Source organism: Psychroflexus planctonicus (genome assembly GCF_014640195.1).
Lineage (GTDB): Bacteria > Bacteroidota > Bacteroidia > Flavobacteriales > Flavobacteriaceae > Psychroflexus > Psychroflexus planctonicus.
This window is the reverse complement of sequence record NZ_BMGM01000004.1, coordinates 1-230686: the sequence shown is the minus strand read 5'-3', so window position 1 is coordinate 230686 and position 230686 is coordinate 1. Positions and strand designations below refer to the sequence as shown.

195 protein-coding genes, 2 tRNA genes, 1 other RNA gene and 2 pseudogenes (1 of these 200 cut by a window edge) are annotated in these 230686 nt (G+C 33.7%); 83 read left to right on the top strand and 117 right to left on the bottom strand.

Features of this window, described 5'->3' with window-relative positions:
- The 9 genes from crtID to IEV72_RS05880 form a co-directional block, all read left to right on the top strand.
- A protein-coding gene (gene crtID, locus IEV72_RS05920; protein WP_188458173.1) for a bifunctional phytoene desaturase/3,4-desaturase crosses the window boundary here: on the top strand, positions 1-569 show its end. It extends 889 nt beyond the left edge of the window; 569 of the gene's 1458 nt are visible here — the last part of the coding sequence; its start codon lies off the left edge, out of view; its stop codon occupies positions 567-569.
- A gap of 11 nt (positions 570-580) precedes the next feature.
- Positions 581-1420 (top strand): phytoene/squalene synthase family protein, encoded by an 840-nt coding sequence (locus IEV72_RS05915; protein ID WP_188458172.1) that lies wholly within the window; start codon positions 581-583, stop codon positions 1418-1420.
- A 16-nt stretch (positions 1421-1436) separates the two neighbouring features.
- Positions 1437-1880 carry a sterol desaturase family protein gene (locus IEV72_RS05910; RefSeq protein ID WP_188458171.1) on the top strand — a complete coding sequence of 148 codons (444 nt, stop codon included), beginning with the start codon at positions 1437-1439 and terminating at the stop codon, positions 1878-1880.
- Between the two features lie 3 nt (positions 1881-1883).
- Positions 1884-3356, top strand: a complete 1473-nt coding sequence (crtD, locus tag IEV72_RS05905; RefSeq protein ID WP_188458170.1) for a 1-hydroxycarotenoid 3,4-desaturase CrtD — start codon at positions 1884-1886, stop codon at positions 3354-3356.
- Positions 3357-4001 (top strand): carotenoid biosynthesis protein, encoded by a 645-nt coding sequence (locus IEV72_RS05900; protein WP_188458169.1) that lies wholly within the window; start codon positions 3357-3359, stop codon positions 3999-4001. It abuts the gene before it with no gap.
- On the top strand, positions 3988-5139 hold the full coding sequence (locus tag IEV72_RS05895) for a lycopene cyclase family protein (protein ID WP_188458168.1): 1152 nt from the start codon (positions 3988-3990) through the stop codon (positions 5137-5139). The genes IEV72_RS05900 and IEV72_RS05895 overlap by 14 nt, the downstream gene beginning before the upstream one ends.
- A 2-nt stretch (positions 5140-5141) precedes the next feature.
- On the top strand, positions 5142-5360 hold the full coding sequence (locus IEV72_RS05890) for a DUF3820 family protein (RefSeq protein WP_188458167.1): 219 nt from the start codon (positions 5142-5144) through the stop codon (positions 5358-5360).
- A gap of 61 nt (positions 5361-5421) precedes the next feature.
- Entirely contained in the window at positions 5422-5868 is a 447-nt protein-coding gene (locus IEV72_RS05885) for a copper resistance protein NlpE (RefSeq protein ID WP_188458166.1), read from the top strand.
- Between the two features lie 146 nt (positions 5869-6014).
- Positions 6015-6728, top strand: a complete 714-nt coding sequence (locus IEV72_RS05880) for a pirin family protein (protein WP_188458165.1) — start codon at positions 6015-6017, stop codon at positions 6726-6728.
- 74 nt (positions 6729-6802) lie between these two features.
- Here the strand turns inward: IEV72_RS05880 and trxB are convergent, their stop codons facing one another.
- The gene (gene trxB, locus IEV72_RS05875) at positions 6803-7792 is read right to left on the bottom strand and encodes a thioredoxin-disulfide reductase (RefSeq protein WP_188458164.1); all 990 of its coding nucleotides are present in this window, start codon (positions 7790-7792) and stop codon (positions 6803-6805) included.
- Between the two features lie 197 nt (positions 7793-7989).
- On the opposite strand from trxB, the gene IEV72_RS05870 reads away from it, so the two are divergent.
- Together IEV72_RS05870 and IEV72_RS05865 are read left to right on the top strand one after the other, a co-directional pair.
- A complete protein-coding gene (locus tag IEV72_RS05870) occupies positions 7990-8904 on the top strand; it encodes a tryptophan 2,3-dioxygenase family protein (protein ID WP_188458163.1) in 915 nt (304 codons plus the stop codon).
- Positions 8897-9388 (top strand): hypothetical protein, encoded by a 492-nt coding sequence (locus IEV72_RS05865; RefSeq protein ID WP_188458162.1) that lies wholly within the window; start codon positions 8897-8899, stop codon positions 9386-9388. Before IEV72_RS05870 ends, IEV72_RS05865 begins: the two co-directional genes overlap by 8 nt.
- Before the next feature lie 216 nt (positions 9389-9604).
- On the opposite strand, the gene IEV72_RS05860 is transcribed toward IEV72_RS05865, so the two are convergent.
- The 4 genes from IEV72_RS05860 to IEV72_RS05850 form a co-directional block, all read right to left on the bottom strand.
- Positions 9605-10327: a nucleotidyl transferase AbiEii/AbiGii toxin family protein gene (locus IEV72_RS05860; RefSeq protein WP_188458161.1), complete on the bottom strand. Its 723-nt coding sequence runs from the start codon at positions 10325-10327 to the stop codon at positions 9605-9607.
- Positions 10314-10613 (bottom strand): DUF6922 domain-containing protein, encoded by a 300-nt coding sequence (locus IEV72_RS13745; protein WP_373283991.1) that lies wholly within the window; start codon positions 10611-10613, stop codon positions 10314-10316. The genes IEV72_RS05860 and IEV72_RS13745 overlap by 14 nt, the downstream gene beginning before the upstream one ends.
- 143 nt (positions 10614-10756) lie before the next feature.
- The gene (locus tag IEV72_RS05855) at positions 10757-11593 is read right to left on the bottom strand and encodes a CvfB family protein (protein WP_188458160.1); all 837 of its coding nucleotides are present in this window, start codon (positions 11591-11593) and stop codon (positions 10757-10759) included.
- Positions 11594-11651: 58 nt separating this feature from the next.
- Positions 11652-12164 (bottom strand): gamma carbonic anhydrase family protein, encoded by a 513-nt coding sequence (locus IEV72_RS05850; RefSeq protein WP_188458159.1) that lies wholly within the window; start codon positions 12162-12164, stop codon positions 11652-11654.
- A 139-nt stretch (positions 12165-12303) separates the two neighbouring features.
- On the opposite strand from IEV72_RS05850, the gene IEV72_RS05845 reads away from it, so the two are divergent.
- The 3 genes from IEV72_RS05845 to IEV72_RS05835 are packed head-to-tail and all read left to right on the top strand — an operon-like array spanning position 12304 to position 14820.
- Entirely contained in the window at positions 12304-12978 is a 675-nt protein-coding gene (locus IEV72_RS05845; protein ID WP_188458158.1) for a phosphoadenylyl-sulfate reductase, read from the top strand.
- A 41-nt stretch (positions 12979-13019) separates the two neighbouring features.
- Positions 13020-13949 (top strand): energy transducer TonB, encoded by a 930-nt coding sequence (locus tag IEV72_RS05840; protein ID WP_188458157.1) that lies wholly within the window; start codon positions 13020-13022, stop codon positions 13947-13949.
- Positions 13950-13977: 28 nt separating this feature from the next.
- Positions 13978-14820, top strand: a complete 843-nt coding sequence (locus IEV72_RS05835) for a hypothetical protein (protein ID WP_188458156.1) — start codon at positions 13978-13980, stop codon at positions 14818-14820.
- A gap of 2 nt (positions 14821-14822) precedes the next feature.
- Here the strand turns inward: IEV72_RS05835 and IEV72_RS05830 are convergent, their stop codons facing one another.
- The gene (locus IEV72_RS05830; protein ID WP_188458155.1) at positions 14823-17735 is read right to left on the bottom strand and encodes an FAD-binding and (Fe-S)-binding domain-containing protein; all 2913 of its coding nucleotides are present in this window, start codon (positions 17733-17735) and stop codon (positions 14823-14825) included.
- Between the two features lie 145 nt (positions 17736-17880).
- Between IEV72_RS05830 and hpf the strand changes: the two genes are divergently transcribed.
- Positions 17881-18183, top strand: a complete 303-nt coding sequence (gene hpf / locus IEV72_RS05825; RefSeq protein ID WP_188458154.1) for a ribosome hibernation-promoting factor, HPF/YfiA family — start codon at positions 17881-17883, stop codon at positions 18181-18183.
- A 63-nt stretch (positions 18184-18246) separates the two neighbouring features.
- Entirely contained in the window at positions 18247-18669 is a 423-nt protein-coding gene (locus IEV72_RS05820; RefSeq protein ID WP_188458153.1) for a hypothetical protein, read from the top strand.
- A 95-nt stretch (positions 18670-18764) separates the two neighbouring features.
- On the opposite strand, the gene IEV72_RS05815 is transcribed toward IEV72_RS05820, so the two are convergent.
- From IEV72_RS05815 to IEV72_RS05795, 5 genes are all read right to left on the bottom strand, one after another.
- Positions 18765-19934, bottom strand: coding sequence for a GlmU family protein (locus IEV72_RS05815; RefSeq protein ID WP_188458152.1), 1170 nt, complete (start codon positions 19932-19934; stop codon positions 18765-18767).
- A gap of 6 nt (positions 19935-19940) precedes the next feature.
- On the bottom strand, positions 19941-21401 hold the full coding sequence (locus IEV72_RS05810; RefSeq protein ID WP_188458151.1) for an oligosaccharide flippase family protein: 1461 nt from the start codon (positions 21399-21401) through the stop codon (positions 19941-19943).
- A gap of 70 nt (positions 21402-21471) precedes the next feature.
- Complete coding sequence (locus tag IEV72_RS05805) at positions 21472-22749, bottom strand: glycosyltransferase family protein (protein WP_188458150.1); 1278 nt, start codon at positions 22747-22749, stop codon at positions 21472-21474.
- 38 nt (positions 22750-22787) lie between these two features.
- The gene (locus IEV72_RS05800; RefSeq protein ID WP_188458149.1) at positions 22788-25202 is read right to left on the bottom strand and encodes a YfhO family protein; all 2415 of its coding nucleotides are present in this window, start codon (positions 25200-25202) and stop codon (positions 22788-22790) included.
- A 17-nt stretch (positions 25203-25219) separates the two neighbouring features.
- Positions 25220-25483: a DUF4834 family protein gene (locus IEV72_RS05795; RefSeq protein ID WP_188458148.1), complete on the bottom strand. Its 264-nt coding sequence runs from the start codon at positions 25481-25483 to the stop codon at positions 25220-25222.
- Positions 25484-25585: 102 nt separating this feature from the next.
- Between IEV72_RS05795 and IEV72_RS05790 the strand changes: the two genes are divergently transcribed.
- The gene (locus tag IEV72_RS05790; RefSeq protein ID WP_188458147.1) at positions 25586-26557 is read left to right on the top strand and encodes a transporter; all 972 of its coding nucleotides are present in this window, start codon (positions 25586-25588) and stop codon (positions 26555-26557) included.
- A 2-nt stretch (positions 26558-26559) separates the two neighbouring features.
- Here IEV72_RS05790 and capB read toward each other — a convergent pair whose 3' ends face one another.
- The 4 genes from capB to IEV72_RS05770 form a co-directional block, all read right to left on the bottom strand.
- A complete protein-coding gene (capB, locus tag IEV72_RS05785) occupies positions 26560-27816 on the bottom strand; it encodes a cysteate-C-fatty acyltransferase (RefSeq protein WP_188458146.1) in 1257 nt (418 codons plus the stop codon).
- A gap of 77 nt (positions 27817-27893) precedes the next feature.
- Positions 27894-28943, bottom strand: coding sequence for a cysteate synthase (gene capA, locus IEV72_RS05780; protein ID WP_188458145.1), 1050 nt, complete (start codon positions 28941-28943; stop codon positions 27894-27896).
- Between the two features lie 65 nt (positions 28944-29008).
- Positions 29009-31138, bottom strand: a complete 2130-nt coding sequence (locus tag IEV72_RS05775) for a S9 family peptidase (protein ID WP_188458144.1) — start codon at positions 31136-31138, stop codon at positions 29009-29011.
- Between the two features lie 413 nt (positions 31139-31551).
- Positions 31552-33765 (bottom strand): bifunctional alpha,alpha-trehalose-phosphate synthase (UDP-forming)/trehalose-phosphatase, encoded by a 2214-nt coding sequence (locus IEV72_RS05770; protein WP_188458143.1) that lies wholly within the window; start codon positions 33763-33765, stop codon positions 31552-31554.
- A gap of 79 nt (positions 33766-33844) precedes the next feature.
- Here IEV72_RS05770 and IEV72_RS05765 point away from each other — a divergent pair, with 79 nt between their 5' ends.
- From IEV72_RS05765 to IEV72_RS05730, 8 genes and pseudogenes are all read left to right on the top strand, one after another.
- Positions 33845-35611, top strand: a complete 1767-nt coding sequence (locus tag IEV72_RS05765; protein WP_188458142.1) for a glycoside hydrolase family 15 protein — start codon at positions 33845-33847, stop codon at positions 35609-35611.
- 285 nt (positions 35612-35896) lie between these two features.
- Positions 35897-36766 (top strand): annotated as a pseudogene (locus IEV72_RS05760) (pirin family protein).
- A 5-nt stretch (positions 36767-36771) separates the two neighbouring features.
- The gene (locus IEV72_RS05755; protein WP_188458141.1) at positions 36772-37143 is read left to right on the top strand and encodes an MmcQ/YjbR family DNA-binding protein; all 372 of its coding nucleotides are present in this window, start codon (positions 36772-36774) and stop codon (positions 37141-37143) included.
- 85 nt (positions 37144-37228) lie between these two features.
- Positions 37229-39082: a tetratricopeptide repeat-containing sensor histidine kinase gene (locus tag IEV72_RS05750; RefSeq protein ID WP_188458140.1), complete on the top strand. Its 1854-nt coding sequence runs from the start codon at positions 37229-37231 to the stop codon at positions 39080-39082.
- Between the two features lie 2 nt (positions 39083-39084).
- The gene (locus tag IEV72_RS05745; RefSeq protein ID WP_188458139.1) at positions 39085-39837 is read left to right on the top strand and encodes a LytR/AlgR family response regulator transcription factor; all 753 of its coding nucleotides are present in this window, start codon (positions 39085-39087) and stop codon (positions 39835-39837) included.
- Between the two features lie 105 nt (positions 39838-39942).
- Complete coding sequence (locus IEV72_RS05740) at positions 39943-43569, top strand: T9SS type A sorting domain-containing protein (RefSeq protein WP_188458138.1); 3627 nt, start codon at positions 39943-39945, stop codon at positions 43567-43569.
- A gap of 130 nt (positions 43570-43699) precedes the next feature.
- Positions 43700-46150, top strand: coding sequence for a replication restart helicase PriA (gene priA, locus IEV72_RS05735; RefSeq protein WP_188458137.1), 2451 nt, complete (start codon positions 43700-43702; stop codon positions 46148-46150).
- An 87-nt stretch (positions 46151-46237) separates the two neighbouring features.
- Positions 46238-47176: a LysR family transcriptional regulator gene (locus tag IEV72_RS05730; protein ID WP_188458136.1), complete on the top strand. Its 939-nt coding sequence runs from the start codon at positions 46238-46240 to the stop codon at positions 47174-47176.
- On the opposite strand, the gene IEV72_RS05725 is transcribed toward IEV72_RS05730, so the two are convergent.
- Positions 47173-47949, bottom strand: a complete 777-nt coding sequence (locus IEV72_RS05725; protein ID WP_229731818.1) for a tRNA pseudouridine synthase A — start codon at positions 47947-47949, stop codon at positions 47173-47175. The two genes, IEV72_RS05730 and IEV72_RS05725, sit on opposite strands and share 4 nt — an antisense overlap.
- 123 nt (positions 47950-48072) lie before the next feature.
- On the opposite strand from IEV72_RS05725, the gene IEV72_RS05720 reads away from it, so the two are divergent.
- Positions 48073-48462 carry an alkyl hydroperoxide reductase gene (locus IEV72_RS05720; protein ID WP_188458134.1) on the top strand — a complete coding sequence of 130 codons (390 nt, stop codon included), beginning with the start codon at positions 48073-48075 and terminating at the stop codon, positions 48460-48462.
- A gap of 8 nt (positions 48463-48470) precedes the next feature.
- Here IEV72_RS05720 and IEV72_RS05715 read toward each other — a convergent pair whose 3' ends face one another.
- Positions 48471-49370: an AEC family transporter gene (locus tag IEV72_RS05715; RefSeq protein WP_188458133.1), complete on the bottom strand. Its 900-nt coding sequence runs from the start codon at positions 49368-49370 to the stop codon at positions 48471-48473.
- Positions 49371-49530: 160 nt separating this feature from the next.
- On the opposite strand from IEV72_RS05715, the gene IEV72_RS05710 reads away from it, so the two are divergent.
- Positions 49531-49947, top strand: a complete 417-nt coding sequence (locus IEV72_RS05710) for a hypothetical protein (protein ID WP_188458132.1) — start codon at positions 49531-49533, stop codon at positions 49945-49947.
- 99 nt (positions 49948-50046) lie between these two features.
- A complete protein-coding gene (locus tag IEV72_RS05705) occupies positions 50047-50913 on the top strand; it encodes a sigma-70 family RNA polymerase sigma factor (RefSeq protein ID WP_188458131.1) in 867 nt (288 codons plus the stop codon).
- Between the two features lie 83 nt (positions 50914-50996).
- Here the strand turns inward: IEV72_RS05705 and IEV72_RS05700 are convergent, their stop codons facing one another.
- From IEV72_RS05700 to IEV72_RS05685, 4 genes are all read right to left on the bottom strand, one after another.
- On the bottom strand, positions 50997-51722 hold the full coding sequence (locus IEV72_RS05700) for an SDR family oxidoreductase (protein WP_188458130.1): 726 nt from the start codon (positions 51720-51722) through the stop codon (positions 50997-50999).
- Between the two features lie 84 nt (positions 51723-51806).
- Positions 51807-52268: a YciI family protein gene (locus tag IEV72_RS05695; RefSeq protein ID WP_188458129.1), complete on the bottom strand. Its 462-nt coding sequence runs from the start codon at positions 52266-52268 to the stop codon at positions 51807-51809.
- Complete coding sequence (locus tag IEV72_RS05690; protein WP_188458128.1) at positions 52255-52680, bottom strand: DUF1801 domain-containing protein; 426 nt, start codon at positions 52678-52680, stop codon at positions 52255-52257. Before IEV72_RS05690 ends, IEV72_RS05695 begins: the two co-directional genes overlap by 14 nt.
- A gap of 17 nt (positions 52681-52697) precedes the next feature.
- Complete coding sequence (locus IEV72_RS05685; protein ID WP_188458127.1) at positions 52698-53189, bottom strand: metallophosphoesterase family protein; 492 nt, start codon at positions 53187-53189, stop codon at positions 52698-52700.
- Between the two features lie 218 nt (positions 53190-53407).
- On the opposite strand from IEV72_RS05685, the gene IEV72_RS05680 reads away from it, so the two are divergent.
- The 7 genes from IEV72_RS05680 to IEV72_RS13740 all read left to right on the top strand — a co-directional run bounded on the left by IEV72_RS05680 (position 53408) and on the right by IEV72_RS13740 (position 58826).
- On the top strand, positions 53408-54652 hold the full coding sequence (locus IEV72_RS05680) for a porin (protein ID WP_188458126.1): 1245 nt from the start codon (positions 53408-53410) through the stop codon (positions 54650-54652).
- 42 nt (positions 54653-54694) lie between these two features.
- A complete protein-coding gene (locus tag IEV72_RS05675; protein ID WP_188458125.1) occupies positions 54695-55498 on the top strand; it encodes an SDR family oxidoreductase in 804 nt (267 codons plus the stop codon).
- Between the two features lie 25 nt (positions 55499-55523).
- Complete coding sequence (fsa, locus tag IEV72_RS05670; RefSeq protein ID WP_188458124.1) at positions 55524-56177, top strand: fructose-6-phosphate aldolase; 654 nt, start codon at positions 55524-55526, stop codon at positions 56175-56177.
- A gap of 140 nt (positions 56178-56317) precedes the next feature.
- Positions 56318-57790, top strand: a complete 1473-nt coding sequence (gene nhaC / locus IEV72_RS05665) for a Na+/H+ antiporter NhaC (RefSeq protein ID WP_188458123.1) — start codon at positions 56318-56320, stop codon at positions 57788-57790.
- A gap of 1 nt (position 57791) precedes the next feature.
- A complete protein-coding gene (gene bshB1, locus IEV72_RS05660) occupies positions 57792-58508 on the top strand; it encodes a bacillithiol biosynthesis deacetylase BshB1 (RefSeq protein WP_188458122.1) in 717 nt (238 codons plus the stop codon).
- 64 nt (positions 58509-58572) lie between these two features.
- A tRNA-His gene (locus IEV72_RS05655) sits at positions 58573-58648 on the top strand.
- 43 nt (positions 58649-58691) lie between these two features.
- Complete coding sequence (locus IEV72_RS13740) at positions 58692-58826, top strand: GIY-YIG nuclease family protein (RefSeq protein ID WP_188458121.1); 135 nt, start codon at positions 58692-58694, stop codon at positions 58824-58826.
- Between the two features lie 557 nt (positions 58827-59383).
- Here IEV72_RS13740 and IEV72_RS05645 read toward each other — a convergent pair.
- The 7 genes from IEV72_RS05645 to IEV72_RS05615 all read right to left on the bottom strand — a co-directional run bounded on the left by IEV72_RS05645 (position 59384) and on the right by IEV72_RS05615 (position 70577).
- Complete coding sequence (locus IEV72_RS05645; protein WP_188458120.1) at positions 59384-60826, bottom strand: alpha-amylase family glycosyl hydrolase; 1443 nt, start codon at positions 60824-60826, stop codon at positions 59384-59386.
- A gap of 11 nt (positions 60827-60837) precedes the next feature.
- On the bottom strand, positions 60838-63213 hold the full coding sequence (locus IEV72_RS05640; protein ID WP_188458119.1) for a TIM-barrel domain-containing protein: 2376 nt from the start codon (positions 63211-63213) through the stop codon (positions 60838-60840).
- Positions 63214-63215: 2 nt separating this feature from the next.
- Positions 63216-64220 carry an alpha/beta hydrolase gene (locus IEV72_RS05635; protein ID WP_188458118.1) on the bottom strand — a complete coding sequence of 335 codons (1005 nt, stop codon included), beginning with the start codon at positions 64218-64220 and terminating at the stop codon, positions 63216-63218.
- Between the two features lie 4 nt (positions 64221-64224).
- Positions 64225-66093 (bottom strand): glycoside hydrolase family 13 protein, encoded by a 1869-nt coding sequence (locus tag IEV72_RS05630; RefSeq protein ID WP_188458117.1) that lies wholly within the window; start codon positions 66091-66093, stop codon positions 64225-64227.
- A gap of 64 nt (positions 66094-66157) precedes the next feature.
- Positions 66158-68461 carry a maltose phosphorylase MdxK gene (gene mdxK / locus IEV72_RS05625; RefSeq protein WP_188458116.1) on the bottom strand — a complete coding sequence of 768 codons (2304 nt, stop codon included), beginning with the start codon at positions 68459-68461 and terminating at the stop codon, positions 66158-66160.
- Between the two features lie 68 nt (positions 68462-68529).
- On the bottom strand, positions 68530-69198 hold the full coding sequence (gene pgmB, locus IEV72_RS05620; protein WP_188458115.1) for a beta-phosphoglucomutase: 669 nt from the start codon (positions 69196-69198) through the stop codon (positions 68530-68532).
- An 11-nt stretch (positions 69199-69209) separates the two neighbouring features.
- Positions 69210-70577, bottom strand: coding sequence for an MFS transporter (locus IEV72_RS05615; RefSeq protein ID WP_188458114.1), 1368 nt, complete (start codon positions 70575-70577; stop codon positions 69210-69212).
- A gap of 332 nt (positions 70578-70909) precedes the next feature.
- Here IEV72_RS05615 and IEV72_RS05610 point away from each other — a divergent pair, with 332 nt between their 5' ends.
- Positions 70910-72097, top strand: coding sequence for a glycoside hydrolase family 53 protein (locus tag IEV72_RS05610; RefSeq protein ID WP_188458113.1), 1188 nt, complete (start codon positions 70910-70912; stop codon positions 72095-72097).
- Position 72098: 1 nt separating this feature from the next.
- Positions 72099-74546: pseudogene (locus tag IEV72_RS05605) on the top strand (glycoside hydrolase family 2 TIM barrel-domain containing protein).
- A gap of 213 nt (positions 74547-74759) precedes the next feature.
- Here the strand turns inward: IEV72_RS05605 and IEV72_RS05600 are convergent.
- Entirely contained in the window at positions 74760-75803 is a 1044-nt protein-coding gene (locus IEV72_RS05600) for a LacI family DNA-binding transcriptional regulator (RefSeq protein WP_188458112.1), read from the bottom strand.
- Positions 75804-76102: 299 nt separating this feature from the next.
- Between IEV72_RS05600 and IEV72_RS05595 the strand changes: the two genes are divergently transcribed.
- From IEV72_RS05595 to IEV72_RS05580, 4 genes are all read left to right on the top strand, one after another.
- On the top strand, positions 76103-79045 hold the full coding sequence (locus IEV72_RS05595; RefSeq protein WP_188458111.1) for a SusC/RagA family TonB-linked outer membrane protein: 2943 nt from the start codon (positions 76103-76105) through the stop codon (positions 79043-79045).
- 12 nt (positions 79046-79057) lie between these two features.
- Positions 79058-80662 (top strand): RagB/SusD family nutrient uptake outer membrane protein, encoded by a 1605-nt coding sequence (locus IEV72_RS05590; RefSeq protein WP_188458110.1) that lies wholly within the window; start codon positions 79058-79060, stop codon positions 80660-80662.
- Positions 80663-80679: 17 nt separating this feature from the next.
- Positions 80680-81873, top strand: a complete 1194-nt coding sequence (locus tag IEV72_RS05585; protein ID WP_188458109.1) for a SusE domain-containing protein — start codon at positions 80680-80682, stop codon at positions 81871-81873.
- Positions 81874-81942: 69 nt separating this feature from the next.
- A complete protein-coding gene (locus tag IEV72_RS05580; protein ID WP_188458108.1) occupies positions 81943-84786 on the top strand; it encodes an alpha-amylase family glycosyl hydrolase in 2844 nt (947 codons plus the stop codon).
- A gap of 67 nt (positions 84787-84853) precedes the next feature.
- On the opposite strand, the gene IEV72_RS05575 is transcribed toward IEV72_RS05580, so the two are convergent.
- Positions 84854-85393 (bottom strand): hypothetical protein, encoded by a 540-nt coding sequence (locus IEV72_RS05575; protein WP_188458107.1) that lies wholly within the window; start codon positions 85391-85393, stop codon positions 84854-84856.
- 4 nt (positions 85394-85397) lie between these two features.
- Positions 85398-86048 (bottom strand): rhomboid family intramembrane serine protease, encoded by a 651-nt coding sequence (locus IEV72_RS05570; protein WP_188458106.1) that lies wholly within the window; start codon positions 86046-86048, stop codon positions 85398-85400.
- A 32-nt stretch (positions 86049-86080) separates the two neighbouring features.
- Between IEV72_RS05570 and IEV72_RS05565 the strand changes: the two genes are divergently transcribed.
- The 3 genes from IEV72_RS05565 (at position 86081) to coaD (ending at position 88746) form a co-directional block, all read left to right on the top strand.
- Positions 86081-86974, top strand: a complete 894-nt coding sequence (locus tag IEV72_RS05565; RefSeq protein WP_188458220.1) for a lysophospholipid acyltransferase family protein — start codon at positions 86081-86083, stop codon at positions 86972-86974.
- Between the two features lie 15 nt (positions 86975-86989).
- Positions 86990-87967: a D-alanine--D-alanine ligase gene (locus IEV72_RS05560; protein WP_188458105.1), complete on the top strand. Its 978-nt coding sequence runs from the start codon at positions 86990-86992 to the stop codon at positions 87965-87967.
- A gap of 320 nt (positions 87968-88287) precedes the next feature.
- Positions 88288-88746 (top strand): pantetheine-phosphate adenylyltransferase, encoded by a 459-nt coding sequence (gene coaD / locus IEV72_RS05555; RefSeq protein ID WP_188458104.1) that lies wholly within the window; start codon positions 88288-88290, stop codon positions 88744-88746.
- A 648-nt stretch (positions 88747-89394) separates the two neighbouring features.
- Here coaD and rnpB read toward each other — a convergent pair.
- Positions 89395-89714: RNase P RNA component class A (rnpB, locus tag IEV72_RS05550), an RNA gene on the bottom strand.
- A gap of 212 nt (positions 89715-89926) precedes the next feature.
- Positions 89927-90178, bottom strand: coding sequence for a type B 50S ribosomal protein L31 (locus IEV72_RS05545; protein WP_188458103.1), 252 nt, complete (start codon positions 90176-90178; stop codon positions 89927-89929).
- 175 nt (positions 90179-90353) lie between these two features.
- Here IEV72_RS05545 and IEV72_RS05540 point away from each other — a divergent pair, with 175 nt between their 5' ends.
- The 4 genes from IEV72_RS05540 to IEV72_RS05525 are packed head-to-tail and all read left to right on the top strand — an operon-like array spanning position 90354 to position 95415.
- Complete coding sequence (locus IEV72_RS05540) at positions 90354-90875, top strand: DUF4199 domain-containing protein (RefSeq protein ID WP_188458102.1); 522 nt, start codon at positions 90354-90356, stop codon at positions 90873-90875.
- On the top strand, positions 90876-91841 hold the full coding sequence (locus IEV72_RS05535) for a glycosyltransferase family 2 protein (protein ID WP_188458101.1): 966 nt from the start codon (positions 90876-90878) through the stop codon (positions 91839-91841).
- 10 nt (positions 91842-91851) lie between these two features.
- The gene (locus tag IEV72_RS05530) at positions 91852-93570 is read left to right on the top strand and encodes a phospho-sugar mutase (protein ID WP_188458100.1); all 1719 of its coding nucleotides are present in this window, start codon (positions 91852-91854) and stop codon (positions 93568-93570) included.
- Positions 93571-93591: 21 nt separating this feature from the next.
- Entirely contained in the window at positions 93592-95415 is a 1824-nt protein-coding gene (locus IEV72_RS05525) for an ABC transporter ATP-binding protein (protein WP_188458099.1), read from the top strand.
- A gap of 174 nt (positions 95416-95589) precedes the next feature.
- Here IEV72_RS05525 and IEV72_RS05520 read toward each other — a convergent pair whose 3' ends face one another.
- The 45 genes from IEV72_RS05520 to IEV72_RS05300 form a co-directional block, all read right to left on the bottom strand.
- Positions 95590-96468 carry a hypothetical protein gene (locus IEV72_RS05520; protein ID WP_188458098.1) on the bottom strand — a complete coding sequence of 293 codons (879 nt, stop codon included), beginning with the start codon at positions 96466-96468 and terminating at the stop codon, positions 95590-95592.
- Positions 96469-96473: 5 nt separating this feature from the next.
- Positions 96474-97817 carry an MBOAT family O-acyltransferase gene (locus IEV72_RS05515; protein WP_308420159.1) on the bottom strand — a complete coding sequence of 448 codons (1344 nt, stop codon included), beginning with the start codon at positions 97815-97817 and terminating at the stop codon, positions 96474-96476.
- Between the two features lie 600 nt (positions 97818-98417).
- The gene (locus IEV72_RS05510; RefSeq protein ID WP_188458096.1) at positions 98418-99440 is read right to left on the bottom strand and encodes a glycosyltransferase family 4 protein; all 1023 of its coding nucleotides are present in this window, start codon (positions 99438-99440) and stop codon (positions 98418-98420) included.
- Positions 99358-100770 carry an O-antigen ligase family protein gene (locus IEV72_RS05505; RefSeq protein WP_229731816.1) on the bottom strand — a complete coding sequence of 471 codons (1413 nt, stop codon included), beginning with the start codon at positions 100768-100770 and terminating at the stop codon, positions 99358-99360. Before IEV72_RS05505 ends, IEV72_RS05510 begins: the two co-directional genes overlap by 83 nt.
- A 21-nt stretch (positions 100771-100791) precedes the next feature.
- Positions 100792-101793 (bottom strand): N-acetylneuraminate synthase family protein, encoded by a 1002-nt coding sequence (locus IEV72_RS05500; RefSeq protein WP_188458095.1) that lies wholly within the window; start codon positions 101791-101793, stop codon positions 100792-100794.
- Positions 101794-102278: 485 nt separating this feature from the next.
- Positions 102279-103373, bottom strand: coding sequence for a glycosyltransferase (locus tag IEV72_RS05495; protein ID WP_188458094.1), 1095 nt, complete (start codon positions 103371-103373; stop codon positions 102279-102281).
- A 700-nt stretch (positions 103374-104073) separates the two neighbouring features.
- Entirely contained in the window at positions 104074-105195 is a 1122-nt protein-coding gene (locus tag IEV72_RS05490; RefSeq protein ID WP_188458093.1) for a glycosyltransferase family 4 protein, read from the bottom strand.
- Positions 105195-105803, bottom strand: a complete 609-nt coding sequence (locus IEV72_RS05485; RefSeq protein ID WP_188458092.1) for an HAD family hydrolase — start codon at positions 105801-105803, stop codon at positions 105195-105197. Before IEV72_RS05485 ends, IEV72_RS05490 begins: the two co-directional genes overlap by 1 nt.
- A complete protein-coding gene (locus tag IEV72_RS05480; protein ID WP_188458091.1) occupies positions 105800-106501 on the bottom strand; it encodes an acylneuraminate cytidylyltransferase family protein in 702 nt (233 codons plus the stop codon). Before IEV72_RS05480 ends, IEV72_RS05485 begins: the two co-directional genes overlap by 4 nt.
- Entirely contained in the window at positions 106501-107211 is a 711-nt protein-coding gene (locus IEV72_RS05475) for an HpcH/HpaI aldolase family protein (RefSeq protein ID WP_188458090.1), read from the bottom strand. Before IEV72_RS05475 ends, IEV72_RS05480 begins: the two co-directional genes overlap by 1 nt.
- Before the next feature lie 3 nt (positions 107212-107214).
- On the bottom strand, positions 107215-108747 hold the full coding sequence (locus IEV72_RS05470) for an aldolase catalytic domain-containing protein (RefSeq protein WP_188458089.1): 1533 nt from the start codon (positions 108745-108747) through the stop codon (positions 107215-107217).
- Complete coding sequence (locus IEV72_RS05465; protein ID WP_188458088.1) at positions 108744-109529, bottom strand: hypothetical protein; 786 nt, start codon at positions 109527-109529, stop codon at positions 108744-108746. Before IEV72_RS05465 ends, IEV72_RS05470 begins: the two co-directional genes overlap by 4 nt.
- On the bottom strand, positions 109530-110678 hold the full coding sequence (locus IEV72_RS05460; RefSeq protein ID WP_188458087.1) for a glycosyltransferase family 4 protein: 1149 nt from the start codon (positions 110676-110678) through the stop codon (positions 109530-109532).
- Positions 110679-110680: 2 nt separating this feature from the next.
- Positions 110681-112060 (bottom strand): hypothetical protein, encoded by a 1380-nt coding sequence (locus IEV72_RS05455; RefSeq protein ID WP_188458086.1) that lies wholly within the window; start codon positions 112058-112060, stop codon positions 110681-110683.
- Entirely contained in the window at positions 112050-113768 is a 1719-nt protein-coding gene (gene asnB, locus IEV72_RS05450) for an asparagine synthase (glutamine-hydrolyzing) (protein ID WP_188458085.1), read from the bottom strand. Before asnB ends, IEV72_RS05455 begins: the two co-directional genes overlap by 11 nt.
- A 387-nt stretch (positions 113769-114155) precedes the next feature.
- Positions 114156-114479, bottom strand: coding sequence for a GIY-YIG nuclease family protein (locus IEV72_RS05445; protein ID WP_188458084.1), 324 nt, complete (start codon positions 114477-114479; stop codon positions 114156-114158).
- Between the two features lie 186 nt (positions 114480-114665).
- On the bottom strand, positions 114666-115391 hold the full coding sequence (locus IEV72_RS05440; protein WP_188458083.1) for an acylneuraminate cytidylyltransferase family protein: 726 nt from the start codon (positions 115389-115391) through the stop codon (positions 114666-114668).
- Positions 115392-115790: 399 nt separating this feature from the next.
- On the bottom strand, positions 115791-116144 hold the full coding sequence (locus tag IEV72_RS05435) for a four helix bundle protein (protein WP_188458082.1): 354 nt from the start codon (positions 116142-116144) through the stop codon (positions 115791-115793).
- A 438-nt stretch (positions 116145-116582) separates the two neighbouring features.
- Complete coding sequence (gene neuC, locus IEV72_RS05430) at positions 116583-117737, bottom strand: UDP-N-acetylglucosamine 2-epimerase (protein ID WP_373283990.1); 1155 nt, start codon at positions 117735-117737, stop codon at positions 116583-116585.
- Positions 117737-118966 carry a glycosyltransferase family protein gene (locus IEV72_RS05425; RefSeq protein ID WP_188458081.1) on the bottom strand — a complete coding sequence of 410 codons (1230 nt, stop codon included), beginning with the start codon at positions 118964-118966 and terminating at the stop codon, positions 117737-117739. Before IEV72_RS05425 ends, neuC begins: the two co-directional genes overlap by 1 nt.
- Entirely contained in the window at positions 118963-120063 is a 1101-nt protein-coding gene (wecB, locus tag IEV72_RS05420) for a non-hydrolyzing UDP-N-acetylglucosamine 2-epimerase (protein WP_188458080.1), read from the bottom strand. The genes IEV72_RS05425 and wecB overlap by 4 nt, the downstream gene beginning before the upstream one ends.
- Positions 120064-120202: 139 nt before the next feature.
- Positions 120203-120433: a hypothetical protein gene (locus tag IEV72_RS05415; protein WP_188458079.1), complete on the bottom strand. Its 231-nt coding sequence runs from the start codon at positions 120431-120433 to the stop codon at positions 120203-120205.
- A 183-nt stretch (positions 120434-120616) separates the two neighbouring features.
- Entirely contained in the window at positions 120617-121162 is a 546-nt protein-coding gene (locus tag IEV72_RS05410) for a hypothetical protein (RefSeq protein ID WP_188458078.1), read from the bottom strand.
- A 184-nt stretch (positions 121163-121346) separates the two neighbouring features.
- Positions 121347-122240, bottom strand: a complete 894-nt coding sequence (locus IEV72_RS05405) for a glycosyltransferase family 2 protein (protein WP_188458077.1) — start codon at positions 122238-122240, stop codon at positions 121347-121349.
- Positions 122241-122246: 6 nt separating this feature from the next.
- Complete coding sequence (locus tag IEV72_RS05400) at positions 122247-123110, bottom strand: glycosyltransferase (RefSeq protein ID WP_188458076.1); 864 nt, start codon at positions 123108-123110, stop codon at positions 122247-122249.
- Entirely contained in the window at positions 123110-124144 is a 1035-nt protein-coding gene (locus IEV72_RS05395) for a glycosyltransferase family 2 protein (RefSeq protein WP_188458075.1), read from the bottom strand. Before IEV72_RS05395 ends, IEV72_RS05400 begins: the two co-directional genes overlap by 1 nt.
- A 477-nt stretch (positions 124145-124621) precedes the next feature.
- Complete coding sequence (locus IEV72_RS05390; protein WP_188458074.1) at positions 124622-124846, bottom strand: DUF433 domain-containing protein; 225 nt, start codon at positions 124844-124846, stop codon at positions 124622-124624.
- 471 nt (positions 124847-125317) lie between these two features.
- Positions 125318-125878: a dTDP-4-dehydrorhamnose 3,5-epimerase gene (rfbC, locus tag IEV72_RS05385; protein ID WP_188458073.1), complete on the bottom strand. Its 561-nt coding sequence runs from the start codon at positions 125876-125878 to the stop codon at positions 125318-125320.
- A gap of 811 nt (positions 125879-126689) precedes the next feature.
- Positions 126690-127628 (bottom strand): glycosyltransferase family 2 protein, encoded by a 939-nt coding sequence (locus IEV72_RS05380; protein WP_188458072.1) that lies wholly within the window; start codon positions 127626-127628, stop codon positions 126690-126692.
- Between the two features lie 94 nt (positions 127629-127722).
- Entirely contained in the window at positions 127723-128652 is a 930-nt protein-coding gene (locus tag IEV72_RS05375; protein ID WP_188458071.1) for a hypothetical protein, read from the bottom strand.
- 2 nt (positions 128653-128654) lie between these two features.
- Entirely contained in the window at positions 128655-130118 is a 1464-nt protein-coding gene (locus IEV72_RS05370) for an MBOAT family O-acyltransferase (protein WP_188458070.1), read from the bottom strand.
- 28 nt (positions 130119-130146) lie between these two features.
- Positions 130147-131289 carry a glycosyltransferase gene (locus IEV72_RS05365; protein WP_188458069.1) on the bottom strand — a complete coding sequence of 381 codons (1143 nt, stop codon included), beginning with the start codon at positions 131287-131289 and terminating at the stop codon, positions 130147-130149.
- Between the two features lie 827 nt (positions 131290-132116).
- Positions 132117-133031, bottom strand: coding sequence for a hypothetical protein (locus IEV72_RS05360; protein ID WP_188458068.1), 915 nt, complete (start codon positions 133029-133031; stop codon positions 132117-132119).
- Positions 133032-133480: 449 nt separating this feature from the next.
- On the bottom strand, positions 133481-134197 hold the full coding sequence (locus tag IEV72_RS05355; RefSeq protein ID WP_188458067.1) for a sulfotransferase family 2 domain-containing protein: 717 nt from the start codon (positions 134195-134197) through the stop codon (positions 133481-133483).
- Between the two features lie 79 nt (positions 134198-134276).
- Positions 134277-135545: an ABC transporter ATP-binding protein gene (locus IEV72_RS05350; protein WP_188458066.1), complete on the bottom strand. Its 1269-nt coding sequence runs from the start codon at positions 135543-135545 to the stop codon at positions 134277-134279.
- A 140-nt stretch (positions 135546-135685) separates the two neighbouring features.
- Entirely contained in the window at positions 135686-136054 is a 369-nt protein-coding gene (locus tag IEV72_RS05345) for a four helix bundle protein (RefSeq protein WP_188458065.1), read from the bottom strand.
- A 389-nt stretch (positions 136055-136443) separates the two neighbouring features.
- A complete protein-coding gene (locus IEV72_RS05340) occupies positions 136444-137307 on the bottom strand; it encodes an ABC transporter permease (protein WP_188458064.1) in 864 nt (287 codons plus the stop codon).
- Between the two features lie 374 nt (positions 137308-137681).
- Positions 137682-138002: a type II toxin-antitoxin system PemK/MazF family toxin gene (locus tag IEV72_RS05335; RefSeq protein ID WP_188458063.1), complete on the bottom strand. Its 321-nt coding sequence runs from the start codon at positions 138000-138002 to the stop codon at positions 137682-137684.
- Positions 137999-138226, bottom strand: coding sequence for a hypothetical protein (locus IEV72_RS05330; protein WP_188458062.1), 228 nt, complete (start codon positions 138224-138226; stop codon positions 137999-138001). The genes IEV72_RS05335 and IEV72_RS05330 overlap by 4 nt, the downstream gene beginning before the upstream one ends.
- A gap of 262 nt (positions 138227-138488) precedes the next feature.
- Positions 138489-139475: an SDR family oxidoreductase gene (locus IEV72_RS05325; RefSeq protein WP_188458061.1), complete on the bottom strand. Its 987-nt coding sequence runs from the start codon at positions 139473-139475 to the stop codon at positions 138489-138491.
- A gap of 6 nt (positions 139476-139481) precedes the next feature.
- Positions 139482-139757: a GIY-YIG nuclease family protein gene (locus IEV72_RS05320; protein WP_188458060.1), complete on the bottom strand. Its 276-nt coding sequence runs from the start codon at positions 139755-139757 to the stop codon at positions 139482-139484.
- A 184-nt stretch (positions 139758-139941) separates the two neighbouring features.
- Positions 139942-140238 carry a GIY-YIG nuclease family protein gene (locus IEV72_RS05315; protein WP_188458059.1) on the bottom strand — a complete coding sequence of 99 codons (297 nt, stop codon included), beginning with the start codon at positions 140236-140238 and terminating at the stop codon, positions 139942-139944.
- 324 nt (positions 140239-140562) lie between these two features.
- Positions 140563-141846 carry a nucleotide sugar dehydrogenase gene (locus IEV72_RS05310; protein ID WP_188458058.1) on the bottom strand — a complete coding sequence of 428 codons (1284 nt, stop codon included), beginning with the start codon at positions 141844-141846 and terminating at the stop codon, positions 140563-140565.
- Positions 141847-142156: 310 nt separating this feature from the next.
- Entirely contained in the window at positions 142157-144625 is a 2469-nt protein-coding gene (locus IEV72_RS05305; RefSeq protein ID WP_188458057.1) for a polysaccharide biosynthesis tyrosine autokinase, read from the bottom strand.
- A 9-nt stretch (positions 144626-144634) separates the two neighbouring features.
- On the bottom strand, positions 144635-145426 hold the full coding sequence (locus IEV72_RS05300; RefSeq protein ID WP_188458056.1) for a polysaccharide biosynthesis/export family protein: 792 nt from the start codon (positions 145424-145426) through the stop codon (positions 144635-144637).
- Positions 145427-146522: 1096 nt separating this feature from the next.
- Here IEV72_RS05300 and IEV72_RS05295 point away from each other — a divergent pair.
- A complete protein-coding gene (locus IEV72_RS05295) occupies positions 146523-147455 on the top strand; it encodes a peptidylprolyl isomerase (protein WP_188458055.1) in 933 nt (310 codons plus the stop codon).
- 635 nt (positions 147456-148090) lie between these two features.
- On the opposite strand, the gene IEV72_RS05290 is transcribed toward IEV72_RS05295, so the two are convergent.
- The 9 genes from IEV72_RS05290 to IEV72_RS05250 all read right to left on the bottom strand — a co-directional run bounded on the left by IEV72_RS05290 (position 148091) and on the right by IEV72_RS05250 (position 160122).
- Positions 148091-150907, bottom strand: coding sequence for a M16 family metallopeptidase (locus tag IEV72_RS05290; RefSeq protein ID WP_188458054.1), 2817 nt, complete (start codon positions 150905-150907; stop codon positions 148091-148093).
- A 114-nt stretch (positions 150908-151021) separates the two neighbouring features.
- Positions 151022-151846: a carbonic anhydrase gene (locus IEV72_RS05285; RefSeq protein ID WP_188458053.1), complete on the bottom strand. Its 825-nt coding sequence runs from the start codon at positions 151844-151846 to the stop codon at positions 151022-151024.
- A complete protein-coding gene (locus tag IEV72_RS05280; protein ID WP_188458052.1) occupies positions 151833-152828 on the bottom strand; it encodes a c-type heme family protein in 996 nt (331 codons plus the stop codon). Before IEV72_RS05280 ends, IEV72_RS05285 begins: the two co-directional genes overlap by 14 nt.
- Before the next feature lie 144 nt (positions 152829-152972).
- Positions 152973-153644, bottom strand: a complete 672-nt coding sequence (locus IEV72_RS05275; RefSeq protein ID WP_188458051.1) for a peroxiredoxin — start codon at positions 153642-153644, stop codon at positions 152973-152975.
- 154 nt (positions 153645-153798) lie between these two features.
- Positions 153799-155208, bottom strand: a complete 1410-nt coding sequence (locus tag IEV72_RS05270) for an MBL fold metallo-hydrolase (protein WP_188458050.1) — start codon at positions 155206-155208, stop codon at positions 153799-153801.
- A gap of 62 nt (positions 155209-155270) precedes the next feature.
- Entirely contained in the window at positions 155271-156074 is an 804-nt protein-coding gene (locus IEV72_RS05265) for a sulfite exporter TauE/SafE family protein (protein ID WP_188458049.1), read from the bottom strand.
- Positions 156075-156268: 194 nt separating this feature from the next.
- Positions 156269-157159, bottom strand: a complete 891-nt coding sequence (locus tag IEV72_RS05260) for a bifunctional 5,10-methylenetetrahydrofolate dehydrogenase/5,10-methenyltetrahydrofolate cyclohydrolase (RefSeq protein WP_188458048.1) — start codon at positions 157157-157159, stop codon at positions 156269-156271.
- Positions 157160-157191: 32 nt separating this feature from the next.
- The gene (gene ffh, locus IEV72_RS05255) at positions 157192-158520 is read right to left on the bottom strand and encodes a signal recognition particle protein (protein WP_188458047.1); all 1329 of its coding nucleotides are present in this window, start codon (positions 158518-158520) and stop codon (positions 157192-157194) included.
- Between the two features lie 528 nt (positions 158521-159048).
- Positions 159049-160122 carry a putative type IX sorting system protein PorV2 gene (locus IEV72_RS05250; protein WP_188458046.1) on the bottom strand — a complete coding sequence of 358 codons (1074 nt, stop codon included), beginning with the start codon at positions 160120-160122 and terminating at the stop codon, positions 159049-159051.
- 87 nt (positions 160123-160209) lie between these two features.
- Between IEV72_RS05250 and IEV72_RS05245 the strand changes: the two genes are divergently transcribed.
- From IEV72_RS05245 to IEV72_RS05225, 5 genes are all read left to right on the top strand, one after another.
- The gene (locus IEV72_RS05245; RefSeq protein ID WP_188458045.1) at positions 160210-160929 is read left to right on the top strand and encodes a CDP-alcohol phosphatidyltransferase family protein; all 720 of its coding nucleotides are present in this window, start codon (positions 160210-160212) and stop codon (positions 160927-160929) included.
- Positions 160930-161038: 109 nt separating this feature from the next.
- Positions 161039-161833 (top strand): 3'(2'),5'-bisphosphate nucleotidase CysQ, encoded by a 795-nt coding sequence (gene cysQ / locus IEV72_RS05240; RefSeq protein ID WP_188458044.1) that lies wholly within the window; start codon positions 161039-161041, stop codon positions 161831-161833.
- A 4-nt stretch (positions 161834-161837) separates the two neighbouring features.
- Positions 161838-162425 carry an adenylyl-sulfate kinase gene (cysC, locus tag IEV72_RS05235; protein WP_188458043.1) on the top strand — a complete coding sequence of 196 codons (588 nt, stop codon included), beginning with the start codon at positions 161838-161840 and terminating at the stop codon, positions 162423-162425.
- Between the two features lie 5 nt (positions 162426-162430).
- Entirely contained in the window at positions 162431-163336 is a 906-nt protein-coding gene (gene cysD, locus IEV72_RS05230) for a sulfate adenylyltransferase subunit CysD (protein WP_188458042.1), read from the top strand.
- A 53-nt stretch (positions 163337-163389) separates the two neighbouring features.
- Entirely contained in the window at positions 163390-164646 is a 1257-nt protein-coding gene (locus tag IEV72_RS05225) for a sulfate adenylyltransferase subunit 1 (RefSeq protein WP_188458041.1), read from the top strand.
- A 149-nt stretch (positions 164647-164795) separates the two neighbouring features.
- On the opposite strand, the gene IEV72_RS05220 is transcribed toward IEV72_RS05225, so the two are convergent.
- A complete protein-coding gene (locus IEV72_RS05220) occupies positions 164796-165308 on the bottom strand; it encodes an adenine phosphoribosyltransferase (RefSeq protein WP_188458040.1) in 513 nt (170 codons plus the stop codon).
- Complete coding sequence (locus tag IEV72_RS05215; RefSeq protein ID WP_188458217.1) at positions 165298-166908, bottom strand: ABC transporter substrate-binding protein; 1611 nt, start codon at positions 166906-166908, stop codon at positions 165298-165300. Before IEV72_RS05215 ends, IEV72_RS05220 begins: the two co-directional genes overlap by 11 nt.
- 117 nt (positions 166909-167025) lie before the next feature.
- On the opposite strand from IEV72_RS05215, the gene mtaB reads away from it, so the two are divergent.
- A complete protein-coding gene (mtaB, locus tag IEV72_RS05210) occupies positions 167026-168360 on the top strand; it encodes a tRNA (N(6)-L-threonylcarbamoyladenosine(37)-C(2))-methylthiotransferase MtaB (RefSeq protein ID WP_188458039.1) in 1335 nt (444 codons plus the stop codon).
- Positions 168361-168378: 18 nt separating this feature from the next.
- On the opposite strand, the gene IEV72_RS05205 is transcribed toward mtaB, so the two are convergent.
- Positions 168379-168681 (bottom strand): GNAT family N-acetyltransferase, encoded by a 303-nt coding sequence (locus IEV72_RS05205; protein ID WP_188458038.1) that lies wholly within the window; start codon positions 168679-168681, stop codon positions 168379-168381.
- Between the two features lie 135 nt (positions 168682-168816).
- Between IEV72_RS05205 and IEV72_RS05200 the strand changes: the two genes are divergently transcribed.
- From IEV72_RS05200 to IEV72_RS05190, 3 genes are read left to right on the top strand one after another with little or no spacing between them, the layout of a single operon-like run.
- Complete coding sequence (locus tag IEV72_RS05200; protein WP_229731814.1) at positions 168817-169500, top strand: alpha/beta hydrolase family protein; 684 nt, start codon at positions 168817-168819, stop codon at positions 169498-169500.
- Between the two features lie 2 nt (positions 169501-169502).
- Complete coding sequence (locus tag IEV72_RS05195; RefSeq protein ID WP_188458037.1) at positions 169503-170459, top strand: lytic transglycosylase domain-containing protein; 957 nt, start codon at positions 169503-169505, stop codon at positions 170457-170459.
- A complete protein-coding gene (locus IEV72_RS05190; RefSeq protein ID WP_308420158.1) occupies positions 170456-170827 on the top strand; it encodes a sulfite exporter TauE/SafE family protein in 372 nt (123 codons plus the stop codon). Before IEV72_RS05195 ends, IEV72_RS05190 begins: the two co-directional genes overlap by 4 nt.
- A 1-nt stretch (position 170828) precedes the next feature.
- Here the strand turns inward: IEV72_RS05190 and IEV72_RS05185 are convergent, their stop codons facing one another.
- A complete protein-coding gene (locus IEV72_RS05185) occupies positions 170829-171542 on the bottom strand; it encodes a TlpA family protein disulfide reductase (protein ID WP_188458036.1) in 714 nt (237 codons plus the stop codon).
- A gap of 162 nt (positions 171543-171704) precedes the next feature.
- The gene (locus IEV72_RS05180; protein WP_188458035.1) at positions 171705-172220 is read right to left on the bottom strand and encodes a DUF2892 domain-containing protein; all 516 of its coding nucleotides are present in this window, start codon (positions 172218-172220) and stop codon (positions 171705-171707) included.
- 136 nt (positions 172221-172356) lie between these two features.
- Between IEV72_RS05180 and rpmH the strand changes: the two genes are divergently transcribed.
- Both rpmH and carB read left to right on the top strand, forming a co-directional pair.
- Positions 172357-172518: a 50S ribosomal protein L34 gene (gene rpmH, locus IEV72_RS05175; RefSeq protein WP_188407091.1), complete on the top strand. Its 162-nt coding sequence runs from the start codon at positions 172357-172359 to the stop codon at positions 172516-172518.
- A gap of 81 nt (positions 172519-172599) precedes the next feature.
- Positions 172600-175452, top strand: coding sequence for a carbamoyl-phosphate synthase large subunit (carB, locus tag IEV72_RS05170; RefSeq protein WP_188458034.1), 2853 nt, complete (start codon positions 172600-172602; stop codon positions 175450-175452).
- Positions 175453-175587: 135 nt separating this feature from the next.
- Here the strand turns inward: carB and IEV72_RS05165 are convergent, their stop codons facing one another.
- Positions 175588-177222 carry an ABC-F family ATP-binding cassette domain-containing protein gene (locus IEV72_RS05165; RefSeq protein WP_188458033.1) on the bottom strand — a complete coding sequence of 545 codons (1635 nt, stop codon included), beginning with the start codon at positions 177220-177222 and terminating at the stop codon, positions 175588-175590.
- Positions 177223-177356: 134 nt separating this feature from the next.
- Here IEV72_RS05165 and IEV72_RS05160 point away from each other — a divergent pair, with 134 nt between their 5' ends.
- Positions 177357-178775: a TlpA family protein disulfide reductase gene (locus tag IEV72_RS05160; RefSeq protein WP_188458032.1), complete on the top strand. Its 1419-nt coding sequence runs from the start codon at positions 177357-177359 to the stop codon at positions 178773-178775.
- Between the two features lie 62 nt (positions 178776-178837).
- Here IEV72_RS05160 and IEV72_RS05155 read toward each other — a convergent pair whose 3' ends face one another.
- The gene (locus IEV72_RS05155; protein WP_188458031.1) at positions 178838-179248 is read right to left on the bottom strand and encodes a DUF4293 domain-containing protein; all 411 of its coding nucleotides are present in this window, start codon (positions 179246-179248) and stop codon (positions 178838-178840) included.
- A 185-nt stretch (positions 179249-179433) separates the two neighbouring features.
- Here IEV72_RS05155 and rho point away from each other — a divergent pair, with 185 nt between their 5' ends.
- Entirely contained in the window at positions 179434-181278 is a 1845-nt protein-coding gene (rho, locus tag IEV72_RS05150; RefSeq protein ID WP_188458030.1) for a transcription termination factor Rho, read from the top strand.
- 484 nt (positions 181279-181762) lie between these two features.
- On the opposite strand, the gene IEV72_RS05145 is transcribed toward rho, so the two are convergent.
- Together IEV72_RS05145 and IEV72_RS05140 are read right to left on the bottom strand one after the other, a co-directional pair.
- Positions 181763-182314 (bottom strand): Smr/MutS family protein, encoded by a 552-nt coding sequence (locus IEV72_RS05145; RefSeq protein WP_188458029.1) that lies wholly within the window; start codon positions 182312-182314, stop codon positions 181763-181765.
- A gap of 2 nt (positions 182315-182316) precedes the next feature.
- Entirely contained in the window at positions 182317-182571 is a 255-nt protein-coding gene (locus IEV72_RS05140; RefSeq protein WP_188458222.1) for a hypothetical protein, read from the bottom strand.
- Between the two features lie 142 nt (positions 182572-182713).
- On the opposite strand from IEV72_RS05140, the gene IEV72_RS05135 reads away from it, so the two are divergent.
- The 4 genes from IEV72_RS05135 to IEV72_RS05120 all read left to right on the top strand — a co-directional run bounded on the left by IEV72_RS05135 (position 182714) and on the right by IEV72_RS05120 (position 185310).
- Entirely contained in the window at positions 182714-183061 is a 348-nt protein-coding gene (locus tag IEV72_RS05135) for a CD225/dispanin family protein (RefSeq protein WP_188458028.1), read from the top strand.
- Positions 183062-183064: 3 nt separating this feature from the next.
- On the top strand, positions 183065-183340 hold the full coding sequence (locus tag IEV72_RS05130) for a CD225/dispanin family protein (protein WP_188458027.1): 276 nt from the start codon (positions 183065-183067) through the stop codon (positions 183338-183340).
- A gap of 3 nt (positions 183341-183343) precedes the next feature.
- Positions 183344-183757: a DUF2752 domain-containing protein gene (locus IEV72_RS05125; protein WP_188458026.1), complete on the top strand. Its 414-nt coding sequence runs from the start codon at positions 183344-183346 to the stop codon at positions 183755-183757.
- A 92-nt stretch (positions 183758-183849) separates the two neighbouring features.
- Positions 183850-185310, top strand: coding sequence for an aminoacyl-histidine dipeptidase (locus tag IEV72_RS05120; RefSeq protein ID WP_188458025.1), 1461 nt, complete (start codon positions 183850-183852; stop codon positions 185308-185310).
- Between the two features lie 557 nt (positions 185311-185867).
- On the opposite strand, the gene IEV72_RS05115 is transcribed toward IEV72_RS05120, so the two are convergent.
- The 4 genes from IEV72_RS05115 to lnt all read right to left on the bottom strand — a co-directional run bounded on the left by IEV72_RS05115 (position 185868) and on the right by lnt (position 192985).
- On the bottom strand, positions 185868-186983 hold the full coding sequence (locus IEV72_RS05115) for a DUF3667 domain-containing protein (RefSeq protein WP_188458024.1): 1116 nt from the start codon (positions 186981-186983) through the stop codon (positions 185868-185870).
- Between the two features lie 129 nt (positions 186984-187112).
- On the bottom strand, positions 187113-188063 hold the full coding sequence (locus tag IEV72_RS05110) for an aldo/keto reductase (protein WP_188458023.1): 951 nt from the start codon (positions 188061-188063) through the stop codon (positions 187113-187115).
- Positions 188064-188809: 746 nt separating this feature from the next.
- On the bottom strand, positions 188810-191317 hold the full coding sequence (locus IEV72_RS05105; protein ID WP_188458022.1) for a phosphoenolpyruvate carboxylase: 2508 nt from the start codon (positions 191315-191317) through the stop codon (positions 188810-188812).
- A 72-nt stretch (positions 191318-191389) separates the two neighbouring features.
- Positions 191390-192985: an apolipoprotein N-acyltransferase gene (lnt, locus tag IEV72_RS05100; RefSeq protein WP_188458021.1), complete on the bottom strand. Its 1596-nt coding sequence runs from the start codon at positions 192983-192985 to the stop codon at positions 191390-191392.
- A gap of 113 nt (positions 192986-193098) precedes the next feature.
- On the opposite strand from lnt, the gene IEV72_RS05095 reads away from it, so the two are divergent.
- Positions 193099-193806 carry a hypothetical protein gene (locus tag IEV72_RS05095; protein WP_188458020.1) on the top strand — a complete coding sequence of 236 codons (708 nt, stop codon included), beginning with the start codon at positions 193099-193101 and terminating at the stop codon, positions 193804-193806.
- Positions 193807-193833: 27 nt separating this feature from the next.
- Positions 193834-195333, top strand: coding sequence for a TlpA family protein disulfide reductase (locus tag IEV72_RS05090; protein ID WP_188458019.1), 1500 nt, complete (start codon positions 193834-193836; stop codon positions 195331-195333).
- Between the two features lie 63 nt (positions 195334-195396).
- Here IEV72_RS05090 and bglX read toward each other — a convergent pair whose 3' ends face one another.
- Positions 195397-197682: a beta-glucosidase BglX gene (gene bglX, locus IEV72_RS05085; RefSeq protein WP_188458018.1), complete on the bottom strand. Its 2286-nt coding sequence runs from the start codon at positions 197680-197682 to the stop codon at positions 195397-195399.
- Between the two features lie 633 nt (positions 197683-198315).
- Here bglX and IEV72_RS05080 point away from each other — a divergent pair.
- The 7 genes from IEV72_RS05080 to IEV72_RS05050 all read left to right on the top strand — a co-directional run bounded on the left by IEV72_RS05080 (position 198316) and on the right by IEV72_RS05050 (position 206535).
- Positions 198316-199491: an FISUMP domain-containing protein gene (locus IEV72_RS05080; RefSeq protein ID WP_188458017.1), complete on the top strand. Its 1176-nt coding sequence runs from the start codon at positions 198316-198318 to the stop codon at positions 199489-199491.
- Positions 199492-199798: 307 nt separating this feature from the next.
- On the top strand, positions 199799-200293 hold the full coding sequence (locus IEV72_RS05075; protein ID WP_188458016.1) for an outer membrane beta-barrel protein: 495 nt from the start codon (positions 199799-199801) through the stop codon (positions 200291-200293).
- Positions 200294-200444: 151 nt separating this feature from the next.
- Positions 200445-200981: a DUF6252 domain-containing protein gene (locus tag IEV72_RS05070; protein ID WP_188458015.1), complete on the top strand. Its 537-nt coding sequence runs from the start codon at positions 200445-200447 to the stop codon at positions 200979-200981.
- A gap of 149 nt (positions 200982-201130) precedes the next feature.
- On the top strand, positions 201131-202159 hold the full coding sequence (locus IEV72_RS05065) for a hypothetical protein (protein ID WP_188458014.1): 1029 nt from the start codon (positions 201131-201133) through the stop codon (positions 202157-202159).
- A 569-nt stretch (positions 202160-202728) separates the two neighbouring features.
- Entirely contained in the window at positions 202729-204714 is a 1986-nt protein-coding gene (locus IEV72_RS05060; RefSeq protein WP_188458013.1) for a tetratricopeptide repeat-containing sensor histidine kinase, read from the top strand.
- A gap of 2 nt (positions 204715-204716) precedes the next feature.
- The gene (locus IEV72_RS05055) at positions 204717-205376 is read left to right on the top strand and encodes a response regulator (RefSeq protein ID WP_188458012.1); all 660 of its coding nucleotides are present in this window, start codon (positions 204717-204719) and stop codon (positions 205374-205376) included.
- Between the two features lie 610 nt (positions 205377-205986).
- Positions 205987-206535, top strand: coding sequence for a hypothetical protein (locus IEV72_RS05050; protein ID WP_188458011.1), 549 nt, complete (start codon positions 205987-205989; stop codon positions 206533-206535).
- Here the strand turns inward: IEV72_RS05050 and IEV72_RS05045 are convergent, their stop codons facing one another.
- Together IEV72_RS05045 and IEV72_RS05040 are read right to left on the bottom strand one after the other, a co-directional pair.
- Positions 206536-208062, bottom strand: a complete 1527-nt coding sequence (locus IEV72_RS05045) for a GH3 family acyl-acid amido synthetase (protein ID WP_188458010.1) — start codon at positions 208060-208062, stop codon at positions 206536-206538.
- A gap of 67 nt (positions 208063-208129) precedes the next feature.
- Positions 208130-209047 (bottom strand): LysR substrate-binding domain-containing protein, encoded by a 918-nt coding sequence (locus IEV72_RS05040; RefSeq protein ID WP_188458009.1) that lies wholly within the window; start codon positions 209045-209047, stop codon positions 208130-208132.
- Positions 209048-209090: 43 nt separating this feature from the next.
- Between IEV72_RS05040 and IEV72_RS05035 the strand changes: the two genes are divergently transcribed.
- The 8 genes from IEV72_RS05035 to IEV72_RS05000 all read left to right on the top strand — a co-directional run bounded on the left by IEV72_RS05035 (position 209091) and on the right by IEV72_RS05000 (position 221017).
- The gene (locus tag IEV72_RS05035; protein ID WP_229731813.1) at positions 209091-209450 is read left to right on the top strand and encodes a hypothetical protein; all 360 of its coding nucleotides are present in this window, start codon (positions 209091-209093) and stop codon (positions 209448-209450) included.
- 29 nt (positions 209451-209479) lie between these two features.
- Entirely contained in the window at positions 209480-210943 is a 1464-nt protein-coding gene (locus IEV72_RS05030) for a proton-conducting transporter transmembrane domain-containing protein (RefSeq protein ID WP_188458008.1), read from the top strand.
- A 3-nt stretch (positions 210944-210946) separates the two neighbouring features.
- Entirely contained in the window at positions 210947-213271 is a 2325-nt protein-coding gene (locus IEV72_RS05025; RefSeq protein WP_188458007.1) for a DUF2309 domain-containing protein, read from the top strand.
- Between the two features lie 369 nt (positions 213272-213640).
- Positions 213641-214924: a tyrosine-type recombinase/integrase gene (locus tag IEV72_RS05020; protein ID WP_188458006.1), complete on the top strand. Its 1284-nt coding sequence runs from the start codon at positions 213641-213643 to the stop codon at positions 214922-214924.
- Between the two features lie 161 nt (positions 214925-215085).
- Positions 215086-218295, top strand: coding sequence for a type ISP restriction/modification enzyme (locus IEV72_RS05015; RefSeq protein WP_188458005.1), 3210 nt, complete (start codon positions 215086-215088; stop codon positions 218293-218295).
- A complete protein-coding gene (locus IEV72_RS05010) occupies positions 218288-219157 on the top strand; it encodes a hypothetical protein (protein ID WP_188458004.1) in 870 nt (289 codons plus the stop codon). The genes IEV72_RS05015 and IEV72_RS05010 overlap by 8 nt, the downstream gene beginning before the upstream one ends.
- A 151-nt stretch (positions 219158-219308) precedes the next feature.
- Positions 219309-220037, top strand: coding sequence for a DUF6088 family protein (locus tag IEV72_RS05005; protein WP_188458003.1), 729 nt, complete (start codon positions 219309-219311; stop codon positions 220035-220037).
- Complete coding sequence (locus tag IEV72_RS05000) at positions 220034-221017, top strand: nucleotidyl transferase AbiEii/AbiGii toxin family protein (RefSeq protein ID WP_188458002.1); 984 nt, start codon at positions 220034-220036, stop codon at positions 221015-221017. Before IEV72_RS05005 ends, IEV72_RS05000 begins: the two co-directional genes overlap by 4 nt.
- A 100-nt stretch (positions 221018-221117) precedes the next feature.
- Here IEV72_RS05000 and IEV72_RS04995 read toward each other — a convergent pair whose 3' ends face one another.
- The 14 genes from IEV72_RS04995 to IEV72_RS04930 all read right to left on the bottom strand — a co-directional run.
- Positions 221118-221738, bottom strand: a complete 621-nt coding sequence (locus tag IEV72_RS04995; RefSeq protein ID WP_188458001.1) for a hypothetical protein — start codon at positions 221736-221738, stop codon at positions 221118-221120.
- 10 nt (positions 221739-221748) lie between these two features.
- Positions 221749-222357 (bottom strand): hypothetical protein, encoded by a 609-nt coding sequence (locus IEV72_RS04990; RefSeq protein ID WP_188458000.1) that lies wholly within the window; start codon positions 222355-222357, stop codon positions 221749-221751.
- A 1086-nt stretch (positions 222358-223443) separates the two neighbouring features.
- Positions 223444-223989, bottom strand: a complete 546-nt coding sequence (locus IEV72_RS04985; RefSeq protein WP_188457999.1) for a tyrosine-type recombinase/integrase — start codon at positions 223987-223989, stop codon at positions 223444-223446.
- A 93-nt stretch (positions 223990-224082) separates the two neighbouring features.
- Positions 224083-224286 carry a hypothetical protein gene (locus IEV72_RS04980; RefSeq protein WP_188457998.1) on the bottom strand — a complete coding sequence of 68 codons (204 nt, stop codon included), beginning with the start codon at positions 224284-224286 and terminating at the stop codon, positions 224083-224085.
- Positions 224273-224449, bottom strand: a complete 177-nt coding sequence (locus IEV72_RS04975; RefSeq protein WP_188457997.1) for a hypothetical protein — start codon at positions 224447-224449, stop codon at positions 224273-224275. Before IEV72_RS04975 ends, IEV72_RS04980 begins: the two co-directional genes overlap by 14 nt.
- A complete protein-coding gene (locus IEV72_RS04970; RefSeq protein WP_188457996.1) occupies positions 224430-224798 on the bottom strand; it encodes a hypothetical protein in 369 nt (122 codons plus the stop codon). Before IEV72_RS04970 ends, IEV72_RS04975 begins: the two co-directional genes overlap by 20 nt.
- Positions 224799-224814: 16 nt before the next feature.
- On the bottom strand, positions 224815-225390 hold the full coding sequence (locus IEV72_RS04965; RefSeq protein WP_188457995.1) for a hypothetical protein: 576 nt from the start codon (positions 225388-225390) through the stop codon (positions 224815-224817).
- A 149-nt stretch (positions 225391-225539) separates the two neighbouring features.
- Positions 225540-225731, bottom strand: a complete 192-nt coding sequence (locus IEV72_RS04960) for an excisionase family DNA-binding protein (protein WP_188457994.1) — start codon at positions 225729-225731, stop codon at positions 225540-225542.
- A gap of 161 nt (positions 225732-225892) precedes the next feature.
- Positions 225893-226828: a hypothetical protein gene (locus IEV72_RS04955; protein ID WP_188457993.1), complete on the bottom strand. Its 936-nt coding sequence runs from the start codon at positions 226826-226828 to the stop codon at positions 225893-225895.
- 89 nt (positions 226829-226917) lie between these two features.
- Positions 226918-226991, bottom strand: a tRNA-Arg gene (locus tag IEV72_RS04950).
- Between the two features lie 89 nt (positions 226992-227080).
- A complete protein-coding gene (locus IEV72_RS04945; RefSeq protein WP_188457992.1) occupies positions 227081-228376 on the bottom strand; it encodes a T9SS type A sorting domain-containing protein in 1296 nt (431 codons plus the stop codon).
- Complete coding sequence (locus tag IEV72_RS04940; RefSeq protein WP_188457991.1) at positions 228376-229017, bottom strand: protein-L-isoaspartate(D-aspartate) O-methyltransferase; 642 nt, start codon at positions 229015-229017, stop codon at positions 228376-228378. Before IEV72_RS04940 ends, IEV72_RS04945 begins: the two co-directional genes overlap by 1 nt.
- Before the next feature lie 28 nt (positions 229018-229045).
- Complete coding sequence (locus tag IEV72_RS04935; protein ID WP_188457990.1) at positions 229046-229429, bottom strand: hypothetical protein; 384 nt, start codon at positions 229427-229429, stop codon at positions 229046-229048.
- Between the two features lie 419 nt (positions 229430-229848).
- Positions 229849-230686, bottom strand: an 838-nt coding sequence (locus IEV72_RS04930; protein ID WP_229731811.1) for a T9SS type B sorting domain-containing protein, incomplete at its 5' end; no start/stop codon positions are given.

Below are 230686 nucleotides of genomic sequence, written 5' to 3'. Positions count from 1 at the left end.
AGAAAACCTTTGCGCCTTCTTCTCTCCTATTTTATTTAGGTATAGATAAGAAACTAACTAAAGTAAATCATCATAATTTATTTTTTGATGTGGACTTTGAACAACACGCAGAAGAAATTTATTCAGACCCTAAGTGGCCAACCGAACCTTTGTTTTACGCTAATTTTACTTCGCTAAGCGATCCTTCTACAGCTCCAAAAGGCTGCGAAAATGCATTTTTCTTGGTGCCAATTGCGCCTGGTTTAGAAGACACAGAAGCATTGAGAGAACAATATTTCGACATTGTTATTTCTAGATTCGAAAAATTAACTGGGGAAAGTATTAAAAATAATATTATATTTAAAAGAACATTTTGCGTAGACGATTTTAAAAAAGACTACAACTCTTATGGCGGTAATGCTTATGGTATGGCAAATACTTTATTGCAGACCGCTTTTTTAAGACCTAAGTTAAAAAGTAAAAAAGTTGACAATTTGTTTTTTACAGGCCAATTAACCGTTCCAGGACCAGGAGTGCCACCAGCTCTTATCTCTGGGAAGTTGGTTTCAGAATTAATTGAAAAGAACTAAAAAAAATTGCTATGAAATCGATTTTTGACCAAGTTGCAAGAGACTGTAGTAAGCGGGTAACCCAATCTTACAGCACGTCTTTTTCAATTGCAACAAAATTACTTGCTCCTTCCATTAGGCAGGATATTTATAACATTTATGGATTTGTTCGCTTTGCAGACGAGATTGTAGATACTTTTCATGAATTTAATAAAAATGAATTGTTAGATGAATTTGAATTGGAATTGTATAAAGCAATCGATCGGAAAATTAGTTTGAACCCCATTTTAAATTCGTTTCAAGAAACAGTTCATAAATATCAAATTCCAGCTGAATTATACAATGCCTTTTTGGAAAGCATGCGAAAAGATTTATCTAAATCTACTTACAAAACACAAGAAGAATACGAAGAATACATTTACGGAAGTGCCGATGTTGTGGGCCTAATGTGCTTAAAAGTTTTTGTAAAAGGACATGATGAAATGTACCACAGATTAAAAAACGATGCTATGAAATTGGGCTCAGCATTTCAAAAAGTGAACTTTTTAAGAGACCTAAAAGCAGATTACGAAGAATTGAGTAGGTCTTATTTTCCTAATGCCAACTTAGAACAACTTGACGAAGCAACAAAACAAGAAATCATCGATGAAATTGAAGCCGATTTTCAAGCAGGCTTACGCGGAATTACACAACTTCCAGTGGAAGCCAAACTTGGAGTATACACGGCTTATATTTACTATTTAAAATTATTGCACAAACTAAAAGCAACCCCTTCGTTAGAAATTAAAAACACGCGCATTAGCGTGCCCAATTACACAAAAGCTAGTTTGCTAGCAAAATCATTTATTTCGTGTAGATTAAATTTAATTTAAAAAAGCATAACTAAGTATGAATATTATATATTCAATATTAATATTTTTTGGAACTTTTGCCGGAATGGAATTCATGGCTTGGTTTACTCATAAATATGTAATGCATGGTTTTTTATGGGTTTTACACAAAGACCATCATCGGAAAGACCATAATTCTTGGTGGGAAAGAAACGATTTGTTCTTTGTTTTTTATGCAGCAATAAGCATGTTCTTTTTTATGACAGATTATGTAGCTTTTGGCAATGCCATTGGTGCTGGAATTGCCGCTTATGGAGCAACTTATTTTTTAGTACACGACATATTTATTCACCAACGTTTCAAACTTTTTAGAAAAGCCAATCATTGGTATGCAAAATCCATTAGAAGAGCGCACAAAATTCACCACAAGCATTTAGGAAAAGAAGAAAGCGAATGCTTCGGGATGCTTGTACCACCTTTGCGTTATTTAAAACAAAAATAAAATATGAATAAACAGCGTGCCTTGATTATTGGCGCTGGAATTGCTGGAATTGCAGCGGCTTTAAGACTTCAAAAAAAAGGCTTTCAAGTGGCTATTTTTGAAGCAAGCCCACACACAGGTGGTAAGTTACATGCCATTCAACAAGACGGATACCGTTTTGATTTGGGTCCTTCGCTTTTTACCATGCCACATTTTGTAGACGAAATCTTTACATTGTATAATGAAAAGCCTGAAACACATTTTGAATACATCAAAAAAAATCGGGTTTGCAATTATTTTTGGGAAGATGGAACACAATTTCAAGCAAATGCTCAGGTTGATGATTTTATAGTTGAAGCCGCCAAAACTTTTGGTGAAAATGAAGAAAACATAAAAAACTATTTAGAAAGAAATAAAGAAAAATACGATTTAACGGCGAGTTTATTTTTGGAAAGATCGCTTCATCAAGCTAAAACCTATTTTACTAAAGACACTTTTAAAGCCATAACGCAGCTCTATAAACTCAATCTTTCAGAGAATTTGAATGCGGTAAATGAAAAATACTTCAAAAACCCGAAATTAGTACAATTGTTCAATCGCTTTGCTACTTACAATGGTTCTTCGCCATACAAAACGCCTGGCATCATGTCTATGATTCCACATTTAGAAATGCATTTTGGCACCTTTTATCCCAAAGGCGGAATGCATGAAATTTCACAAAGCCTAACTCGATTTGCTGAAGAAAAAGGAGTGCGTTTTCATTTGAATACAAAAGTAAATAACATTATAAGTTCAGGTGAAAAAGTAGTTGGAATAGAAACTGATCAAGGTACATTTGATGGAGATTTAGTAGTTTCCAATATGGATGTTTTCAACAGCTATCGCAATTTATTGAAAGATGCTAAAAAACCAGAAAAAACGCTTCAACAGGAACGCTCTAGTTCGGCTTTGATTTTTTATTGGGGAATTAAAAAAGAATTCCCTGAATTAGATTTACACAACATCTTATTTTCAGAAGATTACAAAACCGAATTCGATTATATTTTCAATAAAAAGGAATTGTTTGAAGATCCAACGGTGTACATCAATATTACTTCAAAAGAAACCCCAACCGATGCACCAAAAGGTGCTGAAAATTGGTTTGTAATGATAAATGTACCAGCAAACTATGGGCAAGATTGGGAAAAATTGAAAGTAAAAGCAAAGATTGCAATTTTAAAAAAGATTGAAAAATGTTTGGGTGTAGATGTTTCGCATTTAATTGAAACCGAATACTGTTGGACACCTGTTTCTATTGAAAACGAAACCAGTTCTCATCGTGGATCGTTGTATGGTGCTTCAAGCAATAGCAAATGGGCTGCATTTTTAAGGCATCCTAATTTTTCATCACAATACAAAAATCTATATTTTTGTGGTGGTTCTGTGCATCCAGGTGGCGGAATTCCTTTATGTTTACTTTCAGCAAAAATTGTAGCCGATTTAATACCCAATGCGTAAATGAAAATTATTAACCAACAAAAGTATGCTTACACTTTAGCAGCAGGTATTTTATGGCTTTTCCACATCAGTGGAATCCTTGGTATTAGCTTGGGTTACATGGATTGGTTTGCCAGCCGAACCAGTTTAAATTTACTCATTGTAGGATTAATTCTGATTATTTTCTTCCCTGTAAATTCCATTAAATTATGGGCTACTTTTTTGGTCTTAGCCACTTTAGGAATTGTAGTAGAATATCTGGGCGTGAACTATGGTTTGTTTTTTGGAGACTACAGTTATGGTGAAAATATGGGACCAAAAATCGGTGGAGTTCCGTGGTTAATTGGGCTTAATTGGGCTCTACTAACTTTTACAACAGGAGCTATGGCCAATTACCTTACCGAAAATTGGTTTTTTAAAGCACTAATCGGTACCTTTTTAATGTTATTTCTAGATGTTTTAATGGAAGCCTCCGCTCCTATTTTCGACTTTTGGGAATTTAATAGCGGCTACGCTCCTATTGATAATTACATTGCCTGGGGAATTATAGCATTTTTATTTCACCTTTTATTTAGTGGCTTAAAACTGAAAGGCAATTTATTTATCAGCCTTCATATTTATTTTGTTCAACTCGTATTTTTTATCTACTTCTATGTCTACTTCTAAATTCGATATTGGCATAGTTGGCGGTGGTGTTTCTGGTTTACATCTTGCCTTGGCTTTAGTAAATGATGCATATTTTAAAGATTATAAAATTGCTTTATTTGAAAAAGGGCCAAAAACCGAAAACGATAAAACTTGGTCTTTTTGGGAAGATGGTAAAGGAAAATGGGATAAATTGATTTACAAAGCTTGGTCTAAAGGAAAGATTTATGCCCAAAATCAAAAAGTAGATTTACAGTTGAATCCGTACTCTTACAAAATGCTTCGGTCAATAGATTTCTACACCTATGCTTATCAACAACTTGAAAACGCTTCAAACGTAGAAGTTATTTATGAAGCTGTAGTAGATATTTCAGAGCACGAAAATCTGGTACATATTAGCACATCTGAAAGTGAGTACACTTCAAAGTTAGTTTTTAATAGTCGGATTCCTGATTTCAATACAATTAAAAACCAAGCTGATTTTACACTACTCCAACATTTTAAAGGTTGGTTTATTAAAACTAAAAAAGCAACTTTTGATCCTTCTGAATTTACCATGATGGATTACCGCTATAAAGATGGAGACTTAACTAGTTTTGTATATGTTTTACCTGTTTCGGAAAACATAGCACTGGTTGAATACACTTATTTTACACCCGAGCTAGTTGAAGATAAAACATACGATGAATTCTTAAAAAAATATATTCAAGACCAATATACAACCGATGAATATGAAATTATAGACCAAGAAAAAGGAATTATTCCGATGAGTAATTACAACTTCGATGAGAATCACACTGAAAAAATTATCCAAATTGGTACTGCAGGTGGTTGGGTAAAAGCATCATCAGGTTACTCTTTTAAAAATGCTGAGAAAAAAGCTCAGAAAATTGTCAAGAATTTAAAAGATAATATTTCACCTATTCACAAGCTTTCGCATCCAAAATACAAGCATTACGATACGCTTTTTTTAAATGTTTTATACGAAAACAATCATCTTGGCGAAAAAGTATTTTACAAGCTCTATGCTAAAAACAACATTCAAACATTACTTAGGTTTTTAGATGAAGAAACCAATTACGTAGAAGATTTGAGCATCATTAAATCGCTTACTTCAATAAAATTCATCAATGCTTTTTTTAACCACTTATTCAAATAAATATGAAATTGAATCCTAAAAAACTGGAAGAATTGGCTTTTGCTAAAATGCATTTTGGGAAATTTAAAGGTTCATATTTAAGTGACTTACCAGAAGCCTATCTCATTTGGTTTAAGCAGAAAGGCTTTCCTGACAATAAACTCGGTTTGCAAATGCAAGAAGTATTAGAATTAAAAGTAAATGGCTTAGAAGAAATTTTATGGAAAATTAGAAGAAAATAATTTCTAACCGCTTTTGACTCTATTCAAATTAAATATTTAGCTTTGTTTAAAACAAAAATACATGTTGAAAAAATTATTAGTTTTCAGTTTATTTATCGCGTTAATTAGCTGTCAAGACGATCCAAAAAACAAAGATAACAATAGCAACGAAGAACAATCTAAGGAGTTTAAAGATGAACATAATGCCAGAACTGCCTTAGATTATGCAGGAACCTATTCAGGAAATCTACCTTGCGCAGATTGTTCGTTTATACGCTTTAAAGTTGCTATAAACAAAGACCAAACCTTTCATGCAAAATACATTTATGTAGATAAGAGCGATGAAGTTTTCGAAGACAAAGGAGTTTACAAGTGGGTTGAAAATGGAAATTACATTCACTTAAAAGCTAGCGAAACTAAAAGCGAATACAAGTTTAAAGTTGAAGAAAATTCATTGTTAATGCTCAGCCAAGATGGCAAAGAAATAGATTCTGCTTTCAAAGAAAAATACTACTTGAAAAAAAGTTAATTGTTCTTCATTTTTACGGTTTAAACAGCTACTACAGGTTTACAAATCAGTCTGTAATTCATAAGCTTTCTTTATAACATCAGAACAATTTTCACTGAAAAAGTATAGTTACTAGTAGTTGATTTATTTTATTTTGTAACCAAAAAATGAAGACAACTTTTCACCCTGCAAACAAACGAGGCCATGCTAATCACGGTTGGTTAAACACACACCACAGTTTTAGTTTTGCTTCTTATTTTGACCCCAATAATATGAATTTTGGTGCGTTGCGCGTTTTAAATGACGATGTAGTTGCCCCAAATATGGGTTTTGGAACACATCCGCATGAAAATATGGAAATTATTTCTATTCCGTTGTCTGGAGACTTAGAACACCAAGACAACATGGGTAACAAATCCATTATTAAATCGGGGGAAATTCAAGTCATGAGCGGTGGAACAGGTGTGCAACATAGCGAGAAAAATAAAAATGCTGATCTTCCAGTAAACTTCTTGCAAATTTGGGTTTTTCCAAACAAAAAAAATGTACAACCTAGATACGACCAACAAAAAATTGATCCAGAAAAAGTTCATAATCAATTTGGTCAGATTCTTTCGCCAAATCCTGATGATGATGGGGTTTGGATACATCAAAATGCTTGGTTTTATTTGGGAAGGTTTGACGAAACACTTCAAAAAAACTTCAATCTAAAAGATACAAAAAACGGAGTTTATGTCTTTATTTTGAAAGGAAAAGCACAAATTGAAAACCAAGTTTTAAATCAAAAAGACGCCTTTGGAATTTGGGAAACAGAAGAATTTCAAATGCATATTGAAGCGAAGTCCGAAATTTTGATGATGGAAGTTCCCATGGATTTTTAGCAATAATTTCAACAAACATAAAAAAAGCGCTTCAACTTAAAATTGAAGCGCTTTTAGTTGATTAAGAATTCGGTTTAATTTACAAACTCTTCTTCGCTTACTTTTTCTTCTTCATCTCCTTCTAAACTGGCCAAGTAGCGTTCTGCATCTAAGGCGGCCATACAACCTGTGCCAGCTGCAGTAACCGCTTGTCTGTATTCTTTATCTTGCACATCTCCACTGGCAAATACACCAGGAATATTGGTTTTAGTGGTTTTACCTTGAGTAATAATGTAACCTGTTTTATCCATATCAAGAAAACCCTTAAAAATATCGGTATTGGGTTTGTGCCCAATGGCAATAAACAATCCTGTTATTTTAATTTCTTCGGTTTCTTTGGTTTGGTTATTAATCATTCGTAAACCTTCTACTACTTGTTCACCTAGAACTTCATCTATTTCAGTATAAAATTTAACGTCTAAGTTTTTGGTATTAAAAACGCGATTTTGCATGGCTTTAGATGCTCTCATTTCTCCACGTCTAACCAACATCGTTACTTTATTACAAATTTTAGCAAGATAGGTAGCTTCTTCAGCCGCGGTGTCTCCTCCACCAACAATAGCTACATCTTGGCCTTTATAGAAAAATCCATCACAAACAGCACAAGCAGAAACGCCACCACCGCGTAAGCGTTGCTCGCTTTCTATACCTAAATATTTAGCTGAAGCACCTGTGGAAATAATGATACTTTCCGCTTCAATCCAAGTTTTGTTGTCTATCTGTACTTTATGAATGCCACCTTCTTTTTCAGAAAGTTCAACTTTAGTTGCCATTCCAATTCTAACATCAGTTCCAAATCGCTCTGCTTGCGCTTGCAACTCTGTCATCATCTTTGGTCCATCAATTCCATCTGGATAACCTGGAAAGTTTTCTACTTCTGTGGTGGTAGTTAGTTGTCCGCCAGGCTCCATTCCTGTATAAACTACTGGGTCTAAGTCTGCTCTAGCAGCATAAATTGCAGCTGTATATCCAGCTGGTCCAGATCCTATAATAAGACATTTAATTCGTTCGATTTGTTCTGACATAATTTTCAAATTTGTTACAAAAATACTACGTTTTTATGAAACTAAATCATAGAAAAATCCTTTGTTGAAATAGGTTTATAAGTTGAATCTATTTATCAATTAAAAAGAATTTGTTTTTCCAATATTCTATTCAACAAAATGAAGATAAGCTTCAAAATAGCAAATAATTATAATAAATTTGTCGAAATTGAAAAAGTATGGGCAAAACACAAGACTTAATTGAAAAGTTGGTAACAAAATATGAATCTTTAGGTGAAAATCCTGATACTTACTTAGAAGGTTTGTTGCATGCCAAGCCCATAAACTATTGGGATTATATTGAAGTGGAAACCTTGTTAGCTTTACAAAAACCAAGAACTCATTTTAAAGATGAAGTGGTTTTTATAGGCTACCACCAAATTACAGAATTGGTATTAAAATTAATGATTCATGAATTGCAACAACTCATAAATTCAGGATCTTCAGAAAATTTATTGATTGATAAAATGCAGCGTTTAACCCGCTATACCGACATGTTAATTACTTCTTTTTCGGTAATGAAAGACGGTATGAGTTATGAAGATTACAATGTATTTCGCTTAAGCTTGGCGCCTGCCAGTGGATTTCAAAGTGCCCAATTTCGATTTTTAGAAATTTACTGTACTGAGTTAGAAAATTTAGTAAATGAAAAAGGTAAATCCAGATTACCAACAAAACCAAGAATTGAAGATTATTTCGAGCATATTTATTGGAAAGATGCAGGACATAATCGAAAAACAGGAGAAAAGTCCCTAACATTAAAAACATTTGAAGATAAATACTTAGATAAATTTATAAATCTAGCTAAAGAAGTTAAAGGCAAGACCATTCATGAACAATTTTCAGAAATGAAAAATCCGAGCGAAGACTTACTCAATGCTATGCGTGATTTTGACTACAATTACAATGTAAGTTGGCCGTTAACACACCTTAGAACAGCACAAAAATACTTAAACAAAAAAGGAGAAAATAAAGCAGCTACAGGCGGCTCTAAATGGCAAAAATATTTACACCCAAGGCATCAACAAAGATCATTTTTTCCATCCTTATGGCAAGAAACTAGTATTTTAGATTGGAAAGAAGAAAATGTATAAACCACTCCAAATTATTGTTTTTAGTATAGCTTTCATTCCTTCTCAAATGACTGCTCAGGAAGATAGAGTGCGTTTTTTCGATTTAGAAACTAGACCCACTATTTCTGTTTTGTACGATCAGACTTTCAAAAGAAATTTAAGGCCAATATACATTCCTACCAATATTTACGCTACTTCTAGCCAAAGAAGAAACATCAATATGGCAGAGCAAGTGCAGCGTAAAGAATCCGAAAGAAATTACTTAGCTCAAATTTATCAATCAAGGATAAATCAACAACAGATTCGGATTTCACAAAATTACAAATCTGGACTAAAAAAGAAATCGATGACTACAGAAGCTGGTGTAGACTTTAGGCAACCCTACAATTATCAACCTTACGGATGGCAAAACAATTACTACCATTCTTCTGCACAATGGAATCCAACTTTTTACCAAGGAACAAGTTATGGCAGGTTAAGAGCAAATAGATACTTGTTTTACTAAGCTATTAAAAGTTGATATAAGGAGCTCATCCCGCTATTCATTTCAAGTCCTCAGACATCAATAACAAAAAATAAGCATCAAAAAGAGCTTCGTAAAGTCGCTTTTTTGATGCTAGTTTTGTGAATTTCTGTCTTTGCGGGCTTTTTATTTCTATCGGGGCTAGGATAATCTTACAAACTTGAAGAAAAATTTGGGATATTTTTTAATTGTATAATCTTACTTGTTATTCAGATAAGTTTTTACTTTCACCTTCCAGTTAGACCTATGGTAAATAAAAGATGTTTTATTATTTCTAAGTCGTGAATCTGAATGAATGGGGAAATCATCTTTTAATTGCTTGTGGTTTTCTAAAATTAACATTTCTGGGTTTTCAATAGGGCAAAATTGATTTGACAAAGTAAATATTGTGTTCAGATTATTTTCTAGATAATAATTTTTTCGCTTTTTATATAACTTCATTAGCGTATGTAAAGTTTGATTTGGATGATCTGTAATATAGTCTAAATCATACAAATCTTTTTCAGCAAATCTGTTGGCTAGCGCATCTAATTTAAAAAGTCCTACATCTACTTCGCTAGCTAATCTTATTCCATTGATCAGCTCGATTGGTTTTAACAATTTAAATCCTTGTAAAACTTCAACTTTAATATTAATTAATCCAGTTGAAATTATAGTCCTTAAAAAGATGAGTTCTTCAGTTTGTTTGGTTGGGTAGCCAATATACAGAAGTCTGTCTTTAAACTTCTTATTTATTTCCCTTTCAATTAGCTTAAATCCTTCAAAGCCTATAATACTTTCACAAAACAAGTCAATATCAACAGATTCTCTATGTTCGTAGCGTATAGCTAAATTTGTTCCCCCAGCTAAATAGAAGTTCCTTAACGAATTTAATTCCTGTAATTCTTTAATAATCTTCTCTAATTCATTAGAGATATACATTTTTGTTGAATTTACTTTTCACACGAATATGATAACGCTTAGCTAAAAGCTGGCAAATATCATCAGGAATTCGTTCAAATGTATTTGAAAGAACTCTCTGAATTGTTTCTTTACAATATAGGTCTTCTAAGAACAATATGTTTTTATTGTAGTTTGAGTAATCTGAAAACATAAGAATCCGTGATATGATTACATGACAATCCTTCTGAATGTCAAGCTTTGACACATCCAAGTCCCAAAAATAGTAGTTGGGTATATTTCTTAATATGTTCTTAGTTAAATTCATGATACTAATACAAAAGTATCAAATATTTTTTTAAAAAGATATAAACCGTAAAAAATTGGCAATCATATATTTATGAACCAATCTAAGTTTTAATAAAAACAAGTAAATTTTGATCTGATGAAATAAGTTTTAGTCCTAGTGAACTACTCCTTCAAAGAAATACCTACGCCATTTTCGATGGTAATTTGTCTGTTTTTGTATAAAGTTCCAATCGCTTTTTTAAATGCTTTCTTACTCATCTTCAATAACTTGTTAATCATTTCAGGATCAGATTTGTCATGTAGTGGTAAAAATCCATCGGTTTCTTTTAAAACTTCTAGCACTTTTTCTGCATTGGGTTCTATACTTCGGTAACCTGGTCGTTGTAAGCTTAAATCTATTTTATTGCCTTCTCTAATTTTCTTTACAAAACCTTTTAGGCGATCTCCTACTCTCAATTTTTGATGAACATCGTTTTCAAAAATCAAACCCAAATGAATATCATTGATAATGGCATTGTAGCCCAAGTCTGTTGGATTAGATATCAGTAAATCTACTTCTTCAAAAGCTTCAACTGTAAGTTCAGCATTATCTACAAAATGATGTACTTTAGAAGATGCTACCAACCGATTGGTTTCTTCATCTAAGTAACAAAAAACTAAGTAGCGTTCGCCTACTTTCATTTTATTGGCTTGTTCTATATACGGAACAAAGAGATGTTTTTCTAAACCCCAATCCATAAACGAACCAAATTTGTTAATGTCTACGCAGGAAAGCATAGCAAATTCGTCTAATTTAATGTAGGGTTCTAGGTTGGTAGCAACGGGACGTTCTTCATGATCTAAATACACGAAAACACGAATGGTATCGCCAATTTCAAATTGTTCTGGTTTGTATTTATTGGGAAGTAGGACTTCGTTATCTTGATCGTCTTTCAAGAACAATCCTGGTTCTGTATCGCGATCTATTGTTAGTTCATGGTGAACACCAATGGCAAGCATAATTCTATTTTTTTGGCAAAGATAAGCAACTAAGACTTAGCAAATTTGTATGTGGCTTTTATTTGTACCAACTTGCATACATTAGGTAACTGTCTGCTATTCTATTAATTTCGTCAGAAAGTAATTCGGGACTTACCGATTTCACTTTTTTGGCTGGAACACCCGCATAAATACTGCCTTTTTCTACACGAGTATTTTCCAAAACCACGGCACCCGCAGCAATAATACTGCCTTCTTCAACCACAACTCCATCCATGATAATGGCACCCATTCCTACCAAAACATCATCTTGTATTGTACATCCATGCACGATAGCTCGATGTCCAATAGATACGTTATTCCCGATGCTTGTAGGTGCTTTTTGGTAGGTGCAGTGAATCATAACCTGATCTTGAATATTTACTTTGTTTCCAATTTTAATAAAATGTACATCGCCACGCACAACTGCATTAAACCATACACTGCAATCGTTTCCCATTTCTACTTCTCCAATAATAGTTGCGTTTTCAGCTAAAAAACAGTTTTCGCCAAACTGTGGAGTATGATTTTGTACCGATTTAATAAGTGCCATATTGTATTGTTATTTGAATTATTTTAAAAAGTAAATTTACTAGAATGTTGAAACCTACGCATGAGAAAAATTAAATTTTTAAAAATACAGCCTTTAGTTTTTGAATAGAATCCTATTTTTGACGGTTTGAAATAATAGTATGGAAGTTAAAACCACTTCATTTCTAGATGAACTTAATGCACGATACAAGGATTTATTACCTTCTCAACGCATCGAACAATTTTATAAAGAATTTGATGTAAATCAGGTTTTAGTTACTTCTTCTTTTGCTGCCAATTCGGCTTTTTTCTTACATTTATTCAGTAAATATGGACATTCTGCACAGGAAATTCATTTTATAGATACCCGTTTTCACTTTGATGAAACTTTGCACTACAAACAATTTCTTAGCCAAAAATATAATTTAAATGTAGTAGACATTACACCTAACAAAGCACAAAATCAAGCTGCAAACAAAGAACAACTCTGGAAAACCAATCCCGACTTGTGTTGTGAAATCAATAAAGTTCAACCGCTTTCTATTGTGGCTAAAAATTATGCAGTTTGGGCTTCGGGTTTAATGCGTTCACAAAACGAACATCGTAAAAGCTTACGCATTTTTGAAGAAAAGAAAGGAAATTTACGCTTTTACCCAATTATTGATATAGATCCAGCCAAGCGAGATGCTTTTATTAAACAAGAAAACTTACCAACGCATCCTATGGTAAAAGAAGGCTACCACTCCATTGGTTGTAAACATTGTACAGTTAAAGGCGAAAGTAGAGAAGGTCGCTGGGTTGGTTTAGCCAAAACAGAATGCGGATTACACATTTAGTTTGGCTTAATTCTTGAAACCTAAACTCAAAAATTCAAGAAATGAAAAATACGTTGTTTTTTTTATTCATGTTCATTTGTTTCCAGTTCACTTACGCTCAATTTAGCGGAAAAATAGTATACCAATTTGAATACCAAACCAAGAACAACCTACCTCTCGAAGATGTTCTAGAAGGAACTAAAATAGATAGTGTAAGTTATACTATTAATGAAAAAGCATACAAGTCTGTTAGCTATAGCAATGGAGAAATTATTGAAGAATATGTGTATGATCCAGCTTCAAAGAAAATGCTTTTTAGCATGGGAAATCGTCCATATTATCTCTATTTAAAAACCGATTTAGAAAAATTCAAGTCGGATGTAAAATTACAAATCGATCATACTCATACCAAAGATTTTCTAGGTTATTCAGCTTATAAGACCACCCATCCAACTACTGGAGAAATCAATTATTATTCAGATGAAATCACCATAGATACAAGTCGTTTTTCGAAGCACTATTTCATGCAATGGAATGAAATTTTAAAACAAACCAAGGGTGGAATTCCATTAAAAACCATTACTAAACATAACGGATACACTGAAATTAAAACTGCTGTTAACATTGAAAAGCAAGCCATTAACGAAATGGATTTTAGTTTCGATGAAGAAAAAATGCAAGTTGCAGCGTATAATAATTTAGATGAAGTAATTGATTTTCCTGATTTAAAAGACCGTGGTTTTTGGTGTTATCAAGCTGTTGTTGAACAAAACAGCAACCGACTAATCGACGGAAAAGATTATCAACTAATTTTACGTTTTGTAATTCATCCCGATGGAAAAATCACTCATATTGAAATTGAAGAAAGCGATTACGAATATTTAAACGAAGCCGCAAAACAAATAATTGAAACTTGCGATTTGGGTTTCGAGCCTGGATTAATTAATGGTTTGCCAGTTAGTTCTGAAATTTATTATCCTATTAATTTCTAAAATTTTATATTTGAAGAAATATCTGTTTATGAAACATAGAATTAACCACACATTTTTACTTCTTTTAAGCCTTATCTTGTTTTGGAATTGCTCTTCAGACGATGATAATCCATCTCAAGATAACAGTCCTAAAAACTACTTTCCATTAGTTGTAGAAAACCAATGGCAGTACAATAACAAGCAAACTGCAAATAATGAAACGCAAGATACTCAAGAAACACTTAGCGTTGCTAATGAAGAACAAACCGAAAACGGAAATGTTTTTTTACTAGACTCAGACAATAACCAAACTGGAGTTTCTTTTACAAGTATTCTTTCTAATGGACAAGTTTATAAAAATGAAGATCAACTCTTGCTTACCGGTAGTGTAGATTTAGGACTAGATCAAACAGAAATCCCTGACTTTGATATCGATTTTGAAAACGTGGTAATTTATAACAATAATGCCATTGATGGTGATTTGATGTTTAGCGAAGACCAAAACACAACCTTACCTGAGTTCAACAACATTACACTAAATTTAAGTTTAAGCATTGAAAGTGTAAGCCTTGGCAACATAGAAGAAATTGATGTTAATGGTGAAATATATGAAGATGTAATCGGATCGCAGTTTATAGTTTCTATAGGAGTAGATGCTACTACAACTGTACCGCCATTACCATTTCCTATTACAGTTCAAGTAATTGAATTTCAGGAAGTAATAAATTCTACTAATTACTTTGCCAATGAAGTGGGATTAGTACAAAGTGAAACCAACTTAAATGTAAACTTTAGCGATGAACTAAACCAAATTCCTGATTTCAATTTAGAAGACATTATGGTTTTAATCGAACAGGAATTAGCTACTTTTCAAGTAACTTTAGAAGAATAATTTTACACCAAAGCTGCTTTTATCACTTCAATAGGATGTATTGCTTTCCGTTGGGTTGCATCTTTAATTTGATGCCGACAACTGTGACCGTTCGCTACAATTAGAGTTGAAGTTGCTGTTTTTTGTACAGCAGGAATCAGTTGTAAATTAGCCATCTGCAAGCTAACTTTGTAGTGTTCTTTTTCGTAACCGAAGCTGCCTGCCATACCACAACAACCCGAAGGTATTAATTTAACATCGTAGTTTTCCGGAAAATTCAATAAAGTAAAAGTTGGTAAAGTTGAAGCCAATGCTTTTTGATGACAATGTACGTGCACCTTCATTTGAGTGACTTCTGATGTAAATTGCTCTTTTTTAATGTTTCCAAGTTCCATCTCTTTTACTAAAAATTCTTCAACTAAAAATGTATGTTGAGCTATGCGTTTAGCAGCTTCCACATCATTTGCTAAACGAATGTATTCATCTTTAAAACTTAAAATAGCCGAAGGTTCAATTCCCAATAAAGGCGTTTCAGCAGAAATTTTGTTTTTAAACAATGCTATATTTTCATTCGCAAATAATTTAGCTTTTTTCAAAAATCCTTTAGAAAGTAAAGCTCTCCCACTGGGTTTGTGATGAAGTATTTTTACTTCGTAATTTAATTTCACTAAAACATCAATTGCTGCAATGCCAATATCAACATCGTAATAATTAGTAAACTCATCAATAAAAATATAAACCTGTTTAATTGGGTTTTGTTTCGGTTTTAAATTAATTTTTCCAGCTTCAACTAGTTGAAAGAGTGTTTTTGAAGCAATTTTAGGTAAACTCCTTTCCATAGGAACTCCCATGGTTTTATATAAAACACTTTTCATTAGGTTATTTGAAATCAACGAATTATAGATTCCAGAAAATGGTTTAATCCATGAATTCACTTGATCTACGTTGGCAAAAAACCAATTTTTAAACGAAACGGAATTGCTTTGATTATACTGATGTAAAAATTCAGTTTTAAAAGCTGTAACATCAACGCTACTCGGGCATTCACTTTTACAAGCTTTACAACCCACACACAAATCGAAAGTTTCTTTTAAAGCTTCATGATTAAAATTATTTTCCTTTTTACCGTGGGTTAAAAATTCGCGCAAAGCATTGGCTCTTGCTCGTGTGGTGTCTTTTTCATTTTTAGTAACATGGTAACTCGGACACATTCCGCCACCTGCTGTATGGCTTTTTCTGCAATCTCCCGAACCATTGCATTTTTCTGCTGCACGTAAAATTCCACCTTCTTCTGTAAATTGAAGTTGCGTATTTATTTCTGGTTCTTCTCGGTCGGTTTCATAGCGTAAATCTTGATGAATCGGTAAAGGATTTAAAATTTTGTTTGGGTTAAAAATTCCCTTTTCATCAAATGCATTTTTCACATTTTCTAAAGCGGAATAACAGGTATCGCCCAGCATCATTTTAATGAAAGAAGAACGTACTTTACCATCGCCATGCTCACCACTTAACGAACCATTATATTTTTTAACCAACTGTGCAACCGCTTCTGAAATTTGTTGAAAAAGTTGGACATCTTCCCTTATTTTTAAATTTAAAATAGGTCTTAAATGCAACTCTCCTGCTCCAGCATGTGCGTAATACACTGCATCTTGACCAAAGCTTTTCATTAAACTAGAAAATTCTTTAATGTAATTACTCAAATCTTCTAAAGCAACCGCTGTATCTTCAATACAAGCTACTGCTTTTTTATCGCTATTTACATTTCCCAATAAGCCTAAACCCGCTTTTCGTAGTTCAAATGCTTTTGCAATATCTTCTCCTTGTAAAACTGGAAACGCATAGGCTTGTGATGAATTTTGTAAATCGGTTAGCAGTTCTTCAACTTGGTTAGCTAAGTCGTCTTGGAAATCTGATTTTAATTCTAACAGTAAAATTGCTTCTGGATCAGCTTCAATAAAAAAGCGATGTTGTTGATAATACAATTGGTTTTTAGTGCAATCTAAAATCCGTTTATCCATCAACTCGCAGGTAAACAAATCGTGTTGCATTGCTACTTGAACAGCTTCCAAAGCATCTTCTACACTATTGAATTGAGCAGCGATTATTCGATTGATTTTTGGTGGTAAATTGTCTAAAGCCAGCGTAACTTCGGTAGTGAAGCATAAAGTTCCTTCGCTTCCAGCTAAGATTGTATTGATGTTGATTCCTTTTTCATCCTTCATTAAAACTTCATCTAAAGCATAGCCTGTGTTTCTTCGGTGTATTTTTGGATTGGGAAAATTAGCTTCGATGGCTGAAAGCAATTCTGCATCCTTTTTCATTGCAAAAAAAGTAGTGTAGATTTTACCTTCTAAGGAATTCAGTTTCAATTTTTCTTGCCATTCTTCGTTATCAATCCATTTGAATTCTGCTTCAGTAGCGTTTGCAAGCACCACTTTAGAAGCTATCACTTTATCGCGAGTTACCCCATATTTTATGGAAGTTGTTCCACTGGAATTATTCCCAAACATACCGCCAACAGTACATCGGTTTGCTGTTGAAGTATTGGGACTAAAAAATAAATTATAGGGTTTTAAAGCAGCGTTTAATTCGTCTAAAACCACACCAGGCTGAACCTTAACTTGTTTTTTACCTGCATTGATTTCAATAATTTTATTGAAGTATTTAGAAGTATCTACAACCACTCCTTTGCCTACACATTGTCCAGCCAAAGAAGTACCAGCCGCTCGTGGAATTAAACTCAGTTGATGCTTTTGAGCAAATTTCACTAAGTTTTGTAAATCTGAAGTGTCTTTTGGTAAAGCTACAGCTACCGGCAAACTACGATAAACCGATGCGTCTGTAGCATAAATGCTTTGGTGTAAAGGATCTAAATGAATTTCGCCCTTGAATGCGGATTTTAGATTACTCCAATGTATTAAATTTTCTTGCATTAATTAAGGTGATGTTTTGTTTAACTAGATTGCAAAGGTGTACTGACAAAATTAAAATTTTTGATAAATGTCATAAATAATTTCATGAATGGTAGCCAAGTTACTTCTTTTATTTCTTAAATTTATATTCTAAAACAATACAATTATGGATATTAATTTTAATTACGTACACGTAACTGCGAGCGAACGACTTGAAGAATTTACCAGCAAACGTTTAGAGAAATTAAAGCAACGTTATGACTGGATTGTAAGAGCTGAAGTCTTTATTAAAAAAGAAAATACTTCTAGCCCAGAAACAGGAATGATTTGTGAAATTAAGCTAAGTGCGCCAGGACAAAATGTATTCGCTTCTACTAACGAGAAAAATTTTGAAGCAGCAATTGCAACCACTATTGAAGATATAAAAAGACAGCTTCAAAAAAAGAAAGAAAAAATGACAACGCATTAATTTAATTATGCAATATGAACAAGCCGTTTTACATCAGTGTAGAGCGGCTTTTATTTTTAAAAAATGAAATTAGAAAATTACACTTACAAGCAAAATAACTTTATACGTTACTTTGTGCTTATTTATGTTTTGCTAATCTTAATAGCATCAATATTTATATATTTTGGAGATTCAGAGATTCCTGAATTTCTTGTTTTTATGAATATTCCTGTTGCTCTTTTAATTCTAGCTAGTTTTTACAAAAAGAATTATATTCTAGTGAAAGACAATGTTATTGAAGTTTTTAATTCTTTTAAATCTAGAGCAATTAAACTAGAAAACATTAAGTATGTAGAACCTGTTAGTGGAAGTACATGGGTAATTAAATTAAAAAATAAGCAAAAAACAAACTTATCTAAATTTCGAGTAGCTAAAGCAGACCAAGAACAATTTCAAAAGCAAATGAAAGCGCTTCAAAATCATTTTAAAAATTCTGAAGAAAGTTAAGCAAACCATTAAAATGGTTTTATTTCTGATAATTATTATTCAATAGCCCACGGATTAATCTGTGGGCTATGGATTTATCCATTTGCAATTTCAATTTAGCTTCTTCTGTATTCTGATGTAATTTCAAAAACTTTCTCTAGGATAGATTTGTCAGTTTCTGAAAATTCAATTTTTCTGCGTTTCATGACTACTTCAGCTACTTCAAAAGCTTTGGTAGTTTTGTAAGTCATTGTGCCTTGACTTCCGCCCCAACTAAAACTTGGAATAAAATTTCGTGGAAAACCTGCACCAAAAATATTGGCACTTACGCCAACAACTGTTCCCGTGTTGAACATTGTATTGATTCCGCATTTGGAATGGTCGCCCATCATTAAACCACAAAATTGTAATCCTGTATTGGCAAATCTTCCTGTTTCGTAGTTCCAAAGACGAACAGGTGCATAGTTGTTTTTTAAATTCGAAGTATTAGTATCTGCTCCAATATTACACCATTCGCCTAAAACGGAGTTTCCTAAAAATCCATCATGACCTTTGTTGGAATATCCAAAAATTACAGAATTACTCACTTCACCACCAACTTTACAATGTGGTCCAATAGTAGTGCCGGTGTAGATTTTTGCGCCCATTTTTAAAGTAGAATGCTCACCTAAAGAAAATGGCCCACGAACAGAACAATTTTCCATAATTTCTGCATCTTTCCCTATATAAATAGGACCTTCAGAAGCATTCAAGCTTCCGTTATACAATTTAGCACCTTCTTCTATAAAAATTTGTTCTGGATTTACTGTAAAAACTGAATCGGGAATAGGTGCTGATTTTCGCCCTTGAGTAAGTAGCTTAAAATCGGCTTCAATGGCTTGGTGGTTTTTTGAAAAGATATCCCAAAGGGCAGCAATTTGAAGGAATGTTCCTTGAAAGCTAATTTGTTGAAGCGTAGTTGGGTCTACAACTTCATTTGAAACATAAGCTAACACACTTTCACCTTCTACCAAGGCTTCACCAAGATTGAGTTTTTTTATTTGTTGCACTAAGGCTTCAGTTGGCAACACGGAAGAATTGATAAAAGTATTGATTTCCGCTTTGCGAAATGGGTATTTTTCTTCTAAATATGCTTCTGTTTTATAGGAAATAGTTTCCTTTAAAAAGTGCTTCCATTTTTCGGAAATACTTAAAATTCCAATTCTAATTTCTGCGATTGGTCTTGTGTATGTAAATGGCAATAAAGCTTTTCGGTTAGCAGGAAAATCGATTAGTACGTAATTCATCTGTAATTATTTAAAGTTTCTTTTAGCTGTTTTAATTAAACCCGTTATATCTTCTGAAAGTTTTAAAGCAAAGACTAAAAATACATAACTAAGCGCGATAAAAACAGATTTTAAAATGATATTTATGATGGGATGAAATTGAAAATCCCAAAAATAGAATGCAAGTAAGAAGATACTTATTATTAAAAATAACAAAAGCGATTTGATACTAAAAGGATGCATTTTAAACTTTAAGAATACAAAGAGAAGTTTAATAGAATTATATAAAAAGAAAGCGGTAAAAGTAGCATAAGCCGCACCGTAAATACCATATAAAGGAATTAGCCACAAGTTGAGTAAAAATGCTAAAACAGCAAGTATAACACCGGAATACAGCACAAAATGATAATAATTTGAATTGAATAAAATGCTTACATTATTTCCCAAAACACTATCGTATAATTTAACCAAGCTAATTAAAAATACAATTTGCACACCTGCGTGATAGGTTTCTGGAATTAATGCATACAGTTGATTGATGTTTCCTATGATCAAAACAAAAATAAGTCCGCTTATGACCAATAAGGTTACCGATGTTCGTTTATATAAGCTTTGTAATTCATCTACACTATTTTGATTTACAAAATTAGCTGTTATAGGATTAGTGATTTGTTGCATAGCTTTTGATGGAACAGCAATTACGGTTGCAATGTAAATCCCTATACCATAAACTGCCACATTTTCTATGGGCAAGAAATGCTCAATCATAAACTTATCTAAATCGAATAAAGCTACGCCAACGGTACCTGCAACAAATATGAGAAAGGAATATTTTATAATTTCCCATTTTTGTGAAGGAAAACGGAATTGAAATTTTGGCGTGTAGGTTTGAAAAGCGCTAAACATCATAATAAAAGCTCGAAGCACATAGACTCCAGCTGAAGCATAAATGAAAAAACTAATTTGGATTATTTCAAAATACAACAAAATAAGGAGTACAAAAATGCCAAAGCGTTGAAAAACTTCTTTCATAAAATTTCCAAAAGTGCTTTTTAGAAAAATTTTATTCCACGAAAAAAATACTTCAAAATAGGCTGTAACTATAGCTATAACAAAGATAAGCCAAGCATACGGCTGAACTAAATTGTTTTCTCCTTCAAAATATGCCAATACATAATCGTAGAAATAAACACCTAATATTCCTAGAATTATTCCTGAAATTAGTGGAATAATTAAGACAAGGCTCAATAATCGATCCTGATCTTCTTTCGATTTAAATGCGCTAAAGAATTTGATTAAAGTGTTGTGTCCGCCTAATGCCATTAATGGCCAAACTAAGTTTCCTGCAGTTAACAAATAGCTCACTAAACCATAGTACTCAGGTTGCATAAAATTTGGGTACAAAAGCAAAACATTGATAGCCCCAATTCCAAAACCCACATAGGTTGAAACTAAATTATTAAAAGACTGTTTTAGAATTATCCCCATATAATGGCATATCGTGCTAAATTAAAGAATAGATTGTAATTAAGTTAGCTTTTGTTTTATAGAAATAACATTATAAAAGTTTACTTAGTTTTTGGGTAAGCGATTTTCGGCTGTATTGAGCAATATGTTGAGAATTGACATTTAATTTACCTTGTAAAAAATCTTGAAAATAGATCTGAATTTGTTTTTTTAACTGGTTATGACTATCATAATCAAAATAATTTCCTGCTTGGGTTTCAGAAATAATTTTTTGTACATCCCATTGCTCTGGTCCTATTGCTAATATTGGGCGTTTGGCCATTAAATATTCAAAAATTTTCCCAGGAATAATTCCTTTTTTCTCTGTTCTGTTGGCTTCAATTAACAAGAGTACTTGCGCTTGATGCTGTACTTTTACTGCTTCTAGATGTGGCAAATAACCATCTAAATATACATAATCTTTCAGCCCGTTTTCTTCTATGCTATTTAAAACAACTTGACTTACTTTTCCTACAAAATGCAGCTCGAAAAATTGTTTAAAATGTTCATCTCCTTCAACTAAGTCTGCAAAAGCTTTCCAAAGTTCTGTTGGATTTCTTTCGCTTAAAAGCGAGCCGACGTGAACAAAAGAAAAGGCTTCACTTAAATCTATGTCAAAAGCTTCCACTTCATCAAATCCGTTGGTAATTACTTCAATTGGTTTTGCTGTTTTGGAACTAAACTCTCGCTTTGTTTCAAAACTAGTCACTACAATTTGGTCTGCATCTTGTAATATAGATTTTTCTAATTCTATGTGTTTTTGTTGTGTGCTTTCCTTAAATTTTAGCTGACTATGATAATCAATATTCACCCATGGATCGCGAAAATCTGCTATCCATTTTAGATTAGTAAATTGTTTTTTTAATCCTTGCCCAATTAAGTGTAAACTGTGAGGTGGTCCAGTAGTAATTATGGTTTCAATGGAATTATCTGTTAAATACTTTTCTAAATATTTAATCGATGGTTTTACCCAGAGTACGCGTGCGTCTGGAATAAAATAATTCCCTCTAACATATAGCATGAGTTTCTGCATTGGAGATTGCTTTTCTTGACCTGCAATGATTCCTGCACTCATGGTTTTGGTTTCGTTTTTAGAAAGTACAGAAGTAATTTGGTGTGGTTCTAAAATGCTACGTTTAATAACCTTAATGTGCTTGGGTACTTCTCTATTTAAACTTTCGTCTGTAATGGGATAAGTTGGATTTTTAGGAACGTAGAGAATAGGTTTTACACCAAAATCTGGAAGATATTTGGTGAACTTTAACCAGCGTTGCACTCCTGGACCGCCAGCTGGTGGCCAATAATAAGCAATAATGAGTACTTTTTTCATGTAGAATTGATTGCTGGTTTTCTAAATTAATTTTGATATTACTTTGATGTTTTTCTTAACTGAACTAAACCAAAAAGAAGCAAAATAATAAAAATGATACTGGAAGCTAAACTGATTTTACTACCTGTTTTAACTACTTGTGGATTGAACTCAAAAATAATTTCTCCTTTTCCTGCTGGTATTTTTAAACCGCGCAATAAATAGTTCACTTTATAAATTGATTGTTTTGTGCCATTTATTTTGGCTGTCCAACCATTTTTATAAAACATTTCTGAGAATACAGCGAATTGTGGTTTAGATGCATTGAACTCAAATACTTGTCGGTTAGGTTGATGCTTTTTCAATGTAATAAAATCTTCATCTTGTACATCAAATTCATGCTTTTGTAAACGGGAAGCTTCGTTAGATAACATTAAAGCAGTTACTTTAGAGTTGAAGTTGCCTAAAGCCAAAAGTTCTTCATCTATGCTACTAACTGTTTCAATTTTATTTACAAACCAAGCGTTGCCATTTACTTCATCATTTTTTTGAACTTGTAAACCTTGGTCTTCAGGATTCATAATGAAGTATTTTACATTCATCATGTTGAGTACCTCTTGATTTCCTTGACTTATATAAAATTCATACAAATTTTGAATTCGTTTTGGCTTTGCTGCATGATAACCCCCGATTGAGTTATGAAAAAAGGAAGCTCTGGCAGAATTAAACGGATTACTAGATAAATCTAAAACTCGATAATGTGTAGTATCTTTTAAAATTTCTTGGTCTGCTGGAGTAATTTCAAAAGGACGTTCCATCTTGGATTTTTGAACAAAATCTTCTTCATTAACGTAGCGTCTATCTACTGAAATTAAATCGAAAATTACAATAACTCCTAGGCTGATTAAAACTAATTTAGATTTTAATTTTTTCTTGATGAGCAACCATAAAAATCCTGAAATTAATCCTACAATTAAAAAACTTCGCCAGGTGTCGCTCACTAACATAGCTTGTCTATCTTTTCGAATAGCTTGAGCCAACTCATCAGGGAATTGCTGATCTACTGGATGATAAAAATTAAAAAAGTTGCTATTAAAAAGAAGAAAAATAATGCAGATACCGCCAGCAATTATTCCACTCCATTTCAGCGCATTTTCTTTAACATCCATATTTGTTTTTTCAGAAAAGAATTGTTTTAAACCAATAATAGCAAAAATAGGAATACATAATTCTAGTATTACTTGAATAGAAGAAACCGCTCTAAACTTGTTGTATAAAGGAACATAATCTACAAAAAATCGGGTTAATATTTCAAAGTTATCGCCCCAAGATAAAAATAAGGATAAAATACAGCCTGCAAATATCCAATAGCGTATTCTGTTTTTTACAAGAAAAGCAGCCAATAGAAATAAAAATAAAACTCCTGCTCCAACATAAGCTGGTGCTGCCACATAAGACTGATCTCCCCAATAGGTTGGCATACCTTCTAAGTACTGCTTGGCTGTAGTAGCACTTCCGGTTAGCGCTAATAAAGCTTGATACGTTTCAGAATTAGTATCTAAAGATTCACTACTGCTACCACCTTTAAAATTGGGTATAAATAAATTTAAACTTTCTACAACTCCGTAACTGTATTCTGTAATATAATCATAATCTAAGCCGCTCTTTTTCTCTTTAACAGTACTATCGGGATTAATGCTTAATTCTTCAGTACCGCGAGTAGAAAAATCTGTATATTCTTGAGTAGCTAATAAATTAGAAGCATTGAAGCCAATAGCCAGAATTGCGGCCCCTACCATAACTCCAAGTTGCTTAGCAAATTGCGGAATCTGTTTAGACTTTATAGCATGAATTAGGTACACCACTCCAACACAAATGCAAAGCAGTAACAAATAATACGTCATTTGAAAGTGGTTTGCTACCAACTCTAAAGCCAAGCCAAGACTAAGCGCTAAAAAGCCCCAAAATAACTTATTCCTAAAACAAAGTAATATCCCGCTTAATACCAATGGCATATAAGCAATTGCATGTGCTTTTGCATTATGCCCAACGCCTAAAATTATAATTAGATAAGTAGAAAATCCAAAAGCCAATGCACCTAAAAATGAGAATTTAGGTTCCACTTTTAGCACCATAAAAAGCAAGTAAAGACCCAAAAAGTAAATAAACAAATAATCACTTGGTCTTGGTAAAAACCGTATCACTTTGTCTAGTTGTTTTACGTAATTATGTGAATAATTTGCACCTACTTGATAAGTCGGCATCCCACCAAAAGCATTATCCATCCAATAAGACTCTTCACCTGTTTCAGCAATTAGGTCGCGCTGTTGTTTTGCCATGCCATTGTGTTGTACAATATCGCTTTGGTAAATTACTTTTCCGGACAAAACAGGATTAAAAAATCCTACGGAAACAATAATAAATCCTAGAATTACAAAAACATGGGGTACAACTTTATGCCAAGAAATTTTCATATAAATGATATACTTATTTATTCAACTTCTTCAAAATCAACATATTCACCTACCTTATGATTTTTGTTGGTCTTACGTGAATTTTTTTTAGTTGAAGTAATGAATGGTTCGTTTTGATCAGTATATTTCTGATGAAACTCCTGTTGAAAACGTTTATGAATGTTTTGTTGAAATTTTTTTGAAACGTATTTGAGAATACTTAACTTATATCTTCTCCAAATGAATTTGAAAAGGAAATAAAAAAGTAAAAAAAATAAAATGAAGCTTACAAAGGATTCCATTTAAAACACTTTTGCACAAAAATAAGATTATAAAATTGATAAAATAAAACAAGGCCTTAAAATTACGAAATAAACTATATTTGATAATAAATCTCACATTGTATGAAATCTATTTTTTTGATTCTTGCTATTTCCTTAAGCATAGTTGCACAATCTCAATATACTGAAACCATTAACTCCAATAGACCAGGATTATCTTATGGCGCTTATGGAGTTGGTAATCAGGTAATTCAACTTGAAACAGGAATGAGTTTTGGAAACGATAATCATGCCTTACTACTCTCGGATTCAGATATTTTTGGAATTGATTATTCCATCCGTTATGGTTTAAATATGGATCGACTAGAAGTTATTTTAGATGGTCGGTTTTTAAGTGAAAGTGAAAGTATTCTAGTTGGTGGTGTAAATCAGGTTTATGAAGCTTCAAATTTTGAAAGAAATACAATTGGTGCAAAATATTTACTATACGACCCTTGGATAAAACGTGAACAAGATGGTCCAGTTTTAACCAGCTGGAAAGCCAATAATTCTTTTCAGTGGTTTCATTTAATTCCAGCAGTTTCTGTTTATGCTGGTGCCAATATTGCATTTGGGCCAGAAAGCAAATTTATGCCACCAGAGACACCAAATGTTTCACCTAGAATAGGAATTATTACGCAGCATAATTATTCTCGCTGGGTATTTGTAACCAATTTTATTTACGACAGATTTACAACAGATTATCCATTATTTGCAGCAACCTTCACATTAACCCATTCTTTAAGTAGCCGTTTTTCAGTTTTTGGCGAATTTCAAAGCCTGATAGATGATTTTTATTCAGATGATTTATTTCGATTTGGAGCAGCTTATCTATTTGATAGAAATTTACAAGTAGATGCGTTCGGATTGATTAATTTTAAAGACACACCACAGAGATGGCAGGTTGGAGTTGGAATTTCTTATAGAATTGATCAATTTCATAAAGAAGAATACATCTTTGAAAATGATGAACAAAAAGACGAATTCCAAAAGAAAGAAAAGGTAAAAGAGAAAAAACAAGAGCGGAGAGAAAAATTTGAAATCCCTCCGCAGTAAAATTATTCAGCAGCTTCCATTGCCATTTTAGCTAATTTCTTGTAAGTGCCGTTTTCTAATTTTTCTCTAATTGCTGAAAAGGCATTTAAGGTTTCGTTTATATCTTCTAAGGTATGCGAAGCAGTTGGAATTAAACGAAGTAAAATCAAACCTTTTGGAATAACAGGATACACTACAATAGAACAAAAAATCCCAAAATTCTCACGTAAATCTTTAACTAAAGCCATGGCTTCAGGAATGCTTCCGTGTAAATAAACTGGTGTAACGCAGCTTGATGTTGTACCAATGTCAAATCCATTTTCTCGAAGTCCGTTTTGTAATGCATTTACATTTTCCCAGAGTTTTGCTTTCAATTCTGGCATAGTTCTAATCATTTCTAGGCGCTTAAGTGCTCCTTCAACAAGCGTCATTTGCAATGATTTTGCAAACATTTGAGAACGCATGTTGTATTTCATATAATCCATTATTTCTTTATCGCCAGCAATAAAAGCACCTGTACTAGCCATCGATTTTGCAAAAGTGGCAAAATATACATCAATTTGGTCTTGCACACCTTGTTCTTCGCCAGCACCTGCACCAGTTTCTCCTAAGGTTCCAAAACCGTGTGCATCATCTACTAATAATCTGAAATTATATTTTTCTTTTAAGGCTACTATTTCTTTTAGTTTGCCTTGTTCACCTCGCATTCCAAAAACACCTTCCGAAATTAGTAAAATTCCACCACCCGTTTGCTCTGTAATTTTAGTAGCTCTTTCTAGGTTAAGTTCAATGCTCTTAACATCGTTATGTTTATATGTAAATCTTTTTCCTAGATGCAAACGCACACCGTCAATTATACAAGCATGTGCATCAACATCGTAAACAATTACATCATTTTTGCCTACTAAAGCATCAATTGTAGATAAAATGCCTTGGTATCCAAAATTCAATAAATACGCAGCTTCTTTGTTCACAAAACTTGCTAATTCGTTCTGAAGCTTTTCGTGTAATTCAGTATGACCACTCATCATTCTAGCACCCATTGGGTATGCGCTTCCCCATTTTTTAGCAGCTTCTGCATCAACTTTTCTCACTTCAGGATGATTTGCTAAACCAAGATAATCGTTAACGCTCCAAGTTATTACTTCCTTTCCGTTAAACTTCATTCGGTTACTTATATTTCCTTCAAGTTTTGGGAAAACAAAATAACCTTCTGCTTGGTCTGCCCATTTACCTAATGGCCCTTTGTCTTTGTATATTTTATCGAATATGTCGTTCATAGTTGTTGTTTTGTATTCTGCAAAACTAATTTACAGAAGCGAATTGGAAAAAACCTTAATGAAATTAAATACTAGATTTAATTTTTGTTCAAGTTTTTGATTGGTTTTGGAGTTGGTTTTTTTTCTTCGGGAGTGGTAAATCCTTGTTCTGCCATCCACTCATCACTGTATATTTTACTCATGTAACGCGATCCATGATCTGGAAAGATTACCACTACCTTGCTGTTTTCATCAAATTCTCCTTCTTCTGCTAAAATTCGAACACCATGTAAAGCGGCTCCAGAAGTATAACCTACAAACATTCCTTCTTTTTTGGCAATTTCTCTAGCTGCAAATGCACTATCTTCATCAGAAACTTTTACGTACCGATCTATAACTTCAAAATCGGTTGCAGAAGGAATAAGGTTTTTTCCTAAACCTTCAATTCTATAGGGATAAATTTCTTCTTGGTCAAACTCACCTGTTTCATGATATTTTTGAATTACAGATCCAAAAGCATCTATGCCAATAATTTTTATTCCAGGATTTTGTTCTTTTAAATAGCGTGCACTTCCAGAAATGGTTCCGCCAGTTCCACTACAAGCCACTAAATGCGTAATGTTTCCTTGTGTTTGATTCCAAATTTCAGGACCAGTGGTTAAGTAATGTGCATCAATATTCAAACTATTGAAATACTGATTGATGTAAATTGAATTAGGAATTTCTTGGTGAATTCGTTTAGCTACTTCGTAATAGGATCTAGGATCTGTTGAAGCTACATTAGATGGACAAACATGCACTTCTGCTCCCATGGTTTTTAATAAACTAATTTTATCTTTAGAAGACTTGTTACTAACTGCCAGAATACATTTATAGCCTTTAATTACACATGCCATGGCGACACTAAAGCCAGTATTTCCGGATGTGGTTTCAATAATTGTGTCTCCAGGTTTTAATTTCCCTTCTTTTTCAGCTTTATCAATAATATAAGCTGCAATTCTGTCTTTTGAAGAATGACCAGGGTTATGAGCTTCAAACTTGGTATAAAACTCACCAGGAATAGCATTTAAAACTTTATTTAACCTTAACATCGGGGTATTCCCAATCAAGTCTAGCAGACTGTCGTGGATTTTGTTATGATTTAACATATTTTGTTGTTTATTTTTTGAGAAAATACCTTCCCAAAAAAACAAATTTACATTTTTTTTTGAAATTAGTTTTCTATTCCTTCTAAATCAAACAAAAAAGCATACTCTTTAGCGAGTTCTTTTAGGGCTTCAAACCTTCCTGAAGCGCCTCCATGGCCAGCTTCCATGTTAGTGTCTAAAAATAAAAGATTATTGTCTGTTTTTTTATCTCGTAATTTGGCTACCCATTTAGCAGGCTCCCAATATTGCACCTGAGAATCGTGTAATCCAGTTGTTACTAAAAGATTTGGATAGTCTTGTTTAATTACATTATCGTAAGGCGAATAAGATAACATATAATCATAAGATTCTTTTTCGTTTGGATTTCCCCACTCATCATATTCTCCAGTTGTTAAAGGAATTGAATCGTCTAACATTGTGGTTACAACATCTACAAACGGAACTTGAGCAACCATCCCATGGTATAAATCTGGTGCCATATTAGCAACTGCACCCATCAATAATCCACCAGCAGAACCGCCCATTGCGTATAGATGTTCTGGTGTTGTATATTTTTGTTCAATTAAATATTCGCTTACATTTATAAAATCTGTGAAGGTATTTTTTTTGTGTAGTAGTTTTCCTTTTTCATACCAATCCCTTCCAAGATATTGCCCACCACGAATATGTGCAAGAGCAAATACAAAACCACGATCTAACAAACTTATTCTAGTAGTAGAAAAATAAGGATCCATAGTAGCTCCATAACTTCCGTAAGCATATTGTAAAACTGGATTTTTACCGTTTCTCTGAATTCCTTTTTTGTAAACTAATGAAATTGGTATTTCGGTTCCATCGGTAGCTGTTGCCCAAATTCGTTCAGATATATATTGGTCTTGATCAAAATTTGGATCTGGAATTTCTTGTTGCTTCAACAAAGTTTCTGTTTTGGTTTCCATATCAAACTCAAAAACTGATGAAGGTGTTGTTAAGGCGTTGTATGCATATCTTAACTTGGTTGTATCAAATTCTAAATTTGTTGTGGTATAAGCCGTATAGGTTTCGCTTGTAAATGGTAAATAATAAGCATCTTCTTTATTCTTCCAAGGCTGAACTTTAATTCTTGTTAAACCATTATATCGCTCACTTAAAACCAGAAAATCCTTGAAAATATCAATTCCTTCTAACAAGACGTCTTCTTGGTGCGGTACAACTTCTTCCCAATCTGTAGAATTTTCAATTGGAGCTCGCATTAATTTAAAATTAGTAGCATCGTCTTTATTGGTTGTAATGTAAAAGTAATCTCCGAAATGAGAAAGACTGTACTCCACGCCTCGTTTTCTTGGAGTAACTAGTTTAAAATCTTGATCAGGTGCATCTGCATCTAAAAAGCTGTATTCGTCTGCCATAGTAGATGATGATCCTATAAAAATATATTTCCTAGACTTCGATTTGTATACGTAACATGAAAAAGTCTCGTCTTTTTCTTCAAAAACCAATTTATCTTCTTCTGAAGAAGATCCAAACTTGTGTTTAAATATTTGATTTGAACGCAATGTGGTTTCGTCTTTTTTAGTGTAAAAAAGGGTTTTACTGTCATTAGCCCATGTGCTTCCACCGGTAGTTAGTGGAATTTTTTGTTCTAAGATTTCACCTGTTTGTAGGTTTTTAAATTGAATTTCATATTTCCTTCTCCCCACAGTATCAACTCCAAATGAAGCGTACTTGTTATCAGGACTGATGCTTAAGCCGTTCAAATTGAAATAGGATTTTTCTTCTGCCATTATATTGGCATCTACAATAATTTCTTCCGGAGCATCTATTTTTTCCTTTCTTCTTGTGTAAATAGGATAATCTTTTCCTTTCTCGTATCGTACTTGATACCAATATCCATTTAAGAAATAAGGTACAGATGCATCATCTTCTTTAATTCTTGCCTTCATTTCTTCAAACAAATCTTGTTGAAAATCCTTTGTGTGAGCCGTCATTTTTTGATAATAATCGTTTTCAGCATTTAAATAATCAATCACTTCTGGATTTTCACGTTGATTTAACCAATAATATGGATCATTGCGTTCATGACCATGTTTGGTTAAAGTAGTATCAATTTTTTGTGCGTTTGGCGGTTTTATATCCAATTCGTCTGATTTTTCAGTTGTACAAGAAGCGGCAAATATAAGGCATACCAAACCGAGAGAAATAGTAGTTAGTTTCATTTTTGAAAATTTTGTGGTAAGATACAAAATGATTGTATTGAAAATTCAAGCACATAAAAAAACAACCTAATAAATAAAATCGATATATACCTACCTGTTGAAAGCTTTACCTGCTTATTACTTAAAAATTCTATTTGTTTATGGGTTTTTATTAGTTTAATAAATAGCAAACTATATGTTTATAATTACAGAGTAATATTGATACTAACTTGACGCACATATCTAAATTTGATTATATATGAAAAGTTAAAAGTATATAGAAACTAACTCATGAAGAAGTCTAAACAAAAAACCTTGCACATTCGCACTGGAATTTTGATTTGATATTGAAAGAATTTAAAACGTCATTCTTAATTTATAGAAGAAAAGAGTATTTCAATTCGTTTAAGCTATGTTAGGTATTAATCCATTTTTTAATTAGCTAGTTGTTGAAGCAGTTGCCTTACTTCCTTAGTAGAGTTTACATAGTATTTTGCCTTCGTTTTGTTTAAACCGACCTTAATGCTATTGGTTTTATCTGGTAAGTCTTCAAACATAAATTCGTCTGTCCAGTCATCGCCTAAGGCAAAAACATGATCGTATTTTTTTTCATTATACAGTAATAAACTGGCTCTTCCTTTGCTTACTTTACTGCTTTTTAATTCAATCACTTTGTTTCCTTCAAGTAAAGTCAAATCTGTATTGGAGATAAAACTAGTCAATACGGTTTTAATTTCAACCAAACGGCGCTGTGCTAATTCTGGATCTGCTTTTCTGTAATGCCAAGCCACCGAAAATTTCTTTTCTTCTAAAATACTTCCAGGTGTGTTATCTACAAATTTTTCAATTACAGGAATCACGTTTTCTTTCCAATCTGTTTTTAAAATTTCTAAATTTTTCCAATCTTTATTTTTAGGTCGGTAAGAAACACCGTGGTCCGAAACTAAGCTCATCGGCAAGTCGCCCATCCATTTATTCAGTGTTTTTTTGTCCCTTCCACTTATCACTACTACATCTAAATTAGGTTGATTTAGAAGCTTTTTAAGTAAAGACTTTAACTCATCATCAGGTTTGGCGTCTTGTGGGTTTTTCTGAAATCCGACCAAAGTGCCATCGTAATCTAAGAAAAAAACTTTGCTTTCTTGACTTTGCACTATTTTCTCAAATTTCTTTATTTTTTCAGTTGAAACAGGTTGTGCATCAATTACATCAGCTAGATTTTGTTCCACATTATTTAGCGAATGCATAAACTCTTCAGCCCACTTTTCAACACTATAACGAGCAACTCTTTTTTGCAAGCCTTTCATTCTGCGTTTTTGTTCTGCTTTAGGCATTTCGATAGCTTGTTTGATGGTATCAGCAATTTCACCAAAATTGAATGGATTGATTAACAACGCATCGTCTAATTCCTTTGAAGCTCCCGTCATTTCACTTAATACCAAAACACCATCTTGATTGGTTCTAGTGGCTATGTATTCTTTGGCTACTAAATTCATTCCATCGCGAACGGGAGTTATCAATGCAACATCTGAAGATGTGTACAAATCGATTAAATTTTCAAAAGGCATGGTTCTGTAAAAATACCAAATCGGCGTCCAGCTTACCGTTGAAAATTCGCCATTAACACGACCTACCAATTCGTCAGTTTCCTTTTTCAATAATTGATATTGCGGAACTTCCGAGCGTGATGGCACCGCCAACATGATCAAACGAATTTTTTCTTGAAACTGTGGATACTTTTTCAAAAAATATTCAAAGGCTCGAATTCGGTTGGGAATTCCTTTGGTATAATCCATTCTATCGATAGATAAAATCATTTTTACATCTTTATCATATTGTAAATGCTGATCTAATCTTTTTTGAATTTCAGATTTTTCAATTTCTGTTTGTTTGTGATGATGTAATGCTGCATCTTTAAATTTATGGTAGTCTATTCCCATCGGAAAAGAATCTACTTTTATAATTCGGTTTCCATAAGTTATTTCATTAAAATTGACTTCCAAGCTTAAAATTCTTTTTACCGAACTCAAAAAATGTCGTTCGTAATCGTAGGTATGAAAACCCAATAAATCGGCTCCTAACATGCCTTCTAAAATTTCTTTTCGAGCAGGAAAAGTTCTGAATATTTCATAAGAAGGAAACGGAATGTGTAAAAAGAAACCGATGGAAATGTTTGGAATTTTCTCTTTTACCAAAGCTGGTAATAACAACAATTGATAATCATGAACCCAAATGGTATCGCCTTCTTCCGCTTGCGCGATAACCACTTCAACAAATTTCTTATTTACTTCAACATAACTTTCCCAATAGCCTTTATCAAATTCGGTATATTCTAAAAAGTAATGGAATAATGGCCATAAAGTTCTATTGCTAAATCCGTAATAATAATTGTCTAAATCATGTTCATTCAGTTTTACAGCAACACATTGTTCACTTTCAACTGCCTTGTTTACTTTCTTTTCTATCTCAGGTGTCAAGTCTTCATCTTTAACACCCGACCAACCAATCCAGATGCCATTGCTGTCACGGTGAACCGATTTCATTCCTGTGGCTAAGCCACCAACACTCGGCTTTGCAGTAACTTCTCCATCTTCTTCAACTTGAATTTGCAAAGGCAATCTATTTGAAACAATTATTGTTTTATTCATAATAAAAATGAAATTTTTGTGTATTATTTTCTATACTTTAGCCAAATGTATAATTTTATTATCGAAAAAACTGAATTACATGAATAATCTTAATTACGGAATTATAGGGAATTGTAGAACTGCAGCTTTGGTCTCTGAAACGGGTTCGCTAGACTGGTGTTGTTTGCCTGAATTTGATTCTGCTTCTGTATTTGCCAAGCTCTTAGACGAAGAAATAGGAGGCCAGTTTTCTTTTGAAGTTGATTCTTCCTACGTAACAAATCAAAAATACCACGAAAATACTTGCATTTTAGTCACCACTTTTACTTCGGCAGAAGCTTCTTTTGAAGTAATCGATTTCCTACCGCGTTATCAGAAGGAAAATCAAAAATACCATTCGCCTCCAGAGATTATTCGATTGATCAAAATTTTGCATGGCAAACCTAAATTCAAAATAAACTATCAACCGAAACTAGAATATGCCTTTGGTGTAACAAAAACTTTTTTGAAGAAAAATTTTATTGCTAGTTTAACCGAAGAAGAAAAATTCGATTCGCTTTATCTCTATACAAATCTCAGTCAAGAGAAAGTGGTAAATGGTTCTGAAATAGAATTAACTAAGGATGCATTTTTTCTCTTGAGTTACAATGAAAAGATTGAACTTCCAACCTTAGAAAGTTTACAATTGGAATTAGACCGAACCAAAGTATATTGGTACAACTGGGCTGAAAAAACACCTAATTTCTCACAATACAATCAAGAAATTAGACGTAGCGCAATGACCTTGAAATTGCTCAGTTATGAAAAATCTGGTGCTATACTTGCCGCTGCAACAACTTCACTGCCAGAAACCATTGGCGAAGTAAGAAATTGGGATTACCGCTTTTGTTGGATTCGCGATGCATCTATGGTTATAAAAGTAGTTTCACAGCTCGGTCACAAACGCATGGCCAAGCGCTTTTTAGACTTTATTGTGGATTTAGTTCCTGATAAAGATGAAAAGTTACAAATTATGTACGGGATAAATAAGGAAAAACAACTTACCGAAAAACTGCTTCCGCACTTAAGCGGGTATAAAAATTCCAAACCTGTTAGAATTGGGAATGCAGCTTATGCTCAAAAACAAAACGACATTTATGGTATTTTGATGGATGTAATTTACCAAGAGTTTGTCAATTTAGAACAAGAATTAGAAAACGTAGAAGAACTTTGGAACATTGCCAAAGGAATTGCTTGGGTAGTTGGTAAACACTGGCAAGAACCCGACAAAGGCATTTGGGAATTTAGAACCGAAGACCGGCATTTTACCTTTTCCAAAGTTTTGTGTTGGGTGGCGATAGATCGCGCCATTAAAGTTTCAAAATTACTCAACAAGGAATCGAAATTAGCACGTTGGAACAAATTGGAGCAAGAAATTAGAACCGATATTTTGACACACGCTTGGAATGAAGAAAAACAAGCTTTTACTCAATCTTACAATTCTACTGATTTAGATGCTGCAGTTTTATTGATGCAAACCTACGGTTTTGTAGAACCCAAAAACCCAAAATTTGTGAGTACGGTAAATGCCATCGGCAAGGAATTAATGAATGACGGCTTATTGTATCGTTACAAAAATCAAGACGATTTTGGTTTACCTAGTTCATCGTTTACCATTTGTACCTTTTGGTACATCAACGCTTTATATAAAATTGGTAAGGAAACCGAAGCGAAAAAGCAATTTGATCAACTCCTTTCCTACTCCAACCACTTAGGTTTGTTTAGCGAAGACATCGATTTTAAAAGTAAGCGTTTGCTCGGAAACTTCCCACAGGCTTATTCACATCTCGCTTTGATTGAAACGGCTATGAATTTTGATGAAAAATAATTAAAATGCATTGCTTTAATTTTTGAATCAAACATACTTAATTAAATGTCTTTACTTTAAATTTGAAAAATTATAACTATACCTTTAAAACACGACAAAAAATCATTAAAGCAATTACGATACTGATTTACAATATTATACGATTTAGACCTCACAGGTCTTTGAGACCTGTGAGGTCTTGCTGATCAAACATTTAGAATTAAATTTGAGTTTTTTTATGTACCATTAACTATGCCACAAACCTACCTTTTTCTGCTTAATGGCTAAAGGTTTAAAAATTTACATATGTCTAATATAGATTTAATCATTGAAGAACGAGCAGCCGATATAGGCGATTTTATGGTCGGTAGTTTATTGCCATTCCGACAAAAACGCATGGTGGGACCATTTGCATTTATCGACCACATGGGTCCAGCCGAAATGGATGAAAACCAAAACCTAGATGTGTCACCGCATCCACACATCGGGCTTTCTACGCTCACTTTTTTGTTTGAAGGCTGCATAGTTCACAAAGACAGTCTCGGTAACGAAATTGAATTTGAACCTGATGCGGTAAATTGGATGACCGCAGGCAAAGGCATTGTGCATTCAGAAAGGACTCCACAAAACTTACGCGGAAAGAAAAAAACCTTACACGGATTGCAAATTTGGGTAGCTTTGCCAAAAGCTTTAGAAAAAATGCAACCCCAATTTACCCATGTCAAAAAAGAAGAAATACCGCATTGGCAAGATGGTGATTTGCATTACCGACTGATTGCAGGTGAAGCCTTCAACAAAAAATCGCCAGTTCCTGTGCATAGCAAATTGTATTTCATTGAAATAAAATCTACTGCCAAAACCCAAGTAAATATTGGCAAAGATTTGTAAGGTGAAAGCGCGTTGTATATTTTGGAAGGAAGCGTAAGTCATAATGATAAGAGCTACGAACCCAAACGTATTTTGGTGAGCAAACAAGCCGAATTATGTGCTTTTACTATGGAAGCCAACACCACCGTATATATTTTTGGTGGAGAAGTTTTTCCAGAAGAAAGAATTATCCACTGGAATTTTGTAGCCAGCGAAAAACAAATGATTGAAGAAGCCAGAGAAAAATGGAAAAATCAATCTTTTCCAAAAGTACCAGGTGAAACCGATTTTGTGCCTTTACCTAAATAATTAGCATGGAAATAGACGAATTTAGAAACTACTGCCTCAGCAAACCCCAAACCACAGAAGAATTCCCTTTTGATGAAGATGTTTTGGTTTTTAAAGTGGCGGGGAAAATGTATGCCTTGACTTCGCTGAAAAAATGGGAAGAAGGCGACCACAGCATCAACTTAAAATGCGTTCCAGATAAAGCCATAGAATTAAGAGAAAAGTATCCCGATGAAGTGTTGCCCGGTTACCACATGGACAAAAAACATTGGAATTCGGTTACAGTTAATGGTCCAAATCTTAGTTTAGAACTTATAAAACAACTCATCAACCATAGTTACGACTTGGTGGTGAGCAAATTGCCGAAAAAGAAACGAGAAGAAATTCAGATCAAATAGGCGCTTAGCAATTGTAAACGATATTTCAGAAATTGAAAATAAATTAGTTAAAAAATATTTCTAATTTAGTAGATATTTTCTGTTTATGAGAGCATTTTGCATTTTACTGTTTTTACTTTTTACAACCAATTCCATCAGTCAGCGGGATAGTTTATTGAATCTTATCAATACAACTTCCATAAAAGATAGCACCTATGTAGATTATTTATTTCAGCTAAGTAAAAGTTTTTCAGATGAAAATGTAAATCAAGAAATTGAATATCTTCAACGAGCTAAAGAATTAAGTAGACAAGAAAATTTAAGTTTTTCAGAAGCAAAAGCACATCAACAATTAGCCTCAGCCTATCGTAATAAAGGAGTTTATGATTTAGCGGTGCGTGAAGCTATTTCAGCTAAAAAAATCTACGACACAACTGCATTGAAAAGCGAAAAACTACTTACCAATAGTATTTTAGCTACCTTATATCGAGATCAACAATTTTTTGAAGACGCGCTAAAAATAAATAAACAAAATTTAAAACTTGTAATTAAGGATCAAGATTCACCTACTAAAGCGCGCTACTTTTTCGATTTAGGCAACACATACCGCGCACTTGATAGCTTAGGGAAAGCTGAAGAAAATTACAAAGAAGCATTGCGAATTTCAGAAGAAACAAAATTTACTCCTGGAGAAAAAATGATAGGTCTAAGCTTAGGCCAATTGTATAAAGTAAAAGACGAATATAAAAAAGCAAAGAATTTACTTAATTCGGTTTTGCCATATTACAAATCGCTTGATAGCAAAGCAAACATTGCATTGATTTACTATGATTTAGCAACCATAGCATCATTAGAAGGTGAACACAAGTTCTCAATTCCTTTATATGAAAAAGCAATATCAATTTATGAAGAATTAGGCAAACTTTATTTTGTAAAAGATATTTATCAGAAATTATTTATCGCTTATAATATTGTTGAAGATACACCTAAAGCTAATGAAGCTAACCAAAAATATAACTTTTATAAAGACTCTTTAGATAATCAATCTAAAAAAGCATTGGTGGCTGAAATGAAAACCAAATACGAAACTGAACAAATTGAAGCTGAAAATAAATTAAACCAGAAACGAGCTGCTTTAGCTGAAGCAGAAAATGAACGAAATCTTATTTTTCTTATCGCTTCAGTTGCATTAATTATTTTACTTATTGTTGTTTTTATAGTGTATACAGCTAAACAAAAGGAAGCCAAAAAAGCGGCTTTAATCAAACAAGAATTAAATGCTTCTCAACAACAACTTGCCCTAGAAAAGCAATATAGAGATAGTGAATTGAAAGCCTTAAAAGCACAGATGAATCCGCATTTCATTTTTAATGTACTCAATTCTATACAAGAATTTATTGTATTAAATAAAAAGGATTTAGCCAGTGAATATCTTGCCACTTTTGCAGAACTAATTCGTAGTTACTTATTTTTCAGCAATAAAGGAAAGTTGACTTTAGAAGAAGAAATTGAAACCTTAGAAAAATATTTAAGTCTAGAACAACTTCGGTTTAGTGAGCAGTTTTCGTTTTCGATAAAAGTAAAAGATTCAATTCCTGTTGAAGAAATTGAAATTCCAACTATGCTTATTCAGCCTTATGTTGAAAATGCAGTAAAACATGGACTTTTTCATAAAAAAGAGAAAGGCAAAATTACAATTGAATTTAAGCGAGTTTCAGAAAAGTGCATAGCGTGTAGCATTGAAGACAATGGAATTGGAAGAAAAAAATCAGCTAGTTTACAAGCCAAAAAAACAAACTTACATCAATCTTTTGCTACCAAAGCTACAGAAGAACGATTAGCCTTGATCAATCAGCAAAACTTTGAAAAAATTGGTGTAGAAATAAAAGATTTAGAAACTGAAGATGGGGAAGCTATAGGAACTCGAGTACAAATAAGTATACCTATAAAAAACAACTAATTATGAAGGCAATTATTATTGACGATGAAGCTAAAGCGAGAAATTTACTAAAAGTACTCATTGAAGAGAATTGCCCAAAAATAAAATCGATTTATCAGGCTGGTTCTTTATTAGAAGGGGTAGATATTATTAAAGAAGAACAACCTCAACTTGTTTTTTTAGACATCGAAATGCCAGAACATACTGGTTTAGAGATTTTAGATTTTATAAGTAAAGAAGATTACAACTTCGAAATTATTTTTACCACAGCTTACCAAGAATATGCCATTAAAGCTATTGAGCTTTCCGCTTTAGATTACTTGTTAAAACCCGTAAGAGCTAGCAAAATTAAAGAAGCAGTAGATAAAGCCTTAACATTCATTGGTAAATCAAAAATTAATGAACGTCTTGAAGAATTAAAATCAGTATTTCAATCTAATGAATTTAGAAAAATTGGATTACCCGTAAGCGATGGAATTGAATTTGTAGCTTTTAAAGATATTATTTTGCTAGAAGCAGATGGAATGTACACAAAGGTTTACGTAAAGTGTGAAAAAAAACCACTTTACATAAGCAAACCTTTAAAATTCTTCACCAACACCTTAGATTCTGTTCACACATTTTATAGACCGCATCGTTCCTATTTAATCAATTTAAATTATATCAAAAAGTACGTCAAATCCGATGGTGGTTATATTGTAATGGATAACGACAAGTCTGTTTCTCTCTCTAAAAGTAAAACTGAAGAATTTATGCAACTTATGCAAGAGTTTTAAAAATTTCTTTTACTTCAGCAATTCAAATTCAACTTTCAGAAGTCGAACAACATAAAAAACAATTTCAACTCATAATTTTAATTCAAATTAACAAAATTAAATATTATGAAATCTAAATTACTATTGTGTTTGAGTATTACACTATTTTTTACACAACTGCTTTCAGCTCAAACTTGGAGCACCTTGGGCACAGCACAATTTGCTAACAACCCAAAACAAATTGCTACTACGGTGGATGAAACTACAGGAAACCTTTACGTTGCTTATGTAGATCAATCCGACAATGATCATTTGAAAGTGAAATTTTATGATGGGACAACTTGGAATGACCTTGGTGGTACGGTTTCTGCAATTGGAAATGTAAGCATTCCAAGCATTAACATAAATCCTGCTACAGGAGAACCATGGGTGGTTTATCGAACAGATATCACCGCAAGTAGCAATATTTTAGTTGTAAAACGATTCAACGGATCTAACTGGTTAGATGAAGGAACAAATATTTCAGGATCCAGCGGTGGTAACCCTATAATACCTGCTTATCGATCTTTCATAAATTTTGATGATTCAGGAAACGCTTATATTGCCTATTCTAGTTTTTATACAAATTTATTTTACAGAACATTTGTAAGATCCAATAAAACGGGTTCATGGCAAACAGAATTTAATGTTCAGCATACTGAATTAAGTGCATTCGATTATCCTAGTTATAATCTTTTTTACTATACTAGTATGAATAATGGTAATTTAGGTATTTTCAAAAAAACATTAGATACGAATGTGAGTTGGTCATCTGCAACATCAGTTTATTCCAATTCAAATTTCCCACCTGGAGGATTTCAAAATGCTGGAACTTTTCCAGGTCTTGCAGCCAATACATTAAATGAAAATTTCTTAGTAAAAAGAAATTCGACTAATGGTCCAATTTTTTACACAGGTGATAATCCTAATGAATTATTAGACTCTCCGCCAAATTCGGATGATGCACGAGGTAGAACTATGCAAATGAAGTTTAACCCAATTGATGGAAATACTTATGCTTTATATGTGAATGATTTATTTGAAGTCAAAATAAGTAAGTTTGATGGTTCCACCTGGACAGATCTGGCACCTATGCCACAATTAAATAATGCTACATTAAATCAGACAGCTACTTTAAATATCCGTAATTCTGATGGTCGAATTTTTGTGTCTAATGTAGATTTCTCATCTCCAACAGTTTTAGGGCTAACAAGCTATTACCAGGATGTTACTCCAGCAGTTACAAAATTTTATGTAGATCAAAATGCTACTGGTAGTAATGACGGAACTTCTTGGGCTAATGCTTATACAAGTTTGCACGACGGTCTTGATGCTATAGAAAATGATATCATAGCGGATACACTTTGGGTGGCCCAAGGCACATACAAACCAGATAACTCTTCAAGATCAGAAAGCTTCAGAATATTAGGTGATAATAATAAGGTATTTGGCGGTTTTAATGGCACAGAAACTGATTTAGATCAACGAGATATTGAAGCACATCCAACTATCATTTCAGGAGATTTGGCCGGAAATGACGATCCTAATGATTTTACATATAGCAGTGTTTTTAGATTAGATAATAGCCGTAGACTGGTATCTGTTGGTGCAGACAATGTAGAACTTAATGGTTTTATTTTGAAAGACGGTCATGCAGATGGCTCTTCCAGTCCAGCTAATAGAGGCGCAGCTATTAATAAATTTGACCAATTCATCAACTTTACACTAAAAAACTGCATAGTAAAAGATAATATATCTAATGTACTAGGAGCTGTTTACTTAAGATATAATAACAGCAGTGATTTAAATATTGAATCTTGTGAATTCACAAACAATTTTAGCAGATATGGCTCAGGATTTTCAGCAGTCGTTACAACAGCAAATAAAGTAGTAGATGTAAGTGTAAATAATTGCTTGTTTCATGGCAATGTTTCAGGAGACGTAAATGCAGGAGATGGGCTTTCAGCGAGTAGCTTTGGTTTGCTTTTAAACAATGGTGCAACTATTAATGCTACAATCACAAATAATACATTTTCTAATAATTATGATGTTTCAACTGCATCATCTATTGACAAAGGAACAGTTGCTTTAAGACGTTTTGTAAGTTCAGATGTTCTTAATGTGGAGTTTCATAACAATATCTTTTGGAATAATTATAGTGATGATAACGGCACGATAAACCCACAAAATATAGGCTTAATGAATGGTAGTCAACCTATTACTTCTCTTAATTTTACACACAATAATTACAACCAAACCAACTTAGCCTCTAAAGCTTCAACGTTTACAGAATCTAACAACCTGAATACAGACCCGCTTTTTGTCGATGAAGCCAATTTTGATTTTAGCTTGCAAGCCTCATCACCAATGATTGATGCTGGTGACAATAGTCAAATTCCAAGCGGTATTACAGAAGATATTCTCGGAAATAATCGTATACAAAATACAAGTGTAGATTTGGGTGCATTTGAATTTGATGGCCCTTTACCTGATTTGACTGCACCTAATGTTGTGACGCAGGATATCACCGTGCAACTTGATGCCAACGGGCAAGTGTCTATTCAAGCTTCTGATGTGGATGATGGTTCAACAGACGACCAAACCTCAACAGCAGATTTAATTTTAAGTTTGGATCAAACTACTTTTGACTGTTCTAACATTGGTCAAAACACAGTGACGCTAACGGTAGAAGATGAAGCAGAAAACACTGCTACAGATACAGCCATCGTCACGGTTGAAGATAACACAGCGCCAAATGCTATTACGCAAGATATCACCGTTCAATTAGATGCGAACGGACAAGCCAGTATTCAAGCTTCTGATATTGATGATGGTTCGTCAGATAATTGTACTATCAGCAATCTCAGCTTATCTGATTCAAATTTCGATTGTTCAAACATTGGTCAAAACACAGTCTCTTTGTTGCTTGAAGATGACTCAGGAAATCAAACTATAACAACAGCAATCGTTACCGTTGAAGATAACACAGCGCCAAACGCTATAACGCAAGATATCACCATTCAACTTGATGCGAATGGACAAGCAAGCATTCAAGCTTCTGATATTGATGATGGTTCGTCAGATAATTGTACTATCAGCAATCTCAGCTTATCTGATTCAGATTTCGATTGTTCAAACATTGGTCAAAACACAGTCTCGTTATTGCTTGAAGATGCCTCAGGAAATCAAACTATAACAACCGCAATTGTTACAGTTGAAGATACAAGTGGGCCATCGCTTACTACACTAGATGTTACGGTCGATTTAGCTGGAAACAGTTCAGTTAGTATAACAGAAACTCAAGTATTAGATAATGTAAGCGACAACTGTAGTGCAGTGTCTGATATCTCATTGAGTCTTGACCAAGATACATTTACAAGCATAGGAACTTATACTGTAAACTTAACTGCTACAGATCTTGAAGGAAATCAAACAACAGTAGTAGCAGTAGTAACTGTAGAAGATACTTTATCTAATGTAAACTTCGAGTTTACTAACAGCATAAAAATTTATCCAAATCCAGCTTCATCATCTTTTCAAATTTCAACAGAAAATGAAATTAAATTAGTTGAAATCTATGATAGTTTGGGAAGAAAGTTAATACGAAATCAAAATAAACAAATAGATGTAAGTCAACTTACCAAAGGAATTTATATGGTCAAAATAACTTCATTAGAAAATTACCTCGCCACCAAACAATTAATAGTAAAGTAATTAAAGTAGAAGTGGTTGAGTTAATCCCTGTTGCTTTGGTAACAGGGATTTTTTATTTTAAAAATAGAAACAAAAGCATTTTCATTTTTGGCTTAACAATTAATTATCTTTACCATTTCAAATTCAATTTATGTCTACTTACGTTGATGTTATTTTACCGCTTCCACTCAAGCAATTATTTACCTACGCCGTAAGCGAACAGGAAGTAGACGAAATTCAATTAGGCATGCGATTGGCCGTTCCTTTCGGAAAAACCAAAGTTTATACCGGTTTAGCGGTACAATTGCACAATCAAAAACCCTTGCATTACGAAGTAAAACCCATTGAACAAATTTTAGATGAAGCGCCATTGGTGACTAAAAACCAACTTCAATTTTGGAAATGGATTGCCGATTACTACATGTGTAGCTTGGGTGAAGTCATGAAAACCGCTTTACCGAATGCTTTATTATTAGAAAGCGAAACTTTAATTGAATGGAACAAAGAAACTGAGATTGAACCAGAAGCTTTAGACGATGAAGAGTTTTTGCTTTATGAAGCGTTACAAAAGCAAAATGCCCTGAAGATTCATGAAGTCATGCAAATCTTAGATAAAAAAACAGTTTTGCCGGTGGTGAAACGCATGGCCGAAAAAGGAATTTTAATTCTGAATCAGGAGCTGAATACCAAATATAAACCCAAACTCAAAAAATACATTCGGTTAACCGAAGCCTATTCAACTGAAAAAGCACTTCCCGACTTATTGGAACAATTGAGTTCAACCCCTAAGCAAAAAGAAGCTTTATTGAAGTATTTTAGTTTTTCAGCAAAAACCAAAAAACCGATTACCACTAAAGATTTAAGCGAAAAAGCTGATGTTTCCACATCGGTTGTAAAAGCCTTAATCAAAAAAGAAATTTTTGAAGAATACCAAATAAAACAAGATCGTATTGATTTTGCCATCGCAAAAACACGAGCTGCTTTTCAATTGTCGGAAGCTCAACAAACGGCCATGCAACAAATTGAAGAAAGTTTTGAAACCAAAGAAGTGTGTTTGCTGCATGGCGTCACTTCATCAGGAAAAACAGAAATCTACATTCAATTGATTGAGAAAGTGCTTCAACAAGGAAAGCAAGTTTTATTTTTATTGCCCGAAATTGCACTGACTACGCAATTAATCAAACGTTTGCAAGCTTTTTTTGGTGAAGAAGTCTTGGTTTTTCACAGTAAATATTCGCAAAACGAACGCGTGGAAGTCTACCGACACGTACTTCAACAAAGCAAAGGGAAAATTGTAATCGGTGCGCGTTCGTCTTTGTTTTTGCCTTTTTCTAATTTAGGATTAATCATTGTAGACGAAGCCCACGAAAGCAGTTTCAAACAATACGACCCCGCTCCGCGTTACCATGCTAGAGACGCTGCCATTGTGTTAGCTTCGTTTTTTAAAACAAAAACTTTATTAGGAAGTGCAACGCCTAGTTTAGAAAGTTTAACCAATGTAAAAGACCAAAAATACGGCTACGTAAGATTAGACAAACGCTTTGGAAATGTACAACCGCCAAAAATAGAGTTGGTCGACATCAAAGAGCTTTCTCGAAAAAAGCAAACTACGGGACATTTTACTAAACCACTTTTATCAGCTTTAGAAAAATGCATAGAAGATGGTAAACAAGCCATTTTATTTCAAAACAGAAGGGGTTTTTCGCCTATTTTGGAATGCAAAACTTGTGGACATTCGCCGCAATGCCCAAGTTGTGATGTAAGTTTGACTTACCACAAACACAACAATTCCTTGCGTTGCCATTACTGCGGGTACAGCATGGCGATGCAAACCAAATGTTTAGCTTGCAGTAGCCCAGATATTTCCACAAAAGGATTTGGTACTGAACAAGTAGAAACAGAATTACAGGAATTGTATCCCGAATGGCGAATACAACGCATGGACCACGACACAACTAGAAGAAAACATGCTTACGACCGAATTATCTCTTCTTTTGAAAATCACGAAGTAGATGTGTTAATCGGAACCCAAATGCTAACCAAAGGCTTAGATTTTAGAAATGTAGATTTGGTAGGTGTGATGAACGCCGATAGCTTACTCAATTTTCCAGACTTCCGAGCTTACGAACGTTGTTTTCAACTGTTGGTGCAAGTCGCGGGACGAGCAGGTCGCACCGAAGAACAAGGTTTAGTGCTCATCCAAACCTACAATCCGTACCATCAAATTTTGCAGCAGGTTACTACTAACAACTTTAAATTAATGTTTAAGGAGCAGATGTATGAACGTAAAAATTATGCCTTTCCACCTTATTTTAGATTGATAAAGTTTACCTTAAAAGGAAGAGATTACAACCGGATTAATGAAGCTTCAGATTGGTTGGCTAGTTACTTGAAACAAAGTTTTGGCAAGCAAGTTTTGGGTCCAGAATTCCCGCCTGTAGCTAGAATTAAAAATAAATATCATAAGAACATTCAATTGAAAATTGCTCCAAAGCAATCGGTAATCAAATCTAAAAAAATTGTTCAAAAAGCATTGAACAGCTTCGAAGCCGTTGGTCAATTTAGAAGTATTCGGGTGGTGGTAAATGTGGATCCGTATTAAACAGAACTATACTTTTAGCAAATAATTAAAAGTAAATTAAATAAGTTTATCTTATAGTTTTGTATTTTTGTATCAAAATTTTGAATTATGACCATTACGCAATTACATTATGTGTTAGCTGTAGCTGAATATAAGAATTTCACCAAAGCTGCCGAAAAGATTTTTGTTACGCAACCTACCTTAAGCATGCAGGTGCAAAAATTAGAAGAAGAATTAGGCGTAAAGATTTTTGATCGTTCTAAAAAGCCAATTTTACTTACTCAAGTAGGTGAAAACATTGTTCAACAGGCTAAAAACATTGTAAATGAAAGCAATCGAATTCAAGATATTGTAGACCAACAAAAAGGTTTTATAGGTGGCGAATTTAAACTGGGAATCATCCCTACTATTATGCCAACTTTACTTCCAATGTTTTTAAGAAACTTCATCAACAAATATCCAAAGGTAAATTTAAAAATCGAAGAAATGACCACTCAAGCCATGATTAATGCATTGCGTGATGGACATATTGATGCGGCCATTGCTGCAACACCTTTAGATGAAGACGATATTTTTGAAAAACCATTGTATTACGAACCTTTTGTTGGATTTATACCGCAATCGCACAAACTCTTCAAAAAGAAAAAAATTATGCCAGATGATTTAGATCCAGACGAGTTGCTTTTGTTAGAAGATGGCCACTGTTTTAAAGACAATGTTTTAAATATTTGTAAGAGTAATAAACTACTGCAAAACGATCATTTTAATCTGGAAAGTGGGAGTTTTGAAACCTTGATTAAACTTTCTAATGAAGGAATGGGAATGACGCTTCTACCCTATTTGCATACCATGGATTTATCTGAAAAAAATCAAGAAAATTTACGCATGTTTGAAGAACCAAGCCCAGCTAGAGAAGTAAGTTTAATTCATCATAAAAGTGAATTGAAAATGCAAATCATCGAAAAATTACATGAAGTAATCAGTGGAGTTGTTCGTGGAGCAATTGCTTTTCAAAACATAAAAATAATCAGTCCTAAACCTAACTAAAATCCTTTAGTTAATTGAACATCATATAATTGCAAACCAGAAGCTGGAGCTACGTGTTCCAGCTTTACTTTTTGACTTCCATCTAAAGTTTGTTTCACAAAATCTAAATCTATTTTCCCTTTACCTAAATCTATTAAAACTCCCATCATTAAACGAATTTGATGGCGTTTAAATCCATTGCCTTTTACTCGCAACACATACGAATTTTCTGGAAAGAAGTTGGCTGTGTATTGCGTATTGGTTTCGATCTTACAAAAATCAATTTTCCCTTGTGTTTGTGTAGTTGGTTTTGGTCTAAACGCGTAAGAATAAAAGTCATGTTCTCCTTCAAAAAGTCGAGCAGCTTCTTGCATTAATTCTAAATTCAAATGGTCTTGAATAGTTGTCATGTATGGAGCACAAAAGGGATGTACTTTTTCAGGAAAAGTAAAAAAGTAAGCATATTCTTTTTGTTTTGGATGTTGAATAATATTGAACTTTTCATCTACTTTTTCAATAGAAATTGCTCGAATATCGGCAGGTAAATTTAGGTTGAAGCGCTCAAAAAAGTCTTCGGGTAAATCGGCTTCGTAAACAAATAATTCAATAAAGGTTTTATTCACTGAAACCATGGCATCGGTTCTGCCAGCTGCAATAACCTTGGTTCGAATATCAGGTAAAACAAAACCCAAAGTCTTCCGCAGTTGGTTTTCTACGGTTTTTACATCAGGCTGCTTTTGCCAACCGTGGTAACGGAAACCTAGGTATTGTAGTTCAATTAAGTAATAATTCATTATTCGTTTCATGGCAAGATATAAAAACACGCAAGCTACATTTTATAAAAAAAATGCACTTAAAATATTGGCTTAATTTTAATGAAGGTCTGAAATCAAGTACACTAATTTTGCAAGAAAAACATGAAACTAACTTTACAAATTGCAGCCATTTACAATCTACTTTGGGGAGCTTGGGTGGTTTTATTCCCTACTCATTTTTTTGAATTGGTAGGCATGGATATTCCCAATCAATTACTTATTTGGCAAGGAATGGGAATGGTGATTGGCGTTTATGGCTTAGGATATTGGTGGGCATCCTTTTCGCCTATGCGGCATTGGCCTATTGTAGCCGTTGGTTTTTTAGGAAAAATATTTGGCCCGATTGGTTTTGTGATGAATTATGCACAAGATTTAGTTCCTTTTGAATTTTTCTATACTTTAATCACCAACGATTTTATCTGGTGGATTCCGTTTGGGTACATTTTATGGAAAGTACACAAGGACTACCATTGGAAATTAAATGATGATTAATGTTTGAATTAGTTCATCAATAAATACCAAAACCAAGTAGTTAATAAAGAAAGTGGAATCCCAATAGCAGCAAACATGCTCGCTAAATTGGGTTTTAATTTGTATTCAATGGCAAGTAAAATTCCCGTAATCATAGGTGCCATGGCGGCTTCCATTATCGAAACTTTAAACACCAAACCACTTGAATCAGTAAATGGTAAATAAAGTAAGTAAATTACCAAAGGTGCCAATCCAAGTTTATAAAGTAAACCGATTCCAATGGGTTTCAATTCTAGAAATTCTGATTTCCATTTGAGTTGCGTACCGATGGAAAATAAAGCCAAAGGGCTTAAAGTTGCTCCCAATTTTTCTAAGGTGAAATTCACAAGCGTAGGCATTTCAACAAAACTGAGAAACAAAGCAATTATAAAAGCAATAAAAGGCGGAAATTTAAAAATTTTTATTCCTATTTGTTTCCAGTTAGCCTTTCCATTTGAAAAGTAAACGGCTGCAAAAATACCTAAGGTAGACATCACCATAAAACTGCCAGGCTGGTCAGCTAAAATTCCGTAGCGAATGGATTCCTTACCATAAAACAATTCCAACAAAGGAAAACCAACAAAAGAAGTGTTGCCCAAACCACAACATAAAACTAAGCAACCTATCAGTTGCTTAGACCAGTTCAAAATTTTACCTATTGTAATAAAAAATACTGCACCAAAGATAAAAACCAACCATGGCATAATGACTGGAAAAATAATTTCAATATTGTAATCGATTTCTGGAATGTATCTTAGAGAAAGTGCGGGAAGAGAAATATAAAATATGAAAGCATTGATGCCTTTATGCGAATTTTTAGGAAAATGCTTCAATTTACTCAATAAAAAACCAGCTGTAAAACTGATGATGATAAGAAGTAAATTACCCATAAATTGCATTCTTTTGGTAGAAGCAAATCTAAGTATAATGAAAGCGATTTATCAAAGTGAATATCGAGAAAATTTCAAGTTATTTAAAATTGGCTTTATTTTATGAAGCACTTTTTTTGAAGCATAAGAGCGAACATTAATTTTGAAGCAAATCATTTCAATGGAATTAAAGACCTATCAATTACTGATTGATTTTGGATTAGTAGTACTTATTTTTTTAGTGCAATTGTGTATTTATCCTGCATTTAAATATTTTAAATCAGATAATTTAAAAATTTGGCACCGTGTTTATACACCTAATATTACGTATGTAGTATTCCCTTTAATGTTGAGTCAGTTATTTTTATCTGCCTATTCTACTTATTTTTCATCTGTATTTATACATTGGCTTCACCTTGTGTTTGTTTTACTTACATGGATTGGCACATTTGTTTTTTATGTTCCAATTCATCAAAAAATAAATACTGGAAAATTCATGAAAGAAGATTTATTGAAACTTGAAAAAGGTAACTGGTTACGGGTATTTTTGTGGGTTTTCGTCTTTGGAATATCTCTTTTTATGCATATAAAACACTAAACTGCTTATAGACATATAAGAAATAATGATGATAAAATTTGGAAAAACGATTTATTATATGTATTATGTCAAACTGTAGTAGAACTATATAAAAAATTTATGAGACAGCTAAAAATTACCAAGCAGGTTACCAATAGAGAATCTAAGTCTTTAGATAAATATTTACAAGACATTAGCAAAGTAGACTTGATTACCGCTGAAGAAGAAGTTGAATTAGCGCAGAGAATTAGAGAAGGAGATCAAGTTGCTCTAGAAAAGTTAACCAATGCTAATTTACGATTTGTTGTTTCTGTTGCAAAGCAATATCAAAATCAAGGTTTAAAATTACCCGATTTAATAAATGAAGGAAATGTTGGACTTGTTAAAGCCGCAAAACGTTTTGATGAAACGCGTGGTTTTAAGTTTATTTCTTACGCTGTTTGGTGGATTAGACAATCTATCCTACAAGCTTTAGCCGAACAATCTCGTGTGGTTCGTTTACCGCTTAACAAAATTGGCGTAATTAATAAAATTAACAAGATGTATTCTCATCTTGAGCAAGTGAACGAACGTCCGCCTTCTGCATCAGAAATTGCCAAAGAATTGGAGATGAGTGAATCTCAAGTAAAAGTTGCCTTGAAAAATTCAGGGAGACATTTATCTATGGATGCACCATTTAAAGAAGGTGAAAACGATTCTAATTTATACGATGTGTTAAGCTCAGCTGAATCTCCAAACCCAGATGATAAGTTGATGCGCGATTCATTAAGTATCGAAATTAATCGTGCTTTAGACACGCTTTCGCAACGGGAAGCAGATGTAATCCGTTTAAATTACGGAATTGGAAACCAACCTGCAATGACGCTTCAAGAAATTGGAGATACTTTCGATTTAAGTCGCGAACGCGTTCGCCAAATTAGAGAAAAAGGAATTAGAAGATTGAAACATCAATCTAAAAACAAAATGTTGAAAAAATACCTCGGATAAATTTTTTGATTTGTTCCGGAGAAAAAGCTTCCTAACTTGAAAAATTAGGAAGCTTTTTTATACATTTTATTTTAGTTGAAATGCTATTTCAAATCCGGTCGTGAAGGTCGAACTTCAATTTTACTCGGCAAAGTTCTTGGATTGATTTTGAACACATCGGCTACCAATTCGCCAATATCTTCTGGTTGAATTTTCCACGCATCACTGCTGTCAGGTGTATTTCCATTAAAATGTGAAGCAACCGAACCGGGCATTATGGTAGAAACTTTAATATCGTGTTCACGTAAATCTAACATCACCGCTTGTGTAAAACCGGTCACTCCAAATTTACTCGCATTGTATGCAGAACCTTTTCCAAAGAAGTTAGTTCCTGCCAAACTGGAAATACTAATAAAATATCCTTTCGACTTTTTAAGTGCTTCAACCGAAGCTTTAATAGAGTAAAAAACACCGGTTAAATTAGTGTCGATTACTTCTTTCCATTGGGTATCGGTTAAATCAATAATGTTTTCATAATGACCTAAACCTGCATTGGCAATCATGTAATCCAATTTGCCGAAAACTTCAATACATTTTTTGACGGCTTCTTCTTGGTCTAACATATACCGTACATCTGCTTTTACGCCAATGGCTTTGGCAGAAGTTGATGAGTTTTCAGTTAATGTTTTGGCCGCTGCATCTGCATTGGTTTGAGAGCGGCTGGTCACCACTACGTTTACGCCTTCAGCTAATAAAACTTCGGCTATTCCGTAACCTATACCTTTGCTTCCGCCAGTTATAAACGCTACATTTCCTTTAATATCTTGCATAATTTAATTTTTGTTAAAAGTAACTATGATAAACTGAATAGTACGGCGGTTTAAAAGAGTTTTAACCTTATAAAAACATAGATTTTAAGGTTGTGTTTTCCATATTTTGCCATGCACTTCTAAATGAGAAATCAAAGCTGCTGAACCATAATACGGAATGTATTCAGCTTTCAAATACTTTTGTTGAATGGCCAAATCGGCTTCTAAAAGTGACTTGGCTTCCGCTACATCTGTAGTGTTTAAAATGAAAATGCCACGAAAATCTTTATCGTTTTTACCAAAAGGACCAGCTAAAACCAATTTTCCTTCTTCAGAAAGTGCATTGATGTTTTGCATGTGGGCTGCAAAAGCTACATTTCTTTTTTCAGAATCGTCTTCGTTTTCACCTGAAGTCAGTAAGACTAAGGTGTACATTTTCATTCCGTATTCATCGGCTTCGTATTGTTTTGCCAATTCAGCATCATATTTTTCATTTTCATCTTGTGCGATTAGTACTGATGTATTTACAATGAATATAGATACGAATAAGAGTTTAATCGTTTTCATTCGCATATCTATTTTCAATAATATGAATACTATTTCTGCAAATTTCAGCTAAAACTTGAAGGTCAATATCTTCTAACTTTTTGATATTGATGCAGGATTTCCCCATTTTAAACTTTCCTAAGTTTTCAAGTAACTTTTTGTTTTCGGCAGAATTTTGGTACACATACAAGGATGTGTATGATTTTCTGGGGGAATAGCCCAAATGAAACCAATCGCCTTCTCTTTCACTTTTGTAGATGTAATGATAATCTCCATAACCAATAATGGATGTTCCCCAAAGCTTGGGTTCTTCTGAAGTCAATTCTTTGAAAAATTGATTAAATTGAATGCAATCTTGTTTTTGTTGTTCATTTTCTATCTTAGAAAGAAATTCAGTTACAGATGCTTCTGTAGGTTGGGTTTTGTTGCTCATGATGTATTTGTTTAAAGTTATCTTTTTCCGAAGTCTACCACTTCTAAATTTTCAATTTTACCTGCATTTATTTCAAAACGCAGCATGGTTCTTTTTTGATGAAAACCGTGCTTGCCGACTGCACCAGGATTCATATGAAGCAATCCTAAGTCTTTATCATTCATTACCTTCAAAATATGCGAATGTCCACAAATGAATAATTTAGGCGGATGATGATAAATTTTTTGCTTTACTCTAGGCGAATAGCGTTTGGGGTAACCACCGATATGGGTTATCCAAACATCAACACCTTCTACCACAAAACGCTGGTCTTCTGGAAATTGATTGCGAATTTCGTAACTATCTATGTTTCCAAAAACCGCTCGCAACGGCTTCAATTCTTCAATAGCATCCGTTACTGCTAAATCGCCAATATCGCCGGCATGCCAAACTTCATCTGCTTGTTTCACATATTTTAAAATTTTTTCATCAATGTACGAATGTGTATCACTAAGTAGGAGTATTCTCATATAACTTAATAAAATATTTCAGAATAAAGTAAATAATTATCAATGTAAATTTAACATTAAGACTTCTTTAATATTTTTTAACCCTTTAAAATAAAAAAATCATTAGCAACTGATATTCATATTATTAAACAATATTAAATGTTACCAAATCTTTAAATTTATGTTATGTATTTTAAGCATACGTAAAATTCGCTTGCTTTGCAAATTAAAATAAAGACATGAAATTTTGTTTGGCTCCTGTATTATTTATTTTAAGTTTCCTTTCTGTGTATGCTCAAAATGATACTGATAATAATATTGACAAAGATACGGTTTACTTAGAAGATGGAGTAAAAGCGAGTAAGCCTTTAGTAAAATGGAATGATTTAATAAATATTCGAGGTTATGCGCAGGTAAGATACAATCGTATAGGCGAAACAAATACTGACTTAAGATGCCAACAATGCGACCGTTCTTGGGGTGGCGATGGTGGTTTTTTCTTTAGAAGAATACGAATTGTCTTTTTTGGAAATATTCATGAACGCGTATATTTTTACATACAGCCAGATTTTGCTTCATCTCCAGGTGGTGATCGGCAGCAATTTTCACAAATTAGAGATGCCTATTTTGATGTTGCATTAGATAGCAAAAAAACCTTTCGATTTAGGTTTGGTCAAACTAAAATTCCTTTTGGATTTGAAAATCTACAATCTAGTCAAAACCGAATTCCTTTAGACCGTCATGACGGACTTAACTCAGCAGTTGCTAACGAGCGTGATATTGGGGTGTTTTTTTATTGGGCTCCAAAAAAAATTAGAGACAGAATGCGCAAAATTGCACAAATGAATTTAAAACATTCTGGGGATTACGGTGTTTTTGGTTTTGGTGCTTTTAATGGTCAAACTGCTAATCAACCAGATAGAAACCGAAATGCTCACTGGGTTGCCAGATTAAGTTATCCATTTGAATTAAGAAATGGTCAATTTTTTGAGCCTGGTATCCAAGCTTACTCAGGTAAATTTGTTTTACCCAATGTTACAGAAGGTGTAATTACTAATAATGATATGGAATACATTGACCAACGCGTTGCACTTTCTGCAGTTTGGTATCCACAACCTTTTGGTATTCAAGCTGAATATAATATTGGTCGTGGACCTGAGTTTAATCCAGAAACAAACACTATTGAAACGCAAAGTTTAAATGGTGGTTACGCAACGCTTTCTTATTACATTGATTCTCCTACATTAGGGCTTGTTATTCCATTTACTAGATACCACAATTATGCTGGTGGAAAAAAACACGAATTGGATGCAAGAAAGCACAGGGTGAGCGAATTGGAAGTGGGAATAGAATGGCAACCCATCAGAAACTTAGAATTTGTAATGATGTATACTTTCTCAGACCGAACCTTCGAAGATGCCTTAAATCCAATGAACAGACAAACAGGAAGATTACTTCGATTACAAGCTCAAGTTAACTTTTAACCAAGGTTTCAATTTTAATTTAGATATTTACCGAAAAAATACATGCCAAAGGTCATTCTCATCACGGGTGCTTCATCTGGAATTGGTATAGTTACAGCTGAATTTCTTACTGAAAACAATTTCAAAGTATATGGCACAAGCCGAAATCCCAGCAAAGACAGCTTAAATGGAGTGCATTTTGTTCAACTAGACTTGAATGATTCCAACAGCATTGAAAAAGCAGTTGATAAAATTATTACAAATGAAGGTAAAATTGATGTCCTGATCAACAATGCCGGAGTAGGCATTACAGGTCCAATTGAAGAAACACCGATTAAAGCGGCTCGTGCGCATTTTCAAACCAACTTTTTTGGCGTAATGGAATTAACACAGCGTGTTTTACCCTTAATGCGAAATCAAAATGAAGGACAAATTATAAATGTAACTTCCATTGCAGGCTATATGGGTTTGCCTTTTCGTGGATATTATTCAGCGAGTAAATCGGCTTTAATCACTTTAACGGAAGCGCTTCGGTTGGAATTGAAAAACACAAACATCAAGGTTTCATGTTTGGCTCCAGGCGATTTTGCAACCAACATTGCTTCGGGTAGATTCACCGTTGAAGCCAATCCGAAATCCAATTATTTTAAAGCTTATTCAGCATCCTTAAAGCTGATGAATGCGCATGTTGATGAAGCAGAAAATCCCATTGAAGTTGCGCAAACTATTTTCAGAATTATTCAAAAAGAAAAACCAAAAGCACATTACAAAGTAGGAAGCCCTTTGCAAAAATTTTCTGTTTTTTTAAAAGGAATTTTACCCGATAAAGTTTTTGAAAATATGCTTGCTAAGCATTATAAATTGTAAATTTGTTGAAAATAAATCACAAAACATGAAGTTTTTTATAGATACTGCAAATTTAGACCAAATTAAAGAAGCACAAGCCTTAGGCGTTTTAGATGGCGTAACGACCAACCCATCTTTGATGGCAAAAGAAGGAATTAAAGGTGAAGAAAACGTAACTCAACACTACATTAATATATGTGAAATTGTTGATGGCGATGTGAGCGCGGAAGTAATTTCAACCGATTTTGACGGAATGGTGAAAGAAGGGGAAGCATTGGCAAAATTACATCCACAAATCGTGGTGAAGATTCCGATTATAAAAGATGGCATCAAAGCTTTGAAATATTTTTCAGATAAAGGAATAAAAACCAACTGTACCTTGGTGTTTTCTGCTGGACAAGCTTTGTTGGCAGCCAAAGCAGGAGCAACTTATGTTTCTCCATTTATTGGAAGACTAGACGATATTTCTACAGACGGTTTGAACTTGATAGCTGAAATTAGAAACATTTATGACAATTACGGCTTCGAAACACAAATTTTAGCTGCTTCGGTAAGACACACTATGCACGTAATTGATTGTGCTAAAATTGGTGCTGATGTAATGACAGGACCCTTATCTTCTATTGAAGGATTGTTAAAACACCCACTTACAGACATAGGTTTAGAGAAATTTTTAGCTGATCATAAAAGTAATCAGTAGACTAAATTGATACCTAAAATTCAATTCAAGAGCTAGTAGATTCTATTTACTAGCTTTTTTATTAACTTATTTTTGCAACTCTCCAAAGGTTTGCAATTTTAAATGTATTGTTGTAAACTTACCAACAATTGAAAACGCCTATGGATAGTCAAACTTCCGACTCTAAAAATCAAGATGTAGTAGAAAATAAAAGTTTAAGTATTAGCCATGCATTAATTCCTGTTGTGCTTTTAGTGGCCATGTTAGCTTACAATGTGTTTGTTTTTGGTGACTCATCTTTAAATGGTTCCAATCAATTTATCTTATTAATGGGTGCGGCAGTAGCCGTTGTTATTGGTTTTATTAACAAAGTTCCTTATAAAAACATGGTAGCCGAAGTTTCACAGAACGTGAAATCTACATCTACCGCATTATTAATTTTACTCATGGTGGGAGCGCTTTCAGGAACGTGGCTTATCAGTGGGATTATTCCTACCATGATTTATTACGGTTTACAAGTACTCAACCCAACTATTTTTCTAGCTGCTTGCGTGGTAATTTGTGCTGTGCTTTCCATTTCTATCGGAAGCAGTTGGACTACTTCTGCAACGGTTGGTATTGCTTTAATTGGCATTGCGAATGCTTTAGATATTTCTTTAGGAATGACTGCTGGTGCAATTTTATCGGGAGCTTATTTTGGCGATAAACTTTCCCCTTTGAGCGATACTACCAACCTTGCTCCAGCCATGGCGGGGACAGATTTGTTTACACACATTAGGTATATGACCTACACTACTATTCCAAGTTTTGTAGTTGCTTTAGTGGCATTCATTATTATTGGTTTTACATTAGATAGTAGTGGCCAAGCAGATACCGCAGAAATATTAGCTGCAATAAATGAACGATTTTTTATTACCCCTTGGTTGTTTTTAGTTCCCGCTTTTGTGATTTTCTTAATCGTAAAAAAAACACCTCCTTTAATCGCATTGTTATCAGGAACCTTAGTAGCAGCAGTTTTGGCCTTAATTCTACAGCCTGATTTAATTTTAATAGCAGCGGAAGAAACTACTTGGAATCTAGCCAACGCATACAAAGGAGTAATGAACGCCATTACTGTTGATATTAAAATTCCAACAAATTTTAAATTGCTAGAAGAACTTTTTATCGCTGGTGGAATGGCAGGCATGTTACCTACCATTTGGTTGATTTTATGTGCCATGGTATTCGGTGGAGTGATGGATGCTATAGGAGCTTTAGCAAAGATTAGTGAAAGTTTGTTGAAACTCTTCACCTCCACTTTTGGTTTGTTTGCTAGCACCGTTTCGAGTTGTTTAGCCATCAACTTAACAGCATCAGACCAATATTTAGCGATTGTTGTACCCGGTAAAATGTTCGCAAAAGCCTATGAAGAAAAAGGATTAGCACCAGAGAATCTAAGTAGAACACTAGAAGATGCAGGAACAGTTACTTCTGTGCTTATTCCTTGGAATACCTGCGGTGCATATCACAGCGGTGTGTTAGGTGTTCCCGTGGCTGATTATTTTATTTATGCGATTTTTAACTATGTAAGTCCATTTATGACCTTACTTTTCGCTGCTTTCAACATCAAGATAAGACAACTCAAAAAAAATTAAAATGAAATTAGATATTTTGGCATTTGGTGTACATCCTGATGATGTAGAATTAAGCTGTTCTGGGGTGTTAGCCAAAGAAATTTCAAAAGGCAAAAAAGTTGGAATTATAGATTTAACCCAAGGCGAAATGGGAACTCGTGGCAGCAAAGAAATCCGTGCCAATGAAGCTAAGAAAGCTGCAGAAATCCTGGGTGCAGAAGTAAGAGAAAACCTCAACTTTAGAGATGCTTTTGTAACTAATGATGAAGCACATCAGCTGAAAGTCATCGAAATGATTCGGAAATACCAACCTGAAATTGTTTTTTGCAATGCGGTTGAAGATCGACACATCGATCACGGAAAAGCAAGTGAATTGGTTAGTCATGCTTGTTTTTTAAGTGGCTTGCGTAAACTAGAGACTAGACAAGATAACAAAATTCAGGAAGCTTGGCGACCTAAAAAAGTTTTGCACTACATTCAATGGAAAGAAATTGAACCCGATATTGTAGTTGATATCTCTGGTTTTATGGAAACAAAGTTAAAAGTAGTAACGGCTTATGCAAGTCAGTTTTATGTGGAAAACGCGAAAGAGCCTGAAACACCTATTTCATCATCAAACTTTTTAGACAGTGTTACCTACCGTGCACAAAATTTAGGTCGGTTAATAGGCACCGAACACGCTGAAGGATTTACACTTGAAAATCATCCTGCAATAGATTCTGTTTTTGATTTAATTTAATCCATAAATATTTTTTTGAATGCGAAATTAATTCTAAATTTGCATTCGCTTTTATAGCTTACACGGTGGATGTAGCTCAGTTGGTTAGAGCGCTGGTTTGTGGTACCAGAGGTCGTGGGTTCGAGACCCATCTTCCACCCTAAAAAAGTCCCTTTCATAGGGACTTTTTTATTTATAATTATCATGAAATGCTATACCTACATATTGTTTTCTGAAAAACTGAATAAATATTATATCGGTCAGAATAACAATATCGAAAACAGAATAAAACAACACAACAACCAACAAGAAAAATATACCAAAAAAGGAACTCCCTGAAAATTGGTTACTTATCAAAGAGTTGAAACAAGAAGTCAAGCCATGAAACTGGAAAAGAAACTTAAAAACTTCATAAGCAGGAAAAGGCTTGAAACTTGGATTGAAGAGAATAAACCTAACTGAAAAAATCGTTACTATTTTAGCTTCTACAAATTCTTTAATGATATTTACTGTTTTTACAGCATCTTTTTTGTATAAAAATCGATGTATTTACGATCTATCATTTCATCAGGATGTTAACCCCAAGTATTTTTTGTTGCTTTGCTTAGCTTTATAAATTCACATTCAGCATTAATTAAACAAATAATGTTTAAAAACTCGTTTAAAGCATCTACTAATGCACATTTAATTGGTCAAACCCCAAGCTTTTGTTTTCACTTAAGTTGAATCTTATTTGCATCTAAAATTACTTTAGCATCAAGCCATTTTTGAAGCTCTTGATGTATTGTTTTTAAATTCTGACTCTAAATATAATATATTCAAAATCAATTATTAACATTAAAAAAGCCTATCACAATATTAGGATAGGCTTAAATTCTTTAAAAACTAATTTTTTATTATTCTACCAAAATTTGGTAACCCCAAGCTGGATAAACAATTTTAGCACCTTTAATTAAAACATCTTCTTCACCTGTTATATAGTCTGTATAATTTCCTTCTAAATCCAAACTAAAAGTAATTTCATTGCTCGTCATATTAGCAATAAAAATTACTTCTTCTCCGTTTTTAACTCTCTTAAAAGCTAATATTTTTGAATCATCTGAAGTTAAAATTCGTTTGTAATCTGCTGCTTCTTTTGCACCATGTAATGCAACATTAGAAGATTTTAAACCGCCTAGTTTTTCAAGCAACGACCACATTTCTCCTTTTTCTTTTGGAATGCTGTCTTTTTCAAAAAACTTTAAACGGTGACTCATATCGTATTCTTGTCCGCTGTAAATCAATGGCATTCCTGGAATAGTATAGGCAAAAGCAGTCATCATTTCGGCAGCATCACCCATGCGTTCTTTAATGGTTCCGTTCCATGAATTTTCGTCATGGTTGGTTACAAAATTCATTAAGTAGTCATCTTTTTGATAAGTACTGTCAATTTTGACCATGTAATCATCCCAAGCTTTCACTGTTTTTTTTCCTTGCGCTATCTCATTTTTTAAATGGTGTCCTTCCCAGTTGTAGCCCATATCAAAAGCTTCATGAAACAAGTCTTTATCTTCACTTTCAGCCAACATAAAAACAGGCTTAATCGATTCCAATTCCTTTACTGCCATTTCCCAAAATGCAGTTGGAACTTCACCAGCTACATCGCATCTAAATCCGTCGATATTTTTTTCTTCTACCCAAAATTTCATTTCGTTTTTCATGGCTTCATGCAAATCTGGGTTATCGTATTCCAAGTGTGCTGTATCCGTCCAGCCCCAAGTTTCACCGGTTTCTTTGTTCATTGGGTCGGTGATTTCGCCGTCCTTGTTTTTTACATAATATTCAGGATGTTCATCAATCCAATGATGGTCCCAACCGGTGTGGTTGGCCACCCAATCCAATATTACGTACATGTCGTTTTCATGCGCAGTTTCTACTAATTTTTCCAAATCTTCCATGTTTCCAAATTCTGGATTTACAGCGGTGTAATCTGAAATCGCGTAGTAACTTCCTAAGTATTTTTTCTTTTCTTCTTCGTCTTCAATGTCTTCAATAGAAAGTTCTGGAGTAGCTTTTCTATTGGTCATGGAAATCGGGTAAATCGGCATTAACCAAATCACTTTCACGCCCAATTCTTTCAACTGCGGAATGTCTTTGGTAAAAGCTTCAAAAGTTCCTTCTGGCGAATATTGACGAATATTGGCTTCGTAAATAACAGCCGATTCCAAAGCATCGTTGGTCACCGTCAATTCTTCTGATTGCTCTTCTTTTTCTAAAGGTTTTCTAGCTTCTTCTTTCTTTTCGTCGGCACAAGATGCGAGTAGCAAAATGCAAAATCCTAAGCTTAGTAGTTTTTTCATGATTTTAAGTTTTAGTGTCTAATTAATAATTGTTTTTTCCCTTCTTGAATGGAAATATTTTTGATTAATAAAGTATAATTTTTGTATTCGTAAGAAACTGGCTGACCATTATACATGATTGAAATAGGTCGCTTTTTCCAGTTGATGAGTTCCAAGTGAATTTCTTCTAAATCTGAATTGAAATTTTCTTTTACTTCATGCTCAATTTGAAGCTCACTCACTTCTTCAAAATGTTCAAAGTTCAAATGAAGCATTTCGTAGTTTCTGTTTTCAAATGCATTTGCTGTTTGACCATCATCGTTATAAAAACTACGCTGTGAAGTTTCTACAGTTTCATCAAAATAATATTTAAAGTTGAGATTATTGAACGTATAATCTTCCGTAGTTTGATGTATTTCAGCCAATGGAATAAACGCACCTGCTCGAACAAAAGTGGGAATATTTTCTTTGTTCGTTTCAATATAGTTAAATTGTCCACCTTCAAATTGTTCATCGGTATAAAAATCAAACCAATTGTTGGTCGATGGAAAATATACTTTTTTCTGGCTTTGTTCAGCTTCTAAAACAGGCGAAACCAAAAAGTCATTTCCCCATAAATAGGTTTGGCTGATGTTGTACAGTTCAAAATGATCGGGTTCTTCCATAAACAAAGGTCGCATTAAGGGAATGCCTTTAGTTGAATTTTCAAAAGCCAAGTGATAATTATAAGGTAATAATTGGTAGCGTAACTCGATAGCTTTTTTAGCTAAATTTTTGGCATAATCGCTTCTAAAAACAGGTTCTGCTGCTACATCTTCTTGTGCATGTGGTCTGTAAATGGGTTGAAAAACTCCGTATTGCAACCAACGAACATACAATTCATCATCCAACAAATCGCCTGCAAATCCACCCAAATCTGAATGCATGTAACCTAAACCTTGCATGCCCATTTGAAGTGAAATTTCGGCTTGCGACTGAAATCCGCCCCAAGTTCGGTTAACATCGCCAGACCAAGGCATCATGCCATATTTTTGTGCTCCAGAATAACCGGCGCGCATCAAAATAAAAGGCCGCTCTTCTGGAAATTCGTTTTGATAATTCTCGAAAATAATTTTTGCCCATTCCGTTCCGTAAATGTTATGAACTTCATTTGCTTTTTGGTCGTCATAATGAATCAAATGTGCTGGATGCACTTCGGGTTCGCCCAAATCGCCCCACCAACCGGTTGCACCTTGCTCTTTCAATCCTTTGTAAATATTCCAAAACCAGTCTTTGGCTTTTGGGTCAAATACATCGATTAAAGCCGTATTTCCGAAGAAGAAATCGTAAGTAGCCGCATTTCCAGTGGAATCTTTCACCAAAATATCCGCTTGTACTGCTTCTTCCCAACGATGTGAAGTTTTCAACATAAACGGCTCGGTAATTAAAACGGTTTTTACACCTTGGTCTTTCAATCGCTTCATCATTCGTTCAGGATTGGGGAAGGAATCTTTTTCAAATTCTAAATTTCCCATCGTGCCCATTACTTCATTTCCAAACCAATACAAGTCCAAAATCACCGCATCCAAAGGAATTTGCTCTTCCTTAAATTTAGCCACCGTCATTTCAGTTTCATCTTGCGAATGATAACCAAATCGGCTAGCAAAATTTCCCAAAGTCCATCGTGCAGGCAAAGGTTGCTTTCCTGTTAAAGCGGTATAATTTTGAAGAATAGTTTCCCAGTCATCAGCAGCTATAAGTTGAAATCGCTTTGCTCCTGAAGTTGCTTCATAGGTAATAGTATTGTTGAATTGCGAATCTAAATCTAAGTTTCCCGTAGTAGGATTATCGAAATGAAGTAAGTATTTTTTAGATGAAAAAACAATCGGCAGGGCAAAATTCATTTGTTCAGACCGGGTTTCGTAACCGTAATGCGCGCGATTGTACAATGGAAGTTGGTGTCCACGTCTGTTCATACCTAATGCGCGAGCACCGCCACCCATTAAAGTTTCATTTTCATCGATTTTGAAATCAACTTTTACAGTTTCTGTTGAAAAACCATTTTTATGTTGAAGCAATTCTTCACCTTTATATACATAGCGAATAGCAAAAGGCTGTTTTTGAATTTCTACTGCCAAACCGTATTGAAAAAATTCTAAAGTGTTTTCATTCGTTTTTACTTCAATAGAAGACTTAGATTTAGGCAATTCTACCGCATGGGATTCGGGTAGGCTTTCTAATTTATTTTCAAGGAAACGTACTTGTAAAACTTCCCGATTAATGAAATTGAATTCATAAAAACCAATTGAAGTTTCTATCAAAAAAGTATGTTCATCTTGTTGCGAAAAGTTTTTAAACTCGGTTTTTTGTGCTTCAACTTGAAAACAAAAAAGAAAAAGTAGAATTGATATAGTAACTATTCTATTCATGATTAATCGATTGATGGTTCGGGGTGTAGAGCAAATTCTAACGGAATGTGTAAACGTTGATTCCAAGCATTTTCGCTGTGATTGGTTCCTTCAAATTTCAGGTTTCTAAAAGATGATTCCTTGTAATTTTTGGAAGCAAAAACTTCGTTCACTATTTCTTCAAAAGGTGGATATAAGGCATCTAAAGTTTCCGTTCCAAAGTCGAAATAAAATTTATGGTTGTTGGGTGCCATAGGTAATTTCTCCTTGATGTAGCTAAAAAATGCTTCTGGAATGGGATTGTTTTCAATCGGCATGGCACCTGGCCAGTGTGTTGATATGCAAATGGCTGTACCGAACAAGTTTGGTTTTTCTAAGACCGTGTACCAAGAAATCAATCCTCCCATGCTAGAACCTGCAACGGCTCTATCTTTCAAGTTTCTACTTACATTGAAATTGGTTTCAACTAAAGGCAAAACTTCTTCAGTAATGAACTTTATATAGTTATCTGAATTGATTTCTTTTCTGAAAAGCGATTCGCTTTGCGCATGATTTTCATCTAAAACCGCCTGGCGAGTTGAATCGGGAAGGTTTTCCCAAGGTTGTTGCGGAAAGTAATCTGTATGTCGGTCTTCAGTAACATTCCACATACCAACTACGATGGTGGGTTTAATTTTACTTTCTTTCATCAAACTGGAAACCGTCTCGTCTACTTTCCATTCTTGTTTGTTCCAAGTAGTAGTGGAATCGAACAACATTTGTCCGTCGTGCATGTACAAAGTGGCGTAAGCAATAGTATCAGAATAATTCTCAGGCAACCACACATCAATATTTCTTGAACTTACAAAATTAGATTCAAAATTTTCGATTCGATATAATTTCCCTGCTGAAAGAACAGCGTCTTTAACTACTTCAAAATCATTTTGAATTTCAACAACTTCTTCAGTTTCGTTTTCAGTTGATGCTTTTTCTTGTTTACAAGAAGTAAGTATAAACAAAGAAAAACAGCAAAGGTAAAAGACTATCATAGGTTTATTGTTTAGTGGTGAAGATATGAATTCCATGATTCAATTGCAGTTCGTCTTTCCAAATGAAGGATTCATTGGAATCTAAGTTAGTGAATTCTTTTCCATTCAAATTCAATTCTTCAAATCGACTTAAAACTATGGTTGTTGAAGCTTCATTTTTGTTCAAAACCAGCATCACCGTTTCTTCTTCATATTGTCTAAACAAAACATAGACTCCATCAAACGGAGCAAAATGAATGGTTTTGCCTTCATGAATGGCCTTGGAATGCTTACGGTAATTCAACACCTTTTTCAAAAAAGCTTTGAAATCCATTTGGGTTTCGGTTAAACCTTGATTTTTAAACACATTCACTTCATCACCTTTCCAACCGCCGGGAAAATCGGTTCTTATCAATCCATGGTCACCGGGTTTGGCGGTGTCATCCATCAAGATTTCCGTTCCGTAATAAATTTGAGGAATGCGTGGTAAAGTCAGTAACAAACCCATTGCCATTTTGGTGTTGGCTACATCTTCATTCAATTGCGTGAAAATTCTGCTTTTGTCGTGGTTGTCGGCAAAAATCATGATGTCTTTGGGAGAATGATACCCAAAATCATTTGCCAATCCTTCATAAATTTTCACCAATCCATTGTCCCAAGATTCTTCTTGATTCAAGGCATCTACAATGTTTTGTTGCATCGGAAAATCCATCGTAGAAGTTAAATACGAACGATATCCGTCATAATTATGGTTTCCATCTTGCCAATAGCCAACCAGCAGCGGATTGTAACTCCATTCTTCACCAACAATACTAAAATTAGGATATTCCGTCATAATGGCTTTTGCCCAATCCGCCATAAAATGCTTATCGGGATACGGATAAGTATCTTGGCGAATGCCGCCCAAATGCAAAGTTTCTACCCACCAAATGGAATTTTGAATAAGGTACTTTGCCATAAACGGGTTTTGCTGATTCAAGTCGGGCATGGTTTGTACAAACCAACCTTTTTGCATTTCAGCAGCATCATATTCTGAAGCATATCGGTCTTGATTGGTCGTTCTTCGGTGATTGGATGTAGGCATTTTCTCACCAGCTTCAAATTCTTCTTGGTAATTTACCCAATCTGAAAACGGTAAATCCTTCATCCACCAATGTTCACTTCCGCAATGATTCGCAACCATATCCATAATCAGTTTCATGTCTTTTTGCTGAAGTTGCTTAGCTAAATTCTCGTATTCCGAAAGCGTTCCAAAACGTGGGTCTACTTTGTAAAAATCGGTAATGGCATAACCGTGGTAGGAAGCTCTATGCATGTCGTTTTCCAACAACGGACTCGGCCAAACCGCTGTAAAACCCATGTCTTGAATATAATCTAAATGCTGTGTTATCCCTTTAATATCGCCACCATGTCGAGCATAATCGTCTGCTCTGTCAATGGTTTTTTCTAAAAGACTTTCAACAATATCGTTTTCGGGATTGGCATTGGCAAAGCGATCGGGTGTGATTAAATAAATGGCGTCACTGCTATCAAAACCGTGAATTTCACTTCCTTTTTTTTCTCTTGCTAAAAGTGAATATGCATAACTTACTACTTCTCCGTTGGGAAAAGTAAACTTTAAATTGAATTCTCCAGGCGGAGTGTTTTCATTTAAGCTTAAATCGATGAAAAGATAATTTTCGCTATCTGCATTATGAATTTGGTCGATACTTAAATTTGGATAATCCATTTCAACTTCCGCTTGGCTGATGTTTGGATAATGTACCAACAATTGAAGTTCTTGATTTTCAAAACCAATCCACCAATTCGGTGGTTCAACACGAAGTTCTTGGGCATGGAGTTTTCCTAGTGAGAATAGGAAAATCAGGAAAACGACTTTGCTTAATTTTTTCATAAGTGAATTATTCTTTTTGCAATATTTATTTCATAGCCCACGAATGAATTCGTGGGCTATGAAATTACACACTCATTGTCTCCGTCTGAATCATTCTTGACTCACCGTTGACCATCACCTGCATTTGCTCTGCTCCTTTCAGTTTAAAATCTACTCCGGATTTAGATACCTTAACGGTTAAAATCTGATTTCTAAAGTTGACTTTAAACGAATAGGAATCCCATTGTGTAGGGATTTTTGATGAAAAATGCAGTTGATCATCTTTTACGCGCATTCCGCCAAAACCTTCAACTATACTCATCCACGTTCCTGCCATACTGGTAATGTGGCAACCTTCTTCTACTTCTTTATTGTAATCGTCTAAATCTAAACGAGAAGTACGTAAATAAAATTGGTACGCTTGTTCCATTCGATTTAATTTCGCTGCTTGAATGCTGTGCACACAAGGTGAAAGCGAGGATTCATGCACCGTAAAAGGTTCATAAAAATCGAAATGTTTTTCCAATTCTGTTTCGCTAAAATGGTCTTCAAAAAAGTAGAAGCCTTGTAAAGTATCGGCTTGTTTGATGTAAGGAGAACGCAAAATTCTGTCCCAAGACCAATGCTGGTTGATGGGTCGTTGTTTGGCATCTAAATCTTTTACCCGAATCATTTCTTTGTCTAAGAAACCATCTTGTTGCAAGTAAACTCCATGTTCTTCAGAATAAGGAAAATACATTGCGTCACAAATTTCTTTCATTTGCTCAAGTTCCTGGTCTTGAATGTTTGTTTTTTCAAGAATACGTGCATAATCAGCAGCAAAACCTTGCTTCAATATATTGAGATTTTCCAACATGTATTCCATACACCATTTGGCAATGTAGTTGGTATACCAATTGTTATTAACGTTGTTTTCGTATTCGTTAGGTCCGGTAACGCCTAAAATCACCCACTTGTTTTTGTGTGTTGAAAATGTAGCGCGTTGTTGCCAAAAACGAGCAATACCAATTAAGACTTCCATACCCATTTCTGGGATGTAAGAATAATCTCCGGTAAAACGATGGTAATTGTAAATGGCAAAAGCGATGGCGCCGTTTCGATGAATTTCTTCAAAAGTAATTTCCCACTCGTTGTGTGATTCTTCGCCGTTCATGGTCACCATAGGATACAAAGCAGCTCCGTTGGTAAATCCAAGTTTTTCAGCATTTTCAATCGCTTTTCCTAAGTGTTTGTATCGGTAAGTCAATAAATTTCTAGCCACTTCTTGGTCTTTGGTAGCCATGTAAAATGGAATGCAATAAGCTTCGGTATCCCAATAGGTACTACCGCCGTATTTTTCGCCAGTGAATCCTTTGGGTCCGATGTTTAATCGTGCATCTTTCCCCAAATAAGTCTGGTTCAATTGAAAAATATTAAAGCGAATACCTTGTTGTGCTTTTACATCGCCTTCAATCGTAATGTCACTCATTGCCCAAATGTTGGCCCAAGCTTCTTGTTGAAGTTTCAACAATGCATCATATCCTAGTTGAATCCCTTCTGCTAAAACTTGCTTGGCAGCGTCAATCAATTGATTTTTTTCATGATTCAATGAAGTAACATAGCCAGCGTATTTTTGAATGCTGAAGGATTGTCCTTTTTCAACTTGTTGAGTATATTGTAAACTCGCTTGTTTATCAGTTGAAGCTTTTTCTGCTGTTACATCAATTTCATTTCCATCCAACAATAATTTCGATTCCATAAACGTACATACATAATAATGCGTTTTGTTGGTATGGGATTCAATAAAAGCTTGTTTTTCTTCATTTTGCACATTGGTGATTTCCCAAAACTTATCGTCCCAATTGGAATCTTGGTTAGTAATTCCTGCATCGATGTATGGAATGAAACTAATTTCAGCTGATTGATTTAGCGGAATTATATTGAAATTGATTACGCCCAATTCATCATGCGCTAAGGAAAGAAAACGTTTTGCTTCCACTTTAAGTTCAATTCCGTAAGGAGTTGTTGCGGTAAAAATACGTTTGTGCCAACCTTCTTTCATATTGAGTTCACGCTGGTAATTTTCTACTTTGGTACACGTATTCAAATCGAATTCTTCTCCGTTTACTAGAATGCGAATACCAATCCAATTGGGAGCGTTCAATACTTTAGCAAAATATTCCGGATAACCGTTTTTCCACCAACCTACACGGGTTTTGTCTGGATAATAAACGCCAGCGATATAACTTCCTTGAAAAGTTTCGCCAGTATAGGTTTCTTCAAAATTTGCACGTTGTCCCATTGCGCCATTTCCAAGACTAAAAAGACTTTCGGAAGATTTTACTCGACCTTTGTCGAATCCGTCTTCGATAATGGACCATTCGTTGGGAGTGATATAATCTTGATTCATAATAATCGAATTAATGAGTTTAGTTTACTGTTTTGTTATTCAGTTCAATTGCATTTTTTCAAATGAATTTATTCAGCTTTCGATGCGTTCAGAATTGCATTGAAATGCTTATCAGTTATTTCGGTAAAATCAGCAAATACAAAATCTGCATCCTTCAAAATTGATTTTTCGCCAATACCTACGCTGAGCATTTTAGCTCGATTGGCTGCTTCAATTCCTGCTAAAGCATCTTCAAAAACGATGGCATTTTCGGGTTCTACACCTAAAAGTTGAGCTGCTTTTAAAAAAACTTCAGGATTTGGTTTTGCTTTGCTTACTTCATTTCCATCTACGATGACATCAAAATAAGGCATTAAATTTACCCGTTCTAAAATGGTTTTTGCATTTTTACTGGCCGAGCCCAATGCAATGGGATGTCCAACGTCTTTCAACATTTTTAGTCGTTTCATAACCCCAGGTAAAATTTCAGATTCATCCATCTTTTGAACAGAAACTAAATATTCTTCATTTTTCTGATGAAGCAATTCGTTGAATCGTTTTTCTGAAATCCTTTTCTTTCCCCAGGTTAAAATCTTTTTTAAGGATTCAATTCGGCTGACTCCTTTTAACTGTTCATTTTGCTTTTTGTTAAAATTGATGTCTAAGCTTTCGGCAAGGTTTTTCCAAGCCAGAAAATGATACTTTGCTGTGTCTACAATTACACCGTCTAAATCGAAAATGATTCCTTTTTTTTGCATTAATTTGAATTTTATTTTTTTATTTGAATGTCATCTACATCCTTAACTTTTAATACTAAAAACGCTGCTATAATCATACTTACCCCTGAAAGCATCAATGCAAAAATGGCTTGATTTCCGTAAGCATATTTTACAAGCGGTCCACCAATAAGACCGTTTAAGATTTGTGGTAGTACGATGAAGAAGTTGAAAATCCCCATGTACACACCCATTTTTTTAGGATTTAGCGCACCCGCTAGAATGGCATACGGCATGGATAAAATACTAGCCCATGCTATCCCAATTCCTATCATTGGTAAAATTAACCAATAGCGATCTGGCATAAAGTAAATAGAGAAAAAACTAATTCCACCGATTAATAAAGCGTACAAATGCGTTTTCTTTCTTCCTAATTTGCTAGCTACTTTATGTAAAGAAAGCGCCACAGGAATGGAAACCAAATTGTACACTCCAAATAAAATTCCAACCCAATCTCCAGCTTGATTAAACAATTCACTAGAGGAATCGGTGTGCGGTAGTCCATAAAAATGCTGTGCTAAAGCCGGTGTAAAAAACACCCACATTCCAAATAAAGCAAACCAAGAAAAAAACTGAACCCAACTGAGCTGCTTCATGGTTTCTGGCATCTTTACAAAATCAGTAAAAATGTCGGATAGTTTTGCTTTTTCTTTTGGTGCAACTTCTTCAACTTGATCAATTTCTTTAGATTTTGCCTTTTCAATAAGGGCAATTTCTTCTGGCGAATATTCTCTAGTATTAAAAATGGTTACTAAAATAGAAACCACCAACACGATAGCACCGATAATAAACGACCAAATTAAATTTAACGGAACAGTTCCATCTTCGGCTCTATTACTAATGTCGAAATATTCAGAAAGTACATAAGGTAACCAAGAACCCAAAACAGCTCCGATACCTATCAAAATAGTTTGAGTGGTAAAACCTAAAGTTCGTTGTTCTTTGTTTAATACATCGGCAACCAAAGCTCGAAAAGGTTCCATGGAAATATTGAACGAAATGTCCATGATCATCAACATTCCTGTACCTACCCAAAGCGCTGGCAGAAAGGCAATAAACAAATCGGCTTGCGGGAGAAGTATTAATCCTATTGAAGCTAAAATCGCTCCTATTAAAAAATAAGGTTTTCTTCTTCCGAGTTTCGTCCACGTATTATCACTGTAGTGTCCTACTAAAGGTTGCACAATTAAACCCGTCACGGGTGCAATTAGCCAAAACCATGATAGTTGATGTACTTCAGCTCCAAAGGTTTGCAAAATTCTGCTTGCAAAACCATTTTGCAAAGCAAAACCCATTTGAATACCAAGAAAGCCGAAACTTAAATAAATGATTTCAGCGGTAGAAAGTCTGCGTTTTTGCATATCGTTTAAATTTCGTGAATAAACGATAAGCTTTTCAATAATAAAAAACTTACCTTAATGTGGAAGTAAAAGTATAAGTTCTATTATTTCAATTACAAATATATTTGAATTTCTTAAATATGATGATTCATTGGTATTAATTTTTACAGATTTTGCAACTATCACGTTGTATGTTTATTTTTCAATATGAAATAAAAAAGAGTATTGGTTTTTTTTTATTGAATATCCTAGTCTTGACTTCAAAACATCTAAATTAAAAACTGGTAGGTACTGGTTGGTTTCAAATTATTTATTAATATTGTATACTTGAATTACATTTAATATTGTAGCGTATGAAGACTCTTGAATTTAATACTAAAAACAAACGATTCGGATTGATACTATGGTTTTTATTGAGCATACTTTTTTTGCTTTCCTGTAGCAGCGAAAATGACAATACAGACGACAGCGTTTCCCAACCCGATCCTGAGCCAAATCCTGAAATTTCTTTCTACAAAGGAGCCGATTTATCTTATGTAAACGAAATGGAAGATTGTGGTGCTGTTTATAAAGATGCTGCTAATATCATAAAAGATCCTTACGTTATTTTTGATGAAGCAGGTGCAAATTTGGTACGATTCAGACTTTGGCATAATCCAGAATGGACAGACTATTCAGATTTGGAAGATGTAAAACAAGGCATTGCCAGAGCAAAACAAAACAATCTAAAAGTCTTATTGGATTTTCATTATTCTGATACTTGGGCTGATCCCGAAAATCAACAGATTCCTGCAGCTTGGTTAGCTCACATTGATGATACCGAAGTTTTAGGAGATTCACTTTACAATTACACATTAAATACGTTGAATGAATTAGCAGACTTAAACTTAACACCTGATATTGTTCAAGTAGGAAATGAAACCAATCCCATGATTTTACAAGATGGTGAGTTGGAATGGCCAATTGATTGGGAACGCAATTCATTTTTAATCAACCAAGGAATAAAAGCCGTAAGGGATTTTTCTGAAGATCAACCAACATCTGTAGAAGTAATGTTACATATTGCTCAACCCGAAAATGGACTTTGGTGGTTTCAAGAAGCTACAGCTAACGGAGTAACCGATTACGATTGGATTGGGCTTTCGTACTATCCAAAATGGTCAAGCTATAATTTAGCTAATGTTGGTGAAGCATTTTCAACACTGATAAACACGTATAACAAAAAATTAATGGTGGTAGAAACCGCTTATCCGTTTACCTTAGAAGATATTGACCAAGCTGGAAATATTCAAGGAAGTGATGCTTTAATTGAAGGCTATCCAGCAACGCAACAAGGCCAGTTAGATTACCTAAACGACCTAACTCAATGCATTTACGATGCAGGTGGAAAAGGCATTGTTTATTGGGAACCGGCTTGGGTTTCAACCCACTGTTCCACACTTTGGGGACAAGGATCGCATTGGGATAACGCAACATTATTCGATCATGACAACAAAGCAAATTTAGGCATGCAATTTTACTCAACAACCTTAAAAGATTAATATGAGATTTGCATCAAGCTTCATTTTATTTATACTTACATCATTTTTTTGGAGTTGTACTGAAAAAAATGAAGTACAAACTAGAGAAAGCATCCTGCTGAAAGAAGATTGGAAATTCAACAAAGGAAAGCATCCTAAAGCGGTGAATCCCAATTTTGACGATTCAAATTGGGAAACCGTAAACGTACCCCACGATTGGGCAATTTATGGTCCATTTGATAAGGAAATTGACAAACAAGTTGTAGCTATTACGCAAAACAATGAAACTTCAGCTACGGAAAAAACCGGACGAACCGGCGCGTTGCCTTATATTGGTGAAGCTTGGTATCGAAACAGTTTTGCTGTTCCCAATTTAGACAAACATAAAAAAGTACTGATTCAATTTGACGGTGCCATGAGCGAACCCGAAGTCTTCATCAATGGTGAAAAAGTTGGCGAATGGAAATATGGTTACGCTTATTTTTACTTCGATATTACCAATTATGTAAAAGCAGAAAATAATTCGATAGCCGTAAAACTGAACAATCGAGAGAAATCTTCTCGTTGGTATCCCGGTGCAGGTTTATACAGAAACGTGAAATTAATCGTAAAAAATCAAGAAAGCATTGACCATTGGGGTACGTTCGTTACTACTCCCGTGATTACTGATGAACTCGCTAAAGTCAACATCAAAACAAAAGCTTCAGGTGAAAATCTAAAGCTCGTCACTACTATTCTTGATGCTGAAGGTGTTGAAGTCAATACACAGGAATCCACTAGCCTATTCAACAACGAATTTGATCAAAATATTCCTGTTGAATACCCCAATTTATGGAGTCCTGAAAATCCTTATTTGTATACTGCTGTTACCAAATTATATAGTAAAAATCAACTGAAAGATGAAGTCGCTACCCAATTTGGAATTCGAAGTATTGCATATGACCGAAATACAGGCTTCCTTTTAAACGGAGAAGTCACCAAATTCAAAGGTGTTTGTCTGCACCACGATTTAGGTCCGTTGGGTGCTGCTGTAAATACTTCAGCTTTAAAAAGACAACTTAGAATTTTAAAAGATTTAGGCGTAAATGCCATTCGGAGTTCGCATAACATGCCTTCGTTAGAGCAATTGCAGCTTTGCGATGAAATGGGTTTTCTGTTTTTAGCCGAAAGTTTTGACGAATGGAAAAAACCAAAAGTTGAAAACGGCTACCATTTGTATTTTGATGAATATGCAGAAAAAGACATTGTAAACTTAGTGCATGCTACTCGAAATCATCCATCAATTGTCATGTGGAGTTCGGGCAACGAAGTTCCAGACCAATGGGGAAGCGAAGGTGTAAAACGCGCCAAATGGCTACAAGATATATTTCATAGAGAAGACCCAACCCGACCTGTAACCGTGGGCATGGACCAAGTACAAGCGGTTATGGAAAACGGTTTTGGCGCAATTATGGATATTCCGGGTTTAAACTACCGTGTGCATTTATATGAAGAAGCCTACGAAAAATTTCCACAAGGATTTATCTTGGGTTCAGAAACCGCTTCTACCGTAAGTTCTCGTGGAATTTATAAGTTTCCAGTTGAAAAAGCCAGCATGAAACAATACGATGATTTACAATCTTCTTCCTACGATATGGAATATTGCAGCTGGTCTAATTTACCTGATGAAGATTTTGTGTTGCAAGACGACAAAGATTGGGTGTTAGGCGAATTTGTTTGGACAGGTTTTGACTACTTAGGCGAGCCCACACCTTACGATGAAGCTTGGCCAAGCCGAAGCTCGTACTTTGGGATTAGCGATTTAGCCGGATTACCCAAAGACCGCTACTACTTGTACCGAAGCAGATGAAATACCGAAGACGAAACGCTTCACATTTTACCACATTGGAATTGGGAAGGCCGTGAAGGCAAAACCACACCTGTTTTTGTTTATACTAGTTACGATAGCGCAGAATTGTTTCTCAATGGAAAAAGTCTAGGAGTTAAAACCAAACGTAAAAATGCTTCACCACAAGAACGCTACCGATTAATGTGGATGGATGTAAAATACGAGCCTGGAACATTAAAAGTTGTTGCTTTGAATAATGAAGGCGAAGCCGTTGCAGAAAAAGAAGTGAAAACTGCTGGTCAACCACATCAATTGGTTTTAAAACCTGAACAAACCAAGATTAAAGCCAACGGAGAAGATTTGGCCTTTGTGGAAGTTTCTGTTGTCGATAAAAATGGTATTCCTTGCCCGACTGCCACTCATCAATTGAATTTTGAAGTGACTGGAAATGGAAGTTTTAGAGCTGCATGCAATGGCGACCCAACTTCATTGGAATTGTTTCACTTGCCCACCATGAAGTTATTTAGTGGAAAATTAGTGGTGTTGGTTCAAGCTTCAAAAGAAGCAGGAGAGATTAACTTGAAAGTTTCTGGTGAAGGTTTAAAAAGTGAGTCGATTACTTTAGAGTCTGTTCATAACTAAATCAATTAAAATAAGTTACTTTAATCATAATGTTATTTCACGCAAAGATCGCAGAATAGAAATCGCAAAGAAACGCGAAGCTTTGATTATCAATTATATTAACTTGATTTAGCATTGAAAATTTTGACTCTCCAGAAAAAAATTAAAAAAGAAGTGAATTAATTTTCATGTTTAGGAATGCAATACAACTATTTCAGAGAAATAGAAAAAAATTTACTTCGTAGTTTCACGTTCAACTATTTCAGTATTCACTACAACTGTTTGGTAACTTTCGGTTTCTTCATCTTGTTTTTCTAAGCGTTCGATGAGTAAACGAGCTGCTTCTTCGCCCATTTCAAAACCATGTTGGCTAACAGTAGTTAAGGGTGGATACGCATGTTGCGAAAGGACACCGTCCGTAAAACCGATAAACTGTATATCTTCAGGGATAGACTTTCCTAACTTACGTGCAATTTTCATAGCGGTGATGGCATAGATTTCATTTACTGCAAAAATGCCATCAACTTCAGGATTGCTTTCAAAATAAATTTCTATTTGTTTTTCTAAAGCTTCATGTTCGGTAGCTGCATGAAATTTATCATCTATTTTTAAAATAGCATTAAAATCAACTTCAATATCATTATGATTAAGTGCTTCTAAATAACCTCGAGTTCTTAATTTACCCACACTAACATAATCCATAGTACTAATAATTCCTATTTTTTTACAACCTGAATTAATCAATTGTTGAACTGCTTTTTTGGATGTAGCCACATCGTCTACAATTACTTTATCGCAGGGAATTTCATCAATTACACGATCAAACATTACAATTGGGATTCCTTGATCTATGGTTTCAGCGATATGGTGAAAGTCTTGTTTGGACAAGGTTTCTTTAGCAACTGATAAAATAAAACCATCTATACTTCCATTGGCTAACATATCGAGATTGATTACTTCCTTATCAAAAGATTCATTAGAAAGACCTACAATTACGTTGTAACCTTGTTCATTAGCAAATTTCTCAATTCCAGAAATAACGGTGGTAAAAAAGTGGTGCACAATTTCAGGTATAATTACACCTAAGGTTTTTGTTTTTTTATTCTTAAGACTCAATGCTATATTATTGGGTCTATAATTATATAATTTCGCAAAAGCTTTTACACGCTCTTTGGTTTTTTCCCCGATTTCTTTACTATCTCTTAATGCTTTAGAAACTGTAGAAACAGAAACGTCTAATTCTCTAGCTATAACTTTTAAGGTAGGTTTTTGTTTCATAAACTTATATAATATATATAACAAATTTAACAAAAATCAAGTCATTTGAATGTATTTATGAGAATTATATTTCCCCCTATTCAACTAAAGTGTACTGCGTTGAAAATATATACTTTTTAAATTTCTACGAAAATTTTACGATAAACTGATAAAAAACAACTTTTTCATGTTAAATTCAGAAACTTGTCAACACGAAAACGTTTTAGTGGCAACTTAAACATTTAAGTTAAGTAGTGTTTACATAACTTTACAAACGGAAGTAAAAGTATAACTTAAACGTAACATTAATAATTTAATCTATGCAAACACTAAAACGATTAAGTCTGTTACTTATGTTCATACCGATAAGTATTTTTGCCCAAAACCAAGTTTCGGGTACGGTTACAGATAACACAGGAATTCCTATTCCAGGTGTAGAAGTAAGCATTGAAGATACAAATCGAGGGACAAGTACAGATTTTGACGGAAAATTTACTATTGAAGTAAATGATGGAGAATCCATTAAAGTTGCTTATTTAGGCTACAAAACCCAGATCATTACTTACACTGGTCAATCTAATTTAGAAATTCAGCTTCAACCCGATCAAGATGTATTGGAAGAAGTTGTATTGGTGGGTTATGGTTCTTCGCGAAAAAAGGATATTACTGGTTCGGTATCATCACTTAGTAAAGAAGATTTTACTAAGGGTAATATTATTAGTGCCAACGACCTTTTACAAGGTCGTGCTGCCGGTGTAAATATTACTACAGGTGGTGGAGCTCCAGGATCACCCGCTGCTATACGAATTCGTGGGGGAGGTTCATTGGGCGCATCAAACGACCCTTTAATTGTAATTGATGGCTTACCCTTAGAAAATGCCGCCCCAGGTGGTTCACGCTCTGTACTATCAACTATCAATCCAAACGATATTGAGTCGCTTACCATTCTAAAAGATGCTTCAGCTGCAGCCATTTATGGAAACCGTGCATCTGCTGGAGTTATTATTATTGAAACCAAAAAAGGCACAAAACAGTTTCAAGTAGATTACAACTATGCTGCTGGTATTTATACCCGTTTTAATGAAGTAGATGTATTTAATGCTCAAGATTTTAGACAAATAATATCTGAAAGACGTCCTGGAGATATTGATGAATTAGGAGATGCAAATACCAATTGGCAAGATGAGATTTATAGAACCGCATTATCTGCAGATCATAACATCTCTATTCGTGGTAACTTATTAAAAAGAATACCTACTCGTTTATCAGTTGGTCATTTAGATCAAGATGGTTTACGATTAACTTCAGAATATCAAAGAACGAATGCTTCTATAGCATTAAATCCATCGTTTTTTAAAGATCACTTAAGAATAAATTTAAACGCAAATTTTTCTCAAGAGAAAAACCGATTTGCACCCGCTGTAGAAGGAGCTGCTTTGCGTTTTGATCCTACTCGTCCGGTTAGAGATCCTAGTTCTCCGTTTGGTGGGTACTTTGAATACTTTACAAATAGTTCATCTGGAATTCCTACTCCAGAATTAACGGTTAGAAACCCTGTTGCAACTTTATTGCAAAGAAACGACAGAACTGAAACCAACCGTTACTACGGAAACTTAAATATAGACTACCGCTTTCACTTTTTACCAGAAATGAAGGCTGTGGTTAATCTAGGAATGGACGTTGGAGAAGGTTCAGGTAGAAATATATTATCACCTGAAAGTGCTCAGGGTTATAACTCCGAAAACGAATTGGTTGGTTCAGAAGGCTTCTTTGAAAATGAAAGAAGAAACTACTTGGCCGATGGTTATTTGAATTACAAAAAAGATTTATTTAAAGATTTTAATGCCGATTTTACCCTTGGTTATTCGTACCAACGTTTCGAGAATGATGGGTTTAATGTAGGGAACCTACGTGACCCACAGTTTAGCGATCGTGTAGAATTTGCTGACATTGATCTAGTGTTAGTAGCATATTTTGCAAGAGCCGTATTCAATTACGAAGACAAATACGTGTTAACTTCAACTTACAGAAGAGATGGTTCTTCACGATTTAGCACTGTAAACAGATGGGGTGATTTCTTTTCGGGTGCATTTGCTTGGAATATAATGGAGGAAGATTTTATGCAAGATCAAAATACATTCGACAACTTAAAGCTTAGAGCTGGTGTTGGGCAAACAGGACAACAGGGAATCGGTCCTAGAGGAATTTATTTTGCAAATTACGAAGTAGCAAGAAATGTTGATCAATCTAACTACATGTTTGGTTCAACGCCTATAATTCCTGGTTTACCTACTGCAAGAAACACAAAAGCACAATGGGAAACTGCAACTACATTTAATGCAGGTATTGATTTTGCTTTCTTTAAAAATAGACTATCAGGTGCGGTAGATATTTATCATAGAGAAACAGATAATTTATATGTTTTTGCAGGAGTTCCAGATGGAGCTAACTTTAGTAACTTCTTCGACCAAAACAGTGGTACATTAGAAACACAAGGTTTAGAAGTGGAGTTAAGTGGAATTATTTTTGATGCAAAAGGAGATACAGATAAGTTTGATTGGGCATTGAACTACAACGTAACTTTTATGAACCAAGAGATTACATCATTAGCAAATAATGAAGCCATTCGTGTTGGTGGTGTTGGTGGTGGTACCGGTGGTACTATACAAATACATGATGTTGGCTCAGCACCAAATGCATTTCACGTATTCAACCAAGTTTACGATGCAAACGGAAATCCAATTGAAGGAGCTTATGCTGATTTGGATGGAGATAACGTAATTACAGAAGATGATCGTTATTTGTATAGAAATCCGATGCCAGATATAACTATGGGACTTCAATCAACCATGAATTATAAAAATTTCGATTTCACCTTTAACTTAAGAGCTAGTTTAGGAAATTACAATTACAATAATGTAAATTCATCTAACGCTCAGTATAATTTGTTACAGCAACAGTCAACAGTTGGTAATATTCCTAGAAGTGTACTGGAAACTAACTTTCAATTCACAGAAAATGTTATCTTTTCAGATATCTATATCGAAGATGCATCTTTCTTAAGAATGGATAACATACAATTAGGATACACCTTTAAAGATTTTTTCAATAAAGGAAATAATTTCAGATTATATGCTGGTCTTCAAAACGCTTTTGTGATTACAGATTATTCTGGACTAGACCCTGAAATATTTGGTGGTATAGACAATACTATTTACCCAAGACCAAGAACCTTCTTGGTGGGTGCAAATGTGAACTTTTAAAAAATGATGACTATGAAAAATATAATAAACAAACTTTTGAGCTTGTCTTTAATAAGCATGCTGCTCATTGGGTTTACTTCCTGTGAAGACGACATGGACGTAGAACCAAATGACCCAAATGCTTTTTTAGATGATGAATTTTACTCACAGCCTGGTGCATATCAAAGTGCAATTGCTGGGGTTTATGCTAACTTAACCCTAACTGGAATTAGAGGCTCAGGGTCTTCTAACATACAGGGTTTAGATGCAGGAACCAGTCAATATGGTCGTAGTTTAATGAACTTACAAACCATCAGTACTGATGAAGCCATTTGGACCTACGAAAACGATCCGGGAATTCGTGAAATACAACGCAAAACATGGTCTTCCGTAAACCCTATTTTATTAGGATCATTTAGTAGAATAATGGCTTCCGTTGCATTTGCAAACGAATTTCTGAGACAATCTACAGATGATTTGCTTAACCAAAGAAATGTGCCACAAGATGAAAGAGCAGAAATTGCACTATATAGAGCAGAAGCTAAATTTTTAAGAGCCTTAGCATATTATCATTTACTAGATTTATTTGGTAAAGCTCCTTTGTATGACGAGACTATCACTGTAGGTAGTTTTCAAGGTGAAGAATTGAATAGACAAGCACTTTTTGAGCATGTTGAAACAGAGTTGCTAGAAGTATTAGATGATATGGCCGCTCCAAGAACAGTAGAGTTTGGAAGAGCTGATCAAGGCACAGCTTTGATGGTACTTGCTAAGTTATATTTAAATGCTGAAGTATACACAGGTTCACCAAGATACGATGATGCAATGACTTACATTGAGCAACTTCTTAATTCTGGTTACACCTTAGCAAACGATTACAGAAATAATTTTAGAGGAGACAATAGTACTAATGAAGCTACCAGCGAAATTATTTTTGGAATCCCATCGAATTTTGAGGAATCAAGATCTTTTGGGCCTGTAGTGGTAATGACGAATGGCGGTGTAGGTAGTATTGAAGAAAACAATGAAGATTTTGGATTGTTTAATCCAGGCTGGGGTGGAGCTATTCGATTAACTCCACAATTTGTAGAGAAATTTGATGGCCCTGAGTTTGAAAATGATGTAAGAAACACCATTCTTTCCGAAGGAAGAACTCGTGAAATAACAGACGTAAGTAATCCTGATGAAGGTTTTGTATTGATTAAGTACACTAACATAAGAAGCGACGGTACCAATCCTGAATACGATACATTTACAGATACTGCATTTCCAATGTTTAGATTAGCAGATGTGTATTTAATGTATGCAGAAGCACACCTAAGAGGTGGCGGTGGAAATATAAGCCAAGCTGTAAGTTTAATTAACGAGCTTAGAACTAGAGCAAACGGAGCTACTATTAATCAAAGTGACTTAACTTTAGATTTCGTTTTAGACGAGCGTGCTCGAGAACTATACTGGGAATCTCATAGAAGACAAGATTTAATTCGTTTCGGAAAATTTTCTGGAGGCGAGTACATTTGGGCTTTTAAAGGAGGTTCTGCAAGCGGAATTCCTACAAATTCAATTCGTAACTTGTACCCTATCCCAGCACAAAGTTTATCAACTAACCAAAATCTCAGTCAAAATCCTGGATATTAAAATTAAAACTTATAAAAATGAAAAATAAAATTTCAATATTAATTACTGCATTTATTTTAAGCATAAGCTTTAATGCATGTACAGATGATGATAATCTACGCTTTCAAACCGTGGAGAGTCCAGAACAAATTACTTTCTTAAATAATTTTTTATCAGAATATGTTTTAAGTGAAGAAACAGCAAGCAATAATGCAGAACGCTTTTTATGGGCAACACCAGACTTCGGAGCACCAACGGCTGTAAATTACTTTCTTGAAACTTCACCTGATGGAACATTTACAGAAGAAAATACAGAAGTTTTAGCTAGCACAAGTGAAACACAAGTATCCGTTAGTGTAAGCCAAATGATAGATTTAGCTGAAGCTAAAGGTTTAAGCAACGAACAAGTTGAAAATGAAGATGGCGAGCCTGTTTTTGATGAAAATGGAGATCCTGTGTATAATAACATCGGTGAACTATTTTTTAGAGTTCGAGCAGATTTAGGTGACAATGCTGAAAATTCTCCAGAAACAACTTCTGCTATTCAAGTAATCAATGTGCGTTGGTTAATTGCAAGTACTGGTGAAGAAGGGCCTGTTTCATTTAGAAATTTATTTTTAGTAGGAAATGCCACTGCTGCTGACTGGAACAATGATAATAACAACATGCCTTTGGTTAGAAATCCTGAAAATGAAGATCAATACACCTTTACGGGTAAATTTTTGGGAGGCGACACTAATGAGTTTAAATTACTTGAAGTTCGTGGTCAATGGCAACCACAATGGGGCTTATCTGATGGAACTTTAGCAGTAAATGATGGAACAGGTACAGATCCTGATGCATTTGTTAACGATGGTGAAGCTGGATATTACACTATTGAAGTTGATTTAGATTCAACTACCTTCGAAATGACAGCTTTTGATACTAGTGACCTAACAACTTACCCAAGCCTGTCTATTATAGGTGAAGCAACCGCTTTAGGCTGGGATGGCGATACAGAAATGACTCAATCTAGTTTTGATGAACACCAATGGTTTATCACTGGTGTAGAACTAGCAGATGGTGAAATGAAGTTTAGAGCTACAGGGAATTGGGATATAAATTGGGGTGCATCAACACCAATTTCAGGATTTGGAACAATGGGTGGACCAAACATCCCTGTTACCGCTGGAACTTACGATATTTGGTTTAATGATATTGATGGAAGCTATATCTTTATTCCTGTTGAATAAGTATTATTGATTCACAAAACAAAAGCCCTTGTTTTAGACTATGAAACAAGGGCTTTTTAACAAAAAGATATGAAGAAAATATATTTATTAAGTTTTTTACTATTTAGTTTCATCATGAATGCTCAAGTAAGCATCTCTCCTGAAACTTTTGAAGTAGACGAAGAAATTACCATCACGGTAGATTTATCTCAAGACCAATGTAACGGAATTGCTGAAACAGCAAGCAAAGTATATATGCACTCAGGAATTGGCACGGAAACCAATGCGTTTGGATTTAGTGTTATTGGAAATTGGGGTCAGGATGATGGAGTTGGAGAAATGACCAGCCAAGGTAATGGCATTTTCAGCATTACTATAACTCCAAGTGATTACTACGGTCTTAGTCCTGAACAAGCTAGTAATGCAACTAGAATGGGACTCGTTTTCCGAAATGCATCAGGAAATCAAGAAATGAAGAATCCTGTAGGAAATGGATGCGAAGATTTTATTTTCAATGTAGGTTCGTTTCAATTAAGCCTAACAAGCCCAACAACATCTGCAATTATTCTAGATTTTGGAGAGCAATTTACCATCACGGCAAGTACAAGTTTAAATGCAGATTTTACTTTAACTGCTAATGGTACAGCAATTAATACGCAAAACAATACTCAAAATTATAGCTATACTTTAAGCGCTAATGCTGATATTGCTTTTGAATTAGTCGCCACTGAAACAGGTGGAACAGAAACCAAAACAGAAAATTTCAATTTATTACTAACACCAGATCCAGACTTATCCCCAGTTCCTAGTGGAATGGTAAATGGGATCAATTTTGACCCTTCTAATCCAGATGAAATTACGCTTGTGCTGTATGCGCCAAATAAAGATTTCATTCACGTGGCAAGCAATTTACCAGATAGTGATTATGCAATAAATAACACTTATTTAATGAATATTGATCCAGTTCAGGATAAACATTGGATAACTATAGATTTAAGCAATGCCACAAATCAAGATAATTTCTTTTATGAGTATGTTATTGAAAATGAATTTCGCGTACCTGATCCATTTTCAAAGTTAAGTTTAAATCAGTTTAACGATCCTTTTATTATGTCAGAAGGTGTTTTTCCAGGTTTACCTAGTTTCCCAACCGATAAGACTTCAAATATTTTAACGTGGGTAAGACTAAATCAACCTGAATACAATTGGCAAATAACTGATTTTGAACGTCCAGATCAAGAAGATTTGGTAGTATACGAAATGCTTATTCGCGATTTTGATGAAAACCACAGTTACCAAGATGTATTAGATCGCTTAGACTATTTAGAAGAATTAGGCATCAACGCCATACAATTAATGCCAATTAGCGAATTTGACAACAACGACTCTTGGGGTTACAATCCGTCTTTGCACATGTCTATCGACAAATATTATGGAACTCCAGAAAAATTTAAAGAATTGGTTGACGAAGCACATGCACGTGGAATAGCTGTAATATTAGATGTTGTGTATAATCACGGTACTGCACAAAGCCCTTATTTTAGAATGTATAACGATTGTAACGGATGCTTCGGTGGAAACGCTACTGCAGAAAATCCAATTTTTGCTGAATTTGATCCCAATCCAACTTTTTCATTTTTCGAAAAAATCAATCATAATAAAGCCTTCACACAAGAATGGTTAGACATGATGAATCAATATTGGTTAGAAGAATATAATATTGATGGTTTCCGATTCGATTTCACCAAAGGATTTACTATGACATCGGGCGATGGTGGCGCTTATGACCAACCACGTATTGACAATTTAACAAGAATGTATAACGAAATGCGTCAGTACGATGAAGAAGCTTATGTTATTTTAGAACACTTTGCTCCTGATAATGAAGAGCAGGTTTTAGTGAATCATCGATTAGATGGCTCAAATCCTGATGAAAATGGTATGATGACTTGGGGTAACGTAAACTTTCAATACGGTCAAGCGTCTATGGGTTATGATAATTCTAACTTCAATAGAGTATCTTATAAAGGGAGACCTAATAGCCAAAACTGGAGCCCACACTCTATACTTGGATATATGGAAAGCCACGATGAAGAACGCCAAATGTATAGAAACTTAAGCTTTGGTAATAGTAACGGCTCCTATGACATTACTAATTTGAACACAGGCTTAGAACGTTTAGAACTAACAGGAGCATTCTTCTTTACGGTACCTGGTCCAAAAATGATTTGGCAATTTGGAGAAATTGGTTTTGATTACAGCATCAACCATTGTCCTGACGGAACTATTAACAACGACTGTAGAACTGCCCAAAAACCATTGGTTTGGGACTATTTAAATAATCCAAACCGCATGGAAGTATACGATACTTGGAAAAAATTGATTCAATTTAAAAGACAAGATCCGATTTTTAAAACTACGAACTTTACACTTGAAGTTGGAAATGATGTAGAAAAGAAGATTTTCTTAGTTAATAATAATGCTGCAGATGGAGAAATTAGATACGTAACAATCGTAGGTAATTTTGGGTTAAATACCATTACAACGCAGCCATTTTTTCAAGAACCAGGCATGTGGTATGATGTTTTAACTGAAACACCATACAATGTAACTGATACAGGGATGAATATTACTTTAGAACCTGGAGAGTTTATCGTTTTTGCAGACGAATTACCTGAAGAAACACTTTCTATTGAAGATGTACAAAAGGAAATAATAAATGTATATCCTAATCCAGCTTCAAATGAATTTGCAATTAATACCGAAGCACAAGCTGTGGAAGTTTACAATTTAGCTGGTAAAAGAGTGGCTAAGTTTGAAGGTAACTTTTCAGCAAATCATAAATTTGATGTTTCTAACTTGAACTCAGGATTGTATATTGTTAAGTTGAATAGCAACACATCAACAGCTACAACTAAGTTGATGATTAATTAAGAAAGCGTTTTTTGAATTAGCTTGAAATGCTATAAACGGATGCAATTATTAAAATTGCATCCGTTTTTTAATTTGTGTTTTTATTGTAATGGTCTTGTATTACACTTTCTAAATATCCAAGTTTCTGAATGCCTCCTCCATAAGGCCCATAAATATACCATACATTGGGTTTTGCACAAAGTTTCAATTTATTCTTTTCAAAATCTATAAATATATATTCTTTAAAAAAAATAGAATATTGGATACTTAGCTTCATTCTGTGTTCATCTATATCCGTCAAACTACAATCTTCTAAAATTCCATCTTTTTCAATTTCTTTTCTAAAGTCTTTTTTGCTAAGCAAAGGCGGCGTAACATTTCTTGTGGCAGAAACAATATAGTTTTTATAATTTATATACTTTACTCCATTTCTTCTAATGCGTGTAATCATAGATTTAACCAATAAAAAACTAACAAAAACACTAAAAACAACTGGCACCCAAAAAATCATAAATCGAGTTGGATTATTGGTAGTGCTAATGGTTTCAAAAATGTAAAAAATCAACGCGTAAGCAATCGACTGAAAAACGATTACATACAAGTACATTTTATAAATAGGCTTGACCATCTGGTTAAATTTTATCGAATTTCAAAAGGATAAATAAAAGTAAAATGGGTAAAGCCAATAATATTACCATTAAAAAACTTTCAGAAAAAAGTTGAGGCTTTAAAATTAAAGTAATAAAATAACCACCCATAGCACCTCCAAAATGTGCATCATGACCAATATGGTCGTTTCGTTTTTTCATAGCATAAATAGAATATAACAAATATCCTATTCCAAAAACATAAGCTGGCATTGGTATAATAAAAAACAAACCCAGCATCATGTCAGGTTGTAATAATATTGCACTGTATAAAATTCCAACCACTGCCCCACTTGCTCCCACGGCAGAATAGGAACTATCATTTTTATGAAAGAAAAAAGACAAATAATTTCCCAATAACATGCTTCCTAAATAAATTACTACAAACGGAATCACGCCTAATTGTACAAGCACCGAGTTAGCAAAAAAATACAAGGTTAGCATATTTACAAGTAAATGCGTACTATCTACATGTAAAAAACCAGATGTAAGGAGAATTTTATAATTGCCTTTTTTTAACTCAGCAATGTTGAATTTATTTTGATAAAAAAAAGAATAATCTTTAAAACCTTTAAATGAAACTACCACATTGGCAGCAATTATAATCAAGGTAACTAATTGAATGCTTGAATTCATAAGAATTTTCTGTAAAAAGCCAAAGATAACATATATTTGAAGAAAATTTTCTCAGCTTGAAAGCACTTGTTTTTTATTTAACGTATCCGTTACTGTGGCTCGTTTCAATCTTACCTTTTCCAGTTATTTATGGAATCTCAAATTTTATATATTACATAGTTTACCACCTAATTGGTTACCGTAAAAAAGTAGTTCGTAAAAACCTCCTATTGTGTTTTCCAACTAAAAGTGAATCAGAACGACTTCAAATAGAAAAAGACTTTTACAGACATTTCTGCGATTTATTCCTCGAAATTATTAAAAGCCTAAGCATGTCTGCTGAAACGATGAAACGTAGATTTAAAATCATCAATCCAGAAAAAATAACCGAAATGGAACAGCATGGCAAGAGCATTATCTTTATGGCTGGCCATCATGCCAATTACGAGTGGATGACTTCTTTTCAACTTGGCCCTACAACCCGTGAAGGGTTTGGAGTGTATAAACGAATTAGAAACCCTTACTTTGACAAATTAATCAGAGATATACGCGGCAAGTTTTTTATCGAGTTAATTGATAAAAATGAAATTTCTAAACTAATGCAAAAAAATTGCGATGAAAATGCATTGGTAAACTATGGCATGATTGCAGATCAAGCGCCAAGGCATACTAAAAAAGCCTATTGGGGAAAATTTATGGGTATAGATACACCCATGTTTGTAGGTTCTGAAATATTTGCAAAACGCTTTGATTTTGGATTGGCTTTTATTCATGTTAGAAAAGTTAAACGCGGTTATTACGAAGCAGAATTCAAAGAGATAAGCATGAATCCAAAAGCTTTCAAAAACTTTGAAATTACAGATATGTATTTCCAATGTATAGAAAAGGAAATTAGAGAGTCTCCAGCGCTGTATTTTTGGACCCATAATCGTTGGAAACATATATAAAATCAAGCTATTAAGATGAAAAAAAATATTGCTATAGCCATGGGTGGTTATTCTACCGAAGCAGAAATTTCCTTGAAAAGTGGTGAAGTAGTTTACAAACACTTACCCAAAGATAAATACCAAGTGTACCGAACACATTTGCTTAAAAAAGGCTGGTTTTTAGTAGATGATGCAGGTAAAGAGCATCCCATAGATCGTTCTGATTTTACGGCAAATCTAAACGGAGAAAAAATTCATTTTGATGCGGTGTTTAACACCATTCACGGAACACCCGGTGAAGATGGTTTGCTTCAAGCTTACCTCAACATTCTCGGTATTCCACAAACTACTTGCAATTATTATCAAGCAGCGCTAACCTTCAACAAAAGAGATTGTATTTCGGTGCTAAAACCACATGGAATTCCTACTGCTCAAAACTATTTTGTAAATAAAGGCGATGATATTCAAACAGAAGAAATCATTCAAAAAGTAGGCTTGCCGTGTTTTGTAAAAGCAAATCGAGCTGGAAGTAGCTTTGGAATCTCTAAAGTGAAGAAAAAAGAAGATTTACTAACTGCCATAGAATTTTCGTTTCAAGAAGACGATGAAGTTTTAATCGAATCCTTCTTAGATGGAATTGAAGTTTCTGTTGGGGTAATCAATTTTAAAAATGAAGTGCTTGCTTTACCGGTTACGCAAATTATCTCAGAAAATGAGTTTTTTGATTATGATGCCAAGTATTTAGGAAAATCTCAAGAAATTACTCCAGCACAAATCAGTGATGAACAAACTAAAGAAGTGCAAGAATTAGCCAAAAAAGTTTTTCAAGTATTAAAATTGAAAGGCTTTACTCGTTCAGAATTCATCTTTCATAACCACAAAGCTCATTTTTTAGAAGTAAACACCTGTCCAGGTTTAACCGAAGCCAGCTTGCTTCCACAACAAGCTAAAGCAGCTGGAATTAGCCTTGAAAATTTATTTGATGAAGCTATTGTTGAAGTATTAAAAGACTAACTTATTAATTTTCATATCATTGTTATCCGATAAAAGATAAAAGACCGCTTCGCTGTTAGAGTTAAGAATAAAGACTTGACTGTAACTGAATGAAAAACATAATTATTATGATTTTAGATTTTTGGATAAAACATAAATTCTTAAATGGTTTCAAAAGCAAGGTGTACTCCTTTTAAAATCTCTTGAAAATGAATATAGTCAATAATTTTTAGCATTTCAGCAAATTTTAATCGGAAGACACTAGTTTCAAATCAAATACAAACTCACCTATTCTAGCTAACAATAAATATTTTTGTACATTCGAAAATATATATCTTAATATGAAACGAGCAGTATTTCCTGGATCTTTTGACCCTGTAACCCTTGGGCATGTTGATATTATCTTGCGCGGTCTCACGCTTTTTGACGAATTAATTTTAGCCATTGGTGTAAATGCAACTAAAAAATACATGTTTAGTTTAGAAGAACGCAAAGCATTTTTAAAAGAAAGCTTTAAAGATGAACCCAAAATTAAAATTGAAACCTACCAAGGCTTAACGGTAGATTACTGTAAAAAAATGGATGCTGAATTTATTTTACGAGGTTTAAGAAATCCAGCTGACTTCGAATTTGAAAAAGCTATTGCGCACACCAATCGGAAATTAGAGAAAATTGAGACAGTCTTTTTGCTTACATCCAGTGGAAAAAGTTATATCTCGTCGTCGATTGTTCGAGATGTGATCAGAAATAATGGAGACTATACACAGTTGGTACCTGATGCCGTTCGAGTGAAAAAGTAAAATGCAACACCCCTACAACAAATTAGAAGAACAATCTAAAAAACAATTTCAATGGAAGATTATTCTCTTAATTATTGGAATAGTAGTTTTTAGCGGAATCCTAATTTATTTTACAAAATCCTTTCTTCCATTTATATTGATTTTTATTGGCATAAACACCTTAGCTAGTTTCATTGATGTACCACAAGGAATCAAAAAAGGCAACTTAGTTCGTTATTCTCCAATGTTTCTCACTTCTAAAGAAAGGAAACAACACATACAATTACACGGTGGTACTTTATTTGATTATTACTTTTGCTTACCTGAGTACAAAACAGCTTCAGAACGAAAAAAAGCAGTCTTGTTAGCTTACTTAGAAGGTTTGGTAAATGTAATTGAAACCAAAAAAGATTCTCCTGAAACCAAAGTCTTGGGAACAACTTATATTTTAAATCCACGAACAGCAGAAAAACTAGGTTTTAAAGTGACTCCACCACAAATTGGGCAAAAGTTTCTTTTAGTGATGAATTATATTCCTATTTTGATTGCTCATTCTTTGCTTCATAAAAAATTGAGTTTTCCAAAACTAAGCAATAGCATAGGCATTGCTGCTGAAATAAGTGAACTTCAACAAAACAAAAAACGAATTGAGCAACTCGTTGAAAAATTAAAAAAAGCAGACCTATAAGCCGGATTCTGTATTTTGATGAATCATCAAAACCCTTATCATTTATCTAGTCAAGCAGTTACCTGCTTGCTCTAACTACCTACCCTCCAAGTCAACCGCACAAGCCTAAAACCTTGGTTTACATGGTATTTCACCGCATAGAGTTTACCTGATTTCACTACAGCATTACCTGTACATCCTTTCTGCTGCACTTGTCCTAACTCAACCAAAGTTAAGCCGACGGGCGTTACCCGCTATGCCGTGCTATGGTGTCCGGACTTTCCTCCACACTAAAAAGCATGGCGATAAGGCGGTCTGCTGCGCAAAAATAGAGATAGCATTTGAATAAAATGATGATGTGGATAAACAAATGAGAAAATATATTTTTGTTTCTCATTTCTCATTTTAAAAAAGTTTGAGAAGAAATCGAAATCTAGAGCATCTAAATAAAGCTACTTTTTATTACAATGTTGTACAAACTAAGAAAGCCATCTCAATCGAGACGGCTTTAAATATATTGAAAATTTAAAAAGCTTACTTTTTAAATTTCTTGTATTTGTTTTTGAACTTGTCAATACGTCCAGCTGAATCTACTAATTTAGTTTTTCCAGTGTAAAAAGGGTGAGAAGTTCTTGAAATTTCAAGTTTGAATAAGGGATATTCAACACCATCAACTTCAATTGTTTCTTTGGTTTCTGCTGTAGACTTCGTTAAAAATACATCTTCATTAGACATATCTTTAAAAGCAACCATTCTATAATTTTCAGGATGTATATCTTTTCTCATTGTGTTTATTCTTTCAAATTTTCAGGATGCAAATGTAACTAAAAGCAATTCATCTAACAAAATAAATCAATTAATTTTACTAGAATAAATTTAGCCCAATCTAAACTAGCTAAAACTTCTTTTTAATCCTTGTAAAATACTGAAATTACTATCTTTGTTAATTCATAAAAAAAGAATGGACACACAGAACAACATCAAATCTTTAGGCTTCAAATACGGTGGCTTTTACGCATTGCTTTACATATTAATTCTAGTTGTAGAAGAAAGCTTCGACTTAAAAAACCAAGTGGTAATTAGTATTGGCGGCATTGTGCTTAGTTTTTTAATTGTTTGGCAAGCCACAAACGAATTTAAAAGTTTGGGCGATGGACTAATCGATTTAGCTTCTGGAATTAAATTAGGTTTGGCCATTGGTGCTATTGGTGGTTTAGGATATGCCTTATTTATGTACGTAAACTACAGCTTCATCAATACCGAATTTGTAGAAACTGCGCGAGAAGAAATTCAAAATCAATTGCAATTACAAAGAGAAAGCGGACAATTAAAAACTGACGAAGAAGCAGAAATGGCCGAAAAAGCGGCTCTTTTATTTACATCACCTTTTGTATTGGCTACCATTGCATTAATTGGTCAACTTTTCAAAACCTTTATTTTTGGACTCATCATCGGTTTGATAAACCGAAATAAAAATTCCTAAATGAAAAGTCTTCAACTTTCCATTGTAATTCCATTACTCAACGAAGCTGAATCACTTGTAGAATTATCGCAATGGATTCAACGTGTTATGCAAAAGCATGACTTTCAATACGAAGTGATTTTTATTGACGATGGAAGTACAGACAAATCTTGGGAAGTTATAGAGCAACTCATAGCACAATCCAACACGATAAAAGGCATTCAGTTTTTAAAAAACTATGGTAAATCTCAAGCTTTGCATGCTGGATTTGTTGAAGCCAATGGAGATGTTGTCATTACTATGGATGCCGATTTACAAGACAATCCAGAAGAAATTCCTGAATTGTATACTATGATTACAAAACAAGGATTTCACTTGGTATCTGGATGGAAAAAAGTTAGGCATGATTCGTTTTTCACCAAAAACTTACCTTCAAAACTATTTAATAAAGTAGCTAGAAAAACATCAGGATTGGCTTTACACGATTTTAATTGTGGCTTAAAAGCCTATGCTAAAAACGTTATTAAAAATATTGAAGTTACTGGAGAGATGCACCGTTATATCCCGGTATTAGCCAAAAATGCAGGATTTGATAAAATAGGTGAAAAAGTAGTACAGCACCAAGCTAGAAAACACGGCGAAACCAAATTTGGCTCAGAGCGTTTCATGCATGGTTTCTTAGATTTGATTAGCATTTGGTTTTTAGGTAAATTTGGAAAAAGACCTATGCATTTTTTTGGCGCTTGGGGCGTAAGCATGTTTATCATAGGTTTTGGAGCTGCAGCTTGGATTGGCGGTTCTAAATTGTATAAATTATATATTCAAAAACCAGCCATTTTAGTAACCGATAATCCCTGGTTTTTTATAGCTTTAACCGCGATGATCATGGGATTACTGCTTTTTATCGCTGGATTTTTAGGAGAGCTCATCATTTTAAATAGCAGTAATAGAATAAATTATAAAATAAAATCGACTAACAACCTATAAATACAATCAAATGGAAGATATTTTAAAAAAGGCAAGCTATTGGTTATCTCATTTTTTTGATGAAGATACACGAAAAGAAACACAAGATTTAATAGACCATGACCCTAAAAATTTAGAAGAAAGTTTTTATCAAAACCTTGCTTTTGGAACAGGTGGAATGCGTGGTATCATGGGTGTTGGAACCAACCGAATTAACAAATACACCCTAGGTAAAAACACACAAGGTATTGCCAATTACCTAAAAAAATCCTTCCCAGATTTAGAAGAAATTAAGGTGGCTATTGCTTACGATTGCAGAAAAAATAGCGACACTTTAGCGCGTATTGTAGCCAATGTATTTGCAGCTAATGGAATAAAAGTTTTGTTGTTTTCAGAGTTAAGGCCCACTCCACTCCTATCCTATTCCGTTAAAAAATTCAATTGCCAATGTGGCATTGTTTTAACGGCAAGTCACAATCCGCCCGAATACAACGGTTACAAAGTGTATTGGGAAGATGGCGGGCAGTTAGTGCCACCCCAAGACGAAGAGATTATTGCTGAAATTGAATCGCTTCAATTTGATGAAGTCTTGTTTAAAGGCAATGAAGAATTGATTGAACTGATCGATAAAGAAGCGGATAAAGTTTATATAGAAGAATCCATAGCAAATGGAACTTTTGGTGTTTCAGCAGAGAACAGAAAAAAGCTAAATATTTGCTTCACATCACTACACGGAACTTCTATTACTTTAGTTCCGCCTATTTTAGAAAAGGCAGGATTTACACAACTACATATTGTTCAGGAGCAAGCCGAACCAGATGGAAACTTCCCAACGGTAAAATCGCCTAATCCAGAAGAACCAGAAGCTTTAAGCATGGCCATTGAACTTGCTAAAGAGAAAGGCAGCGATATTGTTATTGGAACCGATCCTGATGGCGACCGTTTAGGAATTGCCGTAAGAAATGAAAATAACGAAATTGAATTGCTTAACGGAAACCAAACCATGGTACTCATGACTTGGTATTTGTTGGAAAAATGGAAAGAACAAAACAAACTTACAGGTAAAGAATTTGTTGCTTCTACTATTGTTTCGACTCCAATGATGCGCGTTTTGACAGAAAGTTATAGTGTAACTTACAAAGAAGGTTTAACCGGCTTCAAATGGATTGCCAAATTGATTAAAGATCATCCTGAGCTAAGCTTTATCGGTGGCGGCGAAGAAAGTTTTGGCTATATGGTGGGCGATTTTGTTAGGGACAAAGATGCCAATACTTCTATATTATTAGCTTGCGAAATGGCTGCGGAACTCAAAGCAAAAGGAAAAACACTCTTAGATCAATTGAAAGAACTATATGTTGAGCATGGCTATTACCAGGAACATTTGGTGGCTTTGGTAAAAAAAGGCTTAGATGGTGCTGCTGAAATCAAACAAAAAATGATTGATTTACGAAAAAATCCACTTACGGAAATCAATGGTGAAAAAGTGATTTTAGTTGAAGATTATGCTACGTCTGAAGCCAAGAATTTTCAAGAAAACAAAAGCCATCAAATCGACATTCCAAAATCTAACGTACTGATTTATTACACAGAAAAAGGAAGCAAAGTAGCTGCTCGACCTAGCGGAACAGAACCAAAAATTAAGTTTTACGTCAGTGTGAATTCAACTTTAGATCAGGTTGAAAATTTTGAGACGAAAAAAGAAGAAGCGCAGCAGAAAATTCAACAGATATTGAAAGAACTGGGAGTTTAATTACTTCTGAAAATAAAGTGAATGACCTATTTTAAAAAAATACTTCGCTTTGCGAAGCCTTACAAATCCTATGCTATTTTGAATATTATTTCAAATGTGCTATTTGCTGTGTTTAGTACCTTAGCTATGATTTCGCTTTTTCCATTGCTTAAAGTTTTGTTTGGTGAAGATGAACCCGTTTACATAAAACCTGAATGGAGCGGAATTGATAATGCAAAAACATATTTAGAAGATTTACTCAACTATTTTGTAACTGAAAAAGCAGAACAAGGCGTAGATGATGTATTGATTTACATGGTTGGCATCGTGATTAGCATGTTTTTATTGAAAAATATTTTCAATTACTTGGCGATGTTTTTTATTACTTTTCTGAGAAATGGCGTACTTAAAGACGTTCGGAATGCCATGTATAAAAAAACGGTAGAATTGCCGCTTTCGCATTATTCAGAAAAGCGAAAAGGAGATACCATAGCCCGAATTACTAGCGATGTGCTGGAAGTGCAACATTCTTTTTTATCTATTTTAGAATTGATTGTTCGTGAACCTTTAACCATCCTATTTACCATATTTGCCATGGTGGTAATCAGTTGGGAATTAACCGTGTTTGTTTTCATATTTATTCCTATATCCGGTTTTATCATTTCTAGGATAGGTAAATCTTTAAAAAAGAAATCAGATCGAGTTCAAAAGGAACAAGGCATGTTTTTGTCTATTTTAGAAGAAACTTTAGGTGGGCTAAAAATCATCAAAGGCTTCAATGCAGAAGGAATTTTCAATAGAAAATTTAGGCATTCAACTCAAGAATTTTATAACTTTTCCAATAAATTATTGAATCGTCAAAACTTGGCTTCGCCTACTAGTGAATTTTTAGGAATTGGTGTAATTGCCATTTTACTTTGGTATGGCGGCAGAATGGTTTTGATTGATGGAAGCTTAGACGCCAGTATGTTTATTGCCTATATGGGACTTTCCTACCAAATTTTAACTCCTGCAAAGGCCATTTCAAAAGCATCTTACAGCATCAAAAAAGGGAACGCAGCTGCAGAACGCATCTTATCTATTTTAGAAACCAAAAATGAAATTGAAGATCAACCTGATGCGGTAGAGAAAAATGATTTCACTTCTTCTATTGCCATCAAAAACATCAACTTTAAATATGAAGATGATTATGTGTTGAAGAATTTTTCGGTGAATATTCCGAAAGGAAAAACCATTGCTTTGGTAGGTCAATCGGGAAGTGGAAAATCGACCATTGCTAATTTACTTACTCGTTTTTATGAAGTAAACGAAGGCAGTATTGAAATTGATGGCGTTTCTATCAAAGATATGAAACTCCATAGCTTACGTGGTTTAATGGGATTGGTTACCCAAGATTCCATTTTGTTTAATGATACGATTCGGGAAAATTTGAAGCTCGGAAAGGAAAATGCGAGCGAAGAAGAGTTAATTGAAGCCTTGCAAATTGCTAACGCACATGATTTTGTCATGGCTTTACCTAAAGGCCTGGATACCAATATTGGCGATAGTGGTAATAAGTTAAGTGGTGGTCAAAAACAACGGATTTCTATTGCTAGAGCTGTGCTTAAAAATCCACCCATCATGATTTTAGATGAAGCAACTTCTGCATTGGACACCGAAAGCGAACGCTTGGTACAAGAAGCTTTAGAAAACATGATGAAAAACCGAACGTCTGTAGTAATTGCTCACCGACTTTCGACCATTCAAAATGCAGATGAGATTATTGTTTTACACCGCGGTGAAATTGTAGAGCAAGGCACACATCAAAGTTTAATAGCTAAAAACGGAACCTACAAAAAACTAGTCGACATGCAGAATTTGGGGTAATTTGGCTTTATTGATAAAAGTGTTGTCTGTTGACGGTTGTCGGTTTTCTGTTTTCTGTTGTCGGTTATTGGTTTGGTGGTGTTTTGAAAGATATAGGTTTTCATCATGAGATTCCGTATACAATTTACTTCATCAATTTTTACGGAATGACAGAATATACTAACATATTGGCTCTTATTCAAGCGATATTTCATTTGCGAAAATTTTGGTTATTTCTTCTCTCCCTAAAGCGTTTACATGAATTTTATCGTAAAACAAAGATGGGTCATTTATTTTATTAGCATGATTAATCAAGTTTTTCTTGGGATCCAGGGTAATTACTTTTAAGTTGTAAATTGGAGCCTGGTAATAAAATAAGTCGATATTGTTTTCTTTTGCTAGGCTTTCAATTTTTACTAAATATGGATTTTCCCAAGCAAGCGTAATTTCATCTAGTTCATTTTTGGGTGGATTTCCTGTTATAGGGTAGGAGTAATTTCCTTTATCATCAAATCGATTTCGTTTGTTAGGCTGAATTAAAGCTTGGGCTGAAGATGCTGCCATTTCTAAATTATAGTAAGAAACTCCAACAAAAGGTTGCCAATAGGAAAGACTCAAGTAATGAGTTGGTCCTAATTTTTCATTGAAGTGCTTATGGACGTAGTCACGATATATATAAGGCAAGAATCGATAATCGTTTGTACTTTCTTTAGGATTTTTATTGGCAACATCCCTCGGACTTATGGTCACAAAAACCTTATCCGTACTTCCACCACTTTCCAAAAAGTGCTTTAACATCAGATAATGGGTGCCCAAGCTAGTATCGTCCATGGAAGCATTTAAACCTGATGTGGAATTCATTTGATCTACCAACTTCGTGTCGATACTCGTTAATCCCATACTTGATCCTAAGATGATATAATCATAATTTTGATTTTCTACTGTATTGCTAATAAAGGACGGCTTATATAATTTACTTTTTTGATGAATGTAAAAGACAACCAAGCTGATGCCATTCAATATAAGCAAAACCAAGAGTCCATAAATCGTGATCTGTTTTAGAAACTTTTTCATAAACACTAAAATTGGAAATAAATAAAATCAGATGGGTTTTTGAAAACGCCTAAAAATAGAATTAAAATGACTACGATAAATGATTTCCATTTATTCAACTGTACTTCTTTTTTATTATTAGCAAAAGCAGTGTACTCCGTTAACAAAAGGACAAGTATACTAAATAGTGAAACCCCAAAAAACAGCATGTATTTATTCGATTTTAAAAATAAATTCATGCTCAAATCATCCATTTTTAAAATCTCAACTATATACTGCCAAGCTTCACCAAGATTAGCTGCTCTAAAAAATACCCAAGCAAAGGTGACCAATAAAAAAGTAAATATAATGCTTGATATATTTTTCAAATTCAAGTGGTTGCCTTCTAAGTTTTTTCTATTGGCCTTCACTAATAAAAGTGGTAAAAAAAGCAATGCATGAATACCGCCCCAAACAACGAAAGTCCAATTTGCTCCATGCCAAAAACCACTCACTAAGAAAATAATGAATACATTTCTTACTTGCTTCAATTTAGTAGCCCGTGAACCACCAAGCGGAATATACAAATAATCCCTAAACCAAGTAGATAGTGAAATATGCCATCTTCGCCAAAATTCAGCTATATCTCTTGAAAAATAGGGATAAGAAAAATTGGTCATTAATTTAAACCCAAATAAACGTGCAACCCCAATGGCAATATCTGAATACCCAGAAAAATCACCATAAATCTGAAAGGCAAAAAGCACCGCTCCTAATAACAAAGTTACGGATGATTCTTGTACAGGATTATCAAAAATTTGATTGACAAAAAAGGCGCAGTTATCGGCTACCACTACTTTTTTAAACAAGCCCCATATCATTAAATAAATCCCCGATTTAGCCAATTGGTAGTCGAACTTTTTAGGTAAACTAAATTGGGGTAAGAGTTGAGCTGCTCGTTCAATTGGTCCTGCTACTAACTGTGGAAAAAAGGCTACATAAGTAGCAAACGAAAGCAGATTCTTACTTGCTGAAATTTCTCTTTTATACACATCTAAAGTGTAACTAAGTGTTTGGAAAGTATAAAATGAAATTCCTACTGGAAGTATAATCTGTAAAGTGGAAGCTTCTAAACTGATTCCAGCTGTTTCAAATGCTTCAATGAAGGATTCTACGAAGAAATTGTAATATTTAAAAAAGCCTAGAAGTCCTAAATTAAATAGTAGACTCATAGCCACTAACACTTTTCTCCTTGACTTTGCAGTAGTTTTCTCAAGGTTTATTCCCACTGCATAATCCACCAAAGTACTAGCTATAATTAAGCCTAGAAATCGCCAATCCCACCATGCATAAAATACATAACTCGCTATCAAAACAATCAAGTTTTGCAATTGCAATTTTTTATTTGCTAACCAGAAAAGTGCAAATACTATGGGTAGAAAAATTAAAAAAGAAATGGAATTGAAAAGCATTTATGTTTATTATAATTTGGGTTTTATCATGAGATTCCGTATAAAATTTACTTCATCAATTTTTACGGAATGACAGGTTTTTTTGAATGTTGTTAGATATGAGAAGTTATGTAGCTGCGCTGTTGTAAAAGTTGTGAGGTTCGCAGGCTCACTGTTATATCGCTACGCTGTTTTCAGTTGTCTGTTCGAGTGATTCTGCTACGAATAATTTCTGTTTTTTTATTTAAACCGTTGTTTGCAGAATTGTTCTTCGATTATACTCAGCAGAACTATCGAGAACTTTTTAGCTGTCCCGATTCACTACGTTTCTCGGGATTAATTCACATAACTATCGATACAACGACAGATTGGGCAGGCAATTATGCAATTATAAATTGCTATCTCATTGAAGTTGTAGGTTTTCGATTATTGGTTTGGAATTGTTTTGAAAAAATATAGGTTTTCATCATGAGATTCCGTATACAATTTACTTTATAAATTTTTACGGAATGACAGTTCATTTATAAATAGACGCTAAGATTATAAGATTTCAATCCATTTTTGTTTTACGGTTTGCCAATCGAAGGCTTCTACTTTTTGACGCCCTTGAAGCGAAAGCTTTTCGACCAAACTAGGTGATTGGATGAGTGTTTTTATGGCTTCAGACATGGCATCTACGTTATCAGGTGGGACGAGCATGGCTTCATCTTCATCTAATAAATAAGGAATTCCACCTACATTAGTGGTCACCACCGGTAAGCCTAATGCCATGGCTTCGATTACACTTACAGGTGTATTATCTACATTGGTAGTATTGATGAAAATATCAAAATCTTTTGCATAATTCAACCATTTTTCTTTAGGCATACCGCCAGTAAAGCTTACTGGTAAATCGTGTATTTCTGCAAAAGCTTTGCATTGATTAATGGATTCATCTTTAAATGGACCTACCATACTTAATTGTATATCTGGAAAATCATCTCGCAAGTTTTGTAGTACTTTTAAAGCTAAAATGGGATTGTAAATATGTGCAAAGGAACGTACATAGAGTAATTTGGGAGTTGCTTTTTTTCTTAATTGAAAAGGGTATTTCCCTATTTCAATGGTGTTGGGTATGTATTTTAGATTGGTATAGCCTGCTTCTTGAAAAGCTTCTAATAGATAATGCGAAGGAGCAATGTTTAGGTAAGCCTTGCCAAAGAGTTTTTTGCAAAGTTTCGGGCTGTTATTTAAGCGCTTTGGTAAATTACCTCCATGTAAGATGCAAATGTATTTTTTATTAAAAAGGCGTGCTAAGCGAGCATTTAAATACGCATACCAAAAAGCCGATGTAGAATACGTATCGATTAGCAACACCTCATACCAATTCCTCAGACTAAGGTTTGCCCAAAGCATTTGCAACAACCGAAGTACAGGATTAATTTGATTAGAAAAGGTTTTCACCTGATAAGCTTCCTTTTCTAAATCCTTACTTAAGGTTTCAAGATGGGTTAAGTTGCGGTTTTTCTGAGCGAGTTTGTTGCCCAGATAAAGGATGTTTTTTCTTTTTTCTTTTTTTTCCATAGGTTATATCAAGAAGGGCATAGCCATAAAAAAAACCAGGTAGAGCTACTCGCATAGCGGAATGATTTACAGTTAAAAACCAAAAAAGAATAAATGGAATAATAAATAAATTCTTTGGTTTAAATAAAAAAGTAAATAATGGAATTAAAATCAACATTATTAATGCTGCTATCCCAAAGGAGCCATGTTCACTAATCATTCTTCCTATTTCGTTGTGTGAAGCCATAGTATGCCCTAAGGTTTCTATGCGATGAATGTTGCCCATCCCCACTCCAATGCCAAAAATTGGATCTTGCATAAATAATTCTATTTCTTCTGTAAAAATATCAAATCTACCAGTACTGATGTCTTCTTTTTTAACTCCCTTTGCATTAATACCTGCATATCGATTAAAAATTAAGCCTCCTGTAACAGCTATCGTATACCCCCAAACTACAAAACCAGCTAAAGACAATAATCCTAATTTCAATATTACTTTAGTTTTAGCTATAATGTTGGCCCAGTTTAAAAAGAGTAAAGTTAATATACCACACATTATTAACCCAGTTAATAGTCCACCTCTGGAGAAAGTTAAGAGTGCTCTATATGCAAAAAAAGCTAAAAAAAAATTATTTAGCACTTTTAAAATAATCTGTTTTGGAGGTATTAAAAATCGAATATAAGTTAAAAAAACCCCCATACCAAAAATAGTAGAAACTTGATTACCGCTATAACCTCCTGATAATTGTTGATTCGATTCTGTTGTAAATGTTACATTCTCAAAAGATGGAGATTTAAAAGTAACATAAATAGCCATGGATATAATTGGTAAAATCATATAATCTGTAACTCTTAATATATCATTTACCTTAATTTGCCTTTTGTAACAAAATAAAGCTGTAGCAACAAGAGACAATGGTCCAGAGAGATTAAAAAGTATCATTTTTCTAAAACTCTGTTCAATATCTATATAATTTAAGTAGGTTACATAAATACCTGGAAAATATAACAATGCCAATATTAATATTGGAAATGCTTTAAGTTTTAAGTCTTTAAAATATAAGCCTTGAAGCATAAAAAAGGTAACTAAATACTTACCCGATTCCCAAAAAGGGACTGATCCAGTCATTCTTAGAAATACTTCTGAAGTGCTAACATAACCAGCTGCAACCAAAGTCCATAACACTTTGTTTGTAGAGTAAATAATTTTAAGTTCAAAATAAATTAAAAAACCAAAAAAATATAAAATACCCAGTGGTTCTAACAGATATAATAATAAACCCAATAGCACATGTAGTAAAATTGGCTTTAAATCTTCTTTGGTTTTATTATTTATACGAGATGTTAACAATTATTCAAATTAAGTTGTTAGCTAATTGATTAAATCTTCTTGATTGATAAAAGACCAAGCTGTTTTAGCTTGATTCAGCTTTTTTCCAAGAACAGTTTTAAAGTCAGTAGCATCTACACCTTTCCCTTTAGGTTTTTTCGCTTCTAAATCTTTAAAACCTAAAACATGACCTTTTGGTAAATCTTTGTTCACGGCTAATGATTTTTCAAAAATAGCCTTTAAGTTCGAGAATTCCTTATGATCTTGTTTATCGATTGGATTATTTATTGCTTTGAATATGGTATTTGTGGCTTCCACTAAGGATTTGGTTTCTTCTAAGGTTAATGAAGCCTTTACATCAGGACCAAACATTTCTTTATGAAACACCACATGGAATTCGATAATTTCAGCTCCTAATGTAGTAGCTGCAATTCCAGCAGCCGTTGACCCCGAATGATCCGAAAAGCCTATTTTTAAATCGGGGTAGCGACCTTTTAATTCTGTAATTACATTTAAGCCAAATTGTTCTGGTTGTGTTGGATAAGCCGTGGTGCATTGTAAAACGCTCAAATCTACATTACGTTGCAATAGAAATTGCACCGCTGCATCCAATTCGGTGTACGAGCTCATACCACTCGATATGATGACTGGTTTTTGGGTTTGCGCTACCTTTTCTAGTAGCAAAAAATTGGTTACTTCTCCACTACCTATTTTATAGGTATCTACTTCTGCTTCTTCCAATACATCTACCGCTGCATTGGAGAATGGACTACTGATAAAGTCTACACCTTTTTCTTTTGTATACTTACCTATCTCATTCCATTGTTCTTGAGTAAAGGACATGCGTTCCCAATACTCATATCTCGTTTTATCTTGTTTGGAGAATTTAACTCGGAAAGGTTCAAACTCGCTGCTTTCTGCATGGGCGATATGGGTTTGGAATTTGATGGCGTTGACCCCAGTTTGGGCTACAGCATCAATATACGCATACAACATGCCTAAACTTCCTTCATGGGCTTGACCTATTTCAGCTATTAAATACATTCTAGTGCTTTTTTAGTTGTTAATTTCGATGGTTGATGGGTTTTCCGTTTACGGTTATTTGTTTTCAGATGTTTTTTTATAGCTTGTGGCTTTTAGCTTTTAGCTCTTAGACCGTGTTCAAGGTGAATCGTGAACCGTGAACTGTGAACCCTTCGACATGCTCAGGGTAAATAGTGAATTGTGTTGGGTTTCTGTTTACGGTTATCTGTTTTCAGTTGTTTTTTGTAGCTTTTAGCTCTTAGACCTTGCTCAGGGTGAATAGTGAATCGTGATCTGTGTTGGGTTTCTGTTTACGGTTATCTGTTTTCAGTTGTTTTTTGTAGCTTTTAGCTCTTAGACCTTGTTCAAGGTGAATCGTGAACAGTGAATTGTGAACAGTGAAAAGTTAATTGTCATGTGTTTAGTGTCCATAGTTATTTGTCTGGTTTTATATGCTCTAAATTATCTAAGGCCTTTGATCTTTTCTCTTTTAGCTACTATTGACTTTAAATTACCGAACTATATACCTGAATTACTTGTTCTATTATGGTATTTGGATTAAATTCATTATTTACTTTTTCATGCAAAGCCTTTGCATCTTTATTAGCTTCAGTAGGATTTTCTATATAAAATTGAATCGCTTCTGCTAAAGCTTTTGCATCGTTTGGGGCTACTAACTTACCAGAGTTTCCTATCACTTCAGCGCATTGTCCCACATCAGTGACTACTACTGGTTTTTTTGCCATAGCATACTCTATTAATGCCATAGGTAGTGCTTCAACATCTGATGACAAAACAGCAATTTTAGATTGATTAACAATATTGCTTACGTCTGAGCGTTGACCTAAGATTAAAACTTCTTGAGTTAAAGATGAATTACTTATTAATTTCTTAAGCGATTGAGCATATTCATCATTTTTATTGTCTCCAACTAAAACCAACTTCCAGCTTTTATAAGCATCATTGTTTTTAATAATTTTAAACGCATTGATTAGATTAAAATGGTTTTTGGGTTTTCTTAGATTAGCAACACATACTATACAGGGCTCATTTAACTTAAAATTCCTTGAAATATTTTGGTTTGTATCTGGCGAAACAAAATTATTGATGTGGCTAATCAAATTGGTTTTTAAATTGGTTTTTGACCATTCAACTAAATCATTACTTACACAAAACACATGCGAAAAATATCTTGAAACTTGTTTTAAAATTTCACTCTTGAAGTGATTCGTTTCATTTACCCTATTGCCATGGTGGTCGTGCCAGACTATTTTTAGGCTAGAATCCACTAATTTTAATAAAAAGGCGAAAAAAAAGGAACTCCCATGTGCATGTACAATTTCTACATTATTTGACTTTAAAAAGCTTAATGTCTTTTTTATAGCTGAAAAATCAATACTTCGTTTTTTATTACAAAAGAAGTAAGCAGTTTCTTTATTGATTGTTTCTTTTAAAACTCCTTCTTTTCGGGTGCAAACTAAACCTGAAAAGGCTACTTTTTCGGCTAAGGTATTAGCAAGATTTACTGCCATGCGTTCTCCACCACCTGCATCTAAGGAGTCGATTAGCTGGATTACTCGTATATTATTTTTGTTGAGCATTATTTTTGTTGGGCATTTTTTTAGTTGTTGGTTGACTTCCCGATTCACTGCGTTTCTCGGGATTAATTCCCATGACTATCGATACATCGACAGATTGGGCAGGCGATTACGCAATTATAAATTGCTATCTTATTGAAGTTGTTGGTTGTTGGTTGTTATTTCGATTCGCTGTTGTAAAGGTTGTCGGTTTTCGGTTTTCGGTTTTCGGTTATTGGTTTGGTGGTGTTTTGAAGTATTGGATTTTCATCATGAGATTCCGTATAAAATTTACTTCATAAATTTTTACGGAATGACAGTTTTTTTTAATGTTGTTAGATACGAGAAGTTGTAAAAGTTGTGGATTTCGCAGGCTCACTGTTATGTCGCTTCGCTGTTTTCAGTTGTCTGTTCGAGTGATTCTGCTACGAATAATTTCTGTTTTTTTTTAACCGTTGTTTGCAAAATTGTACTTCGATTATACTCAGCAGAACTATCGAGAACTTTTTAGCTGTCCCGATTCACTACGTTTCTCGGTATTAATTCCCATGACTATCGATACATCGACAGATTGGGCAGGCAATTACGCAATTATAAATTGTTGTTTCATTGAAGTTGTTACTTACTTTTAAACTATTATTTCTTAAAAATGTAATGAAATAGGTTTATTGTGTAACTTCCTGCAACAAACTTTATATGAACTTTAGTTTAAAAATGGACAACATTAAGTGGCTAATAGTTTTTCTATTTCTTTTTCAAACTTATCTAAGGTATATTGCCTTGACCATTGGGCTGCTTTTTCGGCCATGCGTTCCAATTCGCTTGGTTGATTAATCAGCGATTGAATGCTATTCGCTGTTTCATTTAGTTTAGTATCCAGCATCAAAATACCTCGTTTTCCATTATCTAGCATCCAAGGCACACACGAAATAGGAGTAACTATAGGAATACAGCCCCAGAACATGGCTTCTGCTACTACTTTTGGCCAACCTTCTGATTTGCTAGGTAAGATTAAAAAATGAGCCTGTTGTATGGCTTTTTTTACTTTTTGTTTGGGTTGATTTCCGTAAATCAAAACCGTATCTGTTAATTGATGAAGCTTGATGTAATCGCTTACAGCTTCTCGTTCAGTTCCATCCCCATAGATGTGTAAAATTGCATCTATACCTTTTTGTTGCAATTCCTGCACGAATTGAATGGCCTTTAAAGGTTGTTTGCCGGGAGCTAAACTGCCTACAAAACAAAAATGAAGTGTTTGGGTATAATTTCTAATCTTGATAGGTTCTTTCTCGCTTTCTTGATAAGTAGCTGTAAAAAAAGCTTTGATGTTTTGTGTTTGATTTGGCCAATTACCGTAAACCAAAACTTGCATATTTTTGGTTAGCAAGGTATTGCTTAACAGCCATTTTTGAAGTATATAGCTCCAAGGTTGCTTTGCTTTTGGATTCCAATTGCCGGCATATTTGGCTGTTTTTGGGGTTTTGGGAAATAAAACTTGAACTAAACATCCCAGCAAACCCATATTTCCTGGACACCGCAAATGAATATGATCGGCTTGTTTCATGGCTTTGTAAATAACGGCAAGAATCTGTGGTAGTTTGAATAAAGTCTTGAGTATCTCTTTGCTACCAACTAATGAAAATGCGGATACTTGGTAAAACTTTATTTGGTTATGCTGATAGGCTAAACTGATGTTTTTTTCAAAAGAATCTCCTACAGGAGAAACAATACTGATTTGGTTAACATATTTTGCCCAAAGATTCATTTCTCTAACGTAGGGCGCATAAGCAAAGTATTGATCTTCTTTTTTGTAAGTTTCAGCATGTGTTACAATTAAAAACTTCATTAAAAATTAGAAGGTTTAAATTCAGGATAAGTCAAAACGAGCTCTTTATTGTTATAAGCTAGGAATTGTATCTTATTTTTATGAGCCGCTTCAAAATCATTTATTGAGTCGCCTATTAAGACACATTCTTTAGGAGTATAATTGTTTTTATTAAGAACATTAGCCACCAATTGTTTTTTAGGTGTTGGTGAACCTTCAATACTTTTAAAACACTGATCTATACCAACTCCTTTGGATATCTGCCGCAATTCATTGCCATCTGAACCCGATACAATGTGCATATTGTATTTTTGATAGTTCTCTTTAACAAAATCAAGAGTTTCTTTAATGAGTAAGTCTTTATTTATTAAGTTGGCTAACATGATTTCTGAAAATTGATCTGCCCAAACTTGCACTTGCTCATCAGTAATTTTTTCGCATCTTACTTCTTCAAAAAAATACCTGAATTTTACATACCTCGATAAGCCACCATTGGCTTGGTGAAAATTCATAAGTTGCTTCACTTGATCTTTAGGGTAATTGGCTAATACCATTTCAAAACCTTTGTCCCGAACCGCGTTAGAATTCATTAAAACGCCGTCGAAATCCCAAAAAATTGTTGTTATCACCTGTATGTTTCTTTATAAATAGGCAGCATTGCTTTGGCAAATTCAAAGTCTTCGTATTCATCAATATCTATTCCCGCTACTTTTGGAAGTAAAGACTTATAAGGCTTAGGCCCTAAGAAATAGCCTTCATGCAGAGTAGATATTTTATCCCTCATGTAAAGACCATTGGTTACTTTAAATATGTCTGGCAATTCTTGACTTATAGTATGATTTTTATCTGCTTTGTAGTTTAAAGGCTTATCATCTAACCAAAAGTATTCTTTAAGTAAATTTACACTCACTAAGCTATCATGCGAATTGTTTTTTATAACATTATTAAAATAATCTTCAAAACATTGTTGAAACATTGATTTAGACATAAAAGGAACCACAACGGTACACCAAGCAAAATGCTTGGTGTCAATATCCTTAACAATTCCAGTGATTACTTCAGAAAAACTTGCAATATGTCCTTTACACAAATAAGAGTCTCTCTCATGGTATCCCACCCCTAAATTCTGGGCAACTGCCTTTACATTTTCAGAATTAGAACTTATAAGTATGTTTAAGTCTTTACGGTAATTCAGCAGCTCACTAATTTTCCATTCAAGAAGTGAAACCCCATCTTCGATTTCTAGATAAATTTTATCTTTCACCCTGGTACTTCCTTCTCGGACGGGAATGATTATTGTTAAATCGTCTTTCAAAAAATTTTCCATTAAAATTCTTTTTTTATGCTTTTACATAACCCAGCAAAAAGATTTAAATCCACTGAAAAGGCTATATACCTGAATCCCTTTTCTTTAAAAAGTTTTATTTTATCAAAACTATCTACAAAGGTTCCTAATATTTTTCCCGTTGCTTTTACTTTTTTAGCTAACACTTCAATGGCTTTTACCACTTCAGGGTGGTCAACTTGTCCAGGATAACCAAGGGATTGTGATAAATCATAAGGACCTATAAACAATATATCAAATCCATCTAACTCAAGTATGCTATCAATACTATTCATCCCATCCTTGCCTTCAACTTGCAAAATAAGCTGCTTAGTGTTTGCATTGGTTAGGTATGTTGATTTTTCTGTTGTACCGAAGTTGGCAGCTTTTACATAGCAACAAACTCCTCTATTGCCCTTGGGGTAAAACTTAGCGGCTTCAATGGCTTGCTTAGCTTGTTCTACGGAGCTTATATTAGGTACTTGAACCATATCTGCTCCTGTATCAAAGGCACTACCAATTTTATTGTGGTTATTTTCTGCTACTCGAATTACGGAAGTCATCCCTCCCATTTTTGTAGCTCTTACATGGTTTTGAATAGTCGTTAAATCTACTGTGCCGTGTTCTTGATCGAAAATCATAAAGTCTAAACCAGAATAGCTTATGGCTTCAACTAAATTTGAATCAATTGTTTTTGAAAAAATACCTACCATAATTTAAATATATGAGTAAATGGATTGGCTTTCTAATTGCTTGTATCCTGTACTTGTTAAGGTTATTAATTTAGTTTTTGTTTTTGCCTTATAAGATTTAAATAGCTGTACATTTTCATTGAACAATTCTTGTTCTTTCTCGCTTATGTTTCCACTGTAAGCATCATAGCCTACTACAAATAATTCAGTAATCCCTAACTCCAAGGCTGTTTGCAAAGCAATTGTGGTGTGTGAATCTTTGAATTCATTTGTAAAATTAACATCTTGTAATTCAAAAGCGTTATTTTCTAATGCTTTAGGTATATATGTCCCCATTTTTCTTGGGAAAGGAGGTAAAATACATTTGCCTTCAATCTTTCGTTCTCCAAATACTTCTTCCATACGGTGACCTTCGTTACCTACTAAACAAAAGATTTGCTCATTAGGAACTTTTGTAAAACTCAACGCATTTTTAGAACTAGCATGAATTACTAAAACATCAGGATTTTGGATTAGAAATTGATCAATAGCAGCTGAATGTTCTACAGGACTTGGTCCGCCACCAACAATTAAAGCCCGTTGGTACTTGGTTTCATTTGTGGCCAGTTTTGGTAAAGCAATATTGTCTTCTTTACCTTGGCTTTGGTTGTTTAATGCTCTAATAATGGAATTAAACGAATAGTAGCGTTTACTCACCCATTCCATGACTTGCTTTTGTGGAAGTGAGTTGGCACCTGAAACCATATAGGGTAAATTCGTACCCCATTCGTGTTCTTTTTGCAGTTTGGTAAAAGCATCTACCACTTTGCTTAATTCATTGTAATCAAACTCAAGTTTTCCTTTGGCTTGTAAAGCGGTAAGCAATAATTCTGTTTTTAAGTTTCCTGCGCCGCGTCCCATTCCAGTAATGGTCGCATCTACAAAATCCACTCCTTCTTCAATAGCAACAAGTGTATTGGCTAATGCCATTTCTAAGTTGTTATGCCCATGAAAACCCAGCTTTACCTTGGTTTTGGATCGGACAAGCGCAATGGTTTCACTTACATCTTCTGGGTAAACTCCACCAAAGGAATCTACCATATAAAAATAATCGGCTATGCCATCTACTTGCGGCAGTAAGTCAATAAAATCTCGCTCTTCTTTCCATGTAGACATGTACATCACGTTAAAAGCGACTTCAAAACCGAGTTCTTTTACTTTTTGTGCTAACACTAAAGCCCGTTTAAAGTTTTTTGGATCGATGGCCATGCGTACCATGGTTACTAAATCTTTTATAGGATTGAGTAATTCCTCAGCATCTTCAGCTCTTACGTCCTTTTCATTCAAAATGATAACTAGCTTCTTATTGGATTTTGCTTTTAAATCTTCCAATACGGATATAGGGCAATAAAAATACTTACCTAAATATCCTGGCATGGCTTGAGAACGGTAACCTACTTCTAAATATTCAACTGGTAAATGATTGAAAGCCTTTAAATAAGTATCGACTAAGTTGGTATCAAAATCCCAGTTGGTGTAATAACCCCCGTCTCTTATAGTACAATCGAGTATTTTCATTGATTTGTTGTTTCAGTATTATTTTTAAAAAAGGAATAATTAAAAATATGTGAATATTTATTTTGGCACTCTCCAAAAAAATCACTCATTCTTTTTTTATTATGATCCCTAAATGCAACATGATTAGATGCTGTAGATCTTCCATCAAAGTGTTTATTACCGCCTTCACCAGCGTCAATGCCAAAAACTTTCATCGTTCTATTTTCTTGTGAAGATAACCAAACTCCATAGGCATAAATTAATTCTCCACTATTAGAAGCGCTTCTTTTAATTTTATTGATTTCAAAAAAATCACTCATTTGATTTCCATAATTTACCCTATTTTCAGTAAATAAATTTTCATTATCAGTAATTATAACAGGAAAAGAATAGTAGCGCCTTCCTAAGTAAGATTTTAATAACTTTATAGAATGAGCTCCAAAACCTTTACCATTTGAATGTGTGTTGATATCGATGATTACTGCCAGAGGCTTAAACTTTAATCCAAACATCAAAAATTTATGTAAGTACCCCAAGTCTTTGATAATATGAATAAATCTAGCATGTTTATGCAACATGAGGTATGAAGAGTTTGTTGTAATAATTAAATCATCTTTTTCATGCCTATACTTTTTTGCTGAGGGTCCAGAAGCAAGAACTACAAGAGACTTGCTCTTTTTAATTTCCTCAGACAAATCAAAATTACTATCCAGCTTTTTAGTTTTAAAAAACAATAAAAAAAACTTTAAGTGAATGCTCTTAATGTATTTATTGGTGTAAAATAATTTATCAAAAAAGTTCATTTATTTGGTTTTGATTAAATTTTTATACATCTCAACGTTCTGCTTCATTAGCACCTCTAAACTAAAGCGTTTTTTAACATCTTGAATAGCATTCTGACCCATTTGATGAGCTTCTTTACGATTTTGTAGCATATAGATGACTTGTTTGGCTAAATCACCAATAGCTAAAGGATTACACAATAATCCTGTTTCACCATGTTTTACCGCTTCTGGCCCCGGACCTAAATTGCTAGCTACAAAGGCTTTGCCCATGCTCAATACCTCTATCCAGGCTAAGGGCATGGCTTCCATGTGCGATGGATATGCACAAACTTCCGCTTTTTCTATTTCTTTGGGTATTTGTGTATTTTCTATAGGACCTAAAAAATGAATATCCTTTTTAACTTCATCTGGTATTTCAGTTTTTAAGTAAGCTAGATATGAATCTTGTGTGCCTCGAATTTTTGTATCTCGACCTGCTATGACGAGATGGGCTTCTGGTATAGCTTGTTTGATTTGGGGCATGGCTTTAACGAGTTGCCTTATGCCTTTTTTTTCGCAAATTGAACCTGCAAAAAAGATGCGCCCTTTTATCTCTTTAGATAAATCCGCTTTGTAAAACATGTCTAAGTTAGCGGGATTAAAAATTACTTCTCCACGTTTAGATTCAAAATCTAAAAATTTAGCCGTATGATTCAGCACATATTTACTTACACCTATGATATGGTCAGCTTTTTGGAAACTACGCTTTTCTTGATAAGCTTTCCAAGTTTCTACATCTCTATTTTCAGACTCTGCAAAGAAATGATGACCGCCATTCATTCGTATTAAATACTTTATTCCTTTTATTTTTTTTATAAATGCTAGGCCTAATTCGGTTGCTTCAACTACATCTATGGGTTGGTTTTGATGTAATCTTTTTATTGCATCATTTATTATTTTGTTACTGAAGTACCATCCCATTTTAGGTATTGATGAACGTTTGAATCGATAAATTTGTACTCCATTATCATTTTCTACTTCATCTTTTTCTATATAGTTTAATCCAATTATACTTACCAAAAAACCTTGCTTAACTAATCCTCTTGCTAAAACTCTTATAAATGTCCCTACTCCACCATGTGGAAAGCCTTCTTTTGGATATTCTGATGTTAAAAAAACAATGTGCATTTTTAGTTGTTTATAAGGTATTGATTAATTAAATGGCTTGATGATACACGAAGTTCTTTTGGAATAATTCGTTCACACCAGGTTTGCATATCTTCTTTTGTTTGTTGATGGTATTTACCCAAGTTCATGATAATTTCAGGTAAGTCTTTTTTATCATTCAACCAAATAACGGGTGTAAGCTCTCCCATACTTCTAAAATGTTGAAATTTATATACTCTTTTAATCGACCAATGTGAATTTGGTTTAACTTCATAATTTAGATAGATAGCAGGTTTATGATGCATACCAAAATCTAAAGCCATTGTTGAGCCTACATTAATGACAGCATCAGCGTGTTCGCATAAGCTCGATAGTATATTTAAATCTGTTTCTTTAGGATAAACATCAGACCAATTTGAAGACATCACCCAGTCTGCCCCTGTTTTTTTTATGATTTCAGGAAATTTATCAATAACCTTTTGGTATTTATCAAAGCCTTCTACAGGTACAGGCCTTAATAAAATTTGCCATTCAGTAGCTAGACCCGAACTGTATATTTCTTCAGCTATATCTTGTAAGTATTCCGGGTCAAAAGGCGAGGTAGTTTTATCATCACCACTAAAGCACAACCATTTTTTATTTAAGTCTAAATCATAAAATTCAGCCAACTTTTCTTTTGTCCATAAATAAGAGTCGTCATAATGAAACTGAAATTGTGGTGTACCTAGTATTTTTATTTGTTGATCTTTAATTTCAGGATAGTAGGTTGTTAATTCGTCTTTCATATAAGGACTCCAAACCAAATATTCATCTGCTCTCAGAGCTAATCTAGCCTTAGGTAAATTATCCCACGAATAGATAGCTGTAAGCGTTTTTATACCTGCATCTTTAGCTGCAGCAAAAATTGGTGCAGCAATCACAGCACGTTGATGTGTACAAAATAATTTAGTGGGTTTATGCTCTTTAAAATAATTATAATAATATTGATATAACTTTGAAGACCTTATAGCTTTTTGATATTGAATTTCTAAATTTTGAATTTGACCTTGAGAAATATAAAACTTCGAGCAGAATTCAACAATAGCATAAAATAATTTAAGTTTTAACGCATTTTTCTTAGGCATATAATTACTCAATATGCTTGAGTTAGTTTTTATTTTGGCATTATACTTTAATCGCACTAAATGTATAAGTTCACGGTAAAACTTTTCCTGAAAGCTTTCTTTATAAGTTGAAAGTTGTTGTAATTTTATTGATTCTTGCAAACAAAAATCAGTTATCGTATCAGGTTTAAAATTATGTAAAAGTGTGACTTCTAATCCAAAATCATCAAAGTCACTTGAATATATATAGTTTCTAATTCCTACGCCATCAGGCATTAGAATGTAAATCTTATTTTTCATTAAAGCCTAATTTACTGACACTTATCCATTGCCATATATGAAAACTTGAGTCTTGTTCTCCTTGTTGATATTTCTTCCATTCTTTTTGTAGTTGTTGCGTATCAAATAGAACTGCTAAATTACTTTTTTTAATGCTAATTATTGCATTTTCAACCATAGCACTTAGGTCTTCTGCTAGCCATTCACGTTGTGGTGTTTGTAAAGGTCTTTTAGGAGCAAAAGCCAGATTTTTACTATAATCGCTTAAAATTTCCCGGAGTAAGTATTTGCCTTGATTATTCCTTATTTTCATTTTTGTAGGTAATGAAAATGCATATTCAACTAAACGGTAATCTAAAAAAGGTTCGCGTAATTCGGTAGTTGATGCCATCGAAACCCGATCATTAAAGCGTAATGCTCTGGTTATCTTTGTATAAAACAAGTCGCGGTACTGTTTGTTCAATAAATCGTCATCAAAGGGTTTTGGGTATGTTGGTTTTTCAGCTTTGGCTAAAAAAGATTCCACTAGAACATTTGTTTTAAACGGACTTGCATTGGTTTGCCCTTGGATGGTACTATTGGAGTTATTTTGGTAGTAGTCATATCCTGCCCAGGCTTCATCCATTCCTTGTCCATCTAAAATCACTTTTATACCTTGCTTAGCCATAGTTTCAAATACTTTTGCATAAGCAATGGTAGGGACACCTCCATAGGGTTCATCTTGGATTTTACTCAGTTGTTGATGGCGCTCTTTTACCTCGTCCGCTGTTAAAAGAACTTTTTCTAGTTGGGTTTTGGTTTTTGTGACCATTTGTTCTACCCAAGGAAGCTCGTCGTAACGTTCATCGTTTGTATAAAAGGTAAATGCTTTAATGTCTTTTGCTTCTTCACGTTGATTTACCAAAGCTAGTAATAAGGAAGAATCTACTCCACCACTCAACGTAAAACCAACCGGTACATCAGATCTGAAACGCAATTGTATACTATCATGAAGTAGTAACTTATAGGCTTCTTTGGCTTCATTTTCAGTGATGTATTGAAGCTCTAGAATTTTTTTATTCGTTCTAGAAACAAAATCATACCACTGCTTGATTTCTATATCGCTCTTTTTTAACTTTATGAAGTGTCCTCCTGGTAATTGATTTATTTCTTCAAAAAAGCTTTCTTGGAGCATCCCATAGCTTCCGAAAGCTAAGTAATTAGCTAGAAGCTTTTCATTTAAATTGGTTTTAATCAGTTTCCGAATAGCTTTTATTTCGCTAGCAAAAATGAAGTTTTCTTCATCATGATAATAATAAAATGGCTTTACACCAAAGCGATCGCGAGCTGCAAGCAATTCTTTGGTTTCTGTATTCCAAAAAGCAAAGGCAAACATTCCATTGAAACGTTCCAAACAAGCTTCCCCCCATTGTAAAAATGCTTGGTACAAAACTTCCGTATCAGATTGTGTTGTAAAGGTGCATCCTTTTTGAATTAACTCGTTTCTTAATTCAATATAATTATAAATTTCACCATTATAGACCAACACCCAATGTGAATTTTCTTTTTGAAAAGGTTGATTGGATGCTTCTTGTAAATCGATGATGGACAATCGGTTATGCCCTAAAGCAACATCATCTTCTATCCATTGCTGTATAGCGTCATTGCCTCTATGGTAAAGCGCTTTTGTCATTTTTGTGATGTTTTCTTTATTGGCTTTTTGGCCTATGATACCGGATATACCGCACATAATTTTTTAAGTTTTTGATTGTTTGTTCTCGACTTCAAGAATTGTTTTGTCTTGTATAAATAATGTACTCTAAACTTCTCGACACTTCGACGGAGTTTATCCCGAAGGATTGAGGGGCTCAGTACTGGCAAACTCGAAGCTACTTCTCAACTTCGCTCGAAGCTGAACAAGTGATGATGTTTTTAATTCGGGCTTTCTTTGTTTGAAGTTCGATCCCTTCGACTATGCTCTGGACAAGCTTTGTCGAGAACCGTTTACACTCGAAGCTAATTCTCGACTCTACTTCGTCTTCGCTCAGTATAAACTACTTCTCGACTCCGCTCGAAGCTAAACATAAGAATATTTTCAAGAAGGATTAAGAAACTCGTAGCTAAACATTAGGTAAGCTTAGTTTTCTTTAGGTTTATTGCTAAAATGCGTCTCATTTTTACACTCTGCTAATTCTTTTAATCTATCCCAATTTGCATTGATCAGTGCTTCTTTTTTTGCTATGCTCCACTTTTTAATTTTACGTTCAAATTCGTAAGCTTGATTGACATCGTTAAATGCTTCATGAAAAACTAATTTTAATGGTTTTCTTTTAAAAGTGTATGAATCTGGGTTTTCTTCACTGTAACAATGCTCGTGCCATCGTCTACTAATGTTATTAGTCATTCCAGTATAATAGGTATTGTCAGTACAGTGGATGATGTAAACGTAATAGGTTTTCATTTTGATAGTGTGTGAGTGTGTGTTCCAGACTCTACTTCTTCTTTGCTCTGTATAAACTACTTCTCGACTCCGCTCGAAGCTAAAACATAATAAAAAATGTCTTAAGTTTAAGCTGTTTTGTTTGAAGTGCCAAAATGAGATTTTATGTAAAAATTGAAAAAATATTAAATAATATTCTATTCAAATTTAATTGATTTTGGAAACCATCTCCTCTGCCTTCTTCCAATCTTCCATTGTATCTATATTGACATACATCTTTGGGTTTGACTCGATGTAGGTTAAGTGTTCTCCAAAAAAACTCCCTTGTTTTATGAATTTTGTTTTGGTGATGTAAATGCTACCATCTCTAAAGTAGGCTTGAGGTAAATCTTGACGCCGTTTGATAATTTGCCTTTCACCTGTTGCAATGCTTAAGTTGTCATTTTTATCGGCTTCAAAAACCCAATGTGGATTGTATTCATGTGGCACTGGTAAAACGCTTACTAAAGCATCTACATCTGATTGTATAAACTTTTGAATAGCTTGGTCAATGAAACCCTTCGATCTAAAAGGCGATGTCACTTGCAACAAAATAACAGCATCAAAATATTCTCCTCTTTCTTCATAAAACTCTATCGCATGCTGAACCACTCCTAAACTACCCGACTGATCCTTTGCTAAATCTTCTGGTCGCTGAAAGGGAACTTCTAACCCACACGCCTTTCCAACTTGCATAATTTCTTCATCTTCAGTAGACAAAATTACTTTGCTAATTAAATTTGATGCTAGTGCAGCTTCTGCCGTATAAGCTAATAAGGGTTTACTACCCAATTTTTTGATGTTTTTTCTAGGAACGCCTTTGCTGCCGCCGCGGGCGGGAATTATTGCTAAAATATTCGGTGAACCGTGAACTGTGAACTGTGTGCTGTGCATTTTTGTTAATTGTGAAATGTGAGCTGTTATTTGTGAACCGTGATTTGTGAGCCGTGATTTGTGAGCTGGGAGCTGTGAACCGTGATTTGTGAAATGTGAGCTGTGATTCGTGGACTGTGATTCGTGAACTGTGATTTGTGAGCTGTGGGCTGTGAACCGTGTTTTGTGATTTGTGAGCTGATAGGCGTGAGCTGTGAACTGTGAGCCGTGATTCGTTAACTGTGATTTGTGAGCTGTGAGCCGTGATTTGTGAACTGTGAATAGAGCAAACGTATATAAGGACTAGCCACTATTCACGTGACACCATTCACTAATCACTAATCACTATTCACGAAACACTATTTACTAGTCACTAGTCACAAATCACTACTCACCATACAAAAGCAACAAATCGTTAAGCTATCTTTTTTTATTTTGTAAATATCGTTTCAACCCTATCATTAATTTACCTGAATCGGTAAGCAAAATTTCAAAATCATTGTTTCTTGAAAAGTATGACAGTCTTACGGCGATTTCATATTGAGTATCTAACTCTGCTAATGAACCTAAACTAATATCTAAAAATCTAATTAATTCTTTATCAGAACTTCGTCCACAACCCTCTGATATATTCGATGGTATAGAAATTGCTGATTTCAAAAATTGTTGCTTTAAAATAAAGTCTTCCCACTTAGGAAATTCTTTTGCAATTTCGTAAGCTTTGTCTACCAAGTCCATACTTTTATTCCAAGCGTCTAAATTTTTGTGTGTCATTTAATCAAATTTTAGTGGTTAAATCATTTTGTGATTTGTGAGACGTGAGCTGTGATTTGTGAGCTGTGATTTGTGAGCTGTGATTTGTGAGCTGTGAACTGTGAGCTGTGATTTGTGGACTGTGAACCGTGATTTGTGAGTCGTGGGCTGTGAACTGTGATTTGAGAGCTGTGGACTGTGAATTCATTTGTTAGTAAACTGTGAATTGTGAACTGTGATTTGTGGACTGTGAACCGTGATTTGTGAGTCGTGGGCTGTGAACTGTGATTTGAGAGCTGTGGACTGTGAATTCATTTGTTAGTAAACTGTGAATTGTGAACTGTGAGCCGTGGGCTGTGAATAGAGCAAACGTATATAAGGACTAGCCACTGGTTATGAGTAAGCATTCATCATCCACTAGTCACAAGTCACTATCAACTATTCACTATCGACTAATCACTAATAAACAATCGTCTTATGAAACTTCAATTCAACCTTTGCTAAAACAGCAGCTATCTTTTCTCCTGCATCGCCTTCACCGTAAATAGTGGCTGTTGTGGGTCTTGGGTTGGATTGGATTTGGTTCATGGCTTGGGTGATTTCTTGGGTACTGTAATTGACATCCATAACATTATTGCCACGCTGACGCCGATTTTGGCGACTTCCAATATTAATCACCGGAACACCCAAATAAGCGCATTCTCTTATTCCTACGGATGAATTCCCGATTAAGCCTTCAGATTGATCTAATAAATTTAAAAAATCATTGCCTTGCATGTTTTTAAAAAAATGCACATGCTCTACATCGTATTTTTCTCTAAAAGCGCGAATACCCGTAGATGTACCATCTGAACCTGCATCCACGTTTGGCCAAAACCACAACACAGGAACATCTGTTTGTTGGCGAATGGCTTCTAAAGTAGTTTCTACATGCTTTCGCGAGTTTTGATATTCGTTAGTAACTGGATGTTGCATGACTACCCAATAGCCCTTGCTTAAATCAGGTTGCGCGCCCACGCCACCATATTTTTCGTAGGGATTAAAATTCAGTTGGTTGAGTCCCTGAACTTCTTTGGCTAAATCTATGGATGGGCAGCCTGTATTGAACACCGAATTGGCTTCTTCTCCTAATTTCAATACGCGTTGTTCTGCATCTTGTGAAGCGACCAAATGGTAATCGGCTAGTTTGGTGATGCTGTGTCTTACTTTTTCATCGATATTGCCTGTGACTTCTCCGCCTTGAATGTGGGCTAAAGGAATGTTCATATACGAAGCGGCAATGGCCGTTGCCATGGTTTCAAATCGGTCGGCTACCGTAACCACGATATCGGGTTGAAGATTTTCAAACACACTAGACAACTCTAAAATACCTATGCCAGTAGTCTTTGCTGCTGCGGTTAAGTTTTCGCCTTCTAAGACATTAAATACCTTAGCATCGATATGAAAACCATCTGCTTTAATATAATTCACAGCTGTACCATAACGCTCCAACAAAGCTGAAGCTGCCACGACCAATTGCAACTCCAAATTAGGATGCTTTTGGATGGCTTTTAAAGCGGTTTTAATTCTGGAATAGGATGGGCGTGCGGTTACTACTACGCAGATTTTTCTCATTAGGTTAATGTTTTTTTTAAGCTATTAATCCATTCTTCTGGTCTAACATACGTTCTAGCTTTTTTATTAGGAATAAGTTCATTTATTGAGCCTTCTTGATAAGACTTATAAATAATCACCAATTTTTTATATATCTCTCCAACATCTCCGTTTTCTACTAGTAAAGGATAATTTTCTCCAAGTATTCTTGTTGTTTCTGATTGTTTTGGAGTAAGCGCTAAAATAGGTTTATCAGCGACTAAATAATCTGCCAATTTTCCAGGCATAAAAGGAGAAACATCAGATACGGCTTCTAAAAGAAGTAAAACATCAGCATTTTTCTGGATTTCCAGACTTTCTTGATAAGTATATCGATGACTATGGATGTGCACATTTTCGGCTACTAAATTCTCTTCACTCCACTCCTTTGTCATTTTACCTACAATATGTAGTTTTACTATGGATCTGGATTCTGGATGTTTTTCAAATAATAGCTTGAGAGCTTCTATTAAAAAGGTTGGCGTTCTTGGACCTAAAAGCGTGCCTGTATGAATAATATTAATACCATCTGGATAAACTGGTAATTTTTTAGTTTTTATATTTGGCAAAATAGTCCATAATTCATTTATATTTAAACCTAAATGTGGTTGTATTATTTGTTTCTGGATAGGCAAATTATAAAATTGAGCCATCCATTCCTGTAAACGTAGAGAAGGAAACGAAATTATGTCTGCTTTGGATAAAGCCTTACCAAAAAGCTTTGCTTGAACTTTATATAAATACGTTGATTTTTTTTTGTAAGGCGGTGGATATTGATGCGAGGGATAGGGATCATGGACAAACATGATGTAATTACCATACAACGTTTTATCTATATTAAGCATTGCATAAGCAGGAACAAAACTTAAACCAGACCCTAAGCTTACAATCAGACTGTAATTCTTTTTATCTAGTTTACTCTTAATGACTTGAGTCCAGTCTTCAATAATACGTCTAGCAGTAAAATTTAAGCCATTTAAATAAGCTGGTAGGGCTGCTATCTTTGGTATTTTTTCTAATAGCATCTTTGAGGAGTTTGTGAATTTCGTATAATTAACTCCTTCTATTTGTTTAAACTGATTTAAAGGTGTGGAAGTGATAACATCCACATGATTAAAATATCTTTGATACATTAAAATATTTTTATTACTCGTTATACCAGAAGAAGTCCGATTTACTTCTAAATTTTCGGCTAATACTAAAATCTTCATCTAGTTAAAATATAGTTGATTATTTTTTCAGAAGCATCTCCCTGACCGTAAGGATTATCTTGCTTTTTTAGGACTTTAGGATGATTTAGATAAAACAAAGCCCTTTCTGTAATTTTATCTGCATTGGTGCCAACCAATTCAGCAAAACCTTGTTCTATGCCTTCCATGCGCTCTGATGTTGCTCGAGTCACCAAAACCATTTTACCCAAACTCGGGGCTTCTTCTTGGATACCTCCAGAATCTGAAATGATTAATTCACAAGCATTTAACAAACCTAACATTACAGGATATTCTACTGGAGGTATAAGATGGATATTGTTTAAGTGCCCGAGTTCTTTATGCACGACATCTTTTACATTAGGATTAAGATGTACGGGATATATAATCTCTACATCATGCTGTTTGGCAATATTTTTTAGCGCATGGCAAAGCTGTAAAAATCCTTCTCCAAAATTTTCTCTTCGATGTCCTGTGACTAATATGAGTTTTTTTTGTGGTTTGAGCTCATTTAGTAGTTTTTTTAGGTATTCAGGATGTTTTTGTTTTGCTAGCTTTAAACCCATTTGTAAAGCATCTACCACAGTATTTCCTGTAATTAAAACTTCTTCATTTTTTACACCTTCATTCATCAAGCAGTTGTAGGCTTTTTGGGTAGGTGCAAAATGTGCATTGGCAATTCTACCAGTAAGTTGACGATTGATTTCTTCTGGAAATGGCGAATATTTATTGTAGGTGCGCAAACCAGCCTCAACGTGACCGACTTTAATTCCTAGATGAAAAGCGGCTAAAGCGACCATACTGGAGGTTGTGGTATCGCCATGGACTAAAACCCAGTCGGGTTGTTCTGCAACCAATACAGCATCCATTTTCTCAATAATTCTTGCTGAAAGTTGATTAAGCGATTGATTAGCTTGCATCAAGTCTAAGTCTATATCAGGTGTGATTTCAAAAAAATCTAAGACTTGGTCAAGCATTTCTCTATGTTGTGCTGTTACACAAACTCTAGTGTTAATAGATTGATGACTCAGGCAAGCTTTAACCACAGGAGCCATTTTAATGGCTTCAGGCCTTGTGCCGAAACATATTAGTATTTTCATAATTTATTAATAATTTTATTAAAATCACTTTTTAAATCTAAAACTATCTTTTTTTTCATCATCGATTCGTATTAATATTTTTAAACCTTTAAATTACTCTTAGCATATTTCTTGATAAAAATATCAAGATATCAAATATTTATTGGTAATAACCAAAATCCTTTAATCCCAAATTAAATTCATCATCTAGTTTTTTGTTCTCGGATTTGTAACGCTCTAAAATTAATTCTGAAAATTCTTTAGTTAGAATAATTTCCTTAGCTCTTTTAATATTCGATAATGCCGGAAAATATATCACGCTTTTACCAAAAATTGTCTTAAACACACGATGAGGCCTTAACTGGATTTTAGGTTTGTAGGCATTAGACATTGGCCGTAATTTCCAAGTATTTGAACCTGAAGACCGCACATTTTCACTCTTGAATGAAAGTGAACTAGGAACTTCACAATTTATAGCTTTACAACACTCTTTTGTAAAAAAACTTGGATTTGATTTTAGTAACTCATAAGGTAAAACTTTAACAGAATCTTTACCTAAAACATTCTGAATTTTTTAAACTAAAGTATAGTAGTCTAACCGAATTCCTACACCGTCATTACAAGCACTGAAAGGATCAATACGATTTAAAATATACTCCCTAAAATGTTTTTGTGAAACTCGCTTATGGGTATTCGATACTTCGGCATAGCAGGATGAAATCCATGTATCCTGGCGACGAATAATCATTAATATTTTAAGGTTGTGGCTTTTATAAATTCGCTTTTTAAGTTCGTGCAAGTGTTGTGCTATACGAAAAGGGTCATTCGCTTCAACAAAGTGTTCATCGGAAACTAATATATCTGATTTTTCAAAACTATTTAAACCTAAGTTGTTTAATAATACATCACCAAAATTTTTCCAAACAACCGGTGAACTTCGCATGAAACGACCAAAGGTAGACTTTTGGTTTCTGTATTCTTTTAAAATATTATATTTAGGCTTGTAATGGTATGTGATATTTTCAAGTTCAGGAAAAACTTTTTTTTGTAAATAGGTTGAACCTGTTTTAGGATTTCCAATATGTAAATAAAGACATGGCTTAATAGTTGTTTTACTCATAGATTTTAAATTTGTCCTTTTATTTTAGATGAATATTCAGGCAATTATGCATTTTATTAGGTTCTAAATTATCAGTTATAACAAAGTATAATTTGTGATTTTAGAAATTTTAAATCTTAACAATTTCTGTTCTAATTAAAAGTAAATTTTTAATCTTAGTTTTAAAACAGATAACAATTTTTATTTATAGTTTATCAAAATAATTAATATAAGCCCTTCGTGCAAAATATAAGCCTTTTTTTATCCTAGCAAGTTTAGTTTTAGGTTCTTCAAAATTTTTCCTAACCTGATTTTCCCAGATAGCCGTTAACCAAGACTTAAAAAATTCAGGTTTTGCTCCATTACTATACCACAGTTTAGCCTGGTCTACAAGCCTTGGGTTATGTATATGAAATGCTGGAAAATGCGTATCGATATAAACTTTTTCATTTAAAGCCTGAACCCTTGTGCAGAAGTGACGATCTTCACCCGGGAATCTCATATTTGACAATCTATTAAAATTTAAACCGCGCTCTAAAAGTTCTCGACTCACCAAAGTACACGCGCCACCAGCACCTACTTCATAAACGCCTGGCTCTTTAAGTTTAATAATACTTTCGGGAGAATCATATACCCAAGAATGATAATCCCAAGCATTGGGTTTATAGTAATGTGCATTTGTAAACATGGTCCAAAAAATCTCAAAAATAAAATGCTTCTGAGCGTTTACTAAGCTCATTAAGGTGTTCGGGTTTAAGACTAAATCTGCGTCTACTAAGAAAATATAGTCATAATTATTTTTTAAGGCATACTCTATAGCTTTATTCTTAATAGCACTGATACGGTCTATTAAACTGATATTCCAATTATGTTTTTGGTATGCAGAATTTTCATTAAAAATATTGGGTAACAAGCTAACATTATCATGTTGTGAGATGAAGTTATCTGTATATTTTTTTGAATCCTCAATATTATTATCATTGTACAAAAGTATATCATAAGTAAAACCTTCGCTTTCTAAATTTAAGTAAGAAGGAAGCGTAACTTCTAAAACATCTTTAGGCTTACATAATGGTGAGAACAAGAGAATTTTTTTCATTATTATTTAATTTAACCAATAGGCTTTTAGAGAATAAAAGTTACACTTTACACTTAACCAATCTAATTTTAGCAAAGCTTTAAATAAATTTTTTATATCTTTTCTAAGTCTGTAAGACGGATTAAATAGCTTATAATGCTTTGGAGCGATTTTATATAACTCCTTTCTAGTCTTCCCAACTGCGTAAAACATATTATAAATATATATATTCTTTAACCTGTCTTTAGGGATAAAATGATAAAAAGTATTATCACATAACTGCCTTATTTTGTAACCTTTACTAATTACATTATAGCAAATTTCACTATCACCGCCTGAAGCAAGGCTATCTCCTTTTCTATCAGACATACTGAAATTAATACCACTCAATAATTCTTTTTTTAATAGCATGCCTGCACCGTAAACGTTAGAGACCTCACCATCATTCCTGCATCCAATTGCATACAAAGATTTGTATTTATCAAACCATTTTGGTGGATTAATTTCACACTTTTCTATCCCATTACCACCCACAACTCCGAAGTCTGGATTATTTTTTAGGAAATCAAAACCTCGTTGAAGATAGCTTTCATTGAGCCAATTATCATCATCACAGAACAATACTAGGTCATATTTTGATGCTTTAACACCACGCAATCTCGCATAATTTAAACCGGGTTCAGTTTCTTTAACAATATTTGTACGTTCAGCAAGCTGATGCATTTCTTTTATACAGTAATTAACGGTTTGTACTGTTGCATCTGTACAATTATTATCAACAATAATCAACTCCCATGGGAAATTGGCTTCTTGTAAGTTAAGATGCTCAAGTGTTGGTTTGATTCTTTGTTCAGAATTATAGCAACATATGATGACTGAAATTCCGTTCATTATTTTAAATTCTCTTTAGTTAATTTCATAAATGTAGTATCAAACTTGATTTTTTCTTTATAAGATTTATAGAGAAAACTGCTTATTTTTCTAGAGATAGAATATTGTCTAGCTAATTCTAAGATAAGTGATTTTATAGGAAATAAAGATTTTAAGAAAAATGTATACTTTAAAGCACTTAGTAATGAGAATTTATAGTAGCCATTTTGTATGGGCAGCCTTATTAAAACTCTTGCGATAAGATTCTTAATTTCAGAAGAGAAAATATCTATTAAAGCTTTACTTTTTAAGAGTAAAATAACAGCGTCAATACTGTTTTTAAGATTTATGAAAAATTGTTTATCCTTTGCCTTAGTTGAAATTTTATCGCTACTATCAATGCGATAAAAGGTATCAATATCACAAGATTTAAAATGAAGATTTGGTTTTTCTAAGAGCATTTTAATATGAAATTCCCAGTCTTGCCAGGATTTCAAATGTTCATTCCATAGCTCCTTTTTTTTATCGAAAAACGTTTTTTTCCAAACTATTGCTATCGGTGGCCATAGCATATTTTGTTTCAGAAAATCATTCACTAAGTTATTTAATTGTAATTGGTCTTTATTATCAGGTAGAATATTCCACAAAATTGAACCATCTCCAGAAATTTTATTAAAAGTTTGACTCAGGGAAACAATAGCATCAAAATTCCCATTTAAAAACTCAAGTTCTTTATTTGATAAGAAATATGGAGACAATAAATCATCACTATCCAACCAATTCACATACTCGCCTTTACTCATCTTGAACCCAAAATTTCGTGCCCCGTTTCCACCCGGTAAATGCTCTTCTGGTCGGTGGTAATATTTAAAACGAGCGTCTTTTTCAACATAAGCACCAACCACTTCATCCGTGTTGTCCGTAGAGCCGTCATCGACAATGATGCATTCCCAGTTTGGGTAGGTTTGGGCTAACACCGAGTCTAGGGTTTCACCTATTAAATGGGCACGGTTATAAGTCGGAATAATAATTGAGACCAGTGGTTGTTCTCGCATATGTATTGATTGGTTTGTGGGCATAATGTTACGACGTGTTTAGTTGTCGGTTTTTGGTTGTTGGTTTTTGTACGGATTCACTTCGTTACTCGGGATTCATTCCCATGACTATTGATAAATCGACAGCTTGGGCAGGCGTTTACGCTATTGTAAATTGTTGTTTCATTGAATCTGTCTTCTGTGAACTGTGACTTGTGATTCGTGAACCGCTATTTTTGTTGTAAAAGTTGTGGCGTTCGTGAACTCACTGTTGTGACGCTTCGCTGTTGTAAAGGTTGTCAGTTTTCGGTTTTCGGTTTTCGGTTGTTGGTTTTTGTCCCGATTCACTTCGTTTCTCGGGATTGAATCGAGAACTGTTTTCAGTTTTTCGTTGTTTGTTCACTTATTTTTCAATTATCAATTTTAAATTCTAAATTTAGATTATCTTGATTGTTATAGGTTTTGGTTTGAAATAGGCACTTTTATTTAACAAGAGTTTCACGAAGCATTTTTTAATTTGTGCTCACGATCTGCAGCATAAGCTAAACAAGCTTTAATATCGTTTACGGTAAGTTCTGGAAAATCATAAATAATTTCATCATTTGTCATGCCTATTGCTAACCAGCCTAAAACATCAAATACCGTGATTCTTGTATTACGAACACAAGGCTTTCCAAACCCTTTATTAGGATCACGTTTTATAATCGATTTATAATCTACCATAACACTCATATTTATGTAAAAATAATCAAATTTTAATTAATGTCAGTTTTCAGTTTTCGGTTTTCGGTTTTTGTCCCGATTCACTTCGTTACTCGAGATTCATTCCCATGACTATCGATAAATCGACAGCTTGGGCAGGCGTTTACGCCATTGTAAATTGCTATCTCATTGAATTTCCCGTTGTTTGTGTAAAAAATACACCCATCTCCTGTCTTCCCTTGCTTCGACGTCGCTCAGCACGGGCTAAGGAAGATGATTACTTTATCCTATAAATTGATTGTTTGACTTTTAAATCTGAAATAACACTCATATTTATCAACACCCATCTCTGGTCTTCCCTCAAGGGAAGATGTTTTTGCCTTCAATTATATCTTTTCCCTTGAAGGAAATGCCGAAAGGCAAAGGGTGTTTAAGTTTGCTTCAAAAATAACACCCATCTCTAGTCTTCCCTCTAGGGAAGAAGTTTTGGCTTTATTTTTCAGAGTTATTCTTTAAAAAATCTTCCCAACTTGGCAACAATCTATCTTTTTCCGAAAGCAATTGCTTGTCTTCTGGCACTTGCCAATGGATGGCTAGGCTTTGATCTAGCGGATGCACACCTATTTCACTAGCTTTGTTGTAATAGGCATCACATTTATATGAAAATATGGTTTGATCTTCTAACACCGAAAAACCATGCAAGCAGCCTTTGGGTACAAAAAGCTGTTTTTTGTTTTCTGCATTTAGTTCTATTGTAAATATCTCTCCGTAGGTTGGTGACTCTTTTCTAGCATCTACAATTACATCCAAGACTTTTCCTTGTATAACCCGAATGAGTTTGGCTTGCGCAAACTCGCCTGATTGCGCATGTAAACCGCGTATTACTCCATAATTGGACATGGACTCGTTGTCTTGCACAAATTGAGTTGTAATTCTTGTTTCGTTTTGAAATTTCTCTTGATTAAAGCTTTCAAAGAAATAGCCGCGCTCATCCTTGAATACTTGTGGTTGTATGATGTATGCTTCTTGTATGTTGGTTTTGGTGATGGTCATTAGTTGTTTTTTGTTGCTAGTCTTCTGTCTTTAGTCTTCTGTGAACTGTGACTTGTGATTCGTGAACCGTTATTTTTGTTGTAAAGGTTATGGCGTTCGTAAACTCACTGTTGTGGTGCTGCGCTGTTGTAAAGGTTGTCGGTTTTTTGTTTTTGTCCCGAATCGCGTTGCTCTCGGGATTAATTCCCTAAGCTATCTAAATAGATAGATAGACAGGGCAGGCGATTACGCAATTGTAAATTGCTATCTCATTGAAGTTGTTGGTTTTCTTCTCGATTCACTTCGTTTCTCGGGATTAATTCCCTAAGCTATCGATAAATCGACAGCTTGGACAGGCGTTTACACAATTGTAAATTGCTATTTCATTGAATCTGTCTTCTGTGAACTGTGACTTGTGATTCGTGAACCGCTATTCTTGTTGTAAATGTTTTGATGTTCGTGAACTCGCTGTTGGTTGTCAGTTATGACGTAGATGCCGCTTCGCTTATCTACTGTTATGATAGCAACAAGTTGCCTGTTGTGGCGCTGCGCTGTTTTCAGTTGTCGGTTTTCGGTTATCGGTTGTCTGTTGTCGGTATTTGTACCGATTCACTTCGTTACTCGGGATTCATTCCCTAAGCTATCTAAATAGATAGATAGATAGACAGGACAGACAATTACCCTATTGTAAAATGTTGTTTCATTGAAGTTGGTGGTTTGCAGTTCTAATGTTTTCCCTTGTTAAACGGTAGGAAAGTAAAAGTTATAGAGAACTAAGGCTTTCCATGAAAAATTTACACTAATTTGATTTTAAGACATCATCAAGTATTGACTAGTATTTCAATGCCATTCTTTTCAGAAAATACATTCGTTTTGTAAATTTATTGACATAAAAATAGACTAATTTAATTAAAGCATTAAAGCCGAAATAGTTAAAAATATACCTCCAAAACCTTATGTTACTTATGTCTTTTGGTATGCTTTTATTCCTAAGTATGGTGTTATAGGTTTTGTTGAGTAAAACCTTTTGGTTTTCTATGCTTAAGAAGTCTTTGGTGTCTACAAATATATACCAATTGGTAACAGATTGGTTTCTGGCATAATGAATTCCTTTTGCTAAGGTTGTTCTTTTAGAATTTTCATGGTAGCGTCTTAAACTGACTGTTTTATCTAAAAAAACACCTTTAGCAGTCAAGCAAACCAATTTTGAGAAATAATTGTACTCCTGCCCTATTTTAATGTTTTCGTTAAAACGAATAGATTTTGCAACAGATGATTTTATAATCACGTCTAATGTTAACCAGTTTAATTTTTGTAGGACATAATTGTCTCTTGTAATATCTTTGGTTGTAAAGTTATAATACCTATCAATAAACTTATTAGTATAGTTGAAATATTTTGTTCTAGTAATCCCAAAATCATACTCCCCAGATGTAATTAAATCGTACTTAACCTGTAGGTGATCTTCCGTCATCAAATCGTCACTATCAAAAAATACAATATAATTGCCTTGTGCTAAATCTAAACCATAATTTCGTGCTCCATTACCGCCAGGTTTATAATTCTCATTTCTTTTTACATAAATAAAGCGATTATCTTTTTTTACATACTCCGCTAGCAATTCATCTGTGTTGTCGCTTGAACCATCATCTATAACAATACATTCCCAGTTTTGGTGGGTTTGTGCCACAATAGAATCCAGTGTTTCGCTAATTAAACCTACACGATTGTAAGTGGGGATGATGATGGATAATAAAGGTTTAATTTCCATTAGTTTATCTTGTTTTGTAAACTCTTTATTAAAGGTGGTTTAGTATTAAATATTTTCAATATGATTATAATCTAGTAATATAATTCAACATATTCTATAATTGTGATTCATTTTGTAGAATTTCAATCAATTTTTTATTGAACTTTTTAACTCCCTTTTGATTTAAATGATGTGAATCATAAAAATGTAATGAGTCGTTTAAAGATAATATTTCATTAAAATTATAATACTTTCCATGCTCATGCATTAAGCTATCAAAATGGTTTTTGTTATTAAAACTTTTGTATTTAGACTTGGATATAGGAGCGTAAACGAGCATTAAATCAATATTTTTATTGTTTATTTTTTGAATGTTTTCTTCAAAATTATCTAACTGGTTATCTCTTAATACTATTTCGCTTTTGTCGATAAATTTCGGTGTATAGTAGCTTATTTCTTTCTCTACATAACCACCAGGTATATATGTATCTACACCTTTATTATTTTGTTCTGTATAATTCGTATTTAGATTCAACATATCTCGAATAGAAGCATATATAAAAGTATTTAAAACTTTAATATTTTTAGTTTTAAATGCCATTTTAAATGAATCAAGGTCATTTTTATCATTAGAAAGCAAGTCAAGAGAAGATTCTACACCATCAGACATAAAGGTACCAGGATATACTTCGTAAACAATTAATTTAGGTGCTAATTGATTTAAGTAACGATTAAGTAATATATTGGTTTGTAAAGGTGTTTGAGAACTCGAACCTAAATTAAATGTATGATAACCATTTTTTGAAAAAATGCGCGTATCAAATCCTCTATAAGTATGTGAAGAACCTAAAAATAATATATCTACATTTTTAAAATCATTTACTTCTTTAATCCTAGAATGTAAATGACCATAAGCACCCATTTTAAAGCTAATATTTGGTCTTAAAAAGGATGGTAGATAATGCTCAAGAATAAAAATACCTGAACAATAAAATAAACCCATTGAAAAAATAAAAACTAATGATTTGAGTATAAACTTTTTCAAAACTAAAACTGAAAATATATAAAAGGGGTTTCTTCGGTAGGCATAAATATCCCTATTATTAATATTATAGAAAAATAAGCTAACCACCTAAATGGTCTACCTGATATTCTATTCATTTTTTCTAGTGCAAATTCTTGTTTTCTGCCAAACCACTCAACACAAACAAATAAAATAAGAATTAACAATAGTGTGAGATTAAAGTCTTTTAACAAATTATATGTGATAAAAATATTTTTATAACTCCCAATACCTAAAAAAAGATCATATAAATATTGAACTGCATGACTGATGTTTTCAGCTCTAAAAAAAACCCAAGCTAGAACAGTTAAGCTGAACGTAACCAACATCCCTTTCAATTCAATAAAACTTGGAAACAACCTGTTTTCAGCAATCTCTCCTGTATGTACTCTGTTTTTGTTACGCAGTAATAAGGGTAAAAAATAAATTGCATTTAAGGCTCCCCAAACGATAAACGTCCAATTAGCTCCATGCCAAAAGCCACTAACCACAAAAATAATAAATGTATTTCTCACTTTCATTACCGTACCGCCGCGACTGCCACCTAACGGAATGTAGAGATAGTCGCGAAACCATGTGGATAAAGAAATATGCCAACGACGCCAAAACTCTGCTATATCTCTCGAGAAATAAGGAAATGCAAAGTTTTTCATCAGTTTAAACCCAAAGAGTCTTGATGTGCCAATGGCAATATCTGAATATCCTGAAAAATCACCATAAATTTGAAAAGTAAACATTAACGCTCCTAAAATTAATGTGGTACCACCATAATCGGCTGAATTATTAAATATTTCATTGGCCAACCTTGCACAATTATCAGCTATAACGACCTTTTTAAATAAACCCCACAAAATCTGACGCATCCCCAGTACAGCATTAGCATAATCAAATTCACGTTTCTTGTAAAATTGTGGTAATAAATTAGTGGCACGTTCAATAGGGCCAGCCACAAGTTGTGGAAAGAAACTAACAAAGGCAGTAAAGGCTATAAAATCTTTTGTTGGTTTTAATTGTTTTCGATACACATCTATGGTATAACTTAAGGTTTGAAAGGTGTAAAAACTAATACCGACAGGTAATATGATGTTTAAACTTGTATTCGGAATTTGGTAACCAAAGAAACTAAAAGCTTCTACAAAATTATCTATGAAAAAATTGAAGTATTTAAAAAAGCCAAGAAATCCGAGATTTACAAACACACTTGTCCAGAGTAATAATTTCCGTTGGTGTTTTAAATCTGTTTTTTGGAGTCGTAAGCCAATTACATAGTCTATAACAGAACTAAAGATGATTAAACTTAAAAACCGCCAATCCCACCAACCATAAAATAAATAGCTTGCTAAAGCAATTAAGGCATTTTGTGCTTTTAAATGTTTTTGAAATACAAACCAATATAATATAAATACTATTGGCAGAAATATCCCAAAATCAAGTGAGTTGAATATCATAATAGTAGGCGATGTTTAGAAGTATTTACTAAACTTTTATAATTTTAGAATATTCTTTCAATAATTTATCAATTGAAAATTTTTGAAACCTTTTAGATGAATAGGAATTAATTTCTTCTAAACTATATTCTCTATTATATAGTTTAAACAATATGTCAGCTAGTTGTTGGTGGTCTCCTACGGCAAACCTTGGAATAGGATAATTTTCACCTACAACTTCTTCAACACCATCTACTTTTGCACCTATAAAGGGTGTCTTCATCCCTAGAGTTTCAATAACACTATTGGGTAATCCTTCATTTAAAGTACTTAAAATATTACAATTGGATATGGATAGTAACTCCAAATTATATGATGTTCTACCAATAAATCTAACCTTATTTTCAAGACCTAGATTTTGAACTTCGGATTGATAGCGTAGCTTAAAACCTTCTATACCTTCATCTCCTGCAACCAATAAAATAGATTTAGAATTTGTTTTTTTAATAAATATACTCCAAGCCTTAAAAATAGTTGTGTAATCCTTATCTTTAAAAAAATTAGCTAAAGATGTAACTATAAAGTTATAGTCTTTAACTTTAAAAAATGTCTTCCAATCAGTGTTATTATCTATTTCTCTTAACTTAATGCCATTGTGAATGGTTCTTATATTTAAATCGTAATGTTTACCATATACTTCTTTAAACTTTAATCTGGCATGATTAGAATTAGCAATAATTATAGAAGCATGATTTAGTGCTTTTTTAAATTGCCAAGATTGTTTTGGTTCATTTTCTAAAACTGTATTTCTGATATGATAGACAGTTAGTTTTGCAGATGTATATGGATGAATAGCACCAAAAAAATAACATAGTGGATTATGATATGGTATAATATAATCAATGCGGTAATATCTCATTAAAAGTATAGCTTTGATTAAAGGAACATACCGATTTAAATGCCTTGAATATTTAGCCCAATATTGATTTTTTATAAATTTTCCATCAATAATTTCAAAGCCATTCTGTCTTAATTCTCTATCTACAAAATCATCATCAAACTTATCCGTCCAAAAAAAATAAATCTTTGCGCCTCTACTTCTAAATTCTTTTGCTAAAGTAATTGCTTGTGTTTGTATACCACCATAAGTGAGATGATTTATCGCGAATAAGATTTTTTTTTGATTAGCCATGATATTTAGAATAGTATAGTTTAAATCTTAACCAAGCTTATTAATAACCTATTTGCTTTAATTTTGTTATTAAAATTTATTCTTTTTTTAAGTATTTGATTACTTTCTTCAAAATAATCAACTGGAACATTATTTTTAAGACTATTATTTAATTTAGTTTGCAATTTAACACTATAATTAATTGGAAGTTTCCGATAAATTTTATTAAAAAGTTTTTTTAAATATTTTTAGTGAATTTTAATTAGAGAATCATAAAAGCCAAAGAACTTTAAAAATTCTCTAATTAAATATGCGTGCTAAAAAGGTATTTGTTTATTTACTTTTTTTGATAACGGCAATTTTCTAATAAAACATGATAATTATTTATAAACATAAAAATCAAAAAAATTAATAAATCTCCCAGGATTAGTTTTTAATATTACATAAGCACTCACTTTGAAACTAACATTTAATATAAGAAATAGTGTGCATAATTTTGAAACATAAAAACCCTTTAAGTATATGTAAAAATAGATAGGATTTAAAAAACAGAAAAATATTATAATGAACTTTTGCACAACATAATAATGAATTAAAGAGGATTTATACGACAGAAATAAATCTAGTATCAAATACTAATTATCCCTAAAACAAATCTTCTAATTGGTGTATTTCTTACTTTATATTTTTTTCTAAAACGATTTCTTGCTCACTGTTTATTCACTCAAAAGGTGTTAGTGTATGAAAAGTAGGTGATTTTATATTATGCATCTTTTTGTTAAGTATAAAATTTAACGCAAACTTAAATCATTAAGTTTAGCGCTATCAAACCAATTCTTGATAAAATTTTATATACGTGCTTTTATGATTTTTTTCAGTTTTGCATCAATTTCTATTGTAATCTTTTTAGATCCATTGGTATTCAAATGGTCTTCGTTATAAAATATTTTAGTGTCTTTTTCCCACTTTTTTTCATAGTTCCAAACATGTATATTATTTCTATTTTCATAAAATGAAATTAATGAATCTCTTCGTGCTAATTTATTTATGTTATTGTAGTTATTATATGTATAATATTTTGGTGGAGAGAAAAAAACAATATCAATTTTTTTCTCTTCACAAATATCAATTATCTCATTAAGTAAATCTTTGTTCTTATTGTAGTTTTGTATGTTTTCAAATGAATGTCTTTTTTTTAAGGTTAAAGAGTCATAATGTCCAGTTTCTAATGTTTCACTAGCTGTAGTGATGTAGCCATACTTATTAAATTTACCAAATTCAGGAAATATTGAAGATGTCCATGTTTTTTTAAAATATTCTTTATAGTTAGCTGTAAGTAAGAAATAATCAGATTTAGGTATATGGCTTCCATAATTATTAACTCCATAATATATCCAGAATAAATGATTTTTGCTCCATTCCACATTACGATAATCGTCTAAAGTATGGTAAGAAGTCTCTAACAGAACAACTTTAAGATTTGGTAAATTCTCAATAAAATTTTTAAATAGTAGGTAGTCAATATTTAAACTACTGCCACCGTGAGCGAGTGGAGCACTTTTAATTGTCATATATTCAGGATTTATCGCTCTCCATGTTTGAGAAGAACCAAGAATTAATACTTCTATAGATTTTTGATATTTTTTCACATACTTCGCTTTCGCATAAAATGTATTGTTCACTCTATTATATAATTCAACACCTGAAGCGATTAAAATCAACGGTAAAAAAAATAGTATATTCTGATAAATAAATTTTTTCATAAATTAAAACTGAAAATAAATAAATTTATTGTCTTTTTTGTTGATTCATAATATAGCTAGAATAATTGAGTAATAAATTGCATATTGTATTTAATGTTTTCTTTTTAATACAAAATCTGGGATATCATATTGCCGTCTTATTCCAAGCCATTCAACAAAAATCGTATTAATAGTTTAGCCTTGACATACGGCACATATCCTTTTAATCGCCATAAATATTTAGCCCAATATTGATTTTTTATAAATTTCACGTTGATAATTTTGAAATCATTTTAATTTGATTCATTACAAAAAAAATTCATGATCTAATTTATTATTCAAAAAAATAAATCTTTACAACTTTTCTTTTATAATATTTTACTAATAATAAATTTTTTTTTGAATACCGTCACAGGGATAGTTGTTAATAGTAAATAGCATTTTTTTTGTTTATACATCTCAATTCAATGTTATAAGTTTTTGATTTTATTTTTATATTTAGATAATAGTCTTTGAAAAAAAAGACTTAAAGAGTTTGATTTAAAAAAAAAGTATTTAAAATTCACTATATCTTCCTTGTAAATTTTTTTCACTAAAAATATATTTCTAATATCATAATAATAAAAAAAATAAGGTATTTTTTTACTTTTATTATGATTTTGTAGTTCACTTAATTCCATATTTAATTTAGTTAAAACAAAATTCATATCTGTTTGAAGCGTTTCATATTTACCTACAAAATCTACCAACAAACTTTTTTTTCTGTCGAAAACATACCAAGATTGTGGTAAAAAATGACAGTTTTCTAAATTCATTGATCTATTATCCTGATTCGTATGAAAATGTTTTTTACAAAGTAATAGGTATTCTCTGAAAGTAATTTTTTTATTTTTAATCTTTTTATGCCATTTGAAACCCGAAACAGCTCTATCCCATGGATTACGTACAAAACAAAATTTAAAGAAATTATTAACATCAGCTTTCGTTAACAAATTCAACTCCAATAATTGTGCTAATGTGATATGTTGAAGCGAATAAACTATATTATTAGCTTCAAACTTCCCGAATCCTAATTCAGTTGAGAAACTTTTATTTTTGTAATATATACCAAGATGTTTCTCTATACTTGTTCCTGCAACTTTTGGAATATGAATGAAAATAAATTTATTTTTTTTATCGTAAGGCATTTTTAGCTTAATTATATTGTTAATTTATAGTGTATTTAAATAATTTAGTTTAAAGTATCTAATATCAAAATATTTTAAACTAATCTATATTCCAATCTTGGTCAGATAGGTATACCCCTATATTTTCCTTGCTTGGTAGCTTACCAGTTTTAAAAACATCTCCAGATTCTACAGTAAAGTCATAAAAGTCATTATTTTTATAAAAATATTTTCTTAAATTTAAATCTAATATCACGATTCCGAGAGAGTAGGTACCTGGTGCTAATCTTAAGTTGTTTATTGAACAAACAAAATTTTGTATTTCACTTTTCAAAACTTTATTAGCATTTAGGTGCATAGCATTTAATGTTGTAATTAATTTCTCTTCCTTATCAAATACTTGGTATCTGATATTTATTTTTGCCTTTTTAGGGTTTTTAATACGCAGTTGTAAATTAAACTTACAACTTTCACCTAACAAAAGGTTTGATTCATTACCCATAAAATCTAAGACTTCAAAGGAATTTATTTGCCCGCCTTCAAACAAAATAGGAAAATTAACTAATTTATTTTCTTCCTTTTTGCTTAAATAAAAACTTACACTCTCATCCGTGCCACCTTCAAAAGCCACTTTACCGTTCTCCAGCACAACACCTCTTGTACACAAACTCTTCACCGCCGCCATATTATGGCTCACAAACAAAACCGTTCTGCCGTCGTTACCAGAAATATCTTTCATTTTCCCAATGGCTTTCTTTTGGAATTCGGCATCGCCCACGGCTAGGACTTCATCTACTACTAAAATATCAGGTTCTAGGTGCGCGGCAACCGCAAAAGCGAGTCGTACACGCATTCCTGACGAGTAGCGTTTTACAGGTGTATCAATATACATGGCGCAACCTGAGAAGTCTATAATTTCTTCTTCCTTGGCTTTAATTTCACCTTTGGTCATGCCTAAAATAGCACCGTTTAGGTAAATGTTTTCTCTTCCTGTTAATTCTGGATGAAAACCGGTACCTACTTCTAACAAAGAAGCTATACGGCCTTTGGTTTTAATGCTTCCGGTGGTGGGTGTGGTTACCCGCGATAAAATCTTCAACAAAGTAGATTTACCAGCGCCGTTTTTACCAATAATACCTAGCACATCTCCATCATATACATCAAAGTTAATATCGCGCAATGCCCAAACGTAGTCACTTTCAGCTTTTTTAGAGCGGTCGTTTTCTGCGCCAATTTTCAAATACGGGTCTTCTTTCCCACGTACTCTGTGCCACCATCTATTCAGGTCGTGACTCATTGTCCCCGTCCCCACCAAACCAAGTCGGTATTGTTTGGAGATGTTTTCGGCTTTTAGAATTATGTTGTTCATTTTTTTGGTTGTGTTTTCGGTTGGCAGTTTTCGGTTGGCTGTTATCGGTTGTCTCTTTTTGGTTTTCTGTTTTCGGTTGTCGGTTGTCGGTTGGCGGTTTTCAGTTATCTGTTTTCGGTTAACTCACAACGGACAACTGTCTACTTCTTTGTCTTCCAACTTGTTTCAACATACTCTATAAATTTATAAATTCTAGCTCCTAAATTATCGTATTTTTCAATCATCTGTTTAAAATTTATATCTGAATATAATATCGTTAACATTTCAAGTTGTGATTTACACTCTATTAATGAAGCATGAGAAAAAATTAAAAAACGAATAAATTCCTGTTTATATCTTCTTCGCCCATAACCTTCAGCAATTGTATCCTTAATACTTTTTGATGATCTTCTTACTTGACTCCCTTGTTCGTATAATTCAAACTTAGGCAATAACAGAGTTAACTTGTGAACTTCAATAGCATATTGAAATGCAAGTTGATAAATTTCTAAGTCTTTGTAAGATTTCATTTTCGGTTATCGGGTTTCGGTTATCGGTTAGCTGTTTTCGGTTAGCTGTTTTCGGTTAGCTGTTTTCGGTTAACGGACAACGGACAACTGTCAACTGTCAACGGTTAGATTATCTGTTATCAGTTATCAGTTTTCTGTTTTCGGTTAACTCACAACGGACAACGAACAACTGTCAACGATTAGATTATCTGTAATTGGTTATCGGTTAGCTGTTTTCGGTTAACTCACAACGGACAACGGACAACGGACAACGGACAACTGTCAACGGTTAGATTATCTGTTATCAGTTATCTGTTTTCGGTTATCGGTTATCGGTTAAATCACAACGAACAACTGTCAACGGACAACTGTCAACGGACAACTAAGAACTGCCAACCGCAGCTTCGCTGCTAAACCGTATCTACAAAACTCTTTTCTGTGCGATTAAAAATTCCTAAGCCCAAAAAGAAAACCACTAATGAAAAACCAAGTGCGTAAAAGAATCCCCACCAGGTGAACATTCCTGTGTCTAAGGTCATATAACGGAAGCCTTCTATAATTTGTGCTAAGGGATTGTATTTAAATACCCAGAAATATTCGGGTTTCTTTTCTAAAATTTCCCCCATAGGGAAAGGAACAGCAGAGATGTACATTAACAGCTGCACACCAAAGCCTATCAAAACGGTTAAATCTCGGTATTTGGTGGTCATAGCGGAAAGAATCATTCCCAAACCTAAGCCTGTTGTTCCCATGATAAATACATAAGCCGGGAATAAAACTAAGTTGGCATTGGGATTCACAGGACTTCCTGAAAGTACGAAGTAAATATAAAACCCGATAAAAATACTTAGCTGTATGCCGAGCTTTAATAAGTTAGAAACAGTAATGGACATGGGCATAATTACTCTTGGAAAATACACCTTTCCAAAAATACTTGCGTTTTTTGTAAAAGTATTAGATGTTCCTGTCAGGCATTCTTTAAAATACGTCCAAGCTGTGATTCCCGCCAGGTTAAACAAAAAACTGGGCACTGTACCGGTTTGTATATTGGCTACATTATTAAATACTAAAGTAAAGATGACTGAAGTAAAAAGTGGCTGAATTAAAAACCATAATGGCCCTAAAACGGTTTGCTTGTATACGGTAACAATATCTCGTTTTACAAAGAGCACTAATAGGTCTTTATAGCGCCATATTTCTTTAAAGTTAAAATCGAATAAGCTTTTTTCTGAGTTGATCTCGTAAAGCCATTCCTTAGATTCTGTTTTGTTCATCTTTTGTACAATGTTGTTAGTTGGTAGTTATTAGCTCGTAGCTTTTAGCTGTTAGTTGGTTTCCCCAAACCCCCGAAGGGGGATTTTAATTAGGAAATCTTATTTCTAAGCTGATAACTTTAAAGATTTGAATTAATTTCTCCCTTGCTTGCGCTGAGTTAAACCGAAGTAAGGGAGTCCCGATAATTATCGGGAAAGTTGGGTGTTTAGCTTAGTGAATTATTTTTTTTACAATTCAAATTAAGTTTGCTTTAAGTCCTGGCTTTGATTCATGAGATTCCGCATAAATTTCTTGGGAAATTTTACGGAATGACAGGTGAAATTTGCTTATTCTCCTTTGTGGATTGAGGGGCTGAACTTTTCCCACGTGATTTTTAATTCAGTTTCAGCAAACTGATTAAGGAATTATTTAAATCTGCTATTTCCGCATGTTTTAATTCTCCTAGTTTCCCAATGGCTAAATTTTTATTTAAGGTAACTATTTTCCCAACTCGGAGGAGTGAATTCATTTTTAGACCATTTAATTCTGTAGGTTTAATAATCATGTCATGATTAGTTTTCCACTTTAATTGAGTTGTCATGAAACTTACCGTTATGTCATCTTTAGCTTCCACTAAAATTACTGCTGGTCGTTTTTTAATTCCAGATAAATCAGTAAATGGAAATGGGATTAGTACAATATCTCCTTTTTTCACTTAAAACGTTCTTTTAAATCTGATTCATCATACAAGTCATCGTCATCAGCTAAAAAGTCGAATGTTTTAGCATCTGTAGCTAATTGCTCAATATTTTTCTGTACTATCTGATTATCTAGCTTACTCAGTAAGTATTCAACATAATCACTCACATCTTTAAGTTTACTCTCAGGTAAATACTGTAAATTTTGAGTAGCTTGTTGTATCAATTTTTCTCGATTCATTTTGCTGTGCTTTAGTTGATAGTTGGTAGTTATTAGCCTGTAGTTATTAGTTGGTAATTTTAGTTGGTCGTTGGTCGTTATTAGTTTGTAATTGTTGGTTTTTAGTTGAAATGCATCTCGACTCTACTTCGACTTCGCTCAGTATAAACTAGCTCGATGCTAAAACATAATGCGGTATTTTCAATAATTATTTTATGTTTAGATTCATGAGATTCCGCATAAATTTCTTGGGAAATTTTACGGAATGACAGGTGAAATTTGCTTATTCCCCTTTGGGAATTGAGGAGCTGAACTTCTCCCACGTGATTTTCAACCCATCCTTTACGGAAAACTCAGGGTCGTATCCTAATAATTTTTTTCCTTTGGAAATGTCTGCTAAGGAATCACGGACGTCTCCTTGTCGTGGCGGACCGTAATTGGCTTGTAGTTGGATCCCTGAAATAGCTTGTAAATCTTCCCATAACTTATTTAAACTGATGCGTTCGCCAAAGGCTACATTATACACTTGGTTAGTGGCTTCTTTGGGTGCAAAAGCTGCTTTGATGTTGGCTTGTATAGCGTTCTCTACAAAAGTAAAATCTCTGGTTTGCTCGCCATCACCATTCATGGTGGGTGCTTTTTCGTCTTTTAGCGCTTGCATAAATAGTGGAATTACCGCAGCATAAGCTCCATTTGGACTTTGTTTGGGTCCAAATACATTAAAGTAACGCAAGCCAATTATTTCTGAACCATAGGTTTTTGCGAATACATCAGCATACAATTCATTTACATATTTGGTTACTGCATAAGGTGAAAGCGGCTTTCCGATATTTTCTTCTACTTTGGGAAGTGCTTTTGAATCGCCATAAGTGGAAGATGAAGCGGCATACACCAAGCGTTTAACGGTTTTAGATTCTTTTTGTGCCACGAGCATATTTAGAAATCCATCGATATTGACTTTATTGGTTGTAATCGGATCGTTAATAGAACGCGGAACTGAACCAAGCGCTGCTTGATGCAATACAATGTCGATACCGGTCATGGCTTTCTTGCAAGTTTCCAAATCACATATATCACCTTCTATGAATTCAAAATTCGGATGATTTTCAAATTCTTTGATGTTGTGGTAATAGCCATTGGATAGGTTATCGAGCACCACTACTTTGGGGCAATTGTTTTGAAGGAGAAATTCAACGATGTTGGAGCCAATGAACCCTGCACCTCCGGTGATTAAGAAAGTATTATTTGCTATATTATCATTGTGTGTCATAAATTATTATTCTTCTTGACTAGTGAAATAAGACTTGAGCCTTTTGCCTATGAATTGTTTACCGTAAAATGTTTTTAAATATTTTTCTCTTTTTATTGCATCTTGTTGGCTTAAACATGCTTCAAAATATATTATTTTTAGTGGTCTTCTGTATTTAGTCGAAGTAACTTGACCTGAGTTATGCCGCTCAAGTCTTAATGGCAAATTTGATGTGTAACCCGTATATTTTTTACCATCTTTTAAACTTTCTAGTACATATGTATAATAGAAGTTTTCTAACATTTGCCATTATTTCACAGGGTGAACCCTGCGCCTCCGGTGATTAAGAATTTATTTGTTGATATGTTTTTGTTTTGTGTCATGATTTAGGTTGTGATAATGAGACCCTGAAATAAATTCAGGGTGACAATTCAAAAAAAACTGTCATGCTGAATTTATTTCAGCATCTCATGAATTCGTAATCCAATTAACTTGGTCTTAAGTCATCCCATTTTGGGTTATCTTGCTCTATCAAATTAATTTTCCATTGTCTATGCCACCTTTTTAGTTGCTTTTCTCTTGCAATGGCGTCGTTTACGTATTGAAACTCTTCGATGTAAACTACTTTATCTAAATTATATTTTTTGGTAAACTTGCTTCCTTTGCCTGCTTTGTGTCGTTCAATTCGGTCATCTATACCTCCTGTTACTCCTATGTATAAAACTCCTTTGGGTTTGTTGGTCATGATGTAAACGCAGTAACAATGATGTGCTCGTTTAGGCATGATTAGTAGGATCTAAGATTTAGGTTAGATTCACCCTTCGTAGACTAGGAGAATTTTCCCACGGCTTCGCCATAGCTAGTCCCAATTTACATTTGACTTTAGCTGATATTTTTTTAAATCAAGCTCAAATATACAGTTATCTCGAACTTATAAAAAAAACTTAAATGCTAATTTTTAAGATTTTATAAAAAGCCTGTTTCTTTTTATATACGGCTTGGTTTTATGGATTGAAAGCTTAAAATAAGCATTAGGTTAATGTCTTGAGATTCCGTATAAAATTTATTGACACAAATTTTAAACGGAATGACAATTTACCTGATCATTTTATAATCTTCCGTCGATAATATCTTTAGGTAAAAAAGATTTCACGTCAAATATCACATTGTGGTCTGCGGTTAAAGCATCGAAATCTAAGTTTAAGAATTCGGCATGCGATACAGCCAACACAATGGTATCGTATTTTTTGCTTAAGGATTTACAATCGCTTATTAAATCAATCCCAAATAATTGTTTCACTTCTTGCGGATTAGCCCAAGGGTCGCATACATCTACATGCATATTGTAGCTTTTTAACTCTTCAATAACATCAATGGCTTTTGTATTTCTGGTATCAGGACAGTTTTCTTTGAATGTAATTCCTAAAACCAAGGCATTTCCATTTTTTACTTTGGCTTCTTTGTTTAGCATCAATTTAATAACTTCATTAGCCACATATCTGCCCATACCGTCATTCATTCTTCTCCCTGAAAGAATAATTTCAGGATTATAGCCTACTTCAAGTGCTTTTTGCGCTAAGTAATATGGATCTACACCAATGCAATGTCCGCCGACTAATCCTGGAGTGTATTTGGTGAAATTCCATTTGGTTGCTGCTGCATCTAATACATCGTCAGTATCAATTCCCAATAACCTGAAAATTTTAGACAATTCATTCACAAAAGCAATGTTGATATCTCTTTGTGAATTTTCAATTACTTTGGCCGCTTCTGCTACCTTAATACTCGGTGCAAGATGTGTACCCGCTGTTATAACTGAAGCATACACATCATCTACTACCTTGGCCACTTCTGGAGTTGAACCTGATGTTACTTTAAGTATTTTTGTAACCGTGTGTTTTTTATCGCCTGGATTGATGCGTTCAGGTGAATAACCTACATAGAAATCTGTGTTCATTTTTAAACCTGAAACTTCTTCAAGAACAGGCACACATACTTCTTCTGTAACGCCCGGGTAAACAGTTGATTCGTATACCACAATGTCCTTTTTTTTCAGTTGTTTGCCAATGGTTTCACTGGCTTTAGTTAAAGGGGTTAAAACGGGTTGGCGATTTTTGTCGGTTGGGGTGGGTACGGTAACTACATAGAAGTTAGCATCAGCTAAATCCTTAGAATTTGCTGTAATTTTTAGCCCAAATTCTTCATTATTCAGGGCTTCTTTTAGCTCTTTATCTTCTACTTCTAGCGTATGGTCATGTCCTGCTTGAAGCTCTTTTACTCGCTCTTGGTTGATATCAAAACCAATTACCCTGTATTTTTCTGCAAAGGCAACGGCAAGCGGTAAGCCAACGTAACCGAGTCCGATAATTGCAATAGTGTGGTTAGTATTCATGGTATAGTTGTTAGTTGGCTTCGATACATCCCGACTTTAGATCGGAAGACTCAGCCTAAAGTTAATTTTTTGTATTTAGTTGGTAGTTTGTTTTCTGTTTTCTGTTTTTTGTTTTTTTGTTTTCTTTCCGATTCACTTCGTTTCTCGGGATTAATTCCCATAACTATCGATACATCGACAGATTGGGCAGGCAATTACGCAATTATAAATTGCTACTTCATTGAAGTTTTCTGTTAGTTAATAATTCTTATTTCTAATATCTCATTTCTAATATCTAATGGCTAATAGCTAATTTCTAATTCCTAAAATCTTAATTCTTTTTTCTCCTAAACAATTTGCTAAGAAAGCTCCTTTTTTTGTCTCTAGCAATGTATCCGTCACCATATTTCCCGTATCCGTATCCATAGCCGTAACCATAGCCATAGCCGTAACCATAACCATATTTGGCTTTTTGTTCAAAGAAATTCATGACGAAACTTATGTTTTTCACTTCGCCTAGTTTGTATTTTTCGTTGATAATGGCTAACATACCTTTCTTCGTATAATTCTGTCTAACTAAATAAAGCGTGGTATCTACATATTTTATAATGTTTAAAGCATCTGAAACCAAACCAATTGGTGGTGTATCTATGATAACGTAATCATATCGATCTTTTAATTTAGCTATTAATTCGTCCATCTGGTCATTGATTATTAACTCTGATGGATTGGGAGGAATTGGCCCTGATGTAATGATGTCTAGATTATCGTAACCAGAATTTTGTTTAATTTCATCTAAACCATTCTGACCGATAAGGTAGTTTACGACACCAATTTTGTTATTGATTCCAAAATCATCAAATATTTTAGGTTTACGAAGGTCAAGCCCGACTAAAACAGTTTTTTTACCACTTAATGACAATACAGAAGCAATATTGATAGATGTAAAGGTCTTCCCTTCACCTGATATAGATGAAGTACACATAATTACTTTAGATGATTTATTTGTATCTTTCTTAAATGTAAATTGCAGGCTTGTTCTTATAGCTCTAAAGCTTTCCGCAACAGCACCACGTGGTTTTTTAAGTACAGCTAAATTTCCTGCTATTGGCGATTTACCTATTACTCCTAAAATTGGAATATTAGATTTCTTTTCAATATCTTGTGGATTGTTTATTTTATTATCTAGTAAAACAACGACAAAGACAAACAAAAGCGGTATTAAACTTCCAAACAAAATCGCCATTACGTAGTTCAGCTGATTATTTGGACCAATTTTTCCTCCACCTGTATCTTTGGCAATGTCGATAACTTTAATATCGCTTACGCTGGCTGCTTTAATTAATTTGGCTTCATTCTTTTTGGTTAAGAATAGATCGTAAGTGGCGCGGCTTAAATCGTATCTACGCTCAATTTTCATTAAATCTTGTTGGTCCTGAGGCAACTCTCGTACTTCTTCTTCCAATTCCATTACTTCCTTACCGATACGTTTTAAATCTTTATCGAGTAATTTTAAGGAAGAGTCGATGTTTTCTAACAATACATTTTTCAAGGACTCAATGTCTCGGTCAATTTCAATCAGGTTCAGGTTACCTTCTTGGGCGGTAAAACTCAGCTGATTTCGACGGTTGGATAATTGAACGATTTGTTGGACTAAAGAACTTATACTGGATTCTTGTATACCTGTTACCGAAGGAGCAGGAATATCTGAATAATCGGTTTTATTGACCAAGTATTCCTTTAGGTTTTCGTAGTAATCGATACTGCGGATCATTTGACGCTCTTCGTTATCTAAAGCAGTTAATCTACTTCTAAGCAATTCGCTTTCCGCATCTAGATCAAATATATTGCGTTCGGTTTTAAACTGGTCTAATTCGTTTTGCACCAGTTGCAATTCGTCTCCTCGATCGATTAACATAGAATCGATAAACTGAATGGTACGGGTAGCAAATAAGTTTTTCTCTTCTAGCATTAGCTTGCTCAACTCATTTACGGTACCGTTAAGGTAATCTACCATTCGGTGTTTATTGTTTCCCGTTAAGCCTAGATTAATTACCGAAGAACCATCTTTTATCTCGACTTTAATATTTTGGTATTTACCTACCTTTCCGTGTAAGGAAGTAAACTTAAAAAAGTATTCAGATCCTTTTTTTGGTGGACGTTTTAACTGAATTTTGTTTAGCTTTCCTTTAAAAAAGAAGGTATTTACACTTTCGTTAAAACGGTATTTTTTAGTAAAACTGACGGAATCAATGCGTTCCGTCTCTACATCTTCTTTATAATAATTAAAGAAGTTACCCGTAAACGGAAGTTCTGATTCAAAACTTAATTCGTATTCCTTTTCATTAAGAATTGTGACTTTAAACAACTGATTCTGTAATTGGTAAGCCGAGGTGTCTTGCTGAATCCTAAAAGGTGTAATTCCATACGCATCTTCCAATTGATACTCACCCATTTTCAGGTACTCAATGTAGTACTCTAGGTTTTTAACCACCCGTTCATTATGGGTTCTAGACTGTAATGCAATTATAGTAGAAGTTACCTTGTTCGATTTTCCTCCCCAATTAAAAGTAAGACTAGTGTTAGAAGTAAACAAAGGGTTTGAATTGTCTTTAATTTCGACCATACTATACATCTCGAAAATAGGAAGCTTACGTACACTTATATAATACGCAATAAACAAACCAATACTTATACTACCTAGGAATATCCACCAATAACTTAGCAGCTTGAACAAAAAGCCTTTGATGTCAAAATTACCCGTTACATCGCCAATTTCAAATTCATCTTCTTCTGCCATATTATGCTACTAATTAAAACGGATAAATAAAATTGAAAATGTAGTAATTATACCAATCAATGAAGTGATTGTTGAAAAAGCGTTTTCACCTAAACCTAAAGTTTTTTGCGGCAAAGGATTTGCTATCAGCACATCATTAGGTTGAATATAATAGTAAGGGGAATTTATAGCATCTATACTCGTCATATCTACATGGTGAATGCGTTTGCCATCAGGATACTGTCTTAAAATGACTAAGTTTCGCATATCGCCTGTTAAATTAAAACCACCTGCATTTGCCACAGCTTCTGTAAGTGTTACTTCAGGCCTATAAAACACCTGACCTCCTTGACTTCCAAACTCACCTAATGTGGTGTAACGTATACCAGGTAAGCGAACGGTGACATATAAATTGGCTTCTTCTTTAAAGGATTTGTCCAACAATTCCTTTTCAACTAATTGCTCAATTTCTTCAAGAGTTAAACCTATTACTTTTATTTTTCCCAAATTAGGAATACGTATTTCACCTTGTCGATCTACCTTATAACCATCGAAATAGGCAGATTCTTCAGTAGTAGCCGTTGCATTTGCATCGGTTACTGGATTAAAAATACTCACTAATTCCTGATCTAATGCTTTTACACGAATGCTCAATAAATCATTAATTTGCACACGGTAAGGCTCCTGTAATTTTTGCAAACTGATTAATGAATCTGTTAAATCCTCATCTCCTTGTTGCAAATAAGTAATTTGTTTTCTGCTGATACAGGACGAAGCTAAAACCAAACACAACAATGATAAAACCAAAAAGTTTCTGCTCATTTAACACATTCTTAAGTTAGCAAATATACGTTTTCACTTTCAAAGCAAAAATAAAAAGACTTAAAAAGTGATATATAAATAAGTATTGTCCAAGAAAAGGTTTATAAGCGTTTTTCTATTAAAAATACTACCTATAAAATGCTTTTTATTGATGTCTCGACTTTGCTCGACCTGACAAACTATTGTATATGTAGTTGATTGTGAACAAATAACTTTTATCCATCGCTAGTTTCCCTTGCTTCGACTTAGCTCAGCACAAGTGCTTCGACTTAGCTCAGTACAGGTTAGGGAAAAAGTTTGGATTAGGTTTTTTCTTTATGGTGAAAAAAACCCATCTCTAGTCTTTCCTCTAAGGGAAGAAGTTTTTTAATTACTTAATTTCTTTATCCTGAAATTTTAAATTCTCGCTAAATTGCTGTTAAGCGAAGATTGATGTAAACAATGATACTCAATCACAATGCACTTAAATTCCATAGGTTTGATTATTGAATGAAAGTCTGTTTTACCACGAATGCACTAATGTTTTAGAGTACAAATCTAAACTATTCGTGTATTCGTGGCTTTTAATAAGTTTTTAGAAGCTAAAGCGGATTCACTTAAGTGGATAGTAAATTATACCAATTTAAACATCAGATATCTCTACTTTTCATATATTTTTCTAGCAAACCTAACTGCTGGCAAAGGGAGAATCGATAAGCTTTTCGCAAAGAATGCAAATTTATGTATTCACAAAACACCCCTAAAATCCCCTCAAGGGGATGCTCTTACATAATAAACTAGATTACTTGTGTGATACGTCTAAGCAAGAAATGACTCAATCACTATGCAATTAAGTCCATAGGTTTGATTATTGAATGAAAGTCTGTTTTACCACGAATGCACTAATGTTTTGAAGTACAAACCTTAACTATTCGAGTATTCGTGGCGTTTAATAAGTTTATAAAAGCTGCAAAATCTTAACTAAATTTAAGCCTCATAAAAATTAACCAATTGTCTCTTCATTTTACCACAAAAAATTGAAATCCGTATTGCTAAAATTGGTTTAGGGTCTTTTGAAATAAAAACTTACTTTTGCACCTTTAAAAAATTTACTGAAATGAAAGAAGGATTATACGCGCAATTACAGACCAATAAAGGTTTAATAAAGATAGAACTCACTTTTGATAAAACTCCTGCTACCGTTGGAAATTTTGTTGGATTAGCTGAAGGAAAAATAGAAAACGAAGCAAAACCAAGTGGTGAAGCTTACTATGATGGATTACAATTTCATCGGGTAATTCCTGATTTTATGATTCAAGGTGGAGACCCAAAAGGGAATGGCACTGGAAACCCTGGATATCAATTTGATGATGAGTTTCACCCCGATTTAAAACACGACCGCCCAGGTGTATTGTCTATGGCGAATGCAGGTCCAGGAACCAACGGCAGTCAGTTTTTTATCACTCATAAAGCAACTCCATGGTTGGATGGAAAGCACAGCGTTTTTGGTTATGTTGTAGAAGGTCTGGATGTAGTAAATGTTATTGAGCAAGGCGATGTAATTGAAAAAGTGGAAATCCTCCGCATTGGAGATGCTGCTCAAAAATTTGATGCTGTGCATGCGTTCGAAAACTTAAAAGCAGAAAAAGAAAAGAAAGCTGAACAAGAAAAAGCAGCATTACAACAAAAACTTGATGAAGTTAGCAAAGGATTTCAGGAAACGGAGTCTGGATTGCGTTATCAAATTATACACGAAGGCGATGGCATTCGAGCTAAAAAAGGAAATATTGTAAAAGTACACTATAAAGGAAGTTTACTCAACGGAAAAACTTTCGATTCTTCTTACAACAGAAAACAACCTATCGAGTTTCCTTTAGGAGTAGGTCAAGTAATCGCTGGCTGGGATGAAGGTATTCAATTATTGAACGTTGGCAGTAAGGCGCGTTTCGTTATTCCACCGAAATTAGGATATGGTAATCAAGCCGTTGGCGGAGTGATTCCTGTAAATTCTATTTTAATTTTTGACGTGGAATTGGTGGCTGTGAAATAGATTTTAGTTGAATTTTTAATCAATCACTATAGACCTGAAGACTATAGGTTTGATAGCAGGCTAAAAGTCTGTTTTGCCACGAATGCACTAATGTTTTATAAATATAAAACATTAGTTTTTGGGTATTCGTGTCGTTAAATAAGATTATAGAAGCTAAAGGGGATTCACTGAAGTGGATAGTTTAAATTATACCAATTCAACCTTAAATTGAGTTCCATAAAAACACTAACTAAAACATAAATTCTCGGAAACCGATCTACTGGCAAAAGGTTTATACACAAAGACGCGAAGAATTATTTTGAAAAAATGTGATTGATCAGTATAAAAAAAATCTTCAATATTGTATGAATAATTCATTGTTAGAGTTTTATATCTATTTTTCTCGCAAAGGCACAAAGACGCGAAGAATTATTTTAAAAAAATGTGATTGATCAGTAACAAAAAATCTTCAATATGATATGAATAATTCATTATTAGAGTTTTGCATATATTTTTTACGCAAACCTACCTGTCGGCATAGGCAGAGTCGCTAAGCTTTTCGCAAAGAATGGAAATTTAGGTATTTACAAAAACACCCTGATTGGTTATTACCAATCAGGGTGTTTTAATTCAACTGCAATAAATTAATCTATTTTTTAACTTTCATCTTCAGGCATGTGCATGCCGATTATACGGTTTTTGGTTAGATACTTTTTAGCAACTTCCTGAACTTTGTTTGCTTCGAGTGCTTCAACACGCTCTAGATATTCTAACATTTTATCTGGAGATTTCTGGTCTGTATATGCATTAGTTAGCTGTCCCATCCAAAAATTATTCTCCTTGGACTTTTCTTTAAATTCTACTTTTTGTGCTTCTTTGAATTTTTCTAAATCTTTTGCAGTTGGCCCTTCAGCAATAATTTTATCCAGCTCTTTTAAGGCTGAATTGGTTAATTGTTCTGCATTTTCTGGTCCACAAGGAAATTGAATGGAAAAATTATAAGATGCATAAGGCATTTTATTCATGGAGCCTCTTGCTGAAACTCCGTACACACCGCTTTCATTTTCTCTTAATTCTTCTATCAATTTAATGCTTAATATTTCTCCTAAAGCTTTCATGGCGAGTGCTTCACCAGAATCGTACTCGACATCTCCGTACATCATAATGTTTACTGTACTTTTCGGATCGGTTCCTTTTTTAACTACTTTTTTAATTTCTCCATTTTTCATGCGGTAGCCTAAATCAATCATTTTGTCAGCATTATCTTTGGCAGGTAAGGATGCAATGTAGGTTTTTGCTAATTCTTCTACTTCATTTAAATCTACATTTCCAACTAAGAAAAAGTGAAAATCGCCAGCATTGGAAAATTGTTGCTGATAAAATTCATATGCTTTTTTATAATTGGTATTTTCCCAATCTTCTTCAGAAGGTAGCATTCCGTTAAATCTTGGATTGTCTTCCATTAAATACCCATAAAACTGCTCTTGATAATAAAACTGTGGCATGGCAGACATATTAGAAAAAAATGAATTCTGCTTGGTTTTAAATGTTTCAAAAGCTTCTTCATCATAATTTAAGTCGGTGAAATTCGCATACACCATTTGCATCAGCAATTCAAAATCTTTTGGTCTTGTACTTCCAAACATACTTTCTGTGGTAGAGCCAATACTCATGCGTAAATTTGCTTCTTTTCCAGACATAAATTTATTTAAATCATTTTGATTCATTCCGGCGATTCCTGCTTCGTTTAAACCGCTTAAAGCCCATTGCACTTCTTTGTAATCTTCATTGCTCAATAAATTAGAACCGCCATAGCTGATGGCTCTAAACATGATTTCATCATTTTTAAAGTCCGTAGGCTTCACCGTAAGTTTTGCTCCATTACTCAAAGTATAGACCGTTGTCCCTAAAGTCTCATTTGTTTCTTTGGCGGTTATTTCTCCTTTTGGTAGTGGGTTTCTAACTAAGCTTTCTGCTATTTCTGAATCTTGATAAGGTTCTAGATTGCTTTCATCAATATCCAAAACTGCTAAAACTTCATCTTCTGTTGGTGGAGTTAATCCTTCTTTTTCTGGTCCCGTTAAAATAACAACCGTATTTTGCGCTTTGATTAAATCTTTAGCCAACTGATTTACTTCTTCTAATTGTACTGTTGGCATAAAGTGATTGTAGGCATCAAAAGTATATTCTTCCGATAAAAGTGGAGAATCTTCTAAAAAGTTATTTTGGTATGCTGAAACATATTGCGAAGATTTCTTTTTATCTCTTTCATTGTAAGATGATTCTGCTCGGGACAATAATTGTTCTTTTGCACGTTCGAATTCAGAAGCGCTAAATCCAAATTTTTTGGCTCTAGCGTTTTCTTCCATAATTACTTGTAAGGCTTCTAATTGTTTGTCTTCTGCTGTCATAGCAAAAGATTGGAAAGCCTTGTAGTCTTTGGCATAAGTGCTTCCATGGAATGAATATGCATAGGTATAAGGTGGATTACTTTCGTTGGATTTTTCTCTTAATCTGTTGTTCAACATTGATGAAAAAAGACTTTTCAGCATGTTTTCTCTAAAATCTCCTAGTGTTTTTGTGGCTGGGTCTTTTTCTTCATCTTTATACATTACTCGCACATTAGTGCCCGTAGCTTCTGGATCAGTAACTACAGAAACCAAAGTTTCTTCATGACCTGGAAGCCCGTAATATTTTCTTGGTTTTTCGTTTTTAGGATTTTTGTATTTAGCGAAATGTTTTTTTACTTTTTTCTCCATTTCTTCTACATCTACATCACCAACCACAATTACACTCATTAAATTGGGTCTGTACCAATCTTTATAAAAGGAAGTCAGTTTATCATAGGTAAAGTTTTCAATAATTTCTTTTTCTCCAATTGGAAGTCGTTCTGCATACCTGGAATTATGCATTAATTTCGGAAGGTATTCAGACATCATGCGTTTGTTAGCGCCTAAGCCAATTCTGTATTCTTCCAAAACAACGCCACGTTCTTTGTCTATTTCTTCTGGAGTTAAAACGGTGTTGAATGCCCAATCTTCTAATATTTGAAAGCCTTTGTTTACTTTTTCTTTATCGTCTGCTGGGATTGGGAGAAAATAGACGGTTTCGTCGAAACTGGTGTATGCATTTAAGTGCTGACCAAATTTTACTCCAATACTTTGCAAATAATCTACTAAGGTGTTTTTTGGAAAACGCTCCGTTCCATTGAAACACATGTGTTCCATAAAATGAGCAAGTCCTTTTTGTTCATCGGTTTCCAAAATTGAACCTGCTTTTAGAACCAAACGAAGATCTACTTTATCTTCTGGTTTTTCATTGTTTCTGATGTAATACGTCAAGCCGTTTTTTAAGGTTCCGATGCGAACGTTTTCATCGACTGGTAATTCTTTGGATAAATCTTGAAAATCTTGACTCCACAAGAGTGAAGGCAACAAAAACAAGATTAAAATTGAAATTTTGAAATTTTTCATTTGTTAATATTTTAAGTTAATATAAGAATTAAACGTTAAAAATAAACAAATGTTGTAAACTAAGAAATGGATAATCAGAAAATTCTGTTGTTGGATGTCAAGCCTTTAAAAATATCAAAAGCTTGTTTGCAAAATGACTCTTCCGTGAATGGGTTGTTCATTTCTGAAATTTTGAATCGGCATTAAGTATTTCAGCAATTCTACTTGTTCCAAAGAAACGGTGATGGACTCCTTAAAAATAATCCATCGTACACCTTCTGTACATGGCGGTGTGGTTAAAGAGCCAACATAAGTAAAATAGCCTTTGTTTTTGGGTAAATTTAAATTCATATCAAAAGCTTGATTTACCAATTTGGTTTCGCCGTTGGCAATGGGTAAAAAACTTTCAAGAAAATCGAAAGGTTTGCTGCTTTTGCCTTCTTTTACCAGAATTTCCATCACTAAAAATGCTCCAGTTTCATTTTGATGCACTAAATGAATAGCCATTGGGTAGCGAACACCATCAATGGTATGCTCGGCTGGTTCGTGAAAATGAAATTGTTTCAATTGAAAGCTTTCTTCTTCAAAAACAACATAATCGCCTGGCTCAAAATCATATTGAATAGTGTGACCATTATTGACCACATCATGCAAAATCGTTTCTTTTGAATAATGAAAATCGATAGGTTTTAAACGTTTATCCCTTTTGTATTTTACAATGTTTACAGGCGATTGAAAATTTCCGTTGCAAAATGAATTTTCTTCCAGCTCGCTCCAATGGCTGGGTCCTGTTTCCCCTTCGTAAGACCAGTCGTGCTGTTTTTTTTCGGTTTCAATTGAAACCTTGTCTTTTATTGATTTTTGGATGGATGCATTGTTTTCTTTTGGTTCTTGATGTGCATTTTGACAAGCCCAAAAAACAGAAACAATTACTAGAAAAATAAGCTTATTTGGCTTCATTTGTATCAAATTCTATACTCCAAATTCCACGAACTTCATTTACATCGTAACCAATGGCTTTGTCATTCGGATACAATTCTAAAACCTTGTCGTAGGTTTTTTGTTCTATTTGCTGGCCTGGTTTACCATGGCATTTTAAACACATATCGTTGGTAACAATTGGATAATAGAAATGAACTGAATTTTCATCTTCTTCTACAATTGGATTGGGTTCATTTCCTTGTGCTAGGACATCTTTGAAAAATGATATATGTTCTAATTCGGTAGCATTTGCTTTGTTAGACGGATTTCTATTTTTATCTGAAACCCGTTTTATGGTCGCTTGATGAAACCTTGCCATGGAATCGGTGATAGGCATGGCTTGTACATTACAAAATTCCAACGCATGAAGTACACCTTCTTTTTGAATGGCTCCCATTAAATTTTTACCCAACTCCGCTTTGGTAGATTTAGCGTATTTCATCCCGATTTGTTGGTAATCTTTTTGGTCGGTTTCTACTTCTGCGAGTTTTTTACCCGATTGAGAATATGTTCCGTGGCGTTCTTCCCAATGCGCTTTGAACCATTCGGGTTCTTCAATTTGGTAATCGTAGATAAAAGCTGCAATGGCTTCAATTTCTTCTTGATTGTATTTTTGATAAGGCATCACACCGAATCGTTTTACGGCACCTTTTAATTTTGCTTTTTCTTTGGAAGGTTTTTCAACAAAATTCCACATCGCAGAAATAAATTCTTCTTTGTTTGAAGCATCCTTCATGTATCTTGCCTTGATAGCTGCCATGGGTGGTCCTACTCTATTTTTTTCTGAAGAACTAGGATTGTGGCAAACATAGCATTTGTTTTGCATGTTTTGTTTAGCCTTTTGTGCGAGACTGGTTTCGTCTAACTTTACATCTTCTACTGTAGAATAATTGTCTTTTTTTTCGTTGTTTTTACAGCTTAAGAGTGAAAGCAAAAAAAACAAAGGAAGTACCTGTTTCATAGTTGAAAATTTGATCAAAATTAAGTTTTGTCTTCAAACTTAAAGGTAACAAAAGTTACAAGAGAAACTAATTTTATTTTGAAACACAAAAGCCGTCTCAAAATTAATCGAGACGGCTTGTTTTTTTTAGCAAAACTGAATTACTTAATCAATTTGCTTTTTGGCTAAGTACCATGTGGTTTTTTCAACACTATCATCTTTTAACCTCGCTTCATAGTCGGTTAAATTTTTTGGTGGTGGCACAATGGCTTTATCTCCTTTTTTCCAATCTAATGGACAAGCAACACCATTTTTATCTGAAAATTGAAGTGCTTCTAAGGCGCGTAAGATTTCATCCATGTTTCTACCAATGTTTAATGGATAGTACATGATTAATCTAATTTTCTTTTTTGGATCGATAAAGAAAACCGCTCTAACTGCTGCTGTTTCACTTTCGTTGGGCTGAAGCATTCCGTATAGCTTAGATACTTTCATATCTATATCAGCTATAATTGGGAAATCCATATAGACTCCTGTGTTTTGTTTAACGCTGTCCACCCATCCAATATGCGAGTGAATTGAATCGATACTCAAACCTAAGAGCTCGGTGTTTAGAGCTTCAAATTCTGCTTTGCGTTCAGCAAAACCACTCATTTCTGTTGTACAAACTGGCGTAAAATCTGCAGGGTGAGAAAACATAACTATCCATTTGTCTTTTGCAAAATCTGATAATTTAATGTTTCCTTGCGTAGTTACAGCATTAAAATCTGGAGCTTGATCACCGATTCTAGGCATAGTAATCATTGCTTGTTCTTGTAAATTCACATTATTTTCCATAGTTAAAAACTTTTATTATTTGCTACAAATATAGTTTATACTTATAGTTGTAAATGTAACCTTTGTTACTTTTGACAATAATTTATAAAAAAAAACTGCTTCTTTTTGGGAAGCAGTTTTTAAACAATAAACCTAAACTACAATCAAACTCTTTTTATAAGGTAGACGGACAAACATAATCGGTAAGCTTCATCCCTATTTCTTTTATCTTATCCATACCACCTTCTACATTTGTTAAGTTGTGTATGCCGCGTTTTTTCAATATCGAAGCTGTTATCATAGAACGGTAACCGCCCGCACAATGCAAGTAGAAGTTTTCTTCTTTAGGAAATTCTGCTAAATGCTGATTTAAAAAATCGAGTGGTGTATTTTCGGCATTGGGCAAATGTTCTGAAAGGTATTCTGATTCTTTTCTTACATCAAAAACTTTGGTATCTGTTTGTTCAGCAACCTCTTTAAATTTTTCCGTAGAAATAGAATTGACGCGATCATATTCTTTTGATGCTTTTTTCCATGCTTCAAAACCACCTTTTAAAACCCCTAAAGTTTGGTCAAATCCAACTCTAGACAAGCGAGTAACTGCTTCTTCTTCATCTCCTTCTGCTGCCACAATTAAAATGGGTTGTTTTACATCGGCAATAAGTGCTCCTACCCATGGAGCAAAATTTCCATCAAGACCAATAAAAATTGAGCTTGGAATATGCCCTTTGGCAAAATCATCTTCATGACGCACATCAAGAACTAAAGCTCCAGTTTCATTAGCAACTAGTTCAAACTCTTCTGGGGTTAAGGCTTTTAAAGCACGATGCAATACCGTATCTATAGATTCATAACCTTCTTTATTCATCTTTACATTTAATGGAAAATACTGTGGCGGTGGCAGCAATCCTTCTGTTACTTCTTCAATGAATTCTTCTTTAGACATGTCTTTACGCAATGCGTAATTCGATTGTTTTTGGTTTCCTAAAGTATCTACCGTTTCTTTCATCATGTTTTTTCCACATGCTGACCCGGCACCATGACCAGGATAAACTGTAATGAAATCTGGTAAGGGCATAATTTTGTTACGCAAACTATCATAAAGTGTTCCTGCCAATTCTTCTTGAGTCATGTCTGCCGCTTTTTGTGCTAAATCTGGTCTTCCCACATCGCCCAAAAAGAGTGTATCTCCTGTAAACAGAGCATGTTCTTTTCCTTTTTCATCCAGTAGTAAATAACTTGTGCTTTCCATGGTGTGTCCTGGGGTGTGCAAAACTTTTATCTTTACTTTTCCTAGTTGAAAGATTTCTTCGTCTTTAGCTACGTATGCTTCAAAAGAAGTTTGAGCGTTTGGTCCATATATTATTTTGGCTCCTGTCTTTTCTGCTAAAGTTATATGTCCGCTTACAAAATCTGCATGAAAATGGGTTTCAAAAATATATTTTATTTGAGCCTTATTTTTATTTGCCTGATCTATGTAGGATTGCACTTCACGCAATGGATCTATAATTGCAACTTCTCCTTCACTTTCTATATAGTAAGCACCTTGTGCTAAACAACCTGTGTATATTTGTTCTACTTTCATTTTATTCAATTTTTATACAATATTAAATGATTGGTTTTTAAAGTTCTGTAACTTTAATTACACTAGTCTGAAAGTAAATTATAGAATATAAAAATACCCATGACCACTAAAAACCAACCGAAACCTTTTTTTAGTTTTTTTCCGTCTATGAATTTATTAAGCCATATTCCCACAAAAATTCCAGCGGCAGCGAGGGAAGTAAAAACTCCCAAAAACATCCAATCAATTTCATAATTTTGAACATCGCCTAAAAAACCGATTAAGGATTTTACCGATATAATAAGTAATGAAGTTGCTACTGCTTTCTTCATAGGTAATTTAGCTAATAAAACCAAGGCAGGAATAATTAGAAAACCACCACCAGCTCCAACTATACCTGTTATTACACCCACTACTGCACCTTCTACAATAATTAGCGGATAGTTGTAAGTTACTTTTTCATCTGGCTTTTCTTCAGGCTTCTTTTTATCACGAATCATAGACGCGGAAGCCAATAACATAATGAGTGCAAAAAATGCCATGATAGCTATGTTTTTGGTCACTTCGAAGTCTGCTATTTGAAATAAACTATCTGGAATAGCTGGTACTAAATACATTCGTGTAGAATATACTGCTATAAATGCGGGAATAGAAAAAACAATAGCTGTTTTAAAGTCTACTAATTTTTTCTGCATGTTTCTTACTGCACCAAATAAGGCCGATAAACCCACGATAAATAAAGAGTAAGCCGTTGCTAAAACAGGATTGATAGCAAACATATACACCAAAACTGGAACGGTTAAAATTGAGCCGCCGCCACCAATTAAACCTAAAACAACTCCTATGATGAGTGCGCCAAAATATCCTAGTATTTCAATAATTTCCATAAGTTGAATTTAATTCAACGCGAAACTAAGTCCAAATTAACTCTTTAAAAGTAACCTGAGTTACAATAGCTAAAGTTTTATAAAAATTCATATTTCGAATTGTAGAAGAAATATAAATTGAGATAGAATTACCAATTAAATTAGCAACCTACTTTGAAGAATTTCAATGTATTAAAGAGTACGTACTAAAGTGCCTACAAATTTTTACGCTTACGATGAAGCTCTCTTGCTAACAAAGTATTTTTCAATAGCATAGAAATGGTCATTGGACCCACTCCACCTGGTACTGGTGTAATGAAAGATGCTTTTTCTTTTACTTTTTCAAAATCAACATCGCCGGTAATGATATAGCCTTTTGGGCTATCTTCATCAGGAACACGCGTAATTCCTACATCTATGATTACGGCGTCATCTTTTACCATTTCTGCTTTAAGGTAATTTGGAACTCCTAATGCGGTAATGATAATATCTGCCTGACTGGTAATTTGTGTGATGTTTTTGGTATGGCTATGCGTTAAAGTTACTGTTGAATTTCCTGGGAAGCCTTTTCTTCCCATCAGGATACTCATCGGTCTTCCTACTATGTGACTACGACCAATTACAACGGTATGTTTTCCTTCGGTTTGTACATCGTAACGTTCTAATAATTCTAAAATTCCAAAAGGTGTAGCTGGAATAAAAGTAGTCATATCTAAAGCCATTTTCCCAAAATTGGTAGGATGAAAACCATCTACATCTTTGTCAGGGTCAATACGCATAATTACTTTTTGCGTATCGATTTGCTTGGGCAATGGCAATTGAACAATAAAACCGTCGATGTCTTCATTAGCGTTTAATTCATCGATTTTGTCCAGCAATTCAATTTCACTAATTGTTGAAGGTAATCGTAATAATGTAGATTCAAATCCAACACGTTCACATGAACGAACTTTACTGTTAACATAGGTTAAACTTGCTCCATCATTTCCGACTAAAACTGCAGCTAAATGGGGCACTTTTTCCCCTTTTTGCTTCATTTTATCTACTTCAGCTTTTATTTCATCTTTAATGGTGTTGCTGAGTTTCTTACCGTCTAAAATTGTCATGTGTTGTGTGTTTAAGTTGAATTTATTCTGCTCTAACGCATGTTCTTCATCATGTTCATCATTTGTTTTCCGCCACCGCCTTGCATCATTTTCATCATTTTGCTCATTTGGGTAAATTGCTTCAACAACTGATTTACTTCTTGAACAGAAGTTCCAGAACCTTTTCCAATTCTTCGTTTTCTGGAAGAATTGATCATGTTTGGGTTTTCGCGTTCCAATGGAGTCATAGAATGAATAATGGCTTCAATATGCTTAAAGGCATCATCATCGATATCTACATCCTTCATCATTTTACCCGCGCCAGGAATCATGCCCATTAAATCCTTCATGTTTCCCATTTTTTTGACTTGCTGAATTTGTTTCAAAAAGTCATCAAAACCGAATTTATTCTTGGCAATTTTCTTTTGTATACGTCTTGCTTCTTCTTCGTCGTATTGTTCTTGAGCACGTTCTACCAGAGAAACTACGTCACCCATACCTAAAATACGATCGGCCATACGGTTGGGATAGAATACATCAATGGCTTCCATTTTTTCGCCTGTACCAATAAACTTAATGGGTTTATTTACAACCGATTTAATTGAAATAGCTGCACCACCGCGCGTATCACCGTCTAATTTAGTAAGAATTACACCGTCAAAATTAAGTCTATCGTTAAAAGCTTTGGCTGTATTTACCGCATCTTGGCCCGTCATGGCATCTACTACGAACAAAGTTTCTTGTGGTTCAATAGCTTGATGAATGTCTGAAATTTCATTCATCATTTGTTCATCTACAGCTAAGCGACCCGCGGTATCGATAATTACAACGTTAAATCCATTGGCTTTGGCGTGAGCAATTGCAGCTTCTGCAATTTTAACTGGATTTTTTTCTTCCTTATTGGAATATACTTCAACACCAATTTGGTCACCTACCACATGCAATTGGTCAATTGCCGCTGGACGATACACATCACATGCTACCAATAGTGGTTTTTTTGTTTTTTTGTTTTTTAGAAAGTTGGCCAGTTTACCAGAAAATGTGGTTTTACCACTACCCTGTAAACCAGACATTAATATAATGCTCGGTTGTCCAGATAAATTGATACCTTCAGCATCGCCCCCCATTAAATCGGTTAATTCGTCTTTAACGATTTTAACCATTAATTGACTTGGTTTTAAGCTTTTAAGCACATCTTGACCCAATGCTTTTTCCTTAACCGTATTGGTGAAATCTTTGGCAATCTTAAAATTCACATCGGCATCGACCAAAGCACGTCTAACTTCTTTAAGTGTTTCGGCAACATTTACTTCTGTAATCTGGCCGTGTCCCTTTAATACATGAAGGGCTTTATCTAACTTATCGCTTAAACTATCAAACATATTCTTACAAAATTTGCCACAAAAGTAAGCATTTGAGTGCTAAATGTGAAGTTTTTCTTTTTGTGATTTTAATGTAAAAATGAGATGTTTTTGTATTTACTCAATCACTATGGACTTAATTCCATTGGTTTGATTGCAGACTGAACGTCTGGATTGCCACGAATGCACTAATGAATTTTAAGTACAAACCATATATATTAGTGTATTCGTGGCATTTAATAAGTTTTTAGAAGCTAAAACAGCTGCAATAAAGTGTATAGTTTTAACTAAATTTGACACCTATAAAAATAAGAAGATATTAAGATTTTTTTATAAAAAAGTTTGAAGCCTTCGACTTTGGTCAGCATAAACTAAAATCGAGAAGCAACATTATCAGTCTACCTCGACTTCGCTCAGCATGAACTAGCTCGATGCTGTAGCACCCTGGTTATAAAACAAGTGCGGATCTACAGAAAAATAAAATTTCAGTTAAGACTTATAATCTAAAACCAAAAAATCAAGTATGAGAAGTAATGTTCGTGATTAAAATTACTTAGATCGAAAAACACTCCAATCTAATTTCAAAGAGAAAATATTAGAATACAAGGCTACACTTTGATCGCCGATATCGGTGAAGGCATAATCTATTTGAATGCCTTTATAGCGAAAACCGACACCAAAATTAGGCTGAAAACCTACTTGTGTTCCGCCACCCAATTGTTGCACATCTTGAAAATTCCCCACTCCACCACGTAAGAAAACCATATTGGTGTAGCCTACTTCAAAACCAAAAGCGGGTGTTGCACTAAAGCTTTCTGTTGAAATAATATCGTTGGTTTGCGCAAATCGAACTTCCATATTCAGAGCTGTAGTCAAATCGAAATCTTCTTTGATTTTAAAAGTTCGTGCCGCTCCCATTTGCAGTTTAGGAATGGTTATTTCAGTGGTTTCTGGTAATTCTTGGTTTTCGCCTTCTACAGCACCTTGAATGCTTTCAAATTCGTCTTCGTCTATATTCCACGTATTATACGTGGTAGTGATATCTCTCGCCATGGCACCAAATTTCCAAGAACCGGTTTCGTATTGCAATCCTGCGTCAAAACCAAAACCCCAAGCATCAGCAAATTGCCCAATTACTCTACGAATTACCTTCGCGTTAGCACCAAAACTCAATCCTTCAATTTTGGTTTTTCGAGCATAAGTTAAGGCAAAAGCATAATCTGCAGTAGAAAATAAACTGATTCGGTTGTAGTCTATGTTTCCTTGATTATCGATTAATTGGGTAGTATTCAAAATATCATCTACCCCAAAACGAATCATGCTAATCCCAACTGCACTTCTTTCATCTAAAGGCATTGCACCACCAATGTAGTTATAGGTGGCAATATTGGCAAAATAATTAGCGTGCATTGCTGCCATTTGGTTGTCCTTAATATGTACCAAACCTGCAGGATTCCAATATACAGAATTAACATCGCTAGTGGTTGCTGTAACTGCATTGGCCATACCAAAAGCAGCAGCATCTACCCCAATGTTTAAAAATTCGTTAGAATATTTTCTTACACTTTGCGCGGTTAATGTAGAAGCGGCTAGAATAAAAAGAATGAGAAGGTTTCTCTTCAAAATTTGAATTTTTGACAAATATCTTATTTAATTTGTAATTATATAAACTTTATTTGTATTCCCTTATTGTTTGAAACAAAATATATTTTGAAAAAACACATACCCAACCTTATAACCGCACTCAATTTACTTTCTGGAATTGTAGCCACTTTCATGGCTGTAGAAGGCCAATTTGAACAAGCAGCACTATTTGTAGCCTTAGGCATCTTCTTCGATTTTTTTGACGGCTTAGCAGCTCGATTGCTGAAAGTAGAAAGCCCGATTGGCGTGCAATTAGATTCCTTAGCCGACATGGTAACCAGTGGATTAGTGCCTGGTATTGTTTTGTTTAAGTTGTTAGATGAAGCTTTAACACATGGAACGAGCGAATTCTTCATTTCAACTGAAACGCATTATTTAGCTTATATGGGTTTTATAGTGACCTTAGCTTCTGCGTATCGATTGGCTAAATTTAATATAGACGAACGCCAAACTTCTTCATTTATTGGTTTACCTACGCCAGCAAATACCTTACTCATTTTAAGTTTTCCGCTAATTGCCATACATCAACCCGATAGCTTTCTAGCCAATGCAGCAGAAGCGCCTATTTTTCTTGTAGCCATTTCCATTATAAGTGCGTATTTATTGAATTCTAATTTTCATCTGTTTGCCTTAAAATTTAAAAATCTTCAACTTAAAGAGAACTTATTTAGATATCTGTTGATTATTGGCAGCATGATATTATTGTTCTTTTTCCAATTTGCAGGTGTTCCGCTAATCATACTATTTTACATTATTCTTTCCATCGCTAAAGAAGCGAAGAATTAAAAGATTAGCAACTGATTATCACCAAATTGTTAAATTACTTGATTAATAGTCTATAAATCCGATAGACTAAAAATATTATCTATATTTGCCCCCAACTAATTTCAATTGAATGAATACACATTTACAAATTGCCATACAAGCGGCAATAGAAGCTGGAGAAGCCATAATGGAAATCTATCAAAAAGATTTTGAAGTGGAATTTAAAGCGGATGATTCGCCTTTAACCGAAGCTGACCAAAAAGCCAATCGCTTTATTATGCGTTATTTAGATAAAACTGAATTCCCCATCATCAGCGAAGAAAACAAACAAACCGATTACCAAGAGCGAAAAAATTGGACATCTTGTTGGATTGTAGATCCGTTGGATGGCACTAAGGAATTTATTAAAAAAAATGGTGAATTCACCGTAAACATCGCGTTGGTTCACCAACAAAAAACCACTTTGGGTGTAATTTATGTTCCCGCTACTAAGGTGTTGTATTACGCAGATGCTTCAACTGAATTAGCGCAAAAAGTACAGTTAGTAAAACCTGTATTTGATATGGATTTTATTCAAAAAAATGCTGAAGCTATTCAACCAAAAGAACATGCGAACAATTTACGTATTGTTGGAAGTCGCTCGCATATGAATGAAGATACCACCAACTTCATCGATAGCTTAACCACCAACAAAAAAATTGAAGTGGTTTCCAAAGGAAGTTCGCTTAAATTTTGTTTGGTAGCTGATGGCGATGCTGATATTTACCCCCGATTTGCACCCACAATGGAATGGGACACCGCAGCTGGACAAGCCATTTGTAAAGCTGTTGGTTTGCAGGTAATCGACCAAAAAACAGGTAAAGAAATGCTGTACAATAGAGAAAATTTGTTGAACAACTACTTTATGGTAAGCAATCAAAAATAAAACTATGAGTGAACATATTGTTTTTCATGATTACGATGTGCAGCGCAAAGACCGCAATGCCAATTATGGCCATCCATCTTTTGTACTTTGGTTTACCGGTCTTTCCGGTTCAGGAAAATCGACCATTGCCAATCAGGTAGAAAAAGCCTTATTTGAAAGTGGAAAAAAATGTTATTCTTTAGATGGTGACAATATTCGAACGGGTTTAAACCATGGTTTGGGTTTCACCAAAACAGACCGAAAAGAAAACCTACGCCGCATTGCTGAAGTTGCCAAATTATTTGTAGATGCTGGAAACATTTGCATTGCAGCTTTTGTTTCGCCTTTAATTGAAGACCGAAAACAAGTTGAAGAAATTATTGGCGCTTTTGATTTTTATGAAGTTTTTGTCGATACGCCATTAGAAGAATGTGAAAAACGGGATGTAAAAGGTTTGTACAAAAAAGCTAGAGCTGGAGAAATAAAAAACTTCACCGGTATTTCTGCTCCTTATGAAGCACCCAAAAATCCTGCATTGCACATTACAACCCAAAATAAAAATATAACCGAATCGGTTCAAGAAGTCTTGGACTTTTTAGCTACTAAATTATAATTATTATGAGTCAGTATTATTTAAATTACTTAGACGAATTAGAATCTGAAGCCATTTACATCTTACGAGAAGTTTGGGCGCAATTTCAAAATCCTGTTATTTTATTTTCAGGCGGAAAAGATTCCATTTTAGTTACCCACTTGGCTAGAAAAGCTTTTTATCCTTCCAAAATTCCATTTTCATTAATGCATGTGGATACGGGGCATAACTTTCCTGAAGCACTTCAATTTAGAGATAATTTAGCTGTAAAATTAGGTGTGAATTTAATTGTAGGTTCGGTTCAAAAGTCGATTGACACAGGTCGTGTAGCCGAAGAAAAAGGAAAAAACGCTACCCGAAATGCTTTGCAAATCACTACGCTTTTAGATGCTATTGAAGAACACAAAGTAGATTGTGCCATTGGTGGCGGAAGACGTGATGAAGAAAAAGCAAGAGCAAAAGAACGTTTCTTTTCGCATCGTGACGATTTTGGACAATGGGATCCTAAAAATCAACGTCCAGAATTATGGAACTTACTCAACGGAAAGCATTTTGAAGGTGAACATTTTCGAGCTTTCCCAATTAGTAACTGGACGGAAATGGATGTATGGAATTACCTAACTCGCGAAAAAATTGAAATTCCTTCGTTGTATCTAGCTCATGAGCGCGAAGTAGTTTGGCGAAATGACACATGGATTCCTAATTCTGCGTTTTTAAAATTGGAACCCAATGAAGAAATTGTAAAAAAGAAAATTAGATTTAGAACTTTAGGCGACATTACCATTACGGGTGGAATTGAATCGGATGCCGATACCATGGAGAAAATTGTGGAAGAAGTTTCGACCATGCGACAAACCGAACGTGGAAATCGCTCTGACGATAAACGTTCTGAAACCGCAATGGAAGACCGTAAAAAGGAAGGTTATTTTTAATCTTTTCAACCACACTAAACTTTTAAATTACATTACAAAACCAGAATTTCATTATGCAAATCGATAAAAATCAATTACTAAGATTCACCACCGCAGGAAGTGTAGACGACGGAAAAAGTACACTTATTGGAAGATTGCTTTACGACTCTAAATCTATTTTTGAAGATCAACTTTCAGCCGTTGAAAATACCAGCAAACAAAAAGGAATTGAAGGTGTAGACTTGGCTTTATTTACAGATGGTTTAAAAGATGAACGCGAACAAGGCATCACGATTGATGTAGCTTACCGTTACTTTACCACGCCTAAACGTAAGTTTATTATTGCCGATACGCCAGGTCACGTTCAATATACCCGAAATATGGTTACGGGTGCATCAACTGCAAACGCAGCCATTCTGCTCATCGATGCCAGAAACGGAGTGATTGAACAAACCAAACGTCATGCGTACATCGCTTCTTTATTGCAAATTCCACATGTTATTGTATGTATCAATAAAATGGATTTAGTGGAATATAAAGAAGAAGTATATAACGACATCATCATTCAATTTGAAGAATTTTCTTCAAAATTGTATATGAAAGACGTACGTTATGTACCGATTAGTGCATTAAACGGAGATAATGTAGTAAACCGTTCGGAAAATATGGATTGGTACCAAAGTTCTCCTTTACTTAACTTATTAGAAACTTTACATATTAGTAGCGACATCAATAAAATTGATGCGCGTTTTCCAGTACAAACCGTTTTGCGACCTCAGCGAGATGAATTTAGAGATTACCGCGGTTATGCCGGTAGAATTGCAAGTGGAGTGTATCGAGTTGGTGACGAAGTGGTGGTTTTACCTTCGGGATTCACTTCAAAGATTCAAAGCATAAATGCAGGAGACAAACAAGTGGAAGAAGCTTTTGCACCAATGTCGATTTCAATGACGTTAGAAGATGATATTGATATTAGTCGGGGTGACATGATTTTGCGAAAAAACAATCAACCAGATGCAAGTCAAGAATTTGATGTAATGATGTGTTGGTTGAATGATACTCCTGCTCAAGATCGTGCAAAATATACCATTATGCACACCAGTAATGAGCAAAAAGCTATGATTAAAGAAGTAATTTACAAAGTTGATGTAAATACGTATAATCGAATTACAGAAGACAAAAATTTAAATAGAAACGATATTTTTCGAGCAAAAATTAGGACTACCAAACCTTTGATGATTGATCCGTATAAATCGAATAGAATTACAGGAAGCATTATTTTAATCAATGATCAAACCAAAGAAACAGTAGCCGCTGGAATGATTATATAGATTTTTGATTGGAGATTTGTGATTGAAGATTTGTGATTTCTGATTTAGGATTTCAGATTTCTTTTTGAACCTTGTTTCTTTGTGGTTTTTTCACCACTGAGACACAGTGAGCAGAAAGGTTAAAGTTGATTGTAAAAAAATAACAATATCTAAAACTTCATCAGTGATTGAACTGGTGAAGTTTTTATTTTTTCTCTTCCTTTTAAAAACTCCAATTCTATTAAAAAGTTGCTTTCGATGAGTTCGCCGCCTAGCTTTTTGATCAATTTTACGGCAGCTTCTGCAGTACCGCCAGTTGCTAGCACATCATCATGCAAAATCACTCTTTCACCAGGTAAAATTGCATCTTGATGAATTTCCAATTGGTCTGTGCCGTATTCTAAATCGTAACTTTCAGTAAAGGTTTTATAAGGAAGTTTTCCTGGTTTTCGAATAGGGACAAATCCAGCACCTAAGCGTTCTGCCAACAAAGTGGCCATAAAAAAACCGCGAGATTCAATTCCCACAACTTTATCTATCTTCTGGTCTTTTATGTTTTCAACTAAAGCATCTGCAGCCGCTTTCATGGCTTCACTGTTTCCTAACAAGGGAGAAATGTCTTTGTACACAATTCCTTTTTTTGGAAAATCATTAATATCTCTAATGTATTTTTTAAAGTTCATTTTGTTGTGTTTTTTGTACTTTTTTTAATTCCAGTAAATTTAAAGGATTTATACCTAATCCTTTTACATTATTCTGTGTAAATCGAACTACTTCATCGTAATATAGCACCATAAAGGGAGCTTCTTCCATTAAAATGGAATCCATTTGTTGGTAGATGTTGATGCGTTCATTTACATCAGAAATTTTGAGCGCTTCAGTATACAAACTATCAAATCGCGCATTTGAAAAATGGGTATAATTAGGTCCTTTGGGTGAGAAATTAGGCGAATAAAACAAACTCAAGTAATTTTCTGCATCGGGATAATCGGCTATCCAACTACTTCTAAATATGGGCAATTGTCCTGCTGAACGCTGTTGCAATAAAGTGGATGGCGGCATTACATCTATTTGCACATCAATGCCCAATTGTTGTAATTCTTTTTGAATAAATTCAACCAAATCTAAATAGGAAGCATTGGTTGCCAACGTAATGCTCGGATTTTGGATACCCGTTTCAGCCTTAAATTCTTCTATAAGTTGCTTTGCTAATTTGGGTTGATGCGTATATTTTGCTTCATCTGAAAAACCAGGCATGCCTTTTGGAATGAATCCGTTTACGCCAGGAACACCAATGTTATTGCGTAAATAAGCAATCATATCTTTTCTATTGATGCCATAATTTAAAGCTTGTCTAAACTTTTTAGATTGCAAAGCCTGATTGTTGCCTTCTTGATAAATCCCCAAATATTCTGTATTCAAATAAGGTGATTTTTGCATGTATAAACGTGCTTCATATGTTGAATTTAATTTTCCATCAGGCGAAAGTAATTCATCTTTATAGGAAGCATCTAGACCACTTAAAAAGTCTAAGTTTCCTTGTGCAAATTGCATAAATTCACTTTGTTTATCAGGTAAGAAGGTAATAGCAACTGCTTCTAAATAAGGCAACTGATTTCCTTTTTCATCCGTTTCAAAATACAAAGGATTTTTCCTGAACACCAATTTTTCATTCTCAATCCAACGCTTCATATAAAACGGACCGCTTCCAATTGGAGAAGTTCTAAAGTCAAGCTTTTGCATTTCCACAGGAACAATTGAAGTATATTGCATGGAAAGCAAACTTAAAAAAGCAGGAAAAGGCCTTTTCAAATCAATTTGCAGACTTAATGAATCAATCACTTTAACTTCTTTCACATTTTGCATTACCCAGCTTCCAGGTGAAGCTACATCTGGGTCGGTTAATCTGTTTAAGCTGTACACAACATCTTTAGCTAAAATGCTTCGTGTAGAATCGGCTCCAAAAATAGAATGCTGATGAAAATAAATATCTGGTTTCAATTTAAATGTATATTGTAAACCATCTTCGCTAATTTCCCAAGATTTTGCAGCATCAGGTTTAACATTCAAATTTTCATCTAAATAAACCAACTTATTATAAAGCTGATGACAAGCCCAAATATTACGCTGGTCTTTTGCAAAAGCAGGATCTAACGAAGTAATGTTGGCGTGTTCGTTATATCGAAAAACAGTATGGGACGGAATTTCTGTGGTGGAGTTTGTACAACTCCAAATGCTGAAAACAAAACAAATTAATAAACTGAAGTTGATGACTTTTCGCAAGGTTTTCAATTTTAAGAAGCAAATATAAGTTAGTATCTTTGCAAATCTATTAAAGTTAATGTCAGTTAGCTATTTACATTTTAAATTGTTGAATAAATAGCTGAAAAAAATATTGGAATGCCAAACCCAAAAGTAGCTTTTTATACCTTAGGTTGTAAACTCAATTTTTCTGAAACTTCTAGCATTGCCCGAAGTTTTGAAGATGATGGTTACCAACGTGTAGAATTTAATGAAGAAGCAGATATTTACGTAATCAATACGTGCAGTGTTACCGAAAATGCTGATAAACGCTTTAAAAGCATTGTAAAACAAGCTCAAAAAGTAAATGATGATGCCTTTGTAATTGGCATTGGATGTTATGCACAATTGCAACCCGAAGAATTGGCAGCTGTCGATGGTGTTGATTTGGTTTTAGGTGCAACTGAAAAATTTAAAGTTACGCAATACATCAACGATCTCAGTAAAAACGAACAAGGCGAAGTACATTCTTGCGAAATCAACGAAGCCGATTTTTACGTTGGCTCCTACTCAATTGGCGACCGAACTCGAGCATTTTTGAAGGTGCAAGATGGATGCGATTACAAATGTACCTATTGTACAATTCCTTTAGCACGTGGTATTTCTAGATCAGATACCTTAGAAAACGTGTTGAACAATGCAGCAGAAATAGCAGCACAAGACATTAAAGAAATTGTGCTTACTGGAGTAAATATTGGCGATTATGGCAAAGGTGAATTCGGCAATAAAAAACACGAACATACCTTTTTAGAATTGGTAAAAGCTTTAGATGAAGTTCAAGGAATAGAGCGTTTGCGCATTTCTTCTATCGAACCCAATTTATTGAAAAACGAAACCATCGATTTTGTTTCTAAAAGCAAGTGTTTTGTTCCGCATTTTCATATTCCATTACAAAGTGGCAGCAACGCAATGTTGAAACAAATGCGAAGACGCTACCAACGCGAGTTGTATGTAGACCGTGTACAACAAATCAAACAACAAATGCCCGATGCTTGTATTGGTGTAGATGTTATTGTTGGTTTTCCAGGTGAAACCGACGAACATTTTTTAGAAACTTATCAGTTTTTAAATGAGTTGGATATTTCTTATCTGCACGTTTTTACGTATTCTGAAAGACCCAATACCTTAGCCGCAGAAATGGATGGTGTAGTTTCTAAAGCAAAAAGAAAAAAGCGCAGTAAACTATTACGTGGACTATCCGCTAAAAAACGAAGAGCTTTTTATGAAAGTCAATTAGGTAAAACCAAAACCGTTTTATTTGAAGGTGAAAACAAAGAAGGCTACATTCATGGTTTTACAGAAAACTATGTAAAAATTAAACATCCTTGGAATCCCAATTTAGTCAATCAACTTCATGAAGTTCAATTAGAAGAAATTGATGAAACGGGTATGGTAAAAGCCAAATTGCTTAGCGAAGTAGCTGAATTGGTTTAATTTTAAATGGAAGAATCACTACAAAGCAATGCCTACAGGCAACATGCTTTGGTATAACATTTTGTTTCTTCTAATAAAGCTTTTTACTTCAATACAAGTGGGAACCACTTTTACTTCTTCTTCTTTTAAGATATCCAAAACAGATTTCACTACAATATTCACATAACCATCTTCCTTTAAGTGGTCGCTAATTACCATTTTGGTTAAAAAAGTTTTTCGATCTTGTTCTGCAAACTCTATAGTTATAAGCTCATTATCCACAAGTGCTTCAAATTGTCTCAAAAAATCATTTTTCTTAATACTAATTGTTTCTTCCATCATCTTCGGTCTTATTATAATCTTATACAAATTTACAACGAAGTAAGTGTCTTAATTATTACGTTTGCAAACATTTATTAAAATCTTATTAATAAGACTTTAAAACTTAAACTTGGTTTAATATTGTACTCTTTGATTATGAAAAAAGATGAGCCTATTTTACATGTTTACTTAATGCCAGGAATGGCAGCGAATCCAAGTATATTTGAGTATATTGAATTGCCTGCAAATCAATTTGAAACCCATTTGCTTTCATGGAAAATTCCTTTGCCTAACGAAACTTTGTCTGCATATGCAAAACGAATGCTAGATGAAGTAAATCAGGAGAATTTTGCCTTGGTAGGGGTTTCGTTTGGTGGGGTTTTGGTACAGGAAATGGCAAAACTTAGAAAACCTAAGAAATTAATTATAGTTTCTAGTGTAAAATGTAATGAAGAATTACCACCACACATGCGTTTTGCACAAAAAACAGGTGCATATAAAGTTTTACCTTTGGGTTTATTAAATTACATGCACCATATTGAAAAACTACCGGTTGGTAATTTTATTAAAAAACGAGTTCAATTGTATAGGCAATATTTATCCGTTAACGAGAAGGTGTATTTAGAATGGGCAATTGAAAATATGGTATGTTGGAATCAAACTGAAATCATATCCAATTTAATTCATATTCACGGTACAGCAGATCAGGTTTTTCCCATAAAATTAATCAAAGATTTCATACCTTTGAAAGATGGTACGCACATCATGATTTTGAACAAATACCGTTGGTTCAACAAACACTTACCTAGTTTATTAACAGTAGGAAAATTAGCAGAATAGTTATGAAAAAAAATATATTAGTATTTTCGAATTTAGTATTTATGGGCTTAAGTGCCTATTTACTAATTTCAGCTTTTGGCACCAACACAGTCACTTCTAACGAAGTTGAACCCAAAGTAAGCAACAATAGCAAAAGTGTAGTTTACGCTTTAGATTTGCCCTTACAAATTCAATTTGCTGGAGAAAATGTTCCCCTTGAAGATCCTGAAGTTAGAGAACGTTTAGATCGCGAATTACTGGTGAATAACTATTGGCAATCTAATGCTGTTTTGCTCATTAAAAGAGCGCATAAATATTTTCCAATAATCGAACCCATCCTAAAAGAATACGGAGTTCCAGACGATTTTAAATATTTAGCACTTGCTGAAAGCGGATTTATGCAAGTAGTTTCTCCCGCTGGAGCAACTGGTTTTTGGCAAATCATGAAAGAAACAGGCAGAGAATATGGCTTAGAAATTAACGATAATATAGATGAACGCTACCATATTGAAAAAGCAACTCGTGTAGCTTGTCAGTATTTTTTAAATTCTAAAGAACGTTTTGGCACTTGGACACTTGCAGCTGCTGCTTACAATGCAGGAAATACAGGAATTAGCAGACAACTGGAAAGACAAGAAGTAACCGATTATTACGATTTATTATTAGTTGAAGAAACTTCGCGTTATGTTTTTCGCATTCTAGCTTTAAAAGAAATAATTGGTAATTATGAAGACTATGGTTTCAAAATTGAAAAAGAACACCTCTACAGTTTAGCTGAAACTAAAGAAATTGAAATAGATACTTCCGTTTCAAATTTAGCAGCTCTTGCTAAAGACTACGGAATTAGCTACAAAACTTTTAAACGTTACAATCCTTGGCTGAGAGATAAAAATTTAGAAAACAACTCTAGAAGAGTTTATCAAATTGAAATTCCAGATTCTACGGCATATACATTTAGGTCTAACCAAATAACTGAATGATGAATATAGGTATTTTTGTAAGTTTAATGCTCATTGGATTATTAGCCGGTTTTTTAAGCGGCATGATGGGTGTTGGCGGCGGCATTGTAATGGTTCCACTAATGGTTTTTTTATTAGGATTTTCTCAACACGAAGCACAAGGAACTAGCTTAGGTGTTTTGGCTATTCCGGTAACCTTTTTTGCAGCTTATAATTATTACAGAGACGGAAGTTTAAATTGGAAATTTGCGCTTATCATGGCAGTTTCGTTTATAATTGGCGGTTATCTAGGTTCTAAGCTAGCCATTAGCATAGATGAAAAAATGTTGAAAAAAATATTTGGTGTCTTAATGTTAGCTATTTCTGTTAAGCTTATTCTTGAAAAGTAAATTAGTCAAAAGAATTGGTAACTAAGTTTTCTTCAAAATTTTGAATACTTTCTACTAAATTTTTAAACTCATTCAAGCAGTTTTCTACCGCAACTTCATCTTCAATACCTATTTCGTTCTGAAAGTTTCGTTTTATTTCTATAATTTTTTTATTGCTTCCAACAACAAAAATAGTAGGAAAACCAAGACTATGTTTTAACATTTTAACGGTGTAAGCATCTCTTGTTTTCAATTCGTCTACATATAAAATCTGAATATGCTTGTTGTAGGCTTTTGAAGCTTGACGAACATCGCTTTTAGAATCCCAAAAAATAACAGCAAAATCTACTTCATCTTTGTATTTTTTAGCCATGCTATTTATGGCTGGAATTTCACCTTTAGTAGGCACGCTCCAAGAAGCGTAGGTAAATAATATAAGTGGCTTTTTAAAATCTTGTATTTGGCATTGATCTGATGAAAAGCAGTCTGCATTAAAATTATCCATAAAGCTACCTACTAAATGTTTGTTTACCAATTGCTGATAATAAAAATTAGCTTCTTCTCTATTTCCTAACACAAAAGCTCGATTACTTTTTTCTTTGAACTTGGCATAATACCTATAAATCTGTTCAGAAAAGTATGTTTTACCATTCTCTTCTTTATCTGATGAATTTACTTGAGATAGTATTTCAAACGGGATAAAAAACAACAAGAGAACCAAAACAAGCCGTTTCATAATATTATTTTTTATGAAATTATAAAAAATTAAGAAAATAACTACTAAAAACTAATATTATTCATACAAATTGTAGCTTAATTTCTACACATATTAAGTTATTTACTAAAAAACCCCGCATAAAAGCGGGATTTCAAGTATTATGAAATTAGAAAAACTATGTTAAATTTTCTTCATTTGTTGCTTCATCATTTTAATCTGGTCTTTCAACATTCCTTGCTTGTCTAAATCTTTAGCTTCCTTCAGCAATTTTTGTGCTTCTCTTTTTCTACGTTTAGTCATTGCTATTCCTGCTAAATTTAATTTAGCCATAGCAATGTCTTGCTTCATTGATAAACCAAGTTGTATGGCTTTCTTAAAAAACTTTTCAGATTGATTCATATTGGTTTGGGCCGTCATCAAACCATGTAAATAATTATAGTAACCTTGTTGTTTTTGCGTTAAATTAGCTTGTGGATTGCCAATTTTGTCCAACCAACGTTTTGCACCATCAAAATCTTGTTTTCTTAGTTTCCAAAAAGAAAGCAAAATCATTTCATTTTTAAAATACAACAACACGAAAATACTGGAAAAAAACACTAGTGCTATTCCATTTCCTATAAAGCCTTGAGTAAATTGATATATAGCAAAAGCTAGAATTAAAGCCGTTATTACTAATTTGATATTTTTATTAAACATGTAAATTGATTTAAGCTGGCAAATTTACATAAACTAGAAGAAAAAATCGGTATTTTTTTTGTTGCAGTACTCAAAACTTATCGTATATTTGCACGCAATAAAAATTAGATATTCAACGCACTAAATATACATTGAAATGAAAAGAACCTTTCAACCTTCAAAAAGAAAAAGAAAAAACAAACACGGCTTTAGAGACCGTATGTCTAGCGTAAACGGAAGAAAAGTATTGGCTAGAAGAAGAGCTAAAGGAAGAAAGAAATTAAGTGTTTCGTCTGAAGCTAGTTTAAGAAGAAAATAAAATGATTTTTTCAATATAACATTTCAAAGGTGTTGCTTTTTTTAGCAACACCTTTTTTTATATCTACTAATTACCTACACTATGCCACTAGATAAAAATTTAAAATGCATCTTAATTATTGGATCTGGACCTATTGTAATTGGTCAAGCTTGTGAGTTTGATTATGCTGGCTCACAATCGCTTAGGTCTTTACGAGAAGAAGGAATTAAAACCATTCTTATTAACTCCAATCCTGCTACCATCATGACTGACCCAGTGATGGCAGACCACATTTACCTCAAACCTTTAAACACAAAATCCATCATTGAGATTTTAAAAAAGCATCCAGAAATTGATGCCGTTTTACCAACAATGGGTGGTCAAACTGCATTAAATCTATGTATAGAAGCAGATGACAAAGGCATTTGGGAAGATTTTAATGTAGAATTAATCGGGGTTGACATTGATGCTATTAATATTACCGAAGACCGTGAGAAGTTTCGCTTGTTGATGGAAAAAATTGGTGTTGCCGTTGCACCTTCCAAAACAGTTACTTCCTTTTTAAAAGGAAAAGAAGTTGCACAAGAATTTGGTTTCCCTTTGGTTATTAGAGCTTCATTTACATTGGGTGGCACAGGAGCTTCAATTGTTTTTAAAGAAGAAGATTTTGACGAATTACTTACGCGCGGCCTAGAAGCTTCGCCTATTCATGAAGTAATTATAGATAAAGCATTAATTGGTTGGAAGGAATACGAATTAGAGCTTTTACGCGATGCCAACGACAATGTAACTATAATATGTAGCATCGAAAATATGGATCCGATGGGAATTCACACCGGAGATTCAATTACCGTTGCTCCTGCCATGACGCTAAGCGATAGAACCTACCAACGGATGCGCGACCTAGCCATAAAAATGATGCGAAGTATTGGTGATTTTGCTGGTGGTTGTAATGTGCAATTTGCAGTTAGTCCAGACGAAAAAGAAGATATTATTGCTATTGAAATCAATCCGCGTGTGTCACGTTCTTCTGCCTTGGCTTCCAAAGCAACAGGATATCCCATTGCAAAAATTGCTAGTAAATTAGCTATCGGTTACCATTTAACAGAGCTAAAAAACCAAATTACCAAAACCACTTCCGCTTACTTCGAGCCTACTTTAGATTACGTTATTGTAAAAATCCCTCGCTGGAATTTTGATAAATTTGAAGGTTCTGACCGAACTTTAGGACTACAAATGAAATCGGTTGGAGAAGTCATGGGAATTGGTCGTTCTTTCCAAGAAGCGCTTCACAAAGCCACACAATCTTTAGAAATTAAACGAAACGGTTTGGGTGCCGATGGAAAAGGCTACACCAATTACGACCAAATTATTCAAAAATTAACCTACGCAAGCTGGGATCGTGTTTTTGTAATTTACGATGCCATACAAATGGGAATTCCTTTGAATAGAATTCACGAGATCACAAAAATTGATATGTGGTTCTTGAAACAATACGAAGAATTGCATTTCTTAGAAAAAGAAATTAGTAAGTTTTCCATAGACACAATTCAAAAAGATTTGTTGTTAGAAGCCAAGCAAAAAGGCTTTGCAGATCGGCAAATTGCGCACATGTTATCTTGTTTAGAAAGCGAAGTATACAACAAACGTGATGAACTTTCTATTAATCGAGTATACAAATTAGTAGATACCTGTGCTGCAGAATTTGAAGCAAAAACACCATACTACTACTCTACTTTTGAAGCCGAACACCAATTACCTAACTCAAAAGCGAATGTTAAAAACGAAAGTATAGTCACAGATAAAAAGAAAATTGTTGTTCTAGGTTCAGGTCCAAACCGAATTGGTCAAGGAATTGAATTTGACTATTGCTGCGTTCACGGTGTAATGGCTGCAGCCGAATGTGGCTACGAAACCATCATGATTAATTGTAATCCTGAAACGGTTTCCACCGATTTTGATACCGCTGATAAATTGTACTTTGAACCTGTTTTTTGGGAACACATCTACGATATTATTCGCCATGAAAAACCCGAAGGTGTAATTGTTCAATTGGGTGGTCAAACGGCATTAAAACTAGCTGAAAAGCTTGATCGATATGGAATAAAAATCTTAGGAACCAGTTATGAATCTTTAGATTTAGCTGAAGACCGCGGAAGCTTTTCCACTCTATTGAAAGACTTGGAAATTCCGTATCCAGATTTTGGTGTTGCTGAAACCGCAGACGAAGCTTTAGCCTTGGCAGACGAATTGGACTTTCCAATTCTTGTAAGGCCTTCCTATGTTTTGGGCGGACAAGGAATGAAAATTGTTATCAATAAGCAAGATTTAGAATCGCATGTAATTGATTTACTTCGGAAAATACCCAACAACAAATTGCTTTTAGACCATTATTTAGATGGTGCTATTGAAGCTGAAGCCGATGCTATTTGCGATGGAGAAAACGTCTACATCATCGGAATTATGGAGCACATTGAACCTTGTGGTATTCACTCTGGAGATTCTAATGCTACGCTTCCACCATTTAACTTAGGAGATTTGGTACTTCAACAAATAAAAGACCACACAAAGAAAATTGCCCTAGCTCTAAACACCGTTGGATTAATTAACATTCAATTTGCTATAAAAGACGATCAGGTTTATATTATTGAAGCCAACCCAAGAGCGTCTAGAACGGTTCCGTTTATCGCGAAAGCTTACGGCGAACCTTATGTTAATTACGCAACTAAAGTTATGTTAGGCGAAAAGAAACTTTCTGATTTTGAATTTAATCCTAAGTTAGATGGATACGCTATCAAACAACCGGTGTTTTCGTTCGATAAATTTCATAATGTAAACAAACAATTAGGACCTGAGATGAAAAGTACTGGAGAAAGTATTTTGTTCATCGATAGCTTAAAAGACGATGAATTTTACGAGTTATATACCCGTAGAAAAATGTATTTGAGTAAATAAAACTCAAGTTGAAATCAATTAAAAACCCTGCAAAGTTTTCAATTCTTTGCAGGGTTTTTTGGTGTTTGACATTTTAAAACCCGCAAGGTCTCGGAGATCTTGCGGGTTTAAGTATTTTCTTAAAAAATTACTTATCTAAGCAGGAACCGTTTCGTACATTTTATTACGCAATTCTTTAATGGCTGCATCAGACATATAATCGTCAAAGCTCATCATTTTATCAATAACGCCATTTGGTGTAATTTCAATAATTCGGTTGGCAACAGTCTGAGCAAATTCGTGGTCATGCGTTGTAAATAGGATGTTACCTTTAAAGTTCTTCAATGAATTATTAAATGCCGTAATCGATTCTAAGTCCAAGTGATTGGTTGGTTCGTCTAATATTAAAACATTAGCTCTCATCATCATCATTCTACTCATCATACAACGTACTTTTTCGCCGCCTGAAAGTACTTTGCTAGTTTTTAAAGCTTCATCTCCACTAAAGAGCATTTTTCCTAAGAAACCACGAATGTAAACTTCTTCTCGTTCTTCGTTGGTTTTTGCATATTGTCTTAACCAATCTACCAAGCTTAATTCATTTTCAAAAAACTTGCTGTTATCGTTTGGCAAGTAAGATTGTGTAGTGGTAATTCCCCATTGGTATTTTCCCGCTTCTGCTTCTTGGTTTCCTGTTATAATTTGGTAAAAAGCAGTGGTAGCTCTAGAATCTCTAGAGTAAATTACTGTTTTATCGCCTTTATTTAAATTGATATCTACTTTGCTAAATAGCATTTCGCCATCTAATGATGCTTGTAAAGCTTCAGTATGCAAAATTTGATCTCCAGCTTCACGTTCGCGTTCAAAAATAATAGCTGGATATCTTCTATTAGAAGGTTTTATGTCTTCTACATTCAGCTTTGCAATCATTTTTTTACGTGAAGTTGCTTGTTTAGATTTAGATACATTGGCACTAAAACGCTCAATAAATTGTTGCAGTTCTTTTTTCTTGTCTTCTGCTTTTTTGTTTTGTTGCGCACGTTGTCTTGCGGCCAACTGAGAAGATTCGTACCAAAATGTATAATTCCCAGAAAAGTGGGTTATTTTTCCAAAATCGATATCCGAAATATGCGTACAAACTGCATCTAAAAAGTGACGATCGTGAGAGACTACAATTACACAATTATCGTAATTGGCTAAGAAATTTTCTAACCACGAAATAGTTTCATAATCCAAATCGTTAGTTGGCTCATCCATGATTAACACATCAGGATTTCCAAAAAGTGCTTTGGCTAACAAGGTTCTTACTTTTTGCTTACCGTCTAAATCTTTTATTGCAGTGTAATGCAAGCTAGCATCAATTCCTAGATTAGACAATAAAGAAGCAGCATTGCTTTCTGCATTCCAACCATCCATTTCTTCAAAATCTACTTGTAAAACACCAACTCGCTCACCATCTTTTTCATCAAAATCGGTCTTGGCATAAATTTCATCCATTTCCTTTTTAATCTTATACAAAGGTTCGTTCCCCATCAAAACGGTGTCCAGAACTGTAAACTCATCATATTTAGAATGGTCTTGATCTAAAACAGACATACGTTTTCCGGGTTCTAAATGAACATGACCAGAAGTAGGTTCTAAGTTGCCCGATAAGATTTTTAAAAAAGTAGATTTACCAGCACCGTTGGCACCAATAATTCCGTAACAATTTCCATTTGAAAAAGTGGTATTCACTTCGTCAAACAAGACACGTTTTCCAAATTGAACTGATAAATTAGAGACTGATAGCATAGCTAAAAATTTTTGCAAAAGTAACTATTTATTTTGGGTTTTCGAAACATTATCAGCAACAGTCTTTTAACGGCGGATTAACACCTACAGCAGCACATTAAATCTATATTTGTTTGCAATAATTAAAATGAAACATGCGGTTTTTATCGGTTATTTTTTTCATCATTCTTTTCGTATCCTGTGCATCTGATGCTGAATTTTCCGATACAACTAGAGTATATGGAAAAATTGTAAATCCATTAGATGATTCCTTGCTTTTGTCTAGAAACGGAGAGACGTTAGACACCATTTATTTATCAGATACAGGTGAATTCCACTTCAAATTTAAACAGGACAAAGAGTCTATTTACTTTTTTAAACACGGCTCAGAGCGACAAATGCTTTATACTAAACCTGGAGATAGTATTGCTTTTAGGTTAAATACCTTAGAGTTTGATGAATCTTTGAGTTTTGCAGCGAGTTCTTCTGTTGAAAATAACTTTTTAATCAATAGTTTTCTGTTAAATGAAAACAATAACGATTTAATACTTTCCTACTACAAAATTGGTGTGAATGAATTCATTAAAATGACGGATTCATTAAAGAACATTCAACTTCAAAAATTGAAGCAACTCAAATCTAAACATGAATTGAGTCCATACTTTTTAAACATTGCAGAAAAAAGTATCAATTTTGAGTTCTATGATATGAAAGAACGCTACGCATTTTTAATTCAAAAATATTTCAAAAATAAAACGCAAGAGTTAGCAGATAACAACTTTTTCGGATACCGTGAAAATATTGATTTTAATGAAGAAAAACTTTTTTCGCACATCGGGTATTTGCGATTTCTTGATAATTATCTAAAAAATAAGTCTATTGAACATTGTAAAGAAGAGCCCGATTCAAGCAATTGTTTTGATGTTAACACTTATGATAACTTACACCGACGCATTGAAATTGTAAACCACATTTTTGAAGATAATCTTTTAAAAGAAAGATTTCTAAAACGGTTTATTAGAAAAGAAATAATACACGCTAGTACCGAAGAACAAATAACCAGCACTTTACGTATTTTAGATGGCATTAATTTAAGTGAAGAAGACGTTAACTATTATCATCGATTAGCAGAATTTCAAAAAAACTTTTTAGTGGGTAAAACAATTAGCAACCACTATGTTTTCAATCATCAATTTGAAGAAATTGCCTTTCATGAAATAGCAAACCAAAAACCTATGTTAATTCATTTATGGACCGCCAATTCTTCTTCATTACACAGAAGAAGGCTAGCAAAAGTAAGAGAATTGCGAAATAAATTTCCAGAAGTTGAATTTATAGGCATCAACATTGATTTTGACAATAGGAAATTATGGCAACGCACATTAACCCAATATAAGTATAATAAAAAATACGAGTACCAAGTATTAGGCCGAGACGAAAACAGAGATTTGTACGAGAATTATTTATCTAAAGTATTTTTTATTTCGCCAGAAACAGGACAAATTGAAAAAAGCACTAATTTGTTATACAACGATCATTTAGAAAGTGCTTTGTTGGCATTTTTAAATCAATGATATAAAAAAATCCCAAAACACAAGGAATTGGGATTTTCACTAACACACTAAGATTAATAGGTTTAACGGAATCGGTCTACAGATTTTACAAGGTCTTCATCCTTTTTAATGGCCTTGTTTGCCAAGGCTAAAAAAACGATAGAAACCAAAGGAATCAAGCCCCCAATACCTTTCTCAGAAATTTCCATTTCTCCAGGTAAGTTTAGTGCCGTGTACACGAAAAATCCTATTGCAAAAAAGTTTATAAGTATATTAAGTCTACCTAATACAAATTGAAGTTTTCTTTTTTTGAATAAAAAAATACTGATTAATGCCAATACCAAAGATGCAATAATGGCTATTAAAGATTCTACAAAATCTGAAGCAAAAATCCAAGAATTATCCTGTTGTTTCCATAAAGGAACATAAGTTAACAATAAGCCATTTAAAATGACAACGACAAGTAAATACAAACTTTGCCTACGTTGAATCATGCTGTTTTGTTGTAAATTTTTATGAGATGCAAAAATAGTAGAATATTTAGGATAATTTCACAAAAAAGAAAATAAAGTTGTATACTTGCAACAGTATAATGATTGTTTCCGAATCAATCATCTCATTCACAAATTATAAGACTCCTTATTAAAATCATATTTTTTAATACTATTCATTTTTATTCATGTTAGAAATATCAGAATTAAAGTCTAAAAAGCTTCCCGAGCTTCAGGCTATTGCTCAAAAACTTGAAATCCCAAAATACCGCTACTTAAAAAAACTAGATTTGGTTTATCAAATTTTAGATTATCAAGCGGCTAACCCAGATGTGGTAAAAGAAGCGGTAATAGAAGAAAGTAAATCTGCGCAGGACAACACAAGCAAAGGCAAAGAAGAAAATGCCAGAAAGCAACATACCGCTTCAAAAAATAAAAAAGAGCAGACCTCAGCCGAAAAAGATTCTTCCAAAAAAGAAGAACCTAAAAAAACACCTAGACCAAGAAAGACGGATTCTCGAGATCATTCTAATCAAGGTAAGCATAAAGGCCAAGAAAAGAAAAATGTGTCTCATCCTTCTAAGCAACAAAAAAATGCGCCACATCCAAAAGCAAAAGCTCAGGATAAGGTAGAAGATTCTAATCAGAACAAGAAAGAAAATGTTGAAGACAACAAACAGAGTCATCAACAAAATAAAGCACACCAAACCAAGCAGCGACCTAACAACAACCGTCAAGACAAACAACGTCAAGATAATGCTCGCCCTGAAAAACAGCAGACTGACCAACAAAATCAAGAGCAAAAAAATCCTCAGCGAAAAGAGCAAAAACAAAACAATACACCACAGCACAAAAATCAGAATAAACCAAACCCTAATCAAAAGAACAAGTACAAACAACCTGAGTACGAATTTGATGCCATTATAGAAAGTGAAGGTGTTTTAGAGTTAATGCCTGATGGATATGGCTTTTTGCGTTCTTCAGATTACAATTATTTATCGTCTCCAGACGATATTTACCTTTCTCAATCTCAAATTAGGTTGTTTGGATTAAAAACGGGAGACACGGTTTTAGGTCAAGTTAGACCACCAAAAGAAGGCGAGAAATATTTCCCTTTAATCCGAATTGTAAAGATTAATGGGTTAGACCCACAAGTGGTTCGCGATCGGGTTTCATTTGAACACTTAACGCCGCTTTTCCCTGAAGAAAAATTCATTTTAGACGGAAAACGTTCCAGCATTTCAACACGAATAATGGATTTGTTTGCTCCTATTGGAAAAGGACAACGAGGTATGATTGTTTCGCAACCTAAAACGGGTAAAACCATGTTGCTGAAAGATATTGCCAATGCCATTGCTGCTAATCATCCGGAAGTGTATCAAATTGTGTTGTTAATTGATGAACGCCCAGAAGAAGTTACCGACATGCAACGTAATGTACGTGGCGAAGTAATTGCTTCTACCTTTGATAAGGAAGCGCACGAACACGTAAGAGTAGCAAATATTGTTATTGAAAAAGCAAAACGTTTAGTTGAATCTGGACACGATGTAGTTATTTTATTAGACTCTATTACTCGATTGGCAAGAGCGTATAACACCGTTCAACCTTCTAGCGGAAAAGTATTGAGTGGTGGTGTAGATGCCAACGCGTTGCACAAACCTAAACGCTTTTTTGGAGCGGCTAGAAATATAGAAAATGGCGGATCTTTATCTATTATTGCTACTGCATTAACAGATACCGGTTCCAAAATGGACGAAGTTATTTTTGAAGAATTTAAAGGGACAGGTAACATGGAATTGCAGTTGGATCGAAAAATTTCCAACCGAAGAATTTTCCCTGCTATCGATTTAAATGCGTCCAGCACAAGAAGAGACGATTTACTTTTAGACGAAAACACCATTCAGAAAATGTGGGTGTTGCGTAAATATTTGGCAGATATGAATCCTATTGAAGCCATGGAATTTATTCAAGATCGCGTAAAACAATCTAAAAATAATGTCGAGTTTTTATTCTCTATGAATAATGGCGGATAGAATAGATTTTGGAAGTTAGATATTAGAAGTTAGATATTTGATATTTGATATTTGATATTTGAAGTAATAATAACAAATCAAAATATTGATTTACAAAATTTTCCCTTGAGGGAAATGCCGAAAGGCAAAGGGTGTTTTTTTATGAAACGATATTAGATATTAGATATTAGATATTAGAAGTTAGAAGTTAGCTATTTGAAGTAATAATAACAAATAAGAAAATTTTTCCTTTGAGGGAAATGCCGAAAGGCAAAGGGTGTTTTTTCATGAAACGATATTAGATATTAGAAGTTAGATATTTGAAGTAATAATAACGAATCAAAATATTGATTAACAAATTTTCCCTTGAGGGAAATGCCGAATGGCAAAGGGTGTTTTTTATGAAAAGATATGAGAAGTTTCCAAAATAAAAACGAAATACAAAAATGCCGACTTATTTAATAGTCGGTATTTTTTTTGATGTATTCTAAAAAATTATAACGACCTACACGTTTTCATAAATGTAGACTTCTGTGGCTCCTAAGCCGTAGGTTTTGTAATCTGCATCGTAAAAATTGACTTCTTCATCTCTGCGTAAGAGTGTTTCCAATTCTGCTTTTAAAACGCCTTGCCCTACTCCATGAATTAGAATTACGCGTTTAATTCGCTTTTGTTTTGCAAATTCAATTTGCCGTTTAGCCGTATCCAATTGGATGTTCAGCATTTCAAAGTTACTCATGTTTTTAGTGTTTTCAACCAATTCATGAATATGCAAATCTATTTCTAAAGCAGCTTGTTTCTTTTTTTTATCTTTTTTAGTAGGCAAGTTAGATGTTGGTTTCTGTAACTCCCTAAGTTTGGTTTTTTGAAGTTCTTCCCAATCTACTTTTAGCGCGTTTTGTGCCGGTAGTAGTACCAATTCATTAGCATTTGCCTTTATTTCAAAACCATCGGCAGTTTCAACAAGAAGAGTTTGATTTTGAAATGCCATAACTTTTCCTTGCAAGTCATCATCAATCCAAGCTACATGGTCACCGATTTCAAAGCTGTTTTTCATAACTATTTTTGTTTTTCGTCTTCTACATCTTCATCCTTTTTAGTAGTGGTATTTTCAAGCTCGTCATTTTCATTCTTGCTTTTATCATTATCGTTTGCCCATTGCCGTGTAGAAGAATACAACCCAAACATCAAAATAACCAATCCAGCCACTTTTAAATATACTTCATCACTTTCAAAAGCTAAATCGTACAAAAGCAATGCTGCTCCTATAACTATAAATACGGTATAAAAGGCTTGTTTTTTGGTGTTGATCATAACAAAATCATTTTTTCAAAAGTAGTATTTATTTGTTGATTTTAATGGATGTTTAAGCCTTCTACCAAACATAGCTTGCATTATTTTTTGAAATTATTAAGAAATAAACTAATTTGGCAAAATAAACTTAAACCTTAAACCAATGGAACCAAACTCCCCATTTCAAGAAAAGCCTATCAAGCCCTACAACCATATGGCTATGGCTATTATATCAACCGTACTTCCTTTAATCACTTGTACTTTTTTTGGATTAGTAGGTGGAATTACAAGTATCGTATTTGCAAGTCAAGTAAATAGTAAATATGCAAATGGTGATTATGAAGGTGCTAAAAAATCAGCCAAATATGCTAAAATTGCATGGATTATTGCCATTGTTATTTTAGTGGGTCAAATTGCCTTCTTTGTAGTTACCATAATGATGAGCGGTGAAGATTTCTTTGAGCAAATTCAGAAGGAAATTGAACGCCAGCAGTCATTACAAAATCAATAACAAATGGAAATTCAAAAACCACCACATCCGCCTAATCATCTAGCAATGGCCATTATCACCACAATAATGTGCTGCCAAATTACAGGTATTGTAAGTATAGTCTATGCCTCTCAAGTCAATTCCAAATATGCCGTAGGAGATTATGACGGCGCTATTCGCGCTTCAGAGAATGCCAAAACATGGTGGATCATCGGTTTGGTATTAGGCGTTTTAGTATACGTAGGCGTGTTTTTAATTTATGGACTTGCTTTATTTGGTATCGCTAGCGACACTTTTTAAGCAATGACTAAAGCCTTAAAAATAGCACTTTACTCAAGCTTAACATCAATAGGAATATTAATGTTAAGCTTATATTTTTTATTCAGTCCTGAAAAAGTGAATATTTTTCCGAAGTGTCCTTTTTATAGCATTACGAATTTACATTGTCCAGGCTGTGGTTCACAGCGCGCTATTCATGCTTTTTTACACGGTGATATTTGGACTGCCTTACAATACAACTTTTTAATAATCCTTGCTGTAGCAGTTTTGCTTTATAAAGCCTTTCTTTGGTTATTTCCTTATCGAAAAAAAGACAAACAGGAACGCAAAAATATATTATATGCCAATGCAACACCGTGGGTAGTTTTTGCTTTAGTGATACTGTTTTGGTTTCTTAGAAATCTTCCAATCGAACCCTTTACTTATTTAGCTCCATAAAATAGTTTCTTCTTCATTTTAAGTATACTTTGTTAATTTAAAATTCTGCTTCTTGCTAGATTTTGTAGTTTTGCAAATTCAATATGTATACCATGAATGAAGCAATAAAAAATCTAGAACCTCAAGCGGTTTGGAAGAATTTCACCAACTTAAACGCTGTACCAAGACCTTCTAAAAAAGAAGAGCGCGTAATTGCATTTATGCAAGATTTTGGAAAAAAACTAAACTTAGAAACCTTAACCGACAAAGCTGGAAATGTAATTATTAAAAAACCAGCCACTAAAGGATTTGAAGATCGCAAAACCGTGGTTCTTCAGTCGCATTTAGACATGGTGCATCAAAAAAATAATGAAACCAATTTTGATTTTGATTCACAAGGAATTGAAATGCATGTAGATGGCGATTGGGTTCGTGCCAAAGGAACAACACTTGGTGCCGACAATGGTTTAGGTGTGGCTACTATCATGGCTATTTTGGAAGCGAAAGACATGGAGCATCCTGCTATTGAAGCTTTGTTTACCATCGATGAAGAAACTGGAATGACAGGTGCAAAAAATCTTGATCCAACTATTTTAGAAGGCGAAATATTGTTGAACCTCGACACCGAAGAAGATGATGAAATTGGAATTGGTTGTGCTGGTGGCGTAGATCTTACGGCTTCAAAAACGTATAAACAAGAAGAAGTTCCTAGCAAAGCCATTGCTTATCAAATTACGGTTAATGGATTAAATGGTGGCCATTCTGGAATGGACATTATTAAAGGTTTGGGCAATGCCAACAAAATAATGAACCGCATTTTATTTTTAGGTCACACTGAATTTGGTTTGCGCATACATTCAGTTCATGGTGGTGGATTGCGAAATGCTATACCCCGTGAAAGTAAATCGATAGTTGTTATTGACCATGTAAATGAACCTAACTTTCTAAAAGCGGCAAGAAGTTTAACCGAAGAAATTCGTCAGGAATTCAGCGTATTAGAACCCAATTTAAACATCGATTTTAAAACGGAAAAGCTTCCTGAATTGGTAATGAATCAAAAAGACCAAGAAACTTTTATAAAAGCTATTGAAGCAGCACATAATGGAGTGTATAGAATGAGTCCAAGTATTGAAGGTTTAGTTGAAACATCAAATAATGTGGCAAAAGTAGTTGCTGAAGATGGAGAAATTGAAGTGCTATGCTTAACCCGTTCTTCAGTTGAGTCTACCAAAGTTAGTTTAGCCAATTCGCTTTCATCTGTATTTGAACTAGCTGATTTTAACGTGAAACTTTCCGGTGATTATCCGGGTTGGGAACCGAATCCAAATTCAGAAATAGTGCAAGTTTTAGACAAAATCTATCAGCAACAAAATGATGAGAAAGCTAGAATTGCAGCCTGCCATGCAGGCTTGGAATGTGGAATTTTAGGAAGTCATTATCCAAAAATGGACATGGTTTCATTTGGTCCAACTATTCGTGGTGCGCATTCACCAGACGAACGAGCTAGTATTTCTTCAACCCAAAAATTTTGGAAATTAACCCAAGAAGTTCTTAAGCAGATTCCTAAGCGGTAGTTGAAGTTGAATTAGCTTGATTTTTATTGCGAAGTCTCAGACTTCGCAATAAAAATCATTTAACTGAAGTTTCTGAGTTTTACATGAATAAAACTTCATATTCTTTATATTTAATTTACATTTACTTTACAATATTTTAAATCAACTCTTTAGGTCACTTCGAGCCCACGGAAATTTAAGAAATTTTATTTGATGGAAAGTGACGTTTAAATCATTGTTCTTTCAATTTCTTTTTTGTTGCCCCATCTCTAAAGAGTGCAAAAAAGTATATAAATGAAATAAAATAGTAGCCATTCACCCTTTAGGGACGGGGTTAAAATGGTGGTATCAATTAGATAGATTTAACTTATTTGCGTAAAAACGTCATTGGTAGTGTTTTAATTTATCGACGGTATGAGATAAATTAAATGTATCGAAAAGTTTTAGGTTGTCCCTACAATTAGGTCTCGATACATTTTTTTCTTCTTATCAGTCGAAAAAAAAACTCGACCAGACAGTAAAACTTTGATATTGTGTTTCATAAATATGTAATTTATTAGCTCCGAAACTTCAGTCATCTAATAAAAAGCAAAGCTCAAAGCCGTTAAACCAAGCAGAAAAACAAATAGCGAAATGGGATAGGATACAGCAATGAAGGTACATTTTAAAATGCTCGCTATTCTTCCATTTCCATAAAAATTTCGGATTGCTTTGTACGTGTAGTAAAATACACCCAAATTAAAAATTAAGCTTATCCATCCGCTTTCCCAGTACAAGCCGATTAAAAGTGAGAGTGCGAAAATGATGAGTAAGAAACTACTCAAATTGAAATTAAACACCATATGGTCAACATAGGTTTTGCCAGAGCCCATAAACAAAAGTAAATTTCCAATACTAAATAAGGGCACAAAAAAGAAAATAAAAAATGGTGTTTTAGCTAGCACAAAGTTCAAAAAACTGGCAATACTTTGTTGGGTTTTTGTCAATCCTCTGTAAAAACGATACAAACACCAATCTAAAAAGCGATCTTCTAAAATCCCACTTTCAACAGCTTCTTCATATTTTAAATGCGCATTATCATTAAATGCTTTTTCTAATGCAGAAGTCTTGTTATCCTTCAAATCTATATCCAAAACAGGACTCTTTTTATTCCCCTGTCTCTTTTGAAGGGAGTCTATTAAAGAATTAATTTCAACTTTGTTGATTCTTTTATCATTTGAATTGTTGGTTTCATCAGTAATCGCATCCTCAAAGCCAGCAACAATGGAATTATCGTTTTCAAAATTAGATTCTTCTTCAGCATAAGAATCCTTATTCATAAAATTAAGTCCTTCAAAATCTTCTTCATTTATGGATAAACTAATTACCAAAAAGAAAATAATTGCGATGCTCAAAAAAAAGCGGAAGGGATTGGTAAATTGATTGCGTTTTCCGTTAACGTAAGCCAAAGGCAAGGCGCCAGGTTTTAAAAATAAGAGCTTTAAAGACTTCCATAATTTTGAATCGTAAGAAATAAAAGAACTGAACAATTCTTCAATTAAGTCTTTTAAATTAATTTTTTTAGTAGAATTCCGTTGCCCACAACTAGGGCAAAATTTATCACTTACATCTAATGGATGTGAGCAGTTTAAACAAACTTCTCCTCGATATTGAAAGGAAAAGCGTTTGGGTTTACATTTAGGAAGCCATCTCATTGGGTAGTTTTAAAGTGTACCAAAATAATAAAATTTTTAACATTATTATTTACTTGATGGCTAAACACAACAAATAAAAAACGGAAGCAGTTGCTTCCGTTTTTAAAATCTAACTAATAATCTGTTTTTTTACTCATCGTAAATATTGGAGTATTTACCATCACTAGTTTCAAAAAACTTTCCGTTTACGTAGCGAAAATGTTTGTCCAAGGTTTTGAGTGCTTCATGATCTTCTTGGGTAAGCGCAATCTTTTCACTAGCTAGATTTTCTTTTATTCTACCTGGATTAGTAGATTTAGGAATAACCGCAGTTCCGCGTTCTACTGACCATTTAATTAAAACTTGTGCCACAGTTGCATCACGTTTTTCTGCAATTTTCTTTACAACATCATTATCTAAAAGTGAAGGTTCGTTTTCAGCCTTCATTTCTTTGGTTCTATCGCTGCTTCCTAAGGGCGAATAAGCTGTTAAGGCAATCTGATTATTTTTACAAAATTCCAATAGTTCATTTTGATGCAAATACGGATGCAATTCCACTTGATTCATCTCTGGAACATCATCTGTTTTGCTCATCAAGTCTTTCAGTTTTTTTATACTGAAGTTAGAAACGCCAACGTGCTTTACCAAACCTTGTTTCTTGGCTTCTAGCATGGCTTCCCAAGTTTCAATGATAGGTACTTCTTCTAAAGACAAAAAGTCGTCATCACTTTCTGGGAAACCCTTTAAATCGGGCTTAAAAGCCACTGGCCAATGCATTAAATAAAGGTCTAAATAATCTAATTGTAAATCTGATAGCGTTTGTTTTAGGGCTGGTATTACATCTTCTTTTTTATGCGCTGTATTCCATAATTTTGAAGTTACCCAAACATCTTCTCGTTTAATGGTATCTTCATTAAAAGTGTTTGCAAAAGCTTCACCCACTTCTTTTTCATTTTGATAAACCGCAGCACAATCTATGTGTTGGTATCCTGCTTTAAGCGCAATTTCTACGGCATCTTTCACTTTTCCTGGTGCAGATTTCCATGTTCCTAAACCTATAGCTGGTACTTCTGCTCCACTTCTTAATTGTATTTTTTTCATATTATTTTTCTTTTTTCGATTAAATTAAAAATACAACTTTACTAGATAAACCTCAGCACATGATATTGGTTTAATCTAAGTTTAACAAGTGAAACAAGCTTTTGCTGGATAATTAATGTCAGTTCGAGCCTTCGGAAATTTTATAATTTTACTTAATATAAAGTGACAATTAAAACAAAAATTTTCATTTAAACTATGCATCAGCTTCTTCCCTTCCATTGAAGTAAGGCTAAGGGATGGATGTAAACTAAAATACAAAAACACCCTTTGCCTTTCGGCATTTCCCTTTAGGGAAAAAAATTTAATCAATCTTATTCACTAAAGATAAAACCAGTAAAGCTTTTTGAAAGTAACTGAAAACAGACAAATTATATAAAGACGTCATTGGCAGTGATTTTTTAAAAAAAAATAGTGTCGATAACCAATTCATATCGAAAAATTCTAATTATCGATACTCACGAGACTTCGGGGTCACTCATTTCAATCATGAAATTCACTCAAATTGACAGACTTTTATCAAAATACAAAACGGGTAAAGTGACATTTTTAATACTGTTTTAGCATCGAGCGGAGTCAAGATGTGGCTGGTTCTCGACTCCGCACGAAATTAAAACAAAACATTGATAACCATTACTTTATAAAATATGTCAGTTCGATTTATATACAAATGAAAAGGAATACATAACAAAAAACGCTGACTTTAAATAAAAGCCAGCGTTTTGTATAGCTAAAAAGCATCCTTAAAATTAAGCAGAATTTCGACTGGCGTTGATATTGCCAAATAAGGTTCTAACTACCATTTTTTCGAAGGTAACTTTATCTTCATCATTCTCTTGAATTTTTTGAAGCGCATATTGCTGAATGGTCAATAATGGTAAAATAATTTGTTCACGCATGCTGATGGAACGTTTTGCTAATTCTTCGTTATCCATCAATTTCTTTTGGCCTGTGAGTTTCAGCACCAATTCTTTGGTCAACAAATATTCTCTTCTCAGTTCTTTCCAAAATTCGCCATACACAGAATCGTTTTTCATGTAGGATGTCAAAGGAAAATAGGATTTTTTCATAGACATGATGCTATTTAAAATTAAGCTTCTAAAAAAAGCTGATTCTTGATAGAGTTCTTCAATTTTAGAAAAATCATCTCGGTATTTTTCCAAAGCTGTTCCTAAGCCATAATATCCTGGCACATTTTGACGAATTAAACTCCAAGAACCTACAAACGGAATAGCGCGTAAATCTTTTAAAGTAAGTTTAGCGTCTTTGTTTCGTTTAGTAGGTCTACTACCAATGTTTGTTGCACCATAGTATTTAAGCGTGGTCATATCTTCTAAATACGAGATAAATAAATCGTGATTTTTTAACTCGGTGTATTTTTGGTAACTTAAATCTGACAATTCATTCATCAAATTTTTATGTGCTGGATCCCAACCTTTTCTTCCTTTGGCTTTTACTCCTGCAAGTAAAAGTTGCTCGAAGTTGTAAGTTGCTTGTTCGTGGGTTCCATAAACGCTGGTTATGGTTTGCCCTTGAATGGTTAATTGAATTTTCTCTTTGGCAATATCATCACCTTGTGCGGCATAAAACTGATGTGTTTTTCCACCTCCACGCGCTGGTGGTCCACCACGACCATCAAAAAAGACTACTTGATAGTCTTTGCTTCTGGACAGAGAAGTTAAACGTTCTTTGGTTCTGTAAATTTCCCAGTTGGCTTTTAAATAACCTCCATCTTTGGTACCGTCTGAAAAGCCTAACATAATGTGTTGCTCTTTTCTTCTGCGTTGCAAATGGGCTTTGTAAACGGAGTTTTCGTATAGCGAATTCATTACCGCTTCAGAATTATCCATGCCTTCCATGGTTTCAAAAAGTGGGACAATGTCTATTTTTATATCATCTGCTTCATATCCACAGTATTTGAATAAGGCATACACATGCAGCACATCAAAAATACTTTCAGAGTTAGATATAATGTAACGGTGTAAACCACGTTGACCGTTTAATTGCTGAATTTCTTTGATTTGATATACGTTTTTTATGGTATCTGAAACCAAATCGTCCGCATAGTTTTCGGGTTTCAATTGAAGCGATTTTTCCGTTAAGTAAGTTAATTTTTCTTCATCGCTTAATTCATCATAATTCAAATTGAATTCTTTTTTGAAAATACTTTGTATAATCTCTAAATGAATACTGCTATCTTGACGAATATCTAAAGTGGCAAAATGGTTTCCGAAAAGATGAACTCGACCGATAAAGTCATCAATTAAATCTACATTAAGCGAATTGTAATCGCTTACAACCAGTTTTCTTACTTTGTATAAAATTTTCAAAATTTCCTGAGAACTCAAGCTGGTTTTTTTCTTGAAAATTTGTTTATACAATTTCTTTTTCAATTTTTGAAGTGGTTCTTCTACTTTGCTGAAAGTAAGCTTTCTCATCAATACTTTTAGGTGATTGTAGTAACACTTCATGATAGTAACTCTCAGTTGAGATGCTACTTCCATAGTAGTTTGTGCAGTAACATACGGATTGCCATCGCGGTCGCCACCCGGCCAAAAACCGAGTTCTAATAAGTTAGGATTGTAGTCTGGACTTAAATTTGTGCGTTTGGCTATATTATGGTAAATGCTTCCCAAGGTGTCGTAATACACATAGCGCAAATAAAAAATGATGCTTTGGGCTTCATCGAAAGGAGTTGGCTTTTTGCGGTTAATAAATGGCGTAAAGGCTAATTGCTGTAAAGTGTTATCTATTTTAGTAATGCTATCTGCTTTAATTCCTAAGCGCAATTCATGCATGATGCCTTGCACATTGTTAGAATAAAATTGCGTTGGGTGAGCTGTAAAAACTACACGAGCCGAAAAGTTTTTAAAATGCTCAATTAAATCTTCGTAATTGGTATTTCTCGGGTGAAGAATTTCTTCAATTTTTTGCTTTTTCAAACTGGTAAAGGCAGCATCTTCTACACTATCAAACAAGACTACTTGACGCTCGATGTATTGTATCATCCTAAACAATAAGTCAAATTGTTCTTGCTTATCTAAATTATCTGTATGATTATTGAAAAACTGCTCAATAATATCTTTTGGTTCTGCATCTTTGGCATATCCTTCTTGGCTAAGTTTATGTAATAGAGGAATAAAGATTCCAGTATGAGAAGTATTTTCATTGGGCAAATTCAGGAATAAACTATTATATATTAAGTATTTATTTTTCACCAGTTGTCTAAATTTCTCTAAACGTTCTTGATTTTGCATAGTATGTTGTTTGTTAATTCTTAAATGAAAATTGATAAAATGGACTTCTTCAAATATATGAAAAATTAAAAACTATCGCTTAACTCCGCTTCGCTTAAATTTAACAACAGCGAACAAAAAGATGAAAATTGCTAAAAACTGAGCAACTCTTGCAATATAATCTCCTGATTTTACATAAAATGTTTCTTTTTTATAAACAGGAATTTTGCCGCTTATTAGTCCTAATTGATTGTATTTGGTTTTCTTAATTTCTGTACCGTCTGCATCAATAAACCCAGAAATTCCGGTATTTGCTGAACGTGCAACGGCTTTTCTTGTTTCAATTGCTCTCAACTTTGCATAACTCCAATGTTGTTTATGTCCTTGCGTTTCTGCCCACCAAGCATCGTTGGTCATGATGGCTAAAATTTCTGCACCATTTTGAACATATTGGCTTACATATTCACCATAAACCGATTCGTAACAAATGATGGGCGCTACTTTAACGCCATTGTTAAGTGAATAAGCAGAACGTTCAACCTGTGTGGTTTTCATAGCGACTGTTCCGCCTAAATCCAACATTACATCGCCTAAAATAGGACGCAAAACCGATTGGTAAGGGAAGTTTTCTACACCAACAACCAATTTTGATTTATAGTAGAATTCTGTTGTCTGGTTTGCTTTTTCAAAAAAAGCTGCGTTATAGTCGTTGTACCAAAATCCTCGCGGATGTAAATTAGATTGATGTGATTTTTCGCTTTCATTTTCAAGAATATCGTAAGCAGAAATGCCCCCCAAAACAGAAACATTTGGAAAATCTGAAATTAGTCTTTGTGAAAAATCATGTGCTTCACTTATTTGAAAATTTTTAAATCTTGTACCTTGTGCAAAAACCGTTTCGGGCAGTAAAACTAAATCGGTTGTTGGTTTGATTTCTTCAGAAACCAATTTCAGCAATTTCTTTTTAATGGCTTCATCGTCGGTATGGTATTTTTCACTGTATGGATCTACGTTAGGTTGTAAGGCAATTACTTCAATATGAGACTCTGCTTCATCTAAATTTGATTTAATAAGAAAAGAAATGCCAATTGGAATCCCAACAAAAAGAATGAGTTTAATGCTACTTCGTACTAAAATTGCTTTGTCTTTGTGTTGTTGAAAAAGCAAAATTGCTTTCAATACCAAGATATTTGCAATTAACACCCAAAGCGTTCCACCAAAAGTTCCGGTGTATTCGTACCATTGAATCAGGGCTGTGTTTTCCGAAAAAGCATTGCCCAAATTGAGCCATGGCCAAGAAAATTCCCAGTGCAAATGAAGGTATTCAAAACAAATCCAAATGGCTATAAAAAAGGATGAAGCAGCTGTAAAATTAACGCGTTTCGCCACGATATGATAAAGCAAAAACACCAAACTCATTAAAAGCGAATTCACCAACACGGCAAAAAACATCCCAAAAGGGTCTGAATAATACAACCAAGAAGTAGTGGCAAAATTCCATATTAAAAAAGTGAGATAGGCTAAACCAAAAACTTTGATTTTTAATTTTCTAGTATTTTTTTGTCTCAGTTGAAGTTCTGCCCATAATAAAGGAACAAAGGCAAAAAACAGAAAAAAAACGAAGCCGTAAGTAGGCCATGAAACAGCAAATAAAAATCCTGATAAAATGGCTAGTAGGAGATTTTTCAAATTGAGTGTTTATTTTCAAAAATACACAATAGATTGAATATCTGAAGTAGAAATTGCGTTTGTTCAATTAAAATGTTCCATTTTTTTAAGATATTTAGCAATAATTTTACATCATGGGAAAATTCAAAAAAATGAAATGGTTTGGCTCCTACTCTATTCAATTTGTATTGATTTTTATTAGTGTATTACTTGCTTTTATGTTGTCTGAATGGAGCAGCGACAGAGAAGAGCGTATTTCTGAATTAAAAATTTTAACCGAAATCAATAATAGTCTAGATCGAGATTTATACGATATTGAATCTAATATTGAAGGTTATAAATACAGTATGCGAAGTGCTGAAGTTATAGAAAATTGGCTCTCAAAAAAAGCAATTCCACAAGATTCGATTAATTTATACTACCAAATTTTATTCAGGAATTACACACCTATTATCAATCGGTCTGCCTACGAATCTTTAAAAGCTACCAGCATAAAAACCATTTCGAACGATTCACTGCGTTTGGAAATTATTTCGGTGTACGATTATTATTACCGTATTCTTGAAAAACTAGAAGATGAGATTTACGAAATGCAGGACTACCGAAATCATATAGAAATTACAAATGAAATTATTACACCTTATATGGAATTTGATGAGAATTTAGAATTGATTCAACTTCGGCCAGCAAATAATTTGAGTGATCAAGACCAAAATACAATTAAACGATGCCTTTGGAAAACGGAACAAAACAGAGAATTTAAATTAAGAGAATACACTTTTGTAAGTGAAAAAATAAAAGCACTTCAAGTGCAAATTGAAAAAGAATTGGAAGAAGAATAAAACTATATATTTGGAAAAAAATCGCTTATGAAAACTGAGTTCATCAAATTGTTGCTCATCTGTATTTTAGTTATTTCCTGCCAAGAAGAAAATCAAACCACCTACTTTTCAGCAAAATTACCAAGTCTAAATAACAAAAATCTTGAATTAGTTCCTGTTAATAGTTATTATACAGGTTTAAAAAGATTGGAAAAATTTCCGGTTGCTAAAACGGATAGTACTGGTTTTTTAAGTTTTGAAATGGAAAACTTGGATGCAGGCTTTTATCAATTGATCTACAATAATTATCCCATGTTGAATTATGATATTTATCTTGAACCCAAGGATTCTATTGTTGTGGAACAATCTTCATGGCAAGATAAACCCAGTTTTAAAGTAACTGGAAATGGAGCAGAAAAGCTTCACTATCTTGAAACGGATTTTCAATTATTTGAAGGAACCAATGCTTTTTATAAAAAAATAAAAAGTGATGAGTTTCATTCTGCAATGGATTTCAAAAAATTCATCGATAGTATTTTTAAACCCAGATTTAAAAAATTAGCCCAGTCTAAAAATAGCGATACCCAGCTAGATATTCATCTTAAAAAACACTTGGAAATTCAACGTGCCAACTTTTTACTGCAACATTTGGAATATCGAAATTATTACATGCAAAATGAATTTAATTATCATTTCCCTAAAGAAGAAGATTACATTAGTTTCTTAGATAGTGTAAATATTAATGATGATTTTACAAATGCTAAATATACTTTAGAGTTTGCGCAAAACTACTTAACCTATATAACTGAAAAAGAAATTTTTGAGAATCCCGATTTAGAGAAAAAGGTGGAGAATTTAAATTTAAAGTGGGACTTTATTTCACATAAAGCACCTACCCAATGGAATGATTTATTAGCCCTAAGTACCATCAAGGATTTTTCCTTTGCTATGTTAGAAGATGGTTTTTTTGAAGATCTTTCAAATTTCAGAAAGCAAACAGATTCTTTATTTTTTGATGAAGAAAACCAAAAGCTTTTCAAATTAAATGCAGAGCCATTTTTGAAACTAGCACCTGGAGAACCAGCCCCTGATTTCGCATTACCTGATGCAGTTGGTAAAATTCACCGTTTAAGTGATTTCAAAGGAAAAGTAGTGTACATCGACTTTTGGGGAACTTGGTGTGGCCCTTGTATTGCTGAAATTCCGGCCACTTTAGCTTTACACAAGAAATATAAAGATGAAGATGTCGTTTTTTTAAATGTAGCTTTAGAAAGTGGTGAAAAAGAGATTGAAGAATGGAGAAGTTTTATTTCAGGCGATAGTCCTTATGCCGAAAAAGTTTTAGAAGGTAAACCTTATACGGGAGTTCATTTGGTAGCTGAAAATCAATTTAGAAATGAAGAAATTAAAGATTACCTCATCAATTTTGCTCCTACTTATGTTTTAGTAGACCAAGAAGGAAATTTAGTGAATGCGCGTGCGCCAAGACCTAAGCAGATTGAAGATGAGCTTAACTTACTTTTGGAAAAAATGAAAGGCTATGAATAAAACAAGCTAATGGTTTTGTGAGATGTTGATAATGTACAAAACTTCAAACTCTAGATGAGTCTACTATTCATAATGAAAAGTTTCCACCTTCAATTCTTCAGAATGAGGACCGATAAACAACTTAAATTCTCCGGCTTCGGCTTCCCATTTTTTGTTAGCAGTGTAAAATTGGATATCCTTTTCAGAAATTTCAAAAGAAATGGTTTTGGATTCTCCAGGTTTTAATCCTACTTTTTCAAAAGCCTTTAATTCTAAAACAGGTCTTGTTCGGCTAGCCACCAAATCCCGAATATAGAGTTGAACAACTTCTTCACCAAAACGATCGCCTGAGTTAGTGACTTCGATTTCCGCGGTTAGTTTTTCGCCTTTATTGAAGTTGTTTTTACTCAATTTAATTTCGCCATAATCAAAACTCGTATAACTTAATCCAAATCCAAATGGAAACAAGGGCTCATCATTAACATCGGTGGTATTACTGAAAACAACTTCATTTGGGCTTCCTGTTGGTCTGCCTGTGTTTTTATGGTTGTAATAAAAAGGCTCCTGACCAGAACTTCTTGGGAAAGAAACCGTTAATTTACCTGAAGGATTGTAATTTCCTAAAAGCACATCGGCAATGGCATTTCCTGCTTGTGAACCCAAATGCCAAGCTTCAAGAATAGCTGGGAAGTGTTTTGCCGACCAACTGATGTCCATTGGGCGTCCGTTCATTAAAACCATAATCGTGTTGGGATTGGCTTCATAAACCGCTTCGATTAATTCGTTTTGAAGTCCTGCAAAACCAATGTTGGCTTGACTTCTACCTTCTCCACTTTGAAAGGCGCTTTCGCCCACCACTAAGACCACCAACTCTTTGCTTTTTGCTAATTTTACAGCTTCTTCAATTTTTGAATTATCGGTGGTATTGATTTTTAATGGGGAACCAAAGCTTTCTCCACCTTTAATAAAATCAATTCCTTCATGGTAACTCAATTCTACTGAATTGGATAATTTTCCTTTAAGTCCTTCATATACGGAAACCGCTGAATCATCAATAGCTTTCCCTCTCCAATTTCCGAGTGGTGTATTTTTATCGTTGGCCAACGGACCAATTAAAGCAATGGATTTAACTTCATCTGAAATGGGTAAAATTTGATTTTCATTTTTCAGTAAAACCATAGATTTTAAAGCCGCTTCGTAAGCTAAATCCATGTTTTCTTTGCTCATGATATCTGTTTTCTCCCTTGCTTCGTCGCAATATTTATAAGGATTATCAAATAAACCCAATTGAAATTTCAAATTCAAAATTCGTCCAACAGCATCATTTACTCTGCTTTCAGCTACTACTTCATCTTCGACCAATTGTACTAAATGTTCTGCATAGGCATTGCTTTCCATATCCATATCGTTTCCAGCTTGAACTGCCATTGATGCTGATTCAGCTAAGTTTGCAGTTACTCCATGCGTTTCCAATTCTTTAATGGAACCCCAATCTGAAACTACAAAACCTTTGTAATTCCATTTCTCTTTCAGCAATTCCTTTTGTAATTCGTGACTTGCGGTGGCAGGCAGACCATCCATATCGCTAAAGGAATTCATAAACGTGGCAATTCCGGCTTCAGCTAAAACTTTAAAAGGTGGCAAAACGGCATTGTGAAATTCATTTTCTCCGATGTTTACGGTGTTGTATTCTTTTCCAGCTTCAACAAAACCGTAGCCAGCAAAATGTTTTGCGCATGCTGCCATGGTGGTAGGATTTGCTAAATCTTCGCCTTGATAACCCTTCATTTTTGCTAAGCCTACTTGTGTATTCAGGTAGGTATCTTCACCTGCACTTTCCATGATTCTTCCCCAACGGGCATCTCGCGAAATGTCTACCATAGGCGCAAATGTCCAATTTACTCCGGCTGCGGTGGCTTCCTTTGCTGAAACTGCTGCTGTTCTTTGCATTAAATCTAAGTCCCAACTTGCGGCTTCACCTAACGGAATAGGAAACATGGTTTTGTAACCGTGAATGACATCGAAACCAAAAAGCATCGGGATTTTTAGTCGTGACTTTTCAATAGCTAACTTTTGTGCTTCTCTAACTTGTTCTACAGAAGTTACATTTAGCATGCTTCCTACTAAGCCTTTTTCAATTTGTTGTTTTTTGAGTTGGGTATTGGCATTGGTTGCTGGACCCGTTAAATCCCAACCGCCACTGTATTGCACCATCTGCCCTACTTTTTCTTCTAAGGTCATCTTGCCTAAAAGCGAATCGACTTGCTTTTGGTATTCCAATGTATGGATTGAATTTTCTGAAGAGGTTTCGGATGTTGAACAAGACATGATAAAAAGACTAAGTATGAAAACGTATGCGTATGACTTCATTTTTGAAAATTGTGATTACACAGGATTTTGATTGCAAATATAATGTCTTCAAGACTAATGAGAAGCTTAAATGAATTTCAAATCAAATTGAACAAATAATGAAAAATATATTGACTATGAATACTATACTTAAACCGTTGTGTATTTTCGTGTTAAAATAAAGTTTTTCATTTAAATTATGCATCAGCTTCTTCCTTTCCATTTAGGGAAGGCTTAGGGATGGGTGTAAACTAAAATATGAAAACACCCTTTGCCTTTCGGCATTTCCCTTCAGGGAAAAAATTTCAATCAAACTTATTCATTAATAGTAAAACCAGTAAACCAATTTGAAAGTCGCTGAAAACAGACAAATTACGTAAAGACATCCTATTAGTGATTTTTTTCGAAAAATTGTATGAAGAACCTGTTCATATTGAAAAATTCTTATTCTAGACACTCCCCGAGACTTCGGAATAAAACATTTCAACCGTGAAATTCACTCGAATTAAAAGAATTTTGTCAAAATGCATAACGGGTTATACCTAATATATAAAAATATACGCCAAATGCCTTATAGTTTGATGTTTACAATTAAAGAATATTTGTTGACAAATTAATTTACTAACTTTTTTATTAACATTAAATCTTTTCGTCATGAAAAAAACAATTACATTTATTATGCTTTTGTTGATTGCCATAGCAGCAAAAGCGCAAAATTATCAGATTAGTTTTACAGGTTCAGGAGAAAGCTCCGTTGTAGATAGCATTTATGTTGAAAATTTAACTCAAGGAACAGAATTAGGTTTAGCAGGTTCAGAAACCTTAAATCTTGTTGGAACACTTAGTGTGGATTCTCATTTTGCTGATGTGAAGGATATAAAAATTTATCCTAATCCGATGCAAGAAAAAAGCAGAATAGCCTTTTACAATGATCAAGCAGATATTGTGAAACTGGAAGTTTTTAATTTAGTAGGTAAGCTTATTTCAAGTAAAACTGAAAAAGCGAATTTAGGAATAAATACGTTTGAAATAAATGGTTTACCAGCTGGAGTTTACATTGTAAAACTTTCAACAAATTCTTGGCAAAGCTCTTCAAAATTAATCTCAGAAGGAGTTGCAATGAATTCCCAAACCATCATCTCTAGAGTTGAAACGCCACAGACCTATCAAAATAAATCAACTTTAAATAGTTCTCAATCTATTATTCAAATGCAGTATAATGATGGAGATTTGTTATTGATTGAAGGTCTTTCAGGAGACAATGTTAGCAACATAACTATGGTTCCGACTCAATCACAAACCTTAAATTTAGAATTTTTTGGCTGTGCAGATGCTGATGGAAACAATTATGCTACTGTTACTATTGGTAACCAAGTTTGGATGTCAGAAAATCTAAATTACGAAACGGGTAACAGCTGGTGTTATGATGCAGATGATGCTAACTGTGACCTTTATGGAAGGCTATATGATTGGCAAACCGCTCTAACTGTTTGTCCTTCGGGTTGGCATTTACCAAGCGATGCAGAATGGACTGAGCTTATAGACTATTTAGGCGGTCCATCTGTTGCTGGAGGTAAAATGAAATCGGTTACAGGTTGGTATCCACCCAATGTAGAAGCTACGAATAGTTCTGGTTTTTCTGGTTTACCTGGAGGTGCCGTTATAACTAATTACTATTTTGATGTTGATTACTACACTTACTGGTGGAGCTCTACGGAGTATAATGCAGATCGTGCTTGGCATCGGTACATTTATTTTGGGAACGATGATTCAACAAAGCACCACGGAAATAAAAACTATGGCTATTCTTGCCGATGCATCAAGGACTAAACTCAATACATACTCGCAAAATCTTATTCAATATTTAATTTGAATGCGCTAAGCGATCATCACGAGTTTTAAAATTAATCTTAAGTCTAAACACAAAAAGTCTAAAGCTCATGAAATATTGTTTCACAGAGTTTTAGGCTTTATAGAATCAAATATTTAGTAAGCTGATCAAGATATATCTAAAGTATTGCCAACTATCAAATTTAAAAATATACGGCAATTGCCTAATAGATTGATAATCAAAATATAAAAATATTTGTAAAGAAATAATTCAACAAACCATTTACTAATTTAAAATCTTTTAATCATGAAAAAATTATTTATTTCGTTATGTGTGCTTTGTGCTAGTTATTCTATGCATGCTCAAAGTTTAAACTTAGGAATCAATGCTGGTTTACCCATGGGAGACACTGGCGATTTCTACACTTTTGGCGCTGCTTTAGATGCGAATTATCTTTGGGAAATAAGTGAAGATTTTTCTTTAGGTGGTACAACTGGTTTTCTATACGCTTTTGGAGATAGTTTTGACACTGCAGGTGGAACATTTGATGTAGAAAATGCAGGATATATTCCACTTGCAGCAGCAGCACGTTATTCACTTTCCGAAAAAATTGTTGTTGGTACAGATGTTGGTTATGCTATTGGGGTTGCCCCATCAGGTTCAGATAGTGCTTTTTATTATGCTCCAAAAGCTCAGTATGCATTTTCAGAAACAATGTCTGGAGTGCTAAGCTACAGGAGCGTTAGTGTTTCTGGAGTAAGTTTTGACCTGTTAACTTTTGGTATAGAATTTCAATTCTAAAATAAGATTTACAACTCACTTAACTTCCGCATCTATTATAAAAAACCCAATTTTAATATACGACAAATACCTTATAGATTAGCTAAGGTAAGTGCGTCACATTTGTAAGGAAACAATTAATATCAATTACTAATCAATTAAACATTTTATTATGAAATCAAATTATTTAACTATCACAGCCATTTTTTTAAGTCTTTTTGTAAGTATAAGTTTTACATCGTGCAGTAGCGATGACGATGGTGGATCTGGCGGAAGTGCTGCCAATGGAACTGTAAAAGCAAAAATAGATGGAGCCAATTTCCAATCGCAAGAAATGTTTTCCACGGCAACTAAAGTAAGTGCTGGTGGCTCAACAACCATGACACTTCAAGGCACAGACAATTCTGGAAAAGGATTCAATTTTGTAATCAACGGCTATGAAGGTGAAGGAACTTATACGTTTGGAGGCGAAAGTTTAGGATTTATTGTTGGAAATTACATAGAGGCTAATGCTTCAAACCCAACTGCTTCTCAAACCTGGACTGCACCTTATGACGACGATTCCATTAGAGGAGAATTACAAATAAGTACAGATTCAGAAGATAACGTAACTGGTACTTTTGAGTTTACTGCGAAAAATTCTAACGGTGATGGCTCAATAAAAAACATTACCGAAGGCTCTTTCAACTTAGATGTAACTTCATTTTAATCTTCAGATTATCAATGCATTTTAGCTCTTCAGGTTTGATAAATTTCAAATAGAACATGTTGAATTAAAAAACCTTAAGAGCTAAACTTTACTAACTTTCTAATTGAAAGCTGCATTTCAAATTTTAAATCAAGAAAAAATTAACTCATATGAAACCACTACTTAAAATCAGTTTGATATTTGTTCTGCTATTGCTTTGTAGTACAAACCTTGTAATTGCTCAGAAATCAATGCAAGACGTAGCTGAATTAAAAGATAGAAAATGGGATAAATTGGTAAAAAGTTATAAAAATAATAGTACATGGATTGACGCGCTTCAGGGATTGCTAAATGAAGATTTACTGTCTGAAGATAATTTACCTAATCCTAAAAAAATAGGAGTTTTAACCATGCAGATTTGGGACAAATCCATTACAAAAGTATCCAAAACAACAACTAAGACACCATTTTCTACTACAACTACAACACTGTATTCAAAAAACTACTTAACACCTTCGGGTAGTAATATGGTTGCAGACAAGTTTCTCGAGCATATGTTGCCCATTTTAAAAACTAAATTTAAAGCAAAAAGCATTTCTTTATTAGAGCCGAAAGAATACCTAAATAGTGAAGAAAAGACAACTATTTATAGAGATGGTGTAAATAAAATAGAATTGAGCGGTCTATCTAAGTCCCTACAAAAGTTGAATAAATTTTTCACAAAGAAAGATTTAGAAGTTCAAGGTTCATTGTCTGCTACTGGATATGAATTTTATCCTTTAAGCGCAAAATTAGTTTCAACAGACTTTAAAGCACCTGCATCGGTAGGGTTAATTTCAGAAGAGCTAGAGCTGGATGCAGTATTGATCATAACCGTTAATGTAAGTTTAGAAAAACGTGGTAAAAGTCTGGTGATCCACGGTATAGAAACAGCATTAGTTGGACCAATTGATGATGACACAACCAAAGAATACAAAGGCAGAATTGGAGCCGGAATGATGAATAAATATCGCGATGGGTTAAACTTTAGCTCAGTTTATTTTGAAGTAGAACCTTTTGAAATTGCAGAACTTGATAGGAAAAGTGCCAAAATTGAAGAATGGTATTTAGATGGGCTTGATACTGTAACATCAAGAATGACTGATGATTTAATTACAGGGATGGAAAAATTTATCGCCTTGGATAAGTCTAGAAAATAAATTAATGTATCTGCTTTTATGCACATTTTGATTAACTTTTGATGAAAATCAATTAATTGCCTCGAGCCCTAAAGGGTGTAATTGATTTTCTTCGACCCTTTAAGGGTTGATGCAAAAGAAGAAAATCATCACAATATATGATGCATAGAAGTGGACAATCTACAATCTATTTAACTCATTTTCAGCTAAAGGGATTTGCTTTATAAAATATAATTATTAAAAATGTTAACTACCAATCTTTGAGTCGGAGTTGCATGCTGCAGCTTCGACTTTTTTTAAACCTGATAAAAAATGATTTTAGAAATTAGCCTTATTTTATTTTTTTTTCTTTTGGTGATAATTGTTGTAGTAACTAGTCTATATCGCAAACAAAAACTCATCAATCTATATCTGAAGAGAGAAATTGAACTCATAAAAAGAATTGATTTTTGTAAATCTTTGATCCGTAAAAGACAAGTAATTTTAAATCTATACGATTTTCAATTGTTTAATCTCAACGACGTCCTAGTTAAAAAAAATCCCAATAACTAATGATTTTATACTATTTTTAGACTTTAATATGGTTTCTTATGAAAGATTTAAGAGCAATTTTACTGATAACCTATTTTATTTTCTGCTTCGGAAAAAGTATAGGTCAAAGTACACAAAAAATTGATCGTAGTTGGGAAAACTATGCCACTTCTAAAAACGATTCTGTTAGATTACGTGCTGCAAATGAATTGGCATTCCATTATATTTTTAATAATCCAAACATTGCTGATAGCATCCTTAAGTTAGAACTAAGCAATGCCAAAAAAAATAATCTCGAATTTCATTTCACCGAACTAACCAATACCAGAGGAGTGTATTATGATGTTCTTGGGCAAAAAGATTCATCTAAAGTGTATTTTGAACGTGCTTTAAATCTGAGCAGGAAACACAATATACAATCTTTAGAAGTAAGATGCATCAATAATCTGGGCATGTTTAACTGGAATAATGGTCAGTTTAAAGAAGCGCTCGACTATTTTTATAAAGCCTTGGAGTACAGCAAGAAAATAAATCCTGATGACGATAAAGGTCAATCCAGATATTTAAGTAATATAGGTCTGATTTATCAGGAATTAATGCAATTTGAAAAAGCAATCGAATTTCATGAAAAAGCTTTAGCTATTCGATTAAAGTATGACATGACTAAAGACATTGCTGGATCATATAATAATATGGCAATTTGTTATAAGAGTTTTAATGATTTAGATCAAGCTGAGAAGTATATAAAACTGGCCATAGAATTCGCAGAAAAAGCTGATCAGCCAAGGCTATTTTATCAATTTCAAGGTACCTACGGCAATATTCTGAATCTTCAGAATAAATATGAAATGGCTGAAAAAGCCTACTTAACCGCTTTAAATTTACCTGAAGAATACCTAAACTACAACCGAACTAAATTTATTACGAGTTCAAATTTAATTGATTTATATTACAATACTCGTCAATTTGATAAAGCAAAATCTGTAATTCAAAAAGCAGAAAACTTTATTCATGAAGACCCTTCTTTGTATAATTATGCAGAATCCTATTACATCAATGGAGCAAAAGTGTACTTCGCACTTCAAGATACAGAAAAGGCTGATGAATATTTTGAATTTTACACAGGTGTTAAAGACAGTTTATTTTCAAATCAAAACGCAAAAGCATTGGCAGATGTAGAAGCTAAACTTAAAACCAAAGAAAAGGAAGCCGAGCTAGCCAAAACAAAAACTGAATTACTTGAAAAAGAGTTAAAAGTGAGACAACAAAATCTCATTATTTATGGAAGTATAGCGCTAATCATTGTGTTGATTCTATTAAGTTATTTTATCATTCAATCCAAACAACTCAAGAACAAAAAAATCCAGAAAGAAGCCGAATTGAAAACCGCTTTAGCTAAAATTGAGCTCAAAAATAAACTCGAAGAACAACGGCTGAGGATTTCAAGAGATTTGCATGATAACATTGGGAGTCAGCTCACTTTTGTCATTTCAAGTTTACAGTTTATTCAGCATCAAAAAACAATTCAATTTGAAGAAGTAAAAACTAAACTCAATCAACTCAGTATTTTCACTCGACAAACTATTCATGAGCTGAGAGATACCATTTGGGCCATGAACAAGGAAATGATTGAGTTATCCGATTTGATTATTCGTTTTAAAAACTTTATTAATCAGTTGGATATCAAACAAAATATTTCCGTTACAACATCAGATTACAATGGCGAACAATTCAAATCTCTTCAATTTAGCGCGATTAGTGGTATTCAAATTTACAGGATTGTACAAGAAGCTGTCAATAATGCCATTAAACATGCCGATTCAGAAGACATCAAAATTCATTTTGAAATACATAATCAACAACTCAAAATCACCATAGATGATGACGGAAAAGGCTATAATACAGAAGAACAAGAAGAAGGCAACGGACTTCAAAACATGAAAAAGAGAGCAGAAAAACTGAATGCAGAATTAAAGATACATAGCAAAATAGCATCTGGTACTCAAGTAAAATTGAATATCCCAATAGATACTGAAAACACATAACAATGAATAGTCAAAAAATTAAGCTAGCCCTAGTAGATGATAATGTGTTTATGCTGAAAAGCATAAAGGAAAAATTATCTTTATTTGATGAATTATTTGTGAAAACAACTCAGCTTGGCGGATCAAAAATTTTAGAACATTTAGAAGAACACAGCAACTACCATTTAATTTTGATGGATATTGAAATGCCGGGTTTAAATGGAGTTGAAACTACTACCCTAGTTAAAAAAAAATACCCGCATATTAAAGTGATAATGCTGACCGTTTTTGATAACGACGAAAATATTTTCAATGCCATAAAAGCAGGTGCAGACGGTTATTTGCTGAAAGATGTAAATCCAGATGTATTGCATAAAGGCATTCTAGATACACTTAATGGCGGTGCTGCCATGAATCCATCTATTGCAATGAAAACCTTAAAATTACTACGAAATCCAGACACTATTTCGAAAGACCAGAATACCGAAATAGTTACCTTAACTGCCAGAGAAACCGATGTTTTAGAACAATTAGGGCAAGGATTAAGTTATACAAAAATTGCAGATAATCTGATTATTTCGCCATCTACAGTAAGAAAACACATTGAAAACATCTACAAAAAATTACAAGTTCACAACAAATTAGAAGCAGTTGACATGGCTCGAAAACAAAATTTGATATAATTTTATGCTATATCTACCCGTTGTGCATTTTGACAAAATTCTATTAATTCGAGTGAATTTTAGATTGAAATCTGTAATCGCGTTGTCTCGAGAGTATAGAGAATAAAGATTTTTTAATATGAATAGATTTCTTTATTCGATTTTTCGAAAAAAATCACTAATCGGACGGCTTTACTTAATTTGTCTGTTTTCAGTTCTTTCAAACGGGTTTACTGGTTGTACTATTAATGGATAAGTTGGATTAAAATTTTTCCCTCGAGGGAAATGCCGAAAGGTAAAAGGTGTTTTCGTATTTTAGCTTACACCATCCCTAACTCTTCCTTGAATGGAAGGGAAAAAGCTAATTCATAGTCTATGTGAAAAACTTTATTTCAGCTCAAAATGCACAATGGGTTATATCTTTCTAATTATTCATTTTTAGTTGAAATCATTGAACCTGCTTTTTGAAATGGATTAAGCGATTTCCTTTCTTAGATTAACAGAATTTTACATGAATTAGAAAGGGTAAATCTTATATTGTCTAATCGTATCTAAAAACCAAAAGCAAAATTCAATTAGAAAATTAATACGCACACTTGTTTTATTTCTTATTATTCAACATAACTTTAGCATGAAAGCTCAAGAACAACACACTTATCCGGCTTCTATAAAAAAAGAAGTAGAAAAGGCACTCGCTTATTTCCCTCAGTTACAGGATGTACACATCACTTTTAAATTTAAAACTGATATTAAAAAATCGACCATGCAAGCGCAACCAAAATTCAAGAGTTTGTTTATGCGAAGAAGCAAAAGAGAATATTTTATATTTATTAGCGAAAAATTTAAAATTTCTGATCAAGAATTTAAAACCTTAAATGTTCCGTCTGATGTAATTACAGGTTGGATTGGTCATGAATTAGGCCATATTTTAGATTACGAAAACCGTGGTAGCTTAAATTTAATCTGGTTTGGAATCCGTTATTTACTGTTAGAAAGGCATATTATTGAAGCGGAACGCGCAGCAGATAGCTTTGCTGTAATGCAAGGTATGGAAGATTACATTTTAAAAACCAAAAACTTTATCCTAAACCATGCTGAAATAAATCAACTTTACAAAGAACGCATTATGCGGTATTATTTATCTCCAGAAGACATTATGCAAATTGTACAAAACCGCTAATTAATGATTTTGTACAAAATCTTCCCATTCTTTAAATTTTTCTTCATTCATGACTCTTTCCATTTTAACTTGGCCACCTTTCTTTTTATTTCTTGCATTCCAATCATAAAATACTTCGGAGTCGATCAATTTTACTTTTACACCATTTAAGGCTTTAGACCTAGCCACTTTATAATTTTTATTGGCTTCTTTTAAAGATTCATCTAAAGCATTTGCTACTTCAGCAGCATTTAAACTTGTATCTGAAGCACCCAAGTACCAAAAGTGGTAAAACTCTTCATCTTCAGCGCGTTTTGCACAAATGGTATATTCAGAAATATCTATACCAAATTGATCTTCTAGTGCTTTCATGGCATCATCCATTTTATTAACAGAAAGCTGGGAACCAACTGTGTTCAAAAAGAATTTAGTACGACCTGTAATTTTAATTTCTGCTCTTTTCACATCGCTAAATTGAACGGTATCGCCAATGGTATAACGCCATGCACCACTAACGGTACTTACAATTAATACATAATCTACACCCAACTCCACATCTTCAATGGCAATACACGGTGAATCTGGCTTAAGCGAACCATCTTGATTGATGTATTCTGGCTGAAAAGGCACAAATTCAAAAAATATTCCGTTATCGGTTAACAATTGCATAGCATCGGTTTCTGGTCGTGTTTGCAAAGCAATAAAACCTTCTGAAGCCAAATAAGTGTCGATGATTTCAACTGGTTTTCCGGTCAAGCGTTTGAAGCTTTTTTCGTAAGGACCAAAAGCAACTCCACCAGTAGTGTATACACGTAAGCTTGGCCATATGTCATGAATATTGTCTACGTTGTGGTATGCAATCACTTTTTCCATCATTAATTCCATCCAAGAAGGAATTCCGCTTAAAGCGCCAATGTCCCATTTTTTGGCATTCTCAGCAATTTTTTGAACGCGCTCATCCCAATCGTCTATTCTGGAAATTTCTTCGCCTGGTTTATAAAAGCCACGGAACCAAAATGGAATTCTACTTGCGCTAATTCCGCTTATCTCTCCTTCAATATGGTCGTTTTGTTTCTCTAGGTTGGTGGAGCTACCGAGCATCATGATTTCTTTTTCGAAAAAATCGCCAGGTAAGTCGTAGTTTTTCATAGCCAAAACTTGTTTTATCCCGGCATTTTTAATGGCTTCAATCATTTCTTCCGTTACAGGAATGCGTTTACTTGTTTTTCCTGTTGTTCCAGAACTCAAAGCAAAATAATCTGGATGTTCGGGCCATGTAATATTCTTTTCCCCTTCGTGAAGCTTATGCCACCATTCAACATGAATTTTTTCATAATTGAAAAAAGGAATACTGGACTTGAATAATTTGTAAGGTTGATTTGCAAGTAAAATATTGGAAAATTTGTAATGCAGTCCAAATTCAGTATTTTTAGCTGAATTTAATAAATGATTTAAAACTTCTTTCTGATTTTTAACGTGATCAATTTCAGAAGATATTGAATTACTTAAATGAATAACTCCTTTAATAATGTTTCCTATAATAGCCATAATCAATTTCTTATATTACTAATCTAAGCTATAAGATATAGCTTATTCTGAAATTCATATTAAAAAATTAATATTTATTTATCCAACTGAAATGTTTCTCTCCAATATCAGATTTATTGTCGTCAATGAATTTTAAAAACATCTCAGCAACTGGAGAAAGTTGCTTGGTTTGTAGCCAAACCAACTGCCAGTTTGTTATAATGGGTAAGCCTTTCATGGGTATTATTTCTAAATCATTGTTTTGTAATTCATTTTTAATTCCGATTAATGGCATAACCGAAAAACCCAAACCAGATATTACAGCTTGTTTTACTGCTTCATTAGAAGTAAGTTCAATTTTTTTATAATTCGATACGTTTTTTGAAGCTATAAAATCTTCCATAGCTTTTCGAGTTGCCGATCCAGATTCTCTATAAATCAAGGGTAAGTTATTTATTTTTTTAACTGAATTTATGTTGATTCCTGAATTTTTAGAGCCGATAAAAAACAACTGATTTGGCAGTAAACTGATGCTGTTTACTTTTAATTTTTCGGGTAAAACCGAAACTAAAGCAAAATCTATCTCGTTGTTTTCTAGACTTCTCACCACTTGTGTTTTGTTAGTTACATCGATATTTAAATCTACTGCTTTGTAATTTTTCATAAAACTAGACAAGAAGTAAGGCATTACATATTTGGCTGTAGAAGCAATTGAAAATTTTAAACGTCCAGTTAAAATACCTTGGTAAGCATTGGTTTTATAGTTTATGGCTTCCACTTCGTTCAGAATTTTTTCGGCTGTTTGAGCTATTTCTTTACCAAAATCGGTGATAAAAATTCTTCTTCCCACTTGCTCCGTCAAAGGAATTGAAAATTGATCCTGAAAATTTTTCAACTGAATAGATACCGCAGGCTGACTTAAATGAAGCTCTTCAGATGTCTTTGTAATGCTTTGGTTTTCAGAAACCTTCAAGAATACTTTTAATTGATGCAAAGTATAATTCATAAAAATAGTTTATGTATATGATTAAATATATAAATAAAAACTTATGAATCAAATTTACAATCTTTGCCCAACGAAAACAAATAAAAAAACAAACATGGAAACAAAAGAAATGAAAACAACAGTACATCAAACAAAAGAAATAAACTTGGTTGATGGGAAATTTACAAAGTCACAAGCCTTAGATATTCTAACTGCTTTGATAGATCAAAAAATAAATTACCATAAAATTGAAGGTTTACAACTTTGGGAAAGCAATCACAACATAGATAAAAAACCCATAAACAGCAGAGTTGAAGAATTAAAAAATGAAAGAGAAGAGCTAAAAACGTTTATTAGAAGTTTAAAAAACAAGGATGTAAAACTTAACATTAATGGTGTTTTACATATTGATGTAATTGATTAATCTAAAATTGGTTTCAAATTGAATAAATTATGAATTCAACATTAAACATACAGCAAAACACAACTCCTTATTTACCTCAAGAAATACCGTGGATATCGCGCATTATCAATCCACTTTTATGGGTTTTATTTACATGTAGTATCGTTTTAATAGCGCTGTATTTTACTACAGATTTAGACTGGACTTTTGGTTCATATTTTAGAATAAACGGTTTAAGCTTAAGCATTTTTGCCACGGTTGGCTTTTTTGGAGCAATAATTAGTACCTACGCCAAAAATTACTTGCAAGGATTTAAATATCAGCAGTTATTTTCAATTTACAGCTTAGGCTTTATTCTTTCTGTATTGCTTTTTGTCAGTGCTAATCATGCTGCATTAATTGTAGGCAGTTGGTTTTTTATGGGTTTATTCATGGCAAAATTAATCGGGGTAAATTCAGATTGGGGCGAAGCAAGAGCAGCTTCAAATTATGCACTTGGTTTTTTTACAGCAAGTAGTGTCCTTCTAGGAGCAAGTTTGGTATTGTTAAGTTACTACGCTAATACTTGGTTCATCAATTCAATTTTTGAACAACTAAACACAATTCCATCTCATATTGTACTTATTTCAGCATTATTACTCATTGTAGCTGGACTTATACAATCTGCACTTTTTCCGTTTCATAGATGGTTATTATCGGCTATGACTGCCCCTACTCCAGCTTCGGCTTTGATGCACGCTGGTTTTATTAATGGAGCAGGAATATTGTTTACTTTGTTCGCTTCAGTTTTAATTGCTTCAAATACACTAACCTTATTATTTGTACTGGGTGGATTTACAGCTATTATTGCTCAATTTGTCAAATTATTGCAAGTAAACGTAAAGCATAAATTGGCTTGTTCTACCATAGCACAAATGGGTTTCATGGTTATGCAGTGTGGATTAGGATTTTTTAATGCTGCCATAGCACATTTAATCCTACATGGTTTTTATAAAGCCTATCTGTTTTTGTCTTCAGGAGAAGAAATTGAAATGAGTACTCCTAAAAAACCAAAGAAATTAAAAATACAATTTATTCAAGCTGTTTTAGTAGGCATATTTGGTTTAGCTGGAGCAGCCTTGTTTATGTTCTTAACGGGTAAAGATTCGTTTACCAACAGCAGTATATTTTTAACCTTGGTCATTGCTATAACCGTTGGGCAAACCACTTATAATATTGTAAAAGAGAAAAGCTTTAGCTTCATCAAACGCATATTTATTTCAGCTGGACTTTTTATAGCAGGAATTGTAATGTACGCACTTATGTACAATGGTGTAAGCCTGCTACTGCATGAATTGAGTTTTAGTGTTGTTCCACAGAAACTAACTGCTATTGAAATTTCTTTTGGAATACTTTTTCTAGTTGGTTTCTTTTTAATGAAACTAGGAATTTACAGAAAAACACCTTGGCTTTATGTAAAGCTACTCAATTTAACACAACCCAATAAAAACACGGTTTTAAAATTTAAATCTTAAAAAATGGAGACAAGTAAACTTTTAAATACCATACAAAAAGCATCTCAGGTAGTGGGAACAACATGGCCATTGTACTCATTTGTAACTTCAAACCCATTATCTGGATATGAATCAAATCCTTTTCAAAAAGCTTGTGCAGATGCATTTAAGAAAACAGGAAATATTACTTATCCAGAAGCTTCTTTCTATACACAAGCCATAGAAAAAGGCTTATTGAAAAAAAACAAAGTTCAACAGATTTTAAATGAACAAAAATTTGACGGAAGTATTGAAGATTTTTTGAATGAATTAGAAGTATTTAGGAAGACAACTTATGTAAACCCAACTCACAAAGTAGACCGAATATTGGTAAAATGGCTTAGTGCATTTTTAGATGAAGGTCTTGCCGACTGGCAAATGCCAGATAAAGAAAAAGGTTTTTATAAGGCTTGGGTAAATTTAGCAAAATACGATGGCGATTTAAGAATACCCAAAAATGAAAAATTTCCAAAATCAAGTATGGAAGTAATTCAAGCTTTCTCTTCTAGTTTAACCGAAAAAGAACAATTAAAAAGCTTCGAAAATCACTTTGCAGCATTGCCAGGATGGGTTGGTTATATCAAGAATAGAAAAGTCAACAACACAAATTGGAATAAAAACTATCCTTTAGAATTAACGGATTATTTAGCCGTTAGAATGCTAATTGCAAAGCATTTAAATCTCGATAAAAGTCAAGGTTTTTCAATTACAAAATCACAAAAACAATTGCTCCTTATTGCTCAGCTGTGTTTATTAGAAGTTGAATTGGCTTGGCAGCAAAAAATGGTGAATCAACTTGAGCTAGAAAATAAGAAAACAGAAAGCAAAAATAGACCTGATGCGCAATTGGTATTTTGTATCGATACCCGATCTGAATTAATTAGGAGAAATATTGAAACCAAAGGCAATTACGAAACCTTTGGCTATGCAGGTTTTTTTGGAATAGCAATGGATTACGAAGTGCCGTTTTCAGGAATTAGCCGTAAATCCTGTCCACCTATTTTGGCATCTGCCTATAAAGTAACCGAAAAAGAAAAAAATCATACGCAAATAAAATTTAAGGAACTAGAAGTAAAATATAAGCAGTCTGCTTTTAAAGGATATTTTTTAAGACGAATGAAAAACATTCTTCCTTCAGCTTTTGGTTTCGTAGAAGGCGCTGGTCTTGCTTATGCATATCAATTGATCAATAGAACTTTTGGCATAGCTAAAAACACGAATGACATGGATTCTTCTTCAATTGAAACAACATGCGAAACAGAAATTCATAAAGCAGTAGACCAAGGAAAACTGAGTATTGACGAGCAAGCTCAAATAGTTCAATCAGCTTTCTACTTAATGGGTTTTAAAGAGTTTGCTCCTTTAGTTGTATTTGCTGGTCATGGTAGCCATACTGCTAACAATCCATTTGCATCTAGTTTAGATTGTGGTGCTTGTGCTGCAAGTCCAGGAAGACATAATGCCAGAATGATTGCTAAACTTGCCAATTCAAAAGAAGTAAAAACTGTTTTGCATGAAAAATATGGAATTACAATTCCTGAAGACACTTGGTTTTTAGGAGCTGAGCACAACACCACAACAGATGAAATAATTTTATTTGATGCCGATACTCCAAAGCCTTTTGAAGAAAAAATAAATCAACTCAAAATCGATTTAGCAAAAGCACGAGAAACTGCCACAGCAGAACGTTTAGGAGAAAAAAATAGCACAAAAAAAGCCGTTAGAAAATCGACAGATTGGTCAGAAACCAGACCAGAATGGGGACTTGCAAAAAATGCTGGATTTGTTATTGGTCCGAGAAGTTTGACTGAGCAAACCAATTTAGAAGGACAATGTTTCTTGCATTCTTACGATTGGAAAATGGATGAAGATGGAAGTGCGCTTAACGCCATATTAAATGGACCAATGGTAGTTACACAATGGATTAACAATCATTATTATTTCTCTACAGTAGATAATAATAATTACGGTAGTGGGTCTAAAATCACGCACAACATCACAGGTAAATTTGGTGTGATTCAAGGAAACGGTGGTGATTTAAAAACAGGGTTGCCCTTACAATCAGTTAAACTATCGGATAAAGAAAATTACCATCAACCACAGCGATTATCTGTTTTTGTAAATGCCCCAAAACAAAGAATTGACAAATTAATTTCGGAAAATGAAAAGATTAGAGAATTAATTGAAAATCAATGGATTCATTTATTGGTAATCAATCCACTTGAAAATAATAAAGTAGAAAAATTCACCAAAAGTGAAAAGTGGAATCAAATTCCAACTGAAAAAGAACCTGCTTTAGCTGATTTATAGTACTATTTTGTTTTGATGTTTAGTTGCCGCAAGCCAGTAAGTTTTACTTCTGGCTTGCTTGCATTTTAAAAGGGTTTAAAACCAAACATTATTACTAAAACATAAAACCATTTTACCGCTAATAAAAAAACCCTTGATTTACAAGGGTTTAAGTGGTAATTCTGTGACCTCGGCAGAATTTTTTTAACGTCGTTTTCAAAGCAAAAAAGACTAAATCTGACGCTTTTTCTAGCCTTTTCGAGCCACTTCTTGAAAATTTAACACTATAAAGTAGACATAAATGGACATATGTGGACAAACATGTGGTCAAACTTTTTCTTGTTTTTTGACCACCGATTTAACTTTAAAATCAATAAAAAATAATTAATTATGAAAGTAAATTTTAAGATTAGAAAAGGAAAAAAGACAAACACAATTTTGCTAGATTTTAGACATGGCAGAACTATTCGTTACAGAACTACAACTGGATTGACCATTAGGAAAGGCTCAGAAAAATACTGGGATGCTAAAAAGGGTAAAATCAAAAAACCTAACGACATCAACAATTCAGATTCAATCAACAAACAACTTAATGAATGGGAGAATGATATTGAAAAAGCCATTATCAACCTTATTAACGATAATAAATTAAGCCAATTAAACTGCGTTAGAGAGATTAAAAAAATAATAAAAGGAGAAAGTGAGGAAGAACAAGATAGCAGTGTGACTAAAACAAAAGTTATTTTAGACTTTTTTGATTGGTTTGTAAAGTATTATTCAAAGAACAACTCTCCAACCACCAATAAACCACTAACATCAGGTACAATTAGAACCTATAAAAACAGTAGGAATTATCTGAGTAAATTCCTCAAATTTAAGGGATACAATAAATTTAGCTTTGAAGATGTGGATGAACAATTTTATCATGATTTCATTTCCTTTGGCAAAACCAGAAATTACTCTTTAAACTACATTGGTTCAAATATTCAAAAGTTAAAAACCATAATTAGCTACGCTTATGATAAAGGCGTTCATAAAAATCAAGAATTTAAGAAAAGATATTTTTCAAAGTTTAGTGAAGAAATAAATCACCCTTATTTAAATGAAGTTGAGTTAGAAAAGATTAGACAACTTAAGCTAAGCTGTAAAATAGAAGATAACATCAGAGATGTTTTTTTAGTGGGTTGCTATACAGGATTAAGGGTTGGTGATTTAACTAAATTTCTTAAAAACCCGAAAACGCATAAAAAAGGCGATAAATATTATATTAAGTTGAATCAAAATAAGACTGGTAACGAAGTTTATGTACCTATAAACTCTAATATAGAGAAGGTTCTCAATAAAAGAAACGGGAAATTCCCAGATTACATACATCAAAATAAGCTTAACGCTATAATTAAATCAATAGCGAAAAGAGCGAAAATCACTACGGATTATACCTTAGAAAAGACATTAGGAAATGAAAAAGTAAGCATAACAAAACCTAAGTATAAATTTGTATCCTCGCACACCGCAAGACGAAGTTTTTGTACGAACGCTTATAATGCAGGCGTGCCTCCGCATTTAATTATGGTTATCTCTGGTCACAAATCCGAAAAGGTGTTTGACAACTATATTAAAGCTGATAGTTTGCGAAAGGCAATGCAGGCAGCCGACTATAGCTATTTTCAATAAACTTTAAATAGCAGTCAAAAAACCACTTCAACCGAAGTTGTTTTTTTGCTGTGTCTGTAACTGAATTAATTTCATAACTTGATAAAAATCTATTTCACGTAAAATAATTTGTTATTTTTAAAAATAAATTTTTAAGATTCTTTAATTAACTTTCTAAGTAAATGACAATTGAAAACTACATCAGTAATTTAAACCAACGCTACAAACTCGGAAACGCAACCGAACATACCTTTCGTGGTGACCTACAACAACTTTTAGAAACCTTAGTGCCAAGTATTAGAGCTACCAACGAACCGAAAAGACAAAGTTGCGGAGCACCTGACTACATTTTGACTAAAAAAGATATCCCTGTTGGATTTATTGAAGCTAAAGACATTGGCGACAAAGACCTTGACGGCACTAAGAAAACAGGCAATAAAGAACAGTTTGACCGCTATAAAGCGTCCTTAGATAATCTCATCTTTACGGATTACGTCAATTTTCATCTGTACCGAGAAGGTGAATTTGTGACTAGCATAGCTATTGCTGAAATTACAGAAAACGGCATCAAGGCATTACCTGAAAACTTTGGCAACTTTGATAACCTCATCAAAGATTTCTGCGTTCACATTGGGCAAACCATTAAAAGCCCAAAGCGTTTAGCCGAAATGATGGCGGGTAAGGCTCGCTTACTTTCTGATATTATCGAAAAGTCCTTAACCAGTGATGAAGAAAACCAAGAAAACTCTACGCTTAAAGAACAAATGTTAGCGTTTAAAGAGATTTTAATTCACGACATTACACCACAAGGTTTTGCAGACGTTTACGCTCAAACTATTGCTTACGGAATGTTTGCAGCTCGTTTGCACGACCCTACTTTGGATAATTTTAGCAGACAAGAAGCGGCTGAACTGATTCCAAAATCCAATCCGTTTTTACGAAAACTCTTTGGCTATATTGCTGGTCCCGACATTGACGACCGCATTAAATGGGTAGTAGAAAACCTTGCTGAAATCTTTTTGGCGTGTAATGTGAGTGAGATTTTAAAGAATTACGGGAAAGCCACCAAAATGGAAGACCCAATTATCCATTTTTACGAAACTTTCCTAAGCGAATACGACCCGAAATTGCGTAAAGCTCGTGGCGTATGGTATACACCGCAACCCGTTGTCAATTTTATTGTTCGTGCAGTTGATGACATTCTAAAAACGGAATTTGATTTACCGCAAGGTTTGGCAGACACCTCCAAGACAAAAATAAAGGTGAAAACAGATATTGCCGATAAAAACTATAAAGGAGGCTACCGTACTACTGACCAAGAAGTACACAAAGTACAAATTCTTGACCCAGCCACAGGCACAGGAACGTTTTTAGCAGAAACCATCAAACACATTCACAAAAGATTTGAAGGGCAACAAGGCATTTGGAGCAATTATGTAGAAACTCATTTATTACCTCGTTTAAACGGTTTTGAGTTACTAATGGCGAGTTATGCAATGGCACACCTTAAATTGGATTTACTATTGACCGAAACAGGATTTAAACCAACAACCAACCAACGATTTAAAGTTTACTTGACGAATAGTTTAGAAGAACACCACCAAGACACAGGAACTTTATTTGCAAATTGGCTGAGTACAGAAGCTAATGAAGCCAACCACATCAAACGAGATACACCTGTAATGTGTGTTATTGGAAATCCGCCTTATGCTGTAAGTAGCACAAATAAAAACGATTGGATACAAGATTTAATTTCTGACTACAAGAAAAATCTCAATGAACGTAAAATCAATTTGGATGATGATTACATCAAATTCATTCGCTACGGACAACATTATATCGATAAAAATGGAAGTGGCGTTTTGGCTTACATTTCAAACAACAGCTTTATTGATGGAATTACACACCGTCAAATGCGTAAACACCTTTTAGAGACTTTTGATAAAATTTACATCTTGGATTTACACGGAAGTGCCAAGAAAAAAGAAGTTTGCCCTGATGGAAGTCCTGATAAAAATGTCTTTGATATTATGCAAGGTGTTTCAATAAATATATTTGTAAAAACAGGTCAAAAAAAGAAAACAGAATTAGGCGAAGTTTTTCATTTTGATTTGCAAGGAAAAAGGAATTACAAATATGAAACCCTTAACGCCTCAAGTATTTCAGAAATAAAATGGACAAAACTTGCTTTTAAAAAACCTTATTACTTTTTCGTTCCGAAAGATTTTGAATCTGTAGAAATTTACAAACAAGGTTTTAAAATAGATAATCTCTTTCAAGTAAATAACTCAGGTGTTTCAACTGATAGGGATTCATTGTTTCTTGATGATAACACAAATAGGCTATCAGAAAGAATAAATATTCTTCTCAAGGGAGAGTATGAGTCAAAATTCAAAGATGAATTTAACGTAAAGGATAGTAGTGGTTATCCATTACTTAAACGTATTTCAAAAAAAGAATTTTCTTCTGAATTTATTATAGACTATCACTATCGTCCTTTCGATATTAAAAAGATATATTTTGATAAAACAATAATTAGCAGGCCTGCAAAGGGCATTTCTAATCACTTTAATAAGAAGAACATTTATTTAATCGTCCCACGTCAAGTAAATAAAGAGTTTCATCATATTTTTTCAAGTAGATTAATATGTGATAGTAATATTACTTCAAGTGCACGTTTATTTGGTGCGGGAAAACTATTTCCACTTTACCTCTATTCAGAAACTAACGGACAACAAACGATTGAACAAACAGAAGAAAGAACACCAAATCTAAAAACTGAAATCGTCAATCAAATAGCAGAGAATTTAGGTTTGACTTTCACCAATGAAAAAGACACTTCGACTGCGCTCAGTGTGACACCCACTACTTTTGCCCCCATTGATATTTTAGATTATATCTATGCAGTTTTGCATTCACCAAACTATCGTGAGAAATACAAGGAGTTTTTAAAAATTGATTTCCCAAGAGTTCCCTACCCAAAAGACCAAGATACGTTTTGGCAATTGGTAAAATTGGGCGGGGAAATACGCCAAATCCATTTGTTAGAAAGTCCAAAAGTGGAGCAATACATTACGCAATACCCAATAAATGGCAATAATGAAGTGACCCGCAAAATCACTAAAAGCAGTCCTGGTTATGTGCCTGACAATGAAACACAGGGTAAAGTTTGGATAAACGATGAGCAGTATTTTGAGAATGTGCCATTAGTGGCGTGGGAGTTTTACATCGGTGGTTACCAACCCGCCCAGAAATGGCTCAAAGACCGTAAAGGACGCCAATTAGAGTTTGACGATATTTTGCACTATCAAAAAATTATCATCGCTCTAAGCGAAACAGATAGGCTGATGAAGGAGATTGATAAAATTGATTTTATTACTAAACATGAATAAAACAGATTTTTGGAAAAATTTTAGCTTAGGTACTGAATTAGAAATTTCAGGCAATTTTATTTATAATAGCTTAAAAATTATAGATACAATAAATAACTATGATTATCCAGAGGAAGTTTTTGAGTTATTATATAATACCTCTGTTGGTTTTGAACGTTTAATGAAAATAGCTATTATACTTTTAGAGCATGACGGTAATAATTATAAAGAAGTTGTCAATAAAAAATTTGAAAGTCATAATCTAATTACACTTCTAGATAGAATTAAGAAAAATTCATTATATATAGGTGTATCAGAAAGAGCTTTTTTACATCTTTTGAGTAATTTTTACAAGCATATTAGATATGGTAGATATAGCCTAAATGAAGAAAATAATTACCAAAAAGATAAAGATGCTTTTAAACACTTCATTTTGAAATATTTAAAAACTCAAGATGATAATTTTCGTAACACAGTTGAAATCAAATCATTTTTATTAAATATTATTTCCAAAATTGCAACCGAGCTATATAGGGTTATTAAAGAAAATGCAAAAAGACAGAATATAGATACTTACCGTTTAAAGCCAAACGGAAAAGCTTACCAAATTTTTATTCTTAATGATTTTAGCTTTGAAAATCAGAATCGTTTAAAAATTGAGCTTTTAATATTTTTATTGAATACTAAAGATTTAGACATTGTAAAAATTTTAAAAGGTATAGAACCATTACACTTTGATATTTCAAATAGTAAAGGACTAATGAAATCAATCTTATTTGAACACAACCTAAATGAATACTCTGACTTTCTTGAACATCATTACGATGAATTATCGAATATAGAAGAAAGACTTAATATTTTGGATTTTATATGGAAAGTTTAAAAAAACCTTAAATTACAACATAAAGAAATTAAAAAGCATTGATAAACTATGAATCCAACGCTATAAGCCTTACATATTGGCAAAAGTTCTAAAATGTCAAGTTTTTAGCACCATAAACTTGACATTTATAAAAAGTAAGTATATTTGCACTATGCCATTAGCAACAGAAATACGCAAAAAAATAAAATCCTTCCCCAAAGGAAAAACCTTTGGATATGACGATTTGCGCATTGCTAAAAACGACTACACTACTGTGGCTAAAGCACTGGAACGTCTAAAAAACCAAGGCGTGATAAAAAAACTTTCAAAAGGGGTGTTTTATAAACCTGAAAAAACAGTGTTTGGCGAGTTAAAACCAGATTACAGCGAATTGCTTCGTCCCTATTTATTTGAAAATGGTAAGCGAGTAGCATACGAAACAGGTACTTCATTATACAATCGTTTAGGCTTGACTACTCAAATGGCATTCCGCACAAAAATTGCCAGTCGTAAAAAGCGCATCAACATCAATCGGGAGAATTTAAAAGCAGATGCCGTAAAAAGCTATGCAGAAGTTACGGATAGTAATTATGAGATTTTGGGTTTATTGGATGCCTTCAAAGACATTAAAACTATTCCCGATTGTTCCATTGTTCAGGCGATAAAAAGACTAAGTAGCATAGTCAATGAACTCAACGACAAACAAACCGAATTATTCATTAAATATGCCTTAATGTATCCGCCAAGAGTAAGAGCATTGGCAGGTGCAGTTCTTGAAAATTTGGGTACAACCCCTAAAGGCATTGAACAACTAAAAGAAAGCCTCAATCCACTCACAACTATAAAATTGGGAGTAAATAAAGGAGAATTGCCTAACCAATCAAATTGGTATATCGAATGAAGTTGCACAAAAACATAACTTTATACAGAGATGCTATTCGGTTTACCGCTCAACAAATGAAGCTAAAACCCGAATATATTGAAAAAGACTATTGGGTAACCTATGCTTTGTTTAGCATTTTTAAAAGCGAAATAGGAAAAGAAACCATTTTTAAAGGTGGTACAGCATTATCTAAGTGTTACCAGCTTATCGACCGTTTTTCGGAAGATATTGACTTGGTGGTTTTAAGGCGTGAAGGAGAAACAGGCAACCAATTAAAATCAAAATTAAAAAGAATAAGCCAAGAGATAGAAACCGTATTACCTGAAATTTCCATAGAAGGCATTACCCATAAAATGGGAATGAACCGCAAAACTGCACACGCCTATAATAAAGAATTTAAAGGCAATTACGGTCAGGTAAGAGATGCCATTATTTTAGAATCTACTTGGCTAGGCTATTATGAGCCATTTACCACAAAAAACATCATTTCATTTGTTGGACAAATGATGTTAGAGAATAAGCAGTCTGATATTGCAGAAGAAAACGGCTTACTGCCTTTTGAATTATTGGTACTAGAACCCACGAGAACCATCTGTGAAAAAATAATGAGCTTGGTTCGTTTTTCCTACAGTGAAAATCCTATTGCGGATTTGAAAAAGAAAATAAGGCACATCTACGATTTGCATCAGCTTTTAAAACAAGATGAATTTTTAGGATTTTTTCATTCAAAGGCTTTTGATGAAATGCTGATAAAAGTTGCCAATGATGATGTGGTTAGCTTTAAAAACAACAATCAATGGCTTATTCATCATCCAAACGAAGCACTTATTTTTAAGAATTTAGAAAAGGTCTGGAACACGATATCAACCACCTATTCCAATGATTTTAAAGACTTAGTTTATGGTGATTTACCAAACCAAGAAGATATTTTAACTACCTTAAAAATGATTCAAACAAGATTAAAAGGCATTTCTTGGACAGTAAAAGTTGAAGAATAAACTTGATAAATAACTTTTTTCTTAAAACGCCAAAAGCTTGTCAACTATAATTACCCTTAACAAAAAACCCACTAAAGATGAGTGGGTTTTAAAAAAAGTTCTATTGTTTTTGATAGGGCATTTTCTTACTAGACTTTCGCATTAATTGGTTTACAATCCTTGAATGAGTACTTCCTAAACCACCAGATATTTTATGCTCGTAGTTCCATATTAACTTTTTATTTTCACAATCATTAATACTCAGAGTTGTTCCAACTTCATTTGTGTTACCGCCAAAGCCAATTAAAGTTAAAGCAATAGCAGCTCCATCAGACATTGGTCTTGATAACGAAAAATTAGAAGATAATGTACCATCTACCCCTAAAACTTCACATATTTCAGAGATTGTTAATGGATTTTCTGGATAGCCAGCTTTTTTCAATAAAGCATTGGTAGTTGTGAGCTGTTGTATTTCTTTATCTATTTTCCCCTGCATTTTGCGTTTTAACAACCAAGAATATATTTCATTTTGAAAATTAATTGATTCTCTTTTTTGTTGTTCTATGATAGCATCGGCATCAACCTTTTTTCGTGCTGCAATAGTAACTTTTGGAGGCAAAATAGCAACTACTTCTTGTTTGTTTGCTAAACTAACCGCATCAGGACTGTAGAATATTTTAGCACAAGATGTGAGTGACAATACCGCAACAGCCAGAAGCAGTAATTTTTTTGTTGATTTCATACAATTAGATTTAGAATTCATAAGACAATTCAAGTATAACATTTGATAAAAATGATTCACTAACAAAAATGCTTTCAACTGGAAAGTTATTGGTATTAAAATATAAATCAAGTTCAATACTGTCCATAAGCTCAGTTACAGGGTCTTCATCTTCATCATAATCAAATATTGCAAGTACTATGTTATCATCATAATCCTGAATTGATATTGGTTCAGAAGGGGTAAACTCTAATTCAGATAAAGAATCTTCAACATTTATATAATTAATGACAGGAAAATATAAAGTTTCCAAAGTAGTCCCATTGATAAGTTGAACATAAATGTCTGGGTATTTATCATCACTTAATAAGTCCAACAAAGAGTTATCCCAATAATCTCCATTTGGCTTAAGAAGCGGAAATGATGTGATAGTAATTTTGTTTATCAAAATAGCTGATGGGTCTATTTGGCTTGAACAATCCGAACCTGCATAACCTTCTGAACAATCACATCCACAATCAACGGTTTCTATACCACCGTTTAAACATTCAATTGGTGTACAGGCATCGTCAGAATCATCACTTGAGCAGGACGTTGTAATAAATAATAATAGACTTAAGGTAATAATTAAATTTCTCATAATTAAATGATTTAATTACCGCCAAACCCAAACAGTGTATGTTTATAAATGAAGAAGCGTGGGTTTGTGCCAAATCCGTGCTGAGGTTCTGACAAAACCCAATACCAAGATAAGGAACACCCACGCTAATCGTGAGCGTATTTCCTTAACTATCGTGGTATTTTTGAAATTGTCAGATTTCAGCACCAATAATTAAAGCAACGCTTTATATTTTATTGTTAACAAATATATGCTAAAATATTGTTTTTTAAAATAATATTTATTTTCAAAATATTATTTTGGAAAATGTAATTTTTAACTTCTTAGGTGGTATGGAGATTATTATCAATATAATTAGTATAAAACCATCTAACTGTAAGTTTAAAAGAATATGGGTTATTAATAATCTATAATTTTGGTAAATATTTATTAGGTATCTCTGATGTAATATGATGAGAGCTTATCTTACCTTTGAAATTAAGTTATTTTTTTTGTGGATACGGCAGACATTAATAAAGGTTTTTAGAATCAACAAATGATGACAACTAATATAAGTTAAAGGTTTAAATTAGGTATAATTTATCCAATGCTATATTTATAGCCAATTTGATAGAAAGAAAAAAGGCAAAAAGCTTCTATTTTATAACTTTATTACTCTTCTAAAATAAACAGTTATGCAGTATTGGCTTTAAAGATATAAACAAAGGTGAATGTTTGACTTTAAATGACCTTTAATTAGCTTGTAGCTATTAGCGCAAAACTATTGGTTTTACTGCTTCTCAATGCTTATTTAGCCGTAGTTTTTGACCTTTATGATAAAGCTTGATTAATTAAACCTTATTTCTTTGCTTTTAAGTATTAAAATCGACCTTTCGCAATCATATTTATCACGTTTTACCTTTTAAAGGTGTTATTATCCTTTAAAATATTTATTTTGATGCTGCTTGTTTTTAAAAAAATCAAGCTTTTTAGTAGGTTAGCATTAATAAAATCAGCTTAAATCTTTTTTTAATTGAAAAATAATATTCCATTTTTAAATTTAATTTTACCTTTTTAAGGTATTATGCTTATCTTAATAATTTATAGTCTCAGCGGAAATAAGCTTTTTTAAAAATTGAAAGTCTTAATCAGGCGCTCATTTAGTTCTGCTTCTTCTAGTTCTAGATAAGCTTTTGTAGTATCATAGCTACTGTGTTGCAAAAAATCTCGAGCTACATCTAATCCATTATTCTCGTAAACTAATAATCCAGAAGCTTTACGAAAACTATGGCTGCTAAGGTTATAACCTTTATTCTTAGCTCGCTCATAATCAATTTTGAAGTGTTTTCGCAAGTTTCTATTAACCCAAGTTTTAGAATAAGTACAAGAGTATTTATCATTCCTAAAAACATCAGTGTGACTACACAATTGAACTAAATTGTAAGTTTTTATACTTATTGGTCGAATTGCTTTTTTTCTTGTTTTTTGAGCTATAAACTTAACATAGCAAGATTCATTTTCTTTAAAAAAATCTATTTTTTTAAGCTTTAAGATGTCGCCAACTCTTAATCCTGTTTCCAAAGCTATATGAATATAGAGAGTAAAAGCTGAAATACGAGAATCTGCAAAAATTTTCGCTCTTTCAAAATTTATTGCTAACGATTTTTTATTCATAACTAAAGTGTTTATTAAGTGAGATTATAAGCTAAATAATGAATACTAAATTTGACTCATCCTTCTAATTGCTATTATAATGGGCAATGTTTATTAATTACTATTATTAGACTGCATCGTTTGTGTTAAGTCGTTAAAATTAGATTTGGCATATGCTAAAACTTTAAATACAAAACCTAATCCATAAATAACACCTACACCTAACAAAGCATATTTTGCAAAAGCTAAAGCTTTGCTAGACAAAATACTTTCTACAAAATCTTCTTTAGCCTGTTCGGCTATACTATTCTTTTTCATTTTCCTTATTTTTAAATTCATTATTTTTCTCTAACAACACAGCAATAATAGTTAAGGCAATTACTCCAAAACCAATAACAAGAAATGCAGTAAGCTTTCTGTTAGTTTGTATAGCTGTTTCTATATAATCTGAGCTTTCTATGTTATATATCGGTATCGGCATCTTTTTGGATTTGAAATTGATTATTATCTAGTCTAGTAATTCTAATGTTGTATAAGCCAAAGCAGGGATAGTTACCAAGCTCAATTAAATGAGTAAGTAAATCAAAATTATAACCTCTGCCTATTAAAAAATCTTTACTAACCAACACTTTTTGTTTACTATCCAAAGCGATTTCCAATATGCTATAATTATAAAACAGCTTCTGATTGATACGTTCTAAAGGCAACCTCTTTTGTCTGTATTGTTGATTATAATATGCTATTCTATTTTTACTTGAAGCGAATTTTTGATTACTACGCTTAGGTTTAAATAACTCGCCACTAAAAGGGCATTCTCTTAATTGTTTCATCTTTATACATTTTGCATTAATTAATTTTCAAACTCTTTGAAGCTCCATATGTTCTTTTGCGATACCCACGTTCAAATACCTCCTTTTTTTTTAAGTATTTTTCAAAGCGCTTTGCATTACGGACAAAAGCTCCGTGAATAGATTTCTTATGAAAGTCAATTTTTAAAGCATCTGGATATTCAGATTTTGTAATTTGATTAGTAGCGATAGCTAGGTGATAATGCTCACCAAAATTTTCATCACCAACATCATAAACCCATATATAAGCTATAAGGTTTAAACCTTGAGCTTTACATCTACGCCTTATCTTTTGAACTATAGGAGTAACTGATATTGAAACATTGTAAGGAATACCAAATTCAAAGAATTGATATTTATTTCTATTTTTATATTTTGTAAAAAAATGGCTTATTAATTTATTTCTTTTATATTTAATAGAATCAACATCACTAATTCGAACATCTTTGCCAGTGTTCAAATCTTTAAATATTTTTTCATACATTTCTTGCTTTGGTGCTGAAATATTTTTGGTTAACTTAGTGTCTTTATTAGACTTCTCCCTTAAAGGTATTTTGTATTTAAATTTTAGCATTGTACTGTTTTTAGTAGTTAGATATTCTTTTGAAATCGCTTTGAAATACGCTTGAATAAACTTTCTTTTTAAAGGTCATAATCTATCGATTGAATTAAGTTTTTTTGACCTCTTGCCAATATGCTTTTTAAAGAAGAATATTGACACAATTAGAAATTGTTTTGATAAATGGGTTTAGGAGATACTAAATTCTCTTTTTTAAGACTAGAAGAATAAATTAAAACTCTAGTACTACCAAATGGTTTAAAGCCGTTAATACGACCATCACGAAGCATTCTGTCAATCGTTTTGGTGCTAACGCCTATTAATTCGGCGGCTTGTTTTCTACTGATATAATTCATTTTTTCCACTTTTGTAATTTGATGTAAAACTAATTTATGTTCTGAAAGCTACACACGTAGAAAAAGTGTTAAAGGAAGAAAAAGCTACGGATGGTAATTGAAAAGTTTTTAGTAAGCACTAAGCAGAAATTGTACAGGGGATGAAAAATATTTAAGAAATGCTAGTTTCTAGAAAGGTTATCACAAAGGCGAACAAAGTTTTCTTCATCTTGATAATTACCAAAAACAGGCTGAAAAAGTGGGACTATAACAATTCTAGTAATATTCTTCAAAATACTAGACGCCCTATATTTTGTCTTTTCATTATCTACTTTTAAAGGTTTCAAAAAGGAATTATAAATTTCTTTTCTAGCTGTAGTATGCTTTGCATAAGGCTGTATTAATACCAAAAAATAATTTAAATTTTCGATTTGTGTGAGTTTTGCACTTTCACATACATTATTCAAGTAATCTTTAGAAGATTTTTTTTTTGAAAAATCGTTAGAATTTAAAGTGTGTAATCGTTTTTCAACTTCATTTTTTAATGATTTAAAGTCAAAACTGAAAGATGTTCCTAAATCGCTTTGGTGATTTTGTGGTACAGGAAATTCAATTGATTCAGAAAATAAGACAAACAAATATTTGTATAATGATTTAAAAAGGTTTTGATAAACAATCGACTTATCAATCTCTGCATAATCAAAATCTTTTATCTTATTTAATTCTATTTCAATTTCACTAATATTTAAACGGAAATTAATTGCTGACTTTAAAAGACGGTTATCTTCATTTTCAAGACTTTTAAAAGTGTTTTTTAAAATCTTCCACTTATCAATTTTAAACATATCATCAGAAAAAATTACTGAAGGATAAATCGAAATTAGCATATTAAAAAAATCATATGGTTTCCTATCAGATATTTCATTAAACAAATTTTCAAATTTACGCTGGTTAGGGTCTGATTTCAAAATATGCCCCTTGGAGTTAACTAAATTGATATTGAAAGAGACAAAGTTTAAAAGATGTCTTTGAATATCTTCGGGTGATGATAAATTATGATTATCAAAATCTTTAAACCTAAATAAGTCGAAATTTGAATTTATATTATATATTTCCATTAGTTATTTGTGGGCAAAAATGTGGGCAAACAAATATAATAAAAAAACCCTAAACACTTACAAAATAAGTATTTAGGGTTATTAAAGAGTGACCTCGGCAGGATTCAAACCTGCAACCTTCTGAGCCGTAATCAGATGCGCTATTCAGTTGCGCCACGAGGCCGATTTGGGAGTGCAAATATAGTCTAATTTCATAGTTAAGCAAATTCAGTTCAAGAATTTTTTAACTTAAGTGTTTACAAAAAATTCAATTTAGTTTTTAATCAACTTTTCGGTAATTACTCCCTGATTGGTTTGTAGTTGCAAGAAATAAATTCCAGTTTGTAAATCTTCAACTTGCAAAATAGAAGAATCAACTTTTTTACTAAAAAGATATTTTCTTCCATTTAAGTCAAAAATCGTAACCGAAGTAACAATTAATTCATCTGGAAAATCTACATATAAACGATGGGTAAAAGGATTAGGATATATGTGTACTTTTTTATTCTCAAAATCAACTGTATTAAGCGATTCACAATCAATAGCAGTTCCAATTTCAGTTTCTAAATTGCCATTTTCTACCCACCAATGTTCCCAACTTCCGCCGTTTCCACTTTCCCAATCATATACATCAAAGCTGTTATTTCCGGTAGCTGTTCCTGGAATTTTGTATGCTTTAATAGCTTCATTATTCAAATTCCAAGTTAAAGGTGTGTCAGCACTAAATTGTTCAGGAATAAAATCTTCAACACAGTTTACTTGAATAAAATATGCAAAATCATCAAAATTTGGAAACTCACCAAAAACACTAGCTTCTCCATCTTGATCAATACAAATACCAACAAATTCTTCTGCAGCAATGCCAAAAGCACGTTCTCCTGTTTCATCTACAATTCTGGACAAAAAAGCAATATGTCTTCCTTTTCTGTCTGGATTATCGTAATGTGTATCCGTGATGGTATTTTCTAAAAACGGAAAGTCTAAAAAACTACCTTGACCAATGGAAACCGAGTTATGAAACGGATCATTAAGCGCATCAACCGAAGTAACCGACCCGTTGATGGCATCAAAATAAAACTCGCTCATAATAGCCATTCCTGCGCTGGTTCCACCAATAGGAGCTTGCTTCACATTAACATGTGCATTCAGCAAATCCATAAAGGCATTGTCTTTAAAGTAATTCACGTAAGTAGCTTGATTTCCACCGGCAAACCAAATGGCTTCTGCATTGGCAACTTTATCCAAAACATAAGGATCTATTGAACCATCTTCGTTATTAATCACCAAAGTTTCAACTGAATTGATAGTCACTCCCAATTCATTAAAAAAATAATTGTTGTAAGCATCGCTACCCGAAGTTCGAATAACCACCACATCACCACCATCAGCTCGATTTAAAAACCATTGCATGGCATTGTCGTCTTCCTGAGCTCCACCCATCAGGCAAATACCAAAATTGGGTTGTGTATCTACATCAGTTGTATTCCCTATAACATAACTTTCATAATCTTGCGAAAGCCCAAGCCAACTCAAGCACAAAAAAATAAGTATAAATAGATTTCTAAACATCAGTTTTTATCTTCTAATAAAGGTACAAATCTAAATTCTCCGTAGGTTTCTTTTTCAAAACTTTTTTGGCTTTTCCGAATCAAAACGGTCATAATTTGTGGATCTTCACCAACAGGAATAACCAACTTCCCGCCTACTTTTAATTGAGCCATTAAAGCTTTTGGTATAAAAGGCGCTCCTGCCGTAACCAAAATTTTATCATAAGGAGCATATTCTTTTAAGCCTTGATAACCATCTCCAAATGAAGCATATTTGGGTCTAAACCCTAATTTTTTCAAAAATAAACTTGTTTTTTTATACAATTCATGCTGTCGTTCTATGGTGTACACCTTTGCTCCCATTTTGCACAAAACTGCAGTTTGATATCCACTACCTGTACCTATTTCAAGAACTTTTTCACCTTTTTTTAAAGCTAATAATTGCGTTTGAAAAGCAACGGTAAAGGGTTGAGAAATAGTTTGTCCTGCAGCAATCGGAAAAGCCTTATCTTGGTAAGCATGATCTTCAAAACTCGAATCCAAAAACAAATGCCTAGGAATTTGCAAAATCGCATCCAACACGGCACTATCTTCAATGCCTTTCTCTTTTAGTTTTTCAACCAAAAGTTTACGTTTGCCCTGATGTCTAAAATTATCTTCCAAATTATATAATACGCTATTTATAAGAAAGCTATTTTAACAGCTTCAATTTTAAAACCTTTTTTAAAACACTAAGTAAATAATGAGTAGAAACCGAACTTACAAAAGCGGTTGCACCAAGTTTACCTCCAAAACCTTCAAACAATTTTAAAGACTGACCGTAAACTATTCCACAGAATATACTTGCAATAACAACAAATCCGTAACCTCCAACTTTGGGACTTGTCATACCAACAAAACTGCCTGCAAAAATAACGTAAGCTAAATGTGGCATCTTTAACAAATAGCTTAAAAGCGCACCTAGTAAACCAACACAGCAAGATGCAACAACCACATTTAATCCAATTCTTTGAAAAAAGTAAGTTAACATTGCTCCACCAAAACTAGCAAAAACCCAAATTAATTGATGCATCATCTCTTCTTTATTACAAAAGCAAAAATAAGCATTCAATTAAGCAAAAAACAATGAAAATATCGAATAGATTTTTTTAAGGCGGCTTTAGCCCGCTTTTCGTTTTTACGCTTCCCTCTTCAGCATTATTTTTATGCAATTTGCTAGAGCTTCTAAAGTCGCTCTACAAAAGGCTAAAAATATAAGCTTCAGCTGTGCAGGGTAACCACTACAATCGGTAGCTGAAATCTAGTAACCAGATTTTTTGTAATCTGTGAAACAAAACGGTGAGCTCGCGGATTTGTGAGTTCGCGGATTTGCAATCCGTGAAACCGATATACGGCATCTGTTTGTGTTTAGTTCTGCGGTTGCTTAATACAATAATTCTATTTCTCAGGCATGAGATACCACATCAAGTGTGGTATGACAGTTAATTTTGTAATTTATCTTTTTAAAGTAAAATTCGCTTTAAACTCTTTTCTAACTCCACTTGATGGTTCTTCATACTGAACACTGAACCAATAATCGTTTCCAGGTAAGGCTTTTCCGTTATAGGTGCCATCCCATCCTGGACTACTTGGACTGAGTTGTTTTAATAGCTTTCCGTATCGATCAAAAATGTAAATCTTTGCATTACTTTGATTCGCTAATCCAATAATATTCCATCGGTCGTTGTAACCGTCTTCATTTGGAGTGAAAAATTGGGGATAATCAATCAACGAAACAGGGATTGTTACTTCTCCACAACCGCCTACATCTCTTCCGCGTACTACTCGGTCGCCTGCTTCTAAATCAGTGAAGATAATGCTTTGTTCTCCTTCGGATAAACTTCTCCAAGGTCCGTTGTCTATCGAAAACTCATAATTGCCATCGCCTTGAATGTTGGTTACCTCTACACTATGGCTCCCATCAAAGGCTTGACTCAATACATTCACTTCAAAATCCGGTCCATTGCTTTGAATGATTTCGGCTGTGCTTGATGCTTGACAACTCGTCAAGTTGTTGGTTAAATCGGTTACCGTTACCGTGTAGGTTCCAGGTCCTTCTACCGCATAAGCACTTCCTGTAAAAGCTATTGGGTTTCCGTTGAGTGTCCATTCAAAAGCGTAATCTTCTTCGCTGAGTTCGGTGTCTAATATCGGTGGAGAGAAGTCGGTTTCAATCACTTCACCAGTTTGGGGGTCAATACATACAATCGCTCCATCCATGTCTGTAATGTCTACTAGTGGTATTGGATTGACTCTGATTTCAAAGCTTTGCTGTTCAGCTGAGCTACAGAAG

Excerpts from the sequence above, each read along its gene's own strand:
- IEV72_RS05675 (WP_188458125.1), top strand. The coding sequence starts at position 54,695 with ATGCCAAAGGTCATTCTCATCACGGGTGCTTCATCTGGAATTGGTATA.
- IEV72_RS05435 (WP_188458082.1), bottom strand. The coding sequence starts at position 116,144 with ATGACACACAAAAATTTAGACGCTTGGAATAAAAGTATGGACTTGGTA.
- IEV72_RS05765 (WP_188458142.1), top strand. The coding sequence starts at position 33,845 with ATGAATAATCTTAATTACGGAATTATAGGGAATTGTAGAACTGCAGCT.
- IEV72_RS05400 (WP_188458076.1), bottom strand. The coding sequence starts at position 123,110 with ATGAACGGAATTTCAGTCATCATATGTTGCTATAATTCTGAACAAAGA.
- capB (WP_188458146.1), bottom strand. The coding sequence starts at position 27,816 with ATGAACGACATATTCGATAAAATATACAAAGACAAAGGGCCATTAGGT.
- IEV72_RS05200 (WP_229731814.1), top strand. The coding sequence starts at position 168,817 with ATGAAAAAAGATGAGCCTATTTTACATGTTTACTTAATGCCAGGAATG.
- IEV72_RS05680 (WP_188458126.1), top strand. The coding sequence starts at position 53,408 with ATGAAATTTTGTTTGGCTCCTGTATTATTTATTTTAAGTTTCCTTTCT.
- IEV72_RS05800 (WP_188458149.1), bottom strand. The coding sequence starts at position 25,202 with ATGAAAATTTCTTGGCATAAAGTTGTACCCCATGTTTTTGTAATTCTA.
- IEV72_RS05890 (WP_188458167.1), top strand. The coding sequence starts at position 5,142 with ATGAAATTGAATCCTAAAAAACTGGAAGAATTGGCTTTTGCTAAAATG.
- IEV72_RS05050 (WP_188458011.1), top strand. The coding sequence starts at position 205,987 with ATGAAAGCTCAAGAACAACACACTTATCCGGCTTCTATAAAAAAAGAA.
- IEV72_RS04985 (WP_188457999.1), bottom strand. The coding sequence starts at position 223,989 with ATGAATAAAAAATCGTTAGCAATAAATTTTGAAAGAGCGAAAATTTTT.
- IEV72_RS13740 (WP_188458121.1), top strand. The coding sequence starts at position 58,692 with ATGAAATGCTATACCTACATATTGTTTTCTGAAAAACTGAATAAATAT.
- IEV72_RS05355 (WP_188458067.1), bottom strand. The coding sequence starts at position 134,197 with ATGCCTTACGATAAAAAAAATAAATTTATTTTCATTCATATTCCAAAA.
- IEV72_RS05345 (WP_188458065.1), bottom strand. The coding sequence starts at position 136,054 with ATGAAATCTTACAAAGACTTAGAAATTTATCAACTTGCATTTCAATAT.
- IEV72_RS05045 (WP_188458010.1), bottom strand. The coding sequence starts at position 208,062 with ATGGCTATTATAGGAAACATTATTAAAGGAGTTATTCATTTAAGTAAT.
- IEV72_RS05075 (WP_188458016.1), top strand. The coding sequence starts at position 199,799 with ATGAAAAAATTATTTATTTCGTTATGTGTGCTTTGTGCTAGTTATTCT.
- IEV72_RS05080 (WP_188458017.1), top strand. The coding sequence starts at position 198,316 with ATGAAAAAAACAATTACATTTATTATGCTTTTGTTGATTGCCATAGCA.
- IEV72_RS05860 (WP_188458161.1), bottom strand. The coding sequence starts at position 10,327 with ATGTATATCTCTAATGAATTAGAGAAGATTATTAAAGAATTACAGGAA.
- IEV72_RS05410 (WP_188458078.1), bottom strand. The coding sequence starts at position 121,162 with ATGAGTAAAACAACTATTAAGCCATGTCTTTATTTACATATTGGAAAT.
- bglX (WP_188458018.1), bottom strand. The coding sequence starts at position 197,682 with ATGAAGTCATACGCATACGTTTTCATACTTAGTCTTTTTATCATGTCT.
- IEV72_RS05525 (WP_188458099.1), top strand. The coding sequence starts at position 93,592 with ATGACCTATTTTAAAAAAATACTTCGCTTTGCGAAGCCTTACAAATCC.
- IEV72_RS05060 (WP_188458013.1), top strand. The coding sequence starts at position 202,729 with ATGAAAGATTTAAGAGCAATTTTACTGATAACCTATTTTATTTTCTGC.
- IEV72_RS05790 (WP_188458147.1), top strand. The coding sequence starts at position 25,586 with ATGAAATCTATTTTTTTGATTCTTGCTATTTCCTTAAGCATAGTTGCA.
- hpf (WP_188458154.1), top strand. The coding sequence starts at position 17,881 with ATGGATATTAATTTTAATTACGTACACGTAACTGCGAGCGAACGACTT.
- IEV72_RS05815 (WP_188458152.1), bottom strand. The coding sequence starts at position 19,934 with ATGAATTACGTACTAATCGATTTTCCTGCTAACCGAAAAGCTTTATTG.
- IEV72_RS05295 (WP_188458055.1), top strand. The coding sequence starts at position 146,523 with ATGAAAGAAGGATTATACGCGCAATTACAGACCAATAAAGGTTTAATA.
- IEV72_RS05360 (WP_188458068.1), bottom strand. The coding sequence starts at position 133,031 with ATGAAAAAATTTATTTATCAGAATATACTATTTTTTTTACCGTTGATT.
- IEV72_RS05915 (WP_188458172.1), top strand. The coding sequence starts at position 581 with ATGAAATCGATTTTTGACCAAGTTGCAAGAGACTGTAGTAAGCGGGTA.
- IEV72_RS05350 (WP_188458066.1), bottom strand. The coding sequence starts at position 135,545 with ATGAACAACATAATTCTAAAAGCCGAAAACATCTCCAAACAATACCGA.
- IEV72_RS05365 (WP_188458069.1), bottom strand. The coding sequence starts at position 131,289 with ATGGCTAATCAAAAAAAAATCTTATTCGCGATAAATCATCTCACTTAT.
- neuC (WP_373283990.1), bottom strand. The coding sequence starts at position 117,737 with ATGAGAAAAATCTGCGTAGTAGTAACCGCACGCCCATCCTATTCCAGA.
- IEV72_RS05595 (WP_188458111.1), top strand. The coding sequence starts at position 76,103 with ATGCAAACACTAAAACGATTAAGTCTGTTACTTATGTTCATACCGATA.
- IEV72_RS05845 (WP_188458158.1), top strand. The coding sequence starts at position 12,304 with ATGGAAGTTAAAACCACTTCATTTCTAGATGAACTTAATGCACGATAC.
- IEV72_RS05580 (WP_188458108.1), top strand. The coding sequence starts at position 81,943 with ATGAAGAAAATATATTTATTAAGTTTTTTACTATTTAGTTTCATCATG.
- priA (WP_188458137.1), top strand. The coding sequence starts at position 43,700 with ATGTCTACTTACGTTGATGTTATTTTACCGCTTCCACTCAAGCAATTA.
- IEV72_RS05615 (WP_188458114.1), bottom strand. The coding sequence starts at position 70,577 with ATGCAAAAACGCAGACTTTCTACCGCTGAAATCATTTATTTAAGTTTC.
- IEV72_RS05540 (WP_188458102.1), top strand. The coding sequence starts at position 90,354 with ATGGACACACAGAACAACATCAAATCTTTAGGCTTCAAATACGGTGGC.
- IEV72_RS04975 (WP_188457997.1), bottom strand. The coding sequence starts at position 224,449 with ATGCCGATACCGATATATAACATAGAAAGCTCAGATTATATAGAAACA.
- IEV72_RS05270 (WP_188458050.1), bottom strand. The coding sequence starts at position 155,208 with ATGAAAGTAGAACAAATATACACAGGTTGTTTAGCACAAGGTGCTTAC.
- IEV72_RS05395 (WP_188458075.1), bottom strand. The coding sequence starts at position 124,144 with ATGCGAGAACAACCACTGGTCTCAATTATTATTCCGACTTATAACCGT.
- carB (WP_188458034.1), top strand. The coding sequence starts at position 172,600 with ATGCCACTAGATAAAAATTTAAAATGCATCTTAATTATTGGATCTGGA.
- IEV72_RS05630 (WP_188458117.1), bottom strand. The coding sequence starts at position 66,093 with ATGAAAAAATTAAGCAAAGTCGTTTTCCTGATTTTCCTATTCTCACTA.
- pgmB (WP_188458115.1), bottom strand. The coding sequence starts at position 69,198 with ATGCAAAAAAAAGGAATCATTTTCGATTTAGACGGTGTAATTGTAGAC.
- IEV72_RS05315 (WP_188458059.1), bottom strand. The coding sequence starts at position 140,238 with ATGCCTAAACGAGCACATCATTGTTACTGCGTTTACATCATGACCAAC.
- IEV72_RS05125 (WP_188458026.1), top strand. The coding sequence starts at position 183,344 with ATGACTAAAGCCTTAAAAATAGCACTTTACTCAAGCTTAACATCAATA.
- IEV72_RS05770 (WP_188458143.1), bottom strand. The coding sequence starts at position 33,765 with ATGAATAAAACAATAATTGTTTCAAATAGATTGCCTTTGCAAATTCAA.
- IEV72_RS05870 (WP_188458163.1), top strand. The coding sequence starts at position 7,990 with ATGGGCAAAACACAAGACTTAATTGAAAAGTTGGTAACAAAATATGAA.
- IEV72_RS05025 (WP_188458007.1), top strand. The coding sequence starts at position 210,947 with ATGGAGACAAGTAAACTTTTAAATACCATACAAAAAGCATCTCAGGTA.
- IEV72_RS05510 (WP_188458096.1), bottom strand. The coding sequence starts at position 99,440 with ATGGAAAAAAAAGAAAAAAGAAAAAACATCCTTTATCTGGGCAACAAA.
- IEV72_RS05600 (WP_188458112.1), bottom strand. The coding sequence starts at position 75,803 with ATGAAACAAAAACCTACCTTAAAAGTTATAGCTAGAGAATTAGACGTT.
- IEV72_RS04960 (WP_188457994.1), bottom strand. The coding sequence starts at position 225,731 with ATGAATTATATCAGTAGAAAACAAGCCGCCGAATTAATAGGCGTTAGC.
- IEV72_RS05865 (WP_188458162.1), top strand. The coding sequence starts at position 8,897 with ATGTATAAACCACTCCAAATTATTGTTTTTAGTATAGCTTTCATTCCT.
- IEV72_RS05390 (WP_188458074.1), bottom strand. The coding sequence starts at position 124,846 with ATGGTAGATTATAAATCGATTATAAAACGTGATCCTAATAAAGGGTTT.
- IEV72_RS05305 (WP_188458057.1), bottom strand. The coding sequence starts at position 144,625 with ATGGCAGAAGAAGATGAATTTGAAATTGGCGATGTAACGGGTAATTTT.
- IEV72_RS05750 (WP_188458140.1), top strand. The coding sequence starts at position 37,229 with ATGAGAGCATTTTGCATTTTACTGTTTTTACTTTTTACAACCAATTCC.
- IEV72_RS05280 (WP_188458052.1), bottom strand. The coding sequence starts at position 152,828 with ATGAAACAGGTACTTCCTTTGTTTTTTTTGCTTTCACTCTTAAGCTGT.
- IEV72_RS05165 (WP_188458033.1), bottom strand. The coding sequence starts at position 177,222 with ATGCTATCAGTCTCTAATTTATCAGTTCAATTTGGAAAACGTGTCTTG.
- IEV72_RS05520 (WP_188458098.1), bottom strand. The coding sequence starts at position 96,468 with ATGAAAAAGTTTCTAAAACAGATCACGATTTATGGACTCTTGGTTTTG.
- IEV72_RS05265 (WP_188458049.1), bottom strand. The coding sequence starts at position 156,074 with ATGGAAATTATTGAAATACTAGGATATTTTGGCGCACTCATCATAGGA.
- IEV72_RS05445 (WP_188458084.1), bottom strand. The coding sequence starts at position 114,479 with ATGAAAACCTATTACGTTTACATCATCCACTGTACTGACAATACCTAT.
- IEV72_RS05535 (WP_188458101.1), top strand. The coding sequence starts at position 90,876 with ATGAAAAGTCTTCAACTTTCCATTGTAATTCCATTACTCAACGAAGCT.
- IEV72_RS05490 (WP_188458093.1), bottom strand. The coding sequence starts at position 105,195 with ATGAAGTTTTTAATTGTAACACATGCTGAAACTTACAAAAAAGAAGAT.
- IEV72_RS05810 (WP_188458151.1), bottom strand. The coding sequence starts at position 21,401 with ATGGGGATAATTCTAAAACAGTCTTTTAATAATTTAGTTTCAACCTAT.
- IEV72_RS05260 (WP_188458048.1), bottom strand. The coding sequence starts at position 157,159 with ATGACAATTTTAGACGGTAAGAAACTCAGCAACACCATTAAAGATGAA.
- IEV72_RS05575 (WP_188458107.1), bottom strand. The coding sequence starts at position 85,393 with ATGGTCAAGCCTATTTATAAAATGTACTTGTATGTAATCGTTTTTCAG.
- IEV72_RS05560 (WP_188458105.1), top strand. The coding sequence starts at position 86,990 with ATGAAAAAAAATATTGCTATAGCCATGGGTGGTTATTCTACCGAAGCA.
- IEV72_RS04995 (WP_188458001.1), bottom strand. The coding sequence starts at position 221,738 with ATGAAATCAACAAAAAAATTACTGCTTCTGGCTGTTGCGGTATTGTCA.
- IEV72_RS05820 (WP_188458153.1), top strand. The coding sequence starts at position 18,247 with ATGAAATTAGAAAATTACACTTACAAGCAAAATAACTTTATACGTTAC.
- IEV72_RS05015 (WP_188458005.1), top strand. The coding sequence starts at position 215,086 with ATGACAATTGAAAACTACATCAGTAATTTAAACCAACGCTACAAACTC.
- IEV72_RS05830 (WP_188458155.1), bottom strand. The coding sequence starts at position 17,735 with ATGCAAGAAAATTTAATACATTGGAGTAATCTAAAATCCGCATTCAAG.
- IEV72_RS05500 (WP_188458095.1), bottom strand. The coding sequence starts at position 101,793 with ATGTATTTAATAGCTGAAATAGGTCAAGCCCATGAAGGAAGTTTAGGC.
- IEV72_RS05340 (WP_188458064.1), bottom strand. The coding sequence starts at position 137,307 with ATGAACAAAACAGAATCTAAGGAATGGCTTTACGAGATCAACTCAGAA.
- IEV72_RS05310 (WP_188458058.1), bottom strand. The coding sequence starts at position 141,846 with ATGAATACTAACCACACTATTGCAATTATCGGACTCGGTTACGTTGGC.
- IEV72_RS05285 (WP_188458053.1), bottom strand. The coding sequence starts at position 151,846 with ATGAAGCCAAATAAGCTTATTTTTCTAGTAATTGTTTCTGTTTTTTGG.
- IEV72_RS05585 (WP_188458109.1), top strand. The coding sequence starts at position 80,680 with ATGAAAAATAAAATTTCAATATTAATTACTGCATTTATTTTAAGCATA.
- IEV72_RS05895 (WP_188458168.1), top strand. The coding sequence starts at position 3,988 with ATGTCTACTTCTAAATTCGATATTGGCATAGTTGGCGGTGGTGTTTCT.
- IEV72_RS04970 (WP_188457996.1), bottom strand. The coding sequence starts at position 224,798 with ATGAAACAATTAAGAGAATGCCCTTTTAGTGGCGAGTTATTTAAACCT.
- rho (WP_188458030.1), top strand. The coding sequence starts at position 179,434 with ATGTTAGAAATATCAGAATTAAAGTCTAAAAAGCTTCCCGAGCTTCAG.
- IEV72_RS05120 (WP_188458025.1), top strand. The coding sequence starts at position 183,850 with ATGAATGAAGCAATAAAAAATCTAGAACCTCAAGCGGTTTGGAAGAAT.
- IEV72_RS05105 (WP_188458022.1), bottom strand. The coding sequence starts at position 191,317 with ATGCAAAATCAAGAACGTTTAGAGAAATTTAGACAACTGGTGAAAAAT.
- trxB (WP_188458164.1), bottom strand. The coding sequence starts at position 7,792 with ATGTCAGAACAAATCGAACGAATTAAATGTCTTATTATAGGATCTGGA.
- IEV72_RS05110 (WP_188458023.1), bottom strand. The coding sequence starts at position 188,063 with ATGAAAAAAATACAATTAAGAAGTGGAGCAGAAGTACCAGCTATAGGT.
- IEV72_RS05145 (WP_188458029.1), bottom strand. The coding sequence starts at position 182,314 with ATGAAAAACAGCTTTGAAATCGGTGACCATGTAGCTTGGATTGATGAT.
- wecB (WP_188458080.1), bottom strand. The coding sequence starts at position 120,063 with ATGAAAATACTAATATGTTTCGGCACAAGGCCTGAAGCCATTAAAATG.
- nhaC (WP_188458123.1), top strand. The coding sequence starts at position 56,318 with ATGGATAGTCAAACTTCCGACTCTAAAAATCAAGATGTAGTAGAAAAT.
- IEV72_RS05545 (WP_188458103.1), bottom strand. The coding sequence starts at position 90,178 with ATGAGAAAAGATATACATCCTGAAAATTATAGAATGGTTGCTTTTAAA.
- IEV72_RS05740 (WP_188458138.1), top strand. The coding sequence starts at position 39,943 with ATGAAATCTAAATTACTATTGTGTTTGAGTATTACACTATTTTTTACA.
- mtaB (WP_188458039.1), top strand. The coding sequence starts at position 167,026 with ATGCCAAACCCAAAAGTAGCTTTTTATACCTTAGGTTGTAAACTCAAT.
- IEV72_RS05130 (WP_188458027.1), top strand. The coding sequence starts at position 183,065 with ATGGAAATTCAAAAACCACCACATCCGCCTAATCATCTAGCAATGGCC.
- IEV72_RS05610 (WP_188458113.1), top strand. The coding sequence starts at position 70,910 with ATGAAGACTCTTGAATTTAATACTAAAAACAAACGATTCGGATTGATA.
- IEV72_RS04980 (WP_188457998.1), bottom strand. The coding sequence starts at position 224,286 with ATGAAAAAGAATAGTATAGCCGAACAGGCTAAAGAAGATTTTGTAGAA.
- IEV72_RS05900 (WP_188458169.1), top strand. The coding sequence starts at position 3,357 with ATGAAAATTATTAACCAACAAAAGTATGCTTACACTTTAGCAGCAGGT.
- IEV72_RS05705 (WP_188458131.1), top strand. The coding sequence starts at position 50,047 with ATGAGACAGCTAAAAATTACCAAGCAGGTTACCAATAGAGAATCTAAG.
- IEV72_RS05710 (WP_188458132.1), top strand. The coding sequence starts at position 49,531 with ATGGAATTAAAGACCTATCAATTACTGATTGATTTTGGATTAGTAGTA.
- IEV72_RS05325 (WP_188458061.1), bottom strand. The coding sequence starts at position 139,475 with ATGACACACAATGATAATATAGCAAATAATACTTTCTTAATCACCGGA.
- IEV72_RS05330 (WP_188458062.1), bottom strand. The coding sequence starts at position 138,226 with ATGAATCGAGAAAAATTGATACAACAAGCTACTCAAAATTTACAGTAT.
- IEV72_RS05440 (WP_188458083.1), bottom strand. The coding sequence starts at position 115,391 with ATGCACAGCACACAGTTCACAGTTCACGGTTCACCGAATATTTTAGCA.
- IEV72_RS05405 (WP_188458077.1), bottom strand. The coding sequence starts at position 122,240 with ATGAAAAAAATTCTCTTGTTCTCACCATTATGTAAGCCTAAAGATGTT.
- IEV72_RS05300 (WP_188458056.1), bottom strand. The coding sequence starts at position 145,426 with ATGAGCAGAAACTTTTTGGTTTTATCATTGTTGTGTTTGGTTTTAGCT.
- IEV72_RS04955 (WP_188457993.1), bottom strand. The coding sequence starts at position 226,828 with ATGGAAATATATAATATAAATTCAAATTTCGACTTATTTAGGTTTAAA.
- IEV72_RS05850 (WP_188458159.1), bottom strand. The coding sequence starts at position 12,164 with ATGGCACTTATTAAATCGGTACAAAATCATACTCCACAGTTTGGCGAA.
- IEV72_RS05190 (WP_308420158.1), top strand. The coding sequence starts at position 170,456 with ATGATGAATATAGGTATTTTTGTAAGTTTAATGCTCATTGGATTATTA.
- IEV72_RS05755 (WP_188458141.1), top strand. The coding sequence starts at position 36,772 with ATGGAAATAGACGAATTTAGAAACTACTGCCTCAGCAAACCCCAAACC.
- IEV72_RS05700 (WP_188458130.1), bottom strand. The coding sequence starts at position 51,722 with ATGCAAGATATTAAAGGAAATGTAGCGTTTATAACTGGCGGAAGCAAA.
- IEV72_RS05460 (WP_188458087.1), bottom strand. The coding sequence starts at position 110,678 with ATGCACATTGTTTTTTTAACATCAGAATATCCAAAAGAAGGCTTTCCA.
- IEV72_RS05530 (WP_188458100.1), top strand. The coding sequence starts at position 91,852 with ATGGAAGATATTTTAAAAAAGGCAAGCTATTGGTTATCTCATTTTTTT.
- ffh (WP_188458047.1), bottom strand. The coding sequence starts at position 158,520 with ATGTTTGATAGTTTAAGCGATAAGTTAGATAAAGCCCTTCATGTATTA.
- crtD (WP_188458170.1), top strand. The coding sequence starts at position 1,884 with ATGAATAAACAGCGTGCCTTGATTATTGGCGCTGGAATTGCTGGAATT.
- IEV72_RS05070 (WP_188458015.1), top strand. The coding sequence starts at position 200,445 with ATGAAATCAAATTATTTAACTATCACAGCCATTTTTTTAAGTCTTTTT.
- IEV72_RS05205 (WP_188458038.1), bottom strand. The coding sequence starts at position 168,681 with ATGATGGAAGAAACAATTAGTATTAAGAAAAATGATTTTTTGAGACAA.
- IEV72_RS05880 (WP_188458165.1), top strand. The coding sequence starts at position 6,015 with ATGAAGACAACTTTTCACCCTGCAAACAAACGAGGCCATGCTAATCAC.
- IEV72_RS05480 (WP_188458091.1), bottom strand. The coding sequence starts at position 106,501 with ATGGAAAATTTTTTGAAAGACGATTTAACAATAATCATTCCCGTCCGA.
- capA (WP_188458145.1), bottom strand. The coding sequence starts at position 28,943 with ATGTTAAATCATAACAAAATCCACGACAGTCTGCTAGACTTGATTGGG.
- IEV72_RS05370 (WP_188458070.1), bottom strand. The coding sequence starts at position 130,118 with ATGATATTCAACTCACTTGATTTTGGGATATTTCTGCCAATAGTATTT.
- IEV72_RS05040 (WP_188458009.1), bottom strand. The coding sequence starts at position 209,047 with ATGAATTATACTTTGCATCAATTAAAAGTATTCTTGAAGGTTTCTGAA.
- IEV72_RS05160 (WP_188458032.1), top strand. The coding sequence starts at position 177,357 with ATGCGGTTTTTATCGGTTATTTTTTTCATCATTCTTTTCGTATCCTGT.
- IEV72_RS05645 (WP_188458120.1), bottom strand. The coding sequence starts at position 60,826 with ATGAAAAAACTACTAAGCTTAGGATTTTGCATTTTGCTACTCGCATCT.
- IEV72_RS05715 (WP_188458133.1), bottom strand. The coding sequence starts at position 49,370 with ATGGGTAATTTACTTCTTATCATCATCAGTTTTACAGCTGGTTTTTTA.
- IEV72_RS05425 (WP_188458081.1), bottom strand. The coding sequence starts at position 118,966 with ATGAAGATTTTAGTATTAGCCGAAAATTTAGAAGTAAATCGGACTTCT.
- IEV72_RS05320 (WP_188458060.1), bottom strand. The coding sequence starts at position 139,757 with ATGTTAGAAAACTTCTATTATACATATGTACTAGAAAGTTTAAAAGAT.
- IEV72_RS05495 (WP_188458094.1), bottom strand. The coding sequence starts at position 103,373 with ATGCTCAACAAAAATAATATACGAGTAATCCAGCTAATCGACTCCTTA.
- cysQ (WP_188458044.1), top strand. The coding sequence starts at position 161,039 with ATGAATACACATTTACAAATTGCCATACAAGCGGCAATAGAAGCTGGA.
- IEV72_RS05590 (WP_188458110.1), top strand. The coding sequence starts at position 79,058 with ATGAAAAATATAATAAACAAACTTTTGAGCTTGTCTTTAATAAGCATG.
- IEV72_RS05695 (WP_188458129.1), bottom strand. The coding sequence starts at position 52,268 with ATGAAAACGATTAAACTCTTATTCGTATCTATATTCATTGTAAATACA.
- IEV72_RS05220 (WP_188458040.1), bottom strand. The coding sequence starts at position 165,308 with ATGAACTTTAAAAAATACATTAGAGATATTAATGATTTTCCAAAAAAA.
- IEV72_RS05005 (WP_188458003.1), top strand. The coding sequence starts at position 219,309 with ATGCCATTAGCAACAGAAATACGCAAAAAAATAAAATCCTTCCCCAAA.
- fsa (WP_188458124.1), top strand. The coding sequence starts at position 55,524 with ATGAAGTTTTTTATAGATACTGCAAATTTAGACCAAATTAAAGAAGCA.
- IEV72_RS05640 (WP_188458119.1), bottom strand. The coding sequence starts at position 63,213 with ATGAATAGAATAGTTACTATATCAATTCTACTTTTTCTTTTTTGTTTT.
- IEV72_RS05140 (WP_188458222.1), bottom strand. The coding sequence starts at position 182,571 with ATGATCAACACCAAAAAACAAGCCTTTTATACCGTATTTATAGTTATA.
- IEV72_RS04990 (WP_188458000.1), bottom strand. The coding sequence starts at position 222,357 with ATGAGAAATTTAATTATTACCTTAAGTCTATTATTATTTATTACAACG.
- IEV72_RS05730 (WP_188458136.1), top strand. The coding sequence starts at position 46,238 with ATGACCATTACGCAATTACATTATGTGTTAGCTGTAGCTGAATATAAG.
- rfbC (WP_188458073.1), bottom strand. The coding sequence starts at position 125,878 with ATGACCATCACCAAAACCAACATACAAGAAGCATACATCATACAACCA.
- IEV72_RS05570 (WP_188458106.1), bottom strand. The coding sequence starts at position 86,048 with ATGAATTCAAGCATTCAATTAGTTACCTTGATTATAATTGCTGCCAAT.
- IEV72_RS05415 (WP_188458079.1), bottom strand. The coding sequence starts at position 120,433 with ATGTCTAATGCCTACAAACCTAAAATCCAGTTAAGGCCTCATCGTGTG.
- IEV72_RS05185 (WP_188458036.1), bottom strand. The coding sequence starts at position 171,542 with ATGAAACGGCTTGTTTTGGTTCTCTTGTTGTTTTTTATCCCGTTTGAA.
- IEV72_RS05835 (WP_188458156.1), top strand. The coding sequence starts at position 13,978 with ATGAAACATAGAATTAACCACACATTTTTACTTCTTTTAAGCCTTATC.
- IEV72_RS04935 (WP_188457990.1), bottom strand. The coding sequence starts at position 229,429 with ATGATGCATCAATTAATTTGGGTTTTTGCTAGTTTTGGTGGAGCAATG.
- cysC (WP_188458043.1), top strand. The coding sequence starts at position 161,838 with ATGAGTGAACATATTGTTTTTCATGATTACGATGTGCAGCGCAAAGAC.
- IEV72_RS05745 (WP_188458139.1), top strand. The coding sequence starts at position 39,085 with ATGAAGGCAATTATTATTGACGATGAAGCTAAAGCGAGAAATTTACTA.
- IEV72_RS05685 (WP_188458127.1), bottom strand. The coding sequence starts at position 53,189 with ATGAGAATACTCCTACTTAGTGATACACATTCGTACATTGATGAAAAA.
- IEV72_RS05115 (WP_188458024.1), bottom strand. The coding sequence starts at position 186,983 with ATGAGATGGCTTCCTAAATGTAAACCCAAACGCTTTTCCTTTCAATAT.
- IEV72_RS05885 (WP_188458166.1), top strand. The coding sequence starts at position 5,422 with ATGTTGAAAAAATTATTAGTTTTCAGTTTATTTATCGCGTTAATTAGC.
- IEV72_RS05020 (WP_188458006.1), top strand. The coding sequence starts at position 213,641 with ATGAAAGTAAATTTTAAGATTAGAAAAGGAAAAAAGACAAACACAATT.
- IEV72_RS13745 (WP_373283991.1), bottom strand. The coding sequence starts at position 10,613 with ATGAATTTAACTAAGAACATATTAAGAAATATACCCAACTACTATTTT.
- IEV72_RS05795 (WP_188458148.1), bottom strand. The coding sequence starts at position 25,483 with ATGGAATCCTTTGTAAGCTTCATTTTATTTTTTTTACTTTTTTATTTC.
- IEV72_RS05135 (WP_188458028.1), top strand. The coding sequence starts at position 182,714 with ATGGAACCAAACTCCCCATTTCAAGAAAAGCCTATCAAGCCCTACAAC.
- IEV72_RS05775 (WP_188458144.1), bottom strand. The coding sequence starts at position 31,138 with ATGAAACTAACTACTATTTCTCTCGGTTTGGTATGCCTTATATTTGCC.
- bshB1 (WP_188458122.1), top strand. The coding sequence starts at position 57,792 with ATGAAATTAGATATTTTGGCATTTGGTGTACATCCTGATGATGTAGAA.
- IEV72_RS04965 (WP_188457995.1), bottom strand. The coding sequence starts at position 225,390 with ATGCTAAAATTTAAATACAAAATACCTTTAAGGGAGAAGTCTAATAAA.
- IEV72_RS05225 (WP_188458041.1), top strand. The coding sequence starts at position 163,390 with ATGCAAATCGATAAAAATCAATTACTAAGATTCACCACCGCAGGAAGT.
- IEV72_RS05180 (WP_188458035.1), bottom strand. The coding sequence starts at position 172,220 with ATGTTTAATAAAAATATCAAATTAGTAATAACGGCTTTAATTCTAGCT.
- IEV72_RS05465 (WP_188458088.1), bottom strand. The coding sequence starts at position 109,529 with ATGAACTTTTTTGATAAATTATTTTACACCAATAAATACATTAAGAGC.
- IEV72_RS05000 (WP_188458002.1), top strand. The coding sequence starts at position 220,034 with ATGAAGTTGCACAAAAACATAACTTTATACAGAGATGCTATTCGGTTT.
- IEV72_RS05010 (WP_188458004.1), top strand. The coding sequence starts at position 218,288 with ATGAATAAAACAGATTTTTGGAAAAATTTTAGCTTAGGTACTGAATTA.
- IEV72_RS05470 (WP_188458089.1), bottom strand. The coding sequence starts at position 108,747 with ATGAAAATACTCGATTGTACTATAAGAGACGGGGGTTATTACACCAAC.
- IEV72_RS05095 (WP_188458020.1), top strand. The coding sequence starts at position 193,099 with ATGGGAAAATTCAAAAAAATGAAATGGTTTGGCTCCTACTCTATTCAA.
- IEV72_RS05195 (WP_188458037.1), top strand. The coding sequence starts at position 169,503 with ATGAAAAAAAATATATTAGTATTTTCGAATTTAGTATTTATGGGCTTA.
- IEV72_RS05455 (WP_188458086.1), bottom strand. The coding sequence starts at position 112,060 with ATGAAAAATAAGATTTACATTCTAATGCCTGATGGCGTAGGAATTAGA.
- IEV72_RS05090 (WP_188458019.1), top strand. The coding sequence starts at position 193,834 with ATGAAAACTGAGTTCATCAAATTGTTGCTCATCTGTATTTTAGTTATT.
- IEV72_RS05855 (WP_188458160.1), bottom strand. The coding sequence starts at position 11,593 with ATGCTTGCCATTGGTGTTCACCATGAACTAACAATAGATCGCGATACA.
- cysD (WP_188458042.1), top strand. The coding sequence starts at position 162,431 with ATGAGTCAGTATTATTTAAATTACTTAGACGAATTAGAATCTGAAGCC.
- IEV72_RS05055 (WP_188458012.1), top strand. The coding sequence starts at position 204,717 with ATGAATAGTCAAAAAATTAAGCTAGCCCTAGTAGATGATAATGTGTTT.
- IEV72_RS05290 (WP_188458054.1), bottom strand. The coding sequence starts at position 150,907 with ATGAAAAATTTCAAAATTTCAATTTTAATCTTGTTTTTGTTGCCTTCA.
- IEV72_RS05840 (WP_188458157.1), top strand. The coding sequence starts at position 13,020 with ATGAAAAATACGTTGTTTTTTTTATTCATGTTCATTTGTTTCCAGTTC.
- IEV72_RS05275 (WP_188458051.1), bottom strand. The coding sequence starts at position 153,644 with ATGGAAAATAATGTGAATTTACAAGAACAAGCAATGATTACTATGCCT.
- IEV72_RS05635 (WP_188458118.1), bottom strand. The coding sequence starts at position 64,220 with ATGATAGTCTTTTACCTTTGCTGTTTTTCTTTGTTTATACTTACTTCT.
- IEV72_RS05720 (WP_188458134.1), top strand. The coding sequence starts at position 48,073 with ATGAAACTAACTTTACAAATTGCAGCCATTTACAATCTACTTTGGGGA.
- coaD (WP_188458104.1), top strand. The coding sequence starts at position 88,288 with ATGAAACGAGCAGTATTTCCTGGATCTTTTGACCCTGTAACCCTTGGG.
- IEV72_RS05155 (WP_188458031.1), bottom strand. The coding sequence starts at position 179,248 with ATGATTCAACGTAGGCAAAGTTTGTATTTACTTGTCGTTGTCATTTTA.
- mdxK (WP_188458116.1), bottom strand. The coding sequence starts at position 68,461 with ATGAATCAAGATTATATCACTCCCAACGAATGGTCCATTATCGAAGAC.
- IEV72_RS05030 (WP_188458008.1), top strand. The coding sequence starts at position 209,480 with ATGAATTCAACATTAAACATACAGCAAAACACAACTCCTTATTTACCT.
- IEV72_RS04945 (WP_188457992.1), bottom strand. The coding sequence starts at position 228,376 with ATGTTTAGAAATCTATTTATACTTATTTTTTTGTGCTTGAGTTGGCTT.
- IEV72_RS05805 (WP_188458150.1), bottom strand. The coding sequence starts at position 22,749 with ATGAAAAAAGTACTCATTATTGCTTATTATTGGCCACCAGCTGGCGGT.
- IEV72_RS05690 (WP_188458128.1), bottom strand. The coding sequence starts at position 52,680 with ATGAGCAACAAAACCCAACCTACAGAAGCATCTGTAACTGAATTTCTT.
- IEV72_RS05910 (WP_188458171.1), top strand. The coding sequence starts at position 1,437 with ATGAATATTATATATTCAATATTAATATTTTTTGGAACTTTTGCCGGA.
- IEV72_RS05380 (WP_188458072.1), bottom strand. The coding sequence starts at position 127,628 with ATGGAAATTAAACCTTTATTATCCATCATCATCCCCACTTACAATCGT.
- rpmH (WP_188407091.1), top strand. The coding sequence starts at position 172,357 with ATGAAAAGAACCTTTCAACCTTCAAAAAGAAAAAGAAAAAACAAACAC.
- IEV72_RS05475 (WP_188458090.1), bottom strand. The coding sequence starts at position 107,211 with ATGGTAGGTATTTTTTCAAAAACAATTGATTCAAATTTAGTTGAAGCC.
- asnB (WP_188458085.1), bottom strand. The coding sequence starts at position 113,768 with ATGTGCGGTATATCCGGTATCATAGGCCAAAAAGCCAATAAAGAAAAC.
- IEV72_RS05035 (WP_229731813.1), top strand. The coding sequence starts at position 209,091 with ATGAATCAAATTTACAATCTTTGCCCAACGAAAACAAATAAAAAAACA.
- IEV72_RS05065 (WP_188458014.1), top strand. The coding sequence starts at position 201,131 with ATGAAACCACTACTTAAAATCAGTTTGATATTTGTTCTGCTATTGCTT.
- IEV72_RS05725 (WP_229731818.1), bottom strand. The coding sequence starts at position 47,949 with ATGAATTATTACTTAATTGAACTACAATACCTAGGTTTCCGTTACCAC.